The following is a 224,549-nucleotide window of genomic DNA, read 5'->3' on the forward strand; positions in this document are numbered from 1 at the left end:
GCCGACGGCGCCCCAGAGCTGCTCCTGCGGGTCGAGGGGGAAGGGCTTGCCGATCGCCTCGGCCACCATCTCCTTGTAGGCGGCGACCACCTTCTGCCAGTCGGCGGCGGTCAGCTCGGTATCCTCCACCGCGCCGGAGGCGTGCTTCGCCTCCTCGATGATCTCCTCGAAGCGGTGATGGTCCACGCCCAGCACCACGGAGCCGTACATCTGGATGAAGCGGCGGTAGCTGTCCCAGGCGAAGCGGTCGTCGCCCGAGCGCTTCGCCAGGCCCTGCACCGTCTCGTCGTTCAGGCCGAGGTTCAGCACCGTGTCCATCATGCCCGGCATGGAGACGCGGGCACCGGAGCGCACCGAGACCAGCAGCGGGTTGGCGGCATCGCCGAACTTCATCCCCACCGCGCTCTCGATCCGCGCCAGGGCCTCGGCCACCTGGTCCTTCAGCTCCTTCGGGTACTGCTTCCCGTTGTCGTAGTAGTAGGTGCAGACCTCGGTGGTGATGGTGAAGCCCGGTGGAACGGGGAGGCCGATCGAGGCCATCTCCGCCAGGTTCGCACCCTTGCCGCCGAGGAGGTTGCGCATGTCGGCCTTGCCGTCGTTCCGGCCGGCACCGAAACCGTACACCCACTTGGTCATCAGGCTCGTCCCTCTTCAGCCTTCAACGCGTTGGAACTCCGCGACGCGGTCCATCGCGGCGCGGAGCGTCTTGAGCAGGCCGAGGCGGTTGTAGCGCAGCGCCGGATCGGCGTCATTCACCACGACCTTCTCGAAAAATGCGTCCACGGGTCCCCGCAGCGTCGCAAAAACAGTCATGGCCGTCGAAAACTGTTCCGAGTCAAGCGCTTCCCGCACCGCAACATCAATATCATTCAGAACTTCCCACAACCGGACCTCTTCCGCCAGGGTCAGCAGGGAGGGATCAACCTTCGCGGGAACTTCGCCGGTCTTTTTCTCCTCGATGCGGAGGATGTTCGCGGCGCGGCGATAGGCGGCGAGGAGGTCTGCCCCTTCCGGAGTCGAGAGGAAGTCCCGCAGCGCATCGGCCCGGGCGAGCAGGCGGACAAGATCGTCCTCCCCTCCCCGGCCTCCCCCTTGGCTGGAGCCGGCGCCGAAAGCGGCGGCCAGGATGTCATGCCGCGCCCCTTCGGCCCGGAGCTGCACGCGCAGCCGCTCCGCCAGGAAGTCCAGCAGGCCGGCGGCGAAGGCGGCCACCATCGGCGGCTGCGCGGAGCCTGCGGGGGGCTGGAAGCCCGCATTCATCTTCTCGGCCGCGACCGCCATGCCGAATTCCGGGTCGGCCGTCCGGCCCTGGGCCGCGGGATAGCCGAAGAAGGCCTCGGCGATCACCTCGGACAGCGGCAGGCGCAGCCCGTTCTCCCGGATGATGCGGATCACGCCCAGAGCGGCGCGGCGCAGCGCATAGGGGTCGCCCGAGCCGGTCGGGCGCTCATCCGCCGCGAAGAAGCCGGCGAGCTGGTCGATCTTGTCGGCCAGCGCCACGGCGACAGCGGTCGGCTCGCGCGGCACCTCGTCGCCGGGGCCGAGCGGACGGTAATGCGCGCCGATCGCCTCGGCCACCTCCGGCGCCTCCCCGTCATGCAGGGCGTAGTAGCGGCCCATCAGCCCCTGCAGCTCGGGGAACTCGCCCACCATGCCGGAGGCGAGGTCCGCCTTGGCCAGCCGGCCGGCCCGCGCCGCCTTCTCCGGATCGGCGCCGACCAGCGGGGCGAGGAAGCGGGCCAAGCGCTCCAGACGCTCCACCCGCTGCCCCTGGGTGCCCAGCTTGGCATGGAAGACCACGTCGGCCAGCTTCGGCAGCCGGCTTTCCAGGGTCTGCTGCCGGTCGCCATCCCAGAAGAAGCGGGCATCGGAAAGCCGGGCGCGCAGCACGCGCTCGTTGCCCGCCACGATCGCCTTGCCGCCATCCACCGCCTCGATATTGGCGACCAGGGCGAAGCGGTTCGCCGCCCGCCCATCCGGGTGGCGCAGGGCGAAATAGCGCTGGTTCACCCGCATGGTGGTGCGCATCACCTCGGGCGGCAGGTCCATGAAGGCGTCGTCGATGCCGCCCATCAGCGGCACCGGCCATTCCACCAGCCCTGCCACCTCGGTCAGCAGCCCGCGGTCGGGCACCACCTCCAGCCCCTCGGCACCGGCGAGGCGCGCGACCTCGCGCTCGATCAGCGCCTCGCGCTCCGGCGCGCCGGGGATCACCTTGCGGGCGCGCAGTCCGCTTTCCCACTCCGCCAGGGAGTGGGCGGCGAAGGTGCCGGGCGCCATCAGCCGGTGCCCTTCCGTCAGGTCGGAGGCGGCGAGCCCGTGCCCGTCATCCTCTCCCTGCCGCAGGTCGAACGTCACGACCCTGCCGCCGAAGGTGCAGAGGATGCGCTTCAGCGGCCGCACCCAGGTGAAGGAGGAGGTGCCACCCCAGCGCATCGACTTGGGCCAGGGGAAGCGGCGCAGCAGCGGCGGCATCGCCTCGGCCAGCACATCGCCCGTCGCACGGCCGTCGCGGCAGATCACCGCATAGAGATAGGTGCCGCCCTTCCCTTCCCGCTCCTCCAGTTGTTCCCGCGTCAGGCCGGTGGAGCGCAGGAAGCCCTCCAGCGCCGGGCCGGTCGCGTCGGCGCGCGGGCCGCGCCGCTCCTCCGCCACCGGCGCCGTCGCCTCCGGCAGTTCCGCCACCAGGGCGATGCGGCGCGGGCCGTGGAAGGTGCGGAGGTTCCGCAGCACGAGGCCGGCGGGCTTCAATGCCTCGGCGAGGAGGCGGGCGAGGTCTTCCGCCGCGCGCGCCTGCATGCGCGCCGGGATTTCCTCGGAGAAGAGTTCGAGCAGGAGTTCGGGCATCGGGGGGGCGGCTTCTCGGTCGGTGCTGGCGAGGGGCGTCGGGCGGGAGCGGCGGTCAGGCCGCCGACTTCGGGGCGTGCGGGGGTATCCCCGGCGACCCAGCCCTCGCAGCAGCGTTTCGCCAGGGCGCGGACACGGCCGATATAGGCGGCACGCTCCGTCACGCTGATCGCGCCGCGCGCATCCAGCAGGTTGAACAGGTGGCTGGCGGCGATGCACTGGTCATAGGCCGGCAGGGCGAGGCCCCGGTCGGCCAGCGCGTTGCACTCGGCCTCGGCATCGGCGAAGTGCTGGAACAGCCTCGGCACATCGGCGAATTCGAAGTTGTAGGCGCTGAACTCCCGCTCCGCCCGCAGGAAGACATCGCCGTACTTCACGCCCTGGCCGTTGAAGTCCAGCTCGTACACGTTCTCGATGTCCTGGACATACATGGCCAGGCGCTCCAGCCCATAGGTCATCTCGAAGCTCGGATGCACCACGGGGATACCGCCCACCTGCTGGAAATAGGTGAACTGGCCGACCTCCATCCCGTCGCACCAGACCTCCCAGCCCAGGCCCCAGGCGCCCAGCGTCGGGCTTTCCCAATCATCCTCCACGAAGCGGAAATCATGCTTCAGCGGGTCCAGGCCGATCTCCCGGTAGGAATCGAGCAGGAGCTCCTGCGCGTTCTCCGGGCTCGGCTTCATGATGACCTGGTACTGGTAGTAGTGCTGCAGCCGGTTCGGATTCTCGCCATAGCGCCCGTCGGAGGGGCGGCGGGAAGGCTGCACATAGGCGGCCTTCCACGGCGTGGCGCCCAGGGCGCGCAGCGTCGTGGCGGGGTGGAAGGTCCCGGCACCCACGGACATGTCGTAGGGCTGGAGGATGACGCAACCCTGGCGGCTCCAATAGGCATGGAGGCGCAGGATCAGTTCCTGGAAGGAAGGCGGCTTGGCGGACATGGCAGGCGCACCATAAGGTCCGCCCCCTCCCACCGGAAGGCCCCCGCCATGCACCATCCCGCCCATGCCGCAGCAGCCTCCCCCGCCGCACATGCCCCTTCGGGCCTGGAGACGGACCCGGGCGCCCTGCCCGAGGCCCATGCCTCCGAGCGGCTGATCCTGGCCTATTACGACGCCTTCAACCGCGGCGACTGGGCGGCCATGCTCGACTGCCTGGCCGATGATGTCGCCCATGACATCAACCAGGGCGGGCGGCAGACCGGTAAGGACGCCTTCGCCGCCTTCCTGAAGCACATGGAACGTTGCTACCGCGAAAGGCTGGTGGACATCGTCGTGATGCTGGACGCCACCGGGCACCGCGCCGCCGCCGAATTCGTGGTGGAGGGCGAATACCTCGCCACCGACGAGGGCTTGCCGCCGGCCAGGGACAGCGCTACGTGCTGCCGGCCGGCGCCTTCCTCACCATCCGCGACGGGAAGATCGCCCGTCTGTCCATGGCCTACAACCTCGCCGACTGGATGCGGCAGGTCGGCGGCTGAGGCCGCGCCCGCCTCCGCCGGGGGGGGGCGTCAGGTCGCCCGGCGCCGATCCTTCCGCGCCTGGGCGTCCTTCACGAATTGCGAGACGCGGCCGACCTCGCGCGGATCGACCTTCACCCGGATGCCCCGGTTGCGGGTGAGGCTCATTCCCCCGCCCGCCGTCGCGCCGCTGCCGGGATGGTGCGTTGGCGCCGCCTCCCGGCGATGCAGGGCCGCGCGCAGGCGCTCCGCGTTGCGGGTCCGGCGCTTCTCGGCGTTGAGCGTGTCGAGGCGCGCATTCACGCGCCGCAGCGCATTGGCGAAAACCTGCTTCTTCGCCGCCAGCCCACGCTCGCTCGATTCCGCGGGGCCCGGCCCCTTGCCGCGCCGCGCGCGCCGCCGCTGCCGCACCAGGTCGCGGGACCGGTTGCGCTGCTCGCGCAGCCAGCGGGCCAGGCCGAGGGTCTCATCCTGCGACAGCCCCTCCAGATGCGGGTAGTGGCTCTGCAGGATCGGCGCGTATTCGTTCTCGGAAAGCAGCCTCAGTTCGCCGGCGACAGGAAGGCTCATTGCTTCGCTCCGTTGTTTGGTCGGTTCGCCATACCGGTTTCCCGGCCTGGTCCCCGAATTGTTTCCCGAGGGGCCAACGCTCCTGTGGCGCGAGGGTTGGACATCTCCTGGCCCTTTCGCCGGCCCGGGCCATAGGGGAGGCCACAGGGGGGCGCAGAGGGGCCTCAGAGGCCCAGCCGTGCCCGGGCGGACCGTTCCTCCAGGATCTCCAGCGTCGCGCCCACGGCAGCGGAGAAGAGCCGCCAGGGCCAGCGCGGGCGCCGGACGTTCAGCCAGACGATCTTCGTCTCCTTGCCGAAGCGGCGCTCGATCTCCCCGTACAGGTCGCCCAGCCGGTCGGCGAGGCCGAGCGCCACGGCCTCCCGCCCCGTCCAGAAGCGGCCGCTGAAGATCTCGCCCTCCGGCGCCTTCAGCCGGTTGGCCCGGCGGGAGCGGACCCAGTCCTTGAATTCCTCGTGCAACGTGTCGAGCAGCTCGCGCAGCCGCTTCTGCTGCGCCGGATCGGGAGGCAGGAAAGGGTCGAGGAAGGATTTGTTCTCCCCCGCCGTCATCACCCGGCGCTCCACCCCCAGGCGCTCGATCGCCTCCTGGAAGCCGAAGCCCTGGGAGATCACCCCGATGGAGCCGGTGATGGAGGCCGGGTCGCAGACGATCTCGTCCGCCGCGCAGGCGATCCAGTAGCCGCCGGAGGCCCCGGCATCCTCGATGCAGGCGATCACCGGCACGTCCTTCTCATCCGCCAGCCGGACGATCCGCGCCGCGATCAGCGAGGACTGCACGGGCGATCCGCCGGGCGAGTTGATGGCGAGCACCACCCCCGCGAGGCGCTTCAGCCCGAAGGCACGCTCCAGCACGGGCGCCAGCCCGGCGGCGCTGAGGCCGGGGCCACCGAGGCCCGTGGCCCGGGCGGCGATGACGCCGGACATGCGGATGACGGCCACCCGGGGGCGCCGGTCGAAAAAGGGCAAAGGCATGCCCCCAGAATGCGCATGGGCGCGCCCGGATCAAGCAACCTTGGGTGACGAAACGCTGCCCTGCCGTGCTCCCACCGGCCCGGCATGGCTGGACCGGGGCGGGGCGCGCCGCAACCGGGCCATATTCGCGCGCGATGCTGCGGGCAGCATCCTCCGGAAAGGTCCCGCTCTTGCCCTCCCCCGCCCGACAGGCCCTGGCGCATCACCTGCTCGCCCTGGGCAGCGTCGTCCTCGCTGTCGCGGCCATGGCGATCTACCGCCATGCCTATGTCGAGCCGCGGGAATGGGGAGCGCTTTGCCTGGACCTTTCGCAGGCCCCCCTGGCCTGCCACCCCCGCGCCGCCCTGCTCTGGCTGCAGCACTGGCAGCTCTGGGGCGCCAGCGCCCTGCTGCTCGGCCTCTGGGCCTTCCTCGGTGGCCCGGCCGTCACACGCGCCGCCGCCGTGGCGCTCGGGATCATCGCGGTGTTGAACTACAATGCAAGCTGGGGCCTGCTCGGCGCCGTGCTGGGTGCCTGGGCCTGGATCGGCGACGCCGCCACGGCCACGCGGCTCCGGACGGAATAGGTCCCGGCCTCACAGGCACGGGGTTTGCTCGGCACCCGATGTTCCAGGAGTTGCCGATGCACCGCCGCAGTTTCCTCGCCTCCACCGCCGGTCTGGCTTCCGCTCCCCTGCTGGCCGGCCTCCCACGCCCCGCGCTGGCGCAGGCCGGCGCGGCTCGCCGGCTCCGCTTCGTGCCCTCGGTGGACCTGTCCACCATCGACCCGCTCTGGAGCGCGGCGGTGGTGGCCTATACCCATGGCTACATGGTCTGGGACACGCTCTACGGCCTGACCCTGGACCAGCAGCCCCGGCCGCAGATGTGCGAGGGGCATACGCTCTCGGAGGACCGGCGTGTCTGGACCTTCACCCTGCGCGAGGGCCTGCTTTTCCATGACGGGGAGCCGGTGCGGGCAGTGGATTGCGTCACCTCGCTGCGCCGCTGGATGGAGAAGGACCCCTTCGGCCAGAGCATCGCCGCCATCCTGGCCGAGGCGAAGGCCCTCGACGACCGGCGCTTCCAGCTCGCGCTGAGCAAGCCCTTCAGCCTGCTGCTCTTCGCCATCGCCGCGCGCAGCGTCTTCGTCATGCCCGAGCGGATCGCGAAGACCCCCGCCAGCCAGCAGATCAAGGAGGTGATCGGCAGTGGCCCCTACCGCTTCCTGGCCGATGAGTGGCAGACGGGCGCGCATGCGGGCTATGCCCGCTTCGACCGCTACCGGCCCCGCGAGGAGGCGCCGGACATGATGAGCGGCGGCAAGCAGGCACATTTCGACCGGATCGACTGGATCACCCAGCCCGACCCGGCCACCGCCGCCGCGGCCCTGCAACGGGGCGAGGTGGACTGGGTGGAGCGCCCGCTGCTCGACCTGCTGCCGATGCTGCGGCAAAGCGCGGGGGTGAAGACGGACAAGCTCGACGTCTTCGGCGCCCTGGGCATCCTGCGCTTCAACCAGCTCCTGCCGCCCTTCGACAACCCGAAGCTGCGTCAGGCCCTGCTGCCCGGGATCAGCCAGGAGGAGGTGGTGGCCGCCGCCGTGGGCGAGGAGAAGGCCTATGGCAACGTCCCGGTCGGCTTCTTCCCCGTGGGCAGTCCGATGGCCAACGATGCCGGGCTCACCGTGCTCAGCGGGCCGCGCAACCTCGCCCGCGCCCGGCAGCTGGTGAAGGAGGCGGGCTACAAGGGCGAGCGGATCGTGATGATGGCCCCCTCCGACCTCGCGCAGATCATGGCCGCCAGCCAGGTGATGCTGGACCAGCTCACCAAGATGGGCCTGAACATCGACTTCCAGGTGATGGACTGGGGCACCATGCTGTCCCGCATGGCGAAGAAGGACCCGATCGACCAGGGCGGCTGGAACTGCTTCGTCACCACCTGGGCCTCGCTCTCCGTGGCCACGCCGGGCAGTTCCTATCCGCTGCGCGCCGCCGGGGCTTCCTCCTGGGCCGGCTGGCCGGACGATCCGAAGCTGGAGGCCTTGCGCGGCCAGTGGATGGATGCGCCCGACACCGCCACCGCCCAGGCGATCTGCCGCGAGATCCAGCAGGCGGCCTTCGTGTCCCTGCCCTATATTCCCATCGGCCAGTGGACCTCGGCCTCGGCCTATCGCGACACGCTGTCGGGCACGCTCAAGGCCCCCTACGCGCTGTTCTGGAACGTCCGGAAGAACGCCTGAACCGGCCGTGCGGGGCCGGTCCGCGAAAGCCGGAGCCCTCGCGGTCCGGTATGAACCGCTATCAGTCCGCCCTGGCCGGGGCGGGGATGGGTTTCCGGCCCGGCACCTCCACGCGCCGGATCAGGCGCAGCAGGGCCGGGGCAGCGAGGCCCAGGGCGCAGGCCGTCCAGCCCAGCGCCTGAAGGTTCTGCGGCCCCTCGCGCCACGCGCTGGCCAGCGCCGCCAGGGCCAGGGTGCCACCCGCCCAGGCTTCCGCCCAGCCGCCGCCGCGCAGGGGCAGGTCGCGCAGCCAGGCCCGGGCGAGGACCGCGACCAGCGGCACGGCGAAGGTGGGGAAGGGGAAGTCGCGGTAGCGCGGGTCGAAGAGCAGCAGCAGTTGCAGCACCATCGCCGTCCAGAGGAAGACGAAGGACAGGTCGTCGAAGGCGAAGCCGCGCCAGTCCCGCCATCGCAGCCTCCCGCGCAGCGCGGCCCGCACCGTGGCCGTCGCCTGCGCGCCGTTGCGGGGCATCTCCACCGGCAGGCCGGACAGGACCTGCCCGGCCCGGCGCAGCAGCAGCGCCGCCAGCAGCGCCTGCCCGGCGAGGTTCACCGTGACCGCCAGCATCAGGTGCTCGTCGAAGGCATAGGGCACGCCGCCGCACCAGGCGAAGGCCAGCGCATTGCCCAGCGCCATGGCCAGCAGTGCCAGCGGCGCGCGCGGCGCCGCGGGAAAGGCACGCGCGGTGGCGGCGAGGAGCCCAAGGCCCAGCAGCGCCGCCGCCCCGGCATACCAGCCCCAGAGCGCATTCTCCCGCACCGGGCCGGAGAGCGCGAATTTCGGTTGCCGGCCGGCGGTCCAGAGGCCCCAGGCGGCCCCGACCGTGCCTTCGCTCTTGTACTTCCAGACCTGGTCGAAGGCCTCGATGACGTTGTAGTCGAAGCCCTCCTCCCGGCTCAGCGCCGCGAATTCCCGCAGGAAGCGCGCCTGGCTCACCGTGGAGGGCACCGCCCCCTCGCGCCAGCGCCCGGCGCTGGGCCAGCCGACCTCGCCGATGGCGATGGGCTTGCCGGGGAAGAGCGCGCGCATGCGGTGCACGATGTCGCGGGTATGGGCGATCGCCGCCTCGACATCGAGCGGCTCGTCCTCCCAGTAAGGCAGGATATGGATGGTGACGATGTCCACATGCTTTGCCACCTCCGGGAACTGCTGCCAGAACTCCCAGACATCGGCATAGGTCACGGGCTGCCGCACGGCGGCCCGCACGCGGTCGAGATAGCCGATGAGCACGGCGGGCGGCAGGTCGCGGCGCAGCAGCACCTCGTTGCCCACCACCACGCGCTCCACCGTTTCCGGATGCCGGTTGGCGCTCTCGATCAGCCGCGCCACCTCGCGCTCGTTGTTCGCCAGCATGCCGCTCAGCCAGGCGCCCTGCCAGAGCTTCAGCCCGTTGCGCGCGGCGATGGCGGCCACGTCGTAGTCGCCCTCGATGCTGGCATAGGTGCGGATGCCCCGGACACGCGGGGCGATCAGGCGCATGTCCTTCTCGACCTCCGCCGCGCCGGGGAAGATCCCGCGCAGGGGGCTGTCCCCGGTGCGGAAGGGAGCGAAGGAGACGCTGTTCAGCCGCTCCGCCGGCATTGGCAGGTCGGCGAGTTGCGCGCGGTTCGGCCACCACCAGACCAGCAGCGTGGCCAGCAGCCCGAGCGCCAGGATACCCGGCAGGCCCCATCGGGAAGCCGCCGGAGAAATCCCCGGAGTCCCCCCGGCGGAGGGGATTGCGGGGTGAACCGGTTCGCGCGTCGCATGTTCACCTCCATAGGGGACCGGTATGGCGAAACGAAGATGGAGGAAAGGCGAATGGGCGTGGATGGGATGAGCGACGAGGCCTTGCGCGACCTGCTGCTGCGCACCCGGCGGATCGCGGTGGTGGGCGCCTCGGACAAGCCGGGCCGGCCCTCGAACGGCGTGTTCCGCTTCCTGCTCGACCGGGGCTACGACGCGGTGCCGGTCAATCCCCTGCTGGCGGGCCGCGCGCTGCATGGCGTGGCCTCCGTGGCGGGGCTGGAGGAGGCCGCGCCCCTCGACCTCGTGGATGTCTTCCGGCGCTCGGAGGATGCCGGCGCCGTGGTGGACGAGGCGATCCGGCTCGGTGCCCGGGCGGTCTGGCTGCAACTGGGTATCGTGGACCAGGCGGCGGCGGAACGGGCGCGCGCGGCCGGTCTGCTTTGCGTCATGGACCGCTGCCCGGCGATCGAATGGGGCCGGCTGGGCCTGCCGCCGCGGATCTCCGGCGCGGCGCCCGGCTGAGGATGGGGTGAAGATGGCCCTTGGATGAAAAAGCAGCCCTCTTCGTATCAAACATTAACTTCTTGTTAGATTTGGATTGAAAGCCGCCGCGTTCTGGTCCAACTGCGCGTTCTCTGCATCGGCGGGCGCATGCGCCCCGCGGCGGCAGATCGGAGCATATGGAACGATGACCGAGGAAGAGCGTCGCATCATCACGGACTACGTCACGCGCGTTTCGGGGGCCGAGGCCCAGGCACCGCGCCCGGCCAGCCCGTGGGGCGGCAGCGTGCCCTCGACCCGGGCGCCCTCCAACCTCCCGCCCGTGGACCCGGAGGCGGACCGGCTGATCCAGGACCTGTTCAGCCGCTATCCCGAGGCGCGCTACCGGATCACCCAGACGGCCTTCGTGCAGGAGGCCGCGCTGGTGCAGGCGCAGAACCGTATCCAGCAGCTGGAATGGGAACTCGACAACACCCGCCGACAGGCGGCGGCGGCACAGGCCCAGGGCGGGAGCCGGGGCGGGCTGTTCGGCGGCATGTTCGGCGGCGGCCAGCGCCCGCCGATGCCGGCCCAGCCGATGTCACCCCCGCCGCAGCCCATGACCATGCCGAACGGCTATGCGCCGCAGCAGATGCTGCAGCCGGGCCGCGGCGGCTCGGGCTTCCTGGGCACCGCCCTGACCACGGCGGCCGGCGTGGCGGGCGGCATGGTCCTGGGCAATGCGCTGATGGGCATGTTCTCCGGCCATGAGGCGCATGCGGCCAATGTGGTGGACGACGCCACCGGCGGCGCCTTCGGCCAGGATGCCGTGGCCACCCCGGCCTCCTCTCCCTGGACGGACCCGGCCGGGCAGAACGACGCCTATGGCGCCCAGGACACGGGCTGGGGCCAAAATGACGCGGCTTCGTCACAAGATTCCGGTTGGGGACAGGATGACGCCACCGGCTATGATACGAACGATTCAGGAAGCTATGATGACGAAATCTGACGTCGCGGAGATCTGACGTCGCGGAGATCTGACGTCGTGGAGGTCTGACGTCGCGGAGATCTGACGTCGTGGAGGTCTGACGTCGTGGAGGTCTGACGTCCCCGGCTCCTGACACCCTGGGACGATGCGGGGCATGGGCCTCCCGCCAGGACGCGAGAGGGAATCCGGCCCATACCGCCCCAGCCAGCCCGAGAAACAGCGAAGCCCGGTTCCGTCCTGCGCGACGGGGCCGGGCTTCTGCCTGCGGCCAGCGCGCAGGCGGTGTCGGCGATGGCGGCCCCCGCCCCCGGCGGCCTGGTGGTGGAGGCCATGCCCTGGGTGGCCATGGTCGTCTCGCTGCTCATGCTGGTGGGCGCCTGGGTGGGGATCAGCGCGGTCCGTGACCTGTTGCTGGACAGCCTGCGGGCGGAGGCCAAGGTCATCGCGCAGGGCATGGCGGGGCAGGTCCAGCAGGTCCTGCGCAGCGCGGACAATGCCCTCTCCCTCCTGCAATCCAGCCTGACGGCGCAGGAATCACCGCCGGACAACGCCGCGCTGCGGCGGATCATGGGCTGCTGCGAGATGCTGCCGGGGGAGCTCGGGGTCTTCCTGCGGGACCCGCAGGGCGCCCTGATCGCCTCGACCCTCCGCTCCCCGGAGCTGGAACGCGCCCTCGGCACCCTGCCTGCCCCTCCGCCTCCCTCCTCGGCCGTGTCGCCCCCCCCGTCCCGGCTCATCCCCCTGCCACCGGACCGGCCGCCCCATTTCCTCGCGCTGCTGCGGCCGCCCGCTGCTTCCGGCCAGAACAGCGCGGGGATGATCCTGCGGGCCTCGGCACTGCTGGAATCCTTCGACGGGCTCCTGGCCCTCCACCCCTCCGCAGTCAGGCTGCAACAGCAGGGGCCGATCCAGGCCGTGCTGGCGCAGCGGGGCGATCCCGGCCTGCTGAACCGGATCGCCGGCACGCGCGACACCGCTGCGACCGGTATGGCCACCAACCTGGCGAACTGGGGCAGGCAGGACTGGTTGACGGTCACCAGCCCGGTGCCGCCCTTCGGGGTCAGCGTCACCGTCAACCTGTCCACGGCGGATACGATGCGCCGTTGGCGGGAGATCAGCCTGGCCGGCCTGGCCGCCCTGCTGGTGCTGGCCATGGCCATGACCGGCATCTCGCTGGCCCTGCGGCGCCATGGCCGGGCGCGCGCCGCCACGGTGCGGCGGCTCGTGGAGGCGGAACGGGATCTCCGCCTCGCCCATGCCGTGGCGCGGATCGGGGAGTTCTCGCTCGATCTCGTGACGCGCCGCATCACCTGGAGCGACGGGGTGCACCGGCTGTTCCGCACCGATCCCCGGCAGCCCGTCCGCCCGCTCTCCTGGATCCTCGACCATCTCGACCCCGAGGGCCGCAAGGATGTGCGGCAGGTCTGGCGCCGCCTGCTAGCGGAACCGGAGCGCAACCTCCGCAGCGAAAGGCGCATCCGCCGCGCCGACGGCACCACCGCCTGGTGCTGGATCGAGTTCCGCCTGCAACGCGATGCGGAGGGCCGTCCGGCCGCCATCCGCGGCGTGCTGCAGGACATCACGCGGGAGCGGGAGGCCGAGGAGCAGGTCCGCCGGCTGGCGGAGAAGGACGCCCTGACCGGCCTCGCCAACCGCTGGCGCCTGCAGACGCATCTGGAGGAAAGCCTCGACGCGGCGCGCGAGACGGGGCAGCGGGTCGGGGTGCTCTATCTGGACCTGGACGGGTTCAAGAGCATCAATGACCGCTGGGGCCACCGGGCCGGGGACCAGTTGCTGCTGCAGGTGGCCGAGCGCATCCAGGGCGCCGTACGCCCCGGGGATCTGGTGGCGCGGCTGGGCGGGGACGAGTTCGTGGTCGTGCAGTCCGGCCTACCGGAGGATGCGGCCCGCGCCGCCGAGACGATCCAGCGCCTCGCCACCCGGCTGATCACCCTGCTGCGCCGCAGCTACGACCTCGGCGACGGGCGGGAGGGCATCGTCTCCGCCTCGGCCGGGCTCGCGCTTTTCCCGACGGATGCGGCGGATGCCAGCGGGCTGCTGGAATGCGCCGACACCGCCCTCTACCGCACCAAGCTCGCCGGGCGGAACGGCTGGTCCAGCTTCTCCTTCGAGATGGACCGCGAGATCCGCGACGCCCGCTCGCTGGAGCAGGATCTGCGGCAGGCCGTGCCGCAGGGGCAGTTGGAGCTCGCCTGGCAGCCGCAGGCGGCGCTCGATCCGCCCGGCGAAACCAGGGAAGCGGAGGCACCGCCGCGGATCGTCGGCTTCGAGGCGCTGCTGCGCTGGCGCCATCCGGAGCGCGGCCTGCTCTCCCCGGATGTCTTCATCCCTTCCGCCGAGCGTTCGGGCACCATCCTGGAGATCGGCGAATGGGTGCTCCGCACCGCCTGCGCCGAGGCCGCCCGCTGGAGCCGCCCACTCCGACTCGCGGTGAACGTGTCCCCGGTGCAGGTGCAGCAGGGGGATCTCGTGGCCGTGGTCCACCGCGCGCTGCGCGATGCCGGCCTGCCGCCCGAACGGCTGGAGCTGGAGGTCACCGAGGGCCTGCTGCTGCGCGATGTCGGACAGGTGCAGAGCACGCTGAGCGCGCTGCGCGCCATGGGCGTGGGGATCACCCTGGACGATTTCGGCACGGGCTATTCCTCGCTGATGACACTGCGCGCCTTCCCCTTCGGCCGGCTGAAGCTCGACCGCGGCTTCATCGCCACCATGACCGAGGATGCGACCTCCGCGGCTATCGTGCGCGGCACCCTGGCCCTGGCCCACAGCCTCGGCCTGCCCGTCACAGCCGAGGGGGTGGAGACGGAGGAACAGAGCCGTGCCCTGCGCGCCGAGGGCTGCGAGGAGATCCAGGGCTGGCTGATCGGCCGCCCCCTGCCGATCGAACGCTGGCACTCGCTGACCGGGGCGGATTCCGGCGCGGTGCCGGAGGCGGGACCGGAAGGGACGGACGATACGGCGCCAAGTTGACCTCGACCCTGCCCCGGCGCAGCTTGCGCGCGACATGTCCGCCCATCCGGAATCCCCGCAGGGGGAAAGCACCGCCTCCAGCCAGCCTTCCCGGGACTGGCCCGCCATCGGCCTGATCTGCACGGGGCATTTCCTGTCGCATTTCTACATGCTCTGCCTGGCGCCGCTGTTTCCGCTGTGGCGCGATGAATTCGGCGTCTCCTACGCCACGCTCGGCCTGTCGCTGGCGCTGATGAGCGGTGTCACCGCCGCCTTGCAGACACCGGTCGGCTTCCTGGTGGACCGGCACGGCGCCCGCTCCTTCCTGGTGGGCGGCACGCTGCTGATGGCGCTCTCGATCTCCGCCATGGGATTCGCCCCGGGCTTCTGGGCGGTGCTGCTGCTGGCGCTGCTGTCGGGCATCGGCAACAGCGTGATCCATCCGGCCGACTACGCCATCCTGGCGGGCAGCGTCAGCGGCCGCCGCATGGGCCGCGCCTTCTCGCTGCACACCTTCACCGGCAATCTCGGCTTCGCCCTGGCGCCGGTGGTGGTGCTGGCGCTGTCGGACCTCATCGGCTGGCGGGCCGCGCTGATCCTGCTCGGGCTGCTCGGCGTGCCGGTGGTGGCGGCGATCCTGTGGCAGTCCCGCATCCTGGTGGACCAGGTGAAGCCGCGGGCCACACGCGCCGCCGGACAGGCGGGCGGCAACCTGCTGCTGTCGCGGCCGATGCTGCTCTTCTTCGCCTTCTTCCTGCTCTCCTCCATGGCCACCTCCGGCATCCAGTCCTTTCTGATCCCGGTGCTGGGGCAGATCTGGGGCACGCCGCTGGAAGTCGCCTCCTGGGCGCTGACCGGATACATGATCGGCAATTCGGCCGGCGTGCTGCTGGGCGGGTGGTATGCCGACCGTTCGCGCCGGCATCTGGTCTTCGTGGTGGGCCTGACCCTGCTTTCCATGGCGCTGCTCCTCCTGCTCGGCGCCCTGCCGCTGCCGGAGATCCTGCAGCCCATCGTCGTGGTGGCCGCCGGCACGGCGCTCGGTGCCTCCCGCACCCCGCGCGACGTGATGGTGAAGGAAGCCTCGCCGCCCGGGCAGATCGGCAAGGTCTTCGGCTTCATCTCCTCCGGCCTGCCGCTGGGCAGCGCGCTGATCCCCGTGCCGGTGGGCATGCTGCTGGATGCCGGCTATGCCGTGCTGGTGCTGCCGCTGGTCGCGGTGCTGCTGGGCCTGTCGCTGCTCTGCGCCGGCGGCGGGCGCGGCGAGGTGCGCCGCGAGATCAGCGTGGTGGCGGCGGAATAGGGTAGGCGCCGGAACCCTATAGCGGCTTCTGCCAGAACAGCGCCCGGCCGGCGGTGGGGTCCAGCACATAGGCGCCGAAGCCGGCCTTCTCATAGGCAGCCCGGGCCGCTTGGTTCCCTTCCAGCACCTCCAGCGTGATCTTGCAGCAGCCCCGCTCCCGCGCGATCCGCTCGGCCTCGGCCAGCAGCAGGCGGCTGATCCCCTGCCCCCGGAAGCGGCGGGCCACCACCACATCGTGCAGGTTCAGCAGGGGCCGGCCGGCGAAGGTGGAGAAACCTTCGAAGGCGTTCAGCAGCCCCGCCGCCTCGCCCCTGGCATAGGCCAGCAGGGTCAGGGCCTGGGGCCGCCGGGCCAGTTCCGCGGCGAGACGCTCCGCGACACCCTCCGGCAGGGGCTTGCCGCCCCCCATCGGGTCCAGGGCGTATTCCTCCATCAGGCGGGCAATCGCTCCGGCCTGGACCGGGTCTCCGTAATCCGCCCGCTCCACGGTGATGGCCATGGGAATCCCCTCTCCGGAACAGGCAGCCATTCTCTGGCGCTGCCCGCGAGAGGCCAAGTCCCGGGGGAAAGGCATGGCGCCGGGGCGGTATCGATTCCAGCCTCTGGCTCCGGCCAGGTGCCATCATGCCATGCTGGCAACCTTGCCATGCACGAGAGGGTGTACGGGAAGACATCGCGGGCTTCGGGACCGATGCGCTCATTCCTCGGGACTGGGCATTTTCGGTTTGCGATCAATGGCCCGTCCTGGTTCCCGAGAGCTTGGCGCGCACTGGATCACATCCTCGACAGCATATTACATTTTTATCCCGAAACAGTCCATTTCTTGGTCCTCGGCTTTCCCTGTGATAGCGCGCCGGCTGATGCAAATTCCTCGCAACAGGATCTCCCTGCATGGATGCTCCCGATAGGACACCCGGCCTCGCGGCCCGGCTCTGGCTCTATGTGCTGGGGGTCGCCCTCATCCTCGCCGGCCTCTTTCTTGGCGGCGGCGGTGCCTATCTGATCTGGCTGGGCGGCAGTTGGTACTTCCTCCTCGCCGGCCTTGCCCTGCTCGCCTCGGGCTTCCTCGTCGCGATGCGCCGCCCCGCCGGTGCCTGGATCTTCGGCTTGGTGCTCCTGGCCAGCATTCCCTGGGCCTTCTGGGAAGCGGGGCTCGATTTCTGGGCCCTGGTCTCGCGCCTCTTCGCCCTGGGCATCGCGGGGGTGCTGGTGGCGCTCACCTACCCGCTGCTGCTGCGCGCCCAGGGCCGCATTGGTGGGCGCGGCGGTTTCGCGGTGGCGGGGGTGCTGGCCCTCGCCGTGATCGCGACGGCGGTCAGCGCCTTCTCGCCGAAATCGGTGACCGCGCCAACCGAGACCGCCGCCGCGCCGCCGCCGGTCTCACCCGGACAGGCGCAGAAGGACTGGCGCCACTGGGGCAACACCACGGCGGGCACGCGCTTCGCGGCGCTCGACCAGATCACGCCGGCCAATATCGGCCAGCTCAAGGTGGCCTGGACCGCTCATACGGGCGACCTGCCGGTGAGCAACGGGTCCGGCGCCGAGGACCAGAACACCCCGCTGCAGATCGGCGACACGCTCTATGTCTGCACCGCCTATGGCAAGGTCATCGCCCTCGACGTGGACAGCGGCGCCGAGCGCTGGCGCTTCGACCCGAAGGGCAGTTCCCCGAACTGGCAGCGCTGCCGCGGCCTCGGCTATTTCGACGCCACGACCGACCCGTCCATCCCCGCCGCTGCGATCGCGAACGGTACCGCCACCTGCACCCGCCGCCTCTTCCTGCCGACCATCGATGCACGGCTGATCGCCATCGATGCCGCGACCGGCCAGCCCTGCACCGGCTTCGGCCAGGCGGGCACGGTGGACCTGACCATCGGCATGGGCGAGGTGAAGCCCGGCTACTACCAGCAGACCTCCACGCCGCTGGTGGCGGGGCATCTCGTGCTGGTGGGCGGCCGCGTCGCCGACAACTACTCGACCGGCGAGCCGCCGGGCGTGGTTCGCGCCTATGACGCGATGAGCGGCGAGCTGATCTGGGCCTGGGACCCGGGCAACCCGTCGATCACAACCCTGCCGCCGGACGGCCAGACCTATACGCGTGGCACGCCGAACGTGTGGTCGGCCATGTCCTATGACCCGAAGCTGGGGCTGATCTACCTGCCCACCGGCAATGCCACGCCCGACTTCTTCGGCGGCGGGCGGACGGAGCTGGACGACAAGTACAGCTCCTCCATCGTCGCGGTGGATGCCGCCACCGGCCGCGTGCGCTGGTCCTTCCAGACCACGCATCACGACCTGTGGGATTTCGACGTGCCGGCCCAGCCGGCGCTCTATGACATCCCCGACGGCCAGGGCGGCAGCGTGCCGGCCCTGGCGCAGGTGACCAAGCAGGGCGAGATCTTCCTGCTGAACCGGGAGACGGGCACGCCGATCGCCGAGGTGCGGAACCTCCCGGTGCCGCAGGGCCATGTGCCGGGCGAGCGCTATTCGCCGACGCAGCCCTTCTCGGTCGGCATGCCCTCGATCGGCAACCAGACGCTGACCGAGGCCGACATGTGGGGCGCCACCCCCTTCGACCAGCTCCTCTGCCGCATCCAGTTCAAGGAGATGCGCCACGAGGGCGTCTATACCCCGCCGGGCCTCGACCCGGCCCTGCAGTTCCCCGGCTCGCTGGGCGGGATGAACTGGGGCAGCGTGTCGATCGATCCGACCACCAGCTACATGTTCGTCAACGACATGCGGCTGGGCCTCGCGAACTACATGATCCCGCGGGAGAAGATCCCGGCCGGGGCGAGCGGCATCGAGATGGGCGTCGTGCCGCAGGAGGGCACGCCCTTCGGCGCCATGCGCGTCCGCTTCCTGTCGCAGCTCGGCATCCCCTGCCAGAAGCCGCCCTTCGGCACGATGTCGGCGATCGACCTGAAGACCCGCAAGCTGGTCTGGCAGGTGCCCGTCGGCACGGTGGAGGATACCGGGCCGCTGGGCCTCCGCATGGGCCTGCCGATCCCCATCGGCATGCCGACGCTGGGCCCCTCGCTGGCCACCCAGTCCGGCCTGCTCTTCTTCGCCGGGACCCAGGATTTCTACCTGCGTGCCTATGACAGCCGCACGGGCCGGGAGATCTGGAAGAGCCGCCTGCCGGTGGGCAGCCAGGGCGGGCCGATGACCTATGTCTCGCCGAAGACGGGCAAGCAGTACGTCGTCATCACCGCCGGCGGTGCCCGCCAGTCGCCGCAGCGGGGCGACTACGTGATCGCCTACGCCCTGCCCTGAATGGGCTCCAGGGAGCGGATTCCGCTCCCTGGCAGGGGGCCAGGGCGGGTTCTCCGCCCGGCCTCGCAGGTTGCCGCATGGCCCCCGGGAGGGATCAGGCCAGTCCGCTCCGCATGCTTCCCATGGCGGCCCGGATGCGCGTCCATTCCAGGACGGCAGCCTCGGTGAAGGCCTCGGCGCAATCCACCACCTCGGGCGGCGTGCAGCCCAGCGCCTCGGCCAGATGTCCCCGGACCCCGACCATGGCCTGGGCGAGAGCCTTCGTCATCTCCCCCCGGCCCATGTCCGACAGGATTTCCTGGGCAAATCTCACGCCGCCTTCGCGGGACGCCTGCAGCGTCTCCCGGTAGAAGCGGGCTCTCTCCTTGCTGTCCTGCGCCATTCCATCCTTGTCCGAGCGGGTCTGGATCGCCCTTCTCACCGGAAAATAGCTAAACAAGGGTGGCGGGGCTGCGTTTCCGGACACAATGTGGCGGAAAGAGGATTTCTCCGGTCCGGATCAAATCCCCGGAAGGATACGCGAAGGGCCGCCGGATGTCCCCGGCGGCCCTTCGTCGTGGAGGGAGGCCCGGGCCGGCACGGTGGCACCCGCGCCATGGCGGGGGTGCCGAGCCGGCTGCCCTCACTCCGCCGGGCGGCGCATCCCATCGCGGTCCGGCAGCGGCACGGTCTCGCGCTCCTCCGTCCCGATACCCGCGATAGGGACACCATGCAGGGCCTGGCGCAGCCGCACCGGGTCCAGTTCGCCCTCCCAGCGGCTGACCGCGACACAGGCCACGCCATTGCCGACAAGGTTGGTCAGGGCGCGAACCTCGCTCATGAACTTGTCGATGCCCACCAGCACGGCGAGCGCCTGGATGGGAATGTCCGGGATGACCGACAGCGTGGCCGCCAGGGTGATGAAGCCCGCGCCGGTCACGCCCGAGGCGCCCTTGGAGGTCAGCATCGCCACCAGCAGGATGGTCAGCTCCTGCCCCCAGCTCAGATGGGTGTTGGTGGCATTGGCCAGGAACATCGTGGCCAGCGTCATGTAGATGTTGGTGCCGTCGAGGTTGAAGCTGTAGCCGAGCGGCACGGTGATGCCGACCACCTTCGGCGGGCAGCCCAGCGCCTCCATCTTGCGCATGATCTGCGGCAGCACGCTCTCGCTGCTGGAGGTGCCGAGGACGATCAGCAGTTCCTCGCGGATGTAGTTGATGAAGCGCAGGATCGAGAAGCCGCAGAGCCAGCCGACGAAGCCCAGCACGATCAGCACGAAGAGCGCCGAGGTGATGTAGAAGGTCCCCACCAGCTCGCCCAGTTGCAGCAGCGAGCGGATGCCATAGGCGCCGATGGTGAAGGCCATGGCGCCGAAGGCGCCGATCGGCGCCACCTTCACCACGATCGCGACGATGCCGAAGAAGACGCGCGCCATGCCGTCGATGGCGCCGGCGGTGGGCGTACGGATGCGTTCCGGCAGGGCGTTGATGGCGAAGCCGGTCAGCACGGCCAGCAGCAGCACCTGCAACAGGTCGCCATTGGCGAAGGCGCCGATGAAGGTGTCGGGGATGATCGCCATCAGATGCGCCGCGACGCTGTCCTTGGCCGCCTGCTGGGCATAGGCCTGGATGGCACTGGCGTTGAGCTGCGCCGGGTCGATGTCGAAACCGCTGCCGGTGCCGAAAATCTTGGCCACGAAAAGGCCGATCACCAGGGCGAAGGTCGAGATCACCTCGAAGTAGAACAGCGCCTTGATACCGACGCGGCCCACCGAGCGCGCGTCGTTCACCGAGGCGATGCCATGCACCACGGTGCAGAAGACCACCGGGGCGATCACCAGCTTGATCAGCTTCACGAAGCCGTCGCCCAGCGGCTTCATCGCCGCACCCGTCTGCGGCCAGAGGGCGCCGACCACCACGCCAAGCACGATGGCGATGAGGACCTGCACGTAGAGAAGGGACAACCAGCGCCTGAGCATGGGCGGCAAATCTCCGAGAGTCCGTCCCGGCCGGAACGAAGAACGGCCTCCGGAGAAGCGACCGGGCTGCTGACGCCCATGATATATAGAGGAGTGCCGGGCGTTTCCTGTCCGCCCGGTTACCGTGATTCCATCTGCCGGCTCAAACGGAGAGGCCGAGCAGTTCCGCGATGCGTGGCGTGGCCTTTACCCCCGTGCCGGTCAGTACCACCACCGTGCGGTCCGCCGCACCGATGCGCCCATCCCGCAGCAGCCGGCCGAAGGCGGCCGCCGCCTGTGCGCTGGTCGGCTCGGCATAGAGGCCCTGCCCCGCCAGATCGAGCGTGGCCCGGGCGATCTCGCCTTCCTCCAGCATGACGGCGCCGCCATGCGTTTCGCGCAGGGCCGCCAGGACTTCCGGCAGGCGGATCGGCGTGGCGATGGCGGTGCCCTCGGCAATAGTGGGGCGCGGCTCCGCCGGCGGCGCGCCGAGCGCGGCGCGGGCGATCGGCGCGCAATTCGCCGGCTGCGCCGCGAAGAGGCGCGGCATCCGCGCGATCTGCCCGGCGCGCAGCAGCTCCGCGAAGCCGATCCAGCAGCCCAGCACGTTGGAGCCGGCGCCGCAGGGGATCACGATATTGTCCGGCGCCTGGAAGCCGAGATCCTCCCACAGCTCATAGGCCAGGGTCTTGGTGCCGTGCAGGAAGAAGGGGTGCCAGTTGTGCGAGGCGTAGAAACTGCCGGACTCGCGCTCCCGCCCCTGGCGCAGCGCCTCGTCGGCGCAGTCCTGGCGCGTGCCGGGCACGAGCTGGATCTCGGCCCCGGCGGCGCGGGACTGCACCGTCTTGGCCGGGGAGGTCGATTCCGGCACCAGGATGCGCGCCCGCATACCGCCCGCCGCCGCATAGGTGGCGATGGCCGCGCCGCCATTGCCGGAGGAATCCTCCAGCACCGCGCCGATCCCCTGCTCCCGCAGCAGCGAGAGCATCACCGAGGCGCCGCGGTCCTTGAAGGAGGAGGTCGGCATGAACCACTCGCACTTCACCAGCGCCGTGCCACCCTGGGGTCCGGCACCGAGGCGGCGCTCCAGCATCGGCGTGCAACCTTCGCCCAGGGTGATCGGCGAGGCCGGGCGGAAGGGCAGCGCGGCGGCGTAGCGCCAGACCGAACGCTCGCCGCGCGCGATGTCGTCGCGCCCGATGCCGGGCAGGTCGGTCAGGAACAGCGGCTGTCCGTCGTCGCCGCACCAGCGCGGCAGTTCCAGCGGCCAGCGCTGGCCGGAACGGGGGTCGAGATAGGCGGGGATGCTCATGGGGCGCGGAGCCTCGCGCGCCCTCCGCCTCCAGGCAAGGCCCCTTGCCTTGTGCCGGCACGGGCGCGAGACAGGGACGGAGCCGAAGCAACAGGAAACGCGCATGACCGACGCCGAAGCCGTAGCCGCCCTCGCCCGCGACCTGGTGCGGATCGACAGCCGCTCCAGCCTCACCAACCTGCCCGTCGCCGAGCGGCTGGAGGCCGAGCTGCCCGGCTTCGAGATCGAGCGGCTGGACTACACGGATGCCGCGGGTGTGGCCAAGCGCGCCCTGGTGGCGCATCGCGGCCCGCTCTCGGGCGGCGGCCTCGCTTTGTCCGGCCATATGGACACGGTGCCGGAAACCGGCTGGACGGAAGACCCCTGGTCCGGCCGGGTGGACGATGCCGGCATCCTGCACGGGCTGGGGGCCGCCGACATGAAGGGCCCCGTGGCCGCCATCGTGGTCGCGGCGCGCGGCCTGCCGGCCGATATCCCCGTGACCCTGCTGCTGACCACCGACGAGGAGACCACCAAGCAGGGCGCCCGCATCGTGGCGCAGCGCTCGGACCTGGCCCGGCGCGCGGCGCCGCGCGGGATCGTGGTGGCGGAGCCGACCGGCCTCGTCCCCGTGCGCGGGCACCGCGCCAATGTCATGTTCACCGCGACGGCCCGGGGCATCCAGGCGCATTCCTCCGGCGCCCTGGGAGTGAACGCGAACTGGGCGCTGATCCCCTTCCTGGCGGAGATGCGGGAGGTCTTCGCCCGGCTGCGGAGCGACCCGGCGCTGCAGGACCCGGCCTATGACCCGCCCTTCTCCGACTTCAACCTGCTGCTCGACAACCATGGCACGGCGGTGAACGTCACCGTCCCGCTCGCCACCGCGCGCATCAAGTTCCGCTATTCCCGCAGCATCGATCCCACCCCGGTCGTGGCGGCGGTGCAGGCGGCGGCGGACCGGGCCGGGCTGGCGCTGGAAATCCAGGCCGATCCGGGCGCGCCGGAACTGCCCGAGGATCATCCGCTGGTGGCAATGGCGGTGCGCGAGACCGGCCAGGCGCCGCGCACAGCGGCCTATGGCACCGACGCGACGGAACTCCAGGCCCTGGCGCCCTGCCTCGTGCTGGGGCCGGGCACGATCACCGTGGCGCACAGCCCGGGGGAACACGTCCCGCTGGCGGAACTGGTCCGGGCCGTGCCGCTCTTCCGCCGCCTCGTCATGGCTGGGTGAGCGGCATGTCCGGCCGCGACCGGGCTCTCAGGGCGGGCCGCGGCGCACCAGGTCCCGGCCTCGGGGGGCAGCGGAGGCATGGGGGGACGGAAACCGGGACGGCGCCGGCGGAGGGTCCGCCGGCGCCGTCCCGGACGATCAGATGCCCTTGCTCATCGCCTGGATCGGCGGCTGCACATCGGCCGGCAGCGGGCAGACATAGGGAGTGGCCGCCGTCCGTGCCGCGAGATCGGCCTTGGCTTTCTCGATCAGCGAAGGGTCCTGGATCGCGTCCACCGCCGTGCCCGCCATGACCTTGGCCACATGCAGCAGCCCCTTGTGGGCGATGCCGGACTTGCCCTGCGCCGTGAGCTGCCAGGAATGCCCCGGCGTGCCGATGGCATAGGTGGCGCCTCGCGCCTGCACCGTCGGCACCACCCAGGAAACGTCGCCCACATCGGTGGAGCCGACGCCGCCCCGGCCCTTGGAGTGCAGCGGCACGATGAAATCGGCCAGCGGCTTGGTCCGGTCCACCGGCACGCCGGCGCGGCGGAAGGCAGCGGCGATGTCGTCGTCGTTCAGCGTCTTGCGGATCTCCTCCGCGAAGGCGCGGTCCTCCTCGTCGAACTGGGGCGGGCCGAGGCGCTGGAAGTTGTCGTACATCGCCTGTTCCAGCGGCGTATTGCCCATCAGGTTCGAAACGGCGCTGACCACCTTGGTGGCGACGGTTGTCTCGGTCATCAGGGCCGCGCCATCTGCGATCTTGCGCACGCGGGCGACCAGCGCGTTCAGCTCGTTCAGGTCGGCGGCGCGGATCAGGTAGCGCACCTTGGCCGAGCCCTGCACCACGTTCGGCGCGATGCCGCCGGCATCCAGATAGGCATAGTGGATGCGGGCATGGCTCGGCATGTGCTCGCGCATGTAGTTCACGCCGACATTCATCAGTTCCACCGCATCCAGGGCCGAGCGGCCCAGTTCCGGCGCGGCGGCGGCGTGGGAGGAGCGGCCGGTGAAGGTGAAGTCGATGCGCGTATTGGCCAGGCTGACGGCGTCGTTCACGCCGGACAGCGGCGCCGGGTGCCAGGAGATGGCGATATCCACATCCTTGAAGGCGCCGTCGCGCACCATGAAGCCCTTGGCGGCCCCGCCTTCCTCGGCCGGGCAGCCGTAGTAGCGCACGCGGCCCTTGATCCCGTTCTCCGCCAGCCAGTCCTTCACCGCAGCCGCCGCGAGCAAGGCCGCGGAGCCGAGGAGGTTGTGGCCGCAGCCATGGCCCTTGCCTTCCTGCCCCTCGACCGGGCGCGGCTCGGCCACGCCGGCCTCCTGGCTCAGGCCGGGCAGCGCGTCATACTCGCCGAGGATGGCGATCACCGGGCCGTCCTCGCCCGCCTCCCCCATCACCGCCGTCGGGATGCCCGCCACGTCGCGGGTGATGCGGAAGCCTTCCTTCTCCAACTGGGCAATGTGCTCCGCGACCGAGCGGTGCTCGCCATAGGCCAGTTCCGGCATGCCCCAGACCCGGTCGGACAGGCCGATATAGTCGTCACGCTTCTTCTCGACGTGACGCCAGATCTCTTCGCTGTTCTGCATGGGAAACGTTCCTGTCTGCTTCGTGCCCGTTTGTCGGGTCGGCCGGGCGGGACGGTGATCCGCCCGACACAGGGCTGCGGAACGACTCCCCGTCCGGGGCGGGGCGGAACTATGCGCCGATCATGGGCGGGGCGGAACCCGTCTCCCCGGGTTCCGTTCAGCCGAAGAGGCCAACCACCCAATAGGCCAGCGCCGCGATGATAGCCGAGGCAGGCATCGTGACGACCCAGGCCACCACGATATTGCTGGCGACACCCCAGCGCACCGCCGAAACGCGCCGCGCCGCGCCCACGCCGACGATGGCGCCGGTGATCGTATGGGTGGTGGAGACGGGCACGCCGAGCGCCGTGGCCATGAAAAGGGTGATGGCGCCGCCGGTCTCCGCGCAGAAGCCCTGCACCGGGGTCAGCCGGGTGATGCGCGAGCCCATGGTGTGGACGATGCGCCAGCCGCCGGTCAGCGTGCCCAGCGCGATGGCGGCGTGGCAGGACAGCACGACCCAGAGCGGCACATGGAACTCGCCGCCCAGCATGCCCTGGGAATAGAGCAGCACGGCGATGATCCCCATGGTCTTCTGCGCGTCGTTGCCGCCATGGCCAAGCGCATAGGCGGCAGCGGAGAAGAACTGCATGACGCGGAAGGAACGGTCCACCGTGAAGGGCGTGGAGCGCGCGAAGATCCAGGACACCACGAAGACCAGCAGCAGCGCCAGGACCAGCCCCAGCAGCGGCGAGAGCACAATGGCCGCGACCGTCTTGCCCAGGCCGGACCAGACGATCGCGCCGATCCCCGCCTTCATCGTGCCGGCGCCGAGGATGCCGCCCACCAGCGCGTGGGAGGAGGAGGACGGGATGCCGCGCCACCAGGTGATGATGTTCCAGGCGATGGCCCCGGACAATGCGCCGAAGATCACCCGCGCATCGACGATGCCCGCATCCACGATGCCGGTGCCGACCGTCTCCGCCACATGCAGGCCGAAGAAGAGGAAGGCGATGAAGTTGAAGAAGGCGGCCCAGGCCACGGCGTAATGCGGCCGCAGCACGCGTGTCGCCACGATGGTGGCGATGGCGTTGGCGGCGTCGTGCAGCCCGTTCAGGAAGTCGAAGAACAGCGCGACGGCGATCAGGCCGACGAGCAGCGGCAGGGCGAGAGTCTCGACCGGCATGGGCGGGGCTTCCGGCTCAGACGTGCTCGATGACGATGCTCTCGACCTGGTTCGCGGCATCGTCGAAGAGATCGACCACCCGTTCGAGCTGGTCGAAGACCTCGCGCACCGCGATGAAGCGCATCGCCCCGTCGGGCGCCTTTTCCTCCGAGATGCGACGGAACAGCTCTGTCACGCCATCATCGTGGATGTCGTCCGCCTCGCCTTCCGCCACCCGGATGGATTCGCAGAGCGCGTTGATGCGCGCGGCGTTGTTGGTGATGTTCGACAGCAGCGGCACGGTGTCGCGCAGGATCTCGGCGCAGCGCAGGATGGTGTCGCCCATCCGTTGCATGTCCGGCCCGAATTCAGCCATGCCGAAGAAGCGGATCGTCTTGGCCGTCTTCTTCATCTGGTCCAGCGTATCGTCCATGGCGCTGATCAGGGCCTGGATGTCACCGCGGTCGAAGGGGGTGACGAAAGTGCGCCGCACCGCCTGCACGACCTCCCGCGTCACGGCGTCGGCCCGGTCCTCGGCGGCCAGGACGGCCGCGAAATGCGTGGCCGCCGCCTCCCCGCCCTGAAGCATGGCCCGCAACTCCACGGCGCCGGCCACGATCGTGGCGGAATGCTGCTGGAACAGGTCGAAGAATCGTTCCTCACGCGGAAGCATGCGGCGAAACCAGCCGAGCATCGAGCAAACCTCTGAAGAGCCGCCGCTTGCGGCCAAGGACGCGAAGCGAGGCAGGGTGCCTGGCCGCGGAGGGGGTCTTGTAACGGTCACATGGCATCCTGGCCACACTGGCTGGCCTGGATGGCCGCCCGCAAAGCTCTTTCCAGCGCCATGGCAGAGCGGTCACGCCCGGGCCGGGCAAGCGGTCCAGGCATGCATTGCATTCTTTCAACACACTACCCATTTTCGAGATTCGATCTGGCGATCGGGGGAACGACACCAGGAATGCGTGTGAAGGACACCGCCGCGTGAAATGCCGCACAAACTGAAGAAGAGACTGGGCCGTCAGTACGCGGCCCTGCCCATTGCCCAACAGGCGGGGGAGACTGTGGTGATGCTGGTCACCAGCCGCGACACGCATCGCTGGATCCTGCCAAAAGGCTGGGCGGAGAAGAACATGGCCCCACACGAACTCGCCGCCAAGGAAGCCTATGAGGAGGCCGGCCTGGTCGGCGAGGTGCTGACCGAGGCGGTGGGCTCCTACAGCTACAACAAGCGTCTGCGCAGTGGCCGCGAGGTGCCCTGCCGGGTGCAGGTCTTCCCCATGCGGGTCGAACGGCAGCTGGAGGACTGGCCGGAGCGGCAGCAGCGGGAAACCCGCTGGTTCACCCTGGACAGGGCCGCACGGATGGTGGGCGAGGATGGGCTGAGCGCCCTCCTGCTGGGCCTGATGCGCCCCCAGGGCAGCATGGCCTGACCTCGGGCGCCCACGAAGAGCCCGGGCAGAAGGTTACAGCGCCCCCAGGCCCGCCAGCCCCGCCAGGGCGCCTCCAAACAGCAACCAGAGCGGGTGCACCTTCCAGCGCAGCGGGATGATGGTGCAGGCCAGGGCGATCAGCGCCAGTCCGGCCCCTTGCACCGAAGCCTCCGTGATCACGATGCCGCTGGCCACCACCAGTCCGGAGGTCATCGGCAGCAGCCCCTCCTGCACCCAGCGGCGCCAGGGCCGGTCCCGGCTGCGGTCCCAGAGGCGCACCGCGAGGATGGTCAGGGCCGAGGACGGGATGAACTTGGCGGCGCTTGCCACCGCCAGTCCGGGCCAGCCGGCCACCGTCCAGCCGACCAGCGGCACCACCATCAGGTTCGGCCCCGGCGCCGCCTGCGCCAGCGCGAAAAGGGCACTGAACTCCTCGGCCGACATCCAGTGATGCACCTGGACCACGCGCCGCTGCATCTCCGGCAGGATGCTGTTGCCGCCGCCGAAGGCCAGCAATGACAGCTCCCCGAAGATCAGTGCGATCGAGACCAGCACCGGCATCACGGGGCGCTCCGGGAGGTCAGGCGCGTGGACAGGATGGCCAGCGGTGTCAGCACGATCATGGTAGGCAGCAGGGGCAGGCGGAAGACGGCGATGGCCAGGACGCAGATCAGCGCCACCAGGGCCGGCCAGGGACGGCGCAGCAGCGGCCGGGCGATGCGGATGCCCATGGCCAGCAGCAGCCCCGCGGCCGCTGCGGCCAGGCCGGCGAAGAAGTGCCGGACATAGGGATCGTCGTGGTAGCGGTCGTAGATCACGCCCAGCGCGATCACCACCAGCGTGGGCACCGCCAGGAGGCCGGAGATCGCCACGAGGGCGCCGGTCACGCCGCCGAAACGGTAGCCCACCGCCACCGACATGTTCACGACATTGCCGCCGGGCAGGAACTGGCAGAGGCCAAGCAGCTCGGTGAACTCCGCGTCGCTCATCCAGCGGCGCTTCTGCACGATCATGTGCCGGGCCAGAGGCAGGGCACCGCCGAAGGCTGTCATGCCCAGGCCAAGGAAACCCAGGAAGAGCTCCGCCCGCCCCGGGGCATGCCGCTCCTCCACCTCTCCATCCTGCACCAGAGCCGCCTCCATCCGCATCGCCGCCTCCATCGCGCCGGGCTTCCGGCGCACCGCCTCCGGGCCTTGGCCGGAGGCGATGGGCTACGCCTCATCCCTCATCCTGTCTAATAGATGGAACGATCCCAAGGCATATCTTCAGGATATGGCACAGTGATAGAGACGCGCCTGTTGCGGTACTTCGTGGCCGTCGCCGAATTCGGCCACCTCACCCGGGCGGCGGAACGCCTCGGCATCCGGCAGCCGCCGCTGAGCCAGCAGATCCGGCTGCTGGAACGCCAGCTCGGCGTGACGCTCTTCCTGCGGCAGCCGCGCGGCATGGCCCTGACCGAGAGCGGCGCGGCCTTCCTCGCCGAGGCGCGTGGCATCCTGCAGCGGATGGACGAGGCGGTGGCGCATGTGCGGGGCATCGCCGCCGGGGAAAGGGGGAGGATCGCCATCGGCTTCACCGGCTCGGCCGCCTTCCATCCCTTCGTCCCCAGTGTCCTGCGCCGCTTCCGGCAGTCCTCGCCGGGCGTGACCCTGGTGTTGGAGGAAAGCAGTTCCTCGGAGTTGATCCAGGCGCTGGAGACGGAGCGGCTCGATGCTGCCTTCATCCGCGCCCCGAACCTCTCCCTGCCCGGCCTGGTGGCGGAGGCCGTGCTGGAGGAACGGATGCTGGCCGCCCTGCCCGTCGCCCATCCGCTGGCGCCCCATGGACGCGGCGGCCGGCAGCCCCTGCCCCTCGCTGCCCTGCGGCACGAGACCTTCATCCTCTATCGCCGCCACAGCGGAGCAGGACTCTATGACAACATCCTGTCCGCCTGCCGCGCGGCCGGCTTCAGCCCCTCCATCGGCCAGGAGGCGCCGCGCATGCTCTCCACGCTGAGCCTCGTCGCGGCGGGACTCGGTATCTCCGTCGTGCCCGTCTCCATGCGCCGGCTGAACCTGGAAGGCGTGGCCTACCGGGCGCTGGAGCCGATGCCGGAATTGGTGGCGCCGATCCACCTCGCCTATCGCGCCGCGCCCTTGCCAGAGACCTTGCGCCGCTTCCTGGCGGAGATCCGGTGCGCGGGGCCGGACGCCAACCCGCCCGGGGGCACGGCGAAGCGGGCCGGGTGAACGAGCCGATGACACCCCTTGGTGTTACATCCCCCTCGGCAGCACCAGAAATGCTGGCGGCCCGCTCATCGGCCGCAACCCTACCGTTGCCGTCCCGCTACATTCGCGGCGATTCGTCGAGCTGCCCGTGAACAGGTCTGGAAGGCTACCCCAATGCACGACATAGTGATGCCATCACGAAAAAAGCGGGGTCCGGCATGGCGCTCGATAAAACGCCTCGCCCAGTCATGATGCGGCACAGTCGCCGTCTGTCCGATAAGCTTCTCCTGGCCTTCCATCAGGCCTGCGATCAGGGCGATGTCGAGATTGCATGGGAGTTGCTCCGGATCACGGAGAAGGCCCTGCTGAAATCCGGCCAGTACTCCGGTCCGGAACGGCGGAAGGGCGTGGAAAGCCTCGTGGCGGCCCATGAGCGCCTCTTCGAGATCCGCCTCGGCCTCGACCGTGAGAATCCCAAGGCACTGGTCCTGGCCCAGGCCGATCTGGACTGACAGCGGCACCTCGCCGGAATCCATAGGGCAGCGAACGGACCCTTGCTTCCCATGGAATCGGAGAGTGCCATGGTCACGGACCACGAATGGAAGGCTCTGGCGAACCAGGGCATGACATGATCCAGCTCCGCGAGGCGGAGGCTTGAGTCCAGGGCGTCGCTACGGAGTCGAGATCCGGGGCGCGCTGCCGGCCGACGCCGCCGATCTGGCTCTCCTTCTGCAGGAGGCCGGGCCGGCGATTCCGCCCTCACAGATGTCGGAACGACTGGAACGCCTTCTGCACGACCCCGCCAGCGCCGTTCTGGTCGCCGCCGATTATGGTCCCCTGGCCGGCGTCATCACCCTGCACTGGTATGCCACCCTGCGGGCCAGCAGACTCGTCGCGCAGATCTCCACCCTTTGCGTCGCGGAGGCGGATCGGCGGCGCGGCATCGGCCGCCTTCTGCTCAAGGCTGGTGCCCAGGCGGCGAGACAGGCCGGCTGCGACCGGCTGGAAGCCACGCCGCCGGTCCATGCCATGGCTGGCCTGGCCTTCCTGCGCGACAACGGCTTCGCTGAGGACGGCCCGGCCCTGTCGCGCGGCCTGCGCAAACGGCAGGATCAGGGTGGATCGCCGTAGGACCGCCTCGTCCGGCATCACTCGTCAGGCGTCATGCCAGGAGAGTCGCCCGAAGCGTCCCTCCCCTGGCGAGACCCGGTCCGGGCGCCCGAATCAGCGGCGCTGGCTACGGCCACGCGGCGTCGTGGCCGCCTTGGTCGTGGAGGTGTCCGTGGTGTCGGTGCTGGCAGCAGGGGTATCGCCCACCGCCGGAAGGCCACGCGACTGGTCATAGGCGGCCTGCGCGCACTTCTCGATGGCGTAGAGCGTCTGCCACTTTTCCTTGCAGGCTGGCCGGTATGCCTCCAACGGGTCCACCACCTCCGGCGCCTTCGGCGTGGTGGAGCATCCGGCCAGGGCGACCAGAAGAACCAGAGCGATCTTCTTCATTGCTGTCTCGTGGTGAAACTCTGAGGCGTCTCATAGGCTGCTCGAAGGTCGCACGGCAACCGCCTCAATTCACTTGCAAGAGCCCGGATGCGGATTCCCCGCGCCTGTCTCATGGCCGCCACGGCAAGGTGCCATCCGGCAACCGCCGAGCGAAGAGGCTGGCCAGGGCCATCAACCCGGCCACCAGAAGCAGCGCCACCAGCGACACCGCCGCCGCCTGCGGCCCATCGCCCCCATCCTGGAGGTTGAAGACCAGCACGCCCAGGGTCTGCGTGCCCGGGCCGTGCAGCAGGGTGGAGATCGTCACTTCGTTCACCGCCTGGAGTGCCACCAGGATGCCCCCCGCGGCCAGCCCCGGCGTCAGGGGCGGCAGGTGGACGGAGCGCAGGCGGGACCAGAGCCCCGCCCCCATGCCGCGCGCCGCGAAATCCAGCAGCGGGTCGAGCCGCGCGGCGGCCGCGGCGGCGGGACGCAGGGCCATGGCCTGGAACCGCGCCAGATAGGCGAAAAGGATCAGTGCCAGCGTGCCATAGGCCCAGCCGCCGAAGGGGGTGGACAGGACCAGCAGCAGCGCCGCGACACCGGTGCAGGCCCCCGGCAGGGCATAGGAGAGATCGGCCCCGATCGCCCCGACACGGACCGCCCGGCCACGCAGCGAGATCGCCACCGGCAGCGCGGCCAGGGCCAGGATCAGCGCCGCCAGGGCGGAAAGCAGCAGGGAATTGCCCAGCGCCGCCATGGTCTGTGACCCCGGCGCGAAGGCCGCGGCCCAGTGTCGCAGCGTGGCCGTGCCGGCGGAGATCGGCACGCCGAAGGCCGGTACCAGCGAAGCCGCGAGCAGCGACAGCAACGGTACCAGCAGGACCAGGACGAGGCCCAGCCAGAGCAGGGCCACACTCAGGCGCGCCCCATGCCCGGCCGGCAGGGGCTCGAAAGGCTTGCCGGATGGCAGGGACGAGGCCCGGATCGCCATCCGCTGCGCCAGCAGGCCCGGCGCGGCCAGCGCGGCGAGCAGCAGCGACAGCGCCGCCGACTGCCCCAGCGCGCCGGTGCCGGCGCCGGACAGCCGCTGCCAGATCAGGATCGGCAGGGTGATCCAGCGCGCTGGGATGCCCAGTAGGGCGGCCACGCCGAAATTGCCCAGCGCCGCGATCCAGGCGAGCCCCGCCCCGGCCAGCAGGCCGGGCAGGAGCAGCGGCCAGACGACGTGGCGCAGCGCCTCCGCCCGGCTGGCGCCGAGGCCGCGCGCGGCGGCCAGGTTCTCCCCCGGCACGCGCCGCAGCACCGCCGCCATGGCCAGCAGCACCAGCGGCGCCCCTTGCAGGCCGAGCAGCGCGATCATGCCGCCAGGGCCATAGAGCGGGTTCGGCGTGCCCAGCGGCGGGGCGATGCCCAGGGCGAGAAGCAGTGGCGAGGACGGTCCCGCCGCCTGCGAGAAGGCCAAAGCGAGGACCTGCGGCGGCACCAGGGCCGGCAGGATGCAGAGGAAGAGCAGGACCCGCCGCCCGGGCGGGGCGCGCAGCAGGAGCAGCGAGACCAGCGCCATGCCGAGCAGGCATGCCAGCAGGCAGGCGCCGGCGGCCACCATCAGCGTGCGCCATGTGGCACGCCAGACGGCCGCATCGGCAGGCAGCAGGGCGAGGGCTGGGCCGGTCGCCTCGCTCAGGAGCCGCAGCAGCGGCGCCGCGCCAACCAGGACCAGCCAGGCCAGCGCGAGGAGCGCCAGCCAGCGGGAAGGCAGCAGGGTTGGGTTCAAGCGTCTATTCGATCAGATCGTTGAAGCGGCGCAGGTCCGCCTCGTTCTCCTTCGCCGCGCGTGCCGCGTCCAGGGGCAGGATCTTGATGGAGTGCGGATCGGGGAAGCCCGCTGGCGGCGTGACCTCCGGATCGGCAGGCAGGAAGCCCTGCTTGGCCGCCAGTTCCTGGCCCTCGCGCGACAGCAGGAAGGACACGAAGGCCACGGCCGCCGGTGCGTTCCTGGTGGTGGACAGGATCGCGGCGGGCTCGGTGACGGCGCTCACCCCGTCCTCCGGGAAGACGAAGCGGACGGGGGCGCCGCGCGCGGATTCGCGCAGGGCGAGGTAGTCCACGGCGATGCCATAGGCACGCTCGCCGCTGGCCACCGCCTGCAGCACCTGCCCGTTGCCGCCGCGCGGCTGCAGACCCTGCTTCGCCAGCTTTCCGAGATAGTCCCAGCCCAGGCCCGGCGCCTGCACCATGGCGGCGATATGCAGCGCCGCCGCGCCCGAGACGCTGGGCGACGGCATGGCGATCAGGTTGCGCGCCTCTGGCCGCAGCAGGTCGGCCCAGATCTTCGGCGCGAAGGGCGCGCGGGTGTTGTAGACGATGCCGGTGGTGATCAGCTTGGTCGCGAAATAGCGGCGCTTCGGGTCCAGCAGGGCGGCCGGCACGCTCCCGGTCCGCACCTCGGGGCTCTCGCGCAGCCGCCCCTCGGCGGCCAGGGATTCGAAGGTCAGCGCGTCGGCCAGCAACAGCACGTCGGCGCGCGGGCTCCCGGCGGCGATCTCGGCGCGCAGCCGGGGCAGGATCTGGTTGGTGCCGCCACGCAGCCATTCCACCGTCACACCGGGATAGCGCTGGCGGAAGGCCTCCACCGTCGCCGCCGCGTCGGGCTCCAACTGGCTGGTATAGAGGGTCAGGCTGCCCGAGATGGGCTGGGTCTGGGGCTGGGGCTGCGTCTGGGCCAGGGCCGCGCCGCCCGCCATGACAAGGCCGGTCGCCGCGAGGCCGGTGGCCATGAGGCCGGCGGTGGCCAGGCGGGTGCCCAGGAGCAGGAATTGGCGGCGCATGATCGTCTCGCGAAGGAAGGGACCGGGGCGGTTGATGGATTGCCCGCCGATCGCTGAAAAGCCCCCTCGCATGAAGACTTCGTGACACCGCATCGCAGCAAGACAGGTCTGAAGGGAAAACCCCGCCGCGGCCGGGCCGGGCGGGGTTTCCATGTCGTGGTCCAGGCCCGCAGGGGCGGCCCTGGAGGAAAGGCTCAGCCGCGCTCGGTGAGCGGCGTGAAGTCGCGCTTGACGGAACCCGTATAGACCTGGCGCGGGCGGCCGATGCGCTGCGTCGGGTCCTCGATCATCTCCTTCCACTGGCTCACCCAGCCGACGGTGCGCGCCACCGCGAAGAGCACGGTGAACATGCTGGTCGGGATGCCCATCGCCTTGAGGATGATGCCCGAGTAGAAATCGACATTCGGGTAGAGCTTGCGCTGGATGAAATAGTCGTCGTGCAGCGCGATCCGCTCCAGCTCCACGGCGAGGTCGAGCAGCGGCTCGTCCTTGATGCCGAGCTCGTTCAGGACTTCATGGCAGGTGGCCTGCATGATCTTCGCGCGGGGGTCGAAGTTCTTGTAGACGCGGTGCCCGAAGCCCATCAGCTTCACGCCGGAGTTCTTGTCCTTCACCTTCTCGATGAAGGCGGGGATGTTCTCGACGCTGCCGATCTCGCCCAGCATCTTCAGCACCGCCTCATTGGCGCCGCCATGCGCGGGGCCCCAGAGCGCCGCGATGCCGGCGGCGATACAGGCGAAGGGGTTGGCGCCCGTCGAACCCGCCAGACGCACCGTGGAGGTGGAGGCGTTCTGCTCGTGGTCGGCATGCAGGACCAGGATGCGGTCCATGGCGCGCGACAGGACCGGGTTGACCTTGTACTCCTCCGCCGGCACGGCGTTGAGCATGTAGAGGAAGTTCTCCGCATAGCTCAGGTCGTTGCGCGGGTACACGAAGGGCTGGCCGATCGAGTACTTGTAGGCCCAGGCGGCGATGGTCGGCAGCTTGGCGATCAGGCGGAAGGCGCTGATCTCGCGCTGCTTCTCGTCGTTGATGTCCAGGCTGTCGTGGTAGAAGGCGGACATGGCGCCCACCACGCCGCAGATGATCGCCATCGGGTGGGCGTCGCGGCGGAAGCCGTCGTAGAAGCGGCGGAGCTGCTCGTGCAGCATGGTGTGCATCGTCACACCGTGCTTGAACTCCTTGAGCTGCTTCTCGTTCGGCAGCTCTCCGTGGAGCAGGAGGTAGCAGACCTCCACGAAATCCGACTTCTCGGCCAGCTGCTCGATGGGATAGCCGCGATAGAGCAGCACCCCCTCATCGCCATCGATGTAGGTGATCTTGCTCTCGCAGGCCGCGGTCATGCCGAAGCCGGGGTCGAAGGTGAAGACCCCGAGATCGGCATAGATCTTCCGGATGTCCGCGACGGAGGGGCCGATGGAGCCAGGAACCAGGGGAGCGGAACTACTCTTGTTCGTCCCGTCCAGCGTGATCGTGACCGACCCGTGACCGCTGTTGCTCATGCTTGGCTCCTCATTGCCTCCCGTACCGTCAGGGTCCGGGATCATGTTATGCTGCGGCGCAAATATGCGCCGACAATCCGTCTTGTCCACCGCTCCGGCCCACCGCCAGGGCCGGCACCGGCCAGCGGTGGACCCTACCGGCGGTCCCTCCATTCCTCGGGCGGTACGACTCCATCGGCCCAGAGGCCCCGCCCCGCCTGACGCGCCCGGGCCTCGGCCTCGGAGAAATTCTCCGAACTCGCGAGGGCCCATCCCGAAGACACCAGCATGGCGTTCAAAACCTTGCCGTTTGCTTCACAGACGGCCAGCGGACGGCGAAACACATCCTGCCCGTGCAACTCGCAGACAAGGGCATGGTTCGCCACCAGATGGGCAAGCCGGTCCGCCGCAGCCACGCCGCAATCGAAACCCTGGCCCGCCGTATCGGCACAGGTTTCCCCACGCGATGGCGCCTGGAGCCCCTCCAGCCGCACCACCTGCCCCTGCAGCCGCAGGGTTTCCCCATCCACCACATGGATGTCCGTGGGCTCGGCCTGGAGCGGCCCTTCCGGCAGCGGCGAGGCGGCCGGGGCCGCGGCCCGCGGGGTGAGGCCCGGTACGGCGGCCAGGATCGGGCGGACCTGCCCGGCGAGGCCAGGCCCGTCGAAGGCGTACAGGAAGGCGCCACCGGCGGCGAGCAACAGGACGCCCAGGCCGAGCAGCAGCGGGGCGCGGCGGCGCTGCGGCCTGCGATGGGAATGGAAGATCTTTTTCGGGCGTGCCACGGCGCGGAGCCCTACCAAAGCCATAAGGGACCGGGAAGCGGGAAAACGCCCCTCCCCGGCCGGTCGGAACATGGGCTCAGAACAGCCCGTCGAAGATGCCGCGCTCCTTGCGCTGGATGATCGGCGTTTCGCCATCCCCCGGCGGCCGGCCCAGGGCGAAGTTCTCGCGCAGGCGCTGGCTTTCCTTCTGCGGGTCCACCACCACGCCCGGCGGCGGCGGGTCGCGCCAGAACATCAGCCGGTCCACCACGGTCTGGCTCGGCTGGTTCAGCCGCAGGCTCTCCTCGTCCACCCGGCGGCGGATGGCGGGATCGACCGTCCCGCCGGCGCTGGCGACGAGCGCGCTCTCGCCCGAGGACTGGCGGCTCGACTGGGTGGATTCGAGGACGGCGCCGGGCACCAGCGCGCTTTCCCCCTGCTCGCGGGCCGACAGCTCCTGCGGCCGTGGCGCGCCGGGGCGCGGCACGGGCAGGTTGTTCATGTCCGGCGGCAGCGAGAGCGGCGCGCGGGTCACCACCTGGAACTCGTCCGGGGCGTCCCGGGTGAAGCCCAGGGTACGGGCCGTGTCACCGCCGCATCCGGCGAGCAGGCCGAGGGAAAGGGCGGCCGGCAGGGCCAGGGCCACGGTCCGGCGTTGGGGCATCCTCATACGGGCTCCTTAGCCACGCCGTCGCGTCCGGTCGAGGGGGGACGGAACACTGCATCCGCCACCAGGGCGATCACGCCCAGCACGATGGCCGCGTCGGCGATATTGAAGACGTACCAGTGCCACCCCCAGAAGGAGGCGTCGACGAAGTCGAAGACCGCGCCGAAGCGCAGCCGGTCGATCACATTGCCCACGGCGCCGCCGATCACCGCGCCCAGCGCCACCGCCACCGGCCTGGTCTCGGCCCGGGCCATCCAGCGCAGCAGGATCACCGTGATCACCAGCGCCAGCCCGGCCAGCAACCAGCCATGCCAGGGCGCGTCCCCAGCCATGAGGCCGAAGGTGACGCCCCGGTTCCAGACCATGGACAGGCCCAGGCTGAAGGGCCCCGCCGAGAGGAGCGGGACATGCCCCAGTTCGGGAAGGCGCAGGACCTCTCCCATCCACCACTTGCTCGCCTGGTCGGCCGCCAGGACCAGCACGGCGGCCAGCAGGCCCAGGGGCACCATACGGGAGGGATTCGCGGAACTGGCCATCAGGCGACGGCGGCCTCGCAGCGCAGGCACAGGTCGGCATGGCGGCGGCCCGGCTGCCCCACTTCCGGCAGCACCCGCCAGCAGCGGGCGCATTTCGCGCCTTCGGCCGGGCGGAATTCCGCGGCGGGCGTCTCCGCCCCCGGCGCCAGCGCGAAGCCGGAGGTGATGCAGGTCTCGGCCCAGAGCTCCGGCGCGAGCAGCCCGGAATCGGCCTCGGGCAGGGCCAGGACCGGCGCGGCCTGGAGGCTGGAGCCGATGGTGCCGGCGGCGCGGGCCTTCTCCAGCTCCGCCGTCACCACGCCGCGCAGTTCGCGCACCCGGGCCCATTTCGTGGCCAGGGCCTCGTCCCGCCATGCCGCCGGAACCTCGGGGAAGAGCTGGAGGTGGACGGAGTCGCTCTCCGAGGGGAAGCGGGCCAGCCAGGCTTCCTCCGCCGTGAAGGGCAGGACCGGAGCCAGCCAGGTGGCGAGGCAGCGGTGCAGCACATCCAGCACGGTGCGGGCGGCGCGCCGGCGCGGGCTGTCCGCCGCGTCGCAGTAGAGGCTGTCCTTGCGGATGTCGAAATAGAAAGCCGAGAGGTCGGCGGCGCAGAAGGCATGGATCTCCGGCACCACGCCGGACCAGTCATAGCTCTCGACCGCCTTGCGGATGCGGGCATCGAGCTGGGTCAGCCGGTGCAGCACCCAGCGTTCCAGCTCCGGCAGCTCGGCATGGGGCACGCGCTCGGCCTCGGAGAAGCCGTCGAGATTGCCCAGCAGCCAGCGCAGCGTGTTGCGCAACCGGCGGTAGAGTTCCGCCGTCTGCTCCAGGATGCGCGGGCCGATGCGCTGGTCCTCGGTGGTGTCCGCGTTCATCACCCAGAGGCGCAGGATGTCGGCGCCGTATTTCCTGGTGACTTCCTGTGGGGCGGTGACGTTGCCCAGCGACTTGGACATCTTCCGCCCGGACTCGTCGAGCGTGAAGCCATGCGTCAGCAGCGCCTTGTAGGGCGCCACGCCGCGGGTGCCGATGCTTTCCAGCAGGGAGGAATGGAACCAGCCGCGATGCTGGTCCGACCCCTCCAGATAAAGGTCCGCCGGGAAGGGCAGGCCGCGCTCCGGCGTCAGGGTGAAGGCATGGGTCGAGCCGGACTCGAACCACACATCCACGATATCCATGACCTGCTCGTAGTCGTCCGGGTTCCGGCCGTTGCCCAGGAAACGGGCCGCGGCACCCGGCTTGTACCAGGCATCCGCCCCCTCCTCGCGGAAGGCGCAGGTCACGCGCTCCAGCACCGCCGGGTCGCGCAGCGGCTCACCCGTGCGCTTCTCCACGAAGACGGGGATGGGCACGCCCCAGGCGCGCTGGCGGCTGATGCACCAGTCCGGCCGGGCCGCGACCATGGAGGTGATGCGGTTGCGCCCGACCTCCGGCACGAAATGGGTGACGGCCAGCGCGTCCAGCGCCTTGGCGCGGATCTGGTTGCCGTCATCCATGGCGATGAACCATTGCGGCGTGGCGCGGAAGATCACCGGCTTCTTGGAGCGCCAGGAATGCGGGTAGGAATGCCGCAGCGAGCCCTTGGCGGCCAGCGTGCCCATGCTCTCCATGGCGGCCCAGACGGGCTCGTGCGCCTTGAAGACATGGATGCCGGTGAAGCCCGGCGACTGCACCGAATAGGTGCCGTCGTCGTTCACCGTCTCCGGCACCGGCAGGCCGAACTGGCGGCCGAGGTTGAAGTCGTCCTCGCCGTGGCCCGGGGCGATATGGACGAAGCCGGTGCCCGCATCGGCGGTGACGAAGTCGCCCGGCAGCAGCGGCACGTCGAAGTCGTAGCCGCCCGTCCCTCCCTGGGCCGCCGGCGCCCAGCCGCGCAGCGGATGCGCCAGCACGGTGCCCGCCAGCTCCGCGCCCTTGAAGACGCGGCGGATGGAATGGGCGCCGAGGCCGGCCTCCTTCGCGAAGGCTTCCAGCAGCGGCAGGGCGATCAGCAGGTTCTCGCCGACCTTCAGCAGCGATCCCTCGGCCACGCCCTCCACATGCAGCAGGGCGTAGTCGATCTCCTCCCCATAGGCGACGGCGCGGTTGCCCGGCATGGTCCAGGGCGTGGTGGTCCAGATCACCACGCTGGCCCCCACCGCCGCCTCGACCGGGGAGCGCAGCACGCGGAAGCGGGCATGCAGCGTCGGGCTGGTATGGTCGTGGTACTCGACCTCGGCATCGGCCAGGGCGGTCCTCTCGACCGGGCTCCACATCACCGGGCGCAGGCCACGGTAGAGCGAGCCGTTCAGCAGGAACTTGCCGATCTCGCCCGCGATCACCGCCTCGGAGGGAAAGTTCATCGTGGCGTAGGGGTGCTCCCAGTCGCCGAGCACGCCCAGGCGCTGGAACTCCTCCCGCTGCACGTTCAGCCAGTGGCCGGCATAGGCGCGGCACTCGGCCCGGAAGTCGAGGATGGGCACGGCATCCTTGTCGAGGCCCTTCTTGCGGTACTCCTCCTCGACCTTCCACTCGATCGGCAGGCCGTGGCAGTCCCAGCCGGGGACATAGTTCGCGTCGCGGCCCGACATCTGGGCGGCGCGGTTGATCACGTCCTTGAGGATCTTGTTCAGGGCGTGCCCGATATGCAGCGGCCCGTTCGCATAGGGCGGGCCGTCATGCAGCACGAATTTCGGCATCCCGGCGGATTGCGCGCGCAGCCGGTCGCGCAGCCCCTGCGCCTTCCAGCGCTCCAGCCAGCCGGGTTCGCGCTTCGGCAGGTCGCCCTTCATCGGGAAGGGGGTGCGCGGCAGGAAGACGGTGTCGCGCCAATCCCGCCCTGGAGCGGTGTCGGGGGCGGTCTCGGGGGTGGGGGCGTCGTTCATCGAGGCAGTTCCGGGCGGTCGGCCATGGCAATGGCGGGGGAAGGCGCGAAGGACAAGGGAAACCCGGCCCTCAGCCGAGGGCCGGGCGGATAATTCGCGCTGTGTGCCGCCTGGACATGGGCGCCTTATGGGGAGGCCGGTCCGTTCCGGTCAAGTCGCGCGCCGCGGCCACGATCCTACCCCGGGAGAGGCACGAAGGCGGCAATGCGGGACCACCTGGCGGAAAGCCCCGGAAGGGAGATCCGGCCGGGAAACCTGGCCGGGGGAACCCGATGAGGCGGAGGGTAGGGAAAGCGATGGGCCGGGCGGAAAGCCTTTGCCGCCGGGTCAGGCCCTTCCCGGTGCGCCGGGCGCAGGCCAGGGGAAGGCCAGGGGAAGGAAAGAGAAGGGCCGGAAAGGCCCGGAACGCGATCGCGGGGAAATTTCCGGACGGCCCGTCGCCGGACAGCCGCTGGCGGCACGGTATGGGACCGGCCCCTTGAGGACCGGTCCTACCGGGCTTTTTACTGGGCCGTGCGGGCCGCGCTGTCCAGCAGGCTGGCAGGCAGGCGGTCCATGCGCTGGCGGGCCACGATGTTGCCGACAAGGGAAACGCCCAGGGCGGCGATGCTAAGCACGAGAGCGAACATGGCAGGTAGCTCCTTCGGTCCAGGCCGGCGGAGAAGGCGCTGCGCCATCGTCCATCCGGCAAGACACCATGGGGGCGCCGGCGAAAAGGCCGGAGCCCGTTTCGGTCAGTCGGCCATCCGCAGGCGCGACGGCAGGCCATTCGGGTAAAGCGTGCTCATCACGACCTGAGCGGCGACATTGCCGCCGGCGAGAGCCGCGAGAACAGCAACGAACACGACTTCAAGCATTAGGATGACCTCTTGGCTGGGCCGGTCTGGTCCGGCCCTCGATCTGGTCATCAAGATGCTTCGCTGCATCGCGTCATTCAAGCATAAACGGCGCTATACGCCCCGCCCTTCTTGAATACCTGAAATGGCCCCAAGTCAAAATCCGCCGTGTCTTATGTAAGTTCCGAGGCGTTTGTCTTATGAATGACTTTCCTATCTATATCATTGGTTATATAGAACACAGATCCGCCAATCCGGCCTTGGCCAGGGGGGCGGCCAAGGCCGGAAGCCCGGCCACGACAAGAAATTGCCGCCCATGGGGCGCCGTTGCCGGCCGTCCCGTGGCGGGAGCGGCGCCCAGGCTCCCGGGATGGGAGCCTATGGGGCAGGTTTCTCCTGGCCCAGCACATGCCGGGCATCCTCGGCATCCTGGGCGATGGCGGCCTTCAGTTCCTCCAGTCCGGAGAAGGTCGCATCCGCGCGCAGGAAGCTGACCAGCTTCACCCGGATCTCCTGGCCGTAAAGGTCGCCGGAGAAGTCGAAGAGATGCACCTCCAGCCGGGTCTGCGGGTCCCCGCCCAGGGTGGGGCGGCGCCCGATATTGGCGACACCCTTCGCCTCGCTCCCGTCCGGCAGTGCCACCGTCACGGCGTAGACGCCGCGCGCCGGCTCCAGATGCCGCCCGAGCCAGAGATTGGCCGTGGGCCAGCCCAGGACGCGGCCCAGCTTGTCGCCATGCACGACCTCGCCCGCGATCTCCCAGACCCGGCCCAGGTCGCGCGTCGCGCGCTCGGGATAGCCGTCCTGCAGGGCGCGGCGGATGCGGGTGGAGGAAATGGTCCCCTCCGCATCCGCCACCGGCGGCGCCACAGACAGGCCGATGCCACGCGCCTCCGCCGCCTGAGCCAGGAAGGCAATGTTGCCGCCCCGCCGGTGCCCGAAGGCGAAGTCGGCGCCGCAGGCCAGGTGCCGAGCCCCGATCCCGCGATGCAGCACCTGCTCCACGAAATCCTCGGCGCTCATCGCCGCCAGTTCCGGCCCGAAGGGCAGCGCGTAGACGATGCGGCAACCCGCCGCCGCCAGCGCCCGCCGCTTCGCCGGCAAAGGTGTCAGCCGGAAGGGCGGGTCGTCCGGGCGGAAATACTCGCGCGGATGCGGCTCGAACGTCAGGGCCGCCAAGGGCAGGTCGGGCCGTGCGGCATGGGCCGCGCCCAGCACCGCCCGGTGGCCGAGATGCACGCCGTCGAAATTGCCCAGCGCCACGGCCGCGCCGCGCGCCGCCGCCGGCACGTCGCGCCAGTCCGTGAGCAACAGGCAATCCACCTCGGGGACAGGCTGGGTCATGACCGGTATCCGCGCCCGCTCAGGCCTGGGCCGGGCTGACGATCCAGCGCGTCACCTCCGGCGGACGGAAGGCAGCCAGCATGTCCAGCGCCTGGTCCGGCGTTTCCGCCCGCATGGCGAGGAGGCGGTGCTCGGGCCTCAGGAAGCCCTCCGCCTGCATCCCGTCCAGCGCCTTCATGAGATGCATCCAGTAGCCATCGACATCGAGGAAGACCGCGCCCTTGGTATGCAGGCCGAGCTGCGACCAGGTCAGGACCTCGAAGACCTCCTCCATCGTGCCGAAGCCGCCGGGCAGGATCACGAAGCCGTCCGACAGCTCCGCCATCATCGCCTTGCGCTCATGCATCGAGTGCACGACATGCAGCCGCGTCACGGAACCGTGCCCGACCTCGCGCTGTATCAGCGCCTCGGGGATCACCCCGTCCACCTCGGAGCCGTTCGCCAGGGCGGCATCGGCCACCACGCCCATCAGCCCGACCTTGCCGCCGCCATAGACCAGATCCAGCCCCCGCCTCGCGATCGCCTCGCCCAGGGCGCGGGCGGTCTCGGCATAGACCGGGCGGGCACCGCTGCTGGCCCCGCAGAACACACAGATACGCTTCAACGTCTTCGTCTCTTCCATGGCCCTGATCTAAGGGCATCGGCGGCGCGGGGGAAAGCGCGCCGGGATGACGATCCGCTCAGATACGGCCCCGCGAATCCCGGCCCGCCCTGGTGGACAAGCCGGGCGGGCGGCGCGACACAGCCTGCTTTCCAACCGGGGACCTGCCTCCGGGCGGGCGCCACGCCCCCCGGGACAGGCCGCCTTGCCGCGAGGAGCCTGCATGCCCGCCACCGAGCTCGGAACCAGCGAGAGACTGCTGGAGGAACTGCGCCTCTGGGTCGAAACGGAGACCCCGACCACCGATCCCGCCGCGGTGAACCGCCTGGTGGACCGTGCCGAGGCCGGGCTGCGCGAGGCCGGCGCCGCGCTGGAGCGCATCCCTGGCCGCGACGGCTATGGCGACAACCTGATCGCCCGCCTCCCCGGCCCGGCCGGCAGCAACCGCAAGCCCGTGGTGGTCTGCGTCCATCTCGACACGGTCTGGGACAACGGCACCCTCGCCTCCTCCATGCCCTTCCGTGTCGAGGGCGGCAAAGCCTATGGCCCCGGCATCTACGACATGAAGGCCGGCTCCTTCCTCGCCTTCCACGCGGTGCGGGAGATCCTGCGCCAGAAGGTGGCGACGCGGAGCCCGGTCACCCTGATCATGACGCCGGACGAGGAGGTCGGCTCCCCCACCTCCCGCGCCATCATCGAGCGCGAGGCGCGCGACGCCAGCGCGGTGCTGATCGCCGAGCCGGCGGGCGGGCCGCAGGGCGCCTGCGTCACCGCGCGCAAGGGCGTGGGCCGCTTCGAGGTCAAGATCCACGGCGTCTCCGCCCATGCCGGCGGCAACTGGAGCGAGGGGCGCAGCGCCGTGGTGGCGCTGTCCGAGCTGGTGCTGAAGGTGCATGGGCTGGTGGACCTGGAGCGCGGCGTGACCACCAATGTCGCCCCCATCTGGGGCGGCACCCGCCCGAATGTCGTCCCGCCCGAGGCCGGCTGCGAGATCGACCTGCGCGTCGCCAACGAGGCGGATGGCGTGGCGATGGAGCAGGCCATCCTGGCTCTCGCCGGGGAGAGGGACGGAATCCGCATCGAGATCAGCGGCGGCATGAACCGCCCGCCGATGGAGGAGACGGCGGAAACCCTGCGCCTCTACGAGGTCGCGCGCGACCTGGCGCGGCAGGCGGGCTACGACCTGCCGAAGCAGCACCGCGGCGGCGGGTCGGACGGCAACTTCACCGCCGCGCTCGGCATCCCGACCCTGGACGGGCTGGGCTGCACCGGCGCGGGCGCCCATGCGCCGCACGAGCATATCCTGTGGCGCGACCTCGCCGCGCGGGGGCAGGTGCTGGCGGGGCTGATCGAGACGCTCTGACCGGCATTACGCTATCGGTCCGGAGGAGAGGCAACCCCTCTCCCCCGGCGGATGGGCGAAAACGCCCCGTCTCAGCCCCGCGAGGCCCGCTGCAGCGCCATCCAGACCTTCTCCGGCGTGGCGGGCATGTCCACCGGCCCGGCCCCGGCGCTGCGCAGCGCATCGGCGAGGGCGTTCATCACCGCCGGCAGCGACCCGGCGCAGCCAGCCTCGCCACAGCCCTTGGCGCCGACCGGGTTGGTCCTGGCCGGGACGGGGCGGGAGGCGGTGAGGATCGGCGGCAGGTCCTCGGCGCGCGGCAGGGCATAGTCCATGAAGGAGGCGGACAGGATCTGCCCGCCCTCGTCATAGGAAACGCGCTCCATCAGTGCCTGGCCGATGCCCTGGGCGACGCCGCCATGCACCTGCCCCTGCACCATCATCGGGTTCACCTCGACACCGAAATCGCTGACGGCGAGGTAGCGCACGAGACGCACATGGCCCGTTTCCGGATCGACCTCGACCTCGGCGACGTGGCAGCCATTGGGATAGGCCATGGGCTTGTCCTCGGTGACATGTGTCACGTCGAGAGAGCGCAGATCCTCCGGCAGTTCCGGCGCGCTGCGCATGCGGGCGGCCAGTTCCAGGATGCCGATGCCGCGATCCGTGCCGGCGATGGCGAAGCGGCCATTCTCCGGATCGAACTCGATATCCGCGACGGCGGCTTCGAGGAGATGCGAGGCAGCCTCGCGGCCCTTCTCGATCACCTTCTCCGATGCCTCGATGATCGCGGTGCCGGAGGACATCATGGAGCGCGAGCCGCCGGTGCCGCCGCCATGCTTCAGCAGGTCGGAATCGCCCTGGATCAGCCGGATGCGGTCGAAGGGAATGCCGAGGCGGCTGCCGAGGAGCTGCGCGAAGGGCGTCCAGTGCCCCTGGCCATAGTCGAGCGTGCCAGTGATGATGGTGACACCGCCATCCTCCTCGAAGCGCACGCCGCCATGCTCCTTGCCGGCGGGGGCGGTGCATTCGAGGTAGTTGCCGAGGCCGCGCCCGCGCAGCATTCCGCGCGCGGCGCTGTCCTCGCGGCGCGCGGCGAAGCCGTCCCAGTCGGCCTTGCGCAGCGCCTCCTCCATCAGCGCGGTGAACTCGCCGCCGTCATACTGCGTGCCGGCGGCGGTGCTGTAGGGCATCTGCCCGGGCTGGATATGGTTGCGGCGGCGCAGTTCCAGCGGGTCGATGCCGATCTGCGCCGCGGCGGCCTCGACCAGCCGCTCCATGTAGTAGTTGCCCTCGGGCCGCCCGGCACCGCGATAGGCGCCGACCGGGCTGGTGTTGGTGAAGACCGACTTGGTGTCCACCTCGATCAGCGGCGTGGCGTAGTTGGACTGGACGTTCTTCACGAAGCCCATCGTGCCCATCAGCGGCCCGACGGTGGTGAGATAGGCGCCCATATTGGCGAAGGAGGTCAGCCGCACCGCCAGGAAATGCCCTTCCGCGTCCAGCGCCAGCTCCGCCACCGTCTCGTGGTCGCGCCCGTGCTGGTCGGAGACGAAGGAGCCGGAACGCTCATCCGTCCATTTCACCGGCCGGCCCAGCAGCTTCGCGCCGTGGAGCATGCCGGGATATTCCGGATAGACCGTGCCCTTCATGCCGAAGGAGCCGCCGACCTGCGTGGTCAGCACATGCACCTTCTCCACTGGCACCTTCAGGATGTCCTCGGCGATCTGGCGGCGCAGGCCGAAGACACCCTGGGAGCAGGCACGCAGCGTGTAGCGGCCGGTCGCCGGGTCGTATTCCGCGATGGCGGAGCGGGGCTCCATCGCCGCCACGACGATGCGGTTGTTGCGCAGCGACAGCCTCACCCGGTGTGCCGCCCCGGCGAAGGCGGCGGCAACCTTCTCCGCATCGCCGGAATGCCAGTCCAGCACGATATTGTTGGGCACGCCGTCATAGAGCTGCGGCGCGCCCGGCGCGGCGGCGGCGGCGGAGGCTTCCGTCACGGCGTCGAGCGGGTCGATGTCCAGCATCACCGCCTCCGCCGCGTCGCGCGCCTGCAGCGCGGTCTCGGCGATCACGATGGCCACCGGATCGCCGACATAGCGCACGCGGTCCATCGCCAGGGCCGGGCGGACCGGCGAGGAGAGCGGGCTGCCGTCGCGGTTCTTCAGCGGCATGGCGCATTTGATCGGGCCGTATTCCGCGAGGTCGGCGCCCGTGTAGATCGCCAGCACGCCGGGCATGGACTTCGCCTCGGCCGTGTCGATGCCGTTGATCACGCCATGGGCATAGGGGCTGCGCACCATCCAGGCATGGACCTGCCCCTCGGCCCGCAGGTCGTCCGTATAGCGTCCCTCCCCCCGCAGCAGCATCGGGTCCTCCCGCCGCGTGACCGGCTGGCCCACGGCGAAGCGCATGCGGGTGGGATCGGGCATGGTCGTATCGGGCATGGCGTGGCCTCCGGAAGCGGGCGGATCGGTATGCGGCCCAAATTGGGGCAAGGCAGATGAGGCGGGCCGTCGGTCCACTCAACAGGCGGGGGCCACCAGGGTTGAGAGGCAAAAACCAGGCCGGAACGGGGATTCCGGTCTTGGCTTGGCGGACGGCCGGGAGGATGGTGCGCCCGTTTCATCGCGAGGGGAAGTCATGGACGGCGGCTGGCGCGCTCGGGCGGGATCGCTCTTCACCACGCAGAAGGCCCCGGCCACCGGCAGCCGCGGCATGGTGGTGACCAACCACCCGCTGGGCTCCGCCGCCGCGGCCGAGATGCTGGCCGCCGGCGGGAACGCGGTGGATGCGGCCATCGCCGCCTTCTTCGCCCTTTCGGTGGTGGAGCCGATGATGACCGGGCCGCTGGGCGGCGGCCTCACCCATCTGCGCCTCGCCGACGGGCGTCACATCATCGTGGACGGGCTTTCCGCCGCGCCGCTGGCGGGGTCGGGGACGATGTACACCCCGGCCTCCGATGACCCGGCGCGGCGCATGGAGACGGTGGGCCGGGCCAACACGGTCGGCACCCTGGCCGCCGCCTCCCCGGGCGCGCTGCGGGCCTGGTGCGACATCCTGGCCCGCTACGGCACGCTGTCCCTCGCGGATGTGATGGAGCCGGCGATCCGCCATGCGAGCCGGGGCTTCGCCGTCACCACCTATCTCGCCGACTGCATCGCCGATGCCGCCGCCGACCTGGCGCTGGACCCGGAGATGGCGCGGGTCTTCCTGCCCGGCGGCACGCCGCTGCAGGCCGGGGCGCGGCTGGTCCAGGGCGACACGGCGGAGACGCTGCGCACCATCGCACAGGAGGGGCCGGACGCCTTCTACCGGGGGGCGCTGGGGCAGGTCGCCTGCGACTGGTTCGCCCGCAACGGCGGCATCCTGACGCGGGATGACCTCGCCAGCACCGCCCCGATCGAGCGCGAGCCGGTGCGCGGCACCTATCGCGGGCATGAGGTGGTCGGCCCCCCCGCCCCCTCCGCCGGCGGCATGCACATGGTACAGATGCTGAACTTCCTGGAGGGCTTCGATCTCCGCGCCCTGGGCTTCGGCACGGCGCCGACCCTGCACCGCATCGCCGAGGCGCTGAAGCTGGCCTTCGCCGACCGCGCCATGGTCACCGCCGACCCGGCCTTCGTGCGCATCCCGGTGGAGCGGCTGGTCTCCAGGGCCTATGCCGAGGAGCGCCGCGCGGAATTCGACCCGGGCCGCGCCCGCGACTGGGCGCCCGGCCTCGCGCCGCTGGCCGAGAGCGCCGACACCACCCATGTCACCACCGCCGATGCCACCGGCAATGTCGTGGCCATGACGCAGACCATCAACGGCCTCTTCGGCGCGCGGGTCCGCATCCCCGGGCTGGGGCTGATCCCCAACAACTACATGTGCAACTTCGATCCGCGCCCGGGCCTCGCCCAGTCCGTGGCGCCGGGCAAGCGCATCACCACCTCCATGGCGCCGACCATCGTACTGCGCGACGGAAGGCCGGTCTTCGCGCTGGGCCTGCCCGGGGGCCTCAAGATCTTCGGCTCGGCCATGCAGGCGGTGCTGAACATGATCGACCACGGCATGAGCCCGCAGGAGGCCGTGGAGGCGCCGCGCATCTGGACCCAGGGCCTGGCGCTGGAGGCCGAGGGCGGCATCACCCCCGCGGTGCGGGAGGAACTCGCCGCCATGGGCCACAAGGTCGCGGCGGTGCCGACCGTGGGCGGCGGCATGAACCTGATCGCCTTCGGAGAGCTCCCTGGGGAGGGTGGCATGATGACCGGCGCCGCCTGCTGGCGTGCCGACGGCACGCCCATCGGTGTGGCGGGTGGGCTCGCGAAGCCCGGCGTGCGCTTCGTGCTGGAACAGGCGCGGCGTTAGTCCTCCGTCCGGATCGCCCCTGGAAGGCGGTCCGGCCCCGCGGCGCGGCGGCCTTTCCCGTCAGCCCGCCGCAACCGTTCCATTGCACGCGGCATTACGGAACCGGTCCCACAAGGCAGGGAGCGGCAAGCCGATGGACAGGGCCGCCTATACCGCCCGCAAGAGCATTCCGGACATCATCGCCTCCGCCGATGGCGGCGAGGCGCCGCTGCGCAAGAGCCTCGGCCCGGTCAGCATCACCGCCATGGGCATCGGTGCCATCATCGGCGCCGGCATCTTCGTCCTGACCGGCACGGCGGCGGCACAGTATGCCGGGCCGGCGCTGATGCTGAGCTTCGTGCTCGGCGGCGTCGCCTGTGCCTTCGTCGGGCTCTGCTACGCCGAGCTCGCGGCGCTGATCCCCGTCAGCGGCAGTTCCTACACCTACACCTATGCGACGCTGGGGGAGCTGGCGGCCTGGATCATCGGCTGGGACCTGATCCTCGAATACGCCATGGGCGCGGCCACGGTGGCGGTGGGCTGGTCGGGCTATGTGGGCAGCCTGCTGGGCGGCTTCGGCCTGCATCTGCCGCCTGTGCTGACGCAGGCAACCGGCACCGTCGTGCATCTCGCCGATGGCGGAGAGGCACGCGCGCTGTTCAACCTGCCCGCCGCGCTGATCGTGCTGGCGCTGACCGCGATGCTGGTGCTGGGCACACGGGAATCCTCGCGGCTGAACAACATCATGGTCGCGGTGAAGCTGGCCATCGTGCTGACCTTCATCCTGGTCGGCGCGGCTTATGTCTCGCCGGCCCACTGGCACCCCTTCCTGCCCGCGAACACCGGGGAGTTCGGCCATTTCGGCTGGAGCGGCGTGCTGCGCGGCGCGGGCGTGGTGTTCTTCGCCTTCATCGGCTTCGACGCCATCTCCACCGCGGCGCAGGAGGCGAAGTCGCCCCAGCGCGACATGCCCATCGGCATCCTCGCCTCGCTGGCCATCTGCACATTGCTTTACGTGCTGGTGGCGGCGGTGCTCACCGGCCTCGTCCCCTATTCCCAGCTCAACGTCGCCGATCCCATCGCCAAGGGCGTCGATGCCATGGGCCTGGCCTGGCTGTCCGGCCTGATCAAGATCGGCGCCATCGCCGGGCTGACCACGGTGATCCTGGTCCTGCTCTATGGGCAGAGCCGGATCTTCCTCACCATCTCCCGCGACGGACTGCTGCCGCCGGTCTTCTCGCGCATCCACCGGCGGCGGCACACGCCCTGGATCAGCCAGATCGTGATCGGTTCCGCCGTCGCGCTGATCGCGGCGGTGCTGCCGATCGGTATCCTGGGGGAGATGGTGAGCATCGGCACGCTCTTCGCCTTCGTGATGGTCTGCGGTGCCGTGCTCTACCTCCGCCGCCACGCGCCGCGCATGGACCGGCCCTTCCGCGCGCCGGGCGTGCCCATCGTGCCGGTGCTGGGCATCGGCTTCAGCCTGCTGCTGATGGCCGGCCTGCCGCTCGACACCTGGCTGCGGCTGGTGGTGTGGATGGCGGCAGGACTGTTGATCTATGCCCTCTACGGGCGCCACCACTCCCTGCTGCGCCAGGAAGGCCGGGTGGCACCGGGGCGGCAGCCGGCGGAATGAGGGTCAGGCCGGCCCCTCATCCTCCTCCGGCCGCCCGCGCCGCATCCGGCCCCGCGACAGCTCGCTCACCACGCCATGCAGGGTCCGCAACTCCTGCTCCGTCACCTCGCCACGCTGGAACAGGTGGCGCAGGTTGCGGATCATCCCGGGGCGCTTCTGCACATTGCTGAGAAAGCCGCAGGCGTCCAGCTCCGAGGTCAGGCGCCCGAGGAAGCCTTCCAGCTCCTCCTTGGTGGCGATGCGTGTCTCGTTGGTCATCAACTGGCGCGGCGGCGTGGCCTCGGCCGCGGTCCACCACTCATAGGCCAGCACCATCACCGCCTGGGCGAGGTTCAGCGACATATGTGCCGGGTTCAACGGATAGCGGACCAGCGTGTCCGCCTGCGCCATGTCCTCGTTGTCCAGCCCGGCACGCTCCGGCCCGAACAGCACAGCCGCCCGCAGCCCGCGCCCGTTGATCTCGCGCAGGTCCTCGGCCGCCGCGCGCGCCGTGCGCACGGGGATGACCACGTGGCGCGGCCGGGGACAGGTGGCGAAGACGCGCTGGCAGTCCGCCACCGCCTCCGCCACCGTCGCATGCAGGGTGGCCGCGTCCAGGATGCGCCCGGCGCCGCTCGCCGTGGCCCAGGCGCGCTCCTGCGGCCAGCCGTCGCGCGGCGCGACGAGGCGCAGGTGGAACAGCCCGCCATTGGCCATGGCCCGCGCCACGGCGCCGATATTGTCCGCCAGTTGCGGCCGCACCAGCACCACGACCGGGCTCTCGCCCGGTGCCGGATGCAGGTCCGCGCCGCCATCCCGTCCCGTCATCCCCGTCTCCATCCCATGCCGCCGCGAAAGGCGCGTCCTTGCGTCGGACAGCAAGCGAGAGCAAGGGGCCGGGACGCGGGGCTCAGTTCAGCCGCTTGCGGATCGCCTCCAGCTCCCGGATCTCCCGCTCCTGCGCCGCGATCACGTCCTGGGCGATCTTCCTGATCTCCGGGTCCTTGCCGTATGTCAGCACGGTCCGGGCCATGTCGATGGCGCCCTGGTGATGCGGGATCATCCCGGCGATGAAATCCTTGTCGGCATCGCCCGTATAGGGGACGTCCATGGCCTTGTGCATCCGCTCCATGGCGGCGCGGTATTCCGCCGTGCTGGGGCTGGGCGTGGCCGGTGCCGCAGGGGCGGCCGGCGAGGCGCCATGGCCCGTATGGCCGGACATCTGCGCCATGGCCGGCACGGCGAGGGTCAGGCTTCCCAACAGCAGCAGCGCACGGAACATCTGGTTTCTCCTTCCCGGATTGCGGAGAAGCAGGGCTGCGGCCTTCCCCTTGCGGGAAGGCAAGGGCACCCCGCGCCTTTTCCGGACACGTTCGGCGGCGCGGGGCTGCGCATCGAGGCGATGGCCGAGCCTTCGGCCAGCGAGGAGCTGGCACGGCAGGTCCCGGCCGTCGCGGATAAGCGCGTGGTGCCGCTGTTCCTGCATGTACGGGTGCGGAAGGACTGAACCCGCGCCGGTGGGGCCCTCCCGCTCCAGGGGAAGGCCCGCCACGGGTCAGGCCCGGCGCCAGGTCGTGCCCTTCGGCCCGTCCTCCAGCACGATGCCCTTCGCCGCGAGGGCGTCGCGGATGCGGTCGGCCTCGGCCCAGTCGCGCGCCTTGCGGGCGGCGAGGCGCGCCGCGATGGCGGCCTCGATCTCCGCCGCCTCGCCATCCGCCCCCCCTGGCGCCAGCCCTGCGGGTCGCTGGCCAGCAGCCCCAGCACCCCGGCGGCCTCGCGCAGCGCCGCCGCCGCCGTGCCGGGCGCCGGCGCCTCGGACAGGCCGACACGGCCCAGCACCACGGTCGCGGAACCGCCCACGGCGCCGGTGTTGGCCAGCGTCCGCAGGTCACGCAGCCGGGCGAGCGCCAGCGGCGTGTTCAGGTCGTCCGCGAGCGGTTCCACGGCCCAGGCGGCGAGGCGCGCGGCCTGGTCCTCATCCACCTCGGCATCCGGAGGAATACGGGCCAGCAGGGCGTAGAAATCGTCCAGCTCCCGCTTCGCCTCCTCCAGCCGCTCCTGCGTGTAGTCGATCTCGGAGCGGTAATGGGTGCGCAGCAGCAGCAGCCGGAAGGCCTCCCCCGCCCAGGGCCCGTTGGCCAGGATGTCGCGCACGGTGAGGAAGTTGCCGAGCGACTTCGACATCTTCTCGCCATTCACCCGGAGCATGCCGTTGTGCATCCAGTAATGCGCGAAATGGCTGCCGGGGAAGGCGCAGCAGCTCTGCGCCACCTCGTTCTCATGGTGCGGGAAGAGCAGGTCCTGCCCACCGCCATGGATGTCGAACTCCTCGCCGAGATACTTCCACGACATGGCGGAGCATTCGATATGCCAGCCCGGGCGGCCGCGGCCCCAGGGGCTGTCCCAGCCCGGCGTCTCGTCGTCCGAGGGCTTCCACAGCACGAAGTCGCCCGGATCGCGCTTGTAGGGCGCGACCTCGACCCGGGCGCCGGCCAGCATCTCCTCCGGATCGCGGCCCGAAAGCCGGCCGTATTCGGCATAGGCCGCGACGGAGAAGAGCACATGCCCCTCCGCCGCATAGGCATAGCCATTGGCGATCAGCCGTTCGATGATCGCGATCATCTCGGGGATCGTCTCGGTCGCGCGCGGCTCGTGGTCCGGCGGTGCGCAGTTCAGCGCCGCCATGTCGGCGTGGAAATCCGCCGCCGTGCGCGCGGTGATCGCGGCGATCGGCTCGCCCGTCTCGCGGGAGCGCGCGTTGATCTTGTCGTCCACGTCCGTGATGTTGCGGACATAGGTGACGCGCGGGAACTCGCGGCGCAGGAAGCGCGTCAGCACGTCGAAGACGACGACCGGCCGCGCATTGCCGAGATGCGCGAGGTCATAGACCGTCGGGCCGCAGACATAGAGGCGGACGTTCTTCGGGTCGATCGGCGTGAAGTCGCGCTTGCGCCGCCGGGCACTGTCATGGAGCTGGATCTGCATCAATCGGTACTCATCCCGCCGAGGCGGTGAGCCGCTGCACGGCGCGGTCGCGCCCGATCAGCGGCAGAAGGGCCTTGAGGTCGGGCCCGTGTTCCTCGCCGGTCAGCGCCCGGCGCAGCGGCCAGAACAACAGGCGGCCCTTGCGCCCCGTGCGTCCCGCCAGTTCCGCCGTCCATCGCGACCAGGTGTCACCGTTCCAGGGCTCCTCGGGCAGGCAGGCCAGGGCGGCACGGAGAAAATCCGCCTCCTCGGGCTGCTCGGAGGGAAGGATATCCCCCTCCACCACGTCGAGCCAGTCCTTTGCTTCCCCCAGCGTGTCGAGATTGCCCCGGACGGCCAGCCAGAATTCCTCCGTGGCCTCCGGCGGCAGTCGGTCGCGTACCGTGGCGAAATCCAGCCCGTGCAGGTATTTCCGGTTCAGCGCCAGCATCTGCCGGGGGTCGAAGCGCGCGGCGGAGCGGGACAGCCCCTCCAGCGACCAGCCCGCCACCAGATCGGCCGGCATGGCGGGCACCGGGTCGCGCGGCGCGCCCAGCGCGGCGAGGTAGCCGGCCAGCGCCGCCGGCTCGATCCCATCGCGGCGGAACTGGCGCAGCGAGACGCTGTTCAGCCGCTTCGACAGCGGCGCGCCCTCGGCATCCACCAGCAGCGGCAGATGGGCGAAGCGGATCTCCCGCCCCATGCCCAGCGCGCCCATGATGTCGATCTGGATGCCGGTGTTGGTGACATGGTCCTCGCCCCGGATGACATGGGTGATCCCCGTCTCCAGGTCGTCCACCACCGAGGTGAAGGTGTAGAGGAAGGTACCGTCCGCCCGCACCAGAACCGGGTCGGAGAGCGCCGGCAACTTCACCCGCCGGTCGCCCAGTACCATGTCGCGCCAGTTCACCTCCCCACCCGAGAGCTTGAAGCGCCAGTAGGGCCGCTTGCCATTGGCCTCGGCCTTGGCGAGCTGCTCCGGCGTCATCCGCAGCGCGGCGCGGTCATAGACCGGCGCCTTGCCCTGGCGGCGGCGCTGCTCGCGCTTGAACTCCAGCTCCTCCTCGCTCTCCAGGCAGGGATAGAGCCGGCCCTGCGCCTTCAGCTTCTCAGCCGCTGCCTCGTAGCGGGCGGTGCGGTCGGACTGGCGCAGGAACTCGTCCCAGTCGAGGCCGAGCCAGCGCAGGTCCTCCTCGATCGCCCGGGCGTATTCGGGCTTGGAGCGTTCCGTGTCGGTGTCGTCGAGGCGCAAGAGGAACTGCCCGCCCTGGCGGCGCGCGAAAAGCCAGTTGGCCAGCGCGGCCCGGGCATTGCCGACATGGATGTAGCCCGTCGGGCTGGGGGCGAAGCGGACCTTCATGCCTCGTCCTCCCCCTCATCTTCCTCACCCAGCCGGCGCGGGTCGAGCACGCGCCAGTTGCGCTCCTCGGCATCGGCGGCGCGCGTCGCGGCGAAGCCCTTCACCTCGGCGCCGCTGCTCCAGCCCTCGCCCCCGGCACCCAGCACATCGGCATCCTCGCCGAAGGCGAACCAGGCGGCCAGGACCTCCTCCCCGCTCATGCCCGGGGCACGGCACCGCTCGATGGAATCCCGTACATAGCGGCGGGCGAAGGCATTGGCATGGGCCAGGCTCTCGAAGCCGCGGATCGTCTCCACCGGCTCGGCGCCATTGCCGCCGGACAGGTCGCGGATGCGGACGGCATAGCCGCCCTCGGGGGAAAACAGGTCGCTCATGCCGGAAGCATCATGGGTAGGGGGCAGTGAATCCATTGGTGATCGGGAGGCGCCGTGCCGGAGCGGCAGGGCCGATCCCCCAGCCCGGCGGCGAGGTCCGGCGCTTGTACCCGGCCTGCGCCATGAGACGCCAGACCCGCAGCACCGTGGCCCGGTCATGCCCGTCGCGCAACAGTGTCTCCAGGCTGCCTCCCTCCGGGCCCTCGCCCGACAGGGTGCGCAGGATCGGATCGAGCTGGTCGGCCGGTGGCAGGTCGGGCGGCAGGCCGGGGCGCGGCGTCTCGGTCGGGCGCTGCAACGCCTCGGTCAGCCAGCCGCGCTCCACGCTCAGGCGGCTCAGCACGGCGGCCTCGCTGTCATAGAGGCCCGAAAGCGGCGCATAGGCCCCCGGCCCGGCGCAGCCCAGCAGGGTGCGGGAGCGGGTGGCGGAGGAGAGCAGCAGCGCCCCGCGCGCCTCCGCCAGGGTCTCCAGCAGCAGGTGGCGCAGCCGGGGCGAGATGTCGAGATTCCGGACCTCCGCCCCCAGAACGGCATGGATCGCGCCGGTGGCGGAGCCGGTCGGCAGCGTGTCGGTGCCGATGCCCAGGCGCAGCGCGCATTCCGCCGCCCGCCGGCCGGAGCGGATGCCGAGCCCCGGCAGCAGCACCGCCCGAACATGAGCGGCCCCGACAGCCTCCACCCCCAGCAGGGCCGTCAGCGCCGCCGCCGGCGTGCCATCCAGCTCCAACAGGATCTCGCCATGGCCGTTCTTCTGCACATGGGCGCGCAGCCCGGTCAGCAGCGCCTCCCAGAGCAGTTCCGGCTCCCCGGGCCGTTCAGGCAGGGGCTGCGGCACCGCCTCCCAGCCCGCATCGCCGCGCCGCCATTCCGAAACGCGCAGGGTCTCGGCCAGGGCCGGCAGGCGCAGGGCCAGCCGATGATCGGCGTTCAGGACGAAGGAGGCGCCATCGAAGGCGATGCCGTCCTGCGCCCCGGCGAGATTGACCGAGAGCAGCGGCAGGCCCGTTTCCACCACCCGGGCCACGCCCCGGTCGATGCGCCGCTCCGCCTCGCCCGGCCGGAAGGGCTCGGCCTCCAGGGCCAGCAGGAGCTCGGCGCCGCTTTCCGACAGGGTCTCCGCCACGGCAGGCCCGGCGGAATCCGCCCCCACCATCACGCCGAGGCGCAGGCCGCGGAACACCATCGGCCCAGGGGCCGGGCCGGTCGCGAAGAGAGTGACGTCCTCCGCCAGCCCGGGCTGGCCGGGCTCATGCCGCGCCCGCCGCGCGCGGACCTGCCCGCCATCGAGGAGAAGGGCGGCGTCGTGGCAGCGCCCACCCTCCTGCCAGGGCGCGCCGAGCAGCAGGCCGGGCCCGCCATCGCCCGTGGCCTCGGCCAGATGCCGGACCCCCGCCTCGCAGGCCGCCAGCGCGGCCGGATCGCGCGCCAGATCCTCGGGCGGTGCCCCCAGCAGGGCCAGGCGCGGCACCACCAGCAGATCGGCCTCCTGCGCGGCGGCCTCGGCGCGAAGCGCCAGGATGCGGGCGGCGTTGCGCCCGATATCCCCCATCCAGGGATCGGTCTGGGCCATGGCGATGCGCAGGGAGGCGGATTCCGGCATGGCCGGAAGGCTAAAGCAGGGTCGCGCGCGGGGGAATTCACGGAAGGCGGAAAATCCCTGCAAAACAAAGTATTAATTGGTGATGTTCGGATGCACGGAAAAGCGTGCGCCCGGCCGTCCGCCTATCCTCGCGCCACCCGGCGCTTCCTGGGGCCCAGGACGCCCAGGATGATCCCGGCCGAGACCAGCGCCACCCCGGCCATGCCGCCCGGTTCCAGCACTTCCCCCAGCAGGGGCCAGGCGGCGATGGCGGCCAGGGCCGGCACGAAGGCGGTGATGGTCGTGGCGGTGGCCGCCCCCAACGCGTTCACCGCCCGCGTGTAGAGAAAACTCGCCATCACCGCCGCGATGATGCCCTGATAGGCGAACTGCCAAAGCACCGGCCCCCAGCCGATGGCGGGCAGGTTGCTCGGCAGGAACAGCCACCAGAGCGGCAGGAAGACCGGCGCCGGCAGCAGCGCCACGGACAGCACCGCCGTCAGCGCCGGCACGCGCCAGCGCCGCACCAGCAGCGTGTAGATGGACCAGAACACCCCCGCGAGGAGAAACAGCAGGTCGCCGCGCCAGGCGCCGGGATGCTCGCCCAGGGTCGCCCCGGCCAGGAACGCGATGCCGAGCGCCACCACCAACAGGGACAGCACGCGCTGCCGTGTCCAGCGCTCGCCCAGGAAAAGCACGGCCAGGGCGGTGGTGATGAAGGGCAGCGTGCCGATCAGCATCACCCCGGCATGCGAGGTCGGCGCGAAGGCGAAGCCGGCATAGACGGGCAGCGCGTAGCCGAAGCCGGCGCAGAAGGCGAGCGCCGCGCCCCGGGCCAGGGACAGGCGCGGCCAGCCCAGCCAGGCCACCACCGCGAGCCCTGCCAGCAGGCTGCCGGTGAAGCGCAGCGCCGCCATGTCGCCCGCGGTGAAGGCCTGCTTCGTCGAGAGCCGCCCGGACAGCAGGAAGCCCGACCAGCAGACCAGCACGCCCAGCATGCAGAACAGGCCCAGCCGCCGTTCCCGCGCCTCCACCGCCGCGTCGCGGGCCGCGCGTCCGGCCAGGCCGGCCTCCTCCGCCGGCGCGGGGCGGATGGTCGGCGGGTCGGGCCGCGGCAGGGGCTGGGTGGCGCAATCGGGCATGGCGGGCGAGACTGCGTCACGTCAGCATCGCTGTCCATTCCTGCACGGGCCGCCTCCCAGCCCGGAGCCCCTTGCCATCCCTGGCCGGGGCGCGGGACAAATCCGCGTATGAGCCAGACCCTGCCGCGCCTGAGCCCTGGGGATTTCGTCGCCTCGCTGACCCTGCCGGATGCGCAGGGCGGAGCCTGGGACGTGACGCACCAGTCCATCGCCCATCTGCACCGCATCCTGTTGCTGCCGCCCTTCCCGGAAGAGGCGGCGCTGCTGGAAGCGGAGCGCAAGGCCCGCGCCCTCGGCGCCATGCTCGTGCTGGTGGAGGCCGCGCCGCCGGACGGCATCCCGCGCGAGGAAGCGCTCTCCCGCGTCTTCGATCCGGAGCGGCAGCTCGCCGGCATGCTCGGCCTTGGGGCGAAGGGTGGCGCCGCGGTGCTGCTGGCGCGTGGCAAGATCGGCCATGTCGCCGCTGGCCCCGGGGCGCTGGAGGAGGTGCTCGACACGCTGGTACCGCCTGCCCCGCCAGTGCTGAGGGGCACTCCGGCCCCGGTGCTGATCATCCCCGATATCCTGGAACCGCCGCTGGTCTCGGCCCTGCTGCGGCACTGGCAGGCCGGGGAGAAGGTGAAGGACCGCGTGGCCAGCGCCGCCGGGGCCGCCAAGGCCGCCGCCAGCATCAAGCGGCGCGCGGATGTCGCGCTGGACGACCGGCAACTCTACGCCACCTTCGCCGAGCGCCTGAAGCGGCGCGTGCTGCCGGAGATGATGCGGGCCTTCCGCTTCCGCGCCGCGAGCTTCGAGCCGCCGCGCATCGGCTGCTATGATTCCGCGGAGGCCGGGGCCTTCGGCGCGCATCGCGACAACCGCACCCCCTTCACCCGCCACCGCCGCTTCGCGCTCAGCCTGAACCTCAACAGCCAGGGGATGGATTACGACGGCGGCACCCTCACCTTCCCCGAATTCGGCCCCGACCGGTACGCGCCGGAGGCCGGCGGCGGCGCGGTCTTCTGCTGCGACCTGCTGCATGAGGCACTGCCGGTCACGCGCGGCCGCCGCTTCGCGATCTTCACCTTCTTCACCGATGCCGAGGGCGCGCAGGCGGAGCAGGAGATGATCCGCCAGCGCGGCGCAGGCCAGGAAGGCGCTGTCCGGATGCAGGGCTGAGTCCCCCGGCCCGGCCCCGCACCCGGCCCCGCCATCACGCGGCCCGGATCGCCCCCAGGAAGCTGCCCGCCTGGGCGCGCAGGCTGGCCGCGCGCTCCGACAGGTCGCTGCTGGCGGCCATGATCTGCGCCGCCGCCGCGCCGGTCTGTTCCGCCGCGCCCTGCACCTGGCCGATGGCATCGGCCACCATGCCGCTGCCTTCCGCCATCTGCGCCGCCGAGCGGGCGATCTCACGCGTTGTGCTGCCCTGTTGCTCCACCGCCGCCGCGATGGCGGTGGCGATCTCGCTGGTGCGCTCCACCGTGCTGCCGATGCCCTGGATGGCGGACACCGCCTCGGCGGTCGCCGACTGCATCTGGCCGATCTGCGCGGTGATCTCCTCGGTAGCGCGGGCGGTCTGGGCGGCCAGGCCCTTCACCTCCCCGGCCACCACCGCGAAGCCCTTGCCCGCCTCGCCGGCCCGCGCCGCCTCGATCGTCGCGTTCAGCGCCAGCAGGTTGGTCTGCCCCGCGATGTCGGAGATCAGCCGCACCACGTCGCCGATGCGCCCGGCGCTCTCGCTCAGCGAACGCACGATGGAATCGGTGGACTGCACCTCGCTCACCGCCTGCCCCGCCACGCTCGCGGCCTCGCCGACACGGCGGGTGATCTCGCTGACGCTGGCGGCCATTTCCTCCGCCGCCGCCGCCACCGCCTGTACATCGGCGCTGGACTGGCGGGAGATATCGGCCACCTGCCGGGCGCGCTCCCCGGAATCCGCGGCGGAGGCGGACACCGCTTCCACCGCCTGCCGTAGCTCATCGGCACGGCTGGCCACGCCGTCCACCTGCCGGCCCACCTCCGCCTCGAAGACATCGGCCAACCGCGCCTGCTCCGTCACCAGGGCCCAGCTCAGCATCGGGCCGACATAGCCGCCGGCGGCATCGGTGATGGCCGTGGCGCTCAGGTCGAAGACCTCCCCGCCCAGCGTGATCCGGGTGCGGTGGGGCAGGCGCGACGGGTCGGACAGGATGGTGCGCGCGCCCTGCGGATGGGCATGGAAGATGTCGATGCTCCGGCCCTTCACCGCCTCCGGCGCGCAGGGCAGCACGCCGCGCAGCCGCTCCAGCAGCGCGGCCATGCCGGCGTTCACATAGGTGATGCGGAACTCGTCCCTCGGATCGGCGGTCATGATGCCGACCGGAAGCTGCTCGATCATCTGCCCCCGCGCGAAGGCCTCGCCCACCACTTCGCGCAGCCGTTCCAGCGCCTGGGCGATCGCCCCGATCTCGTCGCGCCGGCCGCGATCGGGCACGGGCTGCCGGACATCGCCGCCGGCGATGGCGGCGACCGCCCCGGCGAGGCGGCGCATCGGCGCCCCGATGGCCCGCGCATTGATCCAGCCCGAGACCGCCAGCAGCAGCGCCACGACGCCGCCCAGGATCAGCGGCAGCTTCCACAAACGCTGGATCGAGCCCGCCACCCCCGCATCCGCCTGGACCACGCGCGCCGCCAGCGTCTGGCCGGTGCTGTCGCCGATCTCCCGCAGGGCCTGGGCAGCGGGCTGGATCTTCTGGGCCATGATGCCCTCCAGCGCCTCGCCGGCACCCAGGATCTCCTCCGTCGCCGCGATCATCTCCCCCGCCAGGCGGCCCGCCTTCCGCACATCCTCCTTCAGCCGCTCCGCCATCGGCACGTTGACGGCCGATTGCAGATGGACCCTCTGCTGCGCGATGGCCGCGCGGATGCGGCGCGTCTGCTGGCCATCCTGCGTGATCAGGAAGCGCTGCAGCCCGAAGCGGATGTCGTTCACCGCATTCTGGAAGTTCGCCATCCGTTCGCGCAGTTCGGTGGCCGCGGAATTGCTGTCCGTATCGAACTCGATGGCGCTGAACACGCTTTCCATCGCCTGGTCGATCGCGTTGCTGGTGGGATAGAAGCGGTCGTCGCGGGCCTGCAACAGGCGCTGGCGGCTGCCGGCCATCTCATCCACCGCGCCGGCATAGGCCCGCAACAGCGCGGGCAGTTCCGCCAGCCTCCCCCGCAGCGCGTCCGGCACATCGCGCAGCAGGCCCTCTCCCCGCTCCTCCGCCTGCCGCAGCTGGTTTCGCGCCCGGTCCCTGACATCCCGCACGGCTTCCCCCGTCTGCGCCGCACGCAGGGTGAGGGCCAGGGCCGGAACCTCCTGGACCGTGTCGGACAGGTCGTTGAGGCGCAGCGCCGTCCTGCTGGCCTGCGAGAACTCCTCCGCCTGATGGCTGATGCTGCCCGCTTCCTGCCAGATCACGGCCGGCAGCGTCCCGAGCAGAAGCAGCGTCAGCCCGGCCGAGACGGCCAGTTTCCGCCCCACGGAGAGATCACGATACAGGCGCATCCAAACCCCCAGCACTCAAATGCGGGAAGGATGGAGTGGAAAGGTGAAATGCCGGTGAATGCCGGAAGGTGCCTGTGCCACGGAATTCCGGCGCCAAGGATCAGGTGATGCATCGGAAGTATCAAATTCCGTACTCTTTCTCATTGCGCGAACCGATGGCAAAGTTCGGGAGCAAGAGAGCGCCTTTCGCCACAGCCTGGGGGACATGCAGCGTGCTGGAGGAATGGAAACAGCGGTTTCGCCTGTGGTCGCGTCAGGTCGGGAGACCCGGGACGGCGCAGAACATGCAGGCGCTGCTCGCCGCCCAGACCGGGGCGAAGACGGCCCTCGGCATGATCGTGGTCGCGCTGACGGTCCTGACCGTCAGGCTGATGGAGGATGCCTGCCGGCATTTCGGACTGGACATCCTCGACGCCACCAGGGGATTTCCGTTCTTCTGACCCGGGAAGCCCAGGGGTCCCACCACTGCGGGAGCCCCGGGAACGGCGCCCGGGATCAGCCGGGCCTGCCGCCGCGCAGCAGGAACTCGCGCCCGACCTTGACCCGCGGCACGCCGTCATAGGCCACGATATCCGCCGTCGCGTAGGTCTCGCTCCAGCGGTCGGGGATGAAGGAGCCGGTGCCGACGACATCGAGCGGTGCCCTGGCCTCCGCCATCACGCGGCACTTGGCGACGGAGAAGCCGGAGGAGACGATGATCCGCACCTTCGGGAAGCCCGCCTCGTCCAGCGCCTCCCGCATCCGCCAGATGGCGGCGGCGGAGACGCCGGTGCCGACCAGGAAGCGCAGCTCCTCCTCGGTGCGGTAGCGGCGGATGGCACCGGGCATGTTGCGCTCCAGCACCGCATAGGATTCGCCGGGGTCCAGCGTTTCCAGATAGCGGCCGCCATGCGTGTCCAGCCGCACCGAGATCCGGCCCGCCGCGGCGAGGTCCGGGAAGCGGCGGCAGACCGCCAGCCCGTCCGTGATCTCCCGCCCGAAATAGTCGGTGAGCACGGTGAGGTCGTCGTCCGGATAGGTCTCGCGGAACATCTCCGCGGCACGCAGGGTGGAGCCGGCATAGCCGATCAGCGCATGCGGCATCGTGCCCAGCCCGGCCCCGGTGCCGAACCAGTGCGCGGTGACGTTGCTGGCATTGCCGACGAAGCCGCGCGCGCCTTCCTTCCGGGCGGCATTGCCGCCGGTGGCGGCGGCATAGGCCATCATCTCCTGCATGTCGGCACCGGCGCAGTGCCGCGCATCCATGGCCAGGAAGGGGGTCTTCGGCAGTTCCAGGCACATCTGGTAGGCGTTGTGGGCGGCGACGCAGGGCGGCCCCACCTGCTGCAGCAGCAGCGTTTCCAGATCCACCAGCCCCACGAAGGAGCCGGTGACGTAGATCAGCGGATCGCCGGCGCCGACCCAGCTTCCCTCGGGGTGCATCAGATCGATCTGCACCTCCAGCCCGCGCTCCGCCGTCACCCGCCGCAGCCATTCCAGCGCGAGGCGCGGCGCGGAGATCACCGGCCGGCGCAGGAAGACGGCATAGGTGACGCGGCAATCGCCATGCGCCGACACGATCGCCTTGGTGCGGTTGAAGTAGCTGTCGGTGCGGGCGGTGATCTCCGCCTCCAGCGCCGCCCTGCCCCGCGCCCCGGCTTCCTGTGACCCGGCGTCCTGCGCCCTGGGGGTTGGGTCCGCAGCGGGATCCGCCATTCCCTTTTCCTTCCCTCGATCCATCGGCCCGCGCGTGCCCCCCGGGTGAGGCGCGGCACGGCGTCCTGGCTGTGGCAGGCCGACTGTGGCACGCCAACGGGCGGCCACCCATGCCGCCGGGGCGATGCAGCTCCGCACCGCCCCGCCGGGAACGGGGGCTACTGCGCGGCCTGGAGCGGCAGGCTGCTCGTGCCTGGCCGGCGGGCCTTGAGCTCCTCGGCCACCAGGAAGGCCAGCTCCAGCGACTGCTCCGCGTTCAGGCGCGGGTCGCAGGCCGTGGCATAGGAGCGCGACAGGTCCGCCTCGGTCAGCCGGTGCGCGCCGCCCAGGCATTCCGTCACGTCGGCGCCCGTCATCTCCACATGCACGCCGCCGGGCCAGGTGCCCTCGGCCTGGTGCACGTCGAAGAAGCTCCGCACCTCCCGCAGGATGGCGTCGAAGGAGCGGGTCTTGTAGCCGCCGGCCGGCACGGTGTTGCCGTGCATCGGGTCGGTGATCCAGGTGACCTTGCGTCCCTCGGCCTTGATGGCGCGCAGCAGCGGCGGCAGGTGCTGCTCCACCTTGCCGGCGCCCATGCGGGTGATCAGCGTCAGCCGTCCCGGCACGTTGCGCGGGTTCAGCCGCTCGGTGAGGCGCAGCAGGTCCTCCACCGAGGTGGTCGGCCCGACCTTGAACCCGATCGGATTGGCGACGCCGCTCAGGAACTCGACATGCGCTCCGTCCGGCTGCCGCGTGCGGTCGCCGATCCAGAGGAAATGCGCCGAGCAGGCATAGTGCCGGCGCGGATGCGTCGAGGGCTCGCGCGTCAGCGCCTGCTCGTAGCCGAGCAGCAGCGCCTCGTGCGAGGTGTAGAATTCCGTCTCATGGAGCTGCGGCGCGTTCTCCATGCCGCAAGCCTTCATGAAGCGCAGCGTCTCGTCGATGCGCGCCGCGAGGTCCTGGTAGCGTTCTGCCAGCGGGGAGCGCGCCACGAAGCCCAGGTTCCAGCGATGCACCTGGTTCAGATCGGCGAAGCCGCCGGTGGCGAAGGCGCGCAGCAGGTTCAGCGTGGCCGCCGATTGCAGATAGGCGAATTCCATGCGTGACGGATCGGGCACCCGGGCGGCGGCGGTGAATTCGGGCCCGTTGACGATGTCCCCGCGATAGGAGGGCAGCGTCTCGCCATTGCGCGTCTCCGTGTCGGAGGAGCGCGGCTTGGCGAACTGACCGGCCATGCGGCCCAGCTTCACCACCGGCAGGGAGGCGCCGAAGGTCAGCACCACCGCCATCTGCAACAGCACCTTGAACGTGTCGCGGATGTTGTCGGCCCGGAAATCCGCGAAGGACTCCGCGCAGTCGCCGCCCTGGAGGACGAAGGCGCGGCCTTCCGCCGCATCGGCGAGGCGGGCGGTCAGGCGGTCGGCCTCCCCGGCAAAGACCAGCGGTGGAAAGGAGGCGAGCTTCGCCTCCGCGGCCGCGAGGGCGTTGCTGTCGGGGTAGTCGGGCACCTGGCGGATCGGCATGTCGCGCCAGGATCCGGGGTGCCAGTCCTTGCTGGTCATCGTTGTGGCGCTTCCGTTTTCGGGGGCGGGACCATAGCTGTGGTTCCGCCCCCAGGGAAAGCCCCCAGGGAAAGCCCCCAGGGAAAACCCCTCGGGTAAACCCCAGCCGGGGGTCAGGCCTCCTCCCGGCCTGCCTCATCCTCCATATCTCCCGCGCGCCGGGCGGGGGAGCGGAGGGTGACGAACTCCTCGGCGGCGGTCGGGTGGATGCCGATGGTGGCGTCGAGCTGCGCCTTGGTCAGCCCGTTCACCACCGCCACGGCGAAGCCCTGCAGGATCTCCGGCGCGTCCTCCCCCAGCATATGGATGCCGAGCAGGCGGTCGGTCCTCGCATCCACCACCACCTTCATCAGGCTGCGCCGCCCTTCCCGCTTGCTGATGGTGTGGCGCATCGGGGTGAAGCGGGTCAGGTAGATGTCGGTCGGCCCCCGGGCCGCGGCCTCCTCCTCCGTCAGTCCGACGCTGCCGATCGGCGGCGAGGAGAAGACGGCCTTGGGCACGTTGTCATAGGAGGCCCGGCGCGGCCTGCCGCCGAACAGCGTGTCGGCCAGGGCATGGCCCACCGCCGTCGCCATGGGGGTCAGGTTCAGCCGGTCCGTGACATCGCCCAGGGCATAGATATGCGGAACGCTGGTGGCGTGGTCCTCGTCCACCACCACGGCGCCGCGCGCATCGACCGCCACCCCGGCCTCCTCCAGCCCCAGGCCCTGGGTCGCCGGCTCGCGCCCCACCGCCACCAGCACGGCATCGGCCTCCAGCACCCGGCCGGAGGCGAGCTCGACGATCCGCCCGTCGCCCGCCGCGCCGAAGCCGGTGATGGTCTCGCCCGGGTTGATCTTGATCCCCTGGGCGGTCAGCGCCTCGGCCAGCCCTTCGCGCAGTTCCTGGTCGAAGCCGCGCAGGGGCCATTTCTGGCGGTAGGTCAGCACCACCTCCGAGCCCAGCGCATGCAGCAGCCCGGCGAATTCCACGCCGATATAGCCGCCGCCGACGATGATGATCTTCTCCGGCCGCTTCTCCAGCGTGAAGAGGTCATCGGAGATCATCACGCAGTCGATGCCCGGCAGGTCCGGCCGGATCGGGCGGCCGCCCACGGCGATGACGATGCGCTCCGCCGTCACCCGCTCCTCGCCGACCTGCAGGGTGTGCTCGTCCAGGAAGCGGGCATGGGCCTCGAAGACCCGGGCGCCGTTGCCCTCCAGCAGCCGGCGGTAGATGCCGTTGAGGCGCGCGACCTCCTTGTCCCGCGCCGCCTTCAGCACCGACCAGTCATGGCCGCGGTTCTCGATGTCCCAGCCGAAGGCTGCGGCATCCGCCGCCCACTGCCCGTATTCGGCGGCCTGCACCATGATCTTCTTGGGCACGCAGCCGACATTGACGCAGGTGCCGCCCCAGAAGCGGCTCTCCGCGATACCCACCCGCGCGCCATGGCCGGCGGCGATCCGGGCGCAGCGCACGCCGGCGCTGCCGCCGCCGATCACGAAGAGGTCGAAGTCGTAGGAGGGCATCCGGAATCCTTGGCTACGGGGGGCGTCTCTGTTCCGGCGCCCTAGGTCGGGCCTTCCGGTGCCCAGGGCAAGACCCAGGGGCAAGACCCGGGGGCAAGGTCCCAGGGCAAGGCCCGGCGTCCGGGCCGCGCCGCGGGCAAGGCAGGTCTGCCGCAAGCGGGTTCAGCCCGCCGCCAGCCAGACCGCCGCATTGCCGGGGAGTTCCGCCGCGCCCTCCAGCGGCAGGCTGGCGGCGAGGAGGCGGCCTTCCGGCAGGGGCACCGATGCCTCCCCCAGGTTGATGGCCACCCGCACCCCGCCATTGCGCAGCAGCAGCACATCGGGGGGCGAGGTCTCCCAGGCCAGATCCCCCTGTCCCAGGCCATGCTCCCGCCGTAGGCGCAGCAGGCGGCAGTAGAGTTCCAGGGTGGAATCCGGCACGCCTTCCTGACGGTCCGCCGCATAGGCGCGGAAGTCCTCCGGCTGCGGCAGCCAGGTCGCCCCGGTGGGGCTGAAGCCGAAGCCCGGCGCCCCTGCCTCCCAGGGGATCGGCACGCGGCAGCCGTCGCGGCCGGTCTCCGCCCCGCCGGTGCGGAAGAAGGAGGGGTCCTGGCGGTGGCGGGCCTCCAGCGTGGTGTGCTCCGGCAGGCCGAGTTCCTCACCCTGGTAGATATAGGCCGAACCCGGCAGGGCCAGGGTCAGCAACGCCATGGCCCGGGCGCGGCGCAGGCCCAGCGCCTCGTCCGGCTGCTCGCCCGCCGCATCGATGCCGGGCGGGCGGGTGCCCGGCACAGACAGCCCGTAGCGGGAGGCATGGCGCACCGTGTCGTGGTTGGACAGGACCCAGGTGGTCGGCGCCCCCACGGCGGCGGCCGCCCGGAGGGAGGCGTCGATCACCCGCCGGAGTTCCGCCGCGTCCCAAAGGGCGGTCAGGTAGTCGAAGTTGAAAGCCTGCTGCATCTCATCCGGGCGGACATAGCGGGCGAGGCGGGACTGCGGCTTCACCCAGGCCTCCGCCACCATCATCCGGTCGCCGGGATAGGCAGCCAGGACGCGGCGCCAGTCGCGGTAGATCGCGTGCACTCCCTCCTGGTCCCACATCGGCCCCATGTCGGGTGCCGGGCCGTCGCCGTCCTCCCCCTCGATCATGGTGGCCTGCCCGCTCCATTCCGGCAGGCCGGGGGCCTTGACCAGCCCATGTGCGACATCGACGCGGAAGCCGTCCACGCCCCGGTCGAGCCAGAAGCGCAGGATGCTCTCGAACTCGGCGCGGACCTCGGGGTGCTCCCAGTCGAAATCCGGCTGCCGCCGGTCGAAGAGGTGCAGGTACCACTGCGTGTCGCCAGGGGCGCGTGACCAGGCGGAGCCACCGAAGACGCTGCGCCAGTCATTGGGCGGCACCTCCCCGCCGGTTGCCTCTCCCTGGGGTCTGCGCCCGTCGCGGAAGATATAGCGTGCGCGTTCCAGGCTCCCGGGCGGCGTGCGGAGGGCCGCCTGGAACCAGGGATGCTCATCCGAACTGTGGTTCGGCACCAGGTCCACGATCACCCGCAGCCCCAGCGCATGGGCCTGGTGCAGGAGGCGGTCGAAATCCGCCAGCGTGCCGAAGAGCGGGTCCACATCCCGGTAATCCGCGACATCGTAGCCCCCATCGGCCTGCGGCGAGCGGTAGAAGGGCGAGAGCCAGATCGCATCCACCCCCAGCCGCGCCACATAGGGCAGGCGGGCGGCGATGCCCGGCAGGTCCCCCACCCCGTCACCATCGGAATCGGCGAAGGAGCGCGGGTAGATCTGGTAGATCACGGCCGAGCGCCACCATTCGGCGCCGGGACGGTGTGAGGAAGGAAGGGCCGCGGTCGCGACTTGATCCATGCCGGTCGTCCTGCTTGCTGGTCCTGCCGCACCCAACACCCGCCGCGCTGCGGGGTTGAGGCGAAAGCGGGAGGCATCCGCCCCGAGGGCCTTGCGGCACCACGACATGGCGGCCGCCGGGCCATGGCGCTCAGACCTTGTGCGTGGTCAGCAGAAGGCTGGTCTCGGTCGAGGCCACGCCCCGGATCTGTCGTATCCGCTGGAGCGCGGCATCGAAACCCTCCAGCGTGCCGGTCGCCAGTTCCACCACGAGGTCCCAGCGGCCATTCGTGCTGTGGACCGCCGCCACCTCCGCCATGCCGCGCAGGGAACGCAGCACCGCCTCGGTCCGTTCCCCGGCCACCTCGATCAGGGTGATGGCGCGGATCCGTCCCGCCTCCGCCTCCGGCATCAGCCGCAGGGTGAAGCCCTGGATCACCCCGCTGGCCTGGAGGCGGTCCAGCCGGTTCTGCACCGTGCCGCGCGAGACCTTCAGCAGGGAAGCCAGGCTCGCGACCGGCAGGCGCGCATTGTCCCGCAGCAGGGCGATGAGGTTCCGGTCGATATCGTCCATGGATCGCCTGTCCGGAAGGTGGCCGCCCGGTTCCAGCCCGGCAATCCGCAGCCCAGGGCTGACGGATCGCCAGGGTTTCTGACGATCCGCTCTATCGCTTCAGCAATCCGGGCACCAGGGGGCCGTGGTGACGGCGGCCTGCCGCATCTTCACGCGAAAGAGGCCCGTTTCTTGGGCTCGCCGGCTGCTCTTTCATCAGGAGCCCCTCTCCGGACAGGGCCATCCCCCGGCACGGGCTTTGCTTCGGTTCGTTCCAGCATCGCATCCGGCGGCCTTCCAGCACCCGTCCGGAACCAGGGAAAACAAGGGAGTCGCCGATGTCGGGACGCATGGGGGCCAGGGCTGGCCGGGCGGGCACGGGCCCGCATCCGGTGGACCGGATGCTGCCGCTGCCGAAGCTGGTGCCGCTCGCGCTTCAGCACGTGCTGGTCATGTATGCGGGCGCCGTGGCGGTGCCACTGATCATCGGGCGGGCACTGAACCTTTCGCCGCAGGAGGTCGCCTTCCTGATCTCCGCGGACCTTTTTGCCTGCGGCCTGGCGACGCTGGTGCAGTGCCTGGGCTTCCCCGGCTTCGGCATCCGCCTGCCGGTGATGATGGGCGTGACCTTCGCCGCCGTGGGGCCGATGCTCTCCATGGCCGCCACGCCGGATGTCGGGCTGCTGGGCATCTACGGCTCGGTGATCGCCGCCGGCCTCTTCGGGGTGCTGGTGGCCCCTTTCGTCAGCCGGCTGCTGCCGCTTTTCCCGCCCGTGGTCACGGGCACCATCATCCTGGTGATCGGCATCTCTCTGATGCGGGTGGGCATCAACTGGGCCGGCGGCGGGCTGCCCATGCTGACGCGCGTGGTCGATGGCGTGCCCTATTCCTACGCCAACCCGAATTACGGCCAGCTCACCGGGCTGGGCATCGCCCTCTTCGTGCTGCTGGTGATCCTGGCGCTGATCAAGTGGGGGCGCGGCTTCGTGGCCAATGTCGCGGTGCTGCTGGGCATCGTGGCGGGCTCGGTGCTGGCCAGCCTGATGGGGGTGATGCATTTCGAGCGCGTCCTGGCCGCCCCCTGGTTCGCCGTGGTGACGCCTTTCCATTTCGGCATGCCGAGCTTCCACCTCGTGCCCATCGTCACGATGTGCATCGTGATGGTCGTGGTGATGATCGAATCCCTGGGCATGTTCCTGGCCCTGGGGGAGATGACCGGCCGCCCGGTGGACCAGGATGCGCTGAGCCGCGGGTTGCGCGCCGACGGGCTGGGCACGCTGCTGGGCGGCCTCTTCAACACCTTCCCCTATACCTCCTTCTCCCAGAATGTCGGGCTGGTGGGCGTGACCGGGGTGCGCTCGCGCTGGGTGACCGTGGCGGCGGGCGTGATCATGCTGGCGCTCGGCCTGCTGCCGAAGATGTCGGCGCTGGTGGAGGCCGTGCCGCAGGTCGTGCTCGGCGGCGCCGGGCTGGTGATGTTCGGCATGGTGGCGGCCACCGGGGCGCGCATCCTCGCCCAGGTCGATTTCCGCACCAACCAGAACAACCTCTTCGTCGTCGCCCTGTCCGTGGGCTTCGGCATGATCCCGCTGGCGGCCCCGAACTTCTTCCGGGCCCTGCCGCATGAGCTGCACCCGCTGCTGGAATCCGGCATCCTGCTCGCCTCCATCGTCGCGGTGGCTCTGAACGCCTTCTTCAACGGCCTGGGCAGCCGGGAACAGGCCCGCAGCGACGCCGCCACGGCGGCCGCGGCGGCGGAGCACGCCTGAGGGCGGAGCGGCCTCCCCCATCGCCGCGGCCCTGTCCGAAGGGCAGGGCTGCCGGCCCGGCGGATTGACCTCGCCGGCCACAGGCCACAGCCTCCCCGCCACGCAGCGGAGGAACCCCGATGGCCGACGAGAAACTGGTCCTGTCGGAGCGGCAGGGGCGGGTGGGCCTGATCACGCTCGACCGCCCCAAGGCGCTCAACGCGCTCAGCGATTCGCTGATGGCGCAACTGGGCGAGGCGCTGCTCGCCTTCGATGCCGATGAGGAGATCGGCGCCATCGTGCTGACCGGCAGCGAGCGCGCCTTCGCCGCCGGGGCCGATATCCGGGAGATGAAGGACCGCCGCTTCCCGGACGTTTACCGGAACGACTTCATCGGCCAGCGCTGGGAAACGATCCTGCAGGTGCGCAAGCCGGTCATCGCGGCGGTGGCGGGCCATGCGCTGGGCGGCGGCTGCGAGCTGGCGATGATGTGCGACATGATCGTCGCCGCCGACACGGCGAAGTTCGGCCAGCCGGAGATCAATATCGGCATCCTGCCCGGCGCCGGCGGCACGCAGCGGCTGACCCGGGCGGTGGGCAAGTCCAAGGCCATGGACCTGATCCTGACCGCGCGGATCATGGATGCCGCGGAGGCCGAGCGCAGCGGGCTGGTGGCGCGGGTGGTGCCGGCGGCGGAACTGCTGCCCCAGGTCCTGGAGATGGCGGCGCGGATCGCCGCCCTCCCCCCGACCTCGGTCGCCATGGCCAAGGCCGCCGTCAACGCCGCCTTCGAGACCACGCTGCGGGAGGGCGTGCGGCTGGAGCGCCAGCTCTTCCTCAGCCTCTTCGGCACGCCGGGGCAGGTCGAGGGCATGGCCGCCTTCGTCGAGAAGCGGAAGCCCGATTTCGGGCGCGGCTGACCGCCTTGCCCCTCCCCCGCCCCCTCCCGCGCGGGGGTTTGCGGTTGACTTCGCGCCCGCGTGGGGTCTAGAAGCCCCGACCTTCTGCTGTCCCCCTGGTCCTGTCCTGGAGGGTGGCGGCGTTCCACAGACAGATCGGCAGTCAGTACAGCTCATGGCGAACACGCCCTCTGCGCGTAAGCGCATCCGTCAGACCGAGAAGCGCAACGCGCGCAACACCGCCCGCCGTTCCCGCGTGCGCACCTTCCTGCGCAAGCTCGAGGACGCGCTCGCCGCCGGCGACAAGAGCCAGGCCCAGGCCGCTTATCAGGCTTTCCAGCCGGAGATGATGCGCGCTGTCACGAAGGGCGTGCTGCACGCCAACACCGTGGGCCGCAAGCTCTCCCGCCTGTCCGCCCGCGTGAAGGCGCTGGGCGCCACGGTGCAGGGCTAAAAATTCGATCACACCTCTGGTAGGTGTGTTGACGGCCCGGATCGTTCTGATTCGGGCCGTAATTTTTGCAGGCTTTTCAAAGCAGTTAGCCGATGAGGCTAAGACGTCATCCGAATTTTGGTTGGCTCTTCACGGCTTCGTTGCAACAGTGTGACTCGGGAGTCGGGGCCTCGCTCTGACTCTTCTTGATCGGCTCCGGGCTTCGCGCTGATGTGCCCCCACCCTGGATGGGAGAGGGGGTACCACGCGCCCCCCTTTTCGCCAAGGGTGGTGACGGAGCCGGTCCGGGTCAGGCCAGGTTATCCGGCCCTGTCGGCCGGTCGAGGGAGAGCGGCGCGAGCCGCGGTTCGGAGAGAGGATGCGGATGCTCATGCAGCAGGAAGACCTCGGCAGCCCCTCTCCCGTCCTCTCCGGCACCGGCCTGGATTCCGCCAATGTCACCGAGGCCTGGGCGCGCATCCGTGGCCGCCTGCGCGAGGAAATCGGCGAAATCGAGTACCGCACCTGGATGCGCCAGATGACCCTGGCGGCCATCGAGGGCGAGGAGGCGGTGGTGCAGGTGCCCTCCCGCTTCCTGCGCGACTGGCTGCGCAGCCAGTACGGGGACAGGCTGCGCGCGCTCTGGCAGGCCGAGAATCTGGGCGTGCGCCGGGTGGACATCCGCGTGGCGCCGGCACCGGCGGCCGATGGCGCGACGGTGGACGGCGAGGCCATGCCGCGTGCCCTGCCGGAGCAGGCACGCCCGGCCGAGGCCCGCGCCGCCGATCCCGCCCGGGCCGCCGATCCCCGCAACGCCGATCCCCGCAACGACTGGGCGGCGCCGCTCGATCCGCGCTTCACCTTCGACAGCTTCGTGGTCGGCAAGCCGAACGAGTTCGCCTATGCCTGCGCCCGCCGCGTGGCGGAGAAGCCGGCGAGCCCGGGATTCAACCCGCTTTTCCTCTATGGCGGCGTCGGGCTGGGCAAGACGCATCTGATGCATTCGATCGCCTGGGCGCTGCGCGAGCCCGGCCTCGACCGCTCGGTGGCCTATATGTCCGCCGAGAAGTTCATGTACCGCTTCATCGCGGCGCTGCGTTCGCAGAGCACGATGGAGTTCAAGGAGAGCCTCCGCTCCGTCGACGTCCTGATGATCGACGACCTGCAGTTCCTGATCGGCAAGGACAACACGCAGGAGGAGTTCTTCCACACCTTCAACGCGCTGGTGGATGCCGGCAAGCAGATCGTGGTCTCCGCCGACAAGTCGCCCTCCGACCTGTCGGGGCTGGAGGACCGGCTGCGCACACGGCTCGGCTGCGGCATGGTGGCCGATATCCACGCCACCACCTACGAGTTGCGCATCTCGATCCTGGAGGCCAAGGCGCAGGCGGCGGGCATCCCGGTGCCGGCGCGGGTGCTGGAATACCTCGCGCACAAGATCACCTCGAACGTGCGGGAGCTGGAAGGCGCGCTGAACCGGCTGATCGCCCATTCCGGCCTGTTCGGCCGCCCGGTGACGCTGGAAAGCTGCCAGGAGGTCCTGCACGACATCCTGCGCGCCCATGACCGCCGCGTGACGATCGAGGAGATCCAGAAGCGCGTCGCCGAGCACTACAACATGCGCCTCGCCGACATGTCCTCGGCCCGCCGCGCCCGCAATGTGGCCCGGCCGCGGCAGGTGGCGATGTACCTGGCCAAGCAGCTCACCTCGCGCTCCCTGCCCGAGATCGGGCGCAAGTTCGGCAATCGTGACCACACCACCGTCATGCATGCCGTGGCCAAGGTGCAGGAGCTGATGCAGCAGGATGCCGGCTTCGCCGAGGATGTCGAGCTGCTGCGGCGGATGCTGGAGACCTAATCTCCCCCCGGCGCCGGGTTCCCGGGCGCCACCCCCTTCCGCTCCGCCCGGCCGCGCCGGAATGGGGGCCGAAATGCGGGCGGGTGCCCCGCTTCCCCGGGTTTGGGCGGGATGATAGGAATGTCCCCTTGTCAACGCAGGGTCCCCGGCTCCGGGACCCCCAACAGCTTCGAGGATAGGCGCCGATGAAGTTCACGGTGGACCGGGCGGTGCTGCTGAAGGCGCTCGCGCATGTCCAGAGCGTCGTCGAGCGTCGCAACACCATCCCCATCCTGGCCAATGTCCTGCTGGATGCCGCGCAGGACCGGCTGACGCTGACCGCCACCGACATGGAGATCGCGGTGGTGGAGGAGATCACCAGCGGCGTCGAGGTGACGCAGCCGGGCCGCTGCACCGCCCCGGCGGCGACGCTCTACGAGATCGCGCGCAAGCTGGGCGACGGGCTGAAGGTGGAGTTCGACCAGGCGGGCGGCGATGCGCCGCTGGGCCTGCGCGCCGGGCGCTACGTGACCTCGCTGATGGTGCTGCCGGTCGAGGATTTCCCGGCGATGACGGAGGGCAAGCTGCCGCACCGCTTCAGCCTGCCCGCCGCGACGCTGCGCGAGCTGGTGGACCGCACCCGCTTCGCCATCTCCACCGAGGAGACGCGCTACTACCTGAACGGCATCTACCTGCATGTCGCGGAGGGCGAGGATGGCAAGGTGCTGCGCGCCGTGGCGACCGACGGACACCGCCTCGCCCGCGTCGAGGCACCGCTGCCGGAGGGCGCCTCGGGCATGCCGGGGGTGATCGTGCCGCGCAAGACGGTGGGCGAGGTGCGCAAGCTGGCCGACGAGGCCTCGGGCGAGGATGCGACGGTCGAGGTGCGGCTCTCCGACACCAAGATCCAGTTCCGCCTCGGCCCGGTGACGCTGACCTCCAAGCTGATCGACGGCACCTTCCCGGAATACGAGCGCGTCATCCCCAAGGGCAACGACAAGGAGCTCAAGGTGGACCGCGCCCTCTTCGCCCAGGCGGTGGACCGGGTGGCGGCCATCTCCTCCGAGCGTTCGCGGCCGGTGAAGCTGGCGCTGGGCAGGAACCAGCTCGTCCTCACCGCCTCTTCCCCGGAGCAGGGGCAGGCGCGCGAGGAACTGGACGCGGATGCCGTCAGCTACGCCTCCACGCCTCTGGAGATCGGCTTCCAGGCCCGCTACCTGAAGGACATCACCGACCAGGTGCAGGGCCAGGTGGTGTTCCGCTTCTCCGACGGTTCCGCCCCCACCATCGTGCAGGACGAGGACAAGGCCAGCGCGCTCTATGTGCTGATGCCGATGCGGGTCTGACCCGCCCTTCCCTGCCTCCCGCCTGGATTGTCCGGGCGCCGCCGCATCGCCATCTGTGATGGCGATGCGGCTTCCCGGTCCGAAGGGAGTGGCGCCGCCCCAGGAAGCCTTCGGGACCCGCGTGACCCTTCCCTTCCAGAACGCCCCGCCCGGCCTGCGCCTGACACGGCTGATGCTGCGGGATTTCCGCAGCCATGCCGCGACGGATCTGCGCCTGGAATCGCCGCTGGTGGTGGTGGCGGGGGAGAACGGCACCGGCAAGACCAACCTGCTGGAGGCGATCAGCCTGCTGGGCCCTGGGCGCGGGCTGCGAGGCGCGCGCAACCTCGATTTCTGCCGCCGCGCGGCGGAGGGGCCTCCCCTGGGCCGTCAGCGGCCGTTTCGAGGCGCCGCACGGCCCCTTCGACCTTGGCACCGGCACGCCGCCGGAAGGGCCGATGGACAAGCGCGTGCTGCGACTCAACGACGGGGCGGTGCGCTCCCAGGCGGAACTCGGCGTGCTGGTCGCGGCAGTCTGGCTGACGCCGCAGATGGACCGGCTCTTCCAGGAAGGCGCCTCCGGCCGGCGGCGCTTCCTCGACCGCCTGGTCTGGGCGCTGGAGCCCGGCCATGCGCGCGAGGTCGCGGGCTATGAGACCGCCATGGCCGGGCGCAACCGGCTGCTCTCCGAAACCCGGCGCGACCCGGCCTGGATCGCCTCGCTGGAGGATGCCATGGCACGGCATGGCGTGGCCGTGGCCGCCGCCCGCCGCGCCCTGATCGCCCGGCTGAACGCGGCGCTGGAGGGCGGCACGGCCGGAGCCTTCCCGGCCGCCCGCTGCGGCCTGTCCTGCGAGGTCGCGGCGATGCTGGAGGAGCAGCCCGCTTTGGCCGTGGAGGACGCGCTGCGCGGGCGCCTCGCCGCCAACCGGGGGCGCGACGCGGCGGCGGGGCTGGCGACGGAAGGGCCGCATCGCTGCGACCTGCTGCTGCGCCACCTGCCGCGCGACCTGCCGGCCGAGATCTGTTCCACGGGCGAGCAGAAGGCGCTGCTGGTTTCCGTGATCCTGGCCCATGCCGCGCTGATCGCCGCCGCCCGTGGCTTCGCGCCGCTGCTGCTGCTGGACGAGGTGGCGGCGCATCTCGATGCGGCCCGCCGCACGGCACTGTTCGAGGCCTTGGCCGCCCTGCCGGCGCAATGCTTCCTGACAGGCACGGACCCGGAGGTCTTCGCCCCACTGCAGGGCCGTTCCCAGGCCTTCCTCGCCGGCCATCAGGGGCTGCACGCGGCCTGAGATCCGCCATGCCCGGACAGCCCTGCCGGCGATGGCGGGAAATCCAGATTTGCCAAGGGAAAAGCTGAGGATTCCCGATGCGGCGGAGCAGCGGAATCCCTATATTGGGGGCGAGCTTCGACTACGGTTTTCCGAAAGGTTCCATCGCCTGATGTCCGACCCCGCGCTTCCAGAACAGTCCCCTTCCGGCCAGGAGGGCGGGGAAGCCTATGACAGTGCCTCCATCACCGTGCTGCGTGGCCTGGACGCCGTCCGCAAGCGACCCGGCATGTATATCGGCGACACGGATGACGGGTCCGGCCTGCACCACATGGTCTTCGAGATCGTCGACAATTCCGTGGACGAGGCCCAGGCGGGCTATGCCACCCATGTCGATGTGGTGATCAATGCCGACGGCTCCGTCACCGTCACCGATGACGGGCGCGGCATCCCCGTGGACATGCATGCCGAGGAAGGCATCTCGGCCGCCGAGGTGGTGCTGACGCGGCTGCATGCCGGCGGCAAGTTCAACCAGAACTCCTACAAGGTCTCCGGTGGCCTGCATGGCGTCGGCGCGGCGGTGGTGAACGCCCTGTCCGAGCACATGGAGGCGCGCATCTGGAAGAACGGGCGCGAGCACGTGATCCGCTTCGCCCATGGCGACACGGTGGAGCCGCTGCGGGATGTCGGCCCCTCCGAGCATCCCACCGGCACGCAGGTCACCTTCAAGCCCAGCGCCGCGACCTTCTCGAAGACCGAGTTCGACTTCGAGCGGCTGGAGAAGCGGCTGCGCGAGCTGGCCTTCCTCAATTCCGGCCTGCGCATCACGCTGCAGGACGACCGGCCGGTCGAGGGGGCGACCGAAGGCGCCGAGCCGCGCCGCACGGTCTTCCACTACGAGGGCGGGCTCGCCGCCTTCGTCGAGTATCTCGATCGTTCCAACAAGCCGATCTTCTCGCCCCCCGCCGCCGCGACGGGCGAGCAGACGGTGGAGCGCAACGGCGAGAGCAAGACGATCCGCGTCGAATTCGCGCTGCGCTGGACCGACAGCTTCCACGAGACCATGCACTGCTTCACCAACAACATCCCGCAGCGGGATGGCGGCTCGCATCTCGCGGGCTTCCGCCAGGCGCTGACGCGGGTGCTGGGCAAGGTGGCGGAGCAGGCGGCGAAGAAGGACAAGACCGCGCTGTCCGGCGAGGACATGCGCGAGGGCCTGACCGCCGTGCTGTCGGTGAAGGTGCCGGACCCGAAATTCTCCTCCCAGACCAAGGAGAAGCTGGTTTCCTCCGAGGTGCAGCCGGTGGTGCATTCGGTCGTCGCCGATGCGCTGGACCACTGGTTCGAGACGCATCCCAAGGAAGCCAACGAGATCGTCCGCAAGTGCCTCGACGCCGCCGCGGCGCGCGAGGCCGCCCGCAAGGCGCGCGACCTGACGCGGCGCAAGGGCGTGCTCGACATCTCCTCCCTCCCCGGCAAGCTCGCCGATTGCCAGGAGCGCGATCCGAGCAAGGCGGAGATCTTCATCGTCGAGGGTGACTCGGCCGGCGGCTCCGCCAAGCAGGGCCGCGACCGCGCCTTCCAGGCGATCCTGCCATTGCGCGGCAAGGTGCTGAATGTCGAGCGTGCGCGCTTCGACAAGATGCTGTCCTCGGAACAGATCGGCACGCTGATCACCGCGCTCGGCGCCGGCATCGGCCCCGACCCGGCGAATGGCGGCTTCGATCCGGCCAAGCTGCGTTACGGCAAGATCTGCATCATGACCGACGCGGACGTGGACGGTTCTCACATCCGCACCCTGCTGCTGACCTTCTTCTTCCGCCAGATGCCGGAGCTGATCGAGCGCGGGCATCTCTTCATCGCCCAGGCGCCGCTCTATCGCGCCAAGCGCGGCAACGAGGAACGCTACCTCAAGGACGACGCGGCGCTGGAGGAATACCTGCTGGAGAAGGCGCTCCACAACGCGGCGATGACGCTCAGCGACGGCACGGTGCTGGAGGGCGAGGAACTGCGCGGAGAGGTGCAGAAGCTGCGCGAGGTGTCGCGCCGCATCCGCCGCGCCTCCGGCAACCTGCCGCTCTGGATCGGCGAGCAGGCCGCGCTTTCCGGCGCCATGGCCATGGCCAATGACGGCCAGGCGGCGCAGGCCCTGGCGCGGCGGCTGAACGAGCTGTCGCTGGAGACGGAACGCGGCTGGTCCGCCTCGCTGGACGAGGCCGGGCTCAAGCTGGGCCGCACCGTGCGCGGCGTGGCCGAACGCTATTCCCTGGAGCCCGCCCTGCTGCGCGGCGCCGATGCGCTGTGGCTGGAGGAGCGGCGGGAATTCCTGGCCGGCCGCTATGGCAGTGGCGTCACCTTGCGCTTCGAGGGGCGCGAGGACCGGTCGCATGGCCCGCTCTCCGCGCTGGACCGGGTCTTCCAGCAGGGCCGCAAGGGGCTGACGATCCAGCGCTTCAAGGGGCTGGGCGAGATGAACCCGGATCAGCTCTGGAAGACCACGCTGGACCCGGCGGCGCGCACCATGCTGCGGGTGAAGATCGACGATGCCGACGAGGCGGGTCAGATCTTCGCGACGCTGATGGGCGATGTGGTCGAGCCGCGCCGCGAGTTCATCGTGGGCAACGCGCTGAAGGTCGCCAATCTGGACGTCTGACGTCTGCCCCCGGGGGCAACCGATACCGGCAAGGCCGGGCCCTCCAGGGTCCGGCCTTTTTCCTGTCCGGCGGACGGAAGGACACAGGCCTCCTTTTTTGTAAGATCATTCCAAAATTCAGCCCAATCCGTTTCGGAAAGGTGCATAAGCATCCCAGGGGAGATGCAATGGACCAGTGGGAACGAAAAGCTCGCCACCGGAGAGCGCGGAAGCGCGGTGTCCGATGGCGGCCGGCTTTCCTGGCGCTCCTGCTGCCTGGTCTTCTCCTGGGCATCGCGTCCCCGGCCCATGCGGCGGCACCGGCCCAGGACGGGTCCCTGGCCGCCCTGCCCGCGCAGGCTCCGTCCCCTTCCACACCCGACCATGCAGGGGCCGCGGGCAGCGCGTCCTTCGAGGCGCTGATGCGCGCCGGGGATCAGGCGATGCTGCGGGGCGACGTGTCCCGGGCACGGGCCATCTACCAGCGCGCCGTGACGCTCGCCCCGCAATCGGCTGCCGCCTGCCTGTCGCTGGGCTCCACCTACGACCCGAACATGCTGGCCACGATCGAGGCCCGGGGCGGTGGGCTGATCGACACGGCCAAGGCCCGCGAATGGTATGAGCGCGCGCGGGCGCTGGGCCATCCCGCCGCCGATCGCGTGCTGAGCCGGCTGCCATGACGCCGCATGCCGCGCGCCACAGGAGGAACACAGCGCCATGAACCGCCGAAACCTGCTCGCCGGGCTGGCCGGTGGCCTCGCCCTCCGCGCCGCCACAGCCGGCGCGCAGCCCCTGCCGCCCGTCCCCGGAGGGGCCGTGCCGCCGCGCAGCGACGATACGCTCGGCCTCATGGCCGCCGGCCTGGACGGGACCTATATCCGCTTCGCCGACGACATTTCCAACGTGCTCGACGGGGTGGATGGGCTGCGCATCCTGGCCATGATCGGGCGCGGCTCGCTGCAGAACCTGTCGGACCTGCTCTATCTGCCCCGGGTGGACCTCACCTTCGTGCAGTCGGACGTACTGGCCGCGGCCGCGCAGCAGCGGCTCTTCTCCGGCCTGCAACAGCAGGTGAACTACATCGCCAAGCTCTATGATGAAGAGGTGCACATCTTCGTCCGCCCCGGCATCGCGCGGCTGGAGGACCTCGCCGGGCGCCGGGTGAATGTGGAAAGCCGCCAGTCCGGCACGGCGATGACGGCGCAGTTCCTGTTCACGCAGCTCGGCCTGCGGGTGCAGACGGTGAACCTGCCTTCGAACGACGCCACGGAACTGCTGCGCCGGGGCGAGATCGACGCGGTGATGCGCATCGCCGGCAAGCCGATACGCTTTTCCACCCCTATGCCGGAGGGCACGCGGCTCCTGCCGGTCCCGCTTTCCGAGCAATTGCTGGAAGCCTATCTGCCAGCCACCTTCACGGCCCGGGACTATCCCGGCGTGGTTCCGGAGGGCGAGAGCGTGGACACGGTGGCGGTGGGCGCGGTCCTCGCCTGCTACAACCACCAGAACCCGATCCGGCGCGAGAGGCTGCAACGCTTCTCCCGGGCCTTCGCGCAGAAATTCGATGCCTTCCTGCAACCGCCACGGCACCCGAAATGGCGCGACGTGAACCTCGCCGCGACGCTGCCGGGCTGGACGCGCTTCGATCCGACGCTACAGGCCGCCTCCGCCACCGCGGCGCCCCGTTCCAGGCAGGCTGCGCGCTCGCGCCTTCCGGCCAATCCGCCGGCGGACTGACGCGGCTGCAGGCGGAAGGGGCCGGAAGGATCCTTTCCCGCATGAAACTTTCTCTGGTCGTAATTATGGCCTAGGATCGCGAAATTCGTACCGCGCTGCACAAAAGAGACGGCCGGTCGCTTCGGGGGTGAAGGACAAGAACGGCATGCGCCCTTCCGCCACTCTGGCCAGCCTGCTCCTGTTCGGCGGCTCGCTGAGCCTGGCAGCCATCGTGCCACGGCAGGATGCATATGCGGCCAGGCCGGACCAGCCGGCCTCGGAAGCGGTCCCACGAAATGTGCCTGACAAGCTGGCCCTGGCCGCCACCGCCCGGCCGATCGAACTGCCGGACAGCCTGCCGGCGCTGGAACAAGAGCGGGCCACGCTCCAGGAACGCCTCGCGCAGATCGGCCTGACGATCGACCGCATCCTGACCGGCGTGGTGATGGCGGCGCGGAAGGCCGATCCCTGGGGCCCCGCGCGGGAAAGCGATCCCGCGCCGGTCCTGGAAGCCCTGGGTCAGGAGCGGCAGTTGATCCTCGACCGGCTGGGACAGATCGACCGCAAGACCTTGTTGCTGGCCGCCGCGCCCGGCCCGGCACCGGGCCGTCTGGCCCCGCAGGACCCGGATGCCGATCTTCTGGCCGGTTTGGATTCATCGCCGGGGCTGGAGGATACCGAGACCGCGGAGGCGCTCATGGCGCGGGTCGAGCGCTTCGACGCCGCCATGGATCGCCTGCTGGCCAGCATCGAGGCGCCGCCGGACAGCCTGGAGCGCGGCGGCGCCAGCGGGGAAGAACTGTTGAAGCGGCTCTATGGGTTGCGGGACGCGCAGGCGCGGCTGCTGGAACGGATCGCCCGGATCGAACCGCCTTCCATCCCGCTCCCGCCGCCGAGCCCGCCGGAGGAGCAGGTCGCGTCGGCGCCGGCGGTTGACAGCCCGGCCCCGGTCTCGCCCACCGGAAACGACCCCACCCGAAACGACATGGTGGAAGCCACTTCCCCGGTCCGGGAAGCGGAAGCCCCGCCCCTGTTCCCGCCACGCCGGAACCGCCCGCCGTAGCGGAAGCACCGACGGCGAAAACGCGGCTGGTGGAGGCCCCAGCGGTCGAGACACCGGTGATGAAGGCGCCGGCGGCAGAAGCCCCCGTGGCAGCACCGCCCGCACAGGCACCCGTGGCACCGCAGGTCCTGACCCTGGGACCGGCCGTCCCGCCACCTCCGCCGCCGCAGGCCCCACCTCCGGCGGAATCGCTCCCGGCGGCGCTGGCCATGGCCCCTTCGGTCCCGGCTGCGCAGCCGGTGCGGGACAGCGCTCCGGCTGTCCGGGAGGCAAGATTGACGCCCGCCCTGCGCTGCCGGGCGCTGCTGCAACGGGCTCAGTTGGGGGAGGAACTGACGCCCACCGAGCGCAAGGACCTCCGGGGCGCCTGCGTGACGTGACGCGGCAGCCCCGGCTCGCTCAGGCGGGGTGGATCAGCGGGTGTGGCTGTAGTTGGTGCCCATATAGCCGCCGATGGACAGCTTCGGCGCCTCGCCCGCGATGGGGGCGTTTTCCGGAGCCGTGGCCACTTCCGGTCCGGGCATGCCGCAGCCGGCCAGCAGGAGCGGCAGCAGCAGCATGGGCCGGGGATGCCATGGCAGCAGCCCCTTCGCCCCGGCATGTGTCGGAGGCGGTGCCCGGAACAAGGCGATCAGCCCTCCCCTTCCTTCAGGAAGCTGCGGATGGCGAGCAGCACGAGAACAGCGGCCGCCGTGCAGAACAGGCCACCAAGAATCGCGAACAGGTCCCCAAGCGGAATCGTATCCATGGCGCGGAAATGGGGCTCCTCTCCCCCGATAAGCTATGTCTTTTGCTGCATGGCAGCCGCTCGAACATGCAAGCCATGCGTTACCGCCCGATCACACACCGAAGGCTGCCCGGGACGTCCCGGACTGGGCGCCGATGGGCCGCCTCCGTCACCCCTGGCTTGTGGCCCGGCGCAGCCGCCGCGTCGGTGTCGCCGGACACAGGATCCTTCGACGGAGATCATCCGAATGGATGATGTTCCAGGGCGAGCCGTCCGGCGGGTCCGGGGCGCCGGCAACGTATGGCCGGCGCCACCGTCGCCGTCATGGATCCAGGCTGGCGGAGCGGCTTAGCGCCACCCGCCTGGCCCGCCCGGGCCACCGGGGCCATGGCCGCCCCAGCCAGGACCACCGGGGCCTCCTCTGGGCCCGCCATAGTCACCGCACCAGTTGAGGCCAAGCGGGCCGCAACCGCAGGCCGACAGGCTTCCTGCCATCAGCAGGAGAACCAGGACCCCGAACAGGCGACGCTTGTTACGCATCGGCATGTAATTATCCCATCTCCACACGGCCTCCGGGGCCGTGTGGAGATGAAACGCGGCGAAGATGGCAAATATTGGCAAGGAGCCGTCATAGCGGCGACAAGTATCGGTGAGCCCAGCCACCCGGTTTCATTCCGGGACCGGATGACAGGCGCGGTTACGGGGTATGCGGCATCAGCCACCCGGCGGGTCGAAGGCACGGACCGGCGGCAGGTTGCCGGTGAAGCGTTCCACCTCGACCGTGGTGAGCTGCCCGGTGCAGCCCTGCGCCAGGGCGGAGGTGCCGACATCGCGCGTCAGCACGTTGGGATTGCCATGGACGCAGAGCGGCGCCTCCTCCTCCGGATCGGCCGGGTCGTACCAGGCGCCGGTGGGAAGCTGCACCACGCCCTGCCGCACATCCTCCGTCACCATCACCGCCGCGAGGCAGGCGCCGCGCGCGTTGAACAGGCGGATGATGTCGCCCTCCGCGATGCCGCGCGCCGCCGCATCCACCGGATGCATCCGCGCCACCTCCCGGCCGCGATGCTTGGCCCTGGCGCTGTGCCCGCCGAAATCGAGCTGGCTGTGCAGCCGGGTCGCGGGCTGGTTCGCGACGAGGAAGAGCGGCGCCTCGGCACGGGGCGCATCCTCGGGGGCAGCCAGGCGGGGTGGCCGGGGCAATCGGCCTCGCCATAGGAATCGATGGTGCTGGAGAAGACCTCGATGCGGCCCGAAGGAGTGGGGAGCGGGTTCGCCACCGGGTCCTCGCGGAAGCGGCGCAGCTCGCCGCCGTCATCTTCTTCCTGCGGCAGGGTCAGGCTGCCCGCCTCCCAGAATTGCGCGAAGTCCGGCGCCGGCAGCCCCTTCTCCTCCAGGCCCTTGCGGGTGCGCTCGTAGAGATGCTCCAGCCATTGCCGGGCGTCGCGCCCCTCGGTGAACTCCGCGCCCCTGCCCAGGCGATCCGCCAGCCCGGCGAAGATGGTGTAATCGTCCCGCGCCTCGCCGAAGGGCTCGGCCACCCTGTGCATGGCCACCATCAGCGGGTCGTTGGAGCTGGCCCCGATATCCTCGCGCTCCAGCGTCATGGTGCAGGGCAAAACGATATCCGCGTGCCGCGCCGTGGCGGTCCAGGCCAGTTCATGCACCACCAGCGTATCCAGCCGGGCGAAGGCGCGGCGCAGGCGGTTCAGGTCCTGGTGGTGGTGGAAGGGATTGCCGCCCGCCCAGTAGACGAGGCGGATATCGGGATAGGTCCGCGTCTGCCCGTTGTAGCGATAGGTCCCGCCCGGGTTCAGCAGCATGTCGGAGATGCGCGCCACCGGGATGTAGTCGGCGACGCGGTTGCGCCCCTGTGCCAGCGTCGGCAGCGGCACCGCGCTGTTGCGGCGGCCGTAATAGCCGATGGCCCCCAGCGCATAGCCGTAGCCGCCGCCCGGCAGGCCGATCTGCCCCAGCGCGGCGGCGAGGACGGCGCCCATCCAGACGGGCTGTTCGCCATGCTCGGCGCGCTGCAGGGAATGGGCCACCACCACCAGCACGCGCTTGCCGTGCAGGCGGCGGGCCAGGGCGCGGATCTCCTCCGCCGGGAGGCCAGTGATCGGTGCGGCCCAGATGGCATCCTTGGGCTGGCCATCCGCCTCGCCCATCAGGTAGCGCTCGAAGACCGGCCAGCCTTCGGTGTAGCGGTCGAGGAAGGCGCGGTCGTGCAGACCCTCCGCCACCAGCGTGTGCACCAGCGCCAGCATCAGCGCCGTGTCGCTGCCGGGAATATTGGCGATCCATTCGGCGCCGGCCTCCGGCGGCAGGTCGCTGCGCAGCGGCCCGACCAGCAGGAAGTCGCACCCCCGGGCACGGGCGCGGGCCATGGCGCCGCGCTCGACATGCTGGCTGATGCTGCCGCCCGCCACCATGCTGTTCTTCAGCGCCATGCCGCCGAAAGCGATCACCGCCTCGGTGTGCTCGGCGATCTGTTCCCAGGTGACGTTGCGGCGGGTCAGGTCGTCATAGCTGCCCAGCACATGCGGCACGATCACGCTGGCCGCGCCGGAGCTGTAGGTGTTCACCGAGCGCACATAGCCGCCCATGGCGATGTTCAGGAAGCGGTGCACCTGGCTCTGCGCGTGGTGGAAGCGCCCGGCGCTGGCCCAGCCATAGGAGCCGCCGAAGACCGCCCCCGGCCCATGGGTGTCACGGATGCGGCCCAGCTCGGCACCCAGCCGGTCCAGCACCTCCTCCCAGGACACGGGGACGAACTCGTCCCGCCCGCGCCGGCCATCGGGGCCGGGGCCGCGCTCCAGCCAGCCGCGGCGGATCATGGGCTGGGCGATGCGGGCACGGTGGCGCAGGGCGGTGGGGAAGTTGTCGATGATCCCGTTCGGGTCGGGATCGCCCGCATAGGGGCGGACATCCAGGACGCCGTCCCGCAGCCGTGCCGAGAAGACGCCCCAGTGGGAGGTATGTGGCTGGAAGCCATCCCCGGCGAGGCTGACCGGCGGCAGTTCGGCGGCGTCCGTCATGGGCATCCTTTCGTGATGTCGTGGCGGCCGGAGAAGGCGTCCGGAGCGACATGCAATCCGGCGGTCCTTGTGGCGCCGGATGCGCCGCGGGTCCATCGCAAGACTGGCATGGCGGCCGTTCCGCGCGCTCCAGGCTCGTTCCGGCTGGATGGCAGGGGCCCATTCCATCACATCCGCCGGAGATCGGGGGCCATCGGCGCACATCACCCATCCCCGGCGATATCGGCCACCCCTATCTATAGGGCCTAGAGCAAGGAGCGAACCGGGATGAAGGCAGAGCAGGAGGATTTCACCCCCGTCCCCGGGCACCAGGAAGCTGTCCATCGTGCCCGGGTCCTGGCCAGGCTGGTGGAGGAGCAGTTGCTCGGCCACCCTGCCCTCGCCACCAACTTCTTCTGGCGCAACAAGGCCGAGCAGGCTCTCGACGCCCTGAGCGACCTCGCCGCCGCACTGGAGGCCGGAGCACCCCGCCGGCGGATGGTGGAGGCACCGGGCGGACGCGGCCAGGCCCCTGGGATGACGATGCCTCGCGCCGAACTCTGAGGAGAACAGGCGGCAACAGCACCCCCTCCCCTGCGCCGGGCGCAGGACTGGACGCGCCTCTTTGGGCGCGACAGGCTCCCGCCATGGGCGCAGAATGCGGCACGGGGCTCCACCCCATTCCGCGGAAGAACCCGTGATGTCGGGAGACGAGGCGTTGCAGCCGGGTTCCTGGAACCGTCCGAACACCTTCTGGCCGGTGCAGAATGGCTGGAGGATGCTGTTCCGGTCGGAGCCGAACGAGGTTCAGTTCGGCCTGACCCTGGCCTTCATCGCCGGGGCCATCAATGCCGGCGGCTTCATGATCGTGGGGCAGTACACCTCCCACATGTCGGGCATCGTCTCGGCCATGGCAGATGGTGCCGCGGCCGGGGCCTGGGCCCTGCTCCTCGCCGGGCTGGCGGCCCTTTGCTCCTTCCTGGGCGGCGCCGCCTGCTCGGCCATCCTCATCAACTGGTGCCGGCGGCACCATGCGCGCAGCCAGTATGCCCTGCCCCTGCTCCTGGAGGCCCTGCTGGTGGCGGGCCTGGGGCTGCTGGGGGAACATCTCCCGCCGGGCATCGCCATCGCGGTGCTGGTGCCGCTGCTCTGTTTCCTGATGGGGCTGCAGAATGCCACCATCACCAAGATCTCCGGCGCGCGCATCCGCACCACCCACGTGACCGGCATCGTCACCGATATCGGGATCGAGCTCGGCAAGCTGTTCTACTGGAACATCCATGTGACCGAGGCGAACGCCCCGCATGTCCGGGCGGACCGTGCCAAGCTCCGCCTGCTGTCCAGCTTCCTCGGCTGCTTCTTCGTCGGCGGAGTCCTGGGCGCGGTGGGCTTCAGCCATATCGGGCTGGCTGCCTTCCTGCCGCTTTCGGTCCTGCTACTCCTGCTGGCCAGTGCCGTTGTCCAGCCGGCGCCGGATATGACGGCGGGAGCCGGGCGCGGCCTGCCGGATCGGAGCTAGCGGCTCCACAGAATACAATCCCAGGTAGACATTACCCGTTTCGCATGCAACCTTTTGGCTCAGCAGCGGCTGGGGATCCCTGATGTGACGTTGTCCGGAAAAACCTCCCCCTTCCGGCCGGGCCGCTCCACGACCCGCGACTGCCTCCCCCTTTCTTCCAGCGACGGTCCTTCCGCCCGAATCCATGCAGCTTCCCCTCGTGAATGCGCTCAGTCCCATCAGCCAGGACCGCACGGAGGATGCCGTCTATGACGTGCTGATCGTGGACGATGACGACCTGGTGCGGGCGACACTCGCTTCCGTGATGGAGGACGAGGGCTGGACTGTAAGGGAGGCCCGTAACCCCGCCGAGGCACTGGGCGCCTGCGCCGGGCCGGAACGCTGCCGCCTGCTGCTGACGGACATCAATCTCGGCATGCCGCAGGACGGCTTCGACGTCGCGGCCATCCTGCGGCAGCGCTTCCCGGACCTGCCGGTCGTGTTCATCACCGGCCGGCCCTGGGTCTATGAGAACCGGCGCTTCGGCAAGCGGGAGCGCGCCCTGTCGAAGCCCCTGACCATGTCCTCGCTCGCCGAGACGGTGCGGGAGCTCATGCAGGCCGGCTGAGGCTTGCCGCCTTCTCCTTTCATCCCTTGCCTTTATCCCTTGGCGGTGTCGCGTTTCCCGCGCGAAGGGGATAGACCTCCCTTACCCTGCGGCCGGAATGCTACCCGCAGGCCCAGGCCGCGGCGGCACCCCTGTGCCGCCCCTTGTCCAGACGGCCCCATGCGAAGGCGGGCCGAAGAAGGAGGATCCCCCGATGAACGCCATCCCCGGCAGCGAGTCGAAGGCCAAGGCCGCGCGTCCCGTCTTCCAGTGGGATGACGCGCTGCTGCTGGAGGACCAGCTGAACGAGGAGGAGCGCATGATCCGCGACGCGGCGCGCGCCTTCTGCCAGGACAAGCTGATGCCCCGCGTGCTGGAGGCCAACCGGCGCGAGCATTTCGACCGTGAGATCATGAACGAGTTCGGCGAGCAGGGCTTCCTGGGCGCGACGCTGGAGGGCTATGGCTGCGCCGGGGTCGGCTATGTCTCCTACGGGCTGATCGCGCGAGAGGTGGAGCGGGTCGATTCCGGCTACCGCTCCGCCTTCTCGGTGCAGTCCTCGCTGGTCATGTATCCGATCCACGCCTTCGGCTCCGAGGCGCAGAAGGAGAAGTACCTGCCGAAGCTGCGCAGCGGCGAATGGGTCGGCTGCTTCGGCCTGACCGAGCCCGATGCCGGCTCCGACCCCAATTCCATGCGCACCCGTGCGAGGAAGGTCGATGGCGGCCACTCCCTCTCCGGCTCCAAGACCTGGATCAGCAATTCCCCGATCGCCGATGTCTTCGTGGTCTGGGCCAAGGACGATGAGGGGACCTTGCGCGGCTTCATCCTGGAGAAGGGGATGAAGGGGCTCACCGCGCCCAAGATCGAGGGCAAGTTCAGCCTGCGCGCCTCCATCACCGGCATGATCATGATGGACGAGGTCTTCGTCCCCGAGGAGAACCGCCTGCCGGGCGTGAAGAGCTTCGCCGGCCCCTTCTCCTGCCTCAACCGCGCCCGCTACGGCATCTCCTGGGGCGTGCTGGGCGCGGCCGAGGATTGCTGGCACCGCGCCCGCGACTACACCATGAACCGCATCATGTTCGGCCGGCCGCTGGCGCAGACGCAGCTGATCCAGAAGAAGCTCGCCGACATGCAGACGGAGATCACGCTGGGGCTCCAGGCTTCGCTGCGCGTCGGGCGCCTGTTCGACGAGCACAAGGCGGCGCCGGAGATGATCTCCCTGATCAAGCGCAACAACTGCGGCAAGGCGCTCGACATCGCCCGCATGGCCCGCGACATGCATGGCGGCAATGGCATCGTGGACGAGTACCACGTGATCCGCCACGCCATGAACCTGGAGACGGTGAACACCTACGAGGGTACGCACGACGTCCATGCGCTGATCCTGGGCCGCGCCCAGACCGGCCTGAACGCCTTCTGAGCGGGCGGGCAGCAGCATGGCCGGTCCGCTGGAGGGCGTGCGCGTCCTCGATCTGAGCCGCGTCCTCGCCGGCCCCTGGGCGAGCCAGAACCTGGCCGACCTGGGCGCCGAGGTGATCAAGGTGGAGCGCCCGGGCGCGGGGGACGACACCCGCGGCTGGGGCCCGCCCTATGTCGAGGATGCGGCGGGGCGGCCCACCGAGGTCAGCGCCTATTTCCTCTCGGCCAACCGGGGCAAGCGCTCCGTGACGGTGGATTTCACCCGCCCCGAGGGACAGGAGATCCTCCGCCGCCTCGCGGCGGAGAGCGATGTGGTGCTGGAGAACTACAAGTTCGGAGGCCTGCGGAAATACGGGCTGGACCATGACAGCCTGCGGGCGGTGAACCCGCGGCTGATCTACTGCTCCATCACCGGCTTCGGCCAGACCGGCCCCTATCGCCAACGCACGGGCTACGACTTCCTGCTCCAGGCCATGGGCGGGCTGATGAGCGTCACCGGCGATCCGGATGGCGAGCCGATGAAGGTGGGCGTCGCGATCACCGACATCCTCACCGGCATGTATGCCTCCACCGCCATCCTGGCCGCGCTGCACGAGCGCGGGCGCAGCGGCGAGGGCCAGCATATCGACCTCGCCCTGTTCGACGTGCAGATCGCGACCCTGGCCAACCAGGCGCTGAACTACCTCGTCTCCGGGCGTGAACCGCGGCGGCTGGGCAATGCGCATCCCAGCATCGTGCCCTACCAGTCCTTTCCCACGGTGGATGGCGACATCGTGCTGGCGGTGGGCAATGACGAGCAGTTCCGCCGCTTCGTCACCTCCGCCGGGCGGCCCGACCTGGCGGAGGACGAACGCTTCCGCACCAACACCGCCCGCGTGCGGAACAGGGAGTTGCTGGTGCCGCTGCTGCGCGACCTGATCGCCGGGCAGACCACGGCGCAATGGCTGGCGCAACTGGAGCCGCTGGGCGTGCCCTGCGGCCCCGTGAACGGCGTGGCGGCCACCTTCGCCGACCCCCAGGCCCAGGCGCGCGGGATGCGGCTGGAGATGCGGCATCCCGAACTCGGCACGGTCCCGGGCGTGGCCAGCCCGATGCGCTTCTCCCGCACCCCGATCGCCTATGAGCAGGCCCCTCCCCGCCTTGGCGAGCATACCGAGGCGGTGCTGCGAGAACGTCTCGGCGCCAGTGAGGCGGAACTCGTCCGGTGGCGGGAGGAAGGCACGATCTGACCGGAGGAGGTGGCCCACCCCTCCACGCGGACGGGTGGGCGCGCGGGGGTCAGACAGGCCGCAGCGTCAGGCGGCGGATCGGCCCCATCAGGAAGAGATAGGCCAGGATCGCCAGCACCGCATGCGCCGCGACGAAGAGCAGCACGCCGTCATAGGAGCCGGTGGCCACGATGATGTAGCCGCTGACGATCGGCGTCACGATGCCCGCGATGTTGCCGATGGCGTTGAACATGCCGCCGGTGAGGCCGGTGATCTCCTTGGGCGCGGAGTCGGAGATCACCGCCCAGCCGATCGCCGCGAGGCCCTTGCCGAAGAAGGCCAGCGCCATGATGGCGATCACCGCCCATTCCGCCGCGACGAAGTTGCAGCCCACCAGCGTCGTGGCCAGCGCCATGCCGATCACGAAGGGCGTCTTGCGCGCGGCGGAGAGTGAGACGCCCCGGCGCAGCAGCAGGTCGGAGAGCATGCCGCTGCAAACGCCGCCCAGGAAGCCGCAGATGGCCGGCAGGGCCGCCACGAAGCCGACCTTCATGATCGACATACCGCGTGCCTGCACGAGATAGATCGGAAACCAGGTGATGAAGAAGTAGGTCAGCGCGGTGATCGCGTACTGGCCGGCATAGGCGCCGAGCAGCAGGCGGTGGCTCAGCAACTGCTTCACATGCCCCCAGCGGAGCTTCACGGGAGCGGCGGCGCCGGCGCGGTCCATGTCCACCAGCGCGCCGCCCTTCTCCAGATGCTCGATCTCCGCCGCATTGGTGCGCGGATGGTCCTTGGGATTATGGATCAGCCAGGGCCAGGCCAGGCTCAGCAGGATGCCCAGGGCGCCCATGAAGAGGAAGATGTATTCCCAGCCGAAGCTGGCGGTGATCCAGCCCATGATCGGCGCGAAGAAAGCCACCGCGGCATACTGGGCGGAGTTGAAGATCGCCGTGGCCGTGCCGCGTTCCGCCGTCGGGAACCAGGCGGCGACGATGCGGTTGTTCGCCGGGAAGGCCGGTGATTCCACGAGGCCGAGCGCGAAGCGCACGGCGAAGAGCACCAGGAAGGCCGAGGCCGGGTGGAGGAGACCAACGCCGCCCTGCATCAGCGTGAAGAGCGACCAGAGGAACAGGCTGAGCCCGTAGATGAGCTTCGATCCGTAGCGGTCCAGCAGCCAGCCGCCGGGAATCTGCCCGATCACATAGGCCCAGCCGAAGGCCGAGAAGAGATAGCCCATGCCGATCGGATCGAAGTTCAGCTCGCGCGCCAGGGCGGTGCCGGCGATCGAGAGCGTGGCGCGGTCGGCGTAGTTGATGGCCGTGACGAGGAAGAGCAAACCCAGGATCGCGTAGCGCACGCGGGTGGCCTTCACGGCCTGGGCGGCCGCGCTGCCGATGGATGTCGTACTGCTCATGCAGACCTTTCCTGGAACAGCCCGGCCCGTCCGGCCGCGCCCTCCTGTTCTTGCTGGCCCTTGCCCACTCGCCCCTTTCTCTCAGGGGCCTGGAGCGGCGCAGACGTCATGCAACTGATGCAAGACCAATAAGGGACGGGGACAATGCCGGTCCAAGCCAGAAACGGCATCAATCCATATGATTGTTGAATTGATCATCCGCGCCTGAAGGGTGGAACCCACCTGCCATCCTCCGCCGTGATGACCGGACCGGCTCTTCCTTTGTAACGAGCCGTGCGGGACGCGGCGGTGTGTTCCGAAGCGGGCGAATGGAAACGGACGATTTCCCGCTCGCGACCGCACAATCATCAATGCTACCCAAGGTTGTATTCAGGGAGTGAGCAAGAAACCTTCGCCTCTGAAGGAACCCGAAGAAATCGCGGGGCCGGGGACAATCCTTGACCTGAAATACAACCACAGGTTGAATTCATGACATCAACGAACGCCATCCGGGCCGAGGACTTCATCGAGTCCATCGGCGTGAATATCCACACCGGCTATCTCGATACACCCTATGGCGATGTCAGCAGCATCCTGGCCTCGCTGGAGTATCTCGGCATCGACAATGTCCGGGACACCACCTCCTGGCCCGAGACACAGGAAGACCGCCTGGCGACGCTGGGCGAGGCCGGCATCAAGCTCGATCTTGTCACCGGCGTGCAGGGCGACGATTACGACAGCCAGTTCGCCATGGTCGAGGCCCTGGCGGCCTATGTCCGCTCCGTGGAAGGGCCGAACGAGGTCAACTACTGGACCGTCACCTACAATGGCGAGACCGGCATCAGCGCCGCGCAGGCGATGCAGGAAGCCATCTACGACTTCGTGAAATCCAGCAGCGCGCTCAGCGATGCGGTGGTGGTGAACTTCACCGTCGCCGCCTCGGACGAGGCGACCTTCTCCTCCTATGGCGACAACTCCGCCTCTGCGGATTATGGCGCGGCCCATATCTATTACGGTTATGGCGCCACGCCTTACAGCGTGCTCGAAACCTATGTCGCCATGGCCAATCTGATGGACCCGGACGACCCGATGTACGTCACGGAATCGGGCTATCCGACGCTCACCACCGGCGCCGGGAATCAGGGCGTGGACGAGACGGTGCAGGCCAAATACACGCTGGACCTGCTGCTGGATGCCTACAGCCTCGGCATCGCCGTCACCTATATCTACGAGTTGTTCGATTCCTTCGAGGACAGCGACGGCACGAACCAGGAGGCGCATTACGGCCTTTTCGACTATGACGGCACTGCCAAGGAGGCGGCGGTAGCGTTGCATAACCTGACGACGATCCTGTCCGACACCTCCGACACAGCGGAAAGCTTCACCACGGGCACGCTGGACTACACGGTGGAGAACCTGCCCTCCTCCGGGCATAGTCTGCTCTTCGAGAAGTCCGACGGCATCTACGAACTCGCTATCTGGAACGAACAGCAGATCTGGGACAGCACCACGAACACCGAGATCGCCACCGAGGCCACGACCGTCACCGTCTCGCTCGGCCAGGTCTTCGCCACGGTGACGGTCTATGATCCGCTCGAAGGCACGGACGCCATCGCGACCTATTCCAACGTCAGCAGCATCTCGGTCAGCATCAACGACCACCCACTGATCATCGAGCTGAGCGGCGCCGATGGCACGACCACCCTGACGGCTTCCGCCACTACGGCCAGCGCCGTGACCAGCGCGACCAGTGCCACCCTCGCCAGCGGCGATACCGACCTGACGCTGACGGGCACCGACGCCATCGCCGGCGTCGGCAATGCGCTCGGCAACACCATCACCGCCAATGACGCGGGCGATACGCTGTCCGGCATGGCGGGCAACGATACGCTGATCGGCGGCAGCGGGAACGATCACCTCAACGGGGGCACGGGCGCCGACACCATGTCGGGCGGCGCAGGCGACGACGGCTATTTCGTCGATGACGCGGGCGATGTGGTGACAGAATCGACCGACGCGGGCGACGATCGCGTCTACTCCTCCATCAGCTACGCCCTGCCCGACAATGTCGAACGCCTGAAGCTCACCGCCGAGGGGCTGACGGGCACCGGCAACGCGCTCGACAACGTCCTCTATGGCAGCAGCGGCAGCGACACCCTCTCCGGCCTGGGCGGCAAGGACGTGCTCTATGGCGCCGCGGGCAATGACACGATCTATGGTGGCGACGGCAACGACATCCTTCAGGGCGGCGAGGGTACCGATACCATGGTCGGCGGCGCGGGCGATGACAGCTACACGGTGGACGATGCGGGCGACGTGGTGACGGAGGCCGCGGATGAGGGCGATGACCGCGTCTATTCCTCCATCAGCTATACCCTCCCCGACAATGTCGAGCGCCTGAAGCTCACCGCCGAGGGGCTGACGGGCACCGGCAACGCCCTGGCCAACATCCTCTACGGCAGCAGCGGCAGCGACACGCTCCAGGGCATGGCCGGCAATGACACGCTCTACGGCAACGAGGGTGGCGACACCCTCCATGGCGGCGCCGGCAGTGACTATCTCAAGGGAGGCACCGGCGCCGATACCTTCGTCTTCCAGATCGCCGACGGCGCCGGCAAGGATGTCATCGCCGATTTCAGCGGCAGCGAAGGCGATGTGGTCGAACTGGTCGGCTTCGGCCTGACGAGCTTCGACGAGGTCGTCGCCGACATGACCCAGTCCGGATCGAACGTGAAGCTGACCCTCGGCAACGGGGACGTCATCGTCTTCCAGAACATGACCATCGCTGCCTTCTCCGCGGGCGACTTCGCCTTCGGTTAGGCACGGGCTCATGGGCTGAGGAAGGGAGCGCCGCCATCCGGGGGGATGGCGGCGCGTTCCCGTTCATGCGTCTGGCCGCATGGCCGGGCCGCACAGGAGTTGCAGGATGGTCCTGAGCGCCGGCAGGCTGTCGCCGCTCCGGACCACGGCGAACAGGTCGGCCGAGGGCGCGCCCGGCTCCAGTTCCCGGTAGCGGATGCCCGGCAGGCCCAGGCGCCGGGCCGAGGCCGGCACGATGGCCAGGCCGAGCCCGGTGCCGACCAGCGGCAGGATGGTGTGGATCTGGCTGATATACTGCACATAATTCGGCAGCGCCCCGGCCGAGCGGACCATGTCGGAGACGAGGCCGTGGAAGTACTGCCCCTCGGTCGGCGAGTACATGACCATGTCCTGGCCGTTGAGGTCGGCGATGCGGAACGGCCCCTGCCCCGCATGTTCCTCGGCGAAGGGGTGCATCTCCGGCACGGCGAGGACCAGCGGCTCGCGCCAGACGGGAAAGGTTTCCGCCCCCCGCCGGTCGAAAGGCGGACGGACGAAGCCGAGATCGATCCGCTGCGCCGCCAGCGCCTCCATCTGCTCCCGCGTCACCATCTCCTTCAGCGCCATGTCGATGCGCGGCAGGCTGCGGCGGACCAGCGAGACGAAGCGCGGCAGGAAGCCGAAGCTGGTGCCGGCGGTGAAGCCGATGGTGACGGAGCCCGCCTCGCCCCGCGCCACCCGCCGCACCGCCAGCGCCGCGCCCTCGGAGAATTGCAGCAGCCGCCGCGCCTCCGGAAAGAAGGCACGCCCGGCCTGGGTCAGGCGCACCGAGCGGCTGCTGCGCTCCAGCAACCGGACATCCAGCGCGTGCTCCAGGAGCTGGATCTGCCGGCTGAGGGGCGGCTGGGTCATGTGGAGCCGGGCGGCCGCGCGCCCGAAATGCAGCTCCTCGGCCACCGCCACGAAGCAGCGGAGCTGACTCAGCTCGAACATCGATCTAATTCCCGCATCATCGCATCCATTTTATGTGTTGGACCAGCATAGATGTAACTCTTACAAGCCTTGCCCGACAGCTTGGCGCTCCCCGGCCGAACCGGTTTGTGGAAGGGTGGCGCCTAGGCAAGGACCCAGGGGGACGGAAGCGGGCCATCTCTTCCGCCCCGGTCCAGGAAGGGGAGGAGTGACCATGCAGCTCACCGGCGAAATGCTGATCGGGGCCAGCGCCGTGCGCGGCACCGACAAGGCCGTTCAGGCCATCGAGGCCCAGACCGGCAAGCCGATGGAGCCCAGCTATGGCGGCGGCAGCGCGGCGGATGTGGAACGTGCCTGCGACCTCGCCTGGGCGGCCTTCGACACCTATCGCGAGACCTCGCTGGAGGACCGGGCGCGGTTCCTGGAGACCATCGCCAGCAACATCCTGGATCTGGGCGACGCCCTGATCGAGCGCACCATGGCCGAGAGCGGCCTGCCGCGCGGCCGCATCGAGGGCGAGCGCGGCCGCACCGTGGGCCAGCTCCGCCTTTTCGCCGAGGTGGTGCGCGAAGGCTCCTGGCTGGAGGCGCGCATCGACCCGCCGCTGCCGGACCGCAAGCCGCTGCCGCGCGTGGACCTGCGCCAGCGCCATATCGCGCTCGGCCCCGTCGCCGTCTTCGGCGCCTCCAACTTCCCCCTCGCCTTCTCCGTGGCGGGCGGCGACACCGCCTCGGCGTTCGCCGCCGGCTGCCCGGTGGTGGTGAAGGCACATTCGGCGCATCCCGGCACCTCCGAGATGGTGGGCCGCGCGATCCAGGCCGCGGTGAAGAGCTGCGGCCTGCCGGAAGGCGTCTTCTCGATGCTCTACGGCTCCGGCGCCGTGGTCGGCCAGGGCCTGGTGGCGAACCCGCATATCAAGGCGATGGGCTTCACCGGCTCCCGCTCCGGCGGCACGGCGCTGATGAAGACCGCCGCAGCCCGGCCCGAGCCGATCCCCGTCTATGCCGAGATGAGCTCGATCAACCCGGTCTTCCTGCTGCCGCATGCGCTGGCCAAGCGGGCCGAGGCGCTGGGCAAGGGCTTCGTCGGCTCGCTCACCCTGGGCGCCGGCCAGTTCTGCACCAATCCCGGCCTGGTGATGGCGGCGGAAGGCCCTGACCTGAAGCGCTTCCTCGGCGCCGCGACCGAGGCGCTGGGTGGCGTGCCGGCCCAGACCATGCTCACCCCGGGCATCCTCAGGGCCTATCAGGAAGGCGTCGGCAAGCTCGCCGCCAACAAGCGCATCGAGAAAGTGGCGGAGGGCCAGCTCGCTTCCGGCGACACGCAGGGCCAGGCGGCGATCTTCTCCACCACCGCCGATCACTTCATCGCCGATCCGAGCATGGAGGAGGAGGTCTTCGGCGCCGCCTCCCTCGTCATCCGCTGCCAGGAGGTCGAGAAGATGAAGGAGATGGCGGAGAAGCTGGAAGGCCAGCTCACCGCCACCGTCCTGATGGAGCCGGAGGACATGGACTTCGCCCGGGCGCTGCTGCCGATCCTGGAGCGCCGCGTCGGCCGCATCCTGATCAACGGCTTCCCCACGGGCGTCGAGGTCAGCCACGCCATGGTGCATGGCGGCCCCTATCCCTCCACCTCGGATGGCCGCACCACCTCGGTCGGTACGCTGGCGATCCGCCGCTTCCTCCGCCCGGTCTGCTACCAGGACTTCCCGGCCGAGCTGCTGCCCGAGGCGCTGCGCGACGGCAATCCGCTCGGCATCTGGCGCCGCACCGACGGCGCGCTGGGCAAGAACTGAGACAAGAACAGGAAACGCGTTCCGATGTCTGAAACCCCCAAGGGGACCCCCGACCTGCCTCCGCGCGAGCTGGAGGCCGAGAGCGGCGAGAACTCGCCGCTTCCTCGCCGCAAGCCGGTGGAGGAGCTGCGCTCCCGCCGCTGGTTCGGCCCGGCCGACCTGCGCAGCTTCGGCCACCGCTCCCGCGCCATGCAGATGGGCTACTCCCCCGAGGAGTGGACCGGCCGCCCGGTGATCGGGATCATCAACACCTGGTCCGACCTCAACCCCTGCCACGTCCACTTCAAGCAGCGCGTCGATGACGTGAAGCGCGGCATCCTGATGGCGGGCGGCTTCCCGGTGGAGCTGCCGGCCATCTCGGTGAGCGAGAGCTACGTCAAGCCGACCACCATGATGTACCGCAACTTCCTGGCGATGGAGACGGAGGAGCTGCTGCGCTCCCACCCCATCGACGGCGCGGTGCTGATGGGCGGCTGCGACAAGACCACGCCGGGCCTGCTGCTCGGCGCCACCAGCATGAACATCCCGGCGATCTTCCTGCCCGCCGGCCCCATGCTGCGCGGCAACTGGCAGGGCAAGACGCTCGGCTCCGGTTCCGATAGCTGGAAGTACTGGGACGAGCTGCGCGCCGGCAAAATCACCGACCAGGACTGGCTGGGCGTGGAGGGCGGCATCGCCCGCTCCTACGGCACCTGCATGACCATGGGCACGGCCTCCACCATGACGGCGATCGCGGAATCGGTCGGCATGGTGCTGCCGGGCGGCTCCTCGGTGCTCGCCGCGGATGCGGGGCATATCCGCCTCGCCTCCGAGAGCGGCCGCCGGATCGTGGAGATGGTCTGGGAGGACCTGACGCCGCAGAAGATCCAGACCCGCGAGGCCTTCGAGAACGCCATCGCCGTCGCCATGGCCATGGGCTGCTCGACCAATGCGATCATCCACCTGATCGCCATGGCCCGCCGCGCCGGCCAGGATATCGGCCTCGACGATTTCGAGCGCTACAGCCGCAAGGTGCCGGTGATCGGCAATGTCCGCCCCTCGGGCGACAAGTACCTGATGGAGGACTTCTTCTACGCCGGCGGCATCCGCGCGCTGATGAAGGAGATCCGCGAGTTCCTGCACCTCGGCTGCCTGACCGTCTCGGGCCGCACGCTGGGCGAGAACATCGAGGGCGCGAAAGTCTTCAACGACGATGTCATCCGGCCGCTGAGCAACCCGATCTATGGCGAGGGCTCGCTGGCGGTGCTGAAGGGCAACCTTGCCCCTTCCGGCTGCGTGATCAAGCCCGCCGCGATGGACCAGAAGTTCCTCAAGCATTCCGGCCCGGCCTTCGTCTTCGACGACTATCCCTCGATGAAGAAGGCGGTGGAGGACGAGAACTATCCCTTCACGCCGGACTCCGTCCTCGTGCTGCGCAATGCCGGGCCGCAGGGCGGGCCGGGCATGCCGGAATGGGGGATGCTGCCGATGCCGAAGAAGCTGCTGAAGATGGGACTGCGCGACATGCTGCGCCTGTCCGACGCGCGCATGTCCGGCACCTCCTACGGCGCCTGCGTGCTGCATGTGGCGCCGGAAAGCTTCATCGGCGGCCCGCTCGCACTGCTCAAGACCGGCGACATCATCAGCATCGACGTCGATGCCCGCACCATCCACATGGAAGTGTCGGATGAGGAGCTGGAGCGGCGCCGCGCCGCATGGAAGCAGCCGGAGAAGCGCTTCGAGCGCGGCTATGGCTGGATGTTCAGCCAGCATATCCAGCAGGCCGACCAGGGCTGCGACTTCGACTTCCTACGCACCGATTTCGGCGCTCCCGTCCCCGAACCTGTGATCTTCTGAGGAAACGCCATGTCCACGCTCAAGCCCGAGACCCGGGACAAGCTCAAGGGCGTCAGCACCGCCACCCTCGCGACCGCGCTGTACAAGCGGGGGCTGCGGCAGCAGTTCATCCAGGACGTGCGGCCGCTGCATCCGATGAAGGAGAGCATGGTCGGCCCGGCCTTCACGCTGCGCTACATGCCGGCACGCGAGGACCTGAACCAGCTCTCCGCCTTCCGCGACCGGGGCCACCCGCAGCGCAAGGCGGTCGAGGAGTGCCCGCCGGGCGCGGTGATGGTGATGGACAGCCGCAAGGATGCCCGCGCGGCCTCCGCCGGCGGCATCCTCGTCACCCGCCTCCAGGCCCGCGGCGTGGCCGGGGTGGTGACTGACGGCGGCTTCCGCGATTCCGCGGAGATCGCCACGCTGGACATCCCCGCGTTCCACCACCGACCCTCGGCACCGACCAACCTGACGCTGAACCAGGCGATCGACATCAACGTGCCGATCGGCTGCGGCGACGCGCCTGTCTTCCCGGGCGACATCGTTGTGGGCGACAATGACGGCGTCATCATCATCCCCGCTCACCTCGCCGACGAGATCGCGGACGAGGCGGTGGAGATGACCGCCTATGAGGACTTCGTGACCGAGCGGGTGCGCGCGGGCCACACCATCCTGGGCCTCTATCCCGCGACGGACGAGAAGAACCTGGAAATCTTCGCTGATTGGCGAAAGAAGAACGGGCGCTGAGCCCATCGGGGCCAGGGGGATCTTCCCCTGGCCCGTCACCGGCCCGATGCCGCGCAAAGCGGGGAACCTCCGGCGGGAGGATCGTCAGGGAGCCGGTGAGTAATCGACGAATCGCAGCACCCGGCTTTCGATCCCGCCCACCAGCCGCCCGTCGCGGGCACCGGTTTCGTCCTTGATGCGGGACCACTCCGTATCCGCCATGAAGCTGGCCCATCCCGCCTCGAGGGCCGCCTCGTCCGACCAGCGCAACAGGTAGATGAATTCCGGCCCCCGTGCGCCCTCGGCTTCCCACATCGCCACGATGTCGAAGCCATGGCGCCGCATGATCCGGGCCGCATGATCGCGGAAGCGGGCGTGGAACGCCGCCTTGTTGTGTTCGAAGATCTCGTAGATGCGAAGCTGGCAGATCATGCCGGCCCTCCCGAAGCCTGTCCTGGTTCCTCCAAGACTGGTGAGCGGGCGCCATCCGATCAAATACCGATCACAGGGTTGCGTGATAGGCGGCGCCTATCAGGCGAAGGCCACAGCCAGTTCCCGGCAGGCCGGATCGAGCTGCCCGGCAGGCCAGGCGAGCATGGTCTCGAACGCCGCGTCATCACTCTCGATCCGGCGGAACGCGACCGTCTCGGGATGCAGGCGCGCCATGCGCGACGGCACGAGCGCGACGCCCGCGCCCGCTGCCACCAGCGACAGCACAGCGTGCATGCCATGCGCCTCCTGCACGATCCTGGGCCGGAAGCCGGCTTCGTGGCAGAGCCGCATGGCACGGGCATGGAAGCCTTGCCCGGCACGCTCCGGCCAAAGGATGAAAGGCTCGCCCGCGAGATCGGCGAGCGTCGCGCGGCCCGCCAGCGGATGTGCGGCGGGCAGGGCCATCTCCAGCCGGTCCCGGTCGAAGGGGCGCAGTTCCAGCCCACCCGCATCGGCGAGCGGAGGGATCAGCACCGCCATGTCGAGGCTGCCGTCGCGCAGCCCCCTGACCTGGGCCGCCGTCGTCGCTTCCGTCAGGACCAACCTCACCCCAGGATGGCTGAGGCGGAAGGCTCCGATCGCCACCGGAAGCCGCCCGTACATGGCGCTGCCGACATAGGCGAGACGCACCAGCCCGCTCCGCCCCGCGGCCGCGTCGCCGTGATCGCCGCCTCGGCCTGGTCGAGCAGCTTCCGGGCCTCTTCCAGAAGCGTCCGCCCCGCCGCCGTCAGGGCGATGGTGCTGCGGCCCCGCTCCAGCAGGACGGCGCCGATCTCCTCCTCCAGCCGCTTCACGGCAGCGGTAAGCGGCGGCTGGGAGATGTTGAGCCGGGCGGCCGCGCGCCGGAAATGCAGTTCCTCGGCGACCGCCACGAACTGCCGCAACAGCCGGAGGTCGATCACGGGCGGCCTCATGGACGGAGCGCCCCACGAACCTCCGTCAGCGCAGAAAGGCCGAGAGCGCCGAGACGGTGTTCACCCAGCCCAGCACGCCCCCCATCTCCGCGGCGTCGAAGCCGACCGTCACGGGATCAAGGCGCTCCGCCGCCGGGATGATGGCGGCGAGATCGGCCAGGGCCGGCGTGCTCAGCACGATCTCCAGCCGATAGGGCGGCGCGATGGTGAAGAGCGCCAGCCGGCGCGTCCGGGCCTCCCGCACCGCTGCCTCCGCCTCGATGCGCAGCCGCTCCCGCGCCAGGGCGGGCGAGATGGCCCGCGCGGCCCTGGCACCCAGCGCCTGCTTCGTCACCACCCGGCGCGCATCGAGGAAATGCCCGCCGCATTCCTCCGCCGTCAGGTCGTCGCCGGAAATCAGCACCACCGGCACGCCCAGGCTGCCGGCATAGGCGCCGTTCAGCGTCGCCTCGGAACAGGGCTGTCCGTTCAGGCGGATGGTGCGGAAAGCGAAGCCGTTCACCGTATGCGCCAGCACGCCATGCCGGCTTGCCCCGGTGTGGTAGCCGGTGAACATCGCCGCGCCGAAGCCGGCATCCAGCCCGGCGCACATGTTCATCGGCTTGGGCTTGCCCAGGATCAGCTCGGCGCGCGGGTCCAGCAGTTCGGGGATGATGTTGGTCATCGGCCCGTGGGAATCATTGACCAGGACCTCCGTGGCCCCGCCGGCGAAGGCGCCCGCCACCACGGCGCTGACCTCCTCGGTCATCAGGCGCCGGGCGCGCTCGTATTCCGGGTTGCCCGGCTGGCCCTGGAGCGGCGAGACGACGCCGGCCACGCCCTCGATATCGGCGGAAACATAGATCTTCACGCCAGGAACTCCCTGAGCGCGCGACGGTGATGGCCGCGGAAGCCGGTCATGGGCTCCGCGGCGGCCAGCGCATCCAGCACGGCCTCCTGCGTCGCCTCGGCCGCCGCCTGGAAGAGCAGGTCGATCCTCCCCTCGGCCAGGACGCGGCGCGGCAGCAGATCGGCCTTCGGCATATGCGGGATGCGCTCCGCCGTGGAGAAGGCCAGGAAGATATCGCCGCTGCCATGGCCCCAGAAGGCACCGGTCCAGGCGATCCCCGCCCCGGCCCGGGTCGCGACGCGGCGGAGCTGCCGGTAGTCCAGCGGCACATCGGTCGCGAGCACCACGATCACCGAGCCGCGCTCCGGCGCGTCCTCGCCGCGCGGGTCGATGCGCCGTCCATCCGGCAGGCGCAGGTCGCCCGCCCGGCCAAAATTGGCCAGAACCAGCGCACCGAGATGGAACTCCGCGTCATCCAGGCGGAGCCGCCGCGACGCGGTGCCGATCCCGCCCTTGAGGCCGAAGCAGCTCATCCCCGTGCCCGCGCCGACCGCGCCCGAGGCGAAATCCGGCCCAGCCGCGGCGATGGCGGCAGCCGCATCCTCCGCCGTGACCGCCAGCGCCTGGATGTCGTTCAGATGCCCGTCATTGCATTCCAGCACCACCGGATTGACCGTGGAGGTGCGCCGCCCGATGCGCGGCTCCTCCGCCACCGCATGCCGCACCAGCGCCTCGGCGCAGGCCGCCACGCCGAAGGTGTTGGTCAGCAGGATCGGCGTCTCGATCTCGCCCAGTTCCTCGGCCTGCACGAGCCCCACGCTCTTGCCGAAGCCGTTCAGCACATGCGCGGCGGCCGGGAGCTTCTCCCGGAACATCCGGTCCGCATGCGGCAGGATGGCGGTGACGCCGGTGCGGATCTCCTCACCCCGGATCAGGGTGTGATGACCGACCGTCACGCCCGGCACGTCGGCCAAGCTGTTGCGATCCCCGGGCGGAAGGCTGCCGCAGGCCAACCCCAGGTCACGGGCGCGCACGGGCATCCTCCGAAGCACGGTGGGACAAGACTTCAAAGGCCGCAAGGCTGCCATGCGGAGTTGTTCGCAACCAGCGGAGCGACAGGCTGAACCCTGCCTGCCCAGGCCGGAAAACAGGCTGATCCATGTGATCTCCCTTCTCCCGCGAGGCTTGTAGAACCGGCCACAGCCGCCCACCAAGTCTTTGTCATAGCTTGTTTTGCAGGGAGCGCGCAGTCATCTCCGGCCTGGACAGCCCCTCTTCCGGCCATACGGAGCAGCCAGCCGCATCCATGACGCTTCGATGTTTTGTTCGGTTTATCCGAACAAACTATCCGGCTCAGGGCGGATTTTCTGCGCAGTTAGGAAGCTATCTAGACGCCCACAACCGCGGACCACTCACGATCCGCGTGAGAACACCAAGGACGCTTCTCGCATGCGTATTTCCCTTCGCCTCGGCTTCGCTCCCCTCATGGCCGTGGCGATCATGGCCGCCGCCCCTGCCGTTGCCCTCGCGGCTGAGGGCGGCGGCTACTCCCGCTACACCCCCGGCTCCACCCCGCGCGACGTCAGCGGCACGGGCTCCTCGGCTGTGCGCGGCATGCCGCTGGCCGATCTTCCGGTGACGAGCGAGCGCTTCGGCAGCACGGTGCTGAACGAGAGCAATGCCGGCTCCTCCGCTGTGAACGGCGTTCCGCATGGCAACATGCCGGTGACGAACAGCACACCCGGCGCCACGCCGCTGGATGTCAGCAACAACACCTGACGCGATCTCCAGCCCAGGGGCTGGATGCGGGGGCGCCCACCCGGCGCCCCCTTTTTTTGTCTTCCTTCCGGGTGGCCCGGCCTCAGCGGCCCCGGCGGCCCTGCTGGTAGCCCTGCTGGAAAGCCCGGTCCTGTGCCCGTTCCGACTGATCCCAGAGATAGCCGCCGGCCGCGCCGGCACCTGCACCAATCAGCGCGCCCCAGCCGGCATTGCCGCTGAAGGAGCCGGCGACCGCGCCCAGGGCGGCACCGCCGGCCGCGCCCGTGCCGACGCGGCGCTGCGAATCGCTCATGCCTTCACAGGCGCAAAGGCTCCCCAGGGCCAGGAGGGGCAGGACGAAACGGGCGGAACGGAGCGTCATGGTCGTCCTCATGGTCAGCGGGCCGGACGGGTGGAACGGGCGGCAGGCTGCGGGCAGGGATAGGTGGCCTGCGCCCAGCGGAGCAGGCCGTCGAGGGCCGGCTCGCTGCCATATTGCGGGTTCTGCTTCGCCCAGTTGGCGAAAGCGATCGCCGACTGCGCCACGGTCGGGGCGGGCGTCGGCAGGCAGAACAGCGGGGGCCGCCGCGACGAAGAAGGATGCAGTGCCGCGTGATACTGGCCCGCCGCGGTGAAATAGCCCTGGCAGTAGGCGATGGCCTCCAGCCGCTCCACGCCCTGGGCCGTCGGCAGGCAGATCTCGGCAAGATCGCCGGTGGTGCTGACGGCAGTGGGCGTGCCGCTTGCCGGTGATTGCGCCATCACGGGCGCCGCGGCGCCCAGCATGGCCGCGACGGCAGCCGAAGCGAGGAGGTGTCGCATGTTGTCCAGCTTCTCCCTGTCCAGGACCGGAGGCGGACTGCTCCCGGTCAGACTCGGGCATAGCCTGTCGCCCGTTGCCAGGGCTGGCAACCCCTGATGGCGCCTCAGGGACAGCCGGCCAAGAAACGGGACACCGCTCCCCAGGCCCCAAAGGGATTTCGGAGGTCAGTCCAGATCGGTCTTCCAGGTGATGTAGAAGCCAACATCGCCCGGCATGCCGTTCGGGTAATCGAGGATCACCGGCCGGATGCCGAATCCGCGCGGCGCCAGTTCCTTCTCGTAGAAATCATAGGCCCGCCGGGCGAAGCCGGTGAGCTGTTCCGGCCAGGTCTCGAGCCCGCTGGTAATGGAGCGGCCGCTGTCCTTCATCCATTGCGAGGGGAAGTGCAGCACCAGCGCTTCCCGCTCCCCATCCAGCGCGGCTCGCCGGATCATGCCCTGCAGCTTCGTCAGCGCATCCGGCGGCAGGTCCCGCTCCTCGAAGGAGCGGCGCAGATCGGACATGCCGGTCTGCTTCTCCTCCTCGGCGCGCCGCGCCTCCTCCTCCCGCTCCGCCCGCCGCCGCTCCATCCAGGCGCGGATACCCTCGGCATCGAAGCGTCCAGAATCAGGAAAATCGCTCACACCCGTCCTCCAGTCCTGATCGTCATGGCACCCGGGCATGACCCCGCTGCCGGCACTCGCGTCGGCACCCCCGGTACATGCGCGATCCGGAGGAACGGAAGACAGATTGTCCCGGCCCGGCCGGGAAACCAACCGCAGATCCGCAGGCCAGCCCCGTCAGGTCCGAGGGGGATTCAGAAGCGGAGGGGAAACGGCCCGATCCCACCACGAGGCGACACGATAGCGGCAGGCTTGGACGGTTAGGTAGGGAATGGTGCCCAGGGGCGGAATCGAACCACCGACACTGCGATTTTCAGTCGCATGCTCTACCAACTGAGCTACCTGGGCACAGCGCTCTTGGCGTGGCGCGGAATTAGCCCAGCCCCCGGCCAGTGTCCAGCCGCCCGCCGCAATCTTTTTGCGGCATCCGGCGCGGAGTGGCGAGCGGCATCAGTCCTCCAGATCGGGATCGCGCTCCCCGACCGGCTCGCCCGGTATGGCATAGCGGCCGGACAGCCAGTGGCCGAGATCGACCTGCCGGCAACGCGGCGAGCAGAAGGGCCGGTGCGCGGGCACCACCGGGCGGCCGCAGATCGGGCAGCGGGCGCCGCGCTGGGCGCGCTCCGGCTTGGCGGCAGGCCCCGGCGGGGCAGCGGGCGGGCGGTCAGGCATCCTCGGCAAGCTCCTCTCCGAAAGCGATGGCGGCATCGGGCCGCAGGACCAGGGGCAGCGCGGCCATGGCCTCGAATTCCTCCAGCACGCCCGGCCATTCCCGCAGCGCCGCCAGGACCCGCGGATGCGCCCGCAGGGCCGGGCGCAGGCCGGGCTGGTGACGGAGCGCGCGCAGCACGCGGCGCAGCGCCGCCAGGCCCAGGCTCAGCGGCGCGGGCGGCTGCCCGGTGATCTCGTGCAGCGGCGGATGTACCCGCGTCCGCACACATTCGATCAACCCGAGAGCGGTCAGGCCCATGATCCGGAGTTGCGTGTCGGGGCGCGCCGCCTCGCGCAGCGCCGGCAGGAAGGCTCCCCGCGCCTTGGGGGCCAGACCGGCGAGGTCGATCAGGATCGGACCCGCCAGCCGGCGCAGGCGGATCTGCCGCGCCACCTCGGCCAGCGCCGCCTCGTTCACCCGGGCCTGGGCCGCGCGGTCCCGCCCCGTCGCCGTGCCGGTATCCACGTCGATCGCCACCAGCGCCGGCGTGGGGTGGATCAGCAGCCTGCCGCCGCCCGGCAAGGGCACCTCCGGCCGCGCCAGGGCCTCGAAAGCCTCCTCCAGCTCCTCGCCGAAGACCGGCTCCGTCGCCAGCGACACCTGTGCGGCCCCCAGGGCGCGCAGCGCCCGCACGGCCTCGGCGGAATCGGTTCGCAGCACGGCCTTCGGAAAGGCCCGCGCCAGGCGCTCCACCGCCACCGGTCCCGGCTGCAGCAGCCGCGGCGGGCCGCGCAGGGGGGATGGCAGGTCCAGACCCTTCGGCAGCTTGCGGTCCAGCCGAGGGCCCTTGCCGCCCTGGGCGCCACGGACCACGCGGACGGCGATGTGGTTGCCCTCCGAGACCCCCTCCCCACCCTGAATTCCCCCTTGGGCATCGGGCAGGAAGCCGCTCTCCTCCCCCGGCAATGCCACGAAGACCCCGGACAGGGCCGGAACCCGGGCGGTGACTCGGCCGACGAGGATGTCGCCCACCCCATCCGGCCGGGCGGGGCGCTCGATCCAGGCTTCCTCCAGCACGCCGCCGCGCAGCAGCGCCGTCCGGCGCTCGCCGGGCGAGGCGCTGTGCAGGATCAGCACCTCCGGCACGGGGCGCGTCAGGGCCGCAGCCATCCCACGCCACGCAGGAGCTGCGCGGTCTCGAACATCGGCAGGCCGACCACGTTGGAATGGCTACCGGACAGGAAGCGGACGAAGGCCTCGGCCCTTCCCTGGATGGAATAGCCGCCGGCACAGCCGCGCCATTCGCCGCCTTCCAGGTAATGGTCGATCTGGGCGCGGGTCAGCCGCTGGAAGGCGAGGATCGTCGTCACCAGCCGCTCCCGCCGAATCCCATCGGGGGTGACGAGGCAGACGCCGGTGGTCACCCGGTGACGCCGGCCGGACAGCAGATCCAGGAAGCGCCGCGCCTCCGCCTCATCCGCCGGCTTGCCGAGGCAGCGGCGCCCGACCCCCACCACCGTATCAGCGGCAAGCACCAGCGCATCCGGCGCGCGGGCGGCGGCTGCTTCGGCCTTGGCGCGCGCCAGGCGGGCCGCCAGCAGGCGCGGCAGCTCGTCCTTGCCGGGGGTTTCGTCGATCTCTGCGGGCTCGACCCGGCCGGGCACCACGCCAAGCCGGGCCAGGAGATCCAGCCGCCGGGGGCTGGCGCTGGCCAGCACAAGCGGCGGCCGCTCCGCCGGGAGGGGCCGTTCCATCGGGGGAACCTCTTCGCTGGCCACCGGCGGGACACGGCGTGTCCGGCGGGTGGTCAGGTCAACGGGATCGGTCAACAGGCCGGAACCGGCTCTTGAACCGGCCAGCTCACTTGAATCGGAACGTGATCCGGCCCTTGGTCAGGTCGTAGGGCGTCATCTCGACATTCACGCGGTCGCCGGCCAGCACGCGGATGCGGTTCTTGCGCATCTTCCCGCTGGTATGGGCCAGGACCATGTGATCGTTGTCGAGCTTCACTCGGAACATCGCGTTGGGCAGCAGTTCGACGACTTGGCCGCTGAACTCGATCATGTCTTCTTTCGACATGCATCCTCTTGGGTTGCGGACGCGCGCGGGCGCGCCCGGGGGAGCGTGGAACGGGGCGGAACATGGTCTTGACGCCCCCGCCGGTCAAGCAAGGACGTTGCGCCAGGGCACCAGCCATGCGGCGGCGAGAGGCGGGTCAGCCGCCGGGGGCCGCCGCATCTCCCCTTCCCCCAGGCCTTCCATGGGCGCGCAGGAGGAAAAGCCGGACCTCGTGCAGGTCGCGCGCCACGGCGCGGCAGAGGCCGCGCATCTCGTCGGTCGCCTCCAGCAGGTCCGGGACCATCACGGTCATCATCCCGGCCGAGGCGGCGGAGCGCACGCCGTTATGCGAATCCTCCAGCGCCAGGCAGAGCTCCGGCGCCACGCCCAGCCGTTCCGCCGCGCGCAGGAAGGGGTCGGGGGCCGGCTTGCCGGCAGCATAGTCGCCCTGCGCCACCACGGCGTGGAAGCGCCCGGCCAGCCCGTGCATCCCGAGATGATGCTCCACCTTCTGGTGCTGGGAGGAGGTGGCGATGGCCCGCGGCAGGCCCAGCCGGTCGAGCGTGTCGAGGATCTCCACCACCCCGGTCTTCAGCGCCAGCCGCGTCGCCGCCAGGGATTCGAAATCCCGCGCCCAGGCGGCGCGGAGGGCGGCCACCGAATCCTCGGAACCGTAGAGGTCCATCAGCAGCTTCCAGATGGTCGGCCAGGGATTGCCCACCATCTGCCGGTACAGTGCCTCGCTCACCGGCAGCCCCGTCTCCGCCCCAGCGGAGAAGAGCGCCTCCCGGTACAGGGTCTCACTGTCGAAAAGCAGGCCGTCCATGTCGAAGATGACGGCGGCGGGGGCTTGGGGCAGCGGCATGGGACCGGTTTCGCGCCGGAACGGCCCTGGCGCAACCACGGCTTCCGGGGGGCGGACCAGCGCCCGGGGCGGTGCCGCCCCCTGCCCGTGCTTGACCCGGCCCCACCCCTCGCGGCACCCAGTCGCCATGCAGGATCGCGACACCCCCATGCCGGAACGCCCCCGAGCCGCCACCGAGATCGAGCGGGAGGAGCGCCTCGCCCGGGCGCTGCGGGAGAACCTGCGCCGCCGCAAGGCCCAGGGCCGTGCCTGTGCCGCCCAGGAGGCGGTTCAGGAAGGGGACCGGGAAGTGCCCCAGGAAGCCGCGGGTACGGCTGGGAAAGCGGCAGGCGGGCCACAGCCTCCCAGGGCTACCGATCCCCTGGCCAACGACTCGAAAGGCTGAAGCGCGCCACGAGCGGTTGCCCCGCCCCGCCCCGGCGGGCTAAGCCCCGGACCTTCGCCGTTTCCCCACTCCGGACAAGCCTGCCCATGTCGATCATGCCCGATACCTGGATCCGCCGCATGGCGACGGAACACGGGATGATCGAACCCTTCGTGGAGGCGCAGCGGCGCGAGGGGGTGATCTCCTACGGCCTCTCCTCCTTCGGCTACGACGCCCGGGTGGCCGACGAGTTCAAGGTCTTCACCAACGTGGACAACGCGCTGGTGGACCCGAAGCACTTCGCCGAGGACAGCTTCGTCACCCGCCGGGGGCCGACCTGCATCATCCCGCCGAATTCCTTCGCCCTGGCGCACACGGTCGAGTATTTCCGCATCCCGCGCGACGTGCTGGTGATCTGCCTCGGCAAGAGCACCTATGCCCGCTGTGGGCTGATCGTGAACGTCACCCCCCTGGAGCCCGAATGGGAGGGCCAGGTGACGATCGAGATTTCCAACACGACTCCCCTTCCGGCGCGTATCTACGCCAATGAGGGGATCTGCCAGTTCCTCTTCCTGCAGGGCGCGGGGGCGCCCGAGGTCAGCTATGCCGACCGGGCGGGCAAGTACATGCGCCAGCGCGGCGTTGCCTTGCCCCGCCTGTGACCCCGGTTGGCTGACGGCGGGACGTAGGGAAACAAAGGGGGCTACCACATGGACCGTATTCGCGTGCGCGGGGCAGGCCCCTGCGCGGCCGCATTCCCATCGGAGGCGCCAAGAACGCCGCCCTGCCGCTGATGGCGGCGGCGCTGCTGACGCCGGAGGAGCTGGTCCTGACCAACGCCCCGGCGCTGGAGGATGTCCGCACCCTGACCCGGCTGCTGGCGCAGCACGGCCTTTCGGTGGAGCACGACACCGCCCGCCGCCGCATCAGCCTTTCGGGCCAGGCCACCAACATGGAGGCACCCTATGACCTGGTGCGCAAGATGCGTGCCTCGGTGCTGGTGCTGGGGCCGCTCCTGGCCCGCTACGGCCGCGCCAAGGTCAGCCTGCCCGGTGGCTGCTCCATCGGCACCCGGCCGGTGGACCTGCATCTCAGCGCGCTGGAAACGCTGGGCGCCCGCATCGACCTGACCGGCGGCTATATCGACGCCCGGGTCGAGGGCCGGCTCCGGGGCGCCCGGGTGGTCTTCCCCAAGGTCTCCGTCGGCGCCACCGAGAACCTGCTGATGGCCGCCGTGCTCGCCGAGGGCACCACCGAGCTGGTGAACGCCGCCCGCGAGCCGGAGATCGGCGACCTCGCCCAGTGCCTGATCGCCATGGGCGCGCGGATCGAGGGCGTCGGCACCGACCGGCTGACCGTCGAGGGCGTGGACAGCCTGCATGCCGCCACCCACCCGATCATCCCCGACCGGATCGAGGCCGGCACCTATGCCTGCGCCGCCGCCATCACCGGCGGCGAGGTGCTGCTGGAGGGCGCCAGCGTCCTCCAGCTCGGCGCCTGCGCCAAGGTGCTGCAGGAGGCCGGGGTGGTGCTGGAGGACCAGCCCGGCGGGCTGCATGTCCGCCGCCTGAACGGGCTGCACGGCGTGGACGTGATGACCGAGCCCTTCCCCGGCTTCGCCACCGACATGCAGGCCCAGACCATGGCGCTGATGTGCGTGGCCGACGGCGCCTCGATGCTGACCGAGACGATCTTCGAGAACCGCTTCATGCACGTGCCGGAGCTGACCCGCATGGGCGCCCGGATCAACGTCCACGGCTCCTCGGCCATCGTGCGCGGCGTGCCGAAGCTGTCCGGCGCGCCGGTCATGGCCACCGACCTGCGCGCCTCGGTCTCGCTGATCCTGGCGGGGCTGGCTGCCGAGGGGGAGACGGTGGTGAGCCGGGTCTATCACCTCGACCGCGGCTACGAGGCCGTGGAGGCCAAGCTGGCGGCGGTGGGGGCCGAGATCGAGCGGCTGCGGGACTGACGGGCAGCCGGCCGCCCTCCGCGCGGCCGACCCCTGCGTTTTGGGCGCTTGCGCCCCGGGCGGCGGCTGGGACATAGGCGCCGCCATGGACCATCCGCTTCCCGATGCCGCGGCGCTCCGCGATGCCGAGACCGGGCTCGTCATGGCTCTGCCCAAGGGGCGGATCCTGAAGGAGCTGACGCCGCTGCTGGCGAAGGCCGGGCTGCATCCGGAGCCGGACTTCTCCTCCGAATCCAGCCGCAAGCTGCGCTTCGCCACCAACCATCCGGGGCTGGACGTGATCCGCGTCCGCTCCTTCGACGTGGCGACCTTCGTGGCCTTCGGCGCGGCGCAGATCGGCGTCTGCGGCGCCGACGTGCTGATGGAGCACGACTACCCGGAGATCTACGCGCCCCTCGACCTGCGCATCGGCGCCTGCCGCGTCAGCGTGGCCGAGCCGGTGGAGCGCGCCGCGACGGACGACCCCAGCCGCTGGAGCACCGTCACCGTCGCCACCAAGTATCCCCGCATCGCCGCCCGGCACTTCGCCGCCCGGGGCGTGCAGGCGGAGATCGTCCACCTGAACGGCGCCATGGAGCTCGCCCCCTCTATGGGCCTGTCCCGCCTGATCGTGGACCTGGTGCAGACCGGCGGCACGCTGAAGGCCAACGGGCTCGTGGAGACCGAGGTCATCGCCCCCGTCACCTCCCGCCTCATCGTCAACCGCACCGCGCTCAAGACCGAGCCCGAGGCCATCGGCGCCTGGATCGCCCGGCTGCGGGCCGCGCTGGAGGGTTGAAGCCGGGCGGGCTTTGCCTGTAGGCGTCGCCCGCGTGGTGCGCGGGAGGCGCCTCCTCCCGCATCCTCCGCCGGAGACCTCGCAGGTCCCCGGACTCCGCCATGCGTTGGCCTGGGGCGGCCAGCCAGCGCATGGGAGGTCGGGGAACCTCAGGTTCCTCGCGGGAGAGCGCGAGAGGGCGGAGCCCTCTCGTGAGCCACGTGCCGCAACGCTGGAAGGACCCGCCCCGCATGAAGCGCCTCGACACGCGCGACCCGCAATTCGGCCCCGAATTCGACGCCCTGCTCGACACGGCGCGGGATACGACCGCGCGGGTGGACGGGCCGGTGGCCGGGATCATCGCCCGGGTGCGGGCGGAAGGCGATGCGGCGCTGCTGGACCTCACCGCGCGCTTCGACCGCTGGACCCCTTCCGGCATCGGGGCGCTGCGGGTCAGTGCGGCGGAGGTGGCGGAGGCCAAGGCCCGCTGCCGGCCGGAGCTGCTGGCGGCGCTGGACGTGGCGGCGGAGCGGATCGAGCGTTTCCACGCCGCGCAGATGCCGCAGGACATGGTGCTGCCCGAGGACGGCATCATGCTCGGCATGCGCTGGAACGCGGTGGACGCGGCGGGCCTCTATGTCCCCGGCGGCAAGGCGGCCTATCCCTCCTCGGTGCTGATGAACGCCCTGCCCGCCCGCGTCGCGGGGGTGGAGCGCGTGGTGATGACCGTGCCGACGCCGGATGGGGAGATCTCCCCCCTGGTGCTGGCCGCCGCCGACCGGGCCGGCGTCACCGAGATCTGGCGCATCGGCGGCGCCCAGGCCGTGGCCGCCCTGGCCTGGGGCACCGCCTCGATCCGGCCAGTGGACAAGATCGTCGGCCCCGGCAATGCCTATGTGGCGGAGGCCAAGCGCCAGGTCTTCGGCCGGGTTGGCATCGATTCCATCGCCGGGCCCTCGGAGGTCGTGGTGCTGGCCGATGGGGCGCAGGACCCGGGGCGCGTGGCCATCGACCTGCTGGCCCAGGCCGAGCATGACGAAGCCGCCCAGGCCATCCTGATCACCGACAGCGAAGCCATGGCCGGGGCCGTCGCCATCGCCGTGGAGGAAGCCCTCCGCAGCCTGCCGCGGGAGGCCATCGCCCGCGCCTCCTGGGAGGCCCATGGCGCCATCCTGCTGGTGCGGGACTGGGAGGAGGGCGTGGCGCTCTGCGACCGGCTGGCGCCGGAGCATCTGGAGATCCTGGTGGAGAAGCCGGAGGCACTCTTCGCCCGCATCCGCCATGCCGGTGCCGCCTTCCTCGGCGGCTGGTGCCCGGAGGCGCTGGGCGACTACGTGGCCGGGCCGAACCACGTGCTGCCCACCGGCCGCACCGCCCGCTTCGCCTCCGGCCTCAGCGTCTATGACTTCCTGAAGCGCACCACCTGGGTCTCCGCCACCGAGGCCGGGCTGCACCGCATCGGCCCCGCCGCCGTCACCCTGGCGGAGGCCGAGGGGCTGGGCGCCCATGCCCGCAGCATCGCCATGCGGCTGGGGCAGTAGGCACCGCTCCGGGGCCGGCTCAGTAGGTCCCCGATGTTCCGGGGCCCTTCGGCCTCGGCCCGCCCCGCATCGTCGCCATCGTCGCCTGCGCCCCCGCCGCCATCAGCCGGGCGTCGGAGGCCACGGTGACGAAGCGGAAGCCCTTCTCCACCATGCGCAGCGCGTATTCCGGCGTGCCGTTGTGGATACAGGGCACCACGCCATGCTCCTTCGCCTTGGCGAGGATCATGTCGAGCGCCTCCACCACCGGCTTCTCCTCCTGATCGAAGCGCGGCGTGCAGCCCAGGGCCAGGGAAAGATCGGCGGGGCCGATATAGACGGCGTCCAGCCCCTCGACGGACAGGATCTCGTCGAGATTGTCGAGCGCCTGCCGCGTCTCGATCATCGCCAGGCCGAAGACCGTGTCGTTCGCGTGCCTGGCGTAGTCCGGCCCGGCGTGCAGCAGCGCGCGGATCGGGCCGAAGGAACGCATGCCGCGCGGCGGATAGCGCAGCGAGGACACGAAGAGTTCCGCATCCGCGCGCGTGTTGATCATCGGGCAGATCACGCCATAGGCGCCGGCATCGAGCATCTTCATGATGATGCCCGGATCGAGCCAGGGCACGCGCACCATGGGCGTGGTCTCCGTGGTGGAGATCGCCGTCAGCATCGACACGGCGGCGGCGTAATCCACCACGCCGTGCTGCATGTCGATGGTAAGGGAATCCCAGCCCGCATGCGCCATGGTCTCGGCCGAGAAGACATTGGGGATGGCGAGCCAGCCATTCACCACGGCCTCGCCCCGGCCCCACAGCGTCCTGACCCTGTTCTCCCGCATGGCCGCTCTCCCTCTGTCACTTTCCGGCGCCGGACTCGCCGGCCCTGATGGCAGAATAGAGCAGATCGCCGCTCAGGCCGGCAGGAGCGCGCTATGGGCCCGCGCCAGCGCATCGCGCGCGGCCACCAGGGCGGCCAGGGAGCGCCGTCCGGCCATCAGCGCGGCGCGTTCGTCCTGGCCGATCTCGGCCATCTGCTCCTCCACGGATTCCACGCCTTCGGCGAGTTGCCCGTGCATCTCCTCCAGCCGCTCGCGCAGAGCCGCGCGCTCGTCATAGCCGAGCACGCCGCGGCGCCAGTCCTCCACGATGGTCTCGACCTCCCGCCGCACGCGATCGGGCGCCGCACCCTTGCCCGCCAGTTCCGCGAGCCGCGCCAGGGCCTGTCGTTCCGGCGCCTGGGGCGCGCCTTGCCGATTCCCAGCCATGGGTTCTCTCCCCCTTCCGGGCCGATATCTGCGGCGCAGATTAGTTCATGATGTGTTCCTGTTGAAGCATCTTCGGCACCGTCGCGCGCCCCGGTTCGTCACGGGCATGGGAGCCATGGCCGCTTTTCCTGGGGCAAGCCCCTGGGCGGGGCTTGCCCTGCCTGCCGTCTGCGGCTAAGGAGCGCCCACCCCGCGATTGCTGCTGTAGCTCAGGGGTAGAGCACTCCCTTGGTAAGGGAGAGGTCGAGAGTTCAAATCTCTCCAGCAGCACCACGGATTTTCCCTGACATTCCCAGACCGTTTCGGAATCGGTTCCCTCGTGCGTTTGTACGAGGCTTCCCCGTCAGGGCAGCGTGAGATGCTCTCCCCGTAGCCCATGCGCGCGCAGGAGCTGCGCCACGGCCTCCCGGCTCATCGGACGCCCCAGCAGGAAGCCCTGCACCTCGTCGCAGGCACGGTGCTGCAGGAAGCGAAGCTGCTCCTCGGTCTCCACGCCCTCCGCCGTCACCTCCATGCCGAGATTGCTGCTCATGGAAAGCACCGCCTCCACGATGGCATGCGCGCCGTTCCGCCGGCCGATCGCATGGACGAAGGAACGGTCCACCTTGATCCGGTCGAAGGGAAAGCGGTGGAGGTAGCCCAGGCTGGCATAGCCCGTACCGAAATCGTCGAGCGCGATCCGCACGCCCCGGCGCTTCAGGGCCTGGATCGCGTTCAGCGCCTCCTCGGCGTCGCCGATCAGCAGACCCTCGGTGATCTCCAGCTCCAGCCGCCCGGCCGGCAGGCCCGAAAGCTCCAGCGCCCGGTCCACGATGTCCGGCAGGTTGCCACTGCGGAACTGGGCAGGCGACAGGTTGACCGCCAGCCGCAACGGCTCCGGCCAGGTGGCGGCCTCGGCGCAGGCCCGCTCCATGACCCAGCGCCCGAGCGGCAGGATCAGCCCACTCTCCTCCGCCACGGGGATGAAGGTGGCGGGCGGCACCGATCCGCGCACCGGATGCGTCCAGCGCAGCAGCGCCTCGAAGCCGCGGATCGCGCCGTTCCCGCATGTCATGATCGGCTGGTAGTGCAGTTCCAGCGCATCGACCTGCAGGGCCAGGCGGAGGTCCTTCTCCATCTCCCGCCTTTCCCGCAGTTCCGCCTCCATGGCGGGCTCGAAGAAGCGCACCGTGCCGCGCCCCTCGGCCTTGGCGCGGTACAAGGCGGTGTCCGCGTTGCGCATCAGGCTTTCCGGCGTCGCGCCATCCTGCGGATGGAGGGCGATGCCGACGCTGGTGCCGACCTGCGCCATGTTGCCATCGAGGATGAAGGGCGTGACCAGGCTCCGCACGATCCGGCGGGCCAGGGGCTCCACTCCGGCCCGCGAGGCCGCTCCCCGCCACAGGATCACGAACTCGTCGCCACCCAGGCGGGACACCGTGTCGTCCGGGCCGACCAGCTCACCCAGCCGCGCCGCCACCTGCCGGAGGAGATCGTCGCCCGCCGCGTGGCCATAGGTGTCGTTCACCACCTTGAAGCGGTCGAGGTCCAGCGCCAGCACCACGAGGTGGCCCTCCCGCCCGCCGGCCTCCCCGATCGCCGCAGCGAGGCGCTCATGCAGCAGGGTGCGGTTGGCCAGGCCGGTCAGCGGATCGTGATGCGCCATGAAGCGCACCCGCCGCTCCGACAGGGTCTGCTCCGTGACATCGGTGAAGGTCCGCACGAGGCCGCCATTGCCGAGGGCCTGGCTGCGGACCTCCAGCACCGTGCCATCCGCGCGCGTGCAGCGATAGAACGGCGCCGGCGTCCCGGCGGGCTCCTCCTGGTTCCGCGTGCAGTCCTCCGGGATGACATCCTGGACCCGTCCGCCGCGCAGGAAGGAGGCCCGTTGCTCCTCCGGCACGCCGAGCAGGCTCATGGCACGGCGGTTCACCACCGGCATGCGGCCATCCGGCGCCACCATGACCAGGCCCTGGCTGATATTCTCGATCGCATCGGACAGCGCCTGCTGGGACCGCGCCCGCTGCTGCCTGCGGCGGATCAGCAGCCCACCCGCCACCAGGATCAGCAGCGTCAGCACCGCGCCGGAGGACAGGATGCTGCGCCGATAGGCATCGTAGCCTTGCAGGATCTCCGCCATGTCGTTGCTGACGGCCACGACCAGGGGGAAGGATTCGACCCGCCGGAAGGCGATCATCTGCTCGGTGCCGGTGGTCGGGCCGCGGCCACGGAAGGTGCCCTGCAGGCGGATCAGCGCATCCGACATCAGCGCGCTGCCGGCTATGCTGCTGCCGAGCGCGCCGCCCTCCTCCGGCGCCCTTGCCCGGATGATCCCGTCGAGCCCGACCAGGGTCACGGCGCCATGGCCGATATCCAGCGTGTCATAGACCTGGGTCAGCCAATAGGGATTGAGGGAGATCACCACCACGCCGGCGAAGCTGCCATCCGCCGCCAGCAGCTTGCGGGTGAACTGCACCGACCAGCGGCCGGATTCCCGCCCCATCACCGGCACGCTGATGAAGAGATCGTCGTGCTGCGGGTCCAGATGGAACCGGAAATGCGCGCGGTCCGACAGGTCCACCCCGTTCTGGACCGGCCCCAGATTGCTGAGCCACAGCCGCCCCGAGGGGCCGATCACCGCGGCCTGCAGCGACATGTCCTGCTGGAAGCCACGTTCCCGGCGCAGGAAGTCGAGGCTGAAACCGGCCGGATCGTGCCGGTAGGCTTCGCGGATGAAGAGCAGCCGCTGGTCGATCGCCTCCACCGTCCGGGCCATGATCTGCTGCGCGGCCCCGGCCAGGTTGCCGGTGTTGCGCGCCGCATCGTCCAGGCTGCGCTGGTATTCGCGTTGCAGGTGCAGGGCGATGCCGCCCCAGAACAGCAGCAGGATCGCCAGGATCAGGCCGAGATCGGCGCCGAAGCGGCTGGCGGCGGAGTGGAGCCTTTTCCGGAGGCCGGTCCTGACATTGGCCCCGGCGGCGGGTTGCGCGGCGTCCGGCAAGCGCGACGCCATTTCACCTTTCCCCGTCATATCGCCTCCGGACCTGTGTGGAGCATCCGGTGGATCCTGCTGAAAGCCTCGCGAGGTCAACGGGTCCATGGGTGTTTCCGGGAGGCCGCGCTGCTGGAATGCAGCTTACAGCCATGAGATGATGAATTTGCTATCAACACAACCTTGCAAATTCACGGCGTCCGCCCGCTTCCGCGGCGGGCCTGCCTGAGTGGGAAACGGATCTCATGACGACGCGACGCGCCCTGATGGCCATGGCGCCGATCCTGGGCCTGGCGGCCCGTCCGGCCCGGGCCGAGACGGCCGAATGGGGCATCGCCACCGAATACCCGGCCACTGCCATGCCGGGCGAGGGCATTGCCTTCTTCGCCGAGACGGTGAACCAGGAGGCGCATGGCATCCTGGCCGTCCGCCCGGCCTTCGACGCGCCGGACGGGCTGCGCTCCGCCAGGATGCCGGCCGCCGTGGGTCAGGGGAAGCCGGAGGCCGCCGATGCCTTCACCGGGGCGCTGGCGGGCCTGGCGCCGATCTTCCAGCTTTCCGCCCTGCCCTTCCTCACCGGCTCCGCCGACGACACGCGGCGCCTGCTGGAGGCGGCGCGCCCTGCCTATGTGAAGGCGCTCGCGGAACGCGGCCTCACCCTGCTCTACGCCACGCCCTGGCCCGCCACCGGGCTGTGGTCCCGCAAGCCGGCCTCCGGTCCCGAGTCGCTGAAGGGCCTGCGCGTGCGCACCTATGACGAGGCCGGGACCATGGTGATGCGGGCGGCGGGCGCGGAGCCATCGCAGATCTCCTTCGCCGATGCCCTGCCCCGGCTGAAATCCGGCGAGATGGATGCGGTGCTTTCCTCCGGCGACGGCGGCGCCGGGGCGCGGCTCTGGGAGGTTCTGCCGCATTTCACCGCCATCGATTACGCCTGGCCGCTGAGCCTCGCCTTCTGCAACACGGCAGCCCTGCAGCGCCTGCCGGAAGCGGGCCAGGCGGCGGTGATGAGGGCCGCGAAGGCCACCGAGGCGCGCCAGTTCAAGGCCATCACGACCCGCATGGCGGAAAACGAGGCGCGGATGCGGACACATGGGATGACGATCGCCGCCGCGCCGGCACTGCGGGCTGCTCTCGAAGCGGCGGCGGCGCCCGTTCAGGCCGCCTGGGTGCAACGGGCCGGCCCCGAGGGGGAGGCCATCCTGCGCACCTATCGCGGCAAAGCCTGACGGACAGGAGCCGGGGCCCCTCATGGATGCCCCGGCGCCAAGGCTTGCGGGGAAGTTCCGCCAATGCAACCATGGGTTGCGTTTCCGGAGACTTCCATGTTCCGTCGCCTCGCGCTGGCCGCGATTCTCGTCGCCGCCGGGTCGTTTTTCCGCCCGCCGGCCGCAGGGGCTTCGCAGTCCCCCGGCCTGCACCGGCCACAGCCGGCCCCGGAAGAGCTGATCGAGGTCCGCTCCTACTCGGGACGTTCGCGCTCCGCCTCGGTCCGTACCCGCAGCCATTATTTCCGGCCGGCCAGCCGGAATGTCAGCCGCGGCCTGCGCGCCCGGCTGCACTGAGGCCCGTCTCCGGGGAGAGGCAGGAGCCTCGCCCCGGACGCCGTTTCAGCTCCGGTAGGAGCCGTTGATGTCGATATAGCCGTGGGTGAGATCGCAGGTCCAAACCGTGGCCTTGCCCTCGCCCAGGCCGAGATCCACCTCGATCTCGATCTCGCGCCCCTTCATGTGGGCGACCACCGGGGCCTCGTCATAGCCCGGCACCACGCCGCCCTCGCGCGCCATCCAGGTGCCGCCGACCGCCACGGAAAGCCGGTCGCGGTCCGCCGGTTCGCCCGCCTTGCCGACGGCCATGACGATACGGCCCCAGTTCGCGTCCTCGCCGGCGATGGCGGTCTTCACCAGCGGCGAGTTGGCGATGGCCAGCGCCACCACCTTGGCCGAGGCGTCGGAGACCGCGCCGCGCACCGCCACCTGGATCAGCTTCTGCGCACCCTCGCCATCCCGCACCACCTGGAGGGCCAGTTCGTGCAGCAGCCCGGCCAGCGCCTGGCGGAAGCCGTCCAGGATCTCGCCGCCCTCCGCCGGAACCTCGGGATGCTCCGCCTGTCCGGTGGCGAAGAGAAGCACCGTGTCGGAGGTGGATGTGTCGCTGTCCACCGTGGTGCAGTTGAAGGAGGTCTCGACCCCCGCCTTCAGCGCCGATTGCAGCGCGGCGGCGGAATCCTCGCATCCGTCGCCACGAAGCAGAGCATCGTCGCCATGTCGGGCGCGATCATGCCCGAGCCCTTGGCGATGCCGGTGATGGTCACCGTCGCGCCGCCGATCCGCGCCTGCCGCGTCACAGCCTTGGGGAAGGTGTCGGTGGTCATGATGCCGCGTGCCGCCTCCGCCCAGGCTTCCGGCGAGAGGGCGTCATGCAGGGCCGGCAGGGCGGCGGTCAGCTTCTCGTGCGGCAGCACCTCGCCGATCACGCCGGTGGAGGCCAGGAAGACCTCGGAGGGCGCGCAGCCGACCAGCTTCGCCGCCGCCTCGGCGGAAAGCCGTGCCGCTTCCTCGCCCGCCCGGCCGGTGAAGACATTGGCGTTGCCGGCATTCACCACCACCGCCCGCGCCGTGCCGCCGGCCAGGGCCTTGCGGCACCAGTCCACCGGGGCGCCGGGGCACTTCGACTTCGTGAAGACGCCCGCCACGGTGGTGCCGGGGGCGAAGACCATCATCATCAGGTCGTCTCGCCCCTTGTAGCGGATGCCCGCCGCCACCGTGCCGAGGCGGACGCCCGCGAGGGGCGGCAGGGCGGGCATGGGCACCGCGAGGGGGGAAACCGGAAGGTCCTTGGCCATAAGGTGTTCTCAGCTCAACGCGTCAGGTCAATGGTTCGGTTCAGCGGCCTGTCCGGCGCCATGTTCGGCGCCGTGTTCAGCGCTTCTGGGCGGGCGCGGGCGGCGTGGCGCCGTCCAGCGGCGAGGGCTGGCGCTGCGGCGTGCCGTCGAGGTTGAAGCGCTCCACCTGGGCCCCGGCCTTGTACTTCTCCAGGGCGGCGTTCACCGCCTCCTCGAAGGCCGCCTGGCGCAGGGTGGCGCGCTGCTCCTCGAAGGTCTTGGGCGGCGCGGCGCGGCGTTCCTCGACCTTGATGATGTGCCAGCCGAAGGCGGACTTCACCGGCTCCGGGCTGATCTGGCCGGGCTTCAGCGCGAAGGCGGCCTCGGCGAATTCCGGCACCATGTCGGACTTCTTGAAGAAGCCCAGGTCGCCGCCATTGCCCTTGCCGCTGGGGTCGGTCGAGTATTTCTGCGCGATCGCGCTGAAATCCGCCCCCGGCTTCTTCACCTCGGCCAGGACCTTCTCCGCCTCCTCCTTGCTGGCGACGAGGATGTGGCGCGCATGCACCTCCTCCTCGGCGGGCTGGCTCTTCTGCTCGGCCTCGAAGCGCTTGCGCAGCGCCTCGTCGGTCAGGGACGGGGCCACGTCGCGGCGGATCAGCGCCTGCTGCAGTTCCTGGTCCGTGGCGACGGCGATGCGGTGCTGCACCTCGGGGTCCTTCTCCAGGCCCTGGGCGCGGGCGGCGGCGGCCACCGCCTTCTGCGCGATGAGCTGGTCCACGATCAGCGGGAAGAGCACCTGCGGCGGGGCGTTGCGCGCCTCGGCCGGCAGGTCCTGCGCCGCGTCGCGGACATCGCTCAGGCGGATCTCCTCGCCATTCACCTTGGCCACCACCGGGTCGGTGGACTGCTGCGCCGCCGGGGCCGTGCCCGGTGCCGGGTTGGGTGCCGCCGTCTGCGCCAGGGCGGCGCCCGCCAGCGGGAGGGCCAGGGGTCCGGACAGCAGTCCGAGCGACAGGATCAGAACAGGGAAGCGCATCAGACAAGTCCGGTCGAAAAGGGCGCGGCACCATGACGCGCATGCCGCGGGACGGCAAGGCACGCCTCCGTACCGAAACCTTTCGCCGCAGCCCGGCCGGGCAACAGGCCGAAACACGGGGCCAGCGCCGCGCCGGTGCGGCGGGCGGGGCGAGAATCCGCCGACGGCGCCCGCTTCCTCCCCTATCCTCCGTTTTGGAGCCGCCCCGGACAGGGGCGCCCGAGGGAGGAGAAGACCCATGCCCGACCGGATGCCGGCCCCCGTTCCGGAGCCGCCCATCATCCATCGCCGCCGGATCGCCCCGGCCGGCGCCCATCCTCACGGAACGGCTCCGTGGGCGGAAGCGTGCTCGCCGTGGCGTTCCTGGCCTTGTCCGGCTGCTTTCCGGCGGCGGCCCAGGCGCCCTCCCCCGGTCCCGGAACCGGCCAGGATGGTGGCGAGACCGCCCGCTGTGCCGCCCTGGCGGGGATGCGCATCGAGGATACCAACCTGCTTTCCGCCACCGCCGTCCCGGCTGCGGGGGACCTGCCGGCGCATTGCCGGGTGCTGGGCTATGTCCGCCCGGCGATCAATTTCGAGCTGCGCCTGCCGCTCTCCGGCTGGAACGGCAAGTTCTACATGACCGGCTGCGGCGGCTATTGCGGCAAGGTCCTGGCCGATGCGCCCGGCTTCACCAATGCCCTGAATTACGGGCTGCGGCGCGGCTATGCCGCCGCGACCACGGATTCCGGCCATTGGGGCACCGGCTCCACCGATGGGCGCTGGGCCTGGAACAACCGGCTGGCGGAGATCGACTGGGGCACGCGGGCGGTGCCGGAGGTGACGCGCGTTTCCAAACTGCTGGTCAACGCGCTTTATGAGCGCCCCGCCGCGAAGTCCTATTTCGCCGGCTGCTCCACCGGCGGGCGGCAGGCGCTGATGGAGGCGCAGCGCTTCCCGGATGATTTCGACGGCATCATCGCCGGCTCCCCGGCGCTGGACTATACCGGCCTCGTCGCCACCGCCATGGCCTGGACCAGCCGCGCCAATGCCGGGCCGGATGGCAAGAGGATCTTCGACCCCGCCCATACGCCCCTGGTGCAGAAGGCCGTGGCCGAGGCCTGCGACGGTGCCGACGGGCTGAAGGACGGGCTCATCTCCGACCCGCGCCATTGCGGGTTCGACCCGGCGAAGCTGCAATGCGCCGCCGGGCAGAACGGGCCGGACTGCCTGAGCGAGGCCGAGGCCGGGGTGCTGAAGGCCTGGTACGCCCCGCCGCGCAACAGCCGGGGGGAGGCCCTCTATCCCGGCGGCATCCCGCTGGGCTCGGAGCCCTTCTGGCCCGTCTGGCTGGCCGGCACCGCCACGACGCCGCCGCTCAATCCGCTCTTCAACCGGGACTTCCTCCGCTACATGGCCTTCGCCGAGGACCCGGGCGAGGGCTATGACCCCCTCACCTTCGATTTCGACCGCGATCCGCCGCGCCTGGCGGCCATGGGCGCGCTGTACAACGCCACCTCGCCCGACCTCGCCCGCTTCCGCGCCCGGGGCGGGAAGCTGATCGTCTATCACGGCTGGGCGGATGCGATCGTGACGCCGGAGCGGACGGTCCAGTGGTTCGAGGCGGCCGCCGCCGCCGCCGGTGGCCGCGACGCCATGGGGGCTACGGCCCGGCTCTTCATGCTGCCGGGCTTCGACCATTGCGGCCTGTCGAATGCCGGGCCGGGCATCGACCAGAACGGTTTCGACCCGCTGAGCGCGCTGGAAGCCTGGGTCGAGCGCGGCGAGGCGCCGGCGCAACTGGCCACCGCCAAGACCGCTCCGGATGGGCAGCGCCTCTGGAGCCGCCCCGCCTGCCCCTGGCCACAGGTGCCGCGCCATGACGGCAAGGGGCCGGTCACGGAGGCGGCGAGCTTCACCTGCGCCGATCCGTGAGGGCGGGCCCGGCCGTTTCCCACCCAGGGGAAGGAGGGTGGGAAGGAGGGTGGGAAGCGGCCGGGACCGGGCGGGGGCCGGGATGCGCCGGTCCATGGGCGCGCCCTCCGGATGGGTAGAAGGTTCCGGCCTGGTTTCCCGGGCCGGGCGGCACGAGGCCGGGGGTGCCCGCCTCTCCATCGCCATGGCCAGGAGAGGCCGCCCTCCGTGCCGCTTCAGGGTTTTAGCGTTTTAGGATTTTAGTCCTTTATCTGCCTGAGGGGGTGCTGTCCGGGCTGTCGCCACGAAGGCAGATGGCGACGCGGCAGGGCGGTTCGTTGATTTTATTCCCATATCCCGGGGTGGCTCTGGGAGGCAAGGACTGTTTGGGGGTTGTGCGACGGCGGGGCGCGTGCCCCCGGGGGACAAGCTCCGCGGGGGAAAGGCCCCGCCTCTCTCCCGGGGATGGCCAGGGGAAGCCAGGATGGCCACCCCCGCATGACGCATGTCGCCTTTCGTATCAGGCCGCCCGCGCTGTCCGCTCCGGCTGCACCACGCGCAGCACCAGATTGGCCACCACGGCCACCAGCACATTCAGCACCAGGGCCAGGAGGCCGACATAGGCCGTATAGGTCTCGCCGCCGAAGACCAGGCTGTGCAGCGGCTTCAGCCCGTCGCTCCAGGCCATCCAGGAGCCGCCGAGGAAGCCGGCCGCCCAGCCCAGCAGCAGCGGGCCGCCGCGGAACCAGTGGGTGAAGAGGCCGAAGACCACCGCCGGGAAGGTCTGCAGAATCCAGAGCCCGCCCAGGAGATGGAGGTCCAGCGCGAACTGGGTCGGCAGGAAGAGGATGCAGGCCAGCGCCCCCACCTTCACCACCAGCGAGGTGACCTTGGCGACCTGCGCCTCCCCGGCATGGGAGACCTGCGGGTTCACATAGGCCTTCCAGAAATTGCGGGTGAAGAGGTTGGCGGCACCGATGCTCATCACCGCCGCCGGCACCAGCGCGCCGATGGCGATGGCGGCGAAGGCGAAGCCGGCGAACCAGCTGTCGAACAGCGCCTTGAAGAGCAGCGGCACGACGGCCGTCGGGGTGGCGGTCACGATCCCCGCCGCATGGGCCATGTAGCCCATCAGCGCGATCAGGCCGAGCAGGATGGTATAGGCCGGCAGCAGCACCGCGTTCTTGCGGATCGTGTTGCCCGAGTTGCTGGCGAAGATGCCGGTCAGCGTGTGCGGGTACATGAAGGCCGCCATCGCGGAGCCCAGCGCCAGGCTGGCATAGGGCAGGTACTGGCTGGGCGCCAGGATCAGGCCGGTGGTGCCGCCCTTGGCCGCGAAGACCCGCTCCGCCGAGGCGAAGACATTGGCATAGCCGCCGAGCTTCATCGGGATGATGGCCACCGCCACGATCACCACGATGTAGATCATGATGTCCTTGACGAAGGCGATCAGCGCCGGCGCCCGCAGCCCCGAGGAGTAGGTGTAGAGGGCCAGGATGAGGAAGGCGACGGCCAGCGGCACCTCCCCGGTCAGGCCCAGCGCCGCCAGCACCACCTCCATACCCACGAGCTGGAGGGCGATATAGGGCATGGTGGCGAGCACGCCGGTGATGGCCACCGCCAGTTCCAGGGGCCGGGAATTGTAGCGGGCATGCACCACGTCGGCCGCCGTCACATGCCCGCCCGCGGCCGCCACGGCCCAGAGCTTCGGCATGATGGCGAAGACGATCGGGTAGACGATGATCGTATAGGGCAGGGCGAAGAAGCCGTAGGCGCCGACCGCATAGACCACCGCCGGGACGGCGATCACCGTATAGGCGGTGTAGAAGTCGCCGCCGACCAGGAACCAGGTGATCCAGGTGCCGAAGGTGCGGCCGCCCAGCCCCCATTCGTCCAGATGCGCCAGGGTCTCGGGCCGGCGCCAGCGGGCCGCGAAGAAGCCCATGGCCGTGACCAGGACGAAGAAGCTGATGAAGACCCAGAGGGCCGTCCAGTCGATGCCGCCGCTCACCGGTTCTCCTCCCGCTTCCGGAAGGCGCGGTAGCAGAGCCAGGTGAGGAAGGAGGAGATCGGCACCCAGAGGAGCTGGTACCAGTAGAAGAAGGGGAAGCCGAAGAGCTCCGGCTGCATATGATTGTAGAAGGGGACCCAGAGCAGCCCGACAAAGGGCAGCAGAAGCAGAACCCACATGGACGTTGCCTCCGAATCCGCGCCTGGAGGGCGCGGAAGCGACAGAAAGGCTGACCTGTCCTGCCGCCGTCCGGCAATTTTCTTCTCTGTAAGAAACGGGCCCCTCCCCCTCCGGCCCAATCACCCTTTCGCGCGCCCGGCCCGGCGGTGGTCCGGCGGCGGCCCCTCAACTTTCCCCCACCACTTTTCCCGGGGCATGGGGCCGGGCTGCGCCGCCATTTCGTTGACCCCGTACCCGCTGGCCCCTATCTGTCCGGCGGCATACCCGGCGGCCCTTTGCCGCCGGGGCGATGCCGCGCCCGCGGGACCGCTCCTGCCCCCGGGAGCCTGGAGAGACCCGGAAAGCACATGTTCGCACGCCTCGCCCGCGCCATCATCGGTACCTCGAACGACCGCGCCGTGAAGCGCTATCAGGCGCGCGTGCCCGCCATCAACGCGCTGGAACCGCAGGTGGCCGCCCTGAGCGACGAGGGGCTGCGCGCCAAGACCCAGGAATTCCGTGACCGGCTGGCCCAGGGCGAGAGCCTGGACGCCCTGCTGCCGGAAGCCTTCGCCGTCTGCCGGGAGGCCAGCAAGCGCGTGCTGGGCATGCGGCATTTCGACGTCCAGCTCATCGGCGGCATGGTGCTGCATGAGGGCCGCATCGCCGAGATGAAGACCGGCGAGGGCAAGACGCTGGTCGCCACGCTCGCCGTCTATCTGAACGCGCTGGCCGGCAAGGGCGTGCATGTGGTGACGGTGAACGACTACCTCGCCCAGCGCGATTCCGGGGAGATGAGCCGCCTCTACGGCTTCCTCGGCCTGTCCACGGGGGTGATCGTCTATGGGCTGAACGATGCCGAGCGCCGTGCCGCCTATGCCTGCGACATCACCTACGGCACCAACAACGAGTTCGGCTTCGACTATCTCCGCGACAACATGAAGTACCGGCTGGACGAGATGGTCCAGCGCGACTTCCACTTCGCCATCGTGGACGAGGTGGACAGCATCCTGATCGACGAGGCCCGCACGCCGCTGATCATCTCCGGCCCCTCGGACGAGAGCTCGGAGCTCTATGTCCAGGTGGATTCGGTGGTCCGCGAGGTGGTCAAGGACAAGTCCACCTATGAGAAGGACGAGAAGCAGCGCACCGTCGTGATGACGGAGGCCGGCACCGAGGCCATGGCCCATGCGCTGACCGAGGCCGGGCTGCTGACCGAGGGCGACCTCTACGACGCCAGCAACATCACCCTGGTCCACCACGTGAACCAGAGCCTGCGCGCCCATGCCCTTTTCGCCCGGGACGTGGACTACATGGTCCGGGGCGGCAAGGTGATCATCATCGACGAGTTCACCGGCCGCGCCATGGAGGGCCGCCGCTACTCCGACGGACTGCACCAGGCGCTGGAGGCCAAGGAGCGGGTCGAGGTCCAGCCCGAGAACCAGACCCTCGCCTCGATCACCTTCCAGAACTATTTCCGCCTTTTCCCCAAGCTGGCGGGCATGACCGGCACCGCCTCCACCGAGGCGGACGAGTTCGCCGAGATCTACAAGCTGGAGGTGGTGGAGATCCCGACCAACCTCCCGGTGGCCCGCGACGACCAGGATGACGAGGTCTATCGCACCGCCGCCGAGAAGTACGAGGCCGTGGCCAACCTGATCGCCGAATGCCGCGAGCGCGGGCAGCCGGCCCTGGTCGGCACCACCTCCATCGAGAAGTCCGAGTTGCTGAGCAGCCTGCTCAACAGGAAGGGCATCCCGCACCAGGTGCTGAACGCCCGCTACCACGAGCAGGAGGCGGCGATCATCGCCCAGGCCGGCCGGCCGGGCACGGTGACCATCGCGACCAACATGGCCGGCCGCGGCACCGACATCAAACTCGGCGGCAATGCCGAGGCCCTGGCCCGCGCCTCCTTCCCCGGTGAGCCGGAGGGGCCGGAATTCGAGGCCCGCATGGCCGAGATCCGGCGCGAGGTCGAGGCCGCCGCCGCGCGGGTGAAGGAGGCCGGCGGGCTTTTCGTGATCGGCACCGAGCGGCATGAGAGCCGCCGCATCGACAACCAGCTCCGCGGCCGCTCCGGCCGTCAGGGCGATCCCGGCGCGTCCCGCTTCTTCCTGAGCCTGGAAGACGACCTGATGCGCATCTTCGGCTCCGACCGCATGGGCGGGATGCTGTCCAAGCTCGGGCTGAAGGAGGGGGAGGCGATCATCCACCCCTGGATCAACAAGGCCCTGGAGAAGGCGCAGAAGAAGGTCGAGACGCGCAACTTCGACATGCGCAAGAACGTGCTGAATACGACGACGTGATGAACGACCAGCGCAAGGAGGTCTATGCCCAGCGCCGGGCCTTCATGCAGGCCGCCGATGTCGCCGAGACCGTGGCCGAGATGCGGCGCGAGGTGGTGGACGACATGGTCGCCCGCGCCGTGCCGGAGAATTCCTATCCCGAACAATGGGACCTGGAAGGGCTGCAGGAGCGTGTCCTGACCCTCCTCGGCCTCGATCTGCCGGTGGCCGAATGGGGCCGCGAGGAGGGGATCGACGAGGCGCATCTGCGCGAGCGCATCCAGGAGGCCGCCGACCAGGCCTTCGCCGCCCGGGCCGCCAATATCGGCCCTGACCGGATGCGGGAGATCGAGAAGTCCCTGCTGCTGATGGTCTTCGACAAGGTGTGGAAGGACCATCTCCTCGCCCTCGACCATCTGCGCCAGGGCATCGGCCTGCGCGCCTATGCGCAGCGCGACCCGCTGAACGAGTACAAGTCCGAGGCCTTCAACCTCTTCAACGGAATGCTTTTCGACCTGCGGGAGGATGTGACCCGCTGGCTGATGCATGTGAACCTGATGCCGGAGCAGCCGCTGCCCTCCCCTGAGCCGATCCAGGTGACGGATGCGCGCCAGCCGGCCCCGCCCTCCCTGCTGGAGGGTGGCCCGGCGGAACCGGCGGCTTTCGCCGGTTATGGCCATGCCGCCACCGATGCGGCGGTGCAACTTTCCCCGGGCGTGCGCGCTGACGACCCGTCCACCTGGGACCGGACGCCGCGCAACGCGCCCTGTCCCTGTGGTTCGGGCAAGAAGTACAAGCACTGCCACGGGAAAAGCATCTGAATGGCACGACCGCCGCGAAGCTTAGGCTGCATCCTCGACTACCAGGCCTCCGGGCCGAGCACCTTCGTCTTCGCGGTCCGTCCCTCGGACGACCCGGCCGCCCGCCAGGCGATCCTGCGGGAAAGCCTGAGCCTTTCCACGGGCGAGGCCGGCGAGGAGTGGCGCAGCGTGGACGGCATCCGCTGGCTGCGCGTCCTGGCCCCGGCCGGCCCCCTGCAACTGCGCTATGAGGCCGAGGTGCAGGGCGAGCCGGTGGTGCATGACCCCGCGGGGATCACGGAACTCCCCGTCCAGCAGGTGCCGCAGACGGCGCTGCATTTCCTCCTCCCCAGCCGGTATTGCGAGAGCGACCGCCTCACCGGCTTCGCCCAGGCGCAGTTCGGCGGGCTGGCCCAGGGGCATTCCCGCGTGGCCGCGATCTGCGACTTCATCTACCAGCGCACCGCCTATCAGCGCGGCAGCACCGATGTGCGGACCACCGCGCTGGACGTGCTGACGGATGCCGCGGGCGTATGCCGCGATTTCGCGCATCTGGGCATCGCCCTGACCCGTGCGCTGGGCATTCCCGCGCGTTTCCTGGCCGCTTATGCGCCGCATCTCCAGCCGCCGGATTTCCACGCGATCTTCGAGGCGCTGCTGATGGGGCCGGAGGGGCCGTGCTGGTACGTCTTCGACGCCACCCGCCAGACCGCGCTGGACGGGGTGGCCCGCATCGCCGTGGGGCAGGACGCCTCGCAGGTGGCCTTCTGCTCCATCTGGGGCAATGCCAAGGCCACTGGCATGCAGATCCGCTGTGACCCGGAACCGGGCGCCGCGCGGGAGTGGACCACGGCGGCGGTGTCGGTGTCGGGGGCCTGAGTGTGGAGGTTCAACCCCTAATAGGTTGGAGAGCGTTCCGTGCTGGCAACTTCAAGCCCCGGGCTTCATTCAAACCGGCTTCTCAATGAGCCATTTCGGATCTTCCACTCGAACCGGTAAACCAACTTCTGTGGCGAAATCCCGTGCCGCTCTTGCAACCTCCGGCCAAGGGTGGTCATCGCCGATCAGGATGCCACCCGGCTCCAGCAGATCCCAGTACTGGCGAGCGTCCCGCAATACGGCCCCATATTCATGTGCCGCATCGATATGAATCACGCCTGCGCGCACCCCCAAGCGCTTAAGAATGACTGCCGCATTCTCAGAAGTTTGTGCCAGCGGCACAACAAAGGTCGACACTTCCTCATGCACAATATTGGACAGGAACTGCCAGTATAGCGATGGCCATCCGTGCCGTAATTTGAGGTCCTCAAAGATCCGGTCGGGACGTTCATGGTTCCAGTGCTCTGGACTGCCGAGAAAAGTGTCGATGGCGATCACTGCTCCGTTTATACTCTGCGCTTTAAGGTGCTTCGCCATGTAAATTGTCGAGCCCCCCTTCCAGACACCGACATCGATAACGACGCGCGGGCGGCGGGCAAGGAGTTCGCGCTCCAATGCCGGATGCTGACTGTTCCATCCTTGCAAATCTTCCGGAAGGCTTGGAGTGAAACCGGCATAAACATCCGTGGCGAATAATTTCCTTTGAAGCTCCTCGGCTATAGTTCTCGTGATATCTATCGGCTGCCGAAGTTGAGATCCTGCGGACATGTCCGATGGGGCCTGCTGTGTAATCCGGGCGAGTTGCCTCCGCCTGAATTCCTCACTGTTGGCTATGCGGCGCACGATCTCGGCCGGTTGCATCTCGCCGGCATTGAGAGCAGAGGTAAAGGTGTCAAACCCGATGCGATCTGGCGCCCGCTCCAGAAGCCCCCAGTAAAGGGACTGCACGAAAGTCTCCGACGGAAGCTTCTCATCCGCAACCGTCACCATCAGGCTCTGTTCTCGATCGATGAGTGACACCCGCGCCTCGGTTGCCATAATAGCCAAGTCATCCGATGTCGGGAAATCGAACCCTCTTAGTTGCTCGTTGAAGAGGATGGTCCCATCATAGCCCATACTTTTATACAATTCTGGATTGTAGTGCTCACCAACATCGCCGATGTAATGACCTTGGGCTGGGAAACACATGAGTCTAACCGTGCCGAGCGCGGCGCAAGCCACTTCTTTTGCCGCATCCTGGGATGTTCCAAAAATCGGCACGCCTAGTGAAGAAAAATAGGCACGTATGCGCTCATCAGGTCGCTCGGAATAAGGGCAGTTCCGCACAAAGCTCAGATATTCGTCCAAAATTTCGCGCTGGCGCTGCCACTGTCTGCGTGTCAGTGCAAAACCCCAGTTATGCCCCATGGGTACGAGATGGCGCCTTAGCCGCCGCTGCTCGTCATTTGGAGCCCTATGAACACCATATGCAGCTACATAGCCGATACGTTCCTCTTCTAGAGCGAAATCTGAAAGTTTTTGCAGTGTGTCGAGGTAGTAAGGGGACAGGACCATATCATCTTCAAAAAATACACCAAGCTCGGCATTCATTTCCTCAAATATGAATTTTTCTGCCCGCTCAAAATTAAGGGCTACTCCAAGATTGTATGGAGCAACATGGACCATTCCATTGGGGAAGTAGCGCCGAAACACAGAAACGCTTGCAGCAATATCTTCAGGTTTTGCCCGAGATTTCCTGCCAAATGGGCTTTGCGCTCCGTCTTGGAACAGGTGGACGGAACTGTCTTCGATAATCACGCTTTGCGATTTAAGACTTTTCAACACCTTGTCGAGTAGGTTGGGCCTATTGAAAGACATAATCGCGATAGGCGGCAAAAATGGGCGCATCACTAGATCTGGCATTGATTCGATCTTTTTGGAGGCATCGTTCTTTATCTTTCTTGAACGACAGGTTTTACGATGCTCAAAAAATGATAACCGCCACGCAGACGATCCATGACATCTTGTACTTTCGTTCACATGCTCTCGAAGAGAAGCTGTTCGACGATATTCTGCCGCCCGGCCGCGTCTGCTTCGGCAGCCCAACCAATTTGCCGCACTCCGAAAGCAGCTTGGCGTGGATCGTGCTCACCCAGAGATAACGCAGGCCGATCAAGCGTGAAGCGCAGGTCTACCAATCCGTCCGCAGATACAGGGATGCGAAGGCGCAGAACTTTGGTCACCCAAGGCTGAGCAGCCATGGAGCCGACACGCAGATCGGAGGGACCATAAGATGTCGCCATGGGCCGGACCCCGGCGGGAGCGACGGTTACGACTTGCCCGTTCGCAGTAGGGGCTCCAAAAAGCTGAAGATACACAATGACTCTGCCAGTGCGGAGCCCGGTATAGAATGCAGCCCGCGCCGATTTTCCTGTCATCCAGGCACCGATGGATTCGCAGTCGCTCCAGCCTTCCACCAGGGTCGATCGCAGTGGTGTGGCGATGTAGTTGGATGGCATGCCATGGCTTCGGCTGTAATCGGCTGGTCGGAAGGTTTGTCCGCCGGGCATAAGAGCCACGGCAGCACATGCACCCCTGGATGGCTTTTCCTTCTGCCGCTGCAGGGCAGCCAACAGATCACGTCCCACATCGTGCCAAGTCCGTGCCTGGAAACGTGTTCTGATATCCATGCGACGCTTCTCTAGGTAACCCGACTCAAACAGCATGCGACGCATCACGGTTATGCCGTCGCGAATGTTCAGCGGGTCCACATAATCTACGAGGTCCTGGCCAACCTCCGGGATGGATGTTGCATTGGAGGCAACACAGGGCACACCGTAGGTCAGGCTCTCGCCGACAGGGAGGCCCCAGCCTTCGCAGAATGATGGAAACGCCGTGAAGAGGCAGTTCTGATAGAGTGTCGCCAGATCCTCGTCCGACAGATCATGAAGAACATGCAGACGACCATCCAGATGGTTCGTATCACGGATCTGGTCCATGAGTTCATCGACACGCCATCCCTGACGCCCAATGAACACCAGATCCGGCATATCCTCGCCCTGCGACAGAAGTTCTCGCCAGATGCGGAAAAGATAGGCGTGGTTCTTACGCGCCTCAATGGTTGAGACGGAAAGGACGAAGCGTCGGTCGCGCAGATGTGCGATCTTGCCATCCCATTGCGCGTTGTAGCCAGCAGTCAGCCGCTTCACTGGCTTCAAGACATGGGCCAAAGGCACCGCCTCAACACCAATGTCCGTAATCCCATTCTCAGCCAGCAGGCGTCGGACATCGTTCGCCACATAGTCGCTAATGGCAAAAAGGAAGTCGAAGCAACGCAGCCCATCGCCGATTGCCAGCGTGAACCAGACGCTCAGCAGCGGCGCGCAGAACTCAGGGTGAGTGATGGGGATTAGGTCATAGATATAGAGACCCACTCGTAGGCCCAATTCACGCATCCGGGCACAAGTCTGGACGACTTCCCGCACATTCCAGAAGGCGCCCAGGATGAGCAGTGTTTGCGTTGATGCCGGCGGGATCAGAATGGCAGTCGTGCGCAGTTCGGCGACCAGTTCCTTCAGCCGCCGCTGCTCGACTCGCGTTCCCGCTGCGTGGGACACCAACTGAGACAGTGTATTGTTCTCTAGCATCATACAGCCCTCGGGGCTGCTGATCACGAAGCGATAGCCGCAAAGCTGATCCTTCGGCAGTGCCAGAACTTGCTCGATGATATTGGCTTGGACGCGCTGTATGCCCGACAGCGTCCGATGCTCGTTCAAGTACACCAGGAGGTCCGTCACCTCCATCAGCGTGGCCGTGGCGAGTTCCTGTTCCGTCCAGTGGCCCATCAGTTCGGAGGCGAGCTGGCTCTCGCCCAGCATCACCAGCTCCCGGTACGCATCGGCCGAAGCTTCCAGCCGCAGCGCGTTGGCGAGGCTCTCGGCGGCTTCGCCGCGCCGTCCGGCCAGGATCAGCGCGCGGCCGAACTGGAGCTGCGCGTCGCCGTCCTCAGGCCCGAGTTCCGCCGCCCGGCGATAGGCTTGCAGTGCATCGGAGACCTGCCCCTGTTCCTTGAGCGCGTGGCCCAGTTGTACCCAGATGGGAACGTCTTTCGGCTCCGCTTCCAGATGCAGGCGATACAGCTCCGCCGCGGCGGTCCAGTCCTTCCGATCCCGGGCCTCGTCGCCAGCCCGCCGGAATTGACGGTCCTCGCCCCGCAAGGGGGCTGCCAGGGAGGCTAGCTTGGTCAAGATCAGTTCCCCGCCACGCATGATCTGTCCGCTCACAAAACCGAGCAATCATCCGTTATCCGAACGAATCATACAACCCCGAAGGGAATTCTGTTCCGAGAAAAACCCTTTATCGGCGAGAGTTTACGGCAGGCTATTTGAGGTGCGTGGAAGACCCTAACGTCTCCACGCGCCTTACCGCTCAGGCGACGCCGTGGCGGCCCATTTCCAGGAACTTCTCACGCCGCCGGCTCTTCAGGGTTGCGCCGTCGAGGGGCAGCAGAGGCTGCAGGGCCTCCCAGACCTTCTCGCCGACATCGGCGACCGCCTTGGCCGGGTCGCGATGCGCGCCGCCCAGCGGCTCCGGCACCACCGCGTCCACCAGGTTCAGGCGCAGCAGGTCCTCCGCCGTCAGTCTGAAAGCCTCGGCCGCCTGCGCGGCCTGGGCGGCGTCGCGCCACAGGATGGAGGCGCCGCCTTCCGGCGAGATGACGCTGTAGATGCTGTGCTCCAGCATCAGGATGCGGTCCGCCGCCGCCAGGGCGATGGCGCCGCCGGAGCCGCCCTCGCCGATGATCGTGGCGACCACCGGCACGGGCGCTTCCAGGCAGGCCTCGATGGAGCGTGCGATGGCCTCGGCCTGGCCGCGCGCCTCGGCCTCGATGCCGGGGAAGGCGCCCGCCGTATCCACGAAGGTGATGATCGGGATGCCGAAGCGCCCGGCGAGTTCGATCAGGCGCCGCGCCTTGCGGTAGCCCTCAGGCTTGGCGCTGCCGAAATTGTGCTTGATGCGGGTTTCGGTGTCGGTGCCCTTCTCGGTGCCCAGGACCATCACCGAATGTCCGCGGAAGCGGCCGAGGCCACCCACCACCGCCTCGTCATCGGCGAAGGCCCGGTCCCCCGCCAGCGGCGTGAACTCCTCCACCAGTGCCTCGATATAGGCCAGGCATTTCGGGCGCTCCGGGTGGCGGGCCACCTGCGCCTTCTGCCAGGGGGTCAGCTTGCTGTAGGTCGTGGCGAGGAGCTTCTCCGCCTTGTCCTGCAGGCGGCCGACCTCCTCCGCCACATCGATGCCGCCGGCATCGGTGGTCCGGCGGAGTTCCTCGATCTGGCCTTCCAGCTCGGCGATCGGCTTCTCGAAATCCAGGAAATGACGCATCGGGGGTCCGTACACGGAGGCGTGCGGAGCGGCTAGAGCGGATCTGGCCGCAGGGGAAGCACCGGAAGCACGAATTTGCCCTGTCCGGAAGAGAGGTTGGCGCCCCCGCGCGTGCCCCCCGGGGGAAGCCAGGGGGAGGCGGCGGTTTTCAGCGCCCCGTTTCCTCCGGCTTCTCGACCTGGCCACGCCGTTGCAGGCGGAGCGCCACCAGCCAGCAGGAGAGCGCCCAGGCCGAGCCCAGGCACCAGCCGGCCAGCACGTCCGTCGGCCAGTGCACCCCCAGATAGATCCGGCTGGCGCCCACCAGCAGCGTCACCGCCACCGCGACGGCCATCACGTAGAGCTTCAGCCTTGGCCCCGCCTGGATGCGCGTCATCAGCGCCCCCAGGGTCAGGTAGGTGACGGCCGAGAGCATGGCGTGGCCGCTGGGAAAGCTGGCGGTGAAGACCTCCACCATATGGGGCACCACATCGGGCCGGGGCCGCTCGAAGGCGAGCTTGACCAGCAGGGACAGGACGGTGCCGCCCAGGATGGACACGGCGGTCAACAGTGCGGCGCCGCGCTTGCGCTCCAGCATCAGGCCGCCCAGCACCACCAGGGTCACGGACACCAGGATCACGTTGCTGCCCAGGGCCGTCACGTCCTGCGCGATCGCCGGTAGCCAGCGGGGGCCTATGGGCCGCTCCAGGTCGGCCGGATCCCGCAGCAGGAGGAGCAGGTGGCGGTCGAAGCCTTCCAGGCTGTCGCCATGCACCAGCGCCGCCAGAGCCACGAAGCCCAGCAGCCCCCCGGCCACCATCAGCAGGCCGAGCAGTCCGGGCAGTTCGGGCCGGGCATCGCGTCGCTCGGATCGGGTCATGCGTGTCGTTCCTCCCGGACGGGCCGCCTGGCTGGGCATGGGGGTGGTTCGGATGGGGGGGGGCGGAGGGCCCCGGCTCCGGGGCAGCAACGGCTCAGTTGGCGTCGCGTTCCCCGGCGCCGTCTTCCTCTGCGGCGCCAGCAGCCTCGGACAGCGGATGGTGCAGTTCCATGACCGCCCGCAGCCGCTCCTCCATCACCTTGGTGTAGATCTGCGTGGTCGCGATATCGGCATGGCCGAGCAGCACCTGAAGGGAGCGCAGATCCGCCCCCCGGTTCAGCAGATGCGTGGCGAAGGAGTGGCGCAGCACATGCGGCGTCGCCCGGGCCGGATCCAGCCCCGCCTCCAGCGCTGCCGCCCGGAGAAGCTGGTTCAGCCGCTGCCGCGTCAGGTGCCCCGCCGCGGCGCGGGAGGGAAAGAGCCAGCGCGGCGCCGGCCGGCCCTTCTCCGCCTTCGCCAAGTCCTTCTGCGCCAGATCCTTCTGTGCCAGCTTGGCCAGGGCCTGCCGCGCCCGGGCGCTGATCGGGATCAGGCGCTCCCGCCCGCCCTTGCCCCGGATGGCGATCAGCGGCGCGGTATCGCGCAGCGCCGCCGCCGGCAGGGCGACCAGTTCGCTGGCCCGCAGGCCGGACCCGTAGAGCATCTCGCAGGCCGCCACGGCCAGCAGGCCGCTCCGGCCCGGCAGGCGGGACGCAGCGGCGATCAGCGCCTCCACCTCCTCCTCCCGCAGTGCCTTGGGCAGGGATTGCGGCAGGCGCGGCGTGTCGAGCAGCGCGGTCGGGTCGTCGCGCCGCATCCCTTCCCGGGCCAGGAAGCGGAAGAACTGGCGCAGCGCCGAAAGCCGCCGGGCGACGGTGCGTGCGGAAAGCCCCGCGCCGGAGAGCCCGGCGAGATAGGCGCGCAGCGCCTCGGGCGAGGCACCTTCCAGCGCCCCGCCGCCCTTCCGCCGCAGGTGGCCCGCCACATCCGCCAGGTCCGCCTCATAGGCGGCCAGGGTGTTGCGGGCCGCGCCGCGCTCGGCCGCCAGCATCTCCAGAAAGGCCTCGACACGGGCATCCATGGCGTGCAGGAGAGCCGACCGGCCACGCCCTCAGCGCGTGCCGAAGCGCTCCGCAGGGATGGTCCGCTCCACCGGCTGTGGACTCACATCGGGCGGGAAGGCACCAATGACGAGCAGGCCCACGGCGAGCAGTGCGATGACGACAAGAATGATCAGGGTGAGTGGGCGACGAAACATGGAGTTGCGCGTGGTCCCTCGCGTGCGGGCGAAGCCGTGCTAGCCTTGGGCATCGTGTCGCGCAACCTGGACATCCTCGCCGATCCGCATTCTGAGCGAAATCGTGGCCCCGCCGCCCCGCCGGCGGAGGCTGGCCGGACCTTGGACGAGGCCCTGGCGGGGGCGGAAAACACGCCGCCCGCCGCTTCCCCGGGGCCGGATGCCGTGCCCCCGGACCGGCTGGGGGCCGCCGCGGCCCGCAGCATCGTCCTGGTCGGGCTGCCGGGCGCCGGGAAATCCTCGATCGGCCGGCGACTCGCGGCGCGGCTCGGCCGCCCCTTCCTCGACACCGATGCCGAGATCGAGGCCGCGGCCGGCCTGCCCGTGTCCGAGATCTTCACCCGCTATGGCGAGGCGCATTTCCGCGACGGCGAGCGGCGGGTGATCGCCCGCATCCTGGCCGGGCCGCCGGTGGTGCTGGCCACGGGGGGCGGCGCCTTCAACGACCCGCGCACGCGCGCCGCGGTGCGTGCCTCCGGCGCCATTGCCGTCTGGCTGCGCTGCTCCCTGTCCGCCCTGGTGCGGCGTGTGGCCGGGCGGGACCACCGGCCCATGTTCGTCGGGCGGGACGCGGCCGAGGTGCTGCGCGGGCTGATCCAGGTGCGCCACCCCTATTATGCGGAAGCCGATATCGTGGTGGATTGCACCGACGAGACCCCTGACATGACCACCGGCAAGGTGGAGGCGGCGCTCTGCGCCCATGAGGCCCCGGCCCGCCTGCCCGTCACCCTGGGCACGCGGAGCTATGAGGTCGCCATCGGCGAGCACCTGCTCGAACGCGCGGGCGGGCTGCTGGCCCCGGTGCTGCCGGCGCGCCGCGTGGCCGTGGTCTCCGACGCGGCGGTGGCGGCCCTGCACGGTGCCCGGCTGCGCGCCGGGCTGGAGGATGCGGGCTTCGAGATCCGCGCCGAGATCGCCGTACCGCCCGGCGAGGCCTCCAAGAGCATGGCCTCGCTCGAAACCGTGCTGGATGCTCTGCTCGGCGCCGGGCTCGACCGCAAGACCACCGTGATCGCCCTGGGTGGCGGCGTGGTGGGGGATCTGGCCGGCTTCGCGGCCGCCATCGCCATGCGCGGCCTGCCCTTCGTGCAGGTTCCGACCACCCTGCTGGCCCAGGTGGATTCCTCGGTCGGCGGCAAGACCGGGATCAATCTGCGTGCCGGCAAGAACCTCGCCGGCGCCTTCCATCAGCCGCGCATGGTCCTGGCGGATATCGGCACCCTCGCCTCCCTCCCGCCGCGCGAGCTGCGTGCCGGCTGGGCGGAGGTCGCCAAGCATGGGCTGCTGCAGGGCCCGCTCTGGGACTGGTGCGAGGCCCAGGGGCCGGCGGCCATGGACGGGGACCGCATGGCGCTGCGCCATGCGGTGCTGGAATCCTGCCGCCTGAAATCCGCCGTGGTGGCGGCCGACGAGCGCGAGGAATCCCCCGAGGGGGGCCGGGCGCTGTTGAATCTCGGCCATACCTTCGGCCATGCGGTGGAAGCCGAGTGCGGCTATGACGGCAGCCTGCTGCATGGCGAGGGCGTGGCCATCGGCCTGGCGCTGGCGGCGAAGCTTTCCGCCCAGCTCGGCCATTGCGACCCGGCCCTGCCCGGGCGGGTGGTGGCGCATCTGCGCGCCGTCGGCCTGCCCGCCTCGATCGGCGCGTTGCCACGCCGCTTCACGGTGGAGGCCCTGCTGGGCCGGATGCGCAAGGACAAGAAGGTCCGCGACGGCGCGATGCGCTTCGTGCTGATCCGCGAGCCCGGCGACGTCTTCACCACGGGCGACGTGCCGGAGGAGGAGGTGGCGGCCCTGCTGCGCGAGGACGGCGCCACCGGCTGAGCACCGCCCCCTGTTGCCGGAGGTATGCCACCCTCACGCTTCCGGCGATTCCGCCACCGGTGATCGCGGTCTAGGCTGGGGGCCATGCCCCTTTCCCAGCCCCAGGCGCGCACCCTCCAGCACAGCCGCGACATCATCCTGCGCGGCTATGAGCGTGAGGACGGGTCCTTCGACATCGAGGCCCGCCTGACCGATACCAAATCCTATCCCCTGCCCAACCTGGATCGCGGCACCCTCATGCCGGGCGAGGCCCTGCACGACATGTGGATCCGGCTGACGGTGGACGCCGATCTCCTGATTCTGTCCTGCGAGGCGGTGACGGACAGTTCGCCTTATGCGATCTGCCCGGACATCGCGCCGAACTTCGCCCGGCTGGCCGGAATCCGCATCGGCCCCGGCTTCAACCGCGCCGTGAAGGAGCGGGTCGGCGGCACCGAGGGCTGCACCCATCTGCGGGAGTTGCTGGCCCAGATGGCCACCGTGGCCTACCAGACCCTGCATTCGGTCCGGACCCGCCGGCGCCGGGAGAGCGGAGAGGGCGAGCCGCCCTTGTCGCCGGCGATCATCGGCACCTGCCACGCCTATGCGCCGGACAGCCCCGTGGTGCGGCGGCGGCAAGGGAAAGGCTGACGCGTCGGCCGCCTTCCCTCGGCCCATCGCTGTCCCGGTGGCACTCATAAAGGAGAGGCCGGGGCGATTCCCAACCGCCTTGTCCGTCCTTGCCGGAACGGCGGCACCCGGCCGGAGCCGTTTCCCCCACGGCCGGGCCTCGCCCCGCCCCGCCCCGCCCCGCCTACCGGCGCTCCCCCACCATGGCGGTGCCAAGCTCCTTGGGCGCCCGCATCGATTCGCGCGCCGGGCGGACCTCCGGGACGAGCCGGGTACCTCGGGTCAGCCGCTGGCCCAGCCGCATGCTGGGCACCTCGATCAGCCGGTAGCCGAGTTCCGCCACCACCAGCGACACGGGGATCGCCAGCAGCACCGCCAGGCCGGGTGGCAGGATGCCCACCAGCCCATGCACCATCGCCAGGATGACGATCTGGTGGAACAGATAGAGGCTGTAGGAAATCTCCCCGAGCCGCCGCAGCGGCCGGATGGCCGCCAGGCGGTGGAACAGGGCCGTGCTGATCGCGGCGGTGATGATCACCGTGGCGGCGAAGCCCATGCCCAGCATCCAGACCAGCTTCAGCACCATGCTCGTGGTGGAGACCGGCCCCCAGGCGGGCATGCCGAGCAGCAGCAGCGCCATGGCCACCAGTCCCAGCCGCGCCAGCGCGGGCAGGCCGGAGAAGAGCCGCTCCAGCCTTTCACGCTGGAACCAGAGCGCCGAGCCGAGGAAGAAGAGCGGCATCCACTGGAACAGGAAGGCGAGGCTGCCCAGCGGGGTCGTGGGCAGGGTCTGGTCATCCTGGCTCATGAAGCCGGCCGCCGCCATGTAGAGGACCAGGGCCAGCAGCGGCGCCCAGGGGCTGCGGCTGCGCACCATCAGGAAGACCAGCGGGAAGATCAGCGAGGCGCGCAGCTCGACGATCAGGCTCCACATCGGGGCGTTCAGATCGTGGTAGGGCTCCATGCCGAAGGCCGCGAGATGGCCGATGAGCAGTTCCGGCGTGAGCGGCACGGACCAGGAGGTCTTGTTCAGCCAGACGCTCATGCCAGGGACGGCACCCTTGTAGGTTGCGGCATAGAGGGCGGCCGCCACCAGCACCGCGACGGCGAAGGGCAGGTAGATCCGGCAGAGCCGCTTCACCACATATGCCCCGTACGAGATGCCGCGCCCGTTCTGGAAGGATGCGGAAAGGACGAAGCCGCTCAGCACGAAGAAGACCGCGACGCAGCCCGGCCCGGCCACGAGGAACCGTGCCGGCGTGTATTTCAGCGCGAAGAAGAGATAGTCGGCCGGCCCGGATGCCTCGGCCAGCGGCGGCACGTAGAAGGCCTGCGGAAACGACATCCAGACATGGTGAAGAAGCACGATGAAGGCGGCGAGACCTCGTACGACGTCCAGCTCATGGTAGCGCCTGGAAGGCATTCGTCCTGATCCCCCTTATCGATCAGCAGAGAGGCGCCGCGGACGGGTATTCGACCCGTCCGGCAAGACATGGCAGCCAATGCATTCTAAAATGAATCCACATCCAGATCTTGAGACATTGCCACGGCAACGCACCGACGAGCAAGAAAATGCTCGGATTCCGGATCGTGAAATATTTCGGAGACAGGCCAGCTCCCCCCGGCCTTCCCCCGCCCGATAAACCCCCTCTGGCTTGAACCCCCTCAGCCCTCGCCCGGCGCCTTGGCCTCGATGGCAAGGGCATGCATGCCGTCGGCGAACTCCTCCGCCAGGGCAGCATTCACGGCGCGTTGCCGGGCCACCCGGGATTGCCCCTGGAAGCCCGGCCAGACCACCCGCACGGCATAATGCGTCTCGCCCCCCGGCCGGGCACCGGAATGGCCGGCGTGACGGTGGCTGTCGTCACGCACCGCGATCTCGGCGCCCGGAAAGGCCGTGGCCAGCGCGGCATGCAGTCGGGTGGCGCGCGCGCCGGCAGGATGAGGATGCTGTGGGATCATGCAACCGCTTTTTCCATGCGTTACCGATGTTTGTGAAGCGTAGGATACTGCCTTGCCCGCATGGCGCCGGACGCCCATAAGGGGGACACCATGGCCCGACGCGGCACGACACACACTCCGCCCTCACCCGGAAGCAGCAGCTTCCGCCGTTGCGATTTCCCCGGCTGCGAGGCGGCCGGGGAGTTTCGCGCCCCTCGCGACCGGTCCCGCCTGCGCGACTATTATCATTTCTGCCTGGAACACGTCCGCGCCTACAACCAGGCGTGGGACTTCTACAAGGGAATGACGCCAGAGGAGATCGAGGTCCACCTCAAGGAGGATTCCGGCTGGCAGCGCCCGACCTGGCCCCTTGGCCGCCTCGGCATGCAGGGCAAGTTCGACCCCTCGCAGCTCAAGGACCCGCTCGGACTCTTCGCCGATGCCAAGCCCACCCCTCGAAAATCGGCGACCAAGGCCCCAGCTGAGCTCCGTGCGGCGCTCGACGTGCTTGGCCTCGGCTGGCCCCTCGAAGAGGATGCGCTGCGCGAGCGTTGGAAAGAGCTCGCCAAGCGCTATCATCCCGACACCAACGGAGGCGACAAGTCGGCCGAGGAGCGTCTCAAGGACGTGAACCGCGCCTACAGTCTGCTGCGCAAGCGGCTCGCCACCATGGGGGCCCAGGCGACCAGCGTCGCCGCCTGAGGCCCTTGCCACACTGACACTGAGAAGCGGGAACCCCCCGATGGACACCATCGCCACCTTGCCCGATCGCCGTCCCGACATGCCCGACGCGCGGGTCAAGGTGCGCGAGGTCTTCGGGATCGACACGGACCTCGAAGTCCCGGCCTTCTCCAGCCCGACCGAGCATGTGCCGGAGCGCGATCCGACCTATCGCTTCGACCGTGACACCACGCTCGCGATCCTGGCCGGCTTCGCCTACAACCGCCGCGTGATGATCCAGGGCTATCACGGCACGGGCAAGTCCACCCATGTGGAGCAGGTGGCTGCCCGGCTGAACTGGCCCTGCATCCGCGTGAACCTGGACAGCCACATCAGCCGCATCGACCTGGTGGGCAAGGACGCCATCGTCCTGAAGGATGGCAAGCAGGTCACCGAGTTCAAGGAAGGCATCCTTCCCTGGGCGCTGCAGCGGCCCTGCGCCATCGTGTTCGACGAGTACGATGCCGGCCGCCCGGACGTGATGTTCGTGATCCAGCGCGTGCTGGAGGTCGAGGGCAAGCTCACCCTGCTCGACCAGAACCGCGTGATCCGCCCGCATCCGGGCTTCCGCATCTTCGCCACCGCCAACACGGTGGGCCTGGGCGACACGACCGGCCTGTACCACGGCACCCAGCAGATCAATCAGGGCCAGATGGACCGCTGGAACATCGTGGCGACCCTGAACTACCTGCCGCACAAGCAGGAGACCGACATCGTTTCCGCCAAGATGGGCGTGACCGATGCCAAGGGCCGCAAGCAGATCGAGGCGATGGTCTCGCTGGCCGACCTGACGCGCGCGGGCTTCATCGCCGGCGACATCTCCACCGTCATGTCGCCGCGCACGGTCATCACCTGGGCCGAGAACGCCAAGATCTTCGGCGATGTCGGCTTCGCCTTCCGCCTCTCCTTCCTCAACAAGTGCGACGAGGCGGAGCGCGCCACGGTGGCCGAATACTACCAGCGCTGCTTCAACGAGGAGATCCCGACGGGCCTCTACGTGAAGGCCTGACGGCGACGGGGCGGATGGGAGGGCCCTTCCGCCCCCACAGGATGACTGCGGCTGGTGGGAGAGGTTTTCCGTGAGCAATTCCAAGGATCCGTCCCGTCAGGAGGAATTCAAGCGGGCCACCGCCGGCACGGTCCGTGCCATCGCCCGCACCGATGACGTGCAGGTGGCCTTCCAGCCCGGCCCTTCCGGCCTGACCGGCAAGCGCGCCCGCCTGCCGCTGCCGACCCGCGCCCTGCCGCCCGCCGAGATGGCGCGCCTGCGCGGCGCCGCCGATGCCGTGGCGCTGAAGCTGCGCTACCACGACGAGGCCACCCACGCGGCCCGCCTGCCCGCGCGCCGCGACGCGAAGGAGGTCTTCGACACGCTGGAGCAGGCGCGTGTCGAGGCCGTCGGCAGCCGGGCCATGGCCGGCGTCGCCGCCAACCTCCAGGCCCGGCTGACCGAGCAGGCCGAGGCCGAGGGCTATGACCGCATGACCCGCAAGGACCAGTTGCCCCTGCCGGTGGCGCTGGGCCTGCTGGCGCGGGAGAAGCTGACCGGCGAGCCTGCCCCCGAACCAGCCCGCCGCATCCTCGACCTCTGGCGCGACACGCTGGGCGAACGCGCCGATGCCGCGCTGGAGGAGATGGCGAACAGCACCGAGGACCAGGACGCCTTCGCCCGCGCCGCCCGCAAGCTGCTGACCGCGCTCGACCTCGCCGAGGCCGAGGTGGAGGCCGAGAGCAGCGAGGACGAGGAGCAGCAGGGCGACCAGGGTGCCGACTCCTCCCAGGTCCAGGACAATTCCGGCGAGGGCGAGGCCCAATCCGAGGAGGCCGAGAGCATGCTCGGCGCGCAGCCCGAGCAGGCCCAGGGCGAGGCCGCCGAGGACGAGGGCGAGGGCGAGGAGGAGGACGGTTCCGCCGCCGAGGGCGAGGACCGCCCGGGCGGGCCGCAGCAGCGCAAGGAGGTCCCCGCCTCCGACGACGCCTCGGTCTATCGCGCCTATACGCGGAAGTTCGACGAGGAGGTCGGCGCCGAGGATCTCTGCGATCCGGAGGAGCTGGCCCGGCTGCGGCAGCAGCTCGACCAGCAGCTTTCCCACCTGCAGGGCGTGGTGTCCAAGCTGGCCAACCGGCTGCAGCGGCGGCTGATGGCGCAGCAGGCCCGCGCCTGGGAGTTCGACCTGGAGGAAGGGCTGCTCGACGTGTCGCGGCTGGCCCGCGTCATCTCCAACCCGACCTATTCCCTGTCCTACAAGCGGGAGCGGGAGGCGGATTTCCGCGATACGGTCGTCACGCTGCTGATCGACAATTCCGGCTCGATGCGCGGCCGCCCGATCACCGTGGCCGCCATGTGCTGCGACATCCTGGCCCGCACGCTGGAACGCTGCGCGGTGAAGACGGAGATCCTGGGCTTCACCACCCGCGCCTGGAAGGGCGGCCAGAGCCGCGAGCGCTGGGTGCAGGATGGCAAGCCGCGCAACCCGGGCCGGCTGAACGACCTGCGTCACGTGGTCTACAAGGCCGCGGACGAGCCCTGGCGCCGGGCGCGCAAGAATCTCGGCCTGATGCTGCGCGAGGGGCTGCTCAAGGAGAATATCGACGGTGAGGCACTGGACTGGGCCTATAAGCGCATGCTGGCCCGGCCGGAGCACCGGCGCATCCTGATGGTCATCTCCGACGGCGCGCCGGTGGATGACAGCACCCTTTCGGTGAATCCCGGCAATTACCTGGAGCGCCATCTGCGCAAGGTGATCGCGGATATCGAGGGCCGGGACATCGTGGAGCTGGTCGCCATCGGCATCGGCCATGACGTCACGCGCTACTACCGCCGCGCCGTGACCATCGTGGATGCCGAGGAGCTGGGCGGCACCATGATGCAGAAGCTGGCCGAGCTGTTCGACGAGGATGCCGCGGCCGCTTATCAGCGTGCCGCCGCGGAACGCTCCCCCGCCCTGATCTGACGCCGTTGCGCCGACGCCGCCTGCTCGGGGGCGGGCTGCTGACGGCCATGGCGGGGCTGGGCGGCTGTGCCCTGGCCCTGCGCCCTGGCGGCGGTCCGCTTTCGCGCCCGCTGCCGCCACCGGAGGGCGACCCGCCCTTCGGGGCGGAGCGCGTGCTGGGGGTGCTGGATCTGGATGCCCGGCGCCTGGGTGGCGAGGGCCTGTCGGGCCTGCATGTTTCCGACGACCTTCTCCTCACCGCGATCGGCGATCGTGGCGCCTGGTGCCATGCGCGGCTCGTGCTGGATGAGCGGGGAGCTCCGCTGCGGCTGGAGGCGCCGCGGGTGGGACGCCTGCACGATGCGCGCTGGCGGGCTCTGCCCGTTCCCTTCTCGGCCGATGCGGAGAGCCTCGCCCGGCTGCCGGACGGCTCCTGGCTGGTCGGCTTCGAGCGCTGGCACCGGATCTGGCGCTATCGCGACCTGAACGGCCCGGCCGAGCCGGTGGAGGCACCGCCAGGGCTGGAGGAGGCGCCGCTGAATGGCGGGCTGGAAAGCCTCGCCGTGCTGGCGGATGGGCGCTGGCTGGCCATCGCCGAGAAGTACCGCGCGGATGCATCGGGCACGCTGCGCCATGCCTGGATCGGCGGTCCCGGGCGCTGGCAGGCCCTGGCCTATCGTCCCTCGCCGGGCTTCGATCCTTCCGATGCCTGTCCTTTGCCGGATGGCGGCGCGCTGGTGCTGGAGCGGCATTTCTCCTGGCTGGACGGGCTGCGCGGGCGGCTGTGCCACATCCCGGCGGAGCGTCTGGCCCAGGCCGGAGTTGGCAGCGTGCTGGAGGGGGACAGGCTGCTGGAGCTGGCCTCCCCCCTGCCCACCGACAACTGGGAGGGAGTCAGTGTCTTCCACCACCGGGGGCAGCGGCTGGCCGCCCTCATCTCGGACGATAACGGGCTGCCCATCCAGCGGACGCTGCTGATGGTGGTCCGTCTCTGAGATGGCCGTTCAGGTTCCGGCGGCGCTGAGCAGCCGGTGCTCCGGCAGCGTCATCCAGACGCGGCTGCCGATGCCGCTCATGGCCTCGACCGTCAGGTCGCCGCCATGCGCGTGCAGGAGGTCGCGCGAGGTGGCGAGGCCGAGTTCCAGCCCGCGCGTCCCGGCGCGCATGACCATGGTATCGCCGAGATCGGCCACGGTCGCGCCATGGCCCTCATCCTCGATCACCAGGGCGAAGCGGCCCGGCTGGCGGTGGACATGGATGGCGATGCAGTCGCCCATGCCGGTGTCCCGCACCGCCCGCGCCAGGATCTGGAACAGGGCGCGGCCGAGCGCCCGCCGGTCGCCGAGCAGGGTGACGTTCTCGCATTCCGGGTCGATCCGCCACAGGCGCATGCCTTCCCCCATGGGCCGCTGCACCTCCGCCAGGGCTTCCTGGAGGATCTCGCCCAGCCGCAGGGGCTCCTCGGACAGCCGCCGGCCTTCCCCCCGCTCGGCCTGCTGTTCCGCGAGGCTGTCGCCGGTCTCGTCGGCGAGGTTGAGCAGATGCGCGGCCCCGCTGCGAAGACGGCCGATGGTCTGGAGATAGAGGGAGGTGGAGACGGTGAGGTCGGGATGCTGCGCGAGGCGCTCCGACAGGGCCATCAGTTCCAGGCCGGGGCGGGTCAGCTCACGCGCCAGGACGCCCAGGTGGCGCCGCTGGGCCGCCAGGGCATTCTCCCGGGCAGCCAGTTCGGCTTCGGCGGTGCGGGCCCGGCGGGCCAGCCTCAGGGCGGCGACCCCCAGGCCCAGCGCGGCCAGCAGGGCCGCGAGAGCGAGGGGCAGCAGAATCGAAACGGGGTCCATTTCCCCCCATTATAGAGGGGAATGGTTAAAAGCCCGCGAAGATTACGCCGCCTGCTTCTTGACCTGGGCGCGCTCGATGCGGCGCTTCAGGGTCAGGGCCTCGGTGCCGAGCTTCCGGTCGGGGGTGCCGAGCAGGAAGGAGTCGAGACCGCCATTGTGCTCCACCGTGCGGATGCCGTTGGTGGTCAGGCGAAGCTGCACCGCCGTGCCGAGCACATCGGAGAAGAAGGACGCCTGCTGCAGGTTGGGCAGGTAACGGCGGCGGGTCTTGTTGTTGGCGTGGCTGACGTTGTTGCCGGTCAGCACGCCCTTGCCGGTGATGTCACAGCGGCGGGCCATGTCGTTAAACCTCGAATTCGCGAACGCGCGGGAAGGGCGGCCCTATGGCCCACCCGGCCCGTGACGTCAAGTTTTGTTGCCCCGCCGAAGGGTCCGGCCAGGGTTGCCCAGCCCCTCCGGGGCGGGATTCAGTGGGAGCCGCGCATGCTCTCCAGTTCGCCGCGCTCCACCGATTCGAGGGCGCTGCGCAGCACGCGGGCGATGGCCTTGTCCTCCATCGAGCGCGCCATCAGCCCCAGCGCGCCGCCCAGCAGGGCCGAGGCGACCGAGATCGGGGCGATGTTCTGCTCCGTCATGTACTCGATGGCCTTGTCCACGATGGAGCCGGCATGGCTCAGATCCTCCGGGGCCATTTCGTCGAGCTTGTTGTTCCCCGGGTTGTCAGACGCCATCAGGGGCTCTCCTCAAGAATGCAGTCGGGCGCAACATGGTCACGCCGTGGCCGGGGTGGAAGCCCCTTCGGCCAGGCCGTGCCGGCGGCGGGCGGCTCCCGCGCCCCGGTCCGCGTCCAGATCGGCGGCCGCGGCGGCCTCGGCGGCGGCCACCGCCTCGGACTGCCGCCGCCACATCGCGGCGTAAAGCCCGTCCTCGGCCAGCAGGCGCGCATGGCTGCCCCGCTCGGCCACCCGCCCGTCCTGCAGCACGATGATCTCGTCGGCATCCACCACGGTGGAAAGCCGGTGCGCGATCACCAGCGTGGTCCGCCCCTGGGCCACGCCGCGCAGGGCGGACTGGATCTCGCTCTCGGTGCGGGTGTCGAGGGCGCTGGTGGCCTCGTCGAGAATCAGCACACGCGGGTCCTTCAGGATGGTCCGGGCGATGGCCACACGCTGCTTCTCGCCGCCCGAGAGCTTCAGCCCCCGCTCGCCGACCCGCGTGTCGTAGCCGTCGGGCAGGCGCAGCACGAAGTCGTGCACCTGGGCGAGCCTCGCCGCCTGCTCGATCTCCTCCTGGGTCGCGTCTGGGCGGCCATAGGCGATGTTGTAGCGGATGGTGTCGTTGAACAGTACCGTGTCCTGCGGCACCACGCCGATGGCGGCGCGCAGGCTCTCCTGCGTCACGTCGCGGATGTCCTGCCCGTCCACCAGCACCCGGCCGGCGGAGGTGTCGTAGAAGCGGAACAGCAGGCGGGAGATGGTGGACTTCCCCGCCCCCGTCGGCCCGACGATGGCCAGCGTCCGCCCCGGCGGCACGGTGAAGGAGACGCCCTTCAGGATCTCCCGGTCCGGCCGGTAGCCGAAGCGCACCGCCTCGAACCGCACCTCGCCGGGCCCCGCCGCCAGGGCCGGGGCGCCGGGGCGGTCGGCCACCTCCCGCTCCTCTTGCATCAGGGTGAACATGGCATCCATGTCCACCAGCCCCTGCTTCACCTCCCGGTACACGAAGCCCAGCATGTTCAGCGGCAGGTAGAGCTGGATCAGGTAGGTGTTCACCAGCACGAAGTCGCCGACCGTCATGCTGCCCGCGGCCACGCGGCTGGCCGCCATCAGCATCACCGTGGTCAGCCCCACGGCGATGATCGCCGCCTGGCCGGCGTTCAGCATGTTCAGCGTGGTCTCGGAGCGCGTATAGGCGCGCTCGTAGCGGGCGAGCGAGGCGTCGTAGCGCCGCTCCTCATGCCGCTCATTGCCGAAATACTTCACCGTCTCGTAGTTCAGCAGGCTGTCCACCGCCTTGCTGTTGGCGTCCTGGTCCATCTCGTTCATCGCCCGGCGGAAGCGCAGCCGCCAGTTCGTGAAGGTGAGCGTGAAGGCGATGTAGAGGCCGATCGTGCCCAGCGTGACGGCCGCGAAGGCGAAGGAGAACATCTTCCACAGGATCGCCGCGACCAGCAGGATCTCGAAGATCGTGGGGATGATGTTGAACAGCATGAAGTCGAGGACGAAGTTGATCCCCCGCGTCCCGCGCTCGATCACCCGCGACAGGCCGCCGGTCTGGCGGTCCAGGTGGAAGCGCAGGCTGAGCGCGTGCAGGTGCTGGAAGACCTGCAGCGCGATGCGCCGCGCGGCGCGGGCCTGCACCTTCACGAAGACCGCGTCGCGCAGTTCCGCGAAGAGCGAGCTCGCCACCCGCAGCAGCCCGTAGCCCAGCACCAGCGCCACCGGCACGGCGGCCACCGCCGCCATGCCGCCCGCCGCCGTGGCGTGCGGGGTCAGCGCATCCACCGCCCGGGCATAGGCCATGGGCACGTAGACATTGGCCACCTTGGCGCAGACCAGGAGGGCCAGGGCGAGCACCACCCGGACCCGCAGGCCGGTCTCGTTGCGGGGCCAGAGATAGGGGGCGAGGTTGCGCAGCGTCTGGACATGGTTGCCGCCCGTGCGGGCGGGAGGTGATTCGGCCATCAGTCGGAAAACTCGCAGGATTTCCTCCCAGATGGGCAGAGTCCGCCCGCCCGCAAAGCCAAATGGTTGCAGGCCAGTCCGGCGTGGCGCATCTGCATGGGATGGACCCGCGCCTCCTCCGCCACATCCAGGCCTGCAACGACCACCCCGATCTCGGCCGGTACACGCCATTGCGCCTGGGTGCCGAACAGGTGGGGTGGCTGCCTCCGGCCCTGGCGGCGCGCCTGCCGGAACTCTCCCCGCATTTCCGGGCGGGTCCGGAGGGCGTGACGCTCGATCCGGCCCTGGCCAGCCTGGCCGAACGCTCCGCCGCCCTGGCGGAGCTGGCGGCGAAGCTGGCCGCCGAAGGGGTCTTCCGGCCGCGGAAGGAGCTGTTCGACGTCCGCGCGGCGCCCGGCGGGCCGGTCCTGGCCGTGCTGGACCGGGGCGCCATCGCCCTTCTCGGCATTCCCAGCCAGGGTGTGCATCTCAACGGGCTGGTGCGCCGGGCGGACGGGCTGCATCTCTGGATGGGCTGGCGCTCCCGCCACAAACCGGTGGCGCCGGGGCAGCTCGACAACATCGTGGCCGGCGGCGTCCCGGCCGGGCTTTCGCCCCGCGACACGCTGCTGAAGGAGGCGGAGGAGGAGGCGCGCATGCCCGCCGCCCTGGCCGCCACCGCGCGGCCGGCCGGCACCGTCTCCTATGTCATGGCGAATCCGGATGAGGGGCTGCGGCGCGACGTGCTGCATTGCTTCGACATCGAGCTGCCCGAGGATTTCACCCCCGTGCCCGGCGATGACGAGGTGGAGCGCTTCGAGCTCTGGCCCGCCGCGCGTGTGCTGGAGGCGGTGCGGGATGGCGACCGGGTGAAGTTCAACGTCAACCTGGTGCTGATCGACCTGTTCCTGCGGGAAGGACTGGCCGGGGACCCCGGCGGCCAGCTCCGCCAGGGCCTGAACCGGTTCCGCTGACGATCCGCCTCCCCGGTTTCCACCGGGGCGGCGAGGTGCTGTACCTCTGTCCCACTCAAGGCCCTTTCGGGAGTCCGCTGCCATGATCGTTCTCGTCACCGGCGCCACGGCCGGTTTCGGCACCGCCATCACCCGCCGCTTCGCCGCCGACGGGGCGCGCGTCATCGCCGCCGGGCGCCGGGCGGAGCGGCTGGAGGCGCTGAAGGCCGAGCTCGGCGCCGACAAGATCCTGCCCCTGGTGCTGGATGTCCGTGACCGCGCGGCCGTGCTCAAGGCGGTCGAGGGGCTGCCGGCGGAATGGGCCGCCGTCGATGTGCTGGTGAACAATGCCGGCCTCGCCCTCGGCCTGGAGCCTGCCCAGCAGGCCGACCTGGACGACTGGGACACGATGGTGGACACCAACGTGAAGGGGCTGATGTACCTGACCCGCGCGCTGCTGCCGGGCATGATTGAGCGCCAGCGCGGCCATGTCATCAACCTGGGCTCCACCGCCGGCGAGTGGCCCTATCCCGGCGGCAACGTCTATGGCGCCACCAAGGCCTTCGTGCGCCAGTTCAGCCTGAACCTGCGGGCCGACCTTTTCGGCACGCCGGTGCGGGTGACGGACATCCAGCCGGGCCTGGTGGGCGGCACGGAGTTCAGCAATGTCCGCTTCCATGGCGACGACGCGAAGGCCGGCGCCGTCTATGAGGGCGCGGACGCGCTGACGCCGGACGACATCGCCGATGCCATCCACTGGGTCGCGACGCGCCCGGCGCGGGTCAATGTGAACATGCTGCAGGTCATGCCGGTCGCCCAGAGCTTCGGCCCGCTGCGTGTCCACAAGCCGGGCCACTGAAGCTGGGTTAGTACTGAAGCTGGGTTAGTGAGGTTGGGCCCATGACCGCCGGCCCCGGAGGGAAGTCTCTTCCCCGGGGCCTTCCGGTGGGAGGTGGGCGGTGCCGGGGTGGGCCTTCCCGTCCCGCGTGTTTCCGTTAACCCTTTCTTTACCACATCACCCAATCGGGTGATCGCAAGGGGCTCAAAAACTTGCAATCTCCCCGTTAATTCGATCGAGCCTGGGGAGGTGGCCTTGCTCGCGATCAGCCATGGCGACGACGACGCTTCCCCGGAAACCCTGGCCCTCGAACTCTATGCCGCGCTGCTGGACGGGACCGGGCTGCCGCGGGTGCTGGAGCGCATCGCGGGGCTTCTGGGCGCCGCCTCCTACGCCGCGATGGTGACGGAATACGACGGCCAGAAGATCCTGCGTGGCAGTGCCGTCGCCCATGGCAATCTCGACCCCGCGCGGATGGCGGAATATGGCCGCCACTGGGTGCATCAGGACCCCTGGTGGCAGGCGGCGCTGCGGCATGGCCCCGGCGTGCTGAACATGACACGCCTCGTCTCGCCGCAGATCTTCACCCGCACGGCCTTCTGAAACGACTTCCTGCGCGGCCCGGACGCGCCCTTCCACGCGCTGGGAGTGCATGTGCACACGGTCGGCGACGTGTCGGCCGCCCTCGCCCTGCACCGTCCCATGCGGCAGGAGGCCTTCGACACACGCGAGGAGAAGATCCTCGGCTTCCTCTACCCGCATATCCAGCGCGTGCTGGTGGCCCAGGCCCGGCTCAACGCGGCGGAATGGCCGCTGGCCACCGCGGCGGGGCTGGATGCGCTGAACCAGGGCGTGGCCGTGCTGTCCGCCGACGGCCGGCTCGTCCTGGCCAATGCGGCGCTCCAGGCCATGGCGGCGCGGGCGGATGGCTTCACTCTCGACCGTCAGGGGATCTTCTGCGCCGAGCCGGCCGCGCGGCACGCCGCGACCGGCGCCCTGAACGCCGCCCAGGCCGCGGCCAGCGGCAAGGTGCGCCTGCTGCCGGATGCGGGGAGCTTCGCCATTCCCCGCCCTTCCGGCGCGCCGCCCTGGCTGGTCCAGGCCCTGCCGCTGCGGCAGAAGGAGGGGGAATACGGCTTCGCCAGCCTGCCAAGCCGCTTCACCGGGGTCCTGCTGCTGGTGCTCGATACCAGCCGGCGCCAGGCGCCTTCCCAGGGGCTGCTGCGCCGGCTCTTCGGGCTTTCCGCCGCCGAGGCCGCCCTCGCGGCGGCGATGGCGGAGGGCAAGAGCGTCGCCGCCATCGCCCAGATGCGCGGGGTCCTGCCGGGCAGCCTGCGCTCCCAGCTCACCGCGATCCGCCGCAAGACGGGATGCGGCAGCCAGGCGGATCTCGCCGTGCTGCTGGCCCGGGTCGGGGGCTGAAGGGGCCGCCCGGCCCTTGGCCCGCCTTCCGGCGGCTCAGCAGTAGTCGGCGGCCACCGGAACCGCCCCGGCCCGATCGCCGGCCCGTTCCGGGTCGGACTCGGCGGTGGCCGTCCAGTCCGGTGCCCCGTTCGGTGCCCAGTCCGGCACCCGCGCCGCGATTTCCGGTTCCGGCGGCAGCAGCACCTGCAGGACGGCAGCCTGGGCACGCCCATGGCCCAGCCTGGCCCTGGAGGTGCCAAGCGCCGAGGCTCTGGCCTCCAGCCCATCCGGCCCATGGTCCCAGAGCAGGCCGCGCAGCACGCGCTGTCCCTGGCCGATCATCACCCCGGCCCTTTCCCGCAGCGCCTCGGAAAGCTCCAGCCGCCCTTCCTCCGCGACGAGGTTGAGTGCGGTCAGGCCGCGCAGCAGCAGCCCGCATTCCTCCGCGGACACCACGCCGCTGCGCTGCCAGGGCCCGTCGCTGCAACGGCGGCGGATCAGGATGGTCTCCAGCGGCGCGGCGCGGCCGGGCAGGTCCATGGCCCCCAGCCGCAGGGCCGCCACGCCGCGCGCCAGCGCATCCCCCAGGCCGGGCCAGGAGGGGTCCAGCAGGGCCAGCCGCGCCAGGGCGAGCAGCCCGGCCGCGTGGCTGGCCATGGAAAGCGCCTCCGCCGCGCGGCCATCCTGCCCGGGGCCCTCGGCGAAGATGCCTTCCTCTCCCTCCGCCTGACGCGACAGCAGTGCCCGCACCGGTTCCCGCAGCAGGTCGCGCCGCGCCTGCCCGCCCGGCAGGCGCAGCAGGGCATCCAGCGCCAGCAGGAGGTCGCACAGGGACCGTGTCGGCAGGTTCGGGGCCTGTTCCAGCAGGGGGCCGAGATGCGCCTGGCACCAGGAGAGCAGCGACTCCCTTTCCTCCGCCCCGGTGTCCGGCGGCGCCAGGAGCAGCGTGGTCGCGACCGCGCACAGCGCCGCGGCGGGCTCCTCGGGCGGCGAAGGGTCGCGCCCGGCCGCACCGCCCGGCGCCATGGCCAGCACCGCCCGCGCCGTGTCCTCTCCCGCCCCGGCGAGCTGCAGCCGGTCCTCCCGCACCACGAAGCTCTCGCCCCCCGCCAGGGCAGCGAGGCCATGGCGGATCAGCAGCCAGTGCAGCCGCCCCGCGCCGTCGGTATGCGCGGTGACGCTCGCCACCGTTCCGGGCACGAGCGGCCGGGCATGCAGGGCATGGGCGGAAGCATCGGCGCGTCCGGCCACGGCCAGATGGTCCATCGGGCCGGCATGTAGGCGCAGCGATGCCCCGGCGCTTCCGGGCAGGGCATGGCGCGACAGCGCCCCGTCCCGCCCGCCGAGCACGCTGCGCTGCATCGGGCTCAGGCTCAGCTCGTCCCAGGCCGTGGTCACGCGCACGGCGCGGAGCTGGATGCCGGGTTCGGCCCGCAGCGTCACCGTCAGCCGCAGCACCGGGTCCCCGGCGCGGATGGCGTATTCGTAGCGCAGCGTGCCCACGGGGCGTGGCCGGTCGCGCCGCAACAGCCCCCGCAGCCCCGGCCCGCCCGGGACGGCGAGCCGGCTCTCATGGAACAGCACCACGCCATCCTCGATGCGCCGCAGGCCGCAATCGGCGATGTTGTCCTCGACATCCAGGCAATGGGCGCGCCGGCCGAGCCGGAACTCCACGAGGTTGCCCGTGTGCCGCGCCGCCTCGGCATCCGGTGCGTCGCCATCATGCAGGGATTCGATCACCAGCCCGCGCGACAGGTCCCCGGTGAAGCGGGAGATGCCCGTCACCACCTCGAAGGCGCGCGGGTCGTCGCTGCGGATCTCCAGCCTCGGCGGCAGCCAGCGCCGCGCCGCCAGCCCATCCGCCCCGAGCGCCAGGACCGTGTCCCGCAGCCCGCGGGCCAGTTCCGGCGCCGCCGCGCGCAGCGCCGGATGCGCCAGCGATTCCAGGACCCGTGCGTTGTCCACGATCCAGATGGATTCTGCGGCGCCCGGCGGGGCCTTCGCCGGCGGGCGCGCCACGCCATGGGCCGGCGGCGCCAATGCCAGCACCGGCATCGGGGCCAGGGCAGGGAAGGGACGCGACACCCCATCCAGGGCGACATCCCGGATCATCCGCTGCCGCAGGAAATGCAGCAGGCGATCGCATTCGGCTTGCGGTTGGAAGCGTCTCATTGCGGTGCAGGATAAGCCAGCACCGCGCGTATCGCATCCCCAATATGCAACTCAAAGTGGAGTTTTACCAATTCTCCACAACAAACCTCAGGCCATCTCCGGTAGCGCCGCCGGACGCAGGCCCATCATCGCCTCCACGCTCACCAGCGCCGCCAGCCGCTCCGCATCCCAGCCCCCGGTGCCGGCGGGGCGCAGCGGCAGGACCATCCAGCGGTAATCCGCGGTGCTGTCCACGACCCGCAGCGACACGCCCTGCGGCAGGACCGTGCCCCATTCCGCCAGGACGCCCCGGGGATCGGCCACCGCCCTCGCCCGATAGGCGGCGGATTTGAACCAGCCGGGCGGGTAGCCGAGCACGGCGCGCGGATAGCAGGAGCAGAGGGTGCAGACCACGAGATGGCGCCGCGCCTCGGTATCCTCCAGCACGCCCAGCGGCGGCAGGCCGGCCATGCTCACCCCCATGGCCTCGGCGGCGGCGGTGCCGTCGCGCAGCATCAGCGCGCGATAGGCCGGGTCGGTCCAGGCCCGGGCCACCATGGCGGCGCCGATGGCGGGCGAGGCGCGGTCCGTCCGCTCCTGCTGGGCATCAAGCTCGGCGGCGTTGGTGACGCCCTTCGCCTCCAGCGCCGCCAGGAAGCGGCCCAGCAGGGCGACATAGGCGGCGCGCGGCGGTGCGGCCATCAGGATATCCTCCCTTCCTCGCCCAGCGGCTCCAGCCAGTGCCCGTAGAGCTCGACCAGGGTCGATCCCCCTCCCCCGCCGCACCGGACAGGGCCGCCTGGGCGAAGGCCACATGATACAGCGGGCGCAGCGGCGCCGGGCGGCCGAAGGCCAGTTCCGAGGGGTCCGGGAAATCCCCGAGATGGGTGAGCACGACCCCTTCCCGCCCCCGCAGGTAATGCGGCGTGCGGATATGGGCGGGCCCGCGCGATTCCGGCCAGTCGAAGCGCACGCGCACGCGGGTGCCGGGCCCCAGCGGCCCTTCCGGCCGGGTGCCCCCGCTCACGCCTCGCCTCCGATCCCGTCCAGCAGGTCCGGGGCGACGATCCCCTTCTCGGCCATCAGGGCCGCCATGGCCCGCAGCCAGCGCTCGTAATAGGTCAGCGCGTGGTACTCGGCCTCGGGGATGGATTCGATCGAGCGGCGGAGTTCGTCCACCGTCATCAGCCCACGGGCGGCGAGGATCTGCCGCAGCGCGTCCACCCGGCGGCCGAAGGCGTCGGGCGGCGCGTCGTCCTGCGGATCGACCGGCGTGCAGAGGAAGCGCGGATGCGCGCCGAGGTCGTGCGGCGCGGCGCGCGGGTCCCTGCCCGTGCCGGGCGAGGCCCCGGCCGCGATTCCCCCTGGCGCCGCTTCCGTCATCCGCCGATCACCTCATCCGCCGTCACGCCGAACATCTCGGCCCGCTTCAGCCAGCCGCGATATTCGCCGACCTGCACCTCGCACCAGGCGCTGCCCTGGGCGCAAGCACGAATGCGGCCGATCACCCCCGGCTGCAGCCGTGCCACCGCGCCGGCATCCTCCTCCGGGCGGCGGCGCATCGTGTGCATCTCGCCCCGCACGGTGAAGGTGCGGCGCCCCAGGCCCAGGTTGGAATGGTGCACCCAGCCCTCGGTGCCGTCCTGGTCGCGGATGCGGCGCCACTGGTCGAACTCGCGGATGATCTCCACCGGCAGGTCCTTGCGCTGGTAGGTCCATTCGATGGGGAAACGCGTGCCAGGCCCGGCGCGCATGTTCACCTCGTCGGAACGCAGCGGCGCGAAGCGCGGCAGCGGCAGGCCGGTCACGGAGCCCATGGCGGGTTCCGGCTCCGGCGGCGGGGCGGGAGCCGGGGCGGGCGGCTTCACGGCGGTGGCCCCTGCGGCGGCGCCCGCCGCTCCGGCAGCGGCGCCGGCGGCGGCACCGGCAGCCGCCTTGGCACCGGCGCCGGGCCGCTTGGTGGCACGGGGGTCCGGCTTGCCGGCGGTCGGGGGCTCCCGGCGGGCGGCGTTGCCCTGCGGCTTGGGGGTGGAGGGGCGCGAGGCGGTTCCGGAACCGCCCTGGGGGGCGCCCTGGGCGCCGCCCTGGGCGCGCGGCGGCAGTTGCAGCGTGTGCGGCGGGGAAGCGGTCTGGCCTCCTGTTTGCGCCAGCACGGCGGCGGGCGCCCCGAGCGATCCGGAGAGGGTCAGGAGCAGGAAGGTCAGCAGCGTGAGGGAACGTCGCATCGGCAGGCCTATTGAGGGCCGCGAACGGGGGTGTCGGTCAACCCGTCCGGCCCATCATTCAGAAAGTGAGGATTTGCCCCGCCCCGACCGATTCGAGAAAGGTGGCGAAGCCCGCCACTTCCACCTGCGGGAGCAGTGCCCCCTCCGGCAAGCCCTCGGCGCGCAACCCGGCCTCGCAGGCCAGGAGCCGGACCGGCAGTTCTAGCGCCGCCTCCAGCAGCTCCGCCGCCGTGGCCACACCGCGTTCCGCCATCAGCGCCTCGCGCGGGTCGGACAGCAGGGGGGCTTCGCGCAGCAGCAGCCGGCAGCCGCCATTGGTGGCGAAGAGCGTCACCCGCCGCCCCAGCGCCGCCGCGCCGGTCGCGGCCACCAGGGCGTAATGCCCCGCCTCATGCCCGCCCGAGGCGAGCAGCACCCCCAGCGGCGTTCCCGCCATTCCGGCCGCCATCCCGTGCGCCATTCCTGGGTTCACGCCACGCCGCAGGCGGGGGCCATGCCGTCCGTCATCGCATGGGCGGAAAGGTCATGGATCGTGGCGCTTTCGCCACAGAGCGCGCAGGCCGGGTCGCGGCGCAGGCGGATGTCGCGGAAGCGGGCCTCCAGCGAGTCCCAGAGCAGCAGGCGGCCGGACAGGCCGGTGCCGATGCCCAGGATCTCCTTCAGCACCTCCGTCGCCTGCAAGGTGCCCATCACGCCCGTCACCGCCCCCAGCACCCCGGCCTCGGAACAGGTCGGCACCAGGCCGGGCGGCGGCGGCTCCGGATGCAGGCAGCGGTGGCAGGGATGCGGCGCGCCGAGATGCGACTTGTAGGTGGAAAGCTGCCCCTCGAAGCGCAGCACCGCCGCCGAGACCAGGGTCCGGCCCAGCAGGTGGCAGGCATCGCCCAGCAGGAAGCGGGTCTCGAAATTGTCGGTGCCGTCGCAGACGAGGTCGTAGCGCGGGATCAGTTCCTCCGCCGCCGCGGCATCCATGCGCCGGGCATGGACCTCGACGCGGGTCTCCGGGTTCAGGCGCCGGATGGTGGCGGCGGCGCTGTCCGCCTTGCCCATCCCCAGCCGCTCCGTGTCATGGGCGACCTGCCGCTGGAGGTTGCTCAGCTCCAGCGTGTCGTGGTCCAGGACCCCGATCGTGCCGACCCCGGCGGCGGCGAGGTAGAGGGCCAGCGGCGAGCCGAGCCCGCCCGCCCCCACCACCAGCACCCGCGCCTCGCGCAGTTTCGCCTGCCCCACGGCCCCGACCTCGGCCAGCAGGATGTGACGGGAATAGCGGTGGAGTTCCGCTTCGGAGAAGTCGAGCGACATGCCCGCCATATGGCACGGCGGCGGCGCTTCCGCAGGGGGCGTTCCCCCTGCAAATGTCGCGCTTCCGTCCCGCTCAGATCGGGGCGCGGCCGATGCGGCCCAGATGCGTGTCGTGGAAGCCGCTGGCGTATTTCAGCCCGTGGCCCAGGGCGCGGTCGATGCCGATATGCAGCAGCCAGGCCAGGGCGAAGCTGCCCAGCAGCCGGTCGCCGGTGCTGATGGCCAGCGCGCCGAGCAGCAGCGGCCCCGGCGTCACATGCACGAGGTTGTAGAGGACCGAGCCCAGCCGGCGCCCGCCGAGATAGGCCAGGATCGACAGGTCCGGCGCGAGGGCGGCCAGCACGAAGGCCCACCAGCCGGTGCCGAGCCAGATCTGCCCGACCAGCCCGACCGTCGCCAGCGCCAGCCCTTCCAGCCGCAGCATCAGGTTCACCGCCCCGGTCGCATGGCCCGGATCGCTGGAATAGGTCACGGCGAGTGCCTCGGCCGCCCGCCCCGGCCGCGCGGCGCGGGCGCGGCGGGGGGCCGGGGTGGGGATGGGGGCGGGTTCCGCGGGCGGCCCGGGGAGCCGTTCGGGAAGGGGCTCCGGCAGGGCCTCCGCCACCGGCTCGGCCGCCGTGCGCCGGCGAGTCGCGGGGGCCTTCGCCCGGCGCTTCGCGGGCGGCGGCTCCTCCTCGGAGAGCGGCGGGCGGTTGCGGGTGGCGCGGGTCACCGTGCGCCGCCCCCCAAAGGGCTCACGCGGGTGTTCGGGGTGGGAAGACCGGTCCTGTGCGGCGCCATCGGCGGGGTGCCTCGTCCTGGGAAGTGCGAGCGCGAAGAGCATCCCGGCATAACAACCTCGCGTTCGCGCGACCAGGGGCCGCCCCGCGCCGCCGCCGGCCCCTGGCCCGGCTGCGGCATGGCGGCTACACCTGCCGCCATGCTGAACGGCAAGCGCGTCCTGCTGATCGTCTCGGGCTCCGTGGCCGCCTTCAAGGCGCTGGAGCTCGCCCGCCTGCTCGGCAAGGCCGGCGCCTCGGTGACGGGACTGCTGACCCCCGGCGGGGCGCGCTTCGTCACCCCGCACGCGTTGCAGGCCATCACCAACCGCCCCCTGGCGCAGGACCTCTGGTCGCTGGAGGAAGAGGGCGAAGGGCGCGGCCATATCGCGCTCGCGCGCGGGCACGACATCGTGGTGGTTGCCCCGGCCTCGGCCGACCGGCTGGCGCGCATGGCGGCGGGGATGGCGGACGACCTGGCCGGGGCCACGCTGCTGGCCACCACCGCGCCGGTGCTGGTCGCCCCGGCGATGAACTGGGCCATGTGGGCGCATCCGGCGACCGTCGCGAACATGGCCATCCTGGCGAATCGCGGCGTGCATGTGGTGGGGCCGGAGGACGGGCTCATGGCCGAGGCCGAATCCGGGCCGGGCCGCCTCAGCGAGCCGCCCGCCATCCTGGCCGCCATCGGGGCGGTGCTGGAGGACCCCGTGCCGGCCCCGGCCGATCCGGGGCTGGAAGCGGCGCTCGATGCCGCCATCGCCGCGGGCGAGGATGCGGCGGAGATGGCGCCGCCCGGCCATCCGGCGGCCGGGGCGGCGGATGTTCCGGCTGCTCCCCTGGCTCCTCCCCTGGGTGGCGCCACGCCCGCCCTGGGCGACGTGCCCGCGCTCCGCGCCGCGCGGCCGGTGGAGAATGCGGCCGCCGCCTCGGCCTCGCGGCCGCTGGTGGGGCGCCATGTCCTGGTGACGAGCGGCCCGACGCATGAGCCGATCGACCCCGTGCGCTATCTCGCCAACCGTTCCTCCGGGAAGCAGGGCCATGCCATCGCCGCCGCCCTGGCCGCGCTGGGCGCGCGGGTCACGCTGGTGTCCGGCCCGGTGACGCTGTCCGATCCGGCGGGGGTCGCCGTGGCGCATGTGGAAAGCGCGCGCGAGATGCTGGCCGCCTGCGAGGCCGCCCTGCCGGTGGATGCGGCGGTCTGCGCCGCGGCGGTGGCGGACTGGCGCGTGGCCGAGGCCAGCAACGGCAAGATCAAGAAACGGGATGGTGCGGCCCCGCCGGAGCTGCGGCTGGTGCCCAATCCCGACATCCTGGCCACGCTGTCGCACCATGCGAAGCGCCCCGGCCTCGTGGTGGGATTCGCGGCGGAAACGGACGACCTGCTGGCCCATGCCCAGGCCAAGCTGGCGCGCAAGGGCTGCGACTGGATCGTGGCGAACGATGTCTCGGGGGATGTGATGGGCGGGGCGGAGAACAGGGTGCATCTGGTGACGCGCGACGGCATCGAGGACTGGCCGCGCCTGCCGAAGGAGGAGGTGGCGCGCCGCCTCGCCGCCCGGATCGCGGAGGTGCTGGCATGAGCCGCGCCACCATCCAGGTCACCCGCCTGCCGCATGCCGAGGGCCTGCCTTTGCCCGCCTATGCCACGCCGGGGGCCGCGGGGATGGACCTGCTGGCGGCGGTGACGGCGCCGCTGACCATCCCGCCCGGGGGCCGCGCCCTGGTGCCGACCGGGCTGCGCGTCGCCCTGCCGGCGGGGCATGAGCTGCAGGTGCGCCCCCGTTCCGGGCTGGCGCTGAAGCACGGCATCACCATGCCCAACACGCCCGGCACGGTGGACGAGGACTATCGCGGCGAGCTCTCGGTCATCCTGATGAATGCCGGGCAGGAGAGCTTCACCGTGGAGCGCGGCATGCGCATCGCCCAGGCGGTGCTGGCGCCCGTGACCCATGCCGACTGGGCGGAGGTCGCGGAGTTGCCGGCGACGCAGCGCGGCACCGGCGGCTTCGGCTCCACCGGCACGCGCTGAGGCCCCCCCGCGCGCCGTCAGGCGCTGCGCCGGACGTTCCAGAAGGCCGGGAGGCCCTTCAGCACCCCGGTCAGGTCGGAGCGGTAGGCCACGGGCGTGAAGAGCTGTCCGGTCGGGATATAGGGCACGTCCTCGAAGGCCTGGCGCTGCATCGACTCCGCCACGCGCTTCTGCGCCGCGATATCCGGGGCCTGGAGCCATTCGGTCCGCAGCGCCTCCAGCCTCGGGCTGTCCGGCCAGCCCGGGGCGGCATCCTTGCCGTTGCCGCGCAGCCAGATATTGGTCACGGGGTTCAGCTCCTCCGACCCGCCCCAGCCGGTGTGGAAGATGCTCCAGCCGCCCTGGGCGACCGGATCGGGCTTGGCGCGGCGCTGCATGGCGGTGGCCCAGTCCATGGCCTGGACCTCGGTGTCGAAGCCGATCTTGCGCAGCAGCTCCCCCGTCACCTCGGCCATGGCGTTGTAGATCGGGAAGTCGGTGGGCATCATCACCACCACCTTCTCCCCGCCATAGCCGCTGACGGCGAGCGCCGCCTTCGCCCTGGCCAGATCGCGCGGCGCGGTCAGGGCCTCCATCCCGGCCTCCGAGGCCATGGGCGTGCCCGGGCAGAAATACCCTACCCCGTCGCGCCAGAGCGACCTGTCGTCGCCCTGGGCCGCCATCATGTACTCGGCCTGCGACAGCGCCGGCAGGATGGCCCGCCGCACCGCCACCTTGTCGAAGGGCGGGTTCAGGTGGTTGAAGCGGAACTTGCCGATCAGCCCCAGCGGCTCGATCACATCCACGGTGACGCCGGGCGCCCGGCGCAGCGCGGGCACGAGGTCGATCAGCGGCCAGCGCAGCCAGTCTACCTCCCCCTGGCGCAGCGCCGCGGCGGCGGTGGCGCCGTCCGGCATCACCAGCACCTCCACCCGCTCGAAATGCGCGTGCTTCGGCCCGGCCGAGCCCTCGGCCTTGCCCTCCGGGCGCGGCACATAGCCGTCGAAGCGCGCATAGGCCATGCGCGCGCCCGGCACGCGCTCGCCCGGCAGGAAGCGGAAGGGGCCGCTGCCGGTCGGGTCGGTCACCGCCGTGTAGGGATCGGTCTTCGCCAGCCGCTCCGGCATGATGACGCAGGTGGGCGAGGAGTATTTCGCCAGCGCGGCGGGAAGCTGCGGGAAGGGGCGCTTCAGGCGGAAGGCGATGGTGCGGTCGTCCGGCGCGGCGACCTCCTCCGTCACCGCCATCAGCGTCTGGCCGAAGCTGTCGCGCGCCGCCCAGCGGCGGATGCTGGCGACGCAGTCCCGGGCCAGCACCTTCTCCCCGTCATGGAAGCGCAGCCCGTCGCGCAGGGTCATGCGCCAGAGCCGGCCATCCTCCTCCACCACATGGCCGGCCACCATCTGGGGCTGCGGCTGCAGCGCGCCGTCGAGGCCGTAGAGCGTGTCATAGACGAGGAAGGCATGGTCCCGCGTCTGGGAGGCCGTGGTCCAGACCGGGTCCAGCGCCGCGATATCGGCGGCGGGGACATAGCGCAGCACCTTGCTGCTGCCGGCCGCCCGGGCCCGGGAGATCGTGGAGGGAATGGCGGGGAGCGCCAGCGCGGCGCCCGTGGCCGCGAGAAGGCTGCGACGTTGCATCGGAGGTTTCCTGCCCTGTCGGCGCGGCCTCTGTCGGGCCGCGTCCGGGCGGGATTGAAGCAGGGATCGGGGGGCTCCGACAGCCCCCCGCTCCATCGGCGCCGCGTCAGCGGCCGGCCAGCGCCGCCTGCCGCCTGGTCAGTTCCGTGAGGTAGTAGGCCATGCCGGCCAGGGCGACGGCGCCGCCGAACCAGGCCACGCCCGTCCAGCCGCCCTGGGTGAAGAGCAGGCTGGCCATGGTGGAGCCCGCCGCCCCGCCCAGGAAGAAGATCGCCATGTAGAGCCCGTTGAGGCGCGAGCGGATCTCCGGCCGCAGCGTGTAGATGGCGCGCTGCCCCTGGATCTGGGTGATCTGCACCCCGGCATCCAGGACGATCGCCGCGACCACCAGCGCCGCCAGCGAGTCCCGCCCCAGCCAGGCGATGGCGAAGGCGCAGAGGACCAGGGCGAAGGCGAGCGCCGTGCTCGGCCGGGTCAGCCCCCGGTCCGCCAGCCCGCCCGCCACGGGGGCGACCAGCGCCCCGCCGCCCCGGCCAGGGCGAAGAGCGCGATGCCGGACTGCGAGAGGTGGAAGGGCGATTCCATCAGGTGCAGCGGCACCGCCGTCCAGAACAGGCTGAAATTGCAGAACTGCGCCGTCTGGTAGGCGGCGCGGCGGCGCAGGATCGGGGTGTCGCGCAGCACCGGCCAGAGCGAGCGCAGCAGCGCGCCATAGCCCGCCTGCGGATGCGGGCGGCGCTGCGGCAGGCGGCGGGACAGGATCACGACCAGCCCGGCCATCAGCGCGGCGGAGAGGATGAAGACCGCCCGCCAGCCGAAATGGTCGGCGATGAGGCCGGAGGCCGGACGGGCGAGGAGGATGCCGAGCAGCAGGCCGCTCATCACCTTGCCCACCACCTGTCCACGCTTCGCCTCCGGCGTCATATGCGCGGCCAGCGGCACCAGCATCTGCACCGCCACCGAGGCGATGCCGACCAGCAGGGAGGCCAGCAGGAAGACCGGCGCGGAGGTCGCGAGCCCCGCCCCGAGCAGCGCCACGGTGGAACCGGCCAGGGTCAGCGCCACCAGCCGGCGGTTCTCCACGAGGTCGCCCATCGGCACCAGCAGGATCAGGCCGGCGCAGTAGCCGAGCTGGGTCAGCGTCACCACCAGCCCCGCCACCGCCGGGCCGAGGCCGATGGAGGGGGCGATCAGCCCGATCAGCGGCTGGGCATAGTAGATGTTCGCCACCGCCATGCCGCAGGAGATGGCCAGGAGCAGGATCAGCCCGGAGGACGGGCCGCCATCATGCTCGCGCAATTCCGCCGCGCTGTCCGCCATGCATCACCTCTTCCGCTGCGGTGGAAAGCCTTCTTCCACCCCGGGAGAGTGGGTGCATGGCCGGTGGCCGTGCCCGGAAGGCTCGTCGATCCGGACCGAGATAGGCGAGAGCGGCGCCGGGGCGGATAGGCTCAGCCCCGCCCGATGCGCATCCCTGCCCGGCGTTGCACCGCAACATCCACCCCGGCACCGGCCACGGGGGTGCCGGCCATGGCTGCCCTCAGAGGCGCCAGCCGGTGTGGATCGCCACGATCCCGCCCGAGAGGTCGCGGTGCGACACGCGCTCCAGCCCGGCGGCGCGGAACATCTCCTCCAGCGTCTCCTGGTCCGGGAACTGTCGGATGCTCTCGGCGAGGTACTGGTAGCTCTCGGCGTCGTTGGCCACCTTGGCGCCGATCGCCGGCAGGGCCTTGAAGCTCCAGGCGTCGTAGAGCTTCGCCAGCGCGTCGATCCGCAGGCGGGAGAATTCCAGCACGTGGAAGCGGCCGCCCGGCCGCAGCACCCGCCGTGCCTCCCGGATCACGGCATCCTTGTCCGTGCAGTTGCGCAGGCCGAAGGCCATGGAGACCTTCTCCACGCTGCGGTCGGGCAGCGGGATGTGCTCGGCATCGGAGCAGACGAAGCTCAGCCCCTCCGCCAGCCCGCGCGACAGCGCCCGGCCCTGCCCGACGCTCAGCATGCTGGCATTGATGTCCGACAGGATCACCCGGCCTGCCCCGCGCTCCTTCGCCAGGAAGGCCACGTCGCCCGTGCCGGCGGCGAGGTCGAGCAGGGTCTCGCGCGGCGAGGCGGCGATGGCGGCCACGAAGGCGCGCTTCCACAGCCGGTGGATGCCGAGCGACATGAGGTCGTTCATGATGTCGTAGCGGGGGGCGACGCTGTCGAAGACCCCCCGCACCAGGCTGGCCTTCTCGTTGCGCGGAACCTGGCGGAAGCCGAAATCGGTCTGGTCGGACATGGCACCCTATCTAGAGCGGAACGCCGCGCCGGGATATCCGCCTCCCCGGATGTTTCCCGCCCGATGTTCCCCGCCCGATGTTCCCCCCGGGCCATGGCGTGCCAGGCCCCCACTGGAGACGAGATGCCCGAACTGCCCGAGGTCGAGACCGTGATGCGGGGCCTCTCCGCCGTGCTCACCGGCCGCGTCATCGCCCGCGCCGAGACCCGCCGCGCCGGGCTGCGCTGGCCCTTCCCGCCCGATCTGGCGATGCGCCTGACCGGGGCACGGGTGGAGGGGTTCCGGCGCCGCGCGAAATACATGCTGATGCGCCTTTCCACCGGCGATTCGATGCTGGTCCATCTCGGCATGTCCGGCCGCATGGTGGCGCGGCTGGACGAGGCGCCGCCCGTTCCTTCCCTCGGCCCGCAGGGTGCGGCCTCCGATGCCCGGGGCGCGGCGCCGGAGCGGCACGAGCATCTGGTGATGGAGACGGAGGATGGCTGGCGGGTGGGGTTCTGCGACCCGCGCCGCTTCGGGATGGTGGACCTCGTGCCCACCGCGGCGGAGGACTCGCACCGCCTCCTCGCCGGGCTGGGGCCGGAGCCGCTGGACGATGCCTTCACCCCCGCCGTCCTGTCCCGCGCCCTGGCCGGCAAGGCCACGCCGATCAAGGCCGCCCTGCTGGACCAGCGCGTCGTGGCCGGGCTCGGCAACATCTATGTCTCGGAGGCGCTCTACCGGGCTGGGATCTCTCCCCGCCGCCTGGCCGGCACGGTGCCCGGCGCCCGCGCCGCGCGGCTGGTGCCGGCGATCAAGGCGGTGCTGGAGGAATCCATCGAGGCCGGCGGCTCCTCCCTGCGCGACTATGTGCGGGCGGATGGCGAGGTCGGCTTCTTCCAGGAACGCTTCCACGTCTATGACCGGGAGGGCGGCGCCTGCCCCGCCTGCCCCGGCCCGCCGAAATGCCCCGGCATCGCCCGCATCGTGCAGGCCGGGCGCAGCACCTTCTTCTGCCCCAGGACGCAGCGCTGAGGCACAGGTCCACCGGTCAGGCGCGCCGGTTGTCGCCGCGCCAGCGCTCGATGGCGGCCAGGGCGGTCTCCGCATCGATGATGTCGGCATAGCGGCGGCCGATGTCGCGGAGATTGGCCTCGTGCGCCTCCTCCGTATGGTCGCCCACGCAGTCGCGCGGCACCATCACGCGGAAGCCGAGGCTGAAGGCGTCGTTGACGCTGGCGCGGATGCAGCCGCTGGTGATGCAGCCGGTGACGATCACGGTATCCACCCTTTCCCGCGTCAGGATCGCGGCGGCGGGGGTGGCGAAGAAGATCGAGGGGGCGGATTTCACCAGCCTCACATCCGGTGCCTCCGCCGCGATGCGCGGGTCGAGTTCCGCTTCCGGCCCGTCCGGGTGGAACGCCGTCACCGCCGCGATCTTCCAGTGCGGCGCGGCGCGCGGACTGTCATAGGCGTTGACGCAGGCGATCACCGGCAGCCCTGCCGCCTTCGCCGCCCGCATCAGCCGTGCCGTGGCCTCCACCGCGCGGTCCACCATCGGTGCGCCGCCCATGGGGAAGGCCGGATCGGTGAAGCCGCGCTGGAAATCCACCACGACGAGGCCCGGCTTCTCGCCGAAGCCGATCTCCGCAGCGCCATAGCCACGCGCGGCATAGATGTCGGACATGAGGTCTTCCTGCTCCGGGCTGCCTGCTCTTCCCCGGCACATGCGAGCACCGTGCCGCCACCCCCGGTAGCGCCGGCGTGACCTTCCCGGCGTCCCCGCGTTCCTCCTGCGCAGAGGAGGCAAGGCCATGGCTTGGTTCCACGACAGGTCCTGTGCGCATTGTGGCGGGCGCGGCCCGCTCTCGGCCATCGGGCTGGGTGTCGCCGCCGGCGTCACCGCGGCGGCGGGGCTGCTGCTGGGCCGGAAGGTGCTGGCCACGGCGCGCATCGGCCAGGGCCATCCGCTGAAGCACCGCGTCCTCGACCTCGCGGCCGGCGCCATGCAGGCGAAATATCCGCTGGAGGCGATGAGCACCTATCTGAACGGCTTCCACATGTATGCGGACGACATGGGCCGGCAGGTGGAGGCGACGCATTTCTGCATCCATCTCAGGCACGACCTGCACCAATGCGTGATCTTCGATTCCAACCGTCCCGATGCCCGGCTGATCGGCATCGAGTACATCATCAGCGAGGAGCGCTTCCGCGGCCTGCCGGAGGAGGAGAAGCGCCTGTGGCACAGCCATCGCTACGAGGTGAAGTCGGGCCTGCTGGTGGCGCCCGGAATCCCGGAGCTGGCGGAGCGCGCCTATTTCAAGGATCTCGTCTCGACCTACGGCAAGACCTTCCACACCTGGCAGTATGACCGGGACGACTTCCCCTATGGCATCCCGCAACTGATGATGGGCTTCACCGGCGATGGGCAGGTCCGTCCGGACCTCGTCGAGGCCCGGGACCGGCGCCTGGGCGTTTCCACCGGCGCGCGGCGGCGCAAGCGGGAGGACCTCCCCATGCCGGAGATCGCGAAGGGCGCCAATTCCTGGGAAAGCGGCCGGACCGTCCAGACACGGCTGGAGGAACGCCCCATGCGCCGGTAGGGCCCTGGTCCGCCTGGCGCCTTCCCCCGGCCCTTCCGGGGCGTTACATATCGGTAACATGATCCTGCCCCCTGGCCCGCCTATCCTGGGGCGGCATTCCCGGCCCCCGCCTCTGTTCCCGGCGGGCAATACCTTTCGCCGTCCGCACGGTCCCTCTGTTGGGTGGGGAGGGACGGGATGCGAACCGAAATCGGGGAAGTATCGTGGTCCAAGAGAAGCAGGTGATCGCCAAGATCACCCGGCGTTTGATCCCGTTCCTGGGGATCATCTATCTGATCGCCTATATCGACCGGCAGAACGTCAGCTACGCCAAGCTGCAGATGGTCGGCGCGCTCGGCCTGTCGGAATACGCATACGGGCTCGGCGCATCGCTGTTCTTCATCGGCTATTTCATCTTCGAGGTGCCGAGCAACATCTTCCTGGAGAAGTTCGGCGCGCCGCGCTGGTTCGCGCGCATCATGGTCACCTGGGGCGCCGTGACCGTTGCCCTCGCCTACACGCAGAGCACCACGATGTTCTACATCCTGCGCTTCCTGCTGGGTGTCTGCGAGGCCGGCTTCTTCCCCGGTGTGCTCTATCTCCTGACGCTCTGGTACCCGCATGAGTATCGCGGGCGCATGGTCGGCTCCTTCATGGTGTTCAGCGCCTTCGCGAATGCCATCGGCGCGCCGATCGGCGGCATGCTGCTCGACCTCGACGGCCGGGGCGGCCACCAGGGCTGGCAATGGGTCTTCCTGGTCACCGGCGTGCCGGCGATCCTGATGGGCATCGTGACGCTCTTCTACCTCGACCGCGGGCCGCAGGATTCCCGCATCCTGACGCAGGAGGAGAAGGACTGGCTGGCGCGCCGCCTCTCGGACGAGACGCAGCGCATGCGCAAGACCGAGCACCACAACCCCCTCGCCGTGCTGGCGGACCGGCGGGTGCTGCTGATGTCGCTCTACTATGTTGCCTTCCCGCTCGGCGCCTATGGGCTCAGCTACTGGCTGCCAACGATCGTGAAGGGCTTCGGCGTCAGCAACACCGCCAATGGCTGGATCAACGTGATCCCCTGGCTGCTGGTGGCGCTCGCCCTCTATGTCTGGCCGAAGCTCGCCGCGGGGAAGAGCCCCACCGCCTTCATCGTCATCCCCGCCCTGTTCGGCGCCGTCTGCCTCGTACTCAGCGTCTATGTGCCGGACAACACGCTGCGCTTCGTCTTCCTCTGCGGCGCGGCGGCCGGGATCTTCGCGCCGCAGCCGGTGCTCTGGGCCATCCCTTCGGCCTTCCTGACCGGCGCCTCGGCGGCGGCGGGCCTGGCGGCGATCAATTCGGTGGGCAATCTCGGCGGCTTCATCGCGCAGAACGCGATCCCCTGGATCCGAGACAGCACGGGGAGCAACACCATGCCGATGCTCTTCCTCGCCGCCTGCCTGGTGCTCGGGGCGCTGATGACCTTCCTGGTCATGAGCGTGATCCGCAGCCATGGGGTGCGGGAGATCAAGGTGGCCAGGCCGGCGGAGTAGTCCCCGCCAGGGATGCCGCCACGGTGGCATCCCCCGCCTCAGCGCCGCAGCAGCCGCTCCGCGGCGGGCCGCCGCCGCTCCCAGCCCAGCCGCTCCAGCTCCGGCGCCGCTTCCTCCGCCTCCGGCCAGCCGAGGCAGAGATAGCCGATGAACAGCCAGTCCGCCGGCAGGTCGAGCACGCGCCGGACCTCTGCCGGGTCGAGGATGGAGACCCAGCCCAGACCCACCCCCTCGGCCCGCGCCGCCAGCCACAGCGTGTGCAGCGCCATCACGGCGGAATAGGCCACGGTTTCCGGCATGGTCCCCCGGCCGAGCCCATGGCCCTGCGCCGGATCGCCCTCCGCGAAGAGGGCGAGGTGGCAGGGCGCTTCCTCCAGTCCGGCGAGCTTCAGCCTGGCATAGAGGCCGGCGCGTTCCTCCGCCTGCCCGGCCAGGGCCAGGGCGTTGCAGCGGGCGAAATCCGCCCGGATCGCCGCGCGCCGCGCCTTGTCCTCCACCGTGACGAAGCGCCAGGGCTGGCTCAGCCCGACCGAGGGGGCGAGGTTGGCGATCTCCAGCAGGTGCTCCAGCAGCCCGTCCGGCAAAGGGTCGCGGCGGAAATGGCGCACATCCCGCCGCCAGCGGAACAGGGCCGCCAGATCCGCCCGGAAGGCGTCGTCGAAACGGGGCGCATCGGCTTGGGGCATGGCAGGGGTTCTACGCCCTTCGCCGGGGCATCTCCAGGAAGCGGTCCGTTCAGACCACCGGCACGTCCCGCATCCCGCCATGGCGGGCGACCAGCCGGGCGATGACCGGGCCGAGCAGGATCACGATCACCAGCCGGATCGCCTGGAGGGCCATGACGAAGGAGAGGTCCACCTGGCTGGAGGCGGCGATCACCGCCACGGAATCGATGCCGCCCGGGCTGGTGGCGAGATAGGCGGTCAGCGGGTCGATGCCGACCACATGCGTCAGCAGGGCCGCCAGCCCGCCGCAGAAGCCCATCAGGAGCAGGATCGAGACGGCGATGCGCGGCATGGCGCGCAGCGCGTGCATCAGCACGGCGCGGGTGAAGCTGAGCCCGATGCGCCAGCCCAGCACGGCATAGCTGGCGGCGAGCAGCCATTCGGGGAGCTGGATCTCCAGCAGGCCGGTGGCGTGCAGCACGGCGCCGATCAGCATGGGCACCAGCAGCGCCCCGGCGGGGATGCGCGACCACTGGCCCAGGGCGCCGCCGCCGAAGGCCACGAGCAGCGTGCCCAGGAAGGGAACCGGGGCGAGCGGCGGAAACCAGACCAGGGCGGGCGCTTGCGCCCCGGAGGTGTCCACCCAGATCCGCGCGATCAGCGAGGCCGCGACCGCCACGAAGGCCACGCGGAGATACTGCATGAAGGCCACCAGCCGGGCATCCGCGCCGAAGGCCTGGGCCATCAGCACCATGGCGGAGGCGGCGCCGGGGGTGGAGCCCCAGACCGCGGTGGTGCCCGGCAGCACGCCCCAGCGGCTCATCAGCCAGCCCAGCACGCTGCTCGCCGCCAGGGTGGACAGCACCACGCCGAGGAAGAGCGGCCAGTCGGACAGGAAGGTGTGGATGATCTCCGCCGTGATGGAGACCGCCACCAGCGTGCCGACGATGCCCTGCACGCCGGTGAAGGCGAATTTCGGCATGCGCAGCGCGGCGCCGCCCACCGCCACCAGGATCGCCGCCACCATGGGGCCGAGCAGCAACGCGGCCGGCAGGCCGGTGGTCATCAGCCCCCCGGCCAGCACGGCCGAGAGGAGGACGAGGAGCGCCCAGGAGGCGGGCACCGGCAGGCGGCTCAGCAGGCCCTTGGTGGACGGGGGGAAAACCTGCTGGCGTGTCACGTCGGGCCTGCCTTCTTCTTCGTCTCGGGCCCCGCCCATGCGGTGGGGGGGCCGGGACTGCCCTACTCCACCGTCACCGCCTTGGCGAGGTTGCGCGGCTGGTCCACGTCGGTGCCCTTCAGCACGGCGACGTGATAGGCCAGCATCTGCACCGGGATCGCGTGCAGGATCGGTGCCACGAAGGGATCGACCGTCGGCAGAACCACCACGCGCTCGGCGAAGCGGCGCAGCACCGGGGCGCCTTCGGCATCGGTGAAGGCGATGATCCGCCCGCCGCGCGCGGCCGCTTCCTGGAGGTTGGAGGCCGTCTTCTCGAAGAGCGGCCCGCCGGGGCAGAGGGCGATCACCGGCACGGAGGCATCGATCAGCGCGATCGGCCCGTGCTTCATCTCGCCCGCCGCATAGCCCTCGGCATGGATGTAGGAGAGCTCCTTGAGCTTCAGCGCCCCTTCCATGGCGATGGGGAAGAGCGAGCCCCGCGCCAGGTAGAGCACGTCCCGCGCCTTCGCCACCTCGGCGGCCACGGCCTCGATCTCGCTGGAATCCTCCAGCAGCCGCGCGGCGTGTTCCGGCACCTCCAGCAGCGCGCCGGTCAGGCGTGCTTCCTCGGCGGCGGTGAGCGTGCCGCGCGCCCGGGCGAAGCCGATGGCCATGCAGGCCAGCACGGAAAGCTGCGCGGTGAAGGCCTTGGTCGAGGCCACGCCGATCTCCGGCCCCGCCACGGTCAGCAGCGTGGCATCCGCGTCGCGCGACATGCTGCTTTCGGGCACGTTGACCACGGCGAGGGCGGATTGCCCCTGCCCGCGCAGCAGCCGCATGGCGGCCAGCGTGTCCGCCGTCTCCCCGGACTGGGACACGAAGAGCGCGGCGCCGCCCTCGGGCACCGGCGGGTCGCGGTAGCGCAGCTCGCTCGCCACATCGGAATCCACCGCCAGCCGCGCCAGGGATTCGATCCAGTAGCGCCCGACCTGCGCCGCCAGGAAGGCGGAGCCGCAGCCCGAGATCCAGAGTCGGGGCAGGCGGGTGGGATCGAAGGGCAGCGCCGGCAGCGAGACGGCGCGGGAACCGGGATCGACATACTGGTGGAGCGTGTCGCCGATCACCACCGGGTGCTCGTGCAGCTCCTTCTCCATGAAGTGGCGGTAGTTGCCCTTGCCGACCGCCGCGCCGGAGAAGGCGGTGGTCCTCACCGCCCGCTCCACCGGCCGGTCCTGCGCATCGAAGAAGCGCGCCCCGCGGTCGGAGACGACGACCCAGTCGCCTTCCTCCAGATAGGCGATGCGGCGGGTCAGCGGCGCCAGCGCCAGGGCGTCGGAGCCGACGAACATCTCGCCCTCCCCATAGCCCACGGCCAGCGGCGCGCCCTGCCGCGCGGCCAGCAGCGTGGTCGGGTGCCCGGTGAAGATCGCGGCCAGGGCGAAGGCGCCGCGCACCCGCTTCAGCGCGGCGGAGAAGGCTTCCTCCGGCCCCTGCCCTTCCGCCAGGTGGCGGTCCAGCAGGCGGGCGAAGGTCTCCGTGTCCGTCTCCGTCTCGAAGACGGCGCCCTGCGCCTCCAGCTCGGCGCGCAGTTCGGCATGGTTCTCGATGATGCCGTTATGCACCACGGAGACGCGCTTCGTGCCGTGCGGATGGGCGTTGCGCTCGGTGGGTGCGCCATGCGTCGCCCAGCGCGTGTGGCCGATGCCGGTGCGCCCTTCCAGCGGCTCGCGCTCCAGCACATGGGCGAGGTTCACCAGCTTGCCCTCGGCCCGGCGCCGCTCGATATGGCCATTGACCAGCGTGGCGATGCCGGCGCTGTCATAGCCGCGGTATTCGAGGCGGCGCAGCGCCTCCAGAAGGCGCGGGGCGGCATCCTGCTGCCCCACCACACCGACGATGCCGCACATTCTAGCGCTTCTCCTTGCGCCGGCTGGCGCGGAAGGCCGCCGCCATGCCTGGCTTCTCTTCCTGCCGGGCCCGGCCGAAGACCATGGAATCCGGCGCCACATCCGCCGTCACCGTGCTGCCCGCCGCGACGAAGGCGCCGTCGCCCAGGGCGAGGGGCGCGACCAGCGTGCTGTTGGAGCCGATGAAGCTGCCCGCGCCGATGCGGGTGCGGTGCTTGGCGAAGCCGTCGTAATTGCAGGTGATGGTGCCGGCCCCGATATTGGCGCCCGCCCCGATCGCGGCATCGCCGAGATAGGAGAGATGGTTCGCCTTGGCGCCTTCGCCAAGCACGGCGTTCTTCAGCTCGACGAAATTGCCAACATGGGCGCGGCTTTCCACCACCGCGCCGGGGCGCAGCCGGGCGAAGGGGCCGATCACCGCATCCCGCCGAACCGTGCAGCCCTCCAGGTGGGAGAAGGCCCGGATCTCGACCCCGTCCTCCACCACGACGCCCGGGCCGAAGACCACGTCCGGCCCCACCGTGACATCGCGGCCCAGCACCGTGTCGTGGCAGAGGGTCACGCTGTCCGGCCGGATCAGCGTGGCGCCGTTCTCCATCGCGGCGAGGCGCAGGCTCGCCTGGACCGTGGCCTCGGCCCCGGCCAGCTCGGCGCGGCTGTTCACGCCACGGCACTCGGCCTCGCTCCCCTCCACCGCCACGGCGCGGCGGCCATCGGCGCGGCACAGCGCGACGAGGTCGGTCAGGTAGTATTCCCCGGCGGCGTTGTCGTTGCGCACCCGGCGCAGCCAGGGGAACAGGTCCGTACCGGCGGCGCAGACCACCCCGGCATTGCACAGGCCGACCGCCCGCTCCTCCCCGGTGGCGTCCTTGAACTCCACGATGCGGGAGATGCCGCCATCCGGATGCGGCAGGACCCGGCCATAGCGCGCCGGATCAGCCGGGCGCATGGCCAGCAGGGCGAGGTCCGCCCCCTCCCGCCGCGCCGCCTGGAGGCGGAGCATGGTCTCCGCCGTGATCAGCGGGTTGTCGGCATAGAGGACGGCGACATCGCCCTCGAACCCCTCCAGCACCGTGGCGGCCTGGAGCGCGGCATGGGCGGTGCCCAGGCGTTCCTCCTGCACCACACAGGGATAGGGGTCGGCCAGTTCGGCCACCGCCTGCATCTCCGGCCCGACCACCACCACGATATGGTCGAAGGCGTCCTCGCAGGCGGCGATCAGGTGGCTGAGCATGGGCCGGCCCGCCAGCGGGTGGAGGGCCTTGGGAAGGCTCGAACGCATCCGCGTCCCGAGACCGGCGGCAAGAAGAATGGCGGCGGAGGGCATCTTGGCCCATGGACCTAGCCCCCGCCCCATGCCCCGTCCAGCACCGGGGGCGCCCCGGGGGTTTCAAACCTTGTTGCCGGCTGTGACGGGCCGGGGGCCATTCCGGTGCATGACGGCGGGCGCATGGCGGCGGGCGCATGGCAGCGGGCGCATGGCAGCGGCGGGTTCCGGTGCCGAGACGCGCCCTCCCCGCCCGGCTAGGCTCCGCCGCATGGAACGCATCTGCCTTCTCGACCTCGACGGCACGCTGATCGACAGCGCGGCCGATATCCGCGACGCGCTGAACCGGCTGATGGCCCGGCGCGGCCTGCCCGGCTTCGCCATGCCGGAGGTCCACCGCATGATCGGCGACGGCGTGGCGGTGCTGGTGCGGCGGGCGCTGGAGGCTCGCGGCCTGGCCTTCGACCCGGCGGCGCTGGCGGAGTTCGTGCCGGATTACGAGGCCCATGCGAACGACCGGACCGCCCCCTTCGCGGGCGTGCCGGAGGCCCTGGCCGAGCTGCGCCGGGCGGGCTGGCGCCTCGCTGTCTGCACCAACAAGCCGGTCGCGGCGGCACGGCTGATCCTGGAGCATCTGGGCCTCGCGCCCCTGGTCGATGCGCTGGCGGGTGGCGACAGCTTCCCGGTGCGCAAGCCCGATCCGGGCCACCTGCTGGGCACGCTGCGGCTGATGGGCGTGGCGGCGGAAGGTTCGGCCCCGCCGGGCGTAGTCATGGTGGGCGACCATGCCAACGACATCCGCTCCGCGCGGGGCGCGGGGGCGGCGCCGGTCTTCGCGGCCTGGGGCTATGGCCTGCCGGAGATGGCCGATGGCGCCCCGGTGGCCAGGAGCCCGGCGGAGCTGCCGCCGCTCCTCGCCCGGATGGAAGGCTGAGCGCGCCGGATCAGCGGGCCGGACCGGCTTTGGTCAGCGCTGGGAGGCCAGGGAGGGCGCCTCGCTCACCCGCACGAGGCTGACCGTGGTCTGGCCGAACCAGCGGTTCGGAATCTCCAGCCGCACGGGCAGGAACGGGCCGCCGGGATGGAGCTGTGCGAGCCAGGCATCGCCCTCCTGCAGGCGCTGGCGCTCCGCCGGGCCGTCGTCCAGCTTGAAGCCATGCGTCAGCCGGCCGCTGAAATGGCAATGCAGGGCCCGGCCCGGCCAGTGGCCCGACAGCATCTCCCAGCCCAGGGTCCGGGCCGACAATTCGCTGCGGCGGCGCCCGTCGAAGACCGCCGCCTGGGCCTCGCAGCGCCCGCTGTCCTGCACCTGGCGGAGCAGCGCCGCCACCGCGGTCAGGCTGTCCATGGTGCCGCGCTGGGCCGCGGCGGGCACCGGCTCCCGCTCATCCGTATCCAGGGGCGGCAGGAGCTGGCGCAGCACCGGCTGGCCGTCCACATAGTCCACGACCGTGCTGCGCTGCTCCCCGCCCCAGACGCCCTGGGCGACATAGCGCCGGGGCCGGGGCCTGCCATCGGCCCAGGCCCCGATCGCGCGGGTGGTCATGGTGCCGCTGCGGAAGAGCGAGGCCACGCCGCGCATATGGGTGCGGACCTCCAGCACATAGCCGCCCGACAATCGGACAGGTCGAAGCTGGCCTCGACATCCATCACGGTCAGCCCGGCGGCCCGGACCGTGTAGCTGGCCTTCATGGGCTGGGCGCGGGCCGGAAGGGCGGCCAGGATGAGCGTCAGGATAGCCAGGAGAGCGGGCGGGAAGGTGGACCGGAGGCCCCGCCACGAGGCAGGCCGGGAAATATCCCCGCAGAGGGCGCGCGGGACGACTGGGCCTGTCCGCATCCAGGAGCCTCCGGTTGGCGAGACCCACATATCGTGGGCCATCCCCCCGTTGACACCCCCGGCGAGGGAGGATAGTTGAGCGCCCACAGCCTGGGTGCGTAGCTCAGCGGGAGAGCACTGCCTTCACACGGCAGGGGTCACAGGTTCAATCCCTGTCGCACCCACCAGGCTGGCTTCACGAAATTCTGGACGTGGATCCCTGCCAGCGGAATGGGCTGGCTGCCGCCATTACCGTGTCCGGTCCGGCCCTGCCCTAATCCCAGGCGGACAGGATCTCGCTCATCCGGGCCGTCTCCACCTGCTGCCCGTAGCGTTCCCGGTAGAGCGCCATCAGCGCGTCATGCGTCCGGTCCGAGGAGGAGCAAAGCGCGTCCGTCGGCAGCACCACGCGATAGCCACGGTCCACCGCCCCCAGCACCGCCGCCAGGACGCAGATATCGGTTTCGGCGCCGGTGATCACCAGCGTGTCCACGCCGCGGGCGCGCAGCCTCTCCTCCAGGCCCGGTTCGGTCCAGGGCGAGTACACCGTCTTGTCCAGCAGCTCCGCCGGCGGGACGAAGCGCGCGAGCCGCGGCAGCAGGTCGATCGCCCCGGGCGGCAGCGCATCCAGCCGCATCTCCGGCCAGCGCTCGTAGTAGCGCCGCCAGGTCCCACGCCCCTCGCGCGGCGAGCGCAGCGGGATGAAGCGGGTGAAGATGGTCTGCTCCGCATGGCGCCCGGCCAGCGTCTCCACGGCGGGCAGGACACGCTCCATCCAGGGCGTCTCCCAGGGGCTGCCCTTCGAGAAGAGGTTCTGCATGTCCACGCAGAGATGCAGGCAGCGGTCGCCGAGCGGCCCGAAGCGCAGGCCGTCCTGCACCTGCGGCATGTCCTCCTGATCCATGTTCCATGCTCCTCCCGCCTTCCGAACGAGCGGCGGGGCGGGAGGATGCAGGCCGGACGGGGGGGCTATCGCGATCCCTGCTTCCCGGCCTCCGCGTCCGGTACATTGCGGCGCAGTTCCTCCAGCCAGGCCTCGGCATTGCCGTCGGAGGGCGCGCGCCAGTCGCCGCGCGGGGAGAGCGAGCCGCCCGCCACCACCTTCGGCCCGTTCGGCATGGCCGAGCGCTTGAACTGGCTGAAGGCGAAGAAGCGGCGCAGGAAGACCTCCAGCCAGTGCCGGATCTCCGGCAGCGCATAGGCCCGGCGCGCTTCCTCCGGAAAGCCCGGCGGCCAGCGCCCCGCCCCGGCATCGGCCCAGGCGCGCAGGGCCAGGAAGGCGATCTTCGAGGGCCGGAACCCGTAGCGCAGCGTGTAGAACAGGTTGAAGTCCTGCAGCGCATAGGGGCCGACCTTGGCCTCCGTGCTCTGGATCTCCTGCCCCTCCGTGGCCGGGATCAGCTCCGGCGAGATCTCGGTGTTCAGGATCGAGGCCAGCGTCCCGCCCACCGCCGCGTCGAACTGGCCGGTGGCGATCACCCAGCGGATCAGGTGCTGGATCAGCGTCTTCGGCACGCCGCCATTGACGTTGTAGTGCGACATCTGGTCGCCGACGCCATAGGTGCACCAGCCCAGCGCCAGTTCCGAAAGATCGCCCGTGCCGAGCACGATGCCGTCATGCAGGTTGGCGGCGCGGAACAGGTAGTCGGTGCGCAGCCCCGCCTGCACGTTCTCGAAGGTGATGTCGTAGACCGGCTCGCCGCGGGCGAAGGGGTGGCCGAGATCGGCCAGCATCTGCTTCGCCGCCGGGCGGATGTCGAGCTCATGCGCCGTGACGCCGAGCGATTCCATCAGCCGGTGCGCGTTGGTCTTCGTCCCCGCGCTCGTGCCGAAGCCCGGCATCGTATAGGCGATGATGTCGGTGCGCGGCCGCTCCAGCAGGTCGAAGGCCCTGGCCGCCACGATCAGCGCCTGGGTGGAATCGAGCCCGCCCGAGACGCCGATGACGATGCGCCTGATGCGGGCCTCGCGCAGCCGCTGCACGAGGCCGGAGACCTGGATGTTGTAGGCCTCGTAGCAATCCTGGTTCAGCCGTGCCGGATCGGCGGGCACGAAGGGGAAGCGTTCCACCGCCCGTTCGAAGCCCAGATCGCCCACCGGGGCCTCCAGCCGGAAGCCGATGCTGCGGAAGGGCCGGCCATGGCGGCGGCGGTTGTCGTCGAAGGTGCCCTGGCGCGCCCGTTCCTGCCGCAGCAGGTCGAGATCCACATCCGCCACCGCGAGCTGGTCGCCGGCGGGGAAGCGGTCGCTCTCGCGCAGCACCGCGCCGTTCTCGAAGATCGAGACCTGCCCGTCCCAGGCCAGGTCGGTGGTGGATTCCCCCGTTCCCGCCGCGGCATAGACATAGGCGGCGAGGCAGCGCGCCGACTGGCTCTGCGAGAGCAGGCGCCGCGTCTCCGCCTTGCCTACGGTGATGTTGCTGGCGGAAAGGTTGGCCAGCACCGTCGCCCCGGCCAGGGCGCCCTCGGTGCTGGGCGGCAGCGGCACCCAGACATCCTCGCAGATCTCGGCATGGACCACGAGGCCGGGGAGATCCTCGGCCGCGAAGAGCAGGTCCGGCCCGAAGGGTGCCTCCAGCCCCGCCACCGCGATCGTGCCGCCCTCCGTGCCGAGGCCCGAGGCGAAGTGCCGGCGCTCGTAGAACTCGCGGTAGTTCGGCAGGTGGATCTTGGGCACCACGCCCAGCAGACGGCCGCGCTGGATCGCCAGGGCGCAGTTGTAGAGCCGCCCCTCGTAGCGCAGCGGCGCGCCGACCAGCAGCAGCGGCATCAGCCCTGCAGAATCCCGCACCAGCCGCGCCACCGCCGTCTCGACGGCCTCCAGCACCGCGTCCTGCAACAGCAGGTCGTCGATGGCGTAGCCGGACAGGCAGAGTTCCGGGAAGACCGCCACCGCCACGCCCCGCGCGTCGCAGCGGCGGGCGAGATCCAGCAGCGCCTCGGCATTGCGCGCCGGGTCGGCGGCATGGCTGCGGGCGCTACAGGCGGCGATGCGGGCGAAGCCGTGCCGGTAGAGGGAAAGGAAGCTCATGCCGCGCCCGCCCCATCCTGGCGGGGGAACCGGAATCCCGGCTCATGGCGATGGGTCACGGTCATGGCGGCGTCTCCCGGCAGAGGGCATCCCCACCCCCGGCAGGGACCGGGGATGGAGCGGAGAGACTTGGCGCCGATCGGGCCGCCCGGCAAGCGCGGCGCCGGATCGGTCTCCCGGGTCGGCCCCTTCGGGCCGACCCTTGTTACGGGAGAGCGCGGGGAACGGCGCCTCAGCGCGCCGGAGCCGCCTTGCGGCCCGCCGGGCGCAACTCGTCCGGGGTCAGGAAGCCGTCCCCGTTCCGGTCGGCCATGCGGAAGAAAGCCTGCGCCACCGGCTGGAGTTCCGCCAGGGTGACGCGTCCGTCGCCATTGGCATCGGCGGCCCGGAACAGCGCCTCGGCCCGGGCCTCCAGGGCGGGCGGCACAGGGCGGTCGGCCCGCCGGCCCCCGGCGGCGCGCTGGCTGGCCACATAGGCGCGCAGCTCCTCCCGCGTCACCGCGCCGTCATGGTCGGCGTCGATGGCGGCGAAGCGGGCGGACAGGGCGGCCCAGGCCTCGTCCCAGCTCACCTTCCCGTCATGGTTCGAATCGGCCTCGGCGAAGAGCCGTGCCATGCCGCGCGGCAGCCGGTCCGGCGCCGGGGCCTGCCTGGCCTGTGGATTGGCCTGGGGGCTGGCATGGGGCGCGGCCGCCGGCGGCTGGCCGGTGCCCTGGGCCAGCACGGGGCCGGCCAGAGGCAGGCCGAGAAGCGCGGCCAGGGCCAGGCCGTGCCAGCGGTTCCGGGCCGGGGTGGAGGATGAGGTCATGGCGGCATGTCCTGGTGGGAAAGTGCCGCCAGTTGGGGTGGGGATGTAACGGGGCCAGGGGCCGCCGCGTGAGGAAGAGTGACGAAATCCCCGCCCCTCACGCGCGCCGCCTGCCTGGCACGCGGCCAGGGGACGCTACCAGCCGCGCCAGGGATCGTTCCGGCGGCGCTCCGCCTCCTGCCAGCGGCGCTGCTGCTCCCAGCGCTGGCGCATGTCCTGCTCCCGGCGCCATTCCGCCTCGCGCCGCTGCTGGATGGCGAAATCGCGCTGGCGCTGCGTGTCGCGCCATTGCTGCTCCTGGACCCGGCGCTGGTCCATCTCGACGCGGCGCCGGTCCTGCTCGGCGCGCTGGCGCTGCTGGTCGGCCTGGATGCGCGCCCCTTCCTGCAACAGGCGCTGCCCCGGATCGAAGGGCTGCGCCCGGGCCGGGGCCAGCAGGGCAGGAAGCAGCAGCAGGGCCGGCAGAAACCCGGTGAGAATTCGGCGTCGCATCGTCATGGCGGTCCTCCCGTTTCCTGAACGACCAGGAGGAAGACTGGCTGCCGGGCATGGCAAGGCCAGGGCCTTGTCATGGTGGAACCATGGCACGGATGGGGGCACGGATGGGGGCACGGATGGGGGCACGGGCCGGAAACGGGGTCCGGCCCGTGCCGGGGGTTGGCGGGGCCTAGCCGCGCGGCGGCGTGCCCGGCTCGCCCAGGTCCCAGTACATGCCGGCGAAACCGGCGATGCCCTCGCGCAGCGTGGCCGGCAGGGCGTGCTCGTCCGGCCCGTGCTGCTTACAGCCATTGTAGGAATGCGGGACCCAGACCAGCGGCACGCCCAGCGCGTCCACGAAGACATCGCCTGGCAGCCCGCCGGAGGTGTTGGGGATCACCTGCACCCGGCTGCCCAGCGCGCTTTCCATGCTCGCCCTGGCCCAGCGGACCCAGGGATGGTCGGGATCGGTGCGGCTGGCCGGCATGCGCAGCCCGGCATTCTCGATGCCGATCTCGGGGAAGCCGTGCTCGTCCAGGTGGCGCCGCAGCGTGGCCTCGAAGGTGGAGGGGTCGGTGTCCACCGTGTAGCGGATCTGGCAGGTCGCCTTCGCCCAGGGCGCCACGGCATTCACCGGGTTCTCCGGCCGCCCCGAGAGCATGGCCAGCACGATGAAGGAGTTCCAGCCATAGATCTTCTCGGCGGAGGTCAGGCCGGGCTCGCCCCAGCCCTCGATGATCGCCGCCGCCTCCCCCGCGCCGCCCACGGGGCAGCCTTCCAGCACGTGGCGGATGGCGGGGGGCACCGTTTCCCCGGCCAGCCAGCCGCGCACCATGATCCTGCCGTTGCGGTCGCAGATGCTGGCCAGGGCATGGGCCAGCACCACCGCCGGGTCATTGGTCAGCCCGCCCCAGTGGCCGGAATGCACGCCGCCCTGGCGGAAGCGCGCCACGAGGTCGAAATGCCAGGTGCCGCGCGTACCGGTGGCGATGGTGGGCAGTTCCGGCTCCACGCGCGGCCCGTCCGAGGCGATCAGCACGTCGGCCGCCAGCGCCTCCCGGTTCGCGAAGACGAAGTCGCGCAGCCCCGCCGAGCCGCGCTCCTCGCAGGTCTCGATCAGCACCTTCACGTTGAAGCCGAGCCGGCCGCCGCGCTCCGCCAGCACCGCCTCCAGCGCCGAAAGGTTCAGCGCGTGCTGGCCCTTGTTGTCCACCGTGCCGCGCCCGTACCAGCGCCCGTCGCGCTCGGTGAGCGTCCAGGGCTTCAGCCCCTCCGACCATTGCTCGTCCAGCCCGTGCACGGTGTCGCCATGGCCGTAGAGCAGCACGGTCGGCCGCGACGGGTCCTCGATCCGCTCCGCCGTCAGGATCGGGCCGAAGCCTGCCGCCGGATTGTCGTGGATGGCGACCGCGAAGCCCATCCCTTCCAGCCAGGGGCGCAGCGCCGCCTCCAGATAGTGGCGGCAATCCGCGGCATGGGCGGGGTCCTGCGAGGTGGAGGGGATCGCCACCAGCGCGGCCAGGCGGTCCCGGAACCCCGTGTCGAAATACTCGCGCGCGCGATCCAGCGCGCCCTGCCGCGTTGCCATGGCCAGACTCTCCTGCGGTTCCGGGGAAGACGGGCCACAGGTTGCGACGGAGGGAGGACGAAGGAAAGGCCCGGGGCGAAATCCGCCGCCTATCGCGTCCGGCTCGGCGCCCCGCCATCGCCCGAGGCCCCCGCCGCGAAGAGCGCCGCCGCGGCGGCGAGCGGCACGAGGCTCAGCAGGGGCATGACGCTGCCGGTTTCCGGCTCCGCTTCCGGAAGGCCGCGGGGGACAGCGGGCAGCATGGCGGGCGGGCGGGCCGCCAGCCGGGGCGGAGCGCTGCGCGGTGCCACGACCACGCCGGAACCGGACGGCACCACGACGGTCCTCACGCTCTGCGCCAGGACCGGAGGCGGCGAGGCCAGGAGGGCGGCGACCGCCACCAGCAGCGGTGGGATCGCGATCGTGTTTCGCGGGCAAAGGCGGCGCGGCACAGGCATCCTCATGCGATCCGGCTGGCGATGGTTACCCGGAGCCTATCGCTTTTTCGCGAGAAAAACACTTCCCATTCAACCCATGGTGGCATTCATGGCGCACCAAAAGGGCCTGGCCCCGCCATAACGCCATCGCATCCGCTCCGAGGGGCGGCCCGTCACAACTGCCAGTCCGAGGCCACCGTCACGGCCGGTGCATGGCTGTGCGACTGCGCCTCCCCCGATTCTCCGATGGCGTAGGCGAGGTCCAGCCAGCCATGACCCGCCTTGAGCCAGTTGCTCCAGCTCGCGATCTCGGCCGCCGAGGCGCCGCGCCCCAGCGCGGAGCCGTAGAGATCGGCGATGAAGCCGGAATCGCCCTGCCCACCATGGCGGGTGGTGAAAAGCTCCGTCTGCATCAGCTCGGCATAGAGGTCGCGCAGGGCCGTGCCGGCGGCGAGCTTCTGCGACCAGAGCAGCAGGGAGGAGGCGTCCGGCCCGCTGTCCAGCACCGCCTCATAGGCCCGGGCCACCTTCGCGCCCTGGGGATCGGCCAGCCAGATCCCCTGCGGGTGCTGCGCCAGGAAGAGGTTGCGGCTTTCCACCGACCCGGCGATCCCGGCCGCCAGCGCGGCCTTGCTCATGCCGGCGGTGACGAGCCCGACCTGATAGTCGATCTCGGCCGCGCCGGCGGAACGGCCGAGCGCGCCCTGGTAGAAGGCCGAGACCTGCTGCGCGGTGGTCAGGGCCCCGAAGCGGCTGGCGAATTCCGCGCTGCCGACCAGGTCCGCAGCCAGTTGCGCCGGGGTGAGGCCGGCATCGAGCCGCGCCGTATGGGTGGCGAGGCCGCTGGCATCGGGCTCCCGCATCAGGATGGTCTCGTAGAGCCGCACCACCCAGGCCGCGGCGGTGCCGCTGCCGATGTCCAGCCGCCCGTCGTCGAAGCGGACCGACTGCGCGCCCGACAGCAGCAGCGTGTCGCCTTCCCAGGTCAGTTCCAGGCCCCTGGGCGTGGCGATCCAGTGGCTGGCATCGGCGGAGACGCCATCCAGCACCGCCATGCCGGTGGTGGAGAAGGCGATGTCCTGCGCCACGCCGCCCGGGGAAAGCCGGATCACCGTGGCGCTGTCGGGGGCCGGCAGTTCCGTCATCAGCGCGCCGCTGGCCACGGCAGGGGCGGTGAAGGCGGCCATGGCCTCCGCCGAGCGGCCGATCAGCATCAGCACGTCGAGATTCGACCAGCCATGGCTGGCGATCATGCTGTGCCAGCTCGTGAGATCGGCCGCGCTGGGCGCGCGTTCCAGCGCATCCGCGAAGAGTCGCGTGAGGAAGCTCGCCTCACTTTCGCCGGAGGGGTGCCGGGCGAGATAGGCCTGGGTCTGCATCAGGCCGCGATAGAGATCCGTCAGGCTGGCCGTGCCGGCCGCGATCGCCTTTTCCCAGCGGGCCAGCGCGGCCGCGTCCGGCACGCCGTCCAGCACCGCGTCATAGGCGTAGAGGATTTCCCGCGCCGTGCTGTCCACGACCCAGGTGCCGCCCGGATGCGAGGCCGCGTAGCGCGCGGTGGCCTCGGCGGAGGTGGTGAAGCCCAGCACGATCTGTGCCCGGTCCATGCCATGCGCCAGGGCGTTCAGATGCGCCGCATAGCCGCCGGCATCCGGCTGCCGCCCCAGGGCGATGGTGTAGAGGCGCGTCACCAGATCGGCGTCGGACAACGTGCCGAAGCGGCTCTGCGCCTCCGGGCTCGACAAGAGGCTGCGGGCCATGCCCAGCAGGGTCAGGGCGCCGTTTTCCAGCAGATGCGTGTGCAGAGAGAGGCCGCCGGCATCGGGATCGCGCAGCAGCAGGGTCTGGTAGAGGCGCGTCGCCTGCGCCGCGGCGGAATCCGCGGCCAGTTCCAGTTGCCCGTCCATGAAATCGACCTGCCGCGCCGAGCCCAGGTCGAACAGCGCGCCACTGGCGAGGCGCAGTTCCAGCGCGGTGCCGTTCAGGCCGAGACGGCTGCCCGAGGCCGCCGCCTCCACCACCGCCACGCTGCCGGTGCCGCGCGCCACGCCCTCCACCCAGCCGCCCGCCGCCAGGGCCGTGGGGCGGTCGTCGTTTAGGATGGTGCCGATGGCCTCCCCATCCTCCACCACGGCGCCGCTGACCTCGGTGAGCACCAGCCGGAAGCTCTCATCGGTCTCGCGCAGCCGGTCGCCCAGCACCGTCACCGCGATGCTGGCCGTGCTGGCCCCGGCCGCGATGGTGACCTGGCCGCTGGCGGCCTGGAAATCCTGCCCCGCCGTGGCGGTGCCGGACAGCGTGTTCCAGCGCAGCGTCACCGGCGCATCCGCCGCGCGCGACAGGCTGATGGCGAAGCGCATCGTGCCGCTGCCGGAATCACCTTCTGCGAGGCTGGCATCGGCGATCCGCAGCACCGGCGGGACGGGCGTGTCGTCCTCGCTGGTGACGTTCAGCACGGCGACATCCACCGTCATCGCCGCGTCCTGGTGCCCGTCCGAGACGATGACCGAAACCGGCAGGGTGCTGCCGCCCGAGCGCAGCAGGTCATAGCCGTCGCGCAGCTTGAGGACATTGCCGTCCACCACCTCGAAGCGCCATTCGTCCTGCGGCGCGACGGTGAAGGTGAGCTGCGCGGCGGCGGTGTCCGGGTCGCTGGCCGTGAGGCTGCCGATGATGCCGCCCACATCGGTTTCCAGCACGCTGCCGCCGCTGGAGAAGGCGAGGCCGGAGGGTGGCGTGTCGTCCACCCCCAGCAGCGTCACGGCCCAGCCGGCGCCGAGATCCTGCCACCCGGCCGCGGTCTGCACCCGCAGGCCGAAGGCGAGCACCGGGTCCGCCCCGGCGGCCCAGGCCTCCCGGTCCAGCAGCCGGGCGGGGGTGATGGTGACGGTCTGGCTCGCGGCATCCAGCGTGGCGGTGAAGGCGCCGGCATCGGCGCCGGTCAGGGCCACCGCCAGCACGCCCGTGGCCAGCCCGCCGCTGTCGGACAGGGCCAGCCGGGCCGACCAGTCGCCCGCGCCGGAATTCTCCAGGATGGTTCCGGGCACCTGGCCCGAGATCTGTAGCATCCGGAGGCAGCCCCCAGCATCCGCGCTTCTGCGGCACGCCGTCCTGGCACGCCTGTCCCAATGCCTTCCTGGCCTTCAGCCTTCTCGCATCCCTTTGCTGAACAGAGGGTTAAGGGGTCTCGTCCCTCATCCTCCGGAGCATTCCCGCCGCATTCCCGCCGCATTCCCGCCTGGGGCGCAGTCCCGCCCCGCTCGACGGACATTCGCCTTCGGGCCAGGGAAGGGTATAGGGCGGCGCATGATGCGCGCCTTCCGGATCCTGATCGCCGTGCTCGTCCTGGTCCTCGCGGGGGGATGGGGCTTCGCCTGGTTCCAGCGGGACCCCGGGGAAAGCTGGACGGATTCCTTCGCGCGCCTGGTCACGCGGCCGCAGGCGCCGGCCCGTCCCATGGTGTCCTCGCCGAACGCGGTCACGCTGCCCTCCGGGGCGCGGATCGGCGGCGACTTCGCGCTCACCGACCAGACAGGCAAGCCGGTGACGGCGGCCAGCTATCACGGCAAGGCGGTGCTGATCTTCTTCGGCTTCACCCATTGCCCGGATGTCTGCCCGACCGAGCTCAGCACCCTGGCCGCCGCCATGGACCAGCTCGGCGACACGGCCGCCCGCGTGCAGCCCCTTTTCATCACCGTGGACCCGGAGCGCGACACGCCGGAGAAGCTCGCCGACTATGTCGGCCTCTTCCACCCCGCCCTGGCCGGGCTGACCGGCACGCCGGAGCAGATCGCCCAGGTCGCCAGGGCCTATCGCGTCTATTACGCCAAGGTGACGCCGCCGGGGGCCAGCGACTATCTGATGGACCACTCCGCCTTCGTCTACCTCCTGGGTCCGGACGGGGCGCTGCGGGGCATGTTCCGGCCGGGTGCCACCCCGGAGGAACTGGCCGCGGCCGCCCGTCAGGTCCTCGGCTGAAGGAACTTCCTGGCCATGGCTCCCCTCCCCTCTTCCAACACTCCGACCGAGGCCCGTCCCGACGTGATTTCCCTGCCCAAGGACCGCATCAAGATCCTGCTGCTGGAGGGCATCTCGGACAGCGCCGTCGCCACCTTCAACACCTCCGGCTACGCCACCATCCGGCGCGAGGCCAAGGCGCTGGAGGGCGAGGCGCTGCTGGAGGCGGTGCAGGGCGTGCACCTGCTCGGCATCCGCTCCCGCACCCAGGTGACGGAGGAGGTGCTGAAGGCCGCCGACCGGCTGATCGCCATCGGCTGCTTCTGCATCGGCACCAACCAGGTGGACCACGCCGCGGCGCGCCACCGGGGCATCCCGGTCTTCAACGCCCCCTTCTCCAACACCCGCTCGGTGGCGGAACTGGTGATGGGCGAGATCGTGATGCTCCTGCGCGGCATCCCCGGCCGCTCCAACGCGGCGCATGCCGGCGGCTGGGACAAGTCCGCCACCGGCGCGCATGAGGTGCGCGGCAAGACGCTGGGCATCGTCGGCTACGGCAATATCGGCACCCAGGTGAGCAACCTGGCCGAGGCTTTCGGCATGCGCGTCATCTATCACGACGCGGTGCGCAAGCTGGGCCATGGCAATGCGCAGTCCGCCGCCTCGCTGGGCGAGCTGCTGGCGCAGAGCGACGTGGTGACGCTGCATGTGCCGGAAACGCCGGAGACCACCGGCATGATCGGCGCGGCGGAACTGGCGGCGATGAAGCCCGGCGCCATCCTGATCAACAACGCCCGCGGCAAGGTGGTGGACATCGACGCGCTGAAGGCGGCGATCGAGGGCGGCCATCTCGGCGGTGCGGCGCTGGACGTCTTCCCCTCCGAGCCCAAGCGCAACGGCGACCGCTTCGTCTCGCCGCTGCAGGGGCTGCGCAACGTGATCCTGACGCCGCATATCGGCGGCTCCACCGAGGAAGCGCAGGAGCGCATCGGCGAGGAGACGGCGGACAAGCTGGTGAACTATTCCGACACTGGCGCCACGCTGGGCGCGGTGAACTTCCCCGAGGCCAACCTGCCGGCCCGGGCGCGCGGCACGCGCTTCATGCATGTGCACCACAACATCGCGGGCATGCTGGCGGCCATCAACGACACCTTCCGCAAGTTCCAGCTCAACATCGCGAGCCAGGTGCTGCAGACCGATCCGGAGATCGGCTATGTCGTGGTGGATGCGGAGAACGTGGCGGACCCGCAGGCGGTGCTGACCGACCTGCGCGCCCTGCCCGGCACGATCCGCGCCCGGCTGCTCTACGAACGCCCCTGATCTGCGAATGCCCTCTCCCGAGCGGGAAGGATAACGCGAAAAAGGGCCTGCCCGGTGCTCCGGGCAGACCCTTTCCCTATCCGGGGGTGACGCCCCCTTACCGGTTGCCGGCGGCGCGCAGGCTGAGCGGCACGAAGCGCTGGCCCTGCGCCCCCTCCACCAGCATCAGGGCGCTGGGGCGGTTCTGCTTGCGCAGGTCGTCCAGCTTCGCCTTCAGCTCCTGCGGCGTGTTCACCCGCTCCTGCTGCACCTCCACGACGCGGTCGCCGGCGCTGATGCCGCGATCCGCCGCCGCGCTGCCGGGCGCGACCTCGACCACCACCACGCCCTTCGCGTCGGCTGCGATGGAGAAGCGGTCGCGCAGCTCCGGCGTGATGGCGGCGACCTTCATCCCCGTGCCTTCCAGCTCCAGCAGGGCGGGCTGCGCCGGGGCATTGCCCGCGCTCGCCTGCTGCTGGTCGGCCGGGATCTCGACCACCTTGACCTGGACGGTCTGCTCCTTGCCCTCACGCCAGAGCAGGACCGGCACCTCGCTGCCCACCGCCGTCTCGGCGACGATGCGCGGCAGGTTGCGCATTTCCTGCACATCCTGGTTGTTGAACTTCAGGATGATGTCGCCGGCGCGGATGCCGGCCTTGGCCGCCGGCCCGTCATCCTGCGCCCGCGCCACCAGGGCGCCGCGCGCGCCGCCCTTCAGGCCCAGGGATTCGGCGATGTCGTCGGTCACCTGCTGGATGTTCACGCCCAGCCAGCCGCGCCGCACCTGCCCGCCGGTGCGGAGCTGCGCCACGATGTTCTTGGCGAGGTTGGCCGGGATGGAGAAGCCGATGCCGATCGAGCCGCCGGAGGGAGAGTAGATCGCGGTGTTGATGCCCACGACCTTGCCATGCATGTCGAAGAGCGGGCCGCCGGAATTGCCGCGGTTGATGGCGGCATCCGTCTGGATGAAGTCGTCATAGAGGCCCTGGCGGATGTCGCGGCCGCGCGCGGAGACGATGCCCGCCGTGACCGAGCCGCCGAGGCCGAAGGGGTTGCCGATCGCCAGCACCCAGTCGCCGACCTGGGCGGTGTCGCTGTCGCCGAACTCGACCTGGGAGAGCGGGTGGTCGGTCTTGATCTTCAGCACCGCGATGTCGGTGCGCTGGTCGGTGCCGAGCAGTTCCGCCTTGATGGTGGTGTTGTCCTGCAGCACCACGTTGATCTCGTCGGCGCCGTCGATGACATGGTTGTTGGTCACCACGATGCCTTCCTTGGCATCGACGATGAAGCCCGAGCCCAGCGACTGCGCGCGGCGCGGCGGCTGGTTGGGGCGCGGCCCGCCGGGGCGGTTGCGCTCCAGGAAGTCGCGGAAGAACTCCTCGAAGGGGCTGCCCGGCGGTGCCTGCGGGATGTCGGGGGCATCCGGCCGGTTGGGCCCGCGCGCCTGCAGCGTGGTGGTGGTCTGCACATTCACCACCGCCGGCAGGAGCTGCCGCGCCAGCGGGGCGAAGGAGGTCGGCGCGTCGCGCAGCGGGATCTGCGGCGAGGGCGTGCTGCCGGGCGCCGGGATGGTGGAGGGAGCCGGCGCCGGGGCCGGGGCGGAAGGCGCGGGAGCCTGGGCCCGGGCGGGCGCCATCGGGAGGGCGGCGAAGCCAGCCAGAATGGCCGCCGAGGCGAGCAGATAAGGACGCACGGTGATTCTGCCTTCCTGTCGGTCTGAGAAATCAGCCTGGAATGTGACCACTCATGCCGTGAGGGAAAGCCACAAAGGGTCACAATCGGCCAATTCGGCGACAGCCTCTCCCCCAGGCCGCCGCTGATCAAGGGGGAGGCGCATCAAAGCCTGTTCAGCCGGGATGCCGGCCCTCCCCGGACAGTCCCGGCGGACACGAAAAAGGGGAAATGGCATGGCCATTCCCCCCGTTCGGGAAACCGCCCGGCCCTTACGGGGCGGGGGCAGGCACGGCCGGGGCCGGGGCCGGGGCCGGGGCCGGGGCCGGGGCCGGGGCCGGGGCCGCGATGGTCCCGGGGGTGGGCGCCGAGCGGAAATAGCGGAAGAAGTCGCTGTCCGGTGCCAGCAGCAGCCGGGTTTCCGCCTGCCCCTCGACGAAGGCCGAGCGATAGGCCTGCATGCTCCGCCAGAAGGAGAAGAACTGCGGGTCCGCCCCATAGGCCCTGGCGTAGATGCCGGTCGCTTCCTGCTCGCCCTCGCCGCGCAGCACATCGGCCTGGGCCTGGGCCTCGGCCAGCAGGACGGTGCGCTCGCGGTCGGCGCGGGCACGGACCTGGGTGCCGATCTCGGCGCCCTCGGCGCGGATCTCGCGCGCCACGCGCTCACGCTCCGACTGCATCCGCGACAGGATGGCCTGGGTGTTCTCCTCCGGCAGGTCGGCGCGGCGGATGCGCACATCCACCACCTGCACGCCGAAGGAATCGGCCTCGGCATTCACCTGGTCGCGGATGGTGTTCATGATCCGCAGCCGGTCGGCCGAAAGCACCGAGAGCAGCGGCTCGTTGCCCAGGACGCGGCGCAGCGAGCCCGACATGATGGAGGACAGCCGCCCGCGGATGCCGCTCTCCAGCGAACCCACGGTCTGGTAGTAGCGCAGCGGGTCGCTGATGCGGAAGCGCGCGAAGCTGTCCACGATCAGGCGGCGCTGGTCGCCCAGGATGATCTCCTCGCCCGGCGATTCGAAGTCGAGCAGCCGGCGGTCGAAGGAGATCACGTTCTGGATCAGCGGGATTTTGGCATGCAGCCCCGGGTCGCGGATCACGCGGATCGGCTCGCCGAACTGGGTGATCAGCACCTGCTGGGTCTGGTGCACGGTGAAGAGGGTGGAGCTGAGGAGGATCAGCACCACCACCACGGCGGCGCCGAGCGCGATCAGGCGGTTCATCGGCTGCCCCCCTGCGGCACGAGGTTGCTGGTCATGCCCTGCGTGTTGCCGGATGCCGGATTCGGCGCCGGGGCGGAACCGGTGGCGCCGTTCTGGCGGGGCGCGCCCGGGCGCGGCGCCCCCTGCCCGTCCAGGTTGAGGAAGGGCAGGACACCGCGGACATTCTCGTCCACGATCACCTTCGGGCTGCTCTGCAGGATCTCCTGCATGGTCTCCAGATACATGCGCCGCAGGGTGACGTCCTGCGCGGTGCGATAGGCGGTGAGCACGCTGGTGAAGCGCTGCGCCTCGCCCTTGGCCCTTGCCACCTGCGCCTCGCGGTCCGCCTGGGCGGCCTGGATCAGCCGCTCGGAATCGCCTCGGGCGCGCGGGATGATGTCGTTGCGATAGGATTCCGCCTCGTTGCGGGCGCGCTCGCGGTCCGCCTGGGCGCGCTGCACGTCGCGGAAGGCATCCACCACGGAGGGTGGCGGGTCCACCTTCTGCATCTGCACCTGGGTGATCTCCACCCCGGCGCCGTACTGGTCCATGATCGCCTGGGTGCCCTGGCGCACCGCCTGCTCGATCTGCGCCCGGGCCTCGGTCAGCGCGGGCTGGATCGGGGTGCGGCCGATGACCTCGCGCATCATGCTCTCGGCGGCGGATTTCACCGTCTGCTCGGGATTGCGCGTGTTGAACAGGAATTCGCCGGCATCGCGGATGCGCCAGAACACCGCGAAATCGATGTCGATGATGTTCTCGTCGCCGGTCAGCATCATCGATTCCTCGCTCACGTTGCGCGAGGGATTCGGGCGCACATTGGTGCTGCTGCTGTCCGCGGAGGAGCGGAAGCCGATGTCGATGCGGTTGATGCGGGTGACGCGCGGCGTGGTCACGCTCTCGACCGGCCAGGGCAGGTGGTAGTTCAGGCCCGGGCCGGTGGTCGCGCGGAAGGCGCCGAAGCGCATCACCACGCCCTGTTCGTCCGGCTGCACCCGGTAGATGCCGGAGGCCGCCCAGACGGCCACCAGGGCCACGGCGACCAGGGCGATGCCCTTCCCGCCACCGCCGCCGCGCGGCAGGAAGCGCCGGGCGGCTTCCTGTGCCTGACGGATCACGTCGTCGAGGTCGGGGCCGCGGCCGAAGGGGTTACCGCCCCCGCCATTGCGGGGGGCTGGCCCCAGGGGCCGTTGCCGGGACCGTTGCCCTGGTTGTTGCCATTCCCGCCGCCCGAGGGCGGGCGGGGATTGCCCCAAGGATTGGGTCCGCCGTTGCTGTTCCACGGCATGGGCCGTCAGGTACTCCCTGGTTTGGTCGCGTCTGCTATCCGTTCGCCACCCGGCGGGGGTCAAGCCCCCCGTCCTGGCCTCCTCCCTGGCCGGAGGCGCGGCCGCCGGCTCCCGCCCTGCCTTCCCGCCTGCGAAAGGGGAGAGAGGGTGGAACCGGGGAGCGCCGGAACCAGGGCCACCCCGTGCGGGCTTCCGCCCGCATGGCCCGGGGGCTCTGGCGGATCGGCGCCGTTTCGCCCCCGCTTGCGTGAAGCCGCAGCATGGGCGCAAGAGCGGCCCCAAGGGAAGCCCGGCAACGGTGACCGGGGAAGCCCCGGCCCCTCCGGACCGGGATAGGCCATGTGATGATGCGGCAGTTTCCGCCATTACATTAGATTTTGTTCATTTTGTCGTAATCCGGAAAAGGTCAAGGGGACGAGGCATGGAAAGCGCGCTGACCGAGGCGATCCGCGCGGCGCTCGCCGAGGTGAGGGACCCCCAGACGGGGCTGGACGTGGTCTCCGCGGGCTGGGTCCAGGGCCTGGTGGCGCGCGACGGGCTGGTGCAGTTCGCGCTGGAGGTGCCGCGCGAGCGGGCCCGGGCGCTGGAGCCGGTGCGCGCGCGGCGGAGCGCGCCGTGGCCGCCGTGCCGGGCGTGCTGTCGGCGACCTGTGTGCTGACCGCCCACCGCGCCGCGCCGCCGGCGGACGCGCCCCGGGCCGTGCGCCCGCCGCCGGGGCAGAACAAGATGCTGCTGCCCGAGGTCGGCGCCATCGTCGCCGTGGCCTCCGGCAAGGGGGGCGTCGGCAAGTCCACCACCGCCGTGAACCTCGCCGTCGCGCTGGCGGCGCAGGGGCTGCGGGTCGGGCTGCTGGACGCGGATATCTACGGCCCTTCCCTGCCGCAGATGCTGGGCACGAAGGAGCGGCCGCGCAGCGCCGGCCAGCGGATCGAGCCGCTGTCCCGCTGGGGGCTCAAGGCCATGTCCATCGGCTTCCTGGTGGATGAGGAGACGGCGATGATCTGGCGCGGCCCCATGGTGATGGGCGCGCTGGAACAGATGCTCTCCCAGGTCGAATGGGGGGCGCTGGACGTGCTGGTGGTGGACATGCCGCCCGGCACGGGCGACGCGCAGCTCACCATGAGCCAGCGCGTGCCGCTGAAGGGCGCGGTGATCGTCTCCACGCCGCAGGACGTGGCGCTGATCGACGCGCGGCGCGGGGTGCGGATGTTCGAGAAGGTCAATGTCCAGGTGCTCGGGCTGATCGAGAACATGTCCTATTTCTGCTGCCCCCACTGCAACCACCGTTCCGAGATCTTCGGCCATGGCGGGGCGCGGGCGGAGGCGGAGAAGCTGGGCGTGGAGTTCCTGGGCGAGTTGCCGCTGCGCCTGGCGATCCGCGAGACCGCCGATGCGGGCACGCCGATCGTCCTGGCCCGGCCGGACAGCGAGGAGGCCGCCGCCTATCGCGCCATCGCGGCGCGGGTCTGGGAGAAGGCCGGTGCCGAGACCCCCGCCGGCCCCCGGATCACCCTGGAATAGGCACGCGCCGCCGCCTGCCTCGCTCAGCCGTGTTCCCGCCCGCCCTCTCCGCGCCCGCCGCGCGGGATGGGCAGCGGCGCGGTGCCTTGGCAGATTGGACAGGATGCGGCCCGGCCGGGCCGCCCCGAAGGAGGAGCCACCCTTGATCCCCCATGCATCCCGGCCGCCGCGGCCTGCCGGCCGCCGCCCGGCCCTGGCCGTGCTGGCCCTGGCCTTGATCGCCTTCGCCCCACAGGCCCGGGCCGACGAGACCTCGGAGGCCCTGGAGCGGGCGCAGAAGCTCTATGGCTCGGGTGATCTGAAGGGTGCCGCGAAGGAGCTGGCCTTCGCCGCCCGCGACATCGATCTGAAGCGGCGCACCCGCTATGCGAAGCTCTTCCCGCCCGCGCCCAAGGGCTGGAGCCTGGCGGAGATGGAGAAGGAGGAGGAGGGCAGCGCCCTGGCCACCCAGATGCTCGGCGGCGGCGTGATGGTGGAGCGCACCTATACCCGCGCCTCCGACGATGCGGAGATCAAGGCGCAGGTGATGGTGGATTCGCCCTTGGTGCAGTCCCTGGCCAGTGTGGCCAGCAACCCGATGATGATGCGCCCCGGCGACAAGCGCGTCCGCCTGGGCGAGGAGGACGCCATCCTGCACTACGAGGCGGACAACAAGTCGGGCGAGGTGACGCTGGTCGGCGGCAACCTCATGATCAAGCTGGAAGGCAGCGGGATCGAGGACCCCAAACTCATGACCGACCTGCTCGGCGCCTTCGACCTCAAGAAGCTCCGCGGCGGCGGCTGAAACTCAGCGGGCGGTGGCGCGCCCCAGGGCGAAGCCGGCGGCGAGGCAGCCGAGCATGATGGCGCCGAGTTCCCCGAACAGCGCCTGCATCACCGGCAGGCCGACGAAGAGCGCCAGCAGGATCAGGATGATGGACAGCGGCCGGCGCCACCAGGGCAGGCCCGGCCGCCCCTGCAACGCGGCCCGCAGCCGGGCGCCCTTGCCGCTGCCGGGCCGGCGCGCGCCCTTGCCAGGGGAACGTGCCCCGGTTTTGCCCGGCGGCCGGGGCGTGGCGCCGGAGCCCGGCTTCCCGGCCGTGCCAGGCCGCTTGGCCGCCGCGCCGCTCATGCGCGGCCGAGCACCGCCATCAGTTCCCGCCATTCGCGCTTGCTCAGCCCGGCCTCCTCCGCCGTCGGCGCCTTCCCGTCCAGCATGCCGCGCACGACCGCCAGCATCCGCGAGGAGAGGGTCACCGCGCCGAGGCGGTAGTCGCGGAAGGCCTCGGCGCAGAGCGGCACCCAGGCTTCCACCGCGCGCAGGATGGCCTCGGCATAGACGCGGATCTCGTATTGCGCATGGGCATCGGCGCGCAGCGAGAGGAAGTGGAAGAGGTTCTGGAGATCCACCTTCCAGTACCACTGCGTGTAGGCGTTGAGCGTCAGGTTCATCCGCGCCAGTTCGCGCGTCAGCCCCTGGCGGGCTGGGTCGAGCACCTGCCCGTCCTCGCCCTCGTTCAGCATCTCGATATAGTGGTCGTAGTTCCGCCCGGCATCCTCGCGCAGCAGGGCGAGGACGCGCTCCGCCTCCTCCCCGCCCAGGATCTCCCCCCGGCCCTGCCGGTTGCTGGCGGACTGAGCGGCCAGGGCGCCGGGCTCGGGGATGTAGAATTCCCGGTCCAGCACCGAATAGCGGGCAGAATACTCGTTCACATTGGCCGTGCGGTGCCGGATCCACTGCCGGGCGACGAAGATCGGCAGCTTCACATGCAGCTTGATCTCGCACATCTCGAAGGGCGTGGAATGCCGGTGCCGCATCAGGTAGCGGATCAGCCCCCGGTCCTCATTGGCCGCCCGGGTGCCGCGGCCATAGGAGACGCGGGCGGCCTGCACCACCGCCGCGTCGTCGCCCATGTAATCCACCACCCGGACGAAGCCGTGGTCCAGCACCGGCAGGGCCTCGAAGAGCATCGCCTCCAGCGCCGGCACGGTGGGGCGGCGCGTTTCGTGCCGCTGCGCCCGCGCTTCCGCCAGTTCCGCCTGTTGCTGCTCCGTCAGCGCCATGCCGCCCCCCTCGATCACGGCGCGGTCGTCGCGCCAGGTCCGGCCCTTCTAGAATGACCGGGAAGACCGCGCCATAACGGCTCAGCGCCCGTCTACCCCGCGCGAGCCGCCGGATGCGCCTTCAGGAAGGTTTCCAGCGCGGCGATGAACTCCGGCCGCCCCGGGGCCGTGCCATGGCTGGCACCCGGGATGGTCACCAGTTCCAGTTGCGGCATCGCCGCCTTCAACGCCTGGAAATCCTTGAGATAGGGATCACTCGTTCCGACGATGCCCAGCACCGGCACGGTGACGGCGCGCATCTGCGCCTCGGTCACCACCTGGTCGGGGTTGGACCGCCGCACCGCTGCCAGCGCCTTCGGGTCCTTGCCCGCCAGGGCCTGGGCCGAACGCTCGCGCAACTGCTCCTCGGTCGGCGGCGGCTGGTCGCGGGGCCAGAGGCGGAGGATCTGCGAACGCAGCAGTCCTTCGTCCATCTCGGTGGATTCGATATCGACGCGCTTCTGGTCCTCCTCGGTCCAGTTCCGCCGGCCCGAGGCGCCGCCCAGGGTCGCGGTGACGAAGCGCTCCGGCTGTCTGGTCAGGAGTTGCGCCACCACATGCGCGCCCATGGAATAGCCGACGATATGGGCCCTGGGGATCGACAGATGGTCCATCAGCCGGGTGATGTCATAGCCCATTTCCGGCCCGTAGGCGGAACGGTCATGCGGCTTGCCGGACAGGCCGTGGCCCCGCGCGTCGAGGGCGATGGTGCGGTAGCCCTTGGCCAGGGCGGGGAAGATGCCGGTCTTCACCCACTGCCCCTGGATGTCGTCCGTGTAGCCGTGCATCAGGATGACGGGATCACCCTGCCCCGCCTCGATGTAGTGGATCTTCACCCCGGCGGAATCGAAGAAGCGGTCCTCCTCCGCCGCCCGGGCGGCCCGCATGGTGGTTCCCGTGGCAAGCCCGGTTGCGGCGCCTATGGCGGCGCCCGCCAGCAGCCGGCGCCGGCCTATCGTTCCTGGCATGTCTTCCTCCCTGTTCCGCGGGCGCTCTGCGGCGCCGGCGGGAAGGATGGAGCCTGGGCGCGGGAAGCGGCAAGCCGTCGCGGACACCCCCTCGATTTCCGTCCGGGGATCGCCTATATGGGTGTTGCTCACCTTCGGGTGGCTATGGCGATAAACGGCAGGTGGAATAAGTGTTGCGGACCCGGGGGCAGTGCCCGGCGCCTCCACCATTCATCCCTCGAGGTCGTTCGGGGCAGGATGGGGGCGAAACAGGTTCGACGCGCATGGTAAAGCCCTGTCTTTTGCCCGGCATTGTACCGCCGTTATCGGGCTAATTCACAAGTGCCAACGATAACAGCCGCGAGGCTGTGGCGCTCGCTGCCTAAATAGGTAAGCGCCGTCCGGGGGGAACGGGGCAACAGAATCCCCCCACTCATCTCTGCCCATGGGCTCCCCCGGCGCGTTCTCCGCCTCCGGGGCTCTTGCCAATCCTGTCCGCTGGCGCCATCCCACGGCGATCCTACTGGCGCCACCCCGCCATCATTCCTAAAATCCGGGGCAACAGGATTGACTGTGACATGAGTGACCAGCCCCCCTGGCCGACAGTCTGCTGCCCTATGACCGCTGGACCGAGGACGCCATGCGCGAGGTCGCGTTGCGCGCCCTCGAATACGCGGCGGAACACGGCCTGCCCGGGGAACATCACTTCTACCTGAGCTTCCGGACCGACGCGCCCGGCACGATCGTCCCCGGCCATCTGCGGGCGAAATACCCGCAGGAGATGACGGTGGTGCTGCAGCACCAGTTCTGGGACCTGAAGGTGGACCGCGAGGCCCGGCAGATCTCCGTCGGCCTCAGCTTCGGCGGCGTGTCCTCCACGCTGGTCATCCCCTTTGCCGCCCTGACCGGCTTCCTGGACCCGCATGTCCGGGTCGGGCTCCGCTTCAACCCGCCGGACGGCGCCGGGGAAGCCCCGGAGGAGCCGAGCCTGCTGCCCCCCGCCGAGGCGCGCGCGGCGGAGCCCGAGGCCCCGCCGCCCTCCGGCCCGGCCGAGGTGGTCAGCCTGGACGCCTTCCGCCGGCGCCCCAGCGGCAAGGACTAGCGGGCCAGGACGATCCGGGCGGGGCGATCCGCGAGGGGTCATCGGCGTGCGGGAGCCTGATCCCGCCCCGCCGCATGGCTGGCGCCGGAACAGCGTCGTTTCCGCCTGGAATCAGGGCTGCCATCAGGGCCAGGCAGGCCCCGGGGCGGTGGCGTGGCCGGGATGGCTGGAGTAGAGCGTGGACAAACGCGTTCTTCTCCCCCTCTGCCCGGAGAGCCCCAACAATGACCGACGTCCTGACCACCCCCTCGCCCGACGCCTCCTCCGGCGCCGAGGCCGATGCCGGCATGCCGGTGTCGCAGCGGAGCAAGGACTTCCGCTACAGTCCGCTCCTGCCGCTCGGCGAGGACAAGACCCGCTACCGCCGCCTGCCCATCGAGGGCGTGAAGGCCATCGAGGTGAACGGCAAGCGCGTCCTCTCCATCCCGGAGAAGGCGCTGGAGGACCTGGCCTTCGCCGCTTGCCACGATGTCTCGCACCTGCTGCGCCCGGCGCATCTGGCGCAGCTCCGCAAGATCCTCGACGACCCCGAGGCCAGTGCGAACGACCGCTTCGTGGCGCTGGACCTGCTGAAGAACGCCAACATCGCCGCGGGCGGCGTCCTGCCCATGTGCCAGGACACTGGCACCGCCATCGTCTTCGGCAAGAAGGGCCAGCGCGTCTGGGTCGAGGGCGACGAGGAGGAGGCGCTCTCCTACGGCGTGTTCCGCACCTATACCGAGACCAACCTGCGCTATTCGCAGATGGCCCCTCTCTCGATGTTCGAGGAGGTGAACACCGGCAACAACCTGCCGGTGCAGTTCGACATCTATGCCAGCCCCGGCGAGCACCACGCGGACGAGTTCCACCTGATGTTCGTGCTCAAGGGCGGCGGATCGGCCAACAAGACCTTCCTCTACCAGCAGACGCGCGCGGTGCTGAACAAGCCCAAGCTGCTCGCCTTCCTGGAGGAGAAGATCAAGACGCTCGGCACCTCCGCCTGCCCGCCCTACCACCTCTCCATCGTGATCGGCGGCACCTCGGCCGAGGCCAACCTCAAGACGGTGAAGCTCGGCTCGACCAAGTATCTCGACGAGTTGCCGGAGAAGGGCGACCGCACCGGGCATGGCTTCCGCGACCGGGAGCTGGAGGCCGAGATCCACAAGCTGACGCAGAACATCGGCATCGGCGCGCAGTTCGGCGGCAAGTATTTCTGCCATGATGTGCGCGTCATCCGCCTGCCGCGCCATGGCGCCTCGCTGCCCATCGGCATCGGCGTCTCCTGCTCCGCCGACCGCCAGATCAAGGCGAAGATCACCGCCGAGGGCGTGTTCCTGGAGGAGCTGGAGCACGATCCGGCGAAGTACCTGCCGGAGCACACGGACGAATCCCTGGGCGGCGAGGTGGTGAAGATCGACCTCTCCCGCCCGATGGACGAGATCCGCGCCGAGCTGTCGAGGCATCCGGTGAAGACCCGCGTCTCGCTGACCGGCACGATCGTGGTGGCGCGCGACATCGCCCATGCCAAGCTGCAGGAGCGCCTGGACCGTGGCGAGGGCCTGCCCCAGTACATCAAGGACCACCCGGTCTATTACGCCGGCCCGGCCAAGACGCCCGAGGGCATGCCCACCGGCTCCTTCGGCCCCACCACCGCCGGGCGCATGGACAGCTACGTGGCCGCCTTCCAGGCCGCGGGCGGGTCGCTGGTGATGCTCGCGAAGGGCAACCGCTCCAAGGCCGTCACCAATGCCTGCAAGCAGTATGGAGGCTTCTATCTCGGCTCCGTCGGCGGCCCCGCCGCCCGGCTGGCGCAGGACTGCATCAGGAAGGTCGAGGTGCTGGAGTATCCGGAGCTCGGCATGGAGGCGGTCTGGAAGATCGAGGTGGTGGACTTCCCCGCCTTCATCGTCGTGGATGACAAGGGCAACGACTTCTACGAGGGGCTGGAATAGGCCCCTTCCCGGTCCGATGGCCCGAAGGGGGCGCGGGGGCGGCAACGCTCCCGCGCCCTTTTCCGTTCCGGCAGAGGATGCCGCCCCTTTCCCCGGCGCGGCGCCCCCGGAGCAGGAGGCAGGCGATGGAGGTGCGTTACCTGGAAAGCGTGGCGGGCGAGCATGTCTCCCGCGCCACGCGCTTCAACGGCCCCGGCTGGTATGTGCTGGACGACCAGGGTGACCTGGTCTCCGGCCCCTATCCGAGCCGCGAGAAGGCCGAGAAGGTGGTTGTGGAGCAGTTCACCGCCCCCAGGCCCTGAGGCACGGCACCGCCCGCCGGGAGCGTGGCTCCGGCTGGACGTCCGGGCACCCCCGCGCCAACATCGGCGCCAGGGGAAACGGAGACCGCCCATGCGCGCCCTGGTCCTGGAAAGGCAGCACGAGCTGCGACTGCGCGACATCGACCTGCCCTGGGCCCTGGGCGAGGGCGATGTCCGGATCGCCGTGAAATGCGTCGGCATCTGCGGCAGCGACCTGCATTACTACCTGCACGGTGCCATCGGCCAGTTCGTGGTGCGGGAGCCGATGGTGCTCGGCCACGAGGCCAGCGGCGTGGTGACGGAGGTCGGCGCCGGCGTCACGACGCTGAAACCCGGCGACCGCGTCTGCATGGAGCCCGGCATCCCGGACTGGACCTCGCGCGCCTCGCGGCAGGGCCTCTACAACCTCGATCCCGCCGTGCGCTTCTGGGCCACGCCGCCGGTCCATGGCTGCCTGGCGCCGGAGGTGGTGCATCCCGCCAGCCTGACCTTCCGCCTGCCGGACCATGTGAGCTTCGCCGAGGGCGCCTTCGTCGAGCCCCTGGCCGTCGGCATGCAGGCGGCGGTGAAGGCGCGCATCGCCCCCGGCCAGATCGCGGTCGTGCTGGGCGCGGGCACGATCGGCCTGATGACCGCCCTCGCCGCCCTGGCCGCCGGATGCGCCGAGGTGGTGGTGACGGATGTGCAGGCGGAGAAGCTGGAGATCGCGGCCCGCTATGCCGGCCTCCACCCGGTGAATGTCGCGCGGGAGGATGTGGCGGAGAAGGTCCGCGCCCTGACCAGCGGCTGGGGCGCCGATGTGGTCTTCGAGGCCAGCGGCAGCCCGCGCGCCTTCGCCGGGATGATGGACCTCGCCTGCCCCGGCGGCACGGTGGTGCTGGTCGGCATCCCGCCCGGGCCGGTGCCCTTCGATGTCAGCGCGGCGCAGGTGAAGGAGCTGCGGATCGAGAACGTCTTCCGCTATGCCCATGTTTTCCCACGCGCCGTGGCGCTGCTGGCCTCCGGCAGGATCGACGTGAAGCCGCTGATCTCCCGCACCTTCCCCTTCGGGCAGGCGGTGGAGGCCTTCGAATTCGCGGCGGAAGGGCGGCCGGAGGTCATCAAGACGCAGATCGCCTTCGATTGATCGCCATGCCCCGGGACGCGGGGCCGGCCGCCGGGTATTCCGCTGGAAAAGACCGGATTATCGTGGCGTGACCCCCCGCCGGCCGGATCGACGGCTCACCTGTTGTTCGAGGAACTCTGACCCATGCGTTTTGCCGTGGACCGGCTGGACCACCTCGTCATCACCTGCCGCGACCTGGAGACCAGTGCCTCCTGGTACCAGCGCGTGCTGGGGATGGAGCGGGAAGCCTTCGGCCCGAAGAACCGGACCGCGCTGCGTTTCGGGGGCCAGAAGATCAACCTGCGCCCCATGGACGCCTCGGCGGAGGACTGGGAAACGGGGCACAACCCGACCCCGGGGGTGCAGGACCTCTGCTTTGTCGTCGCCGTCTCGGGCGAGGACATCGCGGCGCATCTGCGCGAATGCGGGGTGGCCATCCTGGACGGGCCGGCGCCGAAATATGGCGCGCTGGGTCCCATCACCTCGGTCTATTGCCGGGACCCGGATGGCAACCTGATCGAGATCTCGACCTACTCCAACCATTCCTGAGGCATCTGCCGCCACCCCTTACGGTTCCCAGGGGGCGCCTCACGGGGTTTTGCCCGTTCACGGCACCCACCCGCCAGGGATCGCCCCCAAATGGGCAGCGAGGCATCGGAGGGGCAGACGGATGCGAGAACAGGATCGGGCGGCGATATTCCCGTGCAGGGCCGGTGCCGCCCGGCTTCCGGCCGTTCTTCTTGCCGCCGCCGTCCTGCTGACCCTGCCCGCGGCGGCACGCGCCGCCGGGCCGGCGGAGTCCTCCGGCCCGGCCGCTCGCTGCGCCCGCATCGGCGATGACGACACGGTCCGGGGCTATGACCCTTCCCTGCGCGACGGCTTCCTGCGCGCCTGGCGGAAAAGCTTCCCTGGCGGGACAACGAAGCCGGATGAGGCCTTGCTGCGCGCCCAGTCGCATTACCGCTGCATGGACGGGCATCTCTATGCCTGTTTCACCGGGGCCAACCTGCCCTGCGACAAGCTGGACCAGCGCCGCGAGAATGCCGGGGCGGAGGAGTTCTGCCGCCAGAACCCGGCCTCCGACTCCATCCCCATGGCCGCGACCGGCCATGACACGCCCTATGAATGGCGCTGCCGGAACGGAAGGGCGGAGGTGGTGGGCACGGTGCAGGATCTGGATGCGCGGGGCTTCGGCAAGGCGCTCTGGACTCGCATGAATTGAACTTGATAATCATTATCAATTAAATTGCCCTCCTCGCGAAAGGAGACCCGCGCATGGCCGACACACGCACCGAGACCGACAGCCTCGGCACCATCGAAATTCCCGCCACCCGCTACTGGGGCCCGCAGACGGAGCGTGCCCGCCAGCTCTTCCGCATCGGCACGGAGAAGTTCCCGCCCGCGCTGATCCGCGCCGTCGGGCTGCAGAAGCAGGCCGCCGCCGAGGCCAATAAGGCGCTGGGCGAGCTGCCCGCCGAGCTGGCCGACCCGATCATCGCCGCGGCGAAGGAGATCGCGGAGAACAAGAGGGACGAGGACTTCCCCCTCCCCGTCTGGCAGACCGGCTCCGGCACCCAGACCAACATGAACGCCAACGAGGTCATCTCGAACCGCGCCAACGAGATGCTGGGCTCGCCGCTCGGCTCGCGGAAGCCGGTGCATCCGAACGACCACGTGAATCGCGGCCAGTCCTCCAACGACAGCTTCCCCACCATCATGCATGTCGCCGCCGCCGAGGCGGTGACGCACCGGCTGATCCCGGCGCTGGAGGTGCTGCTCGCCAGCCTGGAGAAGCGGGCGAAGGAATGGGACGGCATCGTGAAGGTCGGCCGCACCCATATGATGGATGCGGTGCCGGTCACGCTGGGCCAGGAATTCGCCGCCTGGGCGCGTCAGGTGCGGCTCGGCATCGCCCGGCTGCACGATGCGCTGCCGCGCCTGCTGGTGCTGCCGCAGGGCGGCACGGCGGCGGGCACGGGCCTCAACACCCATGCCGGCTTCGCCGAGGCCTTCGCCGCGCGGATGGCGGCGCTCACCGGCCTGCACTTCACCGCCAGCCCGAATCCCTTCGAGGGCATGGGCGCGCACGACGCCTTCGTCGAGCTCCAGGGCGTGCTGAACACCATCGCCGTCTCGCTGAACAAGCTCGGCAACGACATCCGCCTGCTGGGCTCCGGCCCGCGTTCCGGCATCTCGGAGCTGGTCATCCCGGCAGACGGGCTTTCCTCCTCGATCATGCCGGGCAAGACCAACCCGACGCAGAGCGAGGCGCTGACCATGGTCTGCGCCCAGGTGATGGGCAACACCACCACCGTCACCTTCGGGGCCGCGCAGAGCTTCCTGGAGCTGAACGTCTTCAAGCCCGTCATCATCCAGGCGGTGCTGCAATCCTGCACGCTGCTGGCCGATGCCTCCGAGAGCTTCGCCCACAACATGGTGGACAAGCTGGAGCCGAACCGCGAGCGCATCGCCCAGAACCTCGCCAACTCCCTGATGCTGGTGACGGCGCTGAACCCGCATATCGGCTACGACAAGGCGGTGCAGATCGGGAAGCTGGCGCTGAAGGAGAACCTGCCCCTGCGCGACGCGGCCGGGAAGCTGGGCTATGTGAAGCCCGAGGACTTCGACCGCTGGGTGCGGCCGGAGGACATGATCCATCCCGGGGCCAGCCTGTCCGGCGCCGGGGGCTGACCCCCCATCGCGGCGGATATTCCGAAACGAGGCCGATGCGGCATCTGGTGAAACGTTCCTTCAGCCTGGCGGGGCATCGCACCTCCGTCGCGCTGGAGCCCGATTTCTGGACGGCGCTGGAGGGCATGGCCCTCCGGCGCAACCTGCCCCTCGTCCGGCTGGTGGCCGAGGTCGATGCGGCGCGCACGGAAACCGGGATGCCGCTGGCCTCCTCCCTGCGCCTGCTGGCCCTGGCGGATGCCCGCAAGGCGGCCCAGGGGGCGGAACCGGCGTGACAGACACGGCGCATCCGGAGTTCTTTGCGCGTTTTCCCATGCGGCCCGTCACCCATGACCGGCTGGATGCCGTGCTGGCCGAGGATGTGCCGCAGGCCCTGACGCTGCTCTTCCTCTGGGGCCGCGACTGCCCCAACTGCGATATCGCCAAGGCGGCGATGCTGGCGCGGCCCGAGCGCTTCCAGTGGCCGGAGCTGCGCTGGCTGCACGACAATGTCTATGACGATCCGGAGATGGCCACCCGCTTCGGCCTGCACGGCATCCCCGTCTTCTTCCTGTTCCGGGGGCGGCGCGTGGCCGGCCGCATCACCGGCTGGCCCGGTGCCGCCGCCTTCGCCGACACCATCGCACGGCAGATCGCCGCCCCGCCCCGCTGACGCCAGCTGTTCCAGGCCCGCCATGCAGGATGGCGGAAACAATGGGATGTCAGGGGGGCGCCGCCACCCCTATCCTGCCCGCATGGAAGACAAGAAGCGGCTTGCCGTACAGCGAATCGAGAGCTTCATCGCCCTCAGCCGGTGGCTGGTCCTGCCGCTCCACCTGGGGCTGATCGTCTCGCTCCTGGTGCTGATCGCGACCTTCATGCGGGAACTGCTGGGGCTGGCCCTCAGGATCGGCCGCATGAGCGAGCACGAGACCATTCTCGGCCTGCTGACGCTGATTGACCTGGCGCTGGTCGGCAGCCTGGTGGTGATCGTCGTGTTCTCCAGCTACGAGAACATCATCTCCCGGCTCAGCCCCGAAAGCAGCAGGGGCTGGCCGATCTGGCTGACCACGGTGGACTTCGCCGGGCTGAAGCGGAAGCTCTTCGCCTCCATGGCGGCCATCTCCGCGGTGGCACTGCTGAAGGCGCTCATGCGGCTGGAGGACACCGTCAGCGAGCGGCAGTTGCTCTGGCTCGTGGTGATCAACATCGTCTTCATCGTCGGCTATGTGCTGATGAGCTTCGCCGACCGTTCCGAAAGGCCGACGGCGCCCACCTCCATGACGCCCGACTGACCGGCGGGATCAGGCGCCGGCGCCGCGTGCCGCCAGGATCGAGGCGAGGTTGACCGGCCGGAAATCCCAGACATCCACGCCGACATCCGTCTGGCGCGGGATCGGCTTCAGCCTGCCATGGCTGTGCCCATGCAGGTTGCGCCAGCCCTTGTGCATGTTCCGCCAGCTCCGGAAGGCATAGTGGCACAGCACCAGCGGCACATCCTCCACCACGATTTCCGCATAGGGTTGCACGCTGGCCCAGGCCGGTTGTTCCGTGACGGCCGGCCCGTCATTGTTGCCGGTGACGAGATGCTTCCGGCCATGCAGGCCATCGAGCAGGGCCGCCACGGCGGGCGCCGTCCGGTTCAGCGCGACATCGCCGAGATGCCAGACCTCGTCCCCCGGGCCGACAACCTCGTTCCAGCATGCGGTCAGCGCCGCATCCATCGCGGCCACGGACGGAAAAGGGCGCCGGTAGAGACCCAGCGCCCCGCCATGGCCGAAATGCGTGTCGGCGGTGAAGAAGACCGTCAGCGGCGTCGTGCCGGCAGGCGGATCAGGCGGCGTCCTCTCGCCGGTCGCGCGCCTTCACATAGGCGATGGAGGCATGCTCGGCGCAATAGGGACGGCCCTGCACCGCCTCGGCCGTGCAGAAGCGGAATTCCGGGGTGCCCGGCTCGCCGATCGGCCAGCAGCAGGTGCGCGCGCCGGTACGCTGGAAGGGCCGCACCACCGGCGGCGGAGCGACCGGCGCGCGGGGCGCCGGAGCGCTGCGCGGGGCCGGAGCCGGTGCGGAAACGGGGGGCGCCATGACAGCCGGCGCGGCCGCCGCCGGGCGCGGTGCGGGCGGCACGGGCAAGGGCGGCGGCGCGGCGGGGCGCGGGGCTTCCGCGACGGCACGGGGCGTGGCGGGTTCGGCCATGCGCGCCTCTCCCGCCTCCTCACGCCGGATGGGGCTGGGACGCGCGGAGAGGTTCAGGCGATGCGCCTTGCCCACCACGGCATTCTTCGAGATTCCCATGCGGCGGCCGATCTCGGCCGTCGAATGTCCTTCGGCCCAGAGAGCCTGCAGCGTCTCGATCGCTTCGGCGGTCCACTCCATCAGGGACTCCTCCGTATCCAGCACCGCTAAATACGGTAGGTGAATGCGCCCCTTTCCCACAAGATGCAGAACAGTTCCCAGGCACGCAAAAGTTGTGGACGGATTGTGGATACCGGGGAGAAGCGGCGTCAGAACAACAGTCCCTTGCGCAGCATCCCGTGCACGCCCTTCTCGCCGTTCACCGTCTGCGTCACGCGGAAATCCACCGCGAGGGAACAGAACTGATAGGCATCGGCGGGCGAGAGATTGGTGCGCGACGCGATGAAGGCGATCATCTCGCGCAGCGCCTGCTTCATGGCGAGGTCGAGATCCTCGTTCATCCCCATGGTGATGAAATGCGTCGCCGTCTCCGCGCGCGGGAAACGCAGCAGCGGGTCCTTCGCGCCGCCGCCCTTTTCCAGCGTCAGGCGGAAATGCCCGTCGAGGCAGATTTCCAGCGCGTTGATGCAGACCTCGCCGTCGCCCTGCACGCCGTGCCCATCGCCCGCGGAGAAGAGAGCGCCCTCCATATGCACCGGCAGGTAGAGCGTGGCCCCCGCGCCCAGTTCCTTGTTGTCGAGGTTGCCGCCATGGGCACGCGGTTCCTTGGTGTTGATGCGCCCCCATTCGCGCGGTGGCGCCACGCCCATCACGCCGAAGAAGGGCGCGAGCGGCAGGGTGATCTCGCGCGCCATCGGCAGGCGGCAGGTCATCGCCTCCCGGTCCACCGGGATGTGCAGCATGCGCGAGAAGGGGAAATCCTCCGGCAGCGTGCCCATCAGCGGGCGGAAGCCGCAGAAGCCCCAGTCGGCGCCGAGATCGATGCGCTCGATCTCCACGCGCAGCATGTCGCCGGGCTCCGCGCCCCGCACCGCCACAGGTCCGGTCAGGATATGGCCCGCCCCCAGGCGCGGCACCTGCGCCGCATGGATCGCGGCCAGGGCGGGCGGGATGGCGAGGCCGCTTTCCGGCGGCGGCATGATCTCCGGTGCGCCGGAGACGCATTGCAGGACCACGAGATCCCCGGACTCCACCGTGGCGACCGGCGGGAAGGCGGGATCGAAGACCCCCCAGCGCACGGTCTCGGGCGTCGCGGCGATATGATGCGTCTGGGGCATGGGGCCTCCTGCGGGGCGATGGGCGCCGGCCGAGTCTGGTGCGCACGGAAATGTTCCGCATCGCGCCAGGCTTGGCGAGGGCCTCACTCCGTCCCGGCGGCCGCCTTTTTCGCGCGCGGGCGCGCCCCTGCCGCGAATTCGGCCACCAGGTCCACCAGATGCCCGTTCTCCACCAGCCGCAGCCCTTCCGGCGCGCTGAGCGCCCGGCCGCCGCGCGCCACGCGGCGCGGCAGGGTGGCGGCGTCGAAGCCGAGCTTGTGCGCCTCGCGTAGCCGCGTCTCCATCTGCGCCACCTGCCGGATCTCCCCGGACAGGCCGACCTCGCCGAAATAGACCATGCCCGGGCTGCTCGGCTGGTCCGTCGCCGCCGAGGCCAGCGCCGCCGCCACGGCGAGGTCCGCCGCCGGCTCGGTGATGCGCAGGCCCCCGGCGATGTTCAGATAGACGTCGTTCTGCCCGACGCTCAGCCCGCAGCGGCTTTCCAGCACGGCGAGCAGCATGGAAAGCCGCCCGGAATCCCAGCCCACCACCTGCCGCCGGGGCGAGCCGCCATTGGAGGGCGAGAGCAGCGCCTGAACCTCCACCAGCACCGGCCGCGTGCCTTCCAGCCCGGCGAAGACGGCGGAGCCGGAGACATTGCCGCGACGTTCCGCCAGGAAGAGCGCGGAGGGGTTCGGCACCTCCATCAGCCCGGCCTCGGTCATCTCGAAGACGCCGATCTCGTCCGTGGCGCCGAAGCGGTTCTTCACCGCGCGCAGGATGCGGAACTGGTGGCCGCGATCGCCTTCGAAATAGAGCGTGGCATCCACCATGTGCTCCAGCACGCGCGGCCCGGCCAGCGTGCCTTCCTTGGTCACATGCCCGACCAGCACCAGCGCGAAGCCGCGCGACTTGGCCAGGCGCGAGAGTTCCGCCGCGCAGGCGCGCACCTGGCTCACCGTGCCGGGCGCGCTGTCGAGGCTGTCGAGCCAGACGGTCTGGATGGAATCGATCACCACCAGCCCGATATCGCGCTCATCCTTCAGGCTCGCCACGATGTCGCGGAGATTGCCGGCGGCGGCGAGGCCCATCGGCGCCTCCGCCACGCCCAGGCGCAGGGCGCGCAGCCGCACCTGCTCCACCGCCTCCTCGCCCGAGATGTAGAGGGTGCGCCTGCCCTGCGCGACGCGCGCCGCCGCCTGCAGCAGCAGCGTGGACTTGCCGATGCCCGGATCGCCGCCCACCAGCACCACCGAGCCCGGCACGAAGCCGCCGCCCAGCACACGGTCCAGCTCCGCGATACCCACCGCCGTCCGCGCCGGCGGGGCGGAACGGCCCTTCAGCCCGACGAACTCCACCCGCCGCCCGCCGGCGGTGCGCCCGGCCGGCCCGGGGGAGCGGGCCTCCACCGTTTCCTCGACCAGCGTGTTCCACTCGCCGCAGCCCTCGCACTTGCCCTGCCATTTCGGATGAGGCGTGCCGCAGGACTGACAGACATAGCGGGTGACGGGCTTGGCCAAGGCGGGGGACTCCGATCCCGAAAACAGGAACTATTCGGGAACATATAGCCCTGCGCGCCCCGGAAAACGAGAGCGGCCGCCGCCGTCCCGTGCCCCGAAAGGGCCGCGCGCCTCCCGGAGGGAGGGCGGCCACGGCGGGGCCGGTGACAGGCGGCGGCCGAAGGGAAACCGGCCGCCGCGTCGCCGCGTCCCGAAAGGGCGGCGCAACCCCGGAAACGGGGGCGCGGCCACGGCGGGACCGGTGGAGCGCGACGGCCGGAGAGCCGTCCGTCATCAGGGGAAAGCGGCCGTCACCGCCCCGCGCCCCGAAAGGACCACACGCCTCGGAGGGAGGGCGGTCGCGGCGGGGCCGGTGGAACGGTGACGGCCGGAGGGGAAGCGGCCGCCGCCTCCCCGCGTCCCGAAAGGACGGCGCGACCCGGCAAGGGCGCGCCGCCACGGCGGAACCGGTGGAAGGCGGCAGCCAGCCGGAAGCGTCAGCCCTTGGCGGGCAGATGCTCCGCGATATAGGGCGGCAGGTGGAAGGCGCCGGCCTGAATCTCGGGCGTCCAGTAGCGGGTCTGGCCGAGGATGCCGGCCTTCTCCGCGCGCTCACGCAACTGCTCCACCGTCGCATGGCGCGTCGCCGGGTCCTTGGCGGACCAGCCGAGCGTCATGTAGCCGCCGACATAGGTCGGCACCGCGGCGACATAGGCCCAGACATCGGCGAAGACCTTGCCGCGGCGCAGGCTCGTCTCGCGCAGCTCGTCGGCCTGCATGATCGGCACGCCGCACTGGTTCACCACCAACCCGCGATCCGACAGCAGGCGCGCGGTGTTGGCATAGAATTCGTCGGTGAAGAGGACCTCGCCGACGCCGATCGGGTCGGTGCTGTCCACGATCACCACGTCGAAGGAACCGGCCGGCGCCTTGCGCACATAGTCGATGCCGTCGCCGACGATCACCTCGGCGCGCGGGTCATTCCAGGCATCGCCGGCGATCTTCGGCAGGAACTCCTTGGCCAGACGGATCACCTCGCCGTCGATCTCGACCATCACGGCCTTCTCGACATTGCGGTGCTGCAGCACGCGGCGCAGCACGCCGCCGTCGCCGGCGCCGATGATCAGCACGCGCCGCGCATCGCCATGCGCCAGCAGCGGCACATGGGCCAGCATCTCCTGATAGACGAACTCGTCCATCTCGGTGATCTGCGTCACGCCGTCGAGCAGCATGACGCGGCCATGGCTGTCGGACTCGAAGATCATGATGTCCTGGAAGTCCGACTGCACGCGCGCCAGCTCACGCTTCACGCGGAAGCGCTGGCCCCAGTCGGAGTAGAGGGTCTCGTTCACCCAGGAATCGGTCGTCATCTCGAATCCCTCGCCCAAAAAAGCTTCGGAAAGGTTTCCGCAAAGAGAGAGGGCGGACCCTAGGGCCCGCCCCCGGTCATCGCACGTGACGCTTTGGCGTCAGACGGAGATGCCGCGGCGATGCTCGCCGAGTTGCACGCGCTCCGGCAGGAAGCCCTTCTTCAGCACCGGGATCGCCTTGTAGGGATCGCAGACGCCGCAGACGAAGATGTCGAGCGCGGCGAAAGCCTTTTCCGGCCAGGTGTGGATCGACACATGGCTCTCCGCCAGGACCAGCACGCCGGACACGCCGCCGTTGGGCTGGAAGTGGTGGAAGTGCCCGTGCAGGATCGTGGCGCCCGTGGCGATCGCGGCCTCGCGCAGCACGTCGTCGATATGCGCCGGATCGTCGAGATTCGTCGCGCCCCACAGGTCGATGATCAGGTGCGTGCCCGCGAAGCGGACACCATCCTTCTCGACGAAGTAATCCTTTGCCTCATCGGCGCCGGAGGAGAAGTTTCCCTGGGCGTCGCTCGGAAATTCCGAGACCATCCCCAGCGGAGCGGTAAGAGCGTCCATATCGGCCCCCTGTTCCACCAGAAGACGACCTGTGAGCCGGCAGCGCCGATCAGGTCAGTTGTTGCGGAGCGCGCATATGGCCCATAGGGGGGTGGGGGGCAAGTGAAATCGGGACCTCACGGGCCGAAAAAAATGCGGCCCTCCCCCGCGCCGCGCACGACGCTCAACGCGCCGCCCCCGCATCGGCCCGCAAGTCATCCAGCCGACCGGAAAATCCCCGGAAAAGGTTCAGTTCGCGCTGCAACCTTGGCAGGTCCGCCATCCCCTGCACCGGATCGAGGGTCAGGGCATTGAAATCCTGAGCCAATTTCCCATCGCCCAGCTTCGCTGCCCAGCGCGCGCGCAGGCCGCCCAGGCGCTGGGCATCGCCCGAAAGCACCGCATAGGCGGCGGCACGGAGGAGCAACTGACGCCGCGTATCGTCCATCTCCCCTTCACCCGCCGCCGCTAGCGCGGCCAAGGCTTCGGAAGCACCGGACCAGTCATGGCGCCCGGCGAGGATCTCGGCGAGCGGCTCCGCTCCATCGCTGCCCAGGCCGCGCAACAAGGCCACGGCATCATCCTCCCTGCCCTGCCGCGCCAGCAGCCGGGCGGACAGCAGCTTCCGTTCCCGCTCCAGATCCGGCGGCAGGGTCTGTGCCTTGCCATCCGGCAGCGCCGCCGCGGCACCGGCGATATCGCCGCCTTCCAGGCGCAGGCCGGCGAGGCGCAGCCCCAGACGCGCACGCGCCTCTCCCGAAGCGCCGACCATGCCACGCTGGAGAAGTTCCGCCGCGCGCGCGGGCAGGTCGAGCGCCACCAGACGATCCGCGAGCCCCAGTAGCAGCCGGCCCTGATCCGGATCGGCGGCCAGCAGATCCGGATGAGCATCCGCCAGCGCGATGGCGGCCACCGGCGCCTCCTTCTCCAGTGCCGTGGCCAGCGCCTGCCGCATGAGCGGGCGCAGCGCGCTCCCCCGATCGGGAAAGAGGCGCGCGGTTTCCTGCAACATGGCCAGCGCGGCGCGGCCATTCCCGGCCTGTTGCCGCAGGGCGGCGATCCGCTGCCGCGCCGCCAGTTCCTCGCTTTCGCCGCGCCAACTGTAGAGCGCTTCCTCCAGCGTATCCGCCGCGGCGCCGGCATCGATCTGCCCACCCGACAGGCGCAGTTCCACGGCCTGGCGGATGGCCCGGGCGCGCGCCGGCCGGTCGCGGCCCCGCATCGCTGCCTCATAGGCGGCCAGAGCCTCGTCCCGCCGCCCTTCCGCCTCGGCCAGCCGCCCGCGCAGCTCCGCCAGGGCTGGCGCGGCCTCCCCGGCATCGAGGAGCCGCCGCGCCGCTGCCCGCTCGCCGCCCGCCAGCAGGGCCTCCACCGCCGGAGCCAGCAGCCGCGACCGCAGCGGTGGCGGATAGGACAGCAGCACCGGCACGGATGCGGCGATGCCGGGGGCGGCCTCCCGCCCCTCCCCTCGCGCGCCGCGCAGCAGCCCCTGCCAGAGCGCCGTTTCGTCGGTTCTGGCCAGAGTGGGGTCCTCCAGCGCCCCCGCCTCCCCCAGGCGGCCACCGAGCAGCGCCGCCGCGCCCTGCAATGCCCGCAGCACCGGATCGAGGCCCGCCTGCGGGTCCTCCTGGAACGCCAGGCGCAGCATGGCCTGTGCCTCCTGCGCCTGTCCGAGCGAAAGCAGCGTTTCCGCGGCAGCCCGGCGCAGCGGAGCGCGCTGGAGCGGCGTGGCCGCCGCGATCCCGGCCTGCTGCGCCCGCAGGCGCTCGGACAGCGCCGCCGCGTCCAGGGCCGGCAGGTCGAAGAGACGCGTCATCCCGCGCGCATCGGCGGCGGGCGCTTCCGCCCCCGCCGCGCTTTCCCCGGCACCCGAAAGCAGGAAACGGCCGGCGCCGGACCGGAAATCCACCGCATCGCCCCGCGCGAGCAGGGCCGCACCCAGCGTGGTCGGCAGCAGTTCGGCCTGCGGCAGCCGGCGCGCCTGCGGCATCATCTGATCCGGCTCCCGCACCGTGCCCACCAGCAGCGGCAGGCCCGTTTCCGGGTCCGGCAGGGCCACCACGCGGCCCGGCGCGGCGGCGCGCAGCACCAGCATCCCGTCCTCCTGCCCGGCACGGATCGAGCGGGCCTGTGGCAGCGCGGAGACCGGCTCCAGCAGCCAGCGCTCCCCCTCCCGCCTCGCCCGCAGCGCGGCGGGAGGGGCGAGGCGGAGGCGCAGCACCGTGGCTTCCGGAAAGGGCAGCAGATCGGCGGAACCGAAGACCGGATCGTCGCGCAGGGCGGACAGATCCAGGGGCTGGGCGAGATCCGACACCACCAGCAGCAGATTGCCCCGCCGCAGCACCGCCAGGCCCGCCTCGGCCGGAAGTGGCAGGGCGAGGACCCGCGCCTCCCCGGGGGGCGCGAGGACACGCACCGGCAGGCCGGCGGAGGGGGCCGGCGCGGGCGGTTCGGCCTTTGGGGCTTCAGCAACGGACGCCGTGGGGGCGGGAGGTGGCGATACGGGCTGGTCCGGCATGGGCGCTGCCGCCGGACCCGGGGCCAAGGGCGGTAGGGCCGGAACCTGGGCGAGCGGCCCGGTGCCCTCCGGCCCGTTCCGGCGCCCGGGAAGGGAAGGCCCGTGGTTCCTGGCCTCCCGCGTCGCAGCCTCGCGGACCGGGCGTGCCGGGGCCTTCGCCTCCGGCTTCCGGGGGGCCGGCGGATCGAGCACGTCGAGGACGATGCGCTCCCCGAGGCGGAAGGGGCGGAGCTGCGCGCCGCTGCGAAGGGTCACCTCCACCCCATCCGCCGTGCCGCGCAGGGCCAGCACGTTGCGCGGCAGCTTCGCCGGCATGCGGAACTCGCCGGGGCTGTCGAAATGCAGCATCGCCCGGCCGCCGAGCTGTTCCAGGCGGTAGCCCGTGGGCAGGGACCAGTCGAAGACGAGGCGCCCCATCCCCGGATGCTCGCCCGATCGCACCGCGACCGGTTCGGCCCGCCCCGGCAGGGCGGCGAGGATCAGGGAGGCGCCGAGCGCCAGGCCCGCGGCGACGGCCTTTTGCCGGTCGGGGGCCCGCATCAGTCGAAACTCGCCAGCAGGGCGTCGATCTCCGCCTGGGACGAAGCGGCGGCCGGCAGTTGCGGCCCCTGCGCCAGGCGCTCGCCCTCGGTGCGCTCCGGCACCCGGTCCTGCGCGGCCATCGGCGCGCCGCCCTGGGCCGCCGGGCCGAAGCGCTGGGTGATCTTCTGCACCCGTCCCTCGATCTCCTTCAGCGCCGCCACCACCTTGGCGATGCGCTGGCCCGTGATGTCCTGGAAGGAACAGGCCTCGTAGATCCGCGTCACCGCCTCGCCGATCCGTGCCGCCGGCGCGGCGGGCAGCTCCGGGACGAGGCGCTCCAGCGTCTCGCAGGTGTCGAGGATCTCGTTGGTGGCGGCGGCGGTATGCTCCACCACCGCATCCAGCTCGTCGGTCGCCACCGGGATGTGCTCGTCCTCGATCTCCTCCACCCGCAGGGCGGCGATCTCGGCCTTGGCCTGGGCGATGGTACGCCCCAGCGCCTCCAGCTCCGCCAGCAGCACGATCTCGTTGGTGGTGATGTCGCCGCCGATGCTGGCGAGCACGCTGCGCACGGCCTGCTCGATGCGCTCCTGGTCAGGCATCCTGCATCACCTTGGCGATCTTCTCGCGCAGCGTCTCGGCGTTGAAGGGCTTGACGATGTAGTTCGAGACGCCCGCCTGCTTCGCCGCGATCACGTTCTCCGTCTTGCTCTCGGCGGTGATCATGATGAAGGGCGTGGATTTCAGCCGGGCATCGGCGCGGACCTCCTTCAGCAGGTCCAGCCCCGTCATCGGCTGCATGTTCCAGTCGCTGATCACCAGGCCGAAATTGCCGGTCCGCAGCTTCGACAGCGCCTCCTGCCCGTCGGAGGCTTCCTCGACATTCTCGAAATCCAGCTGCTTCAGCAGGTTCCGGATGATGCGCAGCATCGTCTTGTAGTCATCGACGATCAGCACGTTGGTGTTCCTGTTCATCGCCTGGCATCCTGGCTGTTGTCGGTTCCGCCGGGGTCGTTGGCCCGGTTGCGGTGGCGGGCGAGCTCGGAGGTCAGGAGCCGCGCGCGGTCGGGACGCATGGCGCCCAGCACCGGCGCGGTCTTGGCCTCCCGCATCCGGTCCACGATCTGGACGAGCACGGGCATGTCGAGCTCGTCGAACACCGCGGCCGCGTCGCGCGGCCGCATGGTCTCATAGGTCTTCACCAGCCCGCGCCAGCCGGCCTCCTCGCGCGCGTTGCGGGCCTGCTCCAGCTTCTCCAGCCGCGCCTGCAGCGCCGCCATCTCGTCAAGGCGCGACTTCAGCCGGCTCTCGGCCGCGGCGAGGATGGCCTCGCGCGCCGTCAGCGCCTGCTCGCGTTGCTCCAACTGCCCGCGGCGCTCGCGCAGGCTTTCCAGCACCGCCCGTTCCGCGAGGCTCACCGGGTCCGGCTCCGGCGCCGGCATGGTGGGCTGGGTGGGTGCCGGTCCGGACGCCTTCGCGGCGGGCGCGGCCCCATGCTGCGCGGCGTTGGGCGGCGCGGCGTTGGGCGGCGCGGAGGCGGTGGCGCTGGCGCTGGCGCTGGCGCTGGCGCTGGCGCTGGCGATCAGCATGCCGTCCAGACGCCCCATGGCCAGCCCCGCCGGCCATTCCACCGCCTGCCCCAGGGCCAGGAGCTTGCAGCCCGCCAGCAGCCCGCCGCTCAGCATCAGCAGAGGCAGGAGGCGTAGCCGGCTCATCGGGCCAGCCTCAGGGCGCGCAGCAGGTCGCGCTCGGCCTGGCTGCGCGGGGCGTCATTGGCATTGCCGGCGGGCACCGCATGGCCGGACGGGCGCTCGGGCACCAGGGCGACCTCCGGCAGGGCATCGGCCCGTGCCGGCGCTTCGGTCCGCACCGGGGCGGCGGGTCCGGGCTCCGTCGCGGGCGACATCACCAGGGGCCGCGCCTCACGCACCAGGGCCTCCAGCCGGTCCGCCATCAGGCCGGCGCGTTCGGTCAGGAAGCGCAGGTCCTCACCCAGCGGCTCCGCGCGCGCCAGCGTGGCCGACAGGGCGCGATCGGCTTCCTCCGTGCTGCGCCGCATGCGTTCCAGCGCCCGTTCCGCCCGGCGCGCCGCCTCGCCCAGCTCGGCCGTGCCGCTTTCCAGCGCCGGCCTTTCGCGGCGCAGGGCGGCCAGCCGCCGGTCCAGCCGCCAGACGAAGGGAATGGCCAGGCAGAGCAGCAGCACCACGACACCCTGGAGAGTCCATTCGACCGTGTTCATCGCCAAGGCCCTCACCCCATCTTCACGATGCCGGCGCCGTCACGCCGCAGCTCATGCTCCACCCGCACCGCCAGCCGGTTCTCCCGCCGCCCCAGCTGCCCTTCGAAAAGCGGCACGTCGCCGCAGCGCAGCCGCACCGGCGCCCCGGGCGCGACGTTGAGCGCGATGCGGTCCCCCGGCTTCAGCGCGGTGATGGTGGACAGCGGCAGGGTCTGCTCGTCGAGCACCACGTCGAGCCGCACCAGCGTGTGGCGCAGTTCCTCGGCGAGATGGTTCTCCCAGATGCTGTCGCGGCCGAAGCGCTCCCCCATGAACTGCTGCAGCAGCACCTCGCGCACCGGCTCCAGCGTCGCGTAGGGCAGGATCATGTCGAGCCGGCCGCCGCGATCCTCCATCTCGATCCGCATGCGCGCGAGCACGGCGGCGTTGGACAGGCGTGAGATGGCGGCGAAGCGCGGGTTCACCTCCAGCCGCTCGAAGCAGAACTCCACCCCGGTGATCGGGGAGAAGGCATGGCCCAGATCGGTGAGCACCACGGAGATCAGCCGCTCCACCAGCGTGCGCTCGATGGTGGTGTAGGGGCGGCCCTCGATCCGCATCGCGGAGGTGCCGCGCCGCCCGCCCAGCAGCACGTCCACGATCGAGTAGATCATGGCGCTGTCCACCACGATCAGCGCGTGGTTGTCCCACTGCTTCACCTTCACCACGGCCAGCATGGCCGGCAGCGGGATGGAATCGAGATAGTCGCCGAAGCGCATGGAGGTCATGGTGTCGAGCGAGACCTCGACATTGTCCGAGGTGAAGTTGCGCAGCGTCGTGGTCAGCAGCCGCACCAGCCGGTCGAAGACGATCTCCAGCATCGGCAGCCGGTCATAGGAGACCAGCCCGGCATCCACCACGCGCTCGATGCCGCTGCGGTGCCGCTCCTCCGTCCTGTGGTCGAAGCCGAGCAGGCTGTCGATCTCGGCCTGGTTCAGCACCTTGGCGGCATCCGGCCCCGGGGCCGCCATCTCCTCGATCCCCTCCACGGCCTCGGCCAGGGAGGCGCCCCAGGCGGCGGCGAGATCGTCCTGGTCCGCCTCGCCCGTCACTGGACCAGGATCTCGGTGAAGAGCACGTCGTTCACGCGGGCCGGCGCGGCGGCGATGTTGGCGCGCGCGATCAGCTCCTCGCGCAGCCGGTGCGTGCCGATGCTGCCGCGCAGTTCCTCCGGCCGCATCTCGCGCAGATAGGTCTGGAACAGGTCCAGCAGCCGCGGCATGGCCTGCTGCACCGCCGCCGCATCCTCCGGCCGCGCCAGTTCCAGCTTGGAGCGCAGCCGGATGAAGGCGCCGCGCCGGCCGGGCGCGTTCAGGTTGGACATGATCTCGGGCATGTCGAGATAGGTCACGGCCATTGGCGGCGCGGCGCCACGATCGGCCCCATGGCCGTCATCCTGCGCCCCCTCCTCCTTCGGCGCGGCCTCCGCATGGCCGCTGCCGGAAGCGACGCCGAGCAGGCCGGAGAACCACGCCCCCGCGCCGCCCGCCAGCAGCAGCGCCGGCAGGGCCAGGAGCAGGAGCTTCCTGCGGTTGCCCGCGCCCTTCGCCTCCACGGGTTTCTCGGTCTTCGCCATGCCGTCCTGGCCGCCTCCATCCGGAAGATCCGCGGGTCGCGCCGCCTGCTGCGTCGCGGAAGATGCGGCCCGAACCCTTAAGGAAGGCTTTCCCCCGGCAGGGATTCGCCGGCACCCGGCAGATTCTGCCGACGTGGCGGCAATTTCCGGCCCGTGCCCACCCTCCCGCGCGGCGCCCGGCCTGGCACGCGGGTTGCGGAACACGGTCCCATCGGCGCCCCGGGACGCGCCGCATCCGCAAGGAGGCCAGGATGGACAATGCCGGCTATATCGCGCTCTCCCGCCTGATGGCGCAGGCGCGCACCACGGCGATGCTGGCCAACAACATGGCCAATGCGGACACGCCCGGCTTCCGCGCCGCGCGTCCGGTCTTCGCCCAGTATCTCGACCGCCAGCATCAGGTGGACGAGCCCCGCGGCGGCGGCGAGCTGGCCTTCACCTGGGACCGTGCCTCCTGGCGCGACACCGCGCCCGGCCCGGTGCAGACCACCGGCAACCCGCTGGACGTCGCCATTTCCGGCGAGGGCATGTTCGTCCTCCGCACGGAGAAGGGGGAGCGCTACACGCGCGCCGGCCGCTTCACCCTGGGCGCCGACGGCACGGTGGTGGACCCGGACGGCAATGCCCTGCTCGGCACGGGCGGGGAGCCGATCCAGCTCGGCCTGAACGACACCCGCATCACCATTTCCGGGGAGGGCGTGGTGTCGAGCGAGAATGGCGAGCTGGGTCGCATCCGCATCGTGCGCTTCGCCGACGGGCAGAAGCCGCAGGCTGAGGGCGACCGCCTCTTCGCCAGCGACACGCCGCCCGAGGCGGTGGATCGCCCGACGCTCGTCCAGGGCGCGGTGGAGGGCAGCAATGTCCGCCCCATCCTGGAGATGACCCGCATGACGGAGGAGCTACGCGAGTTCCAGTTCACCGCGCAGTTCGCGGAGCGCGAGGATGAACGGATCCGCAACGCTCTCGACCGCATCCTGAAGAAGCGTTGAGCGGGAGCGATTCCTTGAACCGCCCCTGGAACCGACCGAACAGCAAGACCGTCCGCGCCCGCGCGGCGAAAGGGAACTGACCGATGCGTTCGCTCTGGACCGCCGGCACGGGCATGATGGCCCAGCAGACCAATGTGGAGGTCATCTCCAACAACATCGCGAACATGAGCACCACCGGCTACAAGCGCCGGCGGGCCGTTCCAGGACCTGATCTACCAGAATGTCCGCCGCGTCGGCTCGCAGAGCTCCGACACGGGCACCAGCCTGCCGCAGGGCGCGCAGGTCGGCCTCGGCGTGCGCACCGCCGCGATCTACCGCATCCACGAACAGGGCAACCTGAACCAGACGGACAACAAGTTCGACCTGGCGATCAAGGGGAACGGCTTCTTCCAGGTGCAGCTCCCCTCGGGGGAGACCGCCTATACCCGCGACGGCACCTTCGGCCTCGCCGCCGACGGCACCATGGTCACGGCGGAAGGCTTCACCGTCCTCCCCGGCATCCAGGTGCCGGCCAATGCCACCGACGTCACCATCAACGCGACCGGCGAGGTGCTGGCCAAGATCGCGGGGCAGGAGCAGCCGCAGAATGTCGGGCAGGTCCAGCTCGCCGTCTTCGCCAACGAGGCGGGGCTGGAGGCGATGGGCGACAACCTGCTGATGGCCACCCCGGCCTCCGGCGCGGCACAGGTCGCGGCCGCCGGGCAGCCCGGCTACGGCAACGTCATGCAGGGCTTCGTGGAGACCTCGAACGTCAACGTGGTGCAGGAGATCACCAGCCTGATCACCGCGCAGCGCGCCTATGAGATGAATTCCAAGGTCATCACGGCGAGCGACGACATGCTTTCCACCCTGACGCGGCTGAAGTGATGCGCGCCGCCCGCCCGTCCCTGCTCGCGCTGCTGCTCCTCGCCGGCCTGCCCGGCCTCGCGCAGGCCGACCTCGCCAGCCTCCGGCCGCATGCGGTGGTGGAGGACGAGGTGGTGCGGCTGGGCGACATCTTCGCCGATCCCGGTCCGGACGGGGCACGCGTGCTCGGCCCGGCGCCCCCGCCGGGGCAGCGGATCATCGTGGAAACACCGCAGCTCCTCGCCATCGCGCGCGGCGCCGGCATTTCCTGGCGTCCCTTCGCCAGCGACGAGCGCGTGGTGATCGAGCGGGCCGGGCGTGCCCTGGCGCGCGAGGAATGGCTGGAGCCGCTGCGGGAAGCGCTGTCGGCCCAGGGCCTCGACCCGGCGATGGAGTTGGAGATCCCCGGTTTCGCCACCCCCATGGTGCCACTCTCCGGCCTGGTGCGGGTGGAGGTGGCGCAGCCCTGGCTCGACGGCCGCCGCTTCGGCGCCACGCTGGTCGTCGCGGCGGAGGGGATGCCGACCCAGCGCCTGCGCATCGCCGGGCGCGGCCATGCCACCGCGCCGGTCGCCATCGCCACGCGGCGCCTCGCGCTGGGCGAGGTGGTGCGTGCCGGCGACGTGCAGGTGCAGCGCCTGCGCACCGACCGGCTCCGCCCCGGCCTCGCCGAGGACGCCTCGCTCGTGGTCGGCCAGCAGCTTCGCCGCCCGGTCATGGAGGGTGCGCCCTTCGTCCTGCGCGACCTCGGCGCGCCGGTGATGATCGAGAAGAACACGACCGTGACGATGGTGGTGGAACGCGGCGGGCTGCTGCTGACCGCCCAGGGCCGCGCGCTGGAGGCCGCGCCGCGCGACGGGGTGGTGAACGTGATGAACCTGTCCTCGCGCCAGATCGTGGAGGCGCAGGCCATCGGGCCGGGCCGCGTCCGCATCGGCCCGCCGGCCCGGTGAAGGAGACGATCCCCATGCGGCGCGTCCTGCTCCTCCTCCTGCCGCTGGCGCTCGCGGCCTGCGGCTCCACCGAGCGCCTGGCCCGGCTGGGGCGCGCGCCGGACCTGGCCGATATCGCCGATCCGACGCGCGATCCGGACTGGAAGCCGGTCTCCATGCCGACACCCGCTCCCACCGATACCCGCCAGCTCGGCGCCAACAGCCTCTGGCGCCCGGGCAGCCGCACCTTCCTGCGGGATTCCAAGGCCGCCTCGGTGGGCGATCTCGTGACGGTGCTGGTCTCGATCTCCGACAAGGCCTCGCTGGCCAATGACACGGAGCGCAGCCGCGACAACTCGGAGGATATGGGCATCCCGCGCCTGCTGGGCCTCGATGCCTCCTATCTGCGGTTCTTCCCGAACGGCTTCGATCCCACCAAGATGGTCTCGGCCAGTTCCGCCAATTCCAGCGAGGGTAAGGGAACGGTCAAGCGCAACGAGGAGATCACGCTCCGCGTCGCCGCGACGGTCACGCAGGTCCTGCCCAACGGCAACATGGTGCTATCGGGACGCCAGCAGGTGCGCGTGAACCATGAGTTGCGCGACCTGACGCTCGCCGGCATCATCCGGCCGCAGGACATCGCCTCCGACAACACGGTGAAGCATGACCGGCTGGCGGAGGCGCGCATCTCCTATGGCGGGCGCGGCACGCTCAGCGACGTGCAGAAGCCGCGCTATGGGCAGGAACTGTTGGATTCCATCCTGCCCTTCTGAACATAGAAAGGGCGGCGCAGCCCCAGCCGCGCCGCCCTTGCCCGAGGCTCTGCCTCAGTGCTTGCCCGCAACCTCGCGGGCCTTGTCCTTGATGCCGCCGGCGGCGTTCTGGACCTTGCCCTCGGCGCGGTCGGCCTTGCCTTCGGCTTCCATCTTCTTGTCGCCGACCAGGGAGCCGACATTCTCCTTCACGGCACCCTTGGCCTGCTTCATGGCGCCTTCGATGCGATCCTTGTCCATGTGAGGGTCTCCTCTGTCGTGTTGGCCTGCCCTCAAGAACGTGGCGGCCCATGGACTGGTTGCAGCGCCCTCCCGTCACCAGATCCCGGACCATGTGCGGACGCTATTTCCTGGAAGCCGACCCGGCGAGGCTGGCGAAGCAGTTCAACACGAAGAACCCGCTTCCCAACCACCCGGCGAACCACAATGTCGCCCCGACACAGGAAAGCCTGGTCGTGCGCTTCAACCCCGCCACGGGGGAGCGCAGCCTCGACCCGCTGCGCTGGGGGCTGGTGCCGCGCTGGGCGAAGGATGCCAGCGGCGCCGCGAAGCTGATGAATGCCCGGTCGGAGGGGGTGGCGGAGAAGCCCTCCTTCCGCGACGCCTTCGCGAAGCGGCGCTGCCTCGTGCCGGCCGATGGCTTCTACGAATGGCGGGAGGAAGGGCCGGGGCCGAAGCAGCCCTATGCCATCGCCCTGCGTTCCGGCGAGACCATGGCCCTGGCCGGGCTCTGGGAGGGCTGGAAGCAGCCGGACGGCACCTGGCTCCGCACCTATACGATCGTGACCACGGAGGCGGCGGGCAGGATCACCGCCCTGCACCACCGCACCCCCGTCATCCTGCCGCCGGAGCACTGGGGCGCCTGGCTGGGGGAGCGGGAGGCCGGAGCGGAGGAGCTTTCCGGCCTGATGCGTGCGCTGGATGCGGAGAAACTGCGCGTCTGGCCGGTCAGCAAGCGGGTGAACAAGTTCAGCGAGAACGGCCCCTCGCTGCTGGCCCCCGTGACCGACGCGCAGCCACCGGAAGGGCTGAACGAACCACCCTGATGCCGGGACGGGCCATGCGATCAGGAGCCGCGATAGGTGCTGTAGCTCCAGGGCGAGCAGAGCAGCGGCACGTGGTAGTGCCCGCCTTCCGTCGACAGGCCCACGCGGATCGCCACCCAGTCGAGATAGCCGGGGTCATGGCCCTGGTCGGCGAAGTAGTCGCCCACGCCGAAGCGCAGCTCGTAGCGGCCGGGCAGGAAATCCGCCGGCGACAGCAGCGGCGCGTCGGTTCGGCCATCGGCATTGGTGACCGTCTCGACCAGCAGCGCCGGCGCGGGCGCGTCCACGCGCCAGAGCTGCACCGCCATGCCGGCGGCCGGCCGGCCGGCCGAGGTGTCGAGGACATGGGTCGTCAGGGCGGAAGGCTTCACTCCGCGGCCTCCAGTTCCTGCGGGATCTCGCTCACCAGCTCCGCCATGTCGAAGGCGAGGAGCGCCTCCATGTGCGCCTCGGCATCGTCCAGCCAGAGGCCGCGGCAGATCCCGTCCACCAGCCGGGCGACGCCATACTTCATGCCGCTGATCGAGGCGCCGGACAGACCCATCGACGGGGTGGCGCCATAGCCCATGAAGTGGATGTGCCGCAGGAAGGGTGCCTCGCCCGGCATCCTCTCGCGGAAGGCGAAGCCCGGGGCGAGATAGGGGCAAGCGGCGAGGTTGGGGAATTCCTGTCCTGGCGGCGGCGTATAGGCATCCCGCCACAACAGGATATGCGGTGCGATGGCCGCCAGTTCCGGCCGCAGCGCGAGGTTGAAGGCCGTGCCGGTGCCGACGATCACATGGTCGGCGCGGTGCTCGCCGCGCGGCGTCTCCAGCACCACCTCCCCGCCCTCCATGCGCGCGCCCTGCACGGGGCTGCCCATATGCAGCGTGAAGCGCGGGTCCTGCGCCACGCGTTCCCAGCTTTCCTGGGGCGGCGGCTGGTTGAGGTCGAAGATGTGCCGCATCATCCGCCACTTCAGCGGGTCCGGCATGGCGTGGAACTGGCCGAGGAAGCCCGCCTGCTCCATCCAGCGGAAGGGGTTGACGCGCGGCATCCGGCGCCGGCGCACCAGCATCGTGCCCTGCGCCGCCCCGGCCTCCAGCGCCGTGGCGAGGTTGTCGAAGGCACTCGCCCCCGCCCCCACCACCAGGATGCGCTGGCCCTTCAGCGCCGCGAAATCCACCGGGCCGGAGGTGTGCGAGACGCGTTCCCCTGGCAGCCCGTCGAAGGGCGCCGGGATCGACCAGGCGCCGGTGCCGTCCATGCCGGTGGCCAGCACCATCTTGCGCGCCTTGACCACGCGCTCCCCCTCCGGCGTGCGGAAGCGCAGCAGCAGCAGGTCGGACTCCGGATCGTGGCCGATGGAGAGCAGCTCGTGCCCGTGCCGGACCGGCAGGGCCAGCACCTGCGCGTACCAGTCCAGGTAGCGCTGCCAGTCCACGCGCCCGATCTTGTGCAGATCCTCCCAGGCCTGCGCCCCGTCGCGTGCCTCGAAGAAGGCGCGCGGCGTCAGCGCCGCCACGCCCAGGTCGGGGCCGCTGACATGCTTGGGGGTGCGCAGCGTGCGCATGCGCGCGAAGACCGTCCAGCACCCCGTGGCGCCCGGCTCGGCCCGGTCGAAGATCGCGACATTCCCGACCTTCTCCCGCCGCAGCCCGAAGGCGGTGGCGAGGCCCGTCTGCCCGGCGCCGATGATGGCCACGTCGAGCGCGCCGTCCGTGCGTTCGGGAACCCAGGGGCGCTTCGGATAATCGAGAAGCTCTAGTTGCCGGCGGACCTCGGCCTCGAGCGCGCTCAGGGTATCGGCCATGACGGACATCGCATCTCCTTGCGGCGCAGCATGACGAGCGGGAGGGCGCGCAGCAAGGGCCAAGCGTCACGATGCCGCATCATCGCCGCCGGGCTGGGCCTCATCCGTATTGCGGGGCGCGCTCCAGGCGTTCCAGCACCCTGGCGGCGGTCAGCGGCCCGTCGAAATAATAGCCCTGCCCCTCCGTGTAGCCCGCCTGGAGGGCAAGCCTCACCAGTTCCTCGCTCTCCAGGCCCTCCACCGTCGTTGCCATGCCCAGGCGGCGCGCCAGGTCGGCCATGGTGCGCACGATGGCCAGGCAGTCCGGCCGTGTGGCCATGGCATGCACGAAGGAACGGTCGATCTTGATCTTCTCGAAGCGGAAGCGGCGCAGGTAGTCGAAGGAGGAATAGGCGATCCCGAAATCGTCGAGGGCGATGCCGATCCCCAGCTCGCGCAGCTCCGCCAGCGCGGCCAGCACGCCCGCATCGTCCTGCAGCAGCAGGGATTCCGTGATCTCCAGTTCCAGCCGCCGCGCCGGGAGGCCGGAGGCCGCCAGGGCCCGCGCCACGGCGATCAACAGCCCGCCATCGGCGAACTGCCGCGGCGACAGGTTCACCGCCAGCCGGATCTCCTCCGGCCATCGCGCCGCATCGGTGCAGGCCTGCCGCAGCACCCAATCGCCGATGGGCACGATCAGCCCGCTCTGCTCGGCCACGGGGATGAAGCTCTGCGGCCCGATCAGCCCCAGCCGGGGATGCCGCCAGCGCAGCAGCGCCTCCAGCCCGGTGATCCGCCCATCCACCAGATGCACCTGCGGCTGGTAATGCACCTCGAACTGCCCTTCGCGCAGCGCCACCGCGAGGTCGGATTGCAGCCGCTGCCGCTCCTCGGCCGCTTCCAGCAGCCGTTCCTCGAAGAAGCGGCAGGTGTTCCGCCCCTCCCCCTTGGCCTCGTAGAGCGCGAGGTCGGCATGGCGCATCAGCGTGACCGCGTCGCCCTGCCCGGGTGCGAGGTCGGCGATGCCGATGCTCACCCCGGGCATGATGAGGCGCCCCTCCATCTCCAGCGGCCGGTTGACGACCCGGCCCAGACGCATGGCCAGATCCGACAGCGCCTCCCGCTTCAGCCCTGGCGGCGGCAGGACGGCGAATTCGTCGCCGCCGAGGCGCGCCACCATGTATTCCCCCGGGTCTTTCCCTGGCCCACCCTTCGGCACGCTGCCGCGCAGCCGCCGGGCGATCTCCCGCAGCATCCCGTCGCCCGCGACATGGCCCAGCGTGTCGTTGACATCCTTGAAGCAGTCGAGGTCCAGCAGCAGCATCGGCACCCGGCGCCGCGCGCCGCGGCCGGAGCCCCTGCGGGCCGGCGCCGCCAACAGCTCCGCCAGCCGGTCCAGCAGCGCGCGCCGGTTCGGCAGGCCGGTCAGCGGGTCCTCCAGCGCGATGCGCCGGATCTGGCGGTTCTGCTGGACCAGCAGCAGCGACAGCCCCGCCCCCGCGGCGATCATGGCCAGCA

198 protein-coding genes, 3 tRNA genes, 1 other RNA gene and 11 pseudogenes (2 of these 213 only partly in view) are annotated in these 224,549 nt (G+C 70.4%); 86 read left to right on the top strand and 127 right to left on the bottom strand.

Annotated elements, in window-relative coordinates:
- From ppdK to MVG78_RS16345, 3 genes and pseudogenes are all read right to left on the bottom strand, one after another.
- Positions 1-636, bottom strand: a pseudogene (gene ppdK / locus MVG78_RS16335) (pyruvate, phosphate dikinase) (it extends 2,038 nt beyond the left edge of the window).
- 15 nt (positions 637-651) lie between these two features.
- A complete protein-coding gene (gene glyS / locus MVG78_RS16340) occupies positions 652-2,847 on the bottom strand; it encodes a glycine--tRNA ligase subunit beta (RefSeq protein ID WP_247553315.1) in 2,196 nt (731 codons plus the stop codon).
- An 86-nt stretch (positions 2,848-2,933) separates the two neighbouring features.
- Positions 2,934-3,788: pseudogene (locus MVG78_RS16345) on the bottom strand (glycine--tRNA ligase subunit alpha); the annotation flags it as partial.
- Positions 3,789-3,836: 48 nt separating this feature from the next.
- Here MVG78_RS16345 and MVG78_RS16350 point away from each other — a divergent pair.
- Positions 3,837-4,327, top strand: a pseudogene (locus MVG78_RS16350) (ketosteroid isomerase-related protein).
- Between the two features lie 30 nt (positions 4,328-4,357).
- Here the strand turns inward: MVG78_RS16350 and MVG78_RS16355 are convergent.
- A complete protein-coding gene (locus MVG78_RS16355) occupies positions 4,358-4,876 on the bottom strand; it encodes a hypothetical protein (protein ID WP_247553317.1) in 519 nt (172 codons plus the stop codon).
- Positions 4,877-5,040: 164 nt separating this feature from the next.
- Positions 5,041-5,850, bottom strand: a complete 810-nt coding sequence (locus MVG78_RS16360; protein ID WP_247553319.1) for a S49 family peptidase — start codon at positions 5,848-5,850, stop codon at positions 5,041-5,043.
- Positions 5,851-6,020: 170 nt separating this feature from the next.
- Between MVG78_RS16360 and MVG78_RS16365 the strand changes: the two genes are divergently transcribed.
- Together MVG78_RS16365 and MVG78_RS16370 are read left to right on the top strand one after the other, a co-directional pair.
- Complete coding sequence (locus tag MVG78_RS16365; protein ID WP_247553321.1) at positions 6,021-6,416, top strand: hypothetical protein; 396 nt, start codon at positions 6,021-6,023, stop codon at positions 6,414-6,416.
- Between the two features lie 56 nt (positions 6,417-6,472).
- Positions 6,473-8,068: an ABC transporter substrate-binding protein gene (locus MVG78_RS16370; RefSeq protein WP_247553322.1), complete on the top strand. Its 1,596-nt coding sequence runs from the start codon at positions 6,473-6,475 to the stop codon at positions 8,066-8,068.
- A 61-nt stretch (positions 8,069-8,129) separates the two neighbouring features.
- On the opposite strand, the gene MVG78_RS16375 is transcribed toward MVG78_RS16370, so the two are convergent.
- A complete protein-coding gene (locus tag MVG78_RS16375; RefSeq protein ID WP_247553324.1) occupies positions 8,130-9,689 on the bottom strand; it encodes a glycoside hydrolase family 17 protein in 1,560 nt (519 codons plus the stop codon).
- A gap of 219 nt (positions 9,690-9,908) precedes the next feature.
- On the opposite strand from MVG78_RS16375, the gene MVG78_RS16380 reads away from it, so the two are divergent.
- The 4 genes from MVG78_RS16380 to MVG78_RS16395 all read left to right on the top strand — a co-directional run bounded on the left by MVG78_RS16380 (position 9,909) and on the right by MVG78_RS16395 (position 15,577).
- Positions 9,909-10,358, top strand: coding sequence for a CoA-binding protein (locus MVG78_RS16380; RefSeq protein WP_247553326.1), 450 nt, complete (start codon positions 9,909-9,911; stop codon positions 10,356-10,358).
- A gap of 166 nt (positions 10,359-10,524) precedes the next feature.
- Positions 10,525-11,325, top strand: a complete 801-nt coding sequence (locus MVG78_RS16385) for a DUF2076 domain-containing protein (RefSeq protein WP_247553328.1) — start codon at positions 10,525-10,527, stop codon at positions 11,323-11,325.
- Positions 11,326-11,595: 270 nt separating this feature from the next.
- Entirely contained in the window at positions 11,596-14,295 is a 2,700-nt protein-coding gene (locus tag MVG78_RS16390) for a putative bifunctional diguanylate cyclase/phosphodiesterase (protein ID WP_247553330.1), read from the top strand.
- Positions 14,296-14,329: 34 nt separating this feature from the next.
- Complete coding sequence (locus MVG78_RS16395; protein ID WP_247553331.1) at positions 14,330-15,577, top strand: MFS transporter; 1,248 nt, start codon at positions 14,330-14,332, stop codon at positions 15,575-15,577.
- A gap of 16 nt (positions 15,578-15,593) precedes the next feature.
- Here MVG78_RS16395 and MVG78_RS16400 read toward each other — a convergent pair whose 3' ends face one another.
- On the bottom strand, positions 15,594-16,076 hold the full coding sequence (locus MVG78_RS16400) for a GNAT family N-acetyltransferase (protein WP_247553333.1): 483 nt from the start codon (positions 16,074-16,076) through the stop codon (positions 15,594-15,596).
- Between the two features lie 392 nt (positions 16,077-16,468).
- On the opposite strand from MVG78_RS16400, the gene MVG78_RS16405 reads away from it, so the two are divergent.
- The gene (locus MVG78_RS16405) at positions 16,469-18,850 is read left to right on the top strand and encodes a glucose/quinate/shikimate family membrane-bound PQQ-dependent dehydrogenase (RefSeq protein ID WP_247553335.1); all 2,382 of its coding nucleotides are present in this window, start codon (positions 16,469-16,471) and stop codon (positions 18,848-18,850) included.
- Between the two features lie 94 nt (positions 18,851-18,944).
- Here the strand turns inward: MVG78_RS16405 and MVG78_RS16410 are convergent, their stop codons facing one another.
- The 3 genes from MVG78_RS16410 to MVG78_RS16420 form a co-directional block, all read right to left on the bottom strand.
- Positions 18,945-19,232 (bottom strand): hypothetical protein, encoded by a 288-nt coding sequence (locus MVG78_RS16410; RefSeq protein ID WP_247553337.1) that lies wholly within the window; start codon positions 19,230-19,232, stop codon positions 18,945-18,947.
- A 240-nt stretch (positions 19,233-19,472) separates the two neighbouring features.
- The gene (dctA, locus tag MVG78_RS16415; RefSeq protein ID WP_247553349.1) at positions 19,473-20,807 is read right to left on the bottom strand and encodes a C4-dicarboxylate transporter DctA; all 1,335 of its coding nucleotides are present in this window, start codon (positions 20,805-20,807) and stop codon (positions 19,473-19,475) included.
- 142 nt (positions 20,808-20,949) lie between these two features.
- On the bottom strand, positions 20,950-22,098 hold the full coding sequence (locus MVG78_RS16420) for a threonine synthase (RefSeq protein ID WP_247553360.1): 1,149 nt from the start codon (positions 22,096-22,098) through the stop codon (positions 20,950-20,952).
- A 103-nt stretch (positions 22,099-22,201) separates the two neighbouring features.
- Here MVG78_RS16420 and MVG78_RS16425 point away from each other — a divergent pair, with 103 nt between their 5' ends.
- Positions 22,202-23,308 carry a M20/M25/M40 family metallo-hydrolase gene (locus tag MVG78_RS16425; protein ID WP_247553372.1) on the top strand — a complete coding sequence of 369 codons (1,107 nt, stop codon included), beginning with the start codon at positions 22,202-22,204 and terminating at the stop codon, positions 23,306-23,308.
- Positions 23,309-23,446: 138 nt separating this feature from the next.
- Here the strand turns inward: MVG78_RS16425 and MVG78_RS16430 are convergent, their stop codons facing one another.
- The 3 genes from MVG78_RS16430 to MVG78_RS16440 form a co-directional block, all read right to left on the bottom strand.
- Positions 23,447-24,877, bottom strand: a complete 1,431-nt coding sequence (locus MVG78_RS16430) for a M20 family metallopeptidase (protein WP_247553374.1) — start codon at positions 24,875-24,877, stop codon at positions 23,447-23,449.
- A gap of 157 nt (positions 24,878-25,034) precedes the next feature.
- Positions 25,035-26,042 carry an inorganic phosphate transporter gene (locus tag MVG78_RS16435; RefSeq protein WP_247553376.1) on the bottom strand — a complete coding sequence of 336 codons (1,008 nt, stop codon included), beginning with the start codon at positions 26,040-26,042 and terminating at the stop codon, positions 25,035-25,037.
- Between the two features lie 16 nt (positions 26,043-26,058).
- Complete coding sequence (locus MVG78_RS16440; protein WP_247553378.1) at positions 26,059-26,694, bottom strand: DUF47 domain-containing protein; 636 nt, start codon at positions 26,692-26,694, stop codon at positions 26,059-26,061.
- A gap of 313 nt (positions 26,695-27,007) precedes the next feature.
- Here MVG78_RS16440 and MVG78_RS16445 point away from each other — a divergent pair, with 313 nt between their 5' ends.
- Positions 27,008-27,451 carry an NUDIX hydrolase gene (locus MVG78_RS16445; protein WP_247553380.1) on the top strand — a complete coding sequence of 148 codons (444 nt, stop codon included), beginning with the start codon at positions 27,008-27,010 and terminating at the stop codon, positions 27,449-27,451.
- A 33-nt stretch (positions 27,452-27,484) separates the two neighbouring features.
- On the opposite strand, the gene MVG78_RS16450 is transcribed toward MVG78_RS16445, so the two are convergent.
- Positions 27,485-28,012, bottom strand: coding sequence for a chromate transporter (locus tag MVG78_RS16450; protein WP_247553382.1), 528 nt, complete (start codon positions 28,010-28,012; stop codon positions 27,485-27,487).
- Positions 28,012-28,632 carry a chromate transporter gene (locus MVG78_RS16455; protein WP_247553383.1) on the bottom strand — a complete coding sequence of 207 codons (621 nt, stop codon included), beginning with the start codon at positions 28,630-28,632 and terminating at the stop codon, positions 28,012-28,014. The genes MVG78_RS16450 and MVG78_RS16455 overlap by 1 nt, the downstream gene beginning before the upstream one ends.
- A gap of 99 nt (positions 28,633-28,731) precedes the next feature.
- Here MVG78_RS16455 and MVG78_RS16460 point away from each other — a divergent pair, with 99 nt between their 5' ends.
- The 3 genes from MVG78_RS16460 to MVG78_RS16470 all read left to right on the top strand — a co-directional run bounded on the left by MVG78_RS16460 (position 28,732) and on the right by MVG78_RS16470 (position 30,789).
- On the top strand, positions 28,732-29,679 hold the full coding sequence (locus MVG78_RS16460) for a LysR family transcriptional regulator (protein WP_247553385.1): 948 nt from the start codon (positions 28,732-28,734) through the stop codon (positions 29,677-29,679).
- 227 nt (positions 29,680-29,906) lie between these two features.
- Positions 29,907-30,170 carry a hypothetical protein gene (locus MVG78_RS16465; RefSeq protein WP_247553386.1) on the top strand — a complete coding sequence of 88 codons (264 nt, stop codon included), beginning with the start codon at positions 29,907-29,909 and terminating at the stop codon, positions 30,168-30,170.
- Positions 30,171-30,423: 253 nt separating this feature from the next.
- A complete protein-coding gene (locus MVG78_RS16470; protein WP_247553388.1) occupies positions 30,424-30,789 on the top strand; it encodes a GNAT family N-acetyltransferase in 366 nt (121 codons plus the stop codon).
- A 93-nt stretch (positions 30,790-30,882) separates the two neighbouring features.
- On the opposite strand, the gene MVG78_RS16475 is transcribed toward MVG78_RS16470, so the two are convergent.
- From MVG78_RS16475 to MVG78_RS16520, 12 genes are all read right to left on the bottom strand, one after another.
- Positions 30,883-31,158 carry a hypothetical protein gene (locus MVG78_RS16475; RefSeq protein WP_247553389.1) on the bottom strand — a complete coding sequence of 92 codons (276 nt, stop codon included), beginning with the start codon at positions 31,156-31,158 and terminating at the stop codon, positions 30,883-30,885.
- 109 nt (positions 31,159-31,267) lie between these two features.
- The gene (locus tag MVG78_RS16480; RefSeq protein ID WP_247553391.1) at positions 31,268-32,914 is read right to left on the bottom strand and encodes an ABC transporter permease; all 1,647 of its coding nucleotides are present in this window, start codon (positions 32,912-32,914) and stop codon (positions 31,268-31,270) included.
- A 4-nt stretch (positions 32,915-32,918) separates the two neighbouring features.
- Complete coding sequence (locus MVG78_RS16485; RefSeq protein WP_247553393.1) at positions 32,919-33,968, bottom strand: ABC transporter substrate-binding protein; 1,050 nt, start codon at positions 33,966-33,968, stop codon at positions 32,919-32,921.
- A 194-nt stretch (positions 33,969-34,162) separates the two neighbouring features.
- Positions 34,163-35,470 (bottom strand): citrate synthase, encoded by a 1,308-nt coding sequence (gltA, locus tag MVG78_RS16490; protein WP_247553395.1) that lies wholly within the window; start codon positions 35,468-35,470, stop codon positions 34,163-34,165.
- A gap of 134 nt (positions 35,471-35,604) precedes the next feature.
- The gene (locus tag MVG78_RS16495) at positions 35,605-36,234 is read right to left on the bottom strand and encodes a thermonuclease family protein (RefSeq protein WP_247553397.1); all 630 of its coding nucleotides are present in this window, start codon (positions 36,232-36,234) and stop codon (positions 35,605-35,607) included.
- 76 nt (positions 36,235-36,310) lie between these two features.
- Entirely contained in the window at positions 36,311-36,877 is a 567-nt protein-coding gene (locus MVG78_RS16500) for a DUF3035 domain-containing protein (RefSeq protein ID WP_247553406.1), read from the bottom strand.
- Positions 36,878-36,879: 2 nt separating this feature from the next.
- Positions 36,880-37,416, bottom strand: coding sequence for a signal peptidase II (lspA, locus tag MVG78_RS16505; protein ID WP_247553416.1), 537 nt, complete (start codon positions 37,414-37,416; stop codon positions 36,880-36,882).
- Entirely contained in the window at positions 37,416-40,259 is a 2,844-nt protein-coding gene (gene ileS / locus MVG78_RS16510; RefSeq protein ID WP_247553428.1) for an isoleucine--tRNA ligase, read from the bottom strand. The genes lspA and ileS overlap by 1 nt, the downstream gene beginning before the upstream one ends.
- Positions 40,260-40,762: 503 nt before the next feature.
- On the bottom strand, positions 40,763-40,888 hold the full coding sequence (locus MVG78_RS21590; protein ID WP_282615016.1) for a hypothetical protein: 126 nt from the start codon (positions 40,886-40,888) through the stop codon (positions 40,763-40,765).
- Positions 40,889-40,993: 105 nt separating this feature from the next.
- Positions 40,994-41,116: a hypothetical protein gene (locus MVG78_RS21595; protein ID WP_282615017.1), complete on the bottom strand. Its 123-nt coding sequence runs from the start codon at positions 41,114-41,116 to the stop codon at positions 40,994-40,996.
- 357 nt (positions 41,117-41,473) lie between these two features.
- Positions 41,474-42,439, bottom strand: a complete 966-nt coding sequence (locus tag MVG78_RS16515; protein ID WP_247553430.1) for a bifunctional riboflavin kinase/FAD synthetase — start codon at positions 42,437-42,439, stop codon at positions 41,474-41,476.
- Positions 42,440-42,458: 19 nt separating this feature from the next.
- Positions 42,459-43,043, bottom strand: coding sequence for an LOG family protein (locus MVG78_RS16520; protein ID WP_247553432.1), 585 nt, complete (start codon positions 43,041-43,043; stop codon positions 42,459-42,461).
- A gap of 220 nt (positions 43,044-43,263) precedes the next feature.
- Between MVG78_RS16520 and MVG78_RS16525 the strand changes: the two genes are divergently transcribed.
- Positions 43,264-44,403 carry a M20 family metallopeptidase gene (locus MVG78_RS16525; RefSeq protein ID WP_247553434.1) on the top strand — a complete coding sequence of 380 codons (1,140 nt, stop codon included), beginning with the start codon at positions 43,264-43,266 and terminating at the stop codon, positions 44,401-44,403.
- A gap of 71 nt (positions 44,404-44,474) precedes the next feature.
- Here MVG78_RS16525 and MVG78_RS16530 read toward each other — a convergent pair whose 3' ends face one another.
- A complete protein-coding gene (locus tag MVG78_RS16530; protein WP_247553436.1) occupies positions 44,475-46,832 on the bottom strand; it encodes a xanthine dehydrogenase family protein molybdopterin-binding subunit in 2,358 nt (785 codons plus the stop codon).
- 196 nt (positions 46,833-47,028) lie between these two features.
- On the opposite strand from MVG78_RS16530, the gene ggt reads away from it, so the two are divergent.
- Together ggt and MVG78_RS16540 are read left to right on the top strand one after the other, a co-directional pair.
- Entirely contained in the window at positions 47,029-48,735 is a 1,707-nt protein-coding gene (gene ggt / locus MVG78_RS16535; RefSeq protein ID WP_247553438.1) for a gamma-glutamyltransferase, read from the top strand.
- Positions 48,736-48,868: 133 nt separating this feature from the next.
- Positions 48,869-50,350 (top strand): amino acid permease, encoded by a 1,482-nt coding sequence (locus MVG78_RS16540; protein ID WP_247553440.1) that lies wholly within the window; start codon positions 48,869-48,871, stop codon positions 50,348-50,350.
- 3 nt (positions 50,351-50,353) lie between these two features.
- On the opposite strand, the gene MVG78_RS16545 is transcribed toward MVG78_RS16540, so the two are convergent.
- From MVG78_RS16545 to MVG78_RS16575, 7 genes and pseudogenes are all read right to left on the bottom strand, one after another.
- Positions 50,354-51,157, bottom strand: coding sequence for an RNA methyltransferase (locus MVG78_RS16545; protein WP_247553442.1), 804 nt, complete (start codon positions 51,155-51,157; stop codon positions 50,354-50,356).
- 82 nt (positions 51,158-51,239) lie between these two features.
- A complete protein-coding gene (gene copM / locus MVG78_RS16550) occupies positions 51,240-51,611 on the bottom strand; it encodes a CopM family metallochaperone (protein ID WP_247553443.1) in 372 nt (123 codons plus the stop codon).
- Positions 51,612-51,884: 273 nt separating this feature from the next.
- Positions 51,885-53,314: pseudogene (cysS, locus tag MVG78_RS16555) on the bottom strand (cysteine--tRNA ligase).
- Between the two features lie 10 nt (positions 53,315-53,324).
- Complete coding sequence (gene gltX / locus MVG78_RS16560) at positions 53,325-54,653, bottom strand: glutamate--tRNA ligase (RefSeq protein WP_247553445.1); 1,329 nt, start codon at positions 54,651-54,653, stop codon at positions 53,325-53,327.
- Positions 54,650-55,027 carry a hypothetical protein gene (locus tag MVG78_RS16565; RefSeq protein WP_247553447.1) on the bottom strand — a complete coding sequence of 126 codons (378 nt, stop codon included), beginning with the start codon at positions 55,025-55,027 and terminating at the stop codon, positions 54,650-54,652. The genes gltX and MVG78_RS16565 overlap by 4 nt, the downstream gene beginning before the upstream one ends.
- A gap of 10 nt (positions 55,028-55,037) precedes the next feature.
- Positions 55,038-56,627, bottom strand: coding sequence for a nitrilase-related carbon-nitrogen hydrolase (locus MVG78_RS16570; RefSeq protein ID WP_247553457.1), 1,590 nt, complete (start codon positions 56,625-56,627; stop codon positions 55,038-55,040).
- 122 nt (positions 56,628-56,749) lie between these two features.
- Positions 56,750-57,748 (bottom strand): DMT family transporter, encoded by a 999-nt coding sequence (locus tag MVG78_RS16575; protein ID WP_247553458.1) that lies wholly within the window; start codon positions 57,746-57,748, stop codon positions 56,750-56,752.
- Positions 57,749-57,856: 108 nt separating this feature from the next.
- Between MVG78_RS16575 and MVG78_RS16580 the strand changes: the two genes are divergently transcribed.
- Positions 57,857-58,906, top strand: coding sequence for a 2OG-Fe(II) oxygenase family protein (locus MVG78_RS16580; RefSeq protein ID WP_247553460.1), 1,050 nt, complete (start codon positions 57,857-57,859; stop codon positions 58,904-58,906).
- A gap of 34 nt (positions 58,907-58,940) precedes the next feature.
- On the opposite strand, the gene MVG78_RS16585 is transcribed toward MVG78_RS16580, so the two are convergent.
- Positions 58,941-61,259, bottom strand: a complete 2,319-nt coding sequence (locus MVG78_RS16585; protein ID WP_247553471.1) for a methyl-accepting chemotaxis protein — start codon at positions 61,257-61,259, stop codon at positions 58,941-58,943.
- Between the two features lie 284 nt (positions 61,260-61,543).
- Here MVG78_RS16585 and MVG78_RS16590 point away from each other — a divergent pair, with 284 nt between their 5' ends.
- On the top strand, positions 61,544-61,699 hold the full coding sequence (locus MVG78_RS16590; protein WP_247553473.1) for a hypothetical protein: 156 nt from the start codon (positions 61,544-61,546) through the stop codon (positions 61,697-61,699).
- Between the two features lie 55 nt (positions 61,700-61,754).
- On the opposite strand, the gene MVG78_RS16595 is transcribed toward MVG78_RS16590, so the two are convergent.
- The 5 genes from MVG78_RS16595 to MVG78_RS16615 form a co-directional block, all read right to left on the bottom strand.
- A complete protein-coding gene (locus MVG78_RS16595) occupies positions 61,755-62,954 on the bottom strand; it encodes a beta/alpha barrel domain-containing protein (RefSeq protein WP_428480682.1) in 1,200 nt (399 codons plus the stop codon).
- 158 nt (positions 62,955-63,112) lie between these two features.
- The gene (locus tag MVG78_RS16600; protein ID WP_247553475.1) at positions 63,113-64,495 is read right to left on the bottom strand and encodes a class II 3-deoxy-7-phosphoheptulonate synthase; all 1,383 of its coding nucleotides are present in this window, start codon (positions 64,493-64,495) and stop codon (positions 63,113-63,115) included.
- 113 nt (positions 64,496-64,608) lie between these two features.
- A complete protein-coding gene (gene gorA, locus MVG78_RS16605; RefSeq protein WP_247553477.1) occupies positions 64,609-66,003 on the bottom strand; it encodes a glutathione-disulfide reductase in 1,395 nt (464 codons plus the stop codon).
- Positions 66,004-66,165: 162 nt separating this feature from the next.
- Entirely contained in the window at positions 66,166-67,854 is a 1,689-nt protein-coding gene (locus MVG78_RS16610; protein WP_247553479.1) for a glycoside hydrolase family 13 protein, read from the bottom strand.
- Positions 67,855-67,984: 130 nt separating this feature from the next.
- A complete protein-coding gene (locus tag MVG78_RS16615) occupies positions 67,985-68,407 on the bottom strand; it encodes an Lrp/AsnC family transcriptional regulator (protein WP_247553481.1) in 423 nt (140 codons plus the stop codon).
- A 317-nt stretch (positions 68,408-68,724) separates the two neighbouring features.
- Between MVG78_RS16615 and MVG78_RS16620 the strand changes: the two genes are divergently transcribed.
- The 10 genes and pseudogenes from MVG78_RS16620 to MVG78_RS16665 all read left to right on the top strand — a co-directional run bounded on the left by MVG78_RS16620 (position 68,725) and on the right by MVG78_RS16665 (position 81,313).
- Positions 68,725-70,155, top strand: a complete 1,431-nt coding sequence (locus tag MVG78_RS16620; RefSeq protein WP_247553482.1) for a nucleobase:cation symporter-2 family protein — start codon at positions 68,725-68,727, stop codon at positions 70,153-70,155.
- A 119-nt stretch (positions 70,156-70,274) separates the two neighbouring features.
- Positions 70,275-71,054 (top strand): enoyl-CoA hydratase, encoded by a 780-nt coding sequence (locus tag MVG78_RS16625; protein WP_027280554.1) that lies wholly within the window; start codon positions 70,275-70,277, stop codon positions 71,052-71,054.
- 154 nt (positions 71,055-71,208) lie between these two features.
- On the top strand, positions 71,209-71,487 hold the full coding sequence (gene rpsT, locus MVG78_RS16630; RefSeq protein ID WP_247553484.1) for a 30S ribosomal protein S20: 279 nt from the start codon (positions 71,209-71,211) through the stop codon (positions 71,485-71,487).
- A 364-nt stretch (positions 71,488-71,851) separates the two neighbouring features.
- Complete coding sequence (gene dnaA / locus MVG78_RS16635) at positions 71,852-73,324, top strand: chromosomal replication initiator protein DnaA (RefSeq protein WP_247560479.1); 1,473 nt, start codon at positions 71,852-71,854, stop codon at positions 73,322-73,324.
- 185 nt (positions 73,325-73,509) lie between these two features.
- A complete protein-coding gene (gene dnaN / locus MVG78_RS16640) occupies positions 73,510-74,649 on the top strand; it encodes a DNA polymerase III subunit beta (protein ID WP_247553495.1) in 1,140 nt (379 codons plus the stop codon).
- Positions 74,650-74,821: 172 nt separating this feature from the next.
- Positions 74,822-75,923 (top strand): annotated as a pseudogene (gene recF, locus MVG78_RS16645) (DNA replication/repair protein RecF).
- A gap of 151 nt (positions 75,924-76,074) precedes the next feature.
- A complete protein-coding gene (gene gyrB, locus MVG78_RS16650; RefSeq protein WP_247553497.1) occupies positions 76,075-78,555 on the top strand; it encodes a DNA topoisomerase (ATP-hydrolyzing) subunit B in 2,481 nt (826 codons plus the stop codon).
- A 401-nt stretch (positions 78,556-78,956) separates the two neighbouring features.
- Positions 78,957-79,214, top strand: coding sequence for a hypothetical protein (locus MVG78_RS16655; RefSeq protein ID WP_247553499.1), 258 nt, complete (start codon positions 78,957-78,959; stop codon positions 79,212-79,214).
- A gap of 37 nt (positions 79,215-79,251) precedes the next feature.
- On the top strand, positions 79,252-80,271 hold the full coding sequence (locus tag MVG78_RS16660) for a TAXI family TRAP transporter solute-binding subunit (RefSeq protein WP_247553501.1): 1,020 nt from the start codon (positions 79,252-79,254) through the stop codon (positions 80,269-80,271).
- A 145-nt stretch (positions 80,272-80,416) separates the two neighbouring features.
- Positions 80,417-81,313 carry a hypothetical protein gene (locus MVG78_RS16665; RefSeq protein ID WP_247553503.1) on the top strand — a complete coding sequence of 299 codons (897 nt, stop codon included), beginning with the start codon at positions 80,417-80,419 and terminating at the stop codon, positions 81,311-81,313.
- Between the two features lie 413 nt (positions 81,314-81,726).
- Here MVG78_RS16665 and MVG78_RS16675 read toward each other — a convergent pair whose 3' ends face one another.
- From MVG78_RS16675 to MVG78_RS16685, 3 genes and pseudogenes are all read right to left on the bottom strand, one after another.
- The gene (locus MVG78_RS16675) at positions 81,727-81,873 is read right to left on the bottom strand and encodes a hypothetical protein (protein WP_247553505.1); all 147 of its coding nucleotides are present in this window, start codon (positions 81,871-81,873) and stop codon (positions 81,727-81,729) included.
- Between the two features lie 881 nt (positions 81,874-82,754).
- Positions 82,755-83,243: a molybdopterin dinucleotide binding domain-containing protein gene (locus MVG78_RS16680; RefSeq protein ID WP_247553507.1), complete on the bottom strand. Its 489-nt coding sequence runs from the start codon at positions 83,241-83,243 to the stop codon at positions 82,755-82,757.
- Between the two features lie 338 nt (positions 83,244-83,581).
- Positions 83,582-85,402, bottom strand: a pseudogene (locus MVG78_RS16685) (molybdopterin-dependent oxidoreductase); the annotation flags it as partial.
- On the opposite strand from MVG78_RS16685, the gene MVG78_RS16690 reads away from it, so the two are divergent.
- The 5 genes from MVG78_RS16690 to MVG78_RS16710 all read left to right on the top strand — a co-directional run bounded on the left by MVG78_RS16690 (position 85,346) and on the right by MVG78_RS16710 (position 89,813).
- Entirely contained in the window at positions 85,346-85,621 is a 276-nt protein-coding gene (locus tag MVG78_RS16690; protein WP_247553509.1) for a hypothetical protein, read from the top strand. The pseudogene MVG78_RS16685 and the gene MVG78_RS16690 overlap by 57 nt on opposite strands.
- Before the next feature lie 136 nt (positions 85,622-85,757).
- Positions 85,758-86,576 (top strand): YoaK family protein, encoded by an 819-nt coding sequence (locus MVG78_RS16695; RefSeq protein WP_428480683.1) that lies wholly within the window; start codon positions 85,758-85,760, stop codon positions 86,574-86,576.
- Positions 86,577-86,760: 184 nt separating this feature from the next.
- Positions 86,761-87,183 carry a response regulator gene (locus tag MVG78_RS16700; RefSeq protein ID WP_247553511.1) on the top strand — a complete coding sequence of 141 codons (423 nt, stop codon included), beginning with the start codon at positions 86,761-86,763 and terminating at the stop codon, positions 87,181-87,183.
- A gap of 193 nt (positions 87,184-87,376) precedes the next feature.
- Entirely contained in the window at positions 87,377-88,585 is a 1,209-nt protein-coding gene (locus MVG78_RS16705; RefSeq protein ID WP_247553513.1) for an acyl-CoA dehydrogenase, read from the top strand.
- Between the two features lie 16 nt (positions 88,586-88,601).
- Positions 88,602-89,813: a CaiB/BaiF CoA transferase family protein gene (locus MVG78_RS16710; protein WP_247553515.1), complete on the top strand. Its 1,212-nt coding sequence runs from the start codon at positions 88,602-88,604 to the stop codon at positions 89,811-89,813.
- Positions 89,814-89,862: 49 nt separating this feature from the next.
- Here MVG78_RS16710 and MVG78_RS16715 read toward each other — a convergent pair whose 3' ends face one another.
- On the bottom strand, positions 89,863-91,209 hold the full coding sequence (locus MVG78_RS16715; RefSeq protein ID WP_247553517.1) for an MFS transporter: 1,347 nt from the start codon (positions 91,207-91,209) through the stop codon (positions 89,863-89,865).
- A 468-nt stretch (positions 91,210-91,677) separates the two neighbouring features.
- On the opposite strand from MVG78_RS16715, the gene MVG78_RS16720 reads away from it, so the two are divergent.
- Positions 91,678-94,008, top strand: a complete 2,331-nt coding sequence (locus MVG78_RS16720; protein WP_247553519.1) for a calcium-binding protein — start codon at positions 91,678-91,680, stop codon at positions 94,006-94,008.
- 63 nt (positions 94,009-94,071) lie between these two features.
- Here the strand turns inward: MVG78_RS16720 and MVG78_RS16725 are convergent, their stop codons facing one another.
- The gene (locus MVG78_RS16725; RefSeq protein ID WP_247553520.1) at positions 94,072-94,980 is read right to left on the bottom strand and encodes a LysR substrate-binding domain-containing protein; all 909 of its coding nucleotides are present in this window, start codon (positions 94,978-94,980) and stop codon (positions 94,072-94,074) included.
- A 193-nt stretch (positions 94,981-95,173) separates the two neighbouring features.
- On the opposite strand from MVG78_RS16725, the gene MVG78_RS16730 reads away from it, so the two are divergent.
- From MVG78_RS16730 to MVG78_RS16740, 3 genes are read left to right on the top strand one after another with little or no spacing between them, the layout of a single operon-like run.
- Positions 95,174-96,754 carry an aldehyde dehydrogenase (NADP(+)) gene (locus MVG78_RS16730; protein WP_247560481.1) on the top strand — a complete coding sequence of 527 codons (1,581 nt, stop codon included), beginning with the start codon at positions 95,174-95,176 and terminating at the stop codon, positions 96,752-96,754.
- 24 nt (positions 96,755-96,778) lie between these two features.
- Positions 96,779-98,590, top strand: a complete 1,812-nt coding sequence (gene araD / locus MVG78_RS16735) for an L-arabinonate dehydratase (RefSeq protein WP_247553531.1) — start codon at positions 96,779-96,781, stop codon at positions 98,588-98,590.
- 9 nt (positions 98,591-98,599) lie between these two features.
- Positions 98,600-99,319: a ribonuclease activity regulator RraA gene (locus tag MVG78_RS16740; protein WP_247553533.1), complete on the top strand. Its 720-nt coding sequence runs from the start codon at positions 98,600-98,602 to the stop codon at positions 99,317-99,319.
- Positions 99,320-99,403: 84 nt separating this feature from the next.
- On the opposite strand, the gene MVG78_RS16745 is transcribed toward MVG78_RS16740, so the two are convergent.
- The 5 genes from MVG78_RS16745 to MVG78_RS16765 form a co-directional block, all read right to left on the bottom strand.
- Positions 99,404-99,730, bottom strand: a complete 327-nt coding sequence (locus MVG78_RS16745) for an NIPSNAP family protein (protein WP_247553535.1) — start codon at positions 99,728-99,730, stop codon at positions 99,404-99,406.
- A 99-nt stretch (positions 99,731-99,829) separates the two neighbouring features.
- Positions 99,830-100,420: a LysR family substrate-binding domain-containing protein gene (locus MVG78_RS16750; protein ID WP_247553536.1), complete on the bottom strand. Its 591-nt coding sequence runs from the start codon at positions 100,418-100,420 to the stop codon at positions 99,830-99,832.
- The gene (locus MVG78_RS16755) at positions 100,336-100,692 is read right to left on the bottom strand and encodes a LysR family transcriptional regulator (protein WP_247553547.1); all 357 of its coding nucleotides are present in this window, start codon (positions 100,690-100,692) and stop codon (positions 100,336-100,338) included. Before MVG78_RS16755 ends, MVG78_RS16750 begins: the two co-directional genes overlap by 85 nt.
- 37 nt (positions 100,693-100,729) lie before the next feature.
- Complete coding sequence (locus tag MVG78_RS16760; RefSeq protein ID WP_247553548.1) at positions 100,730-101,554, bottom strand: M55 family metallopeptidase; 825 nt, start codon at positions 101,552-101,554, stop codon at positions 100,730-100,732.
- A complete protein-coding gene (locus tag MVG78_RS16765) occupies positions 101,551-102,567 on the bottom strand; it encodes a DmpA family aminopeptidase (protein WP_247553549.1) in 1,017 nt (338 codons plus the stop codon). The genes MVG78_RS16760 and MVG78_RS16765 overlap by 4 nt, the downstream gene beginning before the upstream one ends.
- Before the next feature lie 415 nt (positions 102,568-102,982).
- Between MVG78_RS16765 and MVG78_RS16770 the strand changes: the two genes are divergently transcribed.
- Positions 102,983-103,312: a hypothetical protein gene (locus MVG78_RS16770; RefSeq protein ID WP_247553551.1), complete on the top strand. Its 330-nt coding sequence runs from the start codon at positions 102,983-102,985 to the stop codon at positions 103,310-103,312.
- Between the two features lie 82 nt (positions 103,313-103,394).
- On the opposite strand, the gene MVG78_RS16775 is transcribed toward MVG78_RS16770, so the two are convergent.
- The 9 genes from MVG78_RS16775 to MVG78_RS16815 form a co-directional block, all read right to left on the bottom strand.
- Entirely contained in the window at positions 103,395-103,673 is a 279-nt protein-coding gene (locus MVG78_RS16775) for a YMGG-like glycine zipper-containing protein (protein WP_247553553.1), read from the bottom strand.
- A gap of 14 nt (positions 103,674-103,687) precedes the next feature.
- Positions 103,688-104,113, bottom strand: a complete 426-nt coding sequence (locus MVG78_RS16780; protein ID WP_247553555.1) for a Rap1a/Tai family immunity protein — start codon at positions 104,111-104,113, stop codon at positions 103,688-103,690.
- Between the two features lie 165 nt (positions 104,114-104,278).
- On the bottom strand, positions 104,279-104,737 hold the full coding sequence (locus tag MVG78_RS16785) for a hypothetical protein (protein WP_247553557.1): 459 nt from the start codon (positions 104,735-104,737) through the stop codon (positions 104,279-104,281).
- A gap of 251 nt (positions 104,738-104,988) precedes the next feature.
- A tRNA-Phe gene (locus MVG78_RS16790) sits at positions 104,989-105,064 on the bottom strand.
- Positions 105,065-105,166: 102 nt separating this feature from the next.
- Positions 105,167-105,388, bottom strand: coding sequence for a DNA gyrase inhibitor YacG (locus MVG78_RS16795; RefSeq protein ID WP_247553559.1), 222 nt, complete (start codon positions 105,386-105,388; stop codon positions 105,167-105,169).
- Positions 105,381-106,538 carry a ribonuclease E/G gene (locus tag MVG78_RS16800; protein ID WP_282615018.1) on the bottom strand — a complete coding sequence of 386 codons (1,158 nt, stop codon included), beginning with the start codon at positions 106,536-106,538 and terminating at the stop codon, positions 105,381-105,383. The genes MVG78_RS16795 and MVG78_RS16800 overlap by 8 nt, the downstream gene beginning before the upstream one ends.
- On the bottom strand, positions 106,523-107,122 hold the full coding sequence (locus MVG78_RS16805) for a Maf family protein (RefSeq protein WP_247553561.1): 600 nt from the start codon (positions 107,120-107,122) through the stop codon (positions 106,523-106,525). The genes MVG78_RS16800 and MVG78_RS16805 overlap by 16 nt, the downstream gene beginning before the upstream one ends.
- 106 nt (positions 107,123-107,228) lie before the next feature.
- On the bottom strand, positions 107,229-107,447 hold the full coding sequence (gene infA / locus MVG78_RS16810; RefSeq protein WP_026033499.1) for a translation initiation factor IF-1: 219 nt from the start codon (positions 107,445-107,447) through the stop codon (positions 107,229-107,231).
- Between the two features lie 136 nt (positions 107,448-107,583).
- Positions 107,584-108,291 carry an HAD family hydrolase gene (locus tag MVG78_RS16815; protein ID WP_247553563.1) on the bottom strand — a complete coding sequence of 236 codons (708 nt, stop codon included), beginning with the start codon at positions 108,289-108,291 and terminating at the stop codon, positions 107,584-107,586.
- A gap of 148 nt (positions 108,292-108,439) precedes the next feature.
- On the opposite strand from MVG78_RS16815, the gene MVG78_RS16820 reads away from it, so the two are divergent.
- The 5 genes and pseudogenes from MVG78_RS16820 (at position 108,440) to hisD (ending at position 112,922) form a co-directional block, all read left to right on the top strand.
- Positions 108,440-108,676 (top strand): hypothetical protein, encoded by a 237-nt coding sequence (locus MVG78_RS16820; RefSeq protein WP_247553565.1) that lies wholly within the window; start codon positions 108,440-108,442, stop codon positions 108,674-108,676.
- Between the two features lie 86 nt (positions 108,677-108,762).
- Positions 108,763-109,317 (top strand): dCTP deaminase, encoded by a 555-nt coding sequence (gene dcd, locus MVG78_RS16825; protein ID WP_247553568.1) that lies wholly within the window; start codon positions 108,763-108,765, stop codon positions 109,315-109,317.
- Positions 109,318-109,365: 48 nt separating this feature from the next.
- A pseudogene (gene murA / locus MVG78_RS16830) lies at positions 109,366-110,624 on the top strand (UDP-N-acetylglucosamine 1-carboxyvinyltransferase).
- A gap of 85 nt (positions 110,625-110,709) precedes the next feature.
- Positions 110,710-111,402, top strand: coding sequence for an ATP phosphoribosyltransferase (hisG, locus tag MVG78_RS16835; RefSeq protein ID WP_247553578.1), 693 nt, complete (start codon positions 110,710-110,712; stop codon positions 111,400-111,402).
- Positions 111,403-111,632: 230 nt separating this feature from the next.
- Positions 111,633-112,922, top strand: coding sequence for a histidinol dehydrogenase (hisD, locus tag MVG78_RS16840; RefSeq protein ID WP_247560483.1), 1,290 nt, complete (start codon positions 111,633-111,635; stop codon positions 112,920-112,922).
- A 19-nt stretch (positions 112,923-112,941) separates the two neighbouring features.
- Here hisD and MVG78_RS16845 read toward each other — a convergent pair whose 3' ends face one another.
- Both MVG78_RS16845 and MVG78_RS16850 read right to left on the bottom strand, forming a co-directional pair.
- Positions 112,942-113,739 (bottom strand): HpcH/HpaI aldolase family protein, encoded by a 798-nt coding sequence (locus tag MVG78_RS16845; RefSeq protein ID WP_247553588.1) that lies wholly within the window; start codon positions 113,737-113,739, stop codon positions 112,942-112,944.
- 72 nt (positions 113,740-113,811) lie between these two features.
- Positions 113,812-114,165, bottom strand: a complete 354-nt coding sequence (locus MVG78_RS16850) for a hypothetical protein (protein ID WP_247553590.1) — start codon at positions 114,163-114,165, stop codon at positions 113,812-113,814.
- Between the two features lie 198 nt (positions 114,166-114,363).
- Here MVG78_RS16850 and MVG78_RS16855 point away from each other — a divergent pair.
- Positions 114,364-114,438, top strand: a tRNA-Thr gene (locus tag MVG78_RS16855).
- Between the two features lie 70 nt (positions 114,439-114,508).
- Here MVG78_RS16855 and MVG78_RS16860 read toward each other — a convergent pair.
- On the bottom strand, positions 114,509-117,157 hold the full coding sequence (locus MVG78_RS16860; protein WP_247553591.1) for a bifunctional diguanylate cyclase/phosphodiesterase: 2,649 nt from the start codon (positions 117,155-117,157) through the stop codon (positions 114,509-114,511).
- A gap of 224 nt (positions 117,158-117,381) precedes the next feature.
- Here MVG78_RS16860 and MVG78_RS16865 point away from each other — a divergent pair, with 224 nt between their 5' ends.
- Both MVG78_RS16865 and MVG78_RS16870 read left to right on the top strand, forming a co-directional pair.
- Positions 117,382-118,365 carry a TRAP transporter substrate-binding protein gene (locus tag MVG78_RS16865; RefSeq protein WP_247553593.1) on the top strand — a complete coding sequence of 328 codons (984 nt, stop codon included), beginning with the start codon at positions 117,382-117,384 and terminating at the stop codon, positions 118,363-118,365.
- Between the two features lie 96 nt (positions 118,366-118,461).
- Positions 118,462-118,701, top strand: coding sequence for a hypothetical protein (locus MVG78_RS16870; RefSeq protein ID WP_247553595.1), 240 nt, complete (start codon positions 118,462-118,464; stop codon positions 118,699-118,701).
- 45 nt (positions 118,702-118,746) lie between these two features.
- Here MVG78_RS16870 and argJ read toward each other — a convergent pair.
- Positions 118,747-119,981, bottom strand: a pseudogene (gene argJ, locus MVG78_RS16875) (bifunctional glutamate N-acetyltransferase/amino-acid acetyltransferase ArgJ).
- A gap of 76 nt (positions 119,982-120,057) precedes the next feature.
- Positions 120,058-120,999, bottom strand: a complete 942-nt coding sequence (locus MVG78_RS16880; RefSeq protein ID WP_247553597.1) for a peptidylprolyl isomerase — start codon at positions 120,997-120,999, stop codon at positions 120,058-120,060.
- 333 nt (positions 121,000-121,332) lie between these two features.
- Here MVG78_RS16880 and MVG78_RS16885 point away from each other — a divergent pair, with 333 nt between their 5' ends.
- Positions 121,333-122,913, top strand: a complete 1,581-nt coding sequence (locus MVG78_RS16885; protein WP_247553599.1) for a tannase/feruloyl esterase family alpha/beta hydrolase — start codon at positions 121,333-121,335, stop codon at positions 122,911-122,913.
- Between the two features lie 499 nt (positions 122,914-123,412).
- On the opposite strand, the gene mctP is transcribed toward MVG78_RS16885, so the two are convergent.
- Entirely contained in the window at positions 123,413-124,903 is a 1,491-nt protein-coding gene (mctP, locus tag MVG78_RS16890; RefSeq protein ID WP_247553601.1) for a monocarboxylate uptake permease MctP, read from the bottom strand.
- Entirely contained in the window at positions 124,900-125,082 is a 183-nt protein-coding gene (locus MVG78_RS16895) for a DUF3311 domain-containing protein (protein WP_247553603.1), read from the bottom strand. The genes mctP and MVG78_RS16895 overlap by 4 nt, the downstream gene beginning before the upstream one ends.
- A gap of 348 nt (positions 125,083-125,430) precedes the next feature.
- On the opposite strand from MVG78_RS16895, the pseudogene secA reads away from it, so the two are divergent.
- Both secA and MVG78_RS16905 read left to right on the top strand, forming a co-directional pair.
- Positions 125,431-128,168, top strand: a pseudogene (gene secA, locus MVG78_RS16900) (preprotein translocase subunit SecA).
- Positions 128,169-129,026: a transglutaminase-like domain-containing protein gene (locus MVG78_RS16905; protein ID WP_247553605.1), complete on the top strand. Its 858-nt coding sequence runs from the start codon at positions 128,169-128,171 to the stop codon at positions 129,024-129,026.
- Positions 129,027-129,095: 69 nt separating this feature from the next.
- Here MVG78_RS16905 and MVG78_RS16910 read toward each other — a convergent pair whose 3' ends face one another.
- The 6 genes from MVG78_RS16910 to MVG78_RS16935 all read right to left on the bottom strand — a co-directional run bounded on the left by MVG78_RS16910 (position 129,096) and on the right by MVG78_RS16935 (position 136,486).
- Positions 129,096-131,045, bottom strand: coding sequence for a class I SAM-dependent methyltransferase (locus MVG78_RS16910; RefSeq protein ID WP_247553607.1), 1,950 nt, complete (start codon positions 131,043-131,045; stop codon positions 129,096-129,098).
- On the bottom strand, positions 131,042-133,288 hold the full coding sequence (locus MVG78_RS16915) for a glycosyltransferase family 4 protein (protein WP_247553609.1): 2,247 nt from the start codon (positions 133,286-133,288) through the stop codon (positions 131,042-131,044). Before MVG78_RS16915 ends, MVG78_RS16910 begins: the two co-directional genes overlap by 4 nt.
- Positions 133,289-133,433: 145 nt before the next feature.
- On the bottom strand, positions 133,434-134,390 hold the full coding sequence (locus MVG78_RS16920; protein ID WP_247553611.1) for an acetyl-CoA carboxylase carboxyltransferase subunit alpha: 957 nt from the start codon (positions 134,388-134,390) through the stop codon (positions 133,434-133,436).
- 148 nt (positions 134,391-134,538) lie between these two features.
- On the bottom strand, positions 134,539-135,249 hold the full coding sequence (locus MVG78_RS16925; protein ID WP_247553613.1) for a phosphatase PAP2 family protein: 711 nt from the start codon (positions 135,247-135,249) through the stop codon (positions 134,539-134,541).
- A 94-nt stretch (positions 135,250-135,343) separates the two neighbouring features.
- Positions 135,344-136,309, bottom strand: coding sequence for a tyrosine recombinase (locus MVG78_RS16930; protein ID WP_247553624.1), 966 nt, complete (start codon positions 136,307-136,309; stop codon positions 135,344-135,346).
- A 30-nt stretch (positions 136,310-136,339) separates the two neighbouring features.
- A complete protein-coding gene (locus MVG78_RS16935) occupies positions 136,340-136,486 on the bottom strand; it encodes a hypothetical protein (RefSeq protein WP_247553626.1) in 147 nt (48 codons plus the stop codon).
- 141 nt (positions 136,487-136,627) lie between these two features.
- On the opposite strand from MVG78_RS16935, the gene aroB reads away from it, so the two are divergent.
- The gene (gene aroB / locus MVG78_RS16940) at positions 136,628-138,349 is read left to right on the top strand and encodes a 3-dehydroquinate synthase (RefSeq protein WP_247553628.1); all 1,722 of its coding nucleotides are present in this window, start codon (positions 136,628-136,630) and stop codon (positions 138,347-138,349) included.
- A gap of 84 nt (positions 138,350-138,433) precedes the next feature.
- On the top strand, positions 138,434-138,979 hold the full coding sequence (locus MVG78_RS16945; RefSeq protein WP_247553629.1) for a DUF2889 domain-containing protein: 546 nt from the start codon (positions 138,434-138,436) through the stop codon (positions 138,977-138,979).
- Positions 138,980-139,142: 163 nt separating this feature from the next.
- Here MVG78_RS16945 and MVG78_RS16950 read toward each other — a convergent pair whose 3' ends face one another.
- Both MVG78_RS16950 and MVG78_RS16955 read right to left on the bottom strand, forming a co-directional pair.
- Positions 139,143-140,381, bottom strand: coding sequence for an acyltransferase family protein (locus MVG78_RS16950; RefSeq protein WP_247553631.1), 1,239 nt, complete (start codon positions 140,379-140,381; stop codon positions 139,143-139,145).
- Positions 140,382-140,623: 242 nt separating this feature from the next.
- Positions 140,624-140,920, bottom strand: coding sequence for a BolA family protein (locus MVG78_RS16955; RefSeq protein ID WP_247553633.1), 297 nt, complete (start codon positions 140,918-140,920; stop codon positions 140,624-140,626).
- A gap of 60 nt (positions 140,921-140,980) precedes the next feature.
- Here MVG78_RS16955 and MVG78_RS16960 point away from each other — a divergent pair, with 60 nt between their 5' ends.
- From MVG78_RS16960 to MVG78_RS16975, 4 genes are all read left to right on the top strand, one after another.
- Complete coding sequence (locus tag MVG78_RS16960) at positions 140,981-141,601, top strand: J domain-containing protein (RefSeq protein ID WP_079253433.1); 621 nt, start codon at positions 140,981-140,983, stop codon at positions 141,599-141,601.
- A 40-nt stretch (positions 141,602-141,641) separates the two neighbouring features.
- Positions 141,642-142,628 carry a cobaltochelatase subunit CobS gene (cobS, locus tag MVG78_RS16965; RefSeq protein WP_247553649.1) on the top strand — a complete coding sequence of 329 codons (987 nt, stop codon included), beginning with the start codon at positions 141,642-141,644 and terminating at the stop codon, positions 142,626-142,628.
- 70 nt (positions 142,629-142,698) lie between these two features.
- Positions 142,699-144,573: a cobaltochelatase subunit CobT gene (gene cobT / locus MVG78_RS16970; protein WP_247553660.1), complete on the top strand. Its 1,875-nt coding sequence runs from the start codon at positions 142,699-142,701 to the stop codon at positions 144,571-144,573.
- Positions 144,574-144,578: 5 nt separating this feature from the next.
- On the top strand, positions 144,579-145,547 hold the full coding sequence (locus MVG78_RS16975) for an esterase-like activity of phytase family protein (RefSeq protein WP_247553662.1): 969 nt from the start codon (positions 144,579-144,581) through the stop codon (positions 145,545-145,547).
- A 9-nt stretch (positions 145,548-145,556) separates the two neighbouring features.
- Here MVG78_RS16975 and MVG78_RS16980 read toward each other — a convergent pair whose 3' ends face one another.
- From MVG78_RS16980 to MVG78_RS16995, 4 genes are all read right to left on the bottom strand, one after another.
- On the bottom strand, positions 145,557-146,393 hold the full coding sequence (locus MVG78_RS16980; RefSeq protein WP_247553664.1) for a sensor histidine kinase: 837 nt from the start codon (positions 146,391-146,393) through the stop codon (positions 145,557-145,559).
- Positions 146,394-146,435: 42 nt separating this feature from the next.
- Entirely contained in the window at positions 146,436-146,732 is a 297-nt protein-coding gene (rpmB, locus tag MVG78_RS16985; RefSeq protein ID WP_247553666.1) for a 50S ribosomal protein L28, read from the bottom strand.
- Between the two features lie 128 nt (positions 146,733-146,860).
- The gene (locus MVG78_RS16990) at positions 146,861-147,124 is read right to left on the bottom strand and encodes a hypothetical protein (RefSeq protein ID WP_019460734.1); all 264 of its coding nucleotides are present in this window, start codon (positions 147,122-147,124) and stop codon (positions 146,861-146,863) included.
- Between the two features lie 39 nt (positions 147,125-147,163).
- Positions 147,164-149,077, bottom strand: coding sequence for an ABCB family ABC transporter ATP-binding protein/permease (locus MVG78_RS16995; RefSeq protein WP_247553668.1), 1,914 nt, complete (start codon positions 149,075-149,077; stop codon positions 147,164-147,166).
- A 62-nt stretch (positions 149,078-149,139) separates the two neighbouring features.
- On the opposite strand from MVG78_RS16995, the gene MVG78_RS17000 reads away from it, so the two are divergent.
- The 4 genes from MVG78_RS17000 (at position 149,140) to MVG78_RS17015 (ending at position 152,269) form a co-directional block, all read left to right on the top strand.
- Positions 149,140-150,030: an NUDIX hydrolase gene (locus MVG78_RS17000; protein WP_247553670.1), complete on the top strand. Its 891-nt coding sequence runs from the start codon at positions 149,140-149,142 to the stop codon at positions 150,028-150,030.
- An 82-nt stretch (positions 150,031-150,112) separates the two neighbouring features.
- Positions 150,113-150,868, top strand: a complete 756-nt coding sequence (gene ydfG / locus MVG78_RS17005; RefSeq protein WP_247553671.1) for a bifunctional NADP-dependent 3-hydroxy acid dehydrogenase/3-hydroxypropionate dehydrogenase YdfG — start codon at positions 150,113-150,115, stop codon at positions 150,866-150,868.
- 234 nt (positions 150,869-151,102) lie between these two features.
- Positions 151,103-151,450: a hypothetical protein gene (locus MVG78_RS17010; RefSeq protein ID WP_247553673.1), complete on the top strand. Its 348-nt coding sequence runs from the start codon at positions 151,103-151,105 to the stop codon at positions 151,448-151,450.
- Between the two features lie 51 nt (positions 151,451-151,501).
- A complete protein-coding gene (locus MVG78_RS17015; RefSeq protein WP_247553675.1) occupies positions 151,502-152,269 on the top strand; it encodes a helix-turn-helix transcriptional regulator in 768 nt (255 codons plus the stop codon).
- A gap of 36 nt (positions 152,270-152,305) precedes the next feature.
- Here the strand turns inward: MVG78_RS17015 and MVG78_RS17020 are convergent, their stop codons facing one another.
- From MVG78_RS17020 to MVG78_RS17050, 8 genes are all read right to left on the bottom strand, one after another.
- On the bottom strand, positions 152,306-154,423 hold the full coding sequence (locus MVG78_RS17020; protein WP_247553677.1) for a hypothetical protein: 2,118 nt from the start codon (positions 154,421-154,423) through the stop codon (positions 152,306-152,308).
- 87 nt (positions 154,424-154,510) lie between these two features.
- A complete protein-coding gene (locus MVG78_RS17025; protein WP_247553679.1) occupies positions 154,511-155,104 on the bottom strand; it encodes a nitrile hydratase subunit alpha in 594 nt (197 codons plus the stop codon).
- The gene (locus tag MVG78_RS21600) at positions 155,010-155,429 is read right to left on the bottom strand and encodes an SH3-like domain-containing protein (protein WP_345892835.1); all 420 of its coding nucleotides are present in this window, start codon (positions 155,427-155,429) and stop codon (positions 155,010-155,012) included. The genes MVG78_RS17025 and MVG78_RS21600 overlap by 95 nt, the downstream gene beginning before the upstream one ends.
- Positions 155,426-155,785, bottom strand: coding sequence for an SH3-like domain-containing protein (locus MVG78_RS21605; RefSeq protein ID WP_282615019.1), 360 nt, complete (start codon positions 155,783-155,785; stop codon positions 155,426-155,428). Before MVG78_RS21605 ends, MVG78_RS21600 begins: the two co-directional genes overlap by 4 nt.
- Positions 155,782-156,627, bottom strand: a complete 846-nt coding sequence (locus tag MVG78_RS17035) for an SH3 domain-containing protein (RefSeq protein WP_247553689.1) — start codon at positions 156,625-156,627, stop codon at positions 155,782-155,784. Before MVG78_RS17035 ends, MVG78_RS21605 begins: the two co-directional genes overlap by 4 nt.
- Before the next feature lie 58 nt (positions 156,628-156,685).
- Complete coding sequence (locus tag MVG78_RS17040; protein WP_247553691.1) at positions 156,686-157,063, bottom strand: DsrE/DsrF/DrsH-like family protein; 378 nt, start codon at positions 157,061-157,063, stop codon at positions 156,686-156,688.
- A 32-nt stretch (positions 157,064-157,095) separates the two neighbouring features.
- Positions 157,096-157,929: a HesA/MoeB/ThiF family protein gene (locus MVG78_RS17045; RefSeq protein WP_428480686.1), complete on the bottom strand. Its 834-nt coding sequence runs from the start codon at positions 157,927-157,929 to the stop codon at positions 157,096-157,098.
- Positions 157,930-158,002: 73 nt separating this feature from the next.
- Positions 158,003-158,641, bottom strand: a complete 639-nt coding sequence (locus tag MVG78_RS17050; RefSeq protein ID WP_247553695.1) for a DUF4260 domain-containing protein — start codon at positions 158,639-158,641, stop codon at positions 158,003-158,005.
- 186 nt (positions 158,642-158,827) lie between these two features.
- Between MVG78_RS17050 and MVG78_RS17055 the strand changes: the two genes are divergently transcribed.
- Together MVG78_RS17055 and dut are read left to right on the top strand one after the other, a co-directional pair.
- Entirely contained in the window at positions 158,828-160,270 is a 1,443-nt protein-coding gene (locus MVG78_RS17055; protein WP_247553697.1) for a bifunctional phosphopantothenoylcysteine decarboxylase/phosphopantothenate synthase, read from the top strand.
- The gene (dut, locus tag MVG78_RS17060; protein ID WP_247553699.1) at positions 160,267-160,719 is read left to right on the top strand and encodes a dUTP diphosphatase; all 453 of its coding nucleotides are present in this window, start codon (positions 160,267-160,269) and stop codon (positions 160,717-160,719) included. Before MVG78_RS17055 ends, dut begins: the two co-directional genes overlap by 4 nt.
- A gap of 17 nt (positions 160,720-160,736) precedes the next feature.
- Here dut and MVG78_RS17065 read toward each other — a convergent pair whose 3' ends face one another.
- The 4 genes from MVG78_RS17065 to MVG78_RS17080 all read right to left on the bottom strand — a co-directional run bounded on the left by MVG78_RS17065 (position 160,737) and on the right by MVG78_RS17080 (position 164,616).
- Positions 160,737-162,338 (bottom strand): ABC transporter substrate-binding protein, encoded by a 1,602-nt coding sequence (locus MVG78_RS17065; RefSeq protein WP_247553701.1) that lies wholly within the window; start codon positions 162,336-162,338, stop codon positions 160,737-160,739.
- A gap of 106 nt (positions 162,339-162,444) precedes the next feature.
- Positions 162,445-162,843: an MFS transporter gene (locus MVG78_RS17070; protein ID WP_247553703.1), complete on the bottom strand. Its 399-nt coding sequence runs from the start codon at positions 162,841-162,843 to the stop codon at positions 162,445-162,447.
- Positions 162,813-163,658, bottom strand: coding sequence for an MFS transporter (locus MVG78_RS17075; RefSeq protein WP_247553705.1), 846 nt, complete (start codon positions 163,656-163,658; stop codon positions 162,813-162,815). The genes MVG78_RS17070 and MVG78_RS17075 overlap by 31 nt, the downstream gene beginning before the upstream one ends.
- 220 nt (positions 163,659-163,878) lie before the next feature.
- Positions 163,879-164,616, bottom strand: coding sequence for a class I SAM-dependent methyltransferase (locus MVG78_RS17080; protein WP_027281736.1), 738 nt, complete (start codon positions 164,614-164,616; stop codon positions 163,879-163,881).
- Between the two features lie 123 nt (positions 164,617-164,739).
- Between MVG78_RS17080 and mutM the strand changes: the two genes are divergently transcribed.
- The gene (gene mutM / locus MVG78_RS17085; RefSeq protein ID WP_247553716.1) at positions 164,740-165,630 is read left to right on the top strand and encodes a bifunctional DNA-formamidopyrimidine glycosylase/DNA-(apurinic or apyrimidinic site) lyase; all 891 of its coding nucleotides are present in this window, start codon (positions 164,740-164,742) and stop codon (positions 165,628-165,630) included.
- Between the two features lie 16 nt (positions 165,631-165,646).
- Here mutM and MVG78_RS17090 read toward each other — a convergent pair whose 3' ends face one another.
- A complete protein-coding gene (locus tag MVG78_RS17090) occupies positions 165,647-166,282 on the bottom strand; it encodes an isochorismatase family protein (protein WP_247553718.1) in 636 nt (211 codons plus the stop codon).
- Between the two features lie 127 nt (positions 166,283-166,409).
- Here MVG78_RS17090 and MVG78_RS17095 point away from each other — a divergent pair, with 127 nt between their 5' ends.
- Together MVG78_RS17095 and MVG78_RS17100 are read left to right on the top strand one after the other, a co-directional pair.
- Positions 166,410-167,198: an OBAP family protein gene (locus MVG78_RS17095; RefSeq protein WP_247553720.1), complete on the top strand. Its 789-nt coding sequence runs from the start codon at positions 166,410-166,412 to the stop codon at positions 167,196-167,198.
- Between the two features lie 203 nt (positions 167,199-167,401).
- Positions 167,402-168,703: an MFS transporter gene (locus MVG78_RS17100; protein ID WP_247553722.1), complete on the top strand. Its 1,302-nt coding sequence runs from the start codon at positions 167,402-167,404 to the stop codon at positions 168,701-168,703.
- Positions 168,704-168,741: 38 nt separating this feature from the next.
- Here the strand turns inward: MVG78_RS17100 and bluB are convergent, their stop codons facing one another.
- The 4 genes from bluB to glmU form a co-directional block, all read right to left on the bottom strand.
- Positions 168,742-169,389 carry a 5,6-dimethylbenzimidazole synthase gene (gene bluB / locus MVG78_RS17105; RefSeq protein ID WP_247553731.1) on the bottom strand — a complete coding sequence of 216 codons (648 nt, stop codon included), beginning with the start codon at positions 169,387-169,389 and terminating at the stop codon, positions 168,742-168,744.
- A 49-nt stretch (positions 169,390-169,438) separates the two neighbouring features.
- Positions 169,439-170,548: an AbrB family transcriptional regulator gene (locus tag MVG78_RS17110; RefSeq protein ID WP_247553733.1), complete on the bottom strand. Its 1,110-nt coding sequence runs from the start codon at positions 170,546-170,548 to the stop codon at positions 169,439-169,441.
- A 62-nt stretch (positions 170,549-170,610) separates the two neighbouring features.
- Positions 170,611-172,434, bottom strand: coding sequence for a glutamine--fructose-6-phosphate transaminase (isomerizing) (gene glmS, locus MVG78_RS17115; RefSeq protein ID WP_247553735.1), 1,824 nt, complete (start codon positions 172,432-172,434; stop codon positions 170,611-170,613).
- A 1-nt stretch (position 172,435) separates the two neighbouring features.
- Positions 172,436-173,761 (bottom strand): bifunctional UDP-N-acetylglucosamine diphosphorylase/glucosamine-1-phosphate N-acetyltransferase GlmU, encoded by a 1,326-nt coding sequence (gene glmU, locus MVG78_RS17120; protein ID WP_247553748.1) that lies wholly within the window; start codon positions 173,759-173,761, stop codon positions 172,436-172,438.
- Between the two features lie 211 nt (positions 173,762-173,972).
- Between glmU and MVG78_RS17125 the strand changes: the two genes are divergently transcribed.
- On the top strand, positions 173,973-174,635 hold the full coding sequence (locus MVG78_RS17125) for an HAD family hydrolase (RefSeq protein WP_247553759.1): 663 nt from the start codon (positions 173,973-173,975) through the stop codon (positions 174,633-174,635).
- Positions 174,636-174,668: 33 nt separating this feature from the next.
- Here MVG78_RS17125 and MVG78_RS17130 read toward each other — a convergent pair whose 3' ends face one another.
- Positions 174,669-175,319 carry a DUF3108 domain-containing protein gene (locus MVG78_RS17130; protein WP_247553761.1) on the bottom strand — a complete coding sequence of 217 codons (651 nt, stop codon included), beginning with the start codon at positions 175,317-175,319 and terminating at the stop codon, positions 174,669-174,671.
- A gap of 313 nt (positions 175,320-175,632) precedes the next feature.
- Between MVG78_RS17130 and MVG78_RS17135 the strand changes: the two genes are divergently transcribed.
- A tRNA-Val gene (locus MVG78_RS17135) sits at positions 175,633-175,707 on the top strand.
- Positions 175,708-175,793: 86 nt separating this feature from the next.
- Here MVG78_RS17135 and MVG78_RS17140 read toward each other — a convergent pair.
- From MVG78_RS17140 to MVG78_RS17170, 7 genes are all read right to left on the bottom strand, one after another.
- Positions 175,794-176,423: a cysteine hydrolase family protein gene (locus tag MVG78_RS17140; protein WP_247553763.1), complete on the bottom strand. Its 630-nt coding sequence runs from the start codon at positions 176,421-176,423 to the stop codon at positions 175,794-175,796.
- Positions 176,424-176,488: 65 nt separating this feature from the next.
- A complete protein-coding gene (locus MVG78_RS17145; protein WP_247553774.1) occupies positions 176,489-178,549 on the bottom strand; it encodes an NAD(+) synthase in 2,061 nt (686 codons plus the stop codon).
- A 232-nt stretch (positions 178,550-178,781) separates the two neighbouring features.
- A complete protein-coding gene (locus tag MVG78_RS17150; protein WP_247553775.1) occupies positions 178,782-179,357 on the bottom strand; it encodes an EF-hand domain-containing protein in 576 nt (191 codons plus the stop codon).
- A 135-nt stretch (positions 179,358-179,492) separates the two neighbouring features.
- Positions 179,493-179,855: a hypothetical protein gene (locus tag MVG78_RS17155; protein WP_247553782.1), complete on the bottom strand. Its 363-nt coding sequence runs from the start codon at positions 179,853-179,855 to the stop codon at positions 179,493-179,495.
- 169 nt (positions 179,856-180,024) lie between these two features.
- A complete protein-coding gene (locus MVG78_RS17160; protein WP_247553784.1) occupies positions 180,025-181,422 on the bottom strand; it encodes a M20/M25/M40 family metallo-hydrolase in 1,398 nt (465 codons plus the stop codon).
- An 89-nt stretch (positions 181,423-181,511) separates the two neighbouring features.
- On the bottom strand, positions 181,512-181,859 hold the full coding sequence (locus MVG78_RS17165; RefSeq protein WP_247553786.1) for a hypothetical protein: 348 nt from the start codon (positions 181,857-181,859) through the stop codon (positions 181,512-181,514).
- 152 nt (positions 181,860-182,011) lie between these two features.
- Positions 182,012-184,906 (bottom strand): DUF4214 domain-containing protein, encoded by a 2,895-nt coding sequence (locus MVG78_RS17170; protein WP_247553788.1) that lies wholly within the window; start codon positions 184,904-184,906, stop codon positions 182,012-182,014.
- 238 nt (positions 184,907-185,144) lie between these two features.
- Between MVG78_RS17170 and MVG78_RS17175 the strand changes: the two genes are divergently transcribed.
- The gene (locus MVG78_RS17175) at positions 185,145-185,816 is read left to right on the top strand and encodes an SCO family protein (RefSeq protein WP_247553790.1); all 672 of its coding nucleotides are present in this window, start codon (positions 185,145-185,147) and stop codon (positions 185,814-185,816) included.
- Positions 185,817-185,831: 15 nt separating this feature from the next.
- Entirely contained in the window at positions 185,832-187,115 is a 1,284-nt protein-coding gene (serA, locus tag MVG78_RS17180; protein WP_247553792.1) for a phosphoglycerate dehydrogenase, read from the top strand.
- A 97-nt stretch (positions 187,116-187,212) separates the two neighbouring features.
- On the opposite strand, the gene MVG78_RS17185 is transcribed toward serA, so the two are convergent.
- The 3 genes from MVG78_RS17185 to hflK form a co-directional block, all read right to left on the bottom strand.
- Positions 187,213-188,730 carry a DegQ family serine endoprotease gene (locus MVG78_RS17185; RefSeq protein ID WP_428480822.1) on the bottom strand — a complete coding sequence of 506 codons (1,518 nt, stop codon included), beginning with the start codon at positions 188,728-188,730 and terminating at the stop codon, positions 187,213-187,215.
- A gap of 307 nt (positions 188,731-189,037) precedes the next feature.
- Entirely contained in the window at positions 189,038-189,991 is a 954-nt protein-coding gene (gene hflC, locus MVG78_RS17190; RefSeq protein WP_247553807.1) for a protease modulator HflC, read from the bottom strand.
- Complete coding sequence (gene hflK, locus MVG78_RS17195) at positions 189,988-191,088, bottom strand: FtsH protease activity modulator HflK (RefSeq protein ID WP_247553821.1); 1,101 nt, start codon at positions 191,086-191,088, stop codon at positions 189,988-189,990. The genes hflC and hflK overlap by 4 nt, the downstream gene beginning before the upstream one ends.
- 592 nt (positions 191,089-191,680) lie before the next feature.
- Here hflK and MVG78_RS17200 point away from each other — a divergent pair.
- Positions 191,681-192,780, top strand: a pseudogene (locus tag MVG78_RS17200) (Mrp/NBP35 family ATP-binding protein).
- A gap of 142 nt (positions 192,781-192,922) precedes the next feature.
- Entirely contained in the window at positions 192,923-193,564 is a 642-nt protein-coding gene (locus tag MVG78_RS17205; RefSeq protein ID WP_247553823.1) for a hypothetical protein, read from the top strand.
- 3 nt (positions 193,565-193,567) lie between these two features.
- Here MVG78_RS17205 and MVG78_RS17210 read toward each other — a convergent pair whose 3' ends face one another.
- The 3 genes from MVG78_RS17210 to MVG78_RS17220 form a co-directional block, all read right to left on the bottom strand.
- Complete coding sequence (locus MVG78_RS17210; RefSeq protein ID WP_247553825.1) at positions 193,568-193,891, bottom strand: hypothetical protein; 324 nt, start codon at positions 193,889-193,891, stop codon at positions 193,568-193,570.
- On the bottom strand, positions 193,888-194,823 hold the full coding sequence (gene thyX, locus MVG78_RS17215; RefSeq protein WP_247560485.1) for an FAD-dependent thymidylate synthase: 936 nt from the start codon (positions 194,821-194,823) through the stop codon (positions 193,888-193,890). The genes MVG78_RS17210 and thyX overlap by 4 nt, the downstream gene beginning before the upstream one ends.
- 92 nt (positions 194,824-194,915) lie before the next feature.
- Positions 194,916-195,749, bottom strand: coding sequence for an alpha/beta fold hydrolase (locus MVG78_RS17220; RefSeq protein WP_247553827.1), 834 nt, complete (start codon positions 195,747-195,749; stop codon positions 194,916-194,918).
- A 168-nt stretch (positions 195,750-195,917) separates the two neighbouring features.
- On the opposite strand from MVG78_RS17220, the gene ssrA reads away from it, so the two are divergent.
- The 11 genes from ssrA (at position 195,918) to MVG78_RS17275 (ending at position 204,214) form a co-directional block, all read left to right on the top strand.
- Positions 195,918-196,243: a transfer-messenger RNA gene (gene ssrA, locus MVG78_RS17225) on the top strand.
- Between the two features lie 206 nt (positions 196,244-196,449).
- Entirely contained in the window at positions 196,450-196,911 is a 462-nt protein-coding gene (locus MVG78_RS17230; protein ID WP_247553838.1) for an SspB family protein, read from the top strand.
- 287 nt (positions 196,912-197,198) lie between these two features.
- The gene (locus MVG78_RS17235) at positions 197,199-198,842 is read left to right on the top strand and encodes a fumarate hydratase (RefSeq protein WP_247560487.1); all 1,644 of its coding nucleotides are present in this window, start codon (positions 197,199-197,201) and stop codon (positions 198,840-198,842) included.
- A 125-nt stretch (positions 198,843-198,967) separates the two neighbouring features.
- Positions 198,968-199,144, top strand: coding sequence for a hypothetical protein (locus MVG78_RS17240; protein WP_247553840.1), 177 nt, complete (start codon positions 198,968-198,970; stop codon positions 199,142-199,144).
- 91 nt (positions 199,145-199,235) lie between these two features.
- Positions 199,236-200,270, top strand: coding sequence for an NAD(P)-dependent alcohol dehydrogenase (locus tag MVG78_RS17245; RefSeq protein WP_247553841.1), 1,035 nt, complete (start codon positions 199,236-199,238; stop codon positions 200,268-200,270).
- Positions 200,271-200,393: 123 nt separating this feature from the next.
- Complete coding sequence (locus tag MVG78_RS17250; RefSeq protein WP_247553854.1) at positions 200,394-200,798, top strand: VOC family protein; 405 nt, start codon at positions 200,394-200,396, stop codon at positions 200,796-200,798.
- A 121-nt stretch (positions 200,799-200,919) separates the two neighbouring features.
- Positions 200,920-201,471: a hypothetical protein gene (locus MVG78_RS17255; protein ID WP_247553856.1), complete on the top strand. Its 552-nt coding sequence runs from the start codon at positions 200,920-200,922 to the stop codon at positions 201,469-201,471.
- A gap of 53 nt (positions 201,472-201,524) precedes the next feature.
- Complete coding sequence (locus tag MVG78_RS17260) at positions 201,525-202,940, top strand: class II fumarate hydratase (protein ID WP_247553858.1); 1,416 nt, start codon at positions 201,525-201,527, stop codon at positions 202,938-202,940.
- Between the two features lie 35 nt (positions 202,941-202,975).
- Positions 202,976-203,215: a ribbon-helix-helix domain-containing protein gene (locus tag MVG78_RS17265; protein WP_247553860.1), complete on the top strand. Its 240-nt coding sequence runs from the start codon at positions 202,976-202,978 to the stop codon at positions 203,213-203,215.
- Positions 203,212-203,592, top strand: coding sequence for a YbbN family protein (locus MVG78_RS17270; RefSeq protein WP_247553862.1), 381 nt, complete (start codon positions 203,212-203,214; stop codon positions 203,590-203,592). The genes MVG78_RS17265 and MVG78_RS17270 overlap by 4 nt, the downstream gene beginning before the upstream one ends.
- Positions 203,593-203,638: 46 nt before the next feature.
- Positions 203,639-204,214: a YqhA family protein gene (locus tag MVG78_RS17275; RefSeq protein ID WP_247553864.1), complete on the top strand. Its 576-nt coding sequence runs from the start codon at positions 203,639-203,641 to the stop codon at positions 204,212-204,214.
- A 9-nt stretch (positions 204,215-204,223) separates the two neighbouring features.
- On the opposite strand, the gene MVG78_RS17280 is transcribed toward MVG78_RS17275, so the two are convergent.
- From MVG78_RS17280 to MVG78_RS17340, 13 genes are all read right to left on the bottom strand, one after another.
- On the bottom strand, positions 204,224-204,652 hold the full coding sequence (locus MVG78_RS17280) for a metallophosphoesterase (RefSeq protein WP_428480689.1): 429 nt from the start codon (positions 204,650-204,652) through the stop codon (positions 204,224-204,226).
- A gap of 100 nt (positions 204,653-204,752) precedes the next feature.
- The gene (locus MVG78_RS17285; protein WP_247553875.1) at positions 204,753-205,298 is read right to left on the bottom strand and encodes a GcrA family cell cycle regulator; all 546 of its coding nucleotides are present in this window, start codon (positions 205,296-205,298) and stop codon (positions 204,753-204,755) included.
- A gap of 128 nt (positions 205,299-205,426) precedes the next feature.
- Positions 205,427-206,395, bottom strand: a complete 969-nt coding sequence (locus MVG78_RS17290; protein WP_247553877.1) for an acetamidase/formamidase family protein — start codon at positions 206,393-206,395, stop codon at positions 205,427-205,429.
- Positions 206,396-206,478: 83 nt separating this feature from the next.
- A complete protein-coding gene (radA, locus tag MVG78_RS17295; RefSeq protein WP_247553887.1) occupies positions 206,479-207,894 on the bottom strand; it encodes a DNA repair protein RadA in 1,416 nt (471 codons plus the stop codon).
- Between the two features lie 476 nt (positions 207,895-208,370).
- On the bottom strand, positions 208,371-209,243 hold the full coding sequence (speE, locus tag MVG78_RS17300; protein ID WP_247553889.1) for a polyamine aminopropyltransferase: 873 nt from the start codon (positions 209,241-209,243) through the stop codon (positions 208,371-208,373).
- A gap of 99 nt (positions 209,244-209,342) precedes the next feature.
- Positions 209,343-209,801 (bottom strand): adenosylmethionine decarboxylase, encoded by a 459-nt coding sequence (gene speD, locus MVG78_RS17305; protein WP_247553891.1) that lies wholly within the window; start codon positions 209,799-209,801, stop codon positions 209,343-209,345.
- Positions 209,802-209,964: 163 nt separating this feature from the next.
- Entirely contained in the window at positions 209,965-212,838 is a 2,874-nt protein-coding gene (locus tag MVG78_RS17310) for a hypothetical protein (protein ID WP_247553893.1), read from the bottom strand.
- Positions 212,838-213,422 carry a protein phosphatase CheZ gene (locus MVG78_RS17315; RefSeq protein WP_247553894.1) on the bottom strand — a complete coding sequence of 195 codons (585 nt, stop codon included), beginning with the start codon at positions 213,420-213,422 and terminating at the stop codon, positions 212,838-212,840. The genes MVG78_RS17310 and MVG78_RS17315 overlap by 1 nt, the downstream gene beginning before the upstream one ends.
- Positions 213,415-213,795: a chemotaxis response regulator CheY gene (locus MVG78_RS17320; protein WP_247553896.1), complete on the bottom strand. Its 381-nt coding sequence runs from the start codon at positions 213,793-213,795 to the stop codon at positions 213,415-213,417. Before MVG78_RS17320 ends, MVG78_RS17315 begins: the two co-directional genes overlap by 8 nt.
- A complete protein-coding gene (locus MVG78_RS17325; protein ID WP_247553898.1) occupies positions 213,792-214,535 on the bottom strand; it encodes a MotE family protein in 744 nt (247 codons plus the stop codon). Before MVG78_RS17325 ends, MVG78_RS17320 begins: the two co-directional genes overlap by 4 nt.
- Positions 214,532-215,059, bottom strand: coding sequence for a DUF6468 domain-containing protein (locus MVG78_RS17330; RefSeq protein ID WP_247553900.1), 528 nt, complete (start codon positions 215,057-215,059; stop codon positions 214,532-214,534). The genes MVG78_RS17325 and MVG78_RS17330 overlap by 4 nt, the downstream gene beginning before the upstream one ends.
- Before the next feature lie 11 nt (positions 215,060-215,070).
- Positions 215,071-216,150, bottom strand: a complete 1,080-nt coding sequence (gene fliM / locus MVG78_RS17335) for a flagellar motor switch protein FliM (protein WP_247553901.1) — start codon at positions 216,148-216,150, stop codon at positions 215,071-215,073.
- Positions 216,147-216,674 (bottom strand): flagellar basal body-associated FliL family protein, encoded by a 528-nt coding sequence (locus MVG78_RS17340; protein ID WP_247553903.1) that lies wholly within the window; start codon positions 216,672-216,674, stop codon positions 216,147-216,149. The genes fliM and MVG78_RS17340 overlap by 4 nt, the downstream gene beginning before the upstream one ends.
- A 251-nt stretch (positions 216,675-216,925) precedes the next feature.
- Here MVG78_RS17340 and flgF point away from each other — a divergent pair, with 251 nt between their 5' ends.
- The 4 genes and pseudogenes from flgF (at position 216,926) to flgH (ending at position 220,214) form a co-directional block, all read left to right on the top strand.
- Positions 216,926-217,663, top strand: coding sequence for a flagellar basal-body rod protein FlgF (flgF, locus tag MVG78_RS17345; RefSeq protein WP_247553905.1), 738 nt, complete (start codon positions 216,926-216,928; stop codon positions 217,661-217,663).
- An 83-nt stretch (positions 217,664-217,746) separates the two neighbouring features.
- A pseudogene (gene flgG / locus MVG78_RS17350) lies at positions 217,747-218,530 on the top strand (flagellar basal-body rod protein FlgG).
- Complete coding sequence (gene flgA / locus MVG78_RS17355; RefSeq protein WP_247553907.1) at positions 218,530-219,462, top strand: flagellar basal body P-ring formation chaperone FlgA; 933 nt, start codon at positions 218,530-218,532, stop codon at positions 219,460-219,462. Before flgG ends, flgA begins: the two are co-directional and overlap by 1 nt.
- 14 nt (positions 219,463-219,476) lie before the next feature.
- Positions 219,477-220,214 (top strand): flagellar basal body L-ring protein FlgH, encoded by a 738-nt coding sequence (gene flgH / locus MVG78_RS17360; protein WP_247553909.1) that lies wholly within the window; start codon positions 219,477-219,479, stop codon positions 220,212-220,214.
- Positions 220,215-220,268: 54 nt separating this feature from the next.
- Here the strand turns inward: flgH and MVG78_RS17365 are convergent, their stop codons facing one another.
- Positions 220,269-220,454 carry a CsbD family protein gene (locus MVG78_RS17365; protein WP_247553911.1) on the bottom strand — a complete coding sequence of 62 codons (186 nt, stop codon included), beginning with the start codon at positions 220,452-220,454 and terminating at the stop codon, positions 220,269-220,271.
- Between the two features lie 92 nt (positions 220,455-220,546).
- On the opposite strand from MVG78_RS17365, the gene MVG78_RS17370 reads away from it, so the two are divergent.
- Entirely contained in the window at positions 220,547-221,260 is a 714-nt protein-coding gene (locus MVG78_RS17370; RefSeq protein WP_247553913.1) for an SOS response-associated peptidase, read from the top strand.
- Between the two features lie 20 nt (positions 221,261-221,280).
- Here the strand turns inward: MVG78_RS17370 and uraH are convergent, their stop codons facing one another.
- The 3 genes from uraH to MVG78_RS17385 all read right to left on the bottom strand — a co-directional run.
- Positions 221,281-221,631, bottom strand: coding sequence for a hydroxyisourate hydrolase (gene uraH / locus MVG78_RS17375; RefSeq protein ID WP_247553925.1), 351 nt, complete (start codon positions 221,629-221,631; stop codon positions 221,281-221,283).
- Positions 221,628-223,061 carry a SidA/IucD/PvdA family monooxygenase gene (locus tag MVG78_RS17380; RefSeq protein WP_247553927.1) on the bottom strand — a complete coding sequence of 478 codons (1,434 nt, stop codon included), beginning with the start codon at positions 223,059-223,061 and terminating at the stop codon, positions 221,628-221,630. The genes uraH and MVG78_RS17380 overlap by 4 nt, the downstream gene beginning before the upstream one ends.
- Before the next feature lie 91 nt (positions 223,062-223,152).
- Positions 223,153-224,549, bottom strand: partial view of a putative bifunctional diguanylate cyclase/phosphodiesterase gene (locus tag MVG78_RS17385; protein ID WP_247553929.1) — the 3' portion only. It continues 571 nt past the right edge of the window; the window shows 1,397 of its 1,968 coding nt (coding positions 572-1,968); the start codon falls outside the window, past its right edge; it ends in the stop codon at positions 223,153-223,155.

It is taken from the genome of Roseomonas gilardii subsp. gilardii (assembly GCF_023078375.1).
Taxonomy (GTDB): domain Bacteria; phylum Pseudomonadota; class Alphaproteobacteria; order Acetobacterales; family Acetobacteraceae; genus Roseomonas; species Roseomonas gilardii.

Excerpts from the sequence above, each read along its gene's own strand:
- glmS (WP_247553735.1), bottom strand. The coding sequence starts at position 172,434 with ATGTGCGGCATCGTCGGTGTGGTGGGGCAGCAGGATGCCGCCCCGCGC.
- MVG78_RS16800 (WP_282615018.1), bottom strand. The coding sequence starts at position 106,538 with ATGGCTGCGGCCCTGACGCGCCCCGTGCCGGAGGTGCTGATCCTGCAC.
- MVG78_RS17275 (WP_247553864.1), top strand. The coding sequence starts at position 203,639 with ATGTCAGGGGGGCGCCGCCACCCCTATCCTGCCCGCATGGAAGACAAG.
- MVG78_RS16905 (WP_247553605.1), top strand. The coding sequence starts at position 128,169 with ATGGCACGACCGCCGCGAAGCTTAGGCTGCATCCTCGACTACCAGGCC.
- MVG78_RS16575 (WP_247553458.1), bottom strand. The coding sequence starts at position 57,748 with ATGCCCGATTGCGCCACCCAGCCCCTGCCGCGGCCCGACCCGCCGACC.
- MVG78_RS16545 (WP_247553442.1), bottom strand. The coding sequence starts at position 51,157 with ATGACGGGACGGGATGGCGGCGCGGACCTGCATCCGGCACCGGGCGAG.
- MVG78_RS16815 (WP_247553563.1), bottom strand. The coding sequence starts at position 108,291 with ATGCCGCTGCCCCAAGCCCCCGCCGCCGTCATCTTCGACATGGACGGC.
- hisG (WP_247553578.1), top strand. The coding sequence starts at position 110,710 with ATGGACCATCCGCTTCCCGATGCCGCGGCGCTCCGCGATGCCGAGACC.
- MVG78_RS17380 (WP_247553927.1), bottom strand. The coding sequence starts at position 223,061 with ATGTCCGTCATGGCCGATACCCTGAGCGCGCTCGAGGCCGAGGTCCGC.
- MVG78_RS16440 (WP_247553378.1), bottom strand. The coding sequence starts at position 26,694 with ATGCTTCCGCGTGAGGAACGATTCTTCGACCTGTTCCAGCAGCATTCC.
- MVG78_RS16385 (WP_247553328.1), top strand. The coding sequence starts at position 10,525 with ATGACCGAGGAAGAGCGTCGCATCATCACGGACTACGTCACGCGCGTT.
- flgA (WP_247553907.1), top strand. The coding sequence starts at position 218,530 with ATGCGCGCCGCCCGCCCGTCCCTGCTCGCGCTGCTGCTCCTCGCCGGC.
- MVG78_RS17145 (WP_247553774.1), bottom strand. The coding sequence starts at position 178,549 with ATGAGCTTCCTTTCCCTCTACCGGCACGGCTTCGCCCGCATCGCCGCC.
- cobS (WP_247553649.1), top strand. The coding sequence starts at position 141,642 with ATGGACACCATCGCCACCTTGCCCGATCGCCGTCCCGACATGCCCGAC.
- MVG78_RS17170 (WP_247553788.1), bottom strand. The coding sequence starts at position 184,906 with ATGCTACAGATCTCGGGCCAGGTGCCCGGAACCATCCTGGAGAATTCC.
- MVG78_RS17320 (WP_247553896.1), bottom strand. The coding sequence starts at position 213,795 with ATGAACAGGAACACCAACGTGCTGATCGTCGATGACTACAAGACGATG.
- MVG78_RS16870 (WP_247553595.1), top strand. The coding sequence starts at position 118,462 with ATGTTCCGTCGCCTCGCGCTGGCCGCGATTCTCGTCGCCGCCGGGTCG.
- MVG78_RS16565 (WP_247553447.1), bottom strand. The coding sequence starts at position 55,027 with ATGAGCGACCTGTTTTCCCCCGAGGGCGGCTATGCCGTCCGCATCCGC.
- MVG78_RS17025 (WP_247553679.1), bottom strand. The coding sequence starts at position 155,104 with ATGGCCGCACCGCCGCGCGCCGCCTATGTCGCCCTGCTGGGCCGCTTC.
- MVG78_RS16540 (WP_247553440.1), top strand. The coding sequence starts at position 48,869 with ATGGACAGGGCCGCCTATACCGCCCGCAAGAGCATTCCGGACATCATC.
- MVG78_RS16695 (WP_428480683.1), top strand. The coding sequence starts at position 85,758 with ATGTCGGGAGACGAGGCGTTGCAGCCGGGTTCCTGGAACCGTCCGAAC.
- MVG78_RS17220 (WP_247553827.1), bottom strand. The coding sequence starts at position 195,749 with ATGCGGGCCGCCCGGGCGGCGGAGGAGGACCGCTTCTTCGATTCCGCC.
- MVG78_RS16500 (WP_247553406.1), bottom strand. The coding sequence starts at position 36,877 with ATGCCCCAACGCCGGACCGTGGCCCTGGCCCTGCCGGCCGCCCTTTCC.
- gorA (WP_247553477.1), bottom strand. The coding sequence starts at position 66,003 with ATGCCCTCCTACGACTTCGACCTCTTCGTGATCGGCGGCGGCAGCGCC.
- MVG78_RS16615 (WP_247553481.1), bottom strand. The coding sequence starts at position 68,407 with ATGGACGATATCGACCGGAACCTCATCGCCCTGCTGCGGGACAATGCG.
- MVG78_RS16950 (WP_247553631.1), bottom strand. The coding sequence starts at position 140,381 with ATGCCTTCCAGGCGCTACCATGAGCTGGACGTCGTACGAGGTCTCGCC.
- MVG78_RS16410 (WP_247553337.1), bottom strand. The coding sequence starts at position 19,232 with ATGGCGCAGGACAGCAAGGAGAGAGCCCGCTTCTACCGGGAGACGCTG.
- MVG78_RS16390 (WP_247553330.1), top strand. The coding sequence starts at position 11,596 with ATGGCGGCCCCCGCCCCCGGCGGCCTGGTGGTGGAGGCCATGCCCTGG.
- thyX (WP_247560485.1), bottom strand. The coding sequence starts at position 194,823 with ATGGCGCTGACGGAGCAGCAACAGGCGGAACTGGCGGAAGCGCGGGCG.
- MVG78_RS16620 (WP_247553482.1), top strand. The coding sequence starts at position 68,725 with ATGTCGGGACGCATGGGGGCCAGGGCTGGCCGGGCGGGCACGGGCCCG.
- MVG78_RS16745 (WP_247553535.1), bottom strand. The coding sequence starts at position 99,730 with ATGATCTGCCAGCTTCGCATCTACGAGATCTTCGAACACAACAAGGCG.
- speD (WP_247553891.1), bottom strand. The coding sequence starts at position 209,801 with ATGGACGCTCTTACCGCTCCGCTGGGGATGGTCTCGGAATTTCCGAGC.
- MVG78_RS16980 (WP_247553664.1), bottom strand. The coding sequence starts at position 146,393 with ATGGACCCCGTTTCGATTCTGCTGCCCCTCGCTCTCGCGGCCCTGCTG.
- MVG78_RS16515 (WP_247553430.1), bottom strand. The coding sequence starts at position 42,439 with ATGACCCAGCCTGTCCCCGAGGTGGATTGCCTGTTGCTCACGGACTGG.
- MVG78_RS16995 (WP_247553668.1), bottom strand. The coding sequence starts at position 149,077 with ATGGCCGAATCACCTCCCGCCCGCACGGGCGGCAACCATGTCCAGACG.
- MVG78_RS16675 (WP_247553505.1), bottom strand. The coding sequence starts at position 81,873 with ATGCTGCTGCTGCCGCTCCTGCTGGCCGGCTGCGGCATGCCCGGACCG.
- MVG78_RS17020 (WP_247553677.1), bottom strand. The coding sequence starts at position 154,423 with ATGAGACGCTTCCAACCGCAAGCCGAATGCGATCGCCTGCTGCATTTC.
- MVG78_RS17125 (WP_247553759.1), top strand. The coding sequence starts at position 173,973 with ATGGAACGCATCTGCCTTCTCGACCTCGACGGCACGCTGATCGACAGC.
- MVG78_RS17160 (WP_247553784.1), bottom strand. The coding sequence starts at position 181,422 with ATGGCAACGCGGCAGGGCGCGCTGGATCGCGCGCGCGAGTATTTCGAC.
- MVG78_RS16860 (WP_247553591.1), bottom strand. The coding sequence starts at position 117,157 with ATGGCGTCGCGCTTGCCGGACGCCGCGCAACCCGCCGCCGGGGCCAAT.
- MVG78_RS16660 (WP_247553501.1), top strand. The coding sequence starts at position 79,252 with ATGAACCGCCGAAACCTGCTCGCCGGGCTGGCCGGTGGCCTCGCCCTC.
- MVG78_RS17040 (WP_247553691.1), bottom strand. The coding sequence starts at position 157,063 with ATGGCGGGAACGCCGCTGGGGGTGCTGCTCGCCTCGGGCGGGCATGAG.
- MVG78_RS17255 (WP_247553856.1), top strand. The coding sequence starts at position 200,920 with ATGCGAGAACAGGATCGGGCGGCGATATTCCCGTGCAGGGCCGGTGCC.
- MVG78_RS16400 (WP_247553333.1), bottom strand. The coding sequence starts at position 16,076 with ATGGCCATCACCGTGGAGCGGGCGGATTACGGAGACCCGGTCCAGGCC.
- dnaA (WP_247560479.1), top strand. The coding sequence starts at position 71,852 with ATGCTCATGCAGCAGGAAGACCTCGGCAGCCCCTCTCCCGTCCTCTCC.
- bluB (WP_247553731.1), bottom strand. The coding sequence starts at position 169,389 with ATGCCCCAAGCCGATGCGCCCCGTTTCGACGACGCCTTCCGGGCGGAT.
- MVG78_RS16380 (WP_247553326.1), top strand. The coding sequence starts at position 9,909 with ATGGGCGTGGATGGGATGAGCGACGAGGCCTTGCGCGACCTGCTGCTG.
- rpmB (WP_247553666.1), bottom strand. The coding sequence starts at position 146,732 with ATGGCCCGCCGCTGTGACATCACCGGCAAGGGCGTGCTGACCGGCAAC.
- MVG78_RS16960 (WP_079253433.1), top strand. The coding sequence starts at position 140,981 with ATGGCGCCGGACGCCCATAAGGGGGACACCATGGCCCGACGCGGCACG.
- MVG78_RS16435 (WP_247553376.1), bottom strand. The coding sequence starts at position 26,042 with ATGCCGGTCGAGACTCTCGCCCTGCCGCTGCTCGTCGGCCTGATCGCC.
- copM (WP_247553443.1), bottom strand. The coding sequence starts at position 51,611 with ATGTTCCGTGCGCTGCTGCTGTTGGGAAGCCTGACCCTCGCCGTGCCG.
- MVG78_RS16945 (WP_247553629.1), top strand. The coding sequence starts at position 138,434 with ATGCCCCTTTCCCAGCCCCAGGCGCGCACCCTCCAGCACAGCCGCGAC.
- MVG78_RS17245 (WP_247553841.1), top strand. The coding sequence starts at position 199,236 with ATGCGCGCCCTGGTCCTGGAAAGGCAGCACGAGCTGCGACTGCGCGAC.
- MVG78_RS16690 (WP_247553509.1), top strand. The coding sequence starts at position 85,346 with ATGAAGGCAGAGCAGGAGGATTTCACCCCCGTCCCCGGGCACCAGGAA.
- MVG78_RS16880 (WP_247553597.1), bottom strand. The coding sequence starts at position 120,999 with ATGCGCTTCCCTGTTCTGATCCTGTCGCTCGGACTGCTGTCCGGACCC.
- MVG78_RS16780 (WP_247553555.1), bottom strand. The coding sequence starts at position 104,113 with ATGCGACACCTCCTCGCTTCGGCTGCCGTCGCGGCCATGCTGGGCGCC.
- MVG78_RS16665 (WP_247553503.1), top strand. The coding sequence starts at position 80,417 with ATGCGCCCTTCCGCCACTCTGGCCAGCCTGCTCCTGTTCGGCGGCTCG.
- MVG78_RS17175 (WP_247553790.1), top strand. The coding sequence starts at position 185,145 with ATGATGCGCGCCTTCCGGATCCTGATCGCCGTGCTCGTCCTGGTCCTC.
- hisD (WP_247560483.1), top strand. The coding sequence starts at position 111,633 with ATGAAGCGCCTCGACACGCGCGACCCGCAATTCGGCCCCGAATTCGAC.
- MVG78_RS16595 (WP_428480682.1), bottom strand. The coding sequence starts at position 62,954 with ATGGCGGATCCCGCTGCGGACCCAACCCCCAGGGCGCAGGACGCCGGG.
- MVG78_RS16655 (WP_247553499.1), top strand. The coding sequence starts at position 78,957 with ATGCGCGCCGGGGATCAGGCGATGCTGCGGGGCGACGTGTCCCGGGCA.
- MVG78_RS17045 (WP_428480686.1), bottom strand. The coding sequence starts at position 157,929 with ATGTCGCTCGACTTCTCCGAAGCGGAACTCCACCGCTATTCCCGTCAC.
- MVG78_RS16610 (WP_247553479.1), bottom strand. The coding sequence starts at position 67,854 with ATGGATCAAGTCGCGACCGCGGCCCTTCCTTCCTCACACCGTCCCGGC.
- MVG78_RS16405 (WP_247553335.1), top strand. The coding sequence starts at position 16,469 with ATGGATGCTCCCGATAGGACACCCGGCCTCGCGGCCCGGCTCTGGCTC.
- rpsT (WP_247553484.1), top strand. The coding sequence starts at position 71,209 with ATGGCGAACACGCCCTCTGCGCGTAAGCGCATCCGTCAGACCGAGAAG.
- MVG78_RS17055 (WP_247553697.1), top strand. The coding sequence starts at position 158,828 with ATGGCGGCTACACCTGCCGCCATGCTGAACGGCAAGCGCGTCCTGCTG.
- MVG78_RS16355 (WP_247553317.1), bottom strand. The coding sequence starts at position 4,876 with ATGAGCCTTCCTGTCGCCGGCGAACTGAGGCTGCTTTCCGAGAACGAA.
- MVG78_RS16370 (WP_247553322.1), top strand. The coding sequence starts at position 6,473 with ATGCACCGCCGCAGTTTCCTCGCCTCCACCGCCGGTCTGGCTTCCGCT.
- MVG78_RS16990 (WP_019460734.1), bottom strand. The coding sequence starts at position 147,124 with ATGGCGTCTGACAACCCGGGGAACAACAAGCTCGACGAAATGGCCCCG.
- MVG78_RS17075 (WP_247553705.1), bottom strand. The coding sequence starts at position 163,658 with ATGGCGGACAGCGCGGCGGAATTGCGCGAGCATGATGGCGGCCCGTCC.
- MVG78_RS16585 (WP_247553471.1), bottom strand. The coding sequence starts at position 61,259 with ATGCGCCTGTATCGTGATCTCTCCGTGGGGCGGAAACTGGCCGTCTCG.
- glyS (WP_247553315.1), bottom strand. The coding sequence starts at position 2,847 with ATGCCCGAACTCCTGCTCGAACTCTTCTCCGAGGAAATCCCGGCGCGC.
- flgF (WP_247553905.1), top strand. The coding sequence starts at position 216,926 with ATGGACAATGCCGGCTATATCGCGCTCTCCCGCCTGATGGCGCAGGCG.
- MVG78_RS17265 (WP_247553860.1), top strand. The coding sequence starts at position 202,976 with ATGCGGCATCTGGTGAAACGTTCCTTCAGCCTGGCGGGGCATCGCACC.
- MVG78_RS16710 (WP_247553515.1), top strand. The coding sequence starts at position 88,602 with ATGGCCGGTCCGCTGGAGGGCGTGCGCGTCCTCGATCTGAGCCGCGTC.
- dnaN (WP_247553495.1), top strand. The coding sequence starts at position 73,510 with ATGAAGTTCACGGTGGACCGGGCGGTGCTGCTGAAGGCGCTCGCGCAT.
- MVG78_RS16820 (WP_247553565.1), top strand. The coding sequence starts at position 108,440 with ATGCCGGAACGCCCCCGAGCCGCCACCGAGATCGAGCGGGAGGAGCGC.
- MVG78_RS17230 (WP_247553838.1), top strand. The coding sequence starts at position 196,450 with ATGCGCGAGGTCGCGTTGCGCGCCCTCGAATACGCGGCGGAACACGGC.
- MVG78_RS16865 (WP_247553593.1), top strand. The coding sequence starts at position 117,382 with ATGACGACGCGACGCGCCCTGATGGCCATGGCGCCGATCCTGGGCCTG.
- MVG78_RS17140 (WP_247553763.1), bottom strand. The coding sequence starts at position 176,423 with ATGGATCAGGAGGACATGCCGCAGGTGCAGGACGGCCTGCGCTTCGGG.
- infA (WP_026033499.1), bottom strand. The coding sequence starts at position 107,447 with ATGTCGAAAGAAGACATGATCGAGTTCAGCGGCCAAGTCGTCGAACTG.
- MVG78_RS16935 (WP_247553626.1), bottom strand. The coding sequence starts at position 136,486 with ATGTTTCGTCGCCCACTCACCCTGATCATTCTTGTCGTCATCGCACTG.
- MVG78_RS16795 (WP_247553559.1), bottom strand. The coding sequence starts at position 105,388 with ATGCCTGACCGCCCGCCCGCTGCCCCGCCGGGGCCTGCCGCCAAGCCG.
- MVG78_RS16845 (WP_247553588.1), bottom strand. The coding sequence starts at position 113,739 with ATGCGGGAGAACAGGGTCAGGACGCTGTGGGGCCGGGGCGAGGCCGTG.
- MVG78_RS17250 (WP_247553854.1), top strand. The coding sequence starts at position 200,394 with ATGCGTTTTGCCGTGGACCGGCTGGACCACCTCGTCATCACCTGCCGC.
- MVG78_RS17310 (WP_247553893.1), bottom strand. The coding sequence starts at position 212,838 with ATGCGGGCCCCCGACCGGCAAAAGGCCGTCGCCGCGGGCCTGGCGCTC.
- dcd (WP_247553568.1), top strand. The coding sequence starts at position 108,763 with ATGTCGATCATGCCCGATACCTGGATCCGCCGCATGGCGACGGAACAC.
- MVG78_RS16600 (WP_247553475.1), bottom strand. The coding sequence starts at position 64,495 with ATGACCAGCAAGGACTGGCACCCCGGATCCTGGCGCGACATGCCGATC.
- MVG78_RS17235 (WP_247560487.1), top strand. The coding sequence starts at position 197,199 with ATGCCGGTGTCGCAGCGGAGCAAGGACTTCCGCTACAGTCCGCTCCTG.
- araD (WP_247553531.1), top strand. The coding sequence starts at position 96,779 with ATGTCTGAAACCCCCAAGGGGACCCCCGACCTGCCTCCGCGCGAGCTG.
- MVG78_RS16730 (WP_247560481.1), top strand. The coding sequence starts at position 95,174 with ATGCAGCTCACCGGCGAAATGCTGATCGGGGCCAGCGCCGTGCGCGGC.
- flgH (WP_247553909.1), top strand. The coding sequence starts at position 219,477 with ATGCGGCGCGTCCTGCTCCTCCTCCTGCCGCTGGCGCTCGCGGCCTGC.
- MVG78_RS17095 (WP_247553720.1), top strand. The coding sequence starts at position 166,410 with ATGGCTTGGTTCCACGACAGGTCCTGTGCGCATTGTGGCGGGCGCGGC.
- MVG78_RS16530 (WP_247553436.1), bottom strand. The coding sequence starts at position 46,832 with ATGCCCGATACGACCATGCCCGATCCCACCCGCATGCGCTTCGCCGTG.
- MVG78_RS17240 (WP_247553840.1), top strand. The coding sequence starts at position 198,968 with ATGGAGGTGCGTTACCTGGAAAGCGTGGCGGGCGAGCATGTCTCCCGC.
- MVG78_RS17315 (WP_247553894.1), bottom strand. The coding sequence starts at position 213,422 with ATGCCTGACCAGGAGCGCATCGAGCAGGCCGTGCGCAGCGTGCTCGCC.
- MVG78_RS21605 (WP_282615019.1), bottom strand. The coding sequence starts at position 155,785 with ATGACGGAAGCGGCGCCAGGGGGAATCGCGGCCGGGGCCTCGCCCGGC.
- mutM (WP_247553716.1), top strand. The coding sequence starts at position 164,740 with ATGCCCGAACTGCCCGAGGTCGAGACCGTGATGCGGGGCCTCTCCGCC.
- MVG78_RS16425 (WP_247553372.1), top strand. The coding sequence starts at position 22,202 with ATGACCGACGCCGAAGCCGTAGCCGCCCTCGCCCGCGACCTGGTGCGG.
- speE (WP_247553889.1), bottom strand. The coding sequence starts at position 209,243 with ATGACGACCGATTCCTGGGTGAACGAGACCCTCTACTCCGACTGGGGC.
- MVG78_RS17340 (WP_247553903.1), bottom strand. The coding sequence starts at position 216,674 with ATGGCGAAGACCGAGAAACCCGTGGAGGCGAAGGGCGCGGGCAACCGC.
- dut (WP_247553699.1), top strand. The coding sequence starts at position 160,267 with ATGAGCCGCGCCACCATCCAGGTCACCCGCCTGCCGCATGCCGAGGGC.
- gyrB (WP_247553497.1), top strand. The coding sequence starts at position 76,075 with ATGTCCGACCCCGCGCTTCCAGAACAGTCCCCTTCCGGCCAGGAGGGC.
- MVG78_RS17260 (WP_247553858.1), top strand. The coding sequence starts at position 201,525 with ATGGCCGACACACGCACCGAGACCGACAGCCTCGGCACCATCGAAATT.
- MVG78_RS21595 (WP_282615017.1), bottom strand. The coding sequence starts at position 41,116 with ATGCTTGAAGTCGTGTTCGTTGCTGTTCTCGCGGCTCTCGCCGGCGGC.
- MVG78_RS16375 (WP_247553324.1), bottom strand. The coding sequence starts at position 9,689 with ATGCCGGCGGAGCGGCTGAACAGCGTCTCCTTCGCTCCCTTCCGCACC.
- MVG78_RS16445 (WP_247553380.1), top strand. The coding sequence starts at position 27,008 with ATGCCGCACAAACTGAAGAAGAGACTGGGCCGTCAGTACGCGGCCCTG.
- MVG78_RS17210 (WP_247553825.1), bottom strand. The coding sequence starts at position 193,891 with ATGAGCGGCGCGGCGGCCAAGCGGCCTGGCACGGCCGGGAAGCCGGGC.
- ydfG (WP_247553671.1), top strand. The coding sequence starts at position 150,113 with ATGATCGTTCTCGTCACCGGCGCCACGGCCGGTTTCGGCACCGCCATC.
- MVG78_RS16920 (WP_247553611.1), bottom strand. The coding sequence starts at position 134,390 with ATGCGTCATTTCCTGGATTTCGAGAAGCCGATCGCCGAGCTGGAAGGC.
- MVG78_RS17000 (WP_247553670.1), top strand. The coding sequence starts at position 149,140 with ATGGTTGCAGGCCAGTCCGGCGTGGCGCATCTGCATGGGATGGACCCG.
- MVG78_RS16525 (WP_247553434.1), top strand. The coding sequence starts at position 43,264 with ATGCCCGCCACCGAGCTCGGAACCAGCGAGAGACTGCTGGAGGAACTG.
- MVG78_RS16850 (WP_247553590.1), bottom strand. The coding sequence starts at position 114,165 with ATGGCTGGGAATCGGCAAGGCGCGCCCCAGGCGCCGGAACGACAGGCC.
- MVG78_RS16770 (WP_247553551.1), top strand. The coding sequence starts at position 102,983 with ATGCGTATTTCCCTTCGCCTCGGCTTCGCTCCCCTCATGGCCGTGGCG.
- MVG78_RS17185 (WP_428480822.1), bottom strand. The coding sequence starts at position 188,730 with ATGGCGCCCGCCCGGGCCCAGGCTCCCGCGCCTTCCGCCCCGGCCCCG.
- MVG78_RS16740 (WP_247553533.1), top strand. The coding sequence starts at position 98,600 with ATGTCCACGCTCAAGCCCGAGACCCGGGACAAGCTCAAGGGCGTCAGC.
- MVG78_RS17065 (WP_247553701.1), bottom strand. The coding sequence starts at position 162,338 with ATGCAACGTCGCAGCCTTCTCGCGGCCACGGGCGCCGCGCTGGCGCTC.
- ileS (WP_247553428.1), bottom strand. The coding sequence starts at position 40,259 with ATGAACGACGCCCCCACCCCCGAGACCGCCCCCGACACCGCTCCAGGG.
- MVG78_RS16420 (WP_247553360.1), bottom strand. The coding sequence starts at position 22,098 with ATGAGCATCCCCGCCTATCTCGACCCCCGTTCCGGCCAGCGCTGGCCG.
- gltX (WP_247553445.1), bottom strand. The coding sequence starts at position 54,653 with ATGAAGGTCCGCTTCGCCCCCAGCCCGACGGGCTACATCCATGTCGGC.
- MVG78_RS16700 (WP_247553511.1), top strand. The coding sequence starts at position 86,761 with ATGCAGCTTCCCCTCGTGAATGCGCTCAGTCCCATCAGCCAGGACCGC.
- MVG78_RS17330 (WP_247553900.1), bottom strand. The coding sequence starts at position 215,059 with ATGAACACGGTCGAATGGACTCTCCAGGGTGTCGTGGTGCTGCTGCTC.
- MVG78_RS16930 (WP_247553624.1), bottom strand. The coding sequence starts at position 136,309 with ATGGATGCCCGTGTCGAGGCCTTTCTGGAGATGCTGGCGGCCGAGCGC.
- MVG78_RS16715 (WP_247553517.1), bottom strand. The coding sequence starts at position 91,209 with ATGAGCAGTACGACATCCATCGGCAGCGCGGCCGCCCAGGCCGTGAAG.
- MVG78_RS16925 (WP_247553613.1), bottom strand. The coding sequence starts at position 135,249 with ATGACCCGATCCGAGCGACGCGATGCCCGGCCCGAACTGCCCGGACTG.
- MVG78_RS16395 (WP_247553331.1), top strand. The coding sequence starts at position 14,330 with ATGTCCGCCCATCCGGAATCCCCGCAGGGGGAAAGCACCGCCTCCAGC.
- serA (WP_247553792.1), top strand. The coding sequence starts at position 185,832 with ATGGCTCCCCTCCCCTCTTCCAACACTCCGACCGAGGCCCGTCCCGAC.
- MVG78_RS17370 (WP_247553913.1), top strand. The coding sequence starts at position 220,547 with ATGTGCGGACGCTATTTCCTGGAAGCCGACCCGGCGAGGCTGGCGAAG.
- MVG78_RS21590 (WP_282615016.1), bottom strand. The coding sequence starts at position 40,888 with ATGTTCGCTCTCGTGCTTAGCATCGCCGCCCTGGGCGTTTCCCTTGTC.
- MVG78_RS17150 (WP_247553775.1), bottom strand. The coding sequence starts at position 179,357 with ATGACCTCATCCTCCACCCCGGCCCGGAACCGCTGGCACGGCCTGGCC.
- MVG78_RS17035 (WP_247553689.1), bottom strand. The coding sequence starts at position 156,627 with ATGCGACGTTCCCTCACGCTGCTGACCTTCCTGCTCCTGACCCTCTCC.
- MVG78_RS16465 (WP_247553386.1), top strand. The coding sequence starts at position 29,907 with ATGATGCGGCACAGTCGCCGTCTGTCCGATAAGCTTCTCCTGGCCTTC.
- MVG78_RS16725 (WP_247553520.1), bottom strand. The coding sequence starts at position 94,980 with ATGTTCGAGCTGAGTCAGCTCCGCTGCTTCGTGGCGGTGGCCGAGGAG.
- MVG78_RS16430 (WP_247553374.1), bottom strand. The coding sequence starts at position 24,877 with ATGCAGAACAGCGAAGAGATCTGGCGTCACGTCGAGAAGAAGCGTGAC.
- lspA (WP_247553416.1), bottom strand. The coding sequence starts at position 37,416 with ATGGCCAGTTCCGCGAATCCCTCCCGTATGGTGCCCCTGGGCCTGCTG.
- dctA (WP_247553349.1), bottom strand. The coding sequence starts at position 20,807 with ATGCTCAGGCGCTGGTTGTCCCTTCTCTACGTGCAGGTCCTCATCGCC.
- ggt (WP_247553438.1), top strand. The coding sequence starts at position 47,029 with ATGGACGGCGGCTGGCGCGCTCGGGCGGGATCGCTCTTCACCACGCAG.
- MVG78_RS16955 (WP_247553633.1), bottom strand. The coding sequence starts at position 140,920 with ATGATCCCACAGCATCCTCATCCTGCCGGCGCGCGCGCCACCCGACTG.
- MVG78_RS16720 (WP_247553519.1), top strand. The coding sequence starts at position 91,678 with ATGACATCAACGAACGCCATCCGGGCCGAGGACTTCATCGAGTCCATC.
- MVG78_RS16625 (WP_027280554.1), top strand. The coding sequence starts at position 70,275 with ATGGCCGACGAGAAACTGGTCCTGTCGGAGCGGCAGGGGCGGGTGGGC.
- MVG78_RS16485 (WP_247553393.1), bottom strand. The coding sequence starts at position 33,968 with ATGCGCCGCCAATTCCTGCTCCTGGGCACCCGCCTGGCCACCGCCGGC.
- MVG78_RS16570 (WP_247553457.1), bottom strand. The coding sequence starts at position 56,627 with ATGCCGGAATCCGCCTCCCTGCGCATCGCCATGGCCCAGACCGATCCC.
- MVG78_RS16805 (WP_247553561.1), bottom strand. The coding sequence starts at position 107,122 with ATGGAACGGCCCCTCCCGGCGGAGCGGCCGCCGCTTGTGCTGGCCAGC.
- MVG78_RS16895 (WP_247553603.1), bottom strand. The coding sequence starts at position 125,082 with ATGTGGGTTCTGCTTCTGCTGCCCTTTGTCGGGCTGCTCTGGGTCCCC.
- MVG78_RS17165 (WP_247553786.1), bottom strand. The coding sequence starts at position 181,859 with ATGCCTGTGCCGCGCCGCCTTTGCCCGCGAAACACGATCGCGATCCCA.
- MVG78_RS16580 (WP_247553460.1), top strand. The coding sequence starts at position 57,857 with ATGAGCCAGACCCTGCCGCGCCTGAGCCCTGGGGATTTCGTCGCCTCG.
- MVG78_RS17325 (WP_247553898.1), bottom strand. The coding sequence starts at position 214,535 with ATGAGCCGGCTACGCCTCCTGCCTCTGCTGATGCTGAGCGGCGGGCTG.
- MVG78_RS16450 (WP_247553382.1), bottom strand. The coding sequence starts at position 28,012 with ATGCCGGTGCTGGTCTCGATCGCACTGATCTTCGGGGAGCTGTCATTG.
- MVG78_RS16475 (WP_247553389.1), bottom strand. The coding sequence starts at position 31,158 with ATGAAGAAGATCGCTCTGGTTCTTCTGGTCGCCCTGGCCGGATGCTCC.
- hflC (WP_247553807.1), bottom strand. The coding sequence starts at position 189,991 with ATGAACCGCCTGATCGCGCTCGGCGCCGCCGTGGTGGTGGTGCTGATC.
- MVG78_RS16590 (WP_247553473.1), top strand. The coding sequence starts at position 61,544 with ATGCAGGCGCTGCTCGCCGCCCAGACCGGGGCGAAGACGGCCCTCGGC.
- glmU (WP_247553748.1), bottom strand. The coding sequence starts at position 173,761 with ATGCCCTCCGCCGCCATTCTTCTTGCCGCCGGTCTCGGGACGCGGATG.
- MVG78_RS16705 (WP_247553513.1), top strand. The coding sequence starts at position 87,377 with ATGAACGCCATCCCCGGCAGCGAGTCGAAGGCCAAGGCCGCGCGTCCC.
- MVG78_RS17290 (WP_247553877.1), bottom strand. The coding sequence starts at position 206,395 with ATGCCCCAGACGCATCATATCGCCGCGACGCCCGAGACCGTGCGCTGG.
- MVG78_RS17155 (WP_247553782.1), bottom strand. The coding sequence starts at position 179,855 with ATGACGATGCGACGCCGAATTCTCACCGGGTTTCTGCCGGCCCTGCTG.
- MVG78_RS16360 (WP_247553319.1), bottom strand. The coding sequence starts at position 5,850 with ATGCCTTTGCCCTTTTTCGACCGGCGCCCCCGGGTGGCCGTCATCCGC.
- MVG78_RS16775 (WP_247553553.1), bottom strand. The coding sequence starts at position 103,673 with ATGACGCTCCGTTCCGCCCGTTTCGTCCTGCCCCTCCTGGCCCTGGGG.
- gltA (WP_247553395.1), bottom strand. The coding sequence starts at position 35,470 with ATGAGCAACAGCGGTCACGGGTCGGTCACGATCACGCTGGACGGGACG.
- MVG78_RS17365 (WP_247553911.1), bottom strand. The coding sequence starts at position 220,454 with ATGGACAAGGATCGCATCGAAGGCGCCATGAAGCAGGCCAAGGGTGCC.
- MVG78_RS17285 (WP_247553875.1), bottom strand. The coding sequence starts at position 205,298 with ATGGAGTGGACCGCCGAAGCGATCGAGACGCTGCAGGCTCTCTGGGCC.
- MVG78_RS16470 (WP_247553388.1), top strand. The coding sequence starts at position 30,424 with ATGTCGGAACGACTGGAACGCCTTCTGCACGACCCCGCCAGCGCCGTT.
- MVG78_RS17080 (WP_027281736.1), bottom strand. The coding sequence starts at position 164,616 with ATGTCCGACCAGACCGATTTCGGCTTCCGCCAGGTTCCGCGCAACGAG.
- MVG78_RS17090 (WP_247553718.1), bottom strand. The coding sequence starts at position 166,282 with ATGTCCGACATCTATGCCGCGCGTGGCTATGGCGCTGCGGAGATCGGC.